Source organism: Pseudomonas kurunegalensis, assembly GCF_030291635.1.
In the GTDB taxonomy this organism is placed as follows: Bacteria; Pseudomonadota; Gammaproteobacteria; order Pseudomonadales; family Pseudomonadaceae; genus Aquipseudomonas; species Aquipseudomonas monteilii.
On record NZ_CP127871.1, the window covers coordinates 2984818 to 3211973 of the forward strand.

At 62.5% G+C, this 227156-nt stretch carries 216 protein-coding genes and 7 pseudogenes (2 of these 223 only partly in view); 117 read left to right on the plus strand and 106 right to left on the minus strand.

Translation table 11 applies throughout. The features are described from left to right. Positions 1–761 carry the 3' portion of an aldehyde dehydrogenase family protein gene (locus QQ992_RS13310; protein WP_286113808.1) on the plus strand. It extends 625 nt beyond the left edge of the window, so the window shows 761 of its 1386 coding nt (coding positions 626–1386); its start codon lies off the left edge, out of view; the stop codon is at positions 759–761. A gap of 38 nt (positions 762–799) precedes the next feature. Here the strand turns inward: QQ992_RS13310 and QQ992_RS13315 are convergent, their stop codons facing one another. Continuing rightward, positions 800–2710, minus strand: coding sequence for an AAA family ATPase (locus tag QQ992_RS13315; RefSeq protein ID WP_286113809.1), 1911 nt, complete (start codon positions 2708–2710; stop codon positions 800–802). Positions 2711–2769: 59 nt separating this feature from the next. Then, positions 2770–3669, minus strand: a complete 900-nt coding sequence (locus QQ992_RS13320) for a helix-turn-helix domain-containing protein (RefSeq protein ID WP_286113810.1) — start codon at positions 3667–3669, stop codon at positions 2770–2772. A gap of 182 nt (positions 3670–3851) precedes the next feature. Between QQ992_RS13320 and QQ992_RS13325 the strand changes: the two genes are divergently transcribed. From QQ992_RS13325 to QQ992_RS13335, 3 genes are all read left to right on the plus strand, one after another. After that, positions 3852–5210 (plus strand): glutamine synthetase family protein, encoded by a 1359-nt coding sequence (locus QQ992_RS13325; protein WP_016715275.1) that lies wholly within the window; start codon positions 3852–3854, stop codon positions 5208–5210. A gap of 66 nt (positions 5211–5276) precedes the next feature. Continuing rightward, positions 5277–6365 (plus strand): polyamine ABC transporter substrate-binding protein, encoded by a 1089-nt coding sequence (locus tag QQ992_RS13330; RefSeq protein ID WP_286113813.1) that lies wholly within the window; start codon positions 5277–5279, stop codon positions 6363–6365. Positions 6366–6378: 13 nt separating this feature from the next. Next, entirely contained in the window at positions 6379–7674 is a 1296-nt protein-coding gene (locus QQ992_RS13335) for an NAD(P)/FAD-dependent oxidoreductase (RefSeq protein ID WP_286113814.1), read from the plus strand. A 140-nt stretch (positions 7675–7814) separates the two neighbouring features. Here QQ992_RS13335 and QQ992_RS13340 read toward each other — a convergent pair whose 3' ends face one another. Next, entirely contained in the window at positions 7815–8120 is a 306-nt protein-coding gene (locus QQ992_RS13340) for a helix-turn-helix domain-containing protein (protein WP_082426403.1), read from the minus strand. A 286-nt stretch (positions 8121–8406) separates the two neighbouring features. On the opposite strand from QQ992_RS13340, the gene QQ992_RS13345 reads away from it, so the two are divergent. Next, on the plus strand, positions 8407–9084 hold the full coding sequence (locus QQ992_RS13345) for a DUF3313 domain-containing protein (protein WP_286113816.1): 678 nt from the start codon (positions 8407–8409) through the stop codon (positions 9082–9084). A gap of 40 nt (positions 9085–9124) precedes the next feature. Here the strand turns inward: QQ992_RS13345 and QQ992_RS13350 are convergent, their stop codons facing one another. After that, on the minus strand, positions 9125–10501 hold the full coding sequence (locus tag QQ992_RS13350; RefSeq protein ID WP_119370038.1) for an L-serine ammonia-lyase: 1377 nt from the start codon (positions 10499–10501) through the stop codon (positions 9125–9127). Positions 10502–10647: 146 nt separating this feature from the next. Between QQ992_RS13350 and QQ992_RS13355 the strand changes: the two genes are divergently transcribed. Next, positions 10648–11589: a LysR substrate-binding domain-containing protein gene (locus QQ992_RS13355; RefSeq protein WP_286113820.1), complete on the plus strand. Its 942-nt coding sequence runs from the start codon at positions 10648–10650 to the stop codon at positions 11587–11589. Between the two features lie 157 nt (positions 11590–11746). Here the strand turns inward: QQ992_RS13355 and QQ992_RS13360 are convergent, their stop codons facing one another. The 11 genes from QQ992_RS13360 to QQ992_RS13410 all read right to left on the minus strand — a co-directional run bounded on the left by QQ992_RS13360 (position 11747) and on the right by QQ992_RS13410 (position 23800). Next, the gene (locus QQ992_RS13360; protein WP_286113822.1) at positions 11747–13168 is read right to left on the minus strand and encodes an undecaprenyl-phosphate glucose phosphotransferase; all 1422 of its coding nucleotides are present in this window, start codon (positions 13166–13168) and stop codon (positions 11747–11749) included. Between the two features lie 156 nt (positions 13169–13324). Next, positions 13325–14083 (minus strand): WecB/TagA/CpsF family glycosyltransferase, encoded by a 759-nt coding sequence (locus QQ992_RS13365; RefSeq protein ID WP_433963112.1) that lies wholly within the window; start codon positions 14081–14083, stop codon positions 13325–13327. Next, on the minus strand, positions 14083–15270 hold the full coding sequence (locus tag QQ992_RS13370) for a glycosyltransferase family 2 protein (protein WP_286113824.1): 1188 nt from the start codon (positions 15268–15270) through the stop codon (positions 14083–14085). Before QQ992_RS13370 ends, QQ992_RS13365 begins: the two co-directional genes overlap by 1 nt. Then, on the minus strand, positions 15267–16469 hold the full coding sequence (locus tag QQ992_RS13375) for a glycosyltransferase (RefSeq protein ID WP_198752202.1): 1203 nt from the start codon (positions 16467–16469) through the stop codon (positions 15267–15269). Before QQ992_RS13375 ends, QQ992_RS13370 begins: the two co-directional genes overlap by 4 nt. A gap of 49 nt (positions 16470–16518) precedes the next feature. Then, positions 16519–17523: a VirK/YbjX family protein gene (locus tag QQ992_RS13380; RefSeq protein WP_286113827.1), complete on the minus strand. Its 1005-nt coding sequence runs from the start codon at positions 17521–17523 to the stop codon at positions 16519–16521. Positions 17524–17532: 9 nt separating this feature from the next. Beyond that, on the minus strand, positions 17533–18510 hold the full coding sequence (locus QQ992_RS13385) for a glycosyltransferase family 2 protein (protein ID WP_286113829.1): 978 nt from the start codon (positions 18508–18510) through the stop codon (positions 17533–17535). Positions 18511–18515: 5 nt separating this feature from the next. Next, positions 18516–19040 (minus strand): serine O-acetyltransferase, encoded by a 525-nt coding sequence (locus QQ992_RS13390; protein WP_286113830.1) that lies wholly within the window; start codon positions 19038–19040, stop codon positions 18516–18518. Positions 19041–19048: 8 nt separating this feature from the next. Next, the gene (locus QQ992_RS13395) at positions 19049–20005 is read right to left on the minus strand and encodes a glycosyltransferase family 2 protein (RefSeq protein WP_286113832.1); all 957 of its coding nucleotides are present in this window, start codon (positions 20003–20005) and stop codon (positions 19049–19051) included. Beyond that, positions 19998–20615: an acyltransferase gene (locus QQ992_RS13400; protein ID WP_016715289.1), complete on the minus strand. Its 618-nt coding sequence runs from the start codon at positions 20613–20615 to the stop codon at positions 19998–20000. Before QQ992_RS13400 ends, QQ992_RS13395 begins: the two co-directional genes overlap by 8 nt. A 105-nt stretch (positions 20616–20720) precedes the next feature. Then, positions 20721–22187 (minus strand): FAD-dependent oxidoreductase, encoded by a 1467-nt coding sequence (locus tag QQ992_RS13405; RefSeq protein ID WP_286113833.1) that lies wholly within the window; start codon positions 22185–22187, stop codon positions 20721–20723. 236 nt (positions 22188–22423) lie between these two features. Further along, positions 22424–23800 carry an oligosaccharide flippase family protein gene (locus QQ992_RS13410; RefSeq protein WP_286113835.1) on the minus strand — a complete coding sequence of 459 codons (1377 nt, stop codon included), beginning with the start codon at positions 23798–23800 and terminating at the stop codon, positions 22424–22426. A gap of 95 nt (positions 23801–23895) precedes the next feature. On the opposite strand from QQ992_RS13410, the gene QQ992_RS13415 reads away from it, so the two are divergent. The 3 genes from QQ992_RS13415 to galE all read left to right on the plus strand — a co-directional run bounded on the left by QQ992_RS13415 (position 23896) and on the right by galE (position 29109). Continuing rightward, a complete protein-coding gene (locus QQ992_RS13415) occupies positions 23896–25422 on the plus strand; it encodes an O-antigen ligase family protein (protein ID WP_105948099.1) in 1527 nt (508 codons plus the stop codon). Positions 25423–25427: 5 nt separating this feature from the next. After that, positions 25428–28028, plus strand: a complete 2601-nt coding sequence (locus QQ992_RS13420) for a glycoside hydrolase 5 family protein (protein ID WP_286113837.1) — start codon at positions 25428–25430, stop codon at positions 28026–28028. A 106-nt stretch (positions 28029–28134) separates the two neighbouring features. After that, a complete protein-coding gene (gene galE, locus QQ992_RS13425) occupies positions 28135–29109 on the plus strand; it encodes a UDP-glucose 4-epimerase GalE (RefSeq protein WP_286113839.1) in 975 nt (324 codons plus the stop codon). A 140-nt stretch (positions 29110–29249) separates the two neighbouring features. On the opposite strand, the gene QQ992_RS13430 is transcribed toward galE, so the two are convergent. The 9 genes from QQ992_RS13430 to QQ992_RS13470 all read right to left on the minus strand — a co-directional run bounded on the left by QQ992_RS13430 (position 29250) and on the right by QQ992_RS13470 (position 37620). Continuing rightward, positions 29250–30056: a CpsD/CapB family tyrosine-protein kinase gene (locus tag QQ992_RS13430; RefSeq protein WP_016715296.1), complete on the minus strand. Its 807-nt coding sequence runs from the start codon at positions 30054–30056 to the stop codon at positions 29250–29252. Between the two features lie 11 nt (positions 30057–30067). Then, a complete protein-coding gene (locus QQ992_RS13435) occupies positions 30068–31630 on the minus strand; it encodes a GumC family protein (protein ID WP_119370051.1) in 1563 nt (520 codons plus the stop codon). A gap of 19 nt (positions 31631–31649) precedes the next feature. Beyond that, entirely contained in the window at positions 31650–32765 is a 1116-nt protein-coding gene (locus tag QQ992_RS13440; RefSeq protein WP_119370052.1) for a hypothetical protein, read from the minus strand. 24 nt (positions 32766–32789) lie between these two features. After that, positions 32790–33347 carry a polysaccharide biosynthesis/export family protein gene (locus QQ992_RS13445; protein ID WP_286113840.1) on the minus strand — a complete coding sequence of 186 codons (558 nt, stop codon included), beginning with the start codon at positions 33345–33347 and terminating at the stop codon, positions 32790–32792. 264 nt (positions 33348–33611) lie between these two features. Further along, complete coding sequence (gene eppA, locus QQ992_RS13450) at positions 33612–33788, minus strand: EPS-associated small membrane protein EppA (protein WP_016487266.1); 177 nt, start codon at positions 33786–33788, stop codon at positions 33612–33614. Positions 33789–34038: 250 nt separating this feature from the next. Continuing rightward, positions 34039–34581 (minus strand): helix-turn-helix domain-containing protein, encoded by a 543-nt coding sequence (locus tag QQ992_RS13455; protein ID WP_286113841.1) that lies wholly within the window; start codon positions 34579–34581, stop codon positions 34039–34041. 76 nt (positions 34582–34657) lie between these two features. After that, positions 34658–36076, minus strand: coding sequence for a short-chain fatty acid transporter (locus QQ992_RS13460; protein WP_016715302.1), 1419 nt, complete (start codon positions 36074–36076; stop codon positions 34658–34660). Between the two features lie 153 nt (positions 36077–36229). Then, positions 36230–36886, minus strand: coding sequence for a CoA transferase subunit B (locus QQ992_RS13465; RefSeq protein ID WP_012272371.1), 657 nt, complete (start codon positions 36884–36886; stop codon positions 36230–36232). A gap of 35 nt (positions 36887–36921) precedes the next feature. Beyond that, positions 36922–37620 carry a CoA transferase subunit A gene (locus QQ992_RS13470; RefSeq protein WP_016715303.1) on the minus strand — a complete coding sequence of 233 codons (699 nt, stop codon included), beginning with the start codon at positions 37618–37620 and terminating at the stop codon, positions 36922–36924. 139 nt (positions 37621–37759) lie between these two features. Between QQ992_RS13470 and QQ992_RS13475 the strand changes: the two genes are divergently transcribed. Both QQ992_RS13475 and QQ992_RS13480 read left to right on the plus strand, forming a co-directional pair. Then, on the plus strand, positions 37760–38665 hold the full coding sequence (locus QQ992_RS13475) for a LysR family transcriptional regulator (RefSeq protein ID WP_286113844.1): 906 nt from the start codon (positions 37760–37762) through the stop codon (positions 38663–38665). Then, the gene (locus QQ992_RS13480; protein ID WP_286113845.1) at positions 38653–39474 is read left to right on the plus strand and encodes an aldo/keto reductase; all 822 of its coding nucleotides are present in this window, start codon (positions 38653–38655) and stop codon (positions 39472–39474) included. Before QQ992_RS13475 ends, QQ992_RS13480 begins: the two co-directional genes overlap by 13 nt. A 46-nt stretch (positions 39475–39520) precedes the next feature. Here the strand turns inward: QQ992_RS13480 and QQ992_RS13485 are convergent, their stop codons facing one another. The 4 genes from QQ992_RS13485 to lexA are packed head-to-tail and all read right to left on the minus strand — an operon-like array spanning position 39521 to position 45251. Then, complete coding sequence (locus QQ992_RS13485) at positions 39521–42601, minus strand: error-prone DNA polymerase (protein ID WP_286113846.1); 3081 nt, start codon at positions 42599–42601, stop codon at positions 39521–39523. Beyond that, on the minus strand, positions 42598–44016 hold the full coding sequence (locus tag QQ992_RS13490) for a Y-family DNA polymerase (RefSeq protein ID WP_286113847.1): 1419 nt from the start codon (positions 44014–44016) through the stop codon (positions 42598–42600). Before QQ992_RS13490 ends, QQ992_RS13485 begins: the two co-directional genes overlap by 4 nt. A 6-nt stretch (positions 44017–44022) precedes the next feature. After that, positions 44023–44643, minus strand: a complete 621-nt coding sequence (imuA, locus tag QQ992_RS13495; protein WP_286113848.1) for a translesion DNA synthesis-associated protein ImuA — start codon at positions 44641–44643, stop codon at positions 44023–44025. After that, entirely contained in the window at positions 44643–45251 is a 609-nt protein-coding gene (lexA, locus tag QQ992_RS13500) for a transcriptional repressor LexA (RefSeq protein WP_455906877.1), read from the minus strand. Before lexA ends, imuA begins: the two co-directional genes overlap by 1 nt. 100 nt (positions 45252–45351) lie before the next feature. Here lexA and QQ992_RS13505 point away from each other — a divergent pair, with 100 nt between their 5' ends. Together QQ992_RS13505 and QQ992_RS13510 are read left to right on the plus strand one after the other, a co-directional pair. Next, positions 45352–46008, plus strand: coding sequence for an HAD family hydrolase (locus QQ992_RS13505; protein WP_286113849.1), 657 nt, complete (start codon positions 45352–45354; stop codon positions 46006–46008). Positions 46009–46024: 16 nt separating this feature from the next. Then, positions 46025–46936 (plus strand): LysR family transcriptional regulator, encoded by a 912-nt coding sequence (locus tag QQ992_RS13510; RefSeq protein WP_016715311.1) that lies wholly within the window; start codon positions 46025–46027, stop codon positions 46934–46936. A 50-nt stretch (positions 46937–46986) separates the two neighbouring features. Here QQ992_RS13510 and QQ992_RS13515 read toward each other — a convergent pair whose 3' ends face one another. The 5 genes from QQ992_RS13515 to QQ992_RS13535 all read right to left on the minus strand — a co-directional run bounded on the left by QQ992_RS13515 (position 46987) and on the right by QQ992_RS13535 (position 52843). Then, the gene (locus tag QQ992_RS13515) at positions 46987–47760 is read right to left on the minus strand and encodes an IclR family transcriptional regulator (RefSeq protein WP_105948085.1); all 774 of its coding nucleotides are present in this window, start codon (positions 47758–47760) and stop codon (positions 46987–46989) included. A 65-nt stretch (positions 47761–47825) separates the two neighbouring features. Next, positions 47826–49283, minus strand: coding sequence for an amidase (locus tag QQ992_RS13520; RefSeq protein WP_286113850.1), 1458 nt, complete (start codon positions 49281–49283; stop codon positions 47826–47828). Beyond that, positions 49280–50590 (minus strand): citrate-proton symporter, encoded by a 1311-nt coding sequence (locus QQ992_RS13525; RefSeq protein WP_060499324.1) that lies wholly within the window; start codon positions 50588–50590, stop codon positions 49280–49282. Before QQ992_RS13525 ends, QQ992_RS13520 begins: the two co-directional genes overlap by 4 nt. A gap of 82 nt (positions 50591–50672) precedes the next feature. Next, complete coding sequence (locus QQ992_RS13530; RefSeq protein ID WP_286113852.1) at positions 50673–51848, minus strand: M20 aminoacylase family protein; 1176 nt, start codon at positions 51846–51848, stop codon at positions 50673–50675. A gap of 182 nt (positions 51849–52030) precedes the next feature. After that, the gene (locus QQ992_RS13535; protein WP_286113854.1) at positions 52031–52843 is read right to left on the minus strand and encodes an RHS repeat-associated core domain-containing protein; all 813 of its coding nucleotides are present in this window, start codon (positions 52841–52843) and stop codon (positions 52031–52033) included. Between the two features lie 160 nt (positions 52844–53003). Here QQ992_RS13535 and QQ992_RS13540 point away from each other — a divergent pair, with 160 nt between their 5' ends. The 21 genes from QQ992_RS13540 (at position 53004) to QQ992_RS13640 (ending at position 80639) form a co-directional block, all read left to right on the plus strand. Further along, positions 53004–55520 (plus strand): excinuclease ABC subunit UvrA, encoded by a 2517-nt coding sequence (locus tag QQ992_RS13540; RefSeq protein WP_286113855.1) that lies wholly within the window; start codon positions 53004–53006, stop codon positions 55518–55520. 85 nt (positions 55521–55605) lie between these two features. Beyond that, a complete protein-coding gene (locus QQ992_RS13545) occupies positions 55606–56112 on the plus strand; it encodes a sigma-70 family RNA polymerase sigma factor (protein WP_110740995.1) in 507 nt (168 codons plus the stop codon). Then, positions 56112–57077: a FecR domain-containing protein gene (locus tag QQ992_RS13550; protein ID WP_286113856.1), complete on the plus strand. Its 966-nt coding sequence runs from the start codon at positions 56112–56114 to the stop codon at positions 57075–57077. Before QQ992_RS13545 ends, QQ992_RS13550 begins: the two co-directional genes overlap by 1 nt. Positions 57078–57177: 100 nt before the next feature. Beyond that, the gene (locus QQ992_RS13555; protein ID WP_286113857.1) at positions 57178–59595 is read left to right on the plus strand and encodes a TonB-dependent receptor; all 2418 of its coding nucleotides are present in this window, start codon (positions 57178–57180) and stop codon (positions 59593–59595) included. A gap of 179 nt (positions 59596–59774) precedes the next feature. Further along, the gene (locus QQ992_RS13560; protein WP_286113858.1) at positions 59775–61424 is read left to right on the plus strand and encodes an MFS transporter; all 1650 of its coding nucleotides are present in this window, start codon (positions 59775–59777) and stop codon (positions 61422–61424) included. Then, entirely contained in the window at positions 61421–62554 is a 1134-nt protein-coding gene (locus QQ992_RS13565; protein ID WP_286113860.1) for an HlyD family secretion protein, read from the plus strand. Before QQ992_RS13560 ends, QQ992_RS13565 begins: the two co-directional genes overlap by 4 nt. A 92-nt stretch (positions 62555–62646) precedes the next feature. Further along, positions 62647–63240: a hypothetical protein gene (locus QQ992_RS13570; protein WP_286113861.1), complete on the plus strand. Its 594-nt coding sequence runs from the start codon at positions 62647–62649 to the stop codon at positions 63238–63240. A 369-nt stretch (positions 63241–63609) separates the two neighbouring features. After that, positions 63610–64908: an MFS transporter gene (locus QQ992_RS13575; RefSeq protein ID WP_016715588.1), complete on the plus strand. Its 1299-nt coding sequence runs from the start codon at positions 63610–63612 to the stop codon at positions 64906–64908. A gap of 110 nt (positions 64909–65018) precedes the next feature. Further along, a complete protein-coding gene (locus QQ992_RS13580) occupies positions 65019–65351 on the plus strand; it encodes a hypothetical protein (protein WP_286113862.1) in 333 nt (110 codons plus the stop codon). A 575-nt stretch (positions 65352–65926) separates the two neighbouring features. Then, positions 65927–66988, plus strand: coding sequence for a 3-deoxy-7-phosphoheptulonate synthase (locus QQ992_RS13585; protein WP_119370095.1), 1062 nt, complete (start codon positions 65927–65929; stop codon positions 66986–66988). 79 nt (positions 66989–67067) lie between these two features. Beyond that, complete coding sequence (locus tag QQ992_RS13590; RefSeq protein WP_284353667.1) at positions 67068–67349, plus strand: peptidylprolyl isomerase; 282 nt, start codon at positions 67068–67070, stop codon at positions 67347–67349. A gap of 139 nt (positions 67350–67488) precedes the next feature. Beyond that, the gene (locus QQ992_RS13595; protein ID WP_286113937.1) at positions 67489–69288 is read left to right on the plus strand and encodes an extracellular solute-binding protein; all 1800 of its coding nucleotides are present in this window, start codon (positions 67489–67491) and stop codon (positions 69286–69288) included. Continuing rightward, positions 69285–70343 carry a microcin C ABC transporter permease YejB gene (locus QQ992_RS13600; protein ID WP_286113864.1) on the plus strand — a complete coding sequence of 353 codons (1059 nt, stop codon included), beginning with the start codon at positions 69285–69287 and terminating at the stop codon, positions 70341–70343. Before QQ992_RS13595 ends, QQ992_RS13600 begins: the two co-directional genes overlap by 4 nt. Continuing rightward, positions 70343–71359, plus strand: a complete 1017-nt coding sequence (locus QQ992_RS13605; RefSeq protein ID WP_286113865.1) for an ABC transporter permease — start codon at positions 70343–70345, stop codon at positions 71357–71359. Before QQ992_RS13600 ends, QQ992_RS13605 begins: the two co-directional genes overlap by 1 nt. A gap of 40 nt (positions 71360–71399) precedes the next feature. Next, positions 71400–72782 carry a sigma-54 interaction domain-containing protein gene (locus QQ992_RS13610; RefSeq protein ID WP_286113867.1) on the plus strand — a complete coding sequence of 461 codons (1383 nt, stop codon included), beginning with the start codon at positions 71400–71402 and terminating at the stop codon, positions 72780–72782. 211 nt (positions 72783–72993) lie between these two features. Further along, positions 72994–74385, plus strand: a complete 1392-nt coding sequence (locus tag QQ992_RS13615; RefSeq protein ID WP_286113868.1) for a GntP family permease — start codon at positions 72994–72996, stop codon at positions 74383–74385. Between the two features lie 10 nt (positions 74386–74395). Next, the gene (gene hbdH, locus QQ992_RS13620) at positions 74396–75166 is read left to right on the plus strand and encodes a 3-hydroxybutyrate dehydrogenase (RefSeq protein ID WP_286113869.1); all 771 of its coding nucleotides are present in this window, start codon (positions 74396–74398) and stop codon (positions 75164–75166) included. A gap of 55 nt (positions 75167–75221) precedes the next feature. Then, positions 75222–75701 carry a serine protease inhibitor ecotin gene (eco, locus tag QQ992_RS13625; RefSeq protein WP_286113871.1) on the plus strand — a complete coding sequence of 160 codons (480 nt, stop codon included), beginning with the start codon at positions 75222–75224 and terminating at the stop codon, positions 75699–75701. 166 nt (positions 75702–75867) lie between these two features. Then, positions 75868–77826, plus strand: coding sequence for an acetoacetate--CoA ligase (locus QQ992_RS13630; protein ID WP_286113873.1), 1959 nt, complete (start codon positions 75868–75870; stop codon positions 77824–77826). Positions 77827–77858: 32 nt separating this feature from the next. After that, entirely contained in the window at positions 77859–78134 is a 276-nt protein-coding gene (locus QQ992_RS13635; protein WP_016715601.1) for a peptidylprolyl isomerase, read from the plus strand. 120 nt (positions 78135–78254) lie between these two features. Then, positions 78255–80639, plus strand: a complete 2385-nt coding sequence (locus tag QQ992_RS13640; RefSeq protein WP_286113875.1) for an autotransporter family protein — start codon at positions 78255–78257, stop codon at positions 80637–80639. On the opposite strand, the gene QQ992_RS13645 is transcribed toward QQ992_RS13640, so the two are convergent. Further along, positions 80636–81259, minus strand: a complete 624-nt coding sequence (locus QQ992_RS13645) for a LysE family translocator (RefSeq protein WP_286113876.1) — start codon at positions 81257–81259, stop codon at positions 80636–80638. The two genes, QQ992_RS13640 and QQ992_RS13645, sit on opposite strands and share 4 nt — an antisense overlap. Before the next feature lie 131 nt (positions 81260–81390). Between QQ992_RS13645 and QQ992_RS13650 the strand changes: the two genes are divergently transcribed. Beyond that, positions 81391–82200, plus strand: coding sequence for a helix-turn-helix transcriptional regulator (locus QQ992_RS13650; protein WP_286113878.1), 810 nt, complete (start codon positions 81391–81393; stop codon positions 82198–82200). A gap of 87 nt (positions 82201–82287) precedes the next feature. Next, entirely contained in the window at positions 82288–82902 is a 615-nt protein-coding gene (locus QQ992_RS13655; RefSeq protein ID WP_286109916.1) for a LysE family translocator, read from the plus strand. On the opposite strand, the gene QQ992_RS13660 is transcribed toward QQ992_RS13655, so the two are convergent. Beyond that, positions 82850–83581: a metallophosphoesterase gene (locus QQ992_RS13660; RefSeq protein ID WP_286109917.1), complete on the minus strand. Its 732-nt coding sequence runs from the start codon at positions 83579–83581 to the stop codon at positions 82850–82852. The genes QQ992_RS13655 and QQ992_RS13660 overlap by 53 nt on opposite strands. A gap of 75 nt (positions 83582–83656) precedes the next feature. Here QQ992_RS13660 and QQ992_RS13665 point away from each other — a divergent pair, with 75 nt between their 5' ends. The 3 genes from QQ992_RS13665 to QQ992_RS13675 all read left to right on the plus strand — a co-directional run bounded on the left by QQ992_RS13665 (position 83657) and on the right by QQ992_RS13675 (position 85230). Continuing rightward, positions 83657–84172: a DUF3016 domain-containing protein gene (locus QQ992_RS13665; protein WP_105948061.1), complete on the plus strand. Its 516-nt coding sequence runs from the start codon at positions 83657–83659 to the stop codon at positions 84170–84172. A 75-nt stretch (positions 84173–84247) separates the two neighbouring features. Then, positions 84248–84991 carry a carbon-nitrogen hydrolase family protein gene (locus tag QQ992_RS13670; protein ID WP_286109919.1) on the plus strand — a complete coding sequence of 248 codons (744 nt, stop codon included), beginning with the start codon at positions 84248–84250 and terminating at the stop codon, positions 84989–84991. Beyond that, positions 84988–85230 (plus strand): hypothetical protein, encoded by a 243-nt coding sequence (locus tag QQ992_RS13675; protein ID WP_019097539.1) that lies wholly within the window; start codon positions 84988–84990, stop codon positions 85228–85230. Before QQ992_RS13670 ends, QQ992_RS13675 begins: the two co-directional genes overlap by 4 nt. Positions 85231–85234: 4 nt before the next feature. Here QQ992_RS13675 and QQ992_RS13680 read toward each other — a convergent pair whose 3' ends face one another. The 4 genes and pseudogenes from QQ992_RS13680 to QQ992_RS28125 form a co-directional block, all read right to left on the minus strand. After that, the gene (locus QQ992_RS13680; protein WP_105948059.1) at positions 85235–85735 is read right to left on the minus strand and encodes a methylated-DNA--[protein]-cysteine S-methyltransferase; all 501 of its coding nucleotides are present in this window, start codon (positions 85733–85735) and stop codon (positions 85235–85237) included. Between the two features lie 72 nt (positions 85736–85807). Then, positions 85808–86608, minus strand: coding sequence for a lipopolysaccharide biosynthesis protein (locus QQ992_RS13685; RefSeq protein WP_286109920.1), 801 nt, complete (start codon positions 86606–86608; stop codon positions 85808–85810). A 162-nt stretch (positions 86609–86770) separates the two neighbouring features. Beyond that, positions 86771–87193 (minus strand): annotated as a pseudogene (locus QQ992_RS28120) (AMP-binding enzyme); the annotation flags it as partial. A gap of 50 nt (positions 87194–87243) precedes the next feature. Beyond that, the gene (locus QQ992_RS28125; RefSeq protein WP_433963127.1) at positions 87244–87396 is read right to left on the minus strand and encodes a hypothetical protein; all 153 of its coding nucleotides are present in this window, start codon (positions 87394–87396) and stop codon (positions 87244–87246) included. Between the two features lie 345 nt (positions 87397–87741). On the opposite strand from QQ992_RS28125, the gene QQ992_RS13695 reads away from it, so the two are divergent. Beyond that, positions 87742–88695, plus strand: a complete 954-nt coding sequence (locus tag QQ992_RS13695; protein WP_119372048.1) for an IS110 family RNA-guided transposase — start codon at positions 87742–87744, stop codon at positions 88693–88695. Between the two features lie 320 nt (positions 88696–89015). On the opposite strand, the pseudogene QQ992_RS27970 reads toward QQ992_RS13695, so the two are convergent. The 7 genes and pseudogenes from QQ992_RS27970 to QQ992_RS13730 form a co-directional block, all read right to left on the minus strand. Further along, positions 89016–89099 (minus strand): annotated as a pseudogene (locus QQ992_RS27970) (AMP-binding protein); the annotation flags it as partial. Positions 89100–89127: 28 nt separating this feature from the next. Beyond that, a pseudogene (locus QQ992_RS13705) lies at positions 89128–89463 on the minus strand (acyl-CoA dehydrogenase); the annotation flags it as partial. Then, entirely contained in the window at positions 89456–91921 is a 2466-nt protein-coding gene (locus tag QQ992_RS13710; RefSeq protein ID WP_286109921.1) for an efflux RND transporter permease subunit, read from the minus strand. The pseudogene QQ992_RS13705 and the gene QQ992_RS13710, both read right to left, overlap by 8 nt. Positions 91922–91936: 15 nt before the next feature. Next, the gene (locus QQ992_RS13715; RefSeq protein WP_286109922.1) at positions 91937–92932 is read right to left on the minus strand and encodes a WD40/YVTN/BNR-like repeat-containing protein; all 996 of its coding nucleotides are present in this window, start codon (positions 92930–92932) and stop codon (positions 91937–91939) included. Positions 92933–92954: 22 nt separating this feature from the next. Further along, positions 92955–94313, minus strand: coding sequence for a DUF1329 domain-containing protein (locus QQ992_RS13720; RefSeq protein WP_286109923.1), 1359 nt, complete (start codon positions 94311–94313; stop codon positions 92955–92957). 38 nt (positions 94314–94351) lie between these two features. Next, on the minus strand, positions 94352–96307 hold the full coding sequence (locus tag QQ992_RS13725) for a DUF1302 domain-containing protein (protein WP_286109924.1): 1956 nt from the start codon (positions 96305–96307) through the stop codon (positions 94352–94354). A 74-nt stretch (positions 96308–96381) separates the two neighbouring features. Then, positions 96382–96960, minus strand: coding sequence for an RBBP9/YdeN family alpha/beta hydrolase (locus tag QQ992_RS13730; protein WP_286109925.1), 579 nt, complete (start codon positions 96958–96960; stop codon positions 96382–96384). 194 nt (positions 96961–97154) lie between these two features. On the opposite strand from QQ992_RS13730, the gene QQ992_RS13735 reads away from it, so the two are divergent. Beyond that, positions 97155–98165: an AraC family transcriptional regulator gene (locus QQ992_RS13735; RefSeq protein WP_105948050.1), complete on the plus strand. Its 1011-nt coding sequence runs from the start codon at positions 97155–97157 to the stop codon at positions 98163–98165. Here QQ992_RS13735 and QQ992_RS13740 read toward each other — a convergent pair. The 6 genes from QQ992_RS13740 to QQ992_RS13765 form a co-directional block, all read right to left on the minus strand. Beyond that, the gene (locus QQ992_RS13740) at positions 98162–98488 is read right to left on the minus strand and encodes a Rieske (2Fe-2S) protein (RefSeq protein ID WP_286109926.1); all 327 of its coding nucleotides are present in this window, start codon (positions 98486–98488) and stop codon (positions 98162–98164) included. The two genes, QQ992_RS13735 and QQ992_RS13740, sit on opposite strands and share 4 nt — an antisense overlap. Beyond that, entirely contained in the window at positions 98485–99138 is a 654-nt protein-coding gene (locus tag QQ992_RS13745) for a DsbA family oxidoreductase (protein WP_286109927.1), read from the minus strand. Before QQ992_RS13745 ends, QQ992_RS13740 begins: the two co-directional genes overlap by 4 nt. Positions 99139–99142: 4 nt before the next feature. Then, positions 99143–100423, minus strand: a complete 1281-nt coding sequence (locus QQ992_RS13750) for an MFS transporter (RefSeq protein ID WP_286109928.1) — start codon at positions 100421–100423, stop codon at positions 99143–99145. 196 nt (positions 100424–100619) lie between these two features. Then, positions 100620–101669, minus strand: coding sequence for a beta-keto acid cleavage family enzyme (locus tag QQ992_RS13755; RefSeq protein ID WP_286109929.1), 1050 nt, complete (start codon positions 101667–101669; stop codon positions 100620–100622). 54 nt (positions 101670–101723) lie between these two features. Next, complete coding sequence (locus tag QQ992_RS13760; RefSeq protein WP_019097549.1) at positions 101724–102572, minus strand: TauD/TfdA dioxygenase family protein; 849 nt, start codon at positions 102570–102572, stop codon at positions 101724–101726. Positions 102573–102585: 13 nt separating this feature from the next. Next, the gene (locus QQ992_RS13765; protein WP_110740969.1) at positions 102586–103566 is read right to left on the minus strand and encodes a quinone oxidoreductase family protein; all 981 of its coding nucleotides are present in this window, start codon (positions 103564–103566) and stop codon (positions 102586–102588) included. A gap of 227 nt (positions 103567–103793) precedes the next feature. Here QQ992_RS13765 and QQ992_RS13770 point away from each other — a divergent pair, with 227 nt between their 5' ends. Continuing rightward, complete coding sequence (locus QQ992_RS13770) at positions 103794–104000, plus strand: hypothetical protein (RefSeq protein ID WP_105948204.1); 207 nt, start codon at positions 103794–103796, stop codon at positions 103998–104000. 27 nt (positions 104001–104027) lie between these two features. On the opposite strand, the gene QQ992_RS13775 is transcribed toward QQ992_RS13770, so the two are convergent. Next, complete coding sequence (locus QQ992_RS13775; protein WP_105948044.1) at positions 104028–104447, minus strand: MerR family transcriptional regulator; 420 nt, start codon at positions 104445–104447, stop codon at positions 104028–104030. A 111-nt stretch (positions 104448–104558) separates the two neighbouring features. Between QQ992_RS13775 and QQ992_RS13780 the strand changes: the two genes are divergently transcribed. Next, the gene (locus QQ992_RS13780) at positions 104559–105794 is read left to right on the plus strand and encodes an NADH:flavin oxidoreductase/NADH oxidase family protein (RefSeq protein WP_286109931.1); all 1236 of its coding nucleotides are present in this window, start codon (positions 104559–104561) and stop codon (positions 105792–105794) included. A 34-nt stretch (positions 105795–105828) separates the two neighbouring features. Then, complete coding sequence (gene osmE / locus QQ992_RS13785; protein WP_286109932.1) at positions 105829–106185, plus strand: osmotically-inducible lipoprotein OsmE; 357 nt, start codon at positions 105829–105831, stop codon at positions 106183–106185. 1 nt (position 106186) lies between these two features. Here osmE and QQ992_RS13790 read toward each other — a convergent pair whose 3' ends face one another. Beyond that, complete coding sequence (locus QQ992_RS13790) at positions 106187–106546, minus strand: hypothetical protein (RefSeq protein WP_286109934.1); 360 nt, start codon at positions 106544–106546, stop codon at positions 106187–106189. A 201-nt stretch (positions 106547–106747) separates the two neighbouring features. Here QQ992_RS13790 and QQ992_RS13795 point away from each other — a divergent pair, with 201 nt between their 5' ends. Both QQ992_RS13795 and QQ992_RS13800 read left to right on the plus strand, forming a co-directional pair. Continuing rightward, complete coding sequence (locus QQ992_RS13795) at positions 106748–106981, plus strand: hypothetical protein (protein WP_286109935.1); 234 nt, start codon at positions 106748–106750, stop codon at positions 106979–106981. A gap of 123 nt (positions 106982–107104) precedes the next feature. Further along, positions 107105–107323: a hypothetical protein gene (locus QQ992_RS13800; RefSeq protein WP_284353704.1), complete on the plus strand. Its 219-nt coding sequence runs from the start codon at positions 107105–107107 to the stop codon at positions 107321–107323. Between the two features lie 281 nt (positions 107324–107604). Here the strand turns inward: QQ992_RS13800 and QQ992_RS13805 are convergent, their stop codons facing one another. The 3 genes from QQ992_RS13805 to QQ992_RS13815 all read right to left on the minus strand — a co-directional run bounded on the left by QQ992_RS13805 (position 107605) and on the right by QQ992_RS13815 (position 108707). After that, entirely contained in the window at positions 107605–107913 is a 309-nt protein-coding gene (locus QQ992_RS13805) for a hypothetical protein (RefSeq protein ID WP_286113940.1), read from the minus strand. 130 nt (positions 107914–108043) lie between these two features. Then, a complete protein-coding gene (locus QQ992_RS13810; protein WP_286109937.1) occupies positions 108044–108412 on the minus strand; it encodes a hypothetical protein in 369 nt (122 codons plus the stop codon). 154 nt (positions 108413–108566) lie between these two features. Next, complete coding sequence (locus QQ992_RS13815) at positions 108567–108707, minus strand: hypothetical protein (protein WP_177410303.1); 141 nt, start codon at positions 108705–108707, stop codon at positions 108567–108569. 835 nt (positions 108708–109542) lie between these two features. Between QQ992_RS13815 and QQ992_RS13820 the strand changes: the two genes are divergently transcribed. Genes QQ992_RS13820 through alkB form a run of 3 tightly spaced genes read left to right on the plus strand, consistent with a single transcriptional unit; the run spans position 109543 to position 111480 of the window. Further along, the gene (locus QQ992_RS13820; RefSeq protein ID WP_286109938.1) at positions 109543–110100 is read left to right on the plus strand and encodes a methylated-DNA--[protein]-cysteine S-methyltransferase; all 558 of its coding nucleotides are present in this window, start codon (positions 109543–109545) and stop codon (positions 110098–110100) included. After that, a complete protein-coding gene (locus QQ992_RS13825) occupies positions 110100–110819 on the plus strand; it encodes a 2OG-Fe(II) oxygenase (protein ID WP_286109939.1) in 720 nt (239 codons plus the stop codon). Before QQ992_RS13820 ends, QQ992_RS13825 begins: the two co-directional genes overlap by 1 nt. Next, positions 110806–111480, plus strand: a complete 675-nt coding sequence (alkB, locus tag QQ992_RS13830) for a DNA oxidative demethylase AlkB (protein WP_433963082.1) — start codon at positions 110806–110808, stop codon at positions 111478–111480. Before QQ992_RS13825 ends, alkB begins: the two co-directional genes overlap by 14 nt. 150 nt (positions 111481–111630) lie before the next feature. Here the strand turns inward: alkB and QQ992_RS13835 are convergent, their stop codons facing one another. Beyond that, a complete protein-coding gene (locus QQ992_RS13835) occupies positions 111631–112131 on the minus strand; it encodes an ester cyclase (RefSeq protein WP_286109942.1) in 501 nt (166 codons plus the stop codon). A 257-nt stretch (positions 112132–112388) separates the two neighbouring features. Here QQ992_RS13835 and def point away from each other — a divergent pair, with 257 nt between their 5' ends. From def to QQ992_RS13895, 10 genes are all read left to right on the plus strand, one after another. Further along, positions 112389–112877, plus strand: coding sequence for a peptide deformylase (def, locus tag QQ992_RS13840; RefSeq protein WP_286109943.1), 489 nt, complete (start codon positions 112389–112391; stop codon positions 112875–112877). A 283-nt stretch (positions 112878–113160) separates the two neighbouring features. Beyond that, positions 113161–113376 carry a hypothetical protein gene (locus QQ992_RS13845; protein WP_286109944.1) on the plus strand — a complete coding sequence of 72 codons (216 nt, stop codon included), beginning with the start codon at positions 113161–113163 and terminating at the stop codon, positions 113374–113376. A 10-nt stretch (positions 113377–113386) separates the two neighbouring features. After that, entirely contained in the window at positions 113387–113578 is a 192-nt protein-coding gene (locus QQ992_RS13850; RefSeq protein ID WP_286109946.1) for a hypothetical protein, read from the plus strand. Positions 113579–113641: 63 nt separating this feature from the next. Then, on the plus strand, positions 113642–113932 hold the full coding sequence (locus QQ992_RS13855; protein WP_286109947.1) for a methylated-DNA--[protein]-cysteine S-methyltransferase: 291 nt from the start codon (positions 113642–113644) through the stop codon (positions 113930–113932). 11 nt (positions 113933–113943) lie between these two features. Next, positions 113944–114582: a DNA-3-methyladenine glycosylase family protein gene (locus QQ992_RS13860; protein ID WP_286109948.1), complete on the plus strand. Its 639-nt coding sequence runs from the start codon at positions 113944–113946 to the stop codon at positions 114580–114582. A gap of 91 nt (positions 114583–114673) precedes the next feature. Continuing rightward, complete coding sequence (ada, locus tag QQ992_RS13865) at positions 114674–115750, plus strand: bifunctional DNA-binding transcriptional regulator/O6-methylguanine-DNA methyltransferase Ada (protein ID WP_286109949.1); 1077 nt, start codon at positions 114674–114676, stop codon at positions 115748–115750. A 15-nt stretch (positions 115751–115765) separates the two neighbouring features. Beyond that, entirely contained in the window at positions 115766–116473 is a 708-nt protein-coding gene (locus tag QQ992_RS13870; protein ID WP_286109950.1) for a 2OG-Fe(II) oxygenase, read from the plus strand. 302 nt (positions 116474–116775) lie between these two features. Then, complete coding sequence (locus tag QQ992_RS13880) at positions 116776–117531, plus strand: 2OG-Fe(II) oxygenase (protein WP_286109951.1); 756 nt, start codon at positions 116776–116778, stop codon at positions 117529–117531. Positions 117532–117615: 84 nt separating this feature from the next. Continuing rightward, complete coding sequence (locus QQ992_RS13885) at positions 117616–118503, plus strand: aldo/keto reductase (RefSeq protein ID WP_286109952.1); 888 nt, start codon at positions 117616–117618, stop codon at positions 118501–118503. 1349 nt (positions 118504–119852) lie between these two features. Continuing rightward, a complete protein-coding gene (locus tag QQ992_RS13895) occupies positions 119853–120332 on the plus strand; it encodes a GNAT family N-acetyltransferase (protein WP_286113942.1) in 480 nt (159 codons plus the stop codon). Positions 120333–120473: 141 nt separating this feature from the next. Here QQ992_RS13895 and QQ992_RS13900 read toward each other — a convergent pair. From QQ992_RS13900 to QQ992_RS13910, 3 genes and pseudogenes are all read right to left on the minus strand, one after another. Next, positions 120474–120935, minus strand: a pseudogene (locus QQ992_RS13900) (DUF4113 domain-containing protein); the annotation flags it as partial. 82 nt (positions 120936–121017) lie between these two features. After that, complete coding sequence (locus tag QQ992_RS13905) at positions 121018–121314, minus strand: hypothetical protein (RefSeq protein WP_286109953.1); 297 nt, start codon at positions 121312–121314, stop codon at positions 121018–121020. A 236-nt stretch (positions 121315–121550) separates the two neighbouring features. Then, on the minus strand, positions 121551–121742 hold the full coding sequence (locus tag QQ992_RS13910; RefSeq protein WP_286109954.1) for a hypothetical protein: 192 nt from the start codon (positions 121740–121742) through the stop codon (positions 121551–121553). Positions 121743–121815: 73 nt separating this feature from the next. Here QQ992_RS13910 and QQ992_RS13915 point away from each other — a divergent pair, with 73 nt between their 5' ends. The 3 genes from QQ992_RS13915 (at position 121816) to QQ992_RS13925 (ending at position 125287) form a co-directional block, all read left to right on the plus strand. Continuing rightward, positions 121816–122226: a site-specific integrase gene (locus tag QQ992_RS13915; protein WP_433963083.1), complete on the plus strand. Its 411-nt coding sequence runs from the start codon at positions 121816–121818 to the stop codon at positions 122224–122226. 32 nt (positions 122227–122258) lie between these two features. Continuing rightward, a complete protein-coding gene (locus QQ992_RS13920) occupies positions 122259–123845 on the plus strand; it encodes an ABC-F family ATPase (protein ID WP_016715632.1) in 1587 nt (528 codons plus the stop codon). 248 nt (positions 123846–124093) lie between these two features. Next, entirely contained in the window at positions 124094–125287 is a 1194-nt protein-coding gene (locus tag QQ992_RS13925; protein WP_286109955.1) for an MFS transporter, read from the plus strand. On the opposite strand, the gene QQ992_RS13930 is transcribed toward QQ992_RS13925, so the two are convergent. Further along, positions 125249–126295, minus strand: a complete 1047-nt coding sequence (locus QQ992_RS13930; RefSeq protein ID WP_286109956.1) for an alpha/beta hydrolase family protein — start codon at positions 126293–126295, stop codon at positions 125249–125251. The genes QQ992_RS13925 and QQ992_RS13930 overlap by 39 nt on opposite strands. Before the next feature lie 200 nt (positions 126296–126495). Between QQ992_RS13930 and yghU the strand changes: the two genes are divergently transcribed. The 4 genes from yghU to QQ992_RS13950 all read left to right on the plus strand — a co-directional run bounded on the left by yghU (position 126496) and on the right by QQ992_RS13950 (position 131806). Continuing rightward, positions 126496–127335, plus strand: a complete 840-nt coding sequence (gene yghU / locus QQ992_RS13935) for a glutathione-dependent disulfide-bond oxidoreductase (RefSeq protein ID WP_060499038.1) — start codon at positions 126496–126498, stop codon at positions 127333–127335. Positions 127336–127475: 140 nt separating this feature from the next. Further along, the gene (locus QQ992_RS13940; protein WP_286109957.1) at positions 127476–129179 is read left to right on the plus strand and encodes an amidase; all 1704 of its coding nucleotides are present in this window, start codon (positions 127476–127478) and stop codon (positions 129177–129179) included. A gap of 251 nt (positions 129180–129430) precedes the next feature. Continuing rightward, positions 129431–130528 carry a carboxynorspermidine decarboxylase gene (gene nspC / locus QQ992_RS13945; protein ID WP_016715639.1) on the plus strand — a complete coding sequence of 366 codons (1098 nt, stop codon included), beginning with the start codon at positions 129431–129433 and terminating at the stop codon, positions 130526–130528. 33 nt (positions 130529–130561) lie between these two features. Beyond that, positions 130562–131806, plus strand: coding sequence for a saccharopine dehydrogenase family protein (locus tag QQ992_RS13950; protein WP_016394970.1), 1245 nt, complete (start codon positions 130562–130564; stop codon positions 131804–131806). A 56-nt stretch (positions 131807–131862) separates the two neighbouring features. On the opposite strand, the gene QQ992_RS13955 is transcribed toward QQ992_RS13950, so the two are convergent. Further along, positions 131863–132909, minus strand: a complete 1047-nt coding sequence (locus QQ992_RS13955) for a class I SAM-dependent methyltransferase (RefSeq protein ID WP_286109958.1) — start codon at positions 132907–132909, stop codon at positions 131863–131865. 244 nt (positions 132910–133153) lie between these two features. On the opposite strand from QQ992_RS13955, the gene QQ992_RS13960 reads away from it, so the two are divergent. Genes QQ992_RS13960 through QQ992_RS13980 form a run of 5 tightly spaced genes read left to right on the plus strand, consistent with a single transcriptional unit; the run spans position 133154 to position 138030 of the window. Further along, a complete protein-coding gene (locus QQ992_RS13960; RefSeq protein WP_286109959.1) occupies positions 133154–134491 on the plus strand; it encodes a UDP-glucose dehydrogenase family protein in 1338 nt (445 codons plus the stop codon). After that, complete coding sequence (locus QQ992_RS13965; protein WP_286109960.1) at positions 134479–135453, plus strand: NAD-dependent epimerase/dehydratase family protein; 975 nt, start codon at positions 134479–134481, stop codon at positions 135451–135453. Before QQ992_RS13960 ends, QQ992_RS13965 begins: the two co-directional genes overlap by 13 nt. Before the next feature lie 34 nt (positions 135454–135487). Next, positions 135488–136231: a glycosyltransferase family 2 protein gene (locus QQ992_RS13970; RefSeq protein WP_286109961.1), complete on the plus strand. Its 744-nt coding sequence runs from the start codon at positions 135488–135490 to the stop codon at positions 136229–136231. Beyond that, entirely contained in the window at positions 136228–136500 is a 273-nt protein-coding gene (locus QQ992_RS13975; RefSeq protein ID WP_016486575.1) for a lipid-A-disaccharide synthase N-terminal domain-containing protein, read from the plus strand. The genes QQ992_RS13970 and QQ992_RS13975 overlap by 4 nt, the downstream gene beginning before the upstream one ends. Positions 136501–136503: 3 nt before the next feature. Then, positions 136504–138030, plus strand: coding sequence for an ArnT family glycosyltransferase (locus QQ992_RS13980; RefSeq protein WP_286109962.1), 1527 nt, complete (start codon positions 136504–136506; stop codon positions 138028–138030). Here QQ992_RS13980 and mqo read toward each other — a convergent pair. Then, the gene (gene mqo, locus QQ992_RS13985) at positions 138011–139576 is read right to left on the minus strand and encodes a malate dehydrogenase (quinone) (RefSeq protein ID WP_286109963.1); all 1566 of its coding nucleotides are present in this window, start codon (positions 139574–139576) and stop codon (positions 138011–138013) included. The two genes, QQ992_RS13980 and mqo, sit on opposite strands and share 20 nt — an antisense overlap. Before the next feature lie 151 nt (positions 139577–139727). Here mqo and QQ992_RS13990 point away from each other — a divergent pair, with 151 nt between their 5' ends. Further along, positions 139728–140948, plus strand: a complete 1221-nt coding sequence (locus QQ992_RS13990) for a putative DNA modification/repair radical SAM protein (RefSeq protein ID WP_019096772.1) — start codon at positions 139728–139730, stop codon at positions 140946–140948. Continuing rightward, a complete protein-coding gene (locus QQ992_RS13995) occupies positions 140939–141826 on the plus strand; it encodes a TIGR03915 family putative DNA repair protein (RefSeq protein ID WP_286109964.1) in 888 nt (295 codons plus the stop codon). The genes QQ992_RS13990 and QQ992_RS13995 overlap by 10 nt, the downstream gene beginning before the upstream one ends. Here QQ992_RS13995 and QQ992_RS14000 read toward each other — a convergent pair. From QQ992_RS14000 to QQ992_RS14040, 9 genes are all read right to left on the minus strand, one after another. Then, positions 141781–142035, minus strand: a complete 255-nt coding sequence (locus QQ992_RS14000) for a PAAR domain-containing protein (protein ID WP_286109965.1) — start codon at positions 142033–142035, stop codon at positions 141781–141783. The genes QQ992_RS13995 and QQ992_RS14000 overlap by 46 nt on opposite strands. Further along, a complete protein-coding gene (locus QQ992_RS14005; protein ID WP_286109966.1) occupies positions 142032–142616 on the minus strand; it encodes a DUF6708 domain-containing protein in 585 nt (194 codons plus the stop codon). Before QQ992_RS14005 ends, QQ992_RS14000 begins: the two co-directional genes overlap by 4 nt. A 226-nt stretch (positions 142617–142842) precedes the next feature. Continuing rightward, positions 142843–146061 carry a T6SS effector BTH_I2691 family protein gene (locus QQ992_RS14010; protein WP_286109967.1) on the minus strand — a complete coding sequence of 1073 codons (3219 nt, stop codon included), beginning with the start codon at positions 146059–146061 and terminating at the stop codon, positions 142843–142845. Continuing rightward, complete coding sequence (locus tag QQ992_RS14015; protein WP_286109968.1) at positions 146058–146981, minus strand: hypothetical protein; 924 nt, start codon at positions 146979–146981, stop codon at positions 146058–146060. The genes QQ992_RS14010 and QQ992_RS14015 overlap by 4 nt, the downstream gene beginning before the upstream one ends. Continuing rightward, positions 146978–149056, minus strand: coding sequence for a type VI secretion system Vgr family protein (locus tag QQ992_RS14020; RefSeq protein WP_286109969.1), 2079 nt, complete (start codon positions 149054–149056; stop codon positions 146978–146980). Before QQ992_RS14020 ends, QQ992_RS14015 begins: the two co-directional genes overlap by 4 nt. A 13-nt stretch (positions 149057–149069) precedes the next feature. Continuing rightward, the gene (gene icmH / locus QQ992_RS14025) at positions 149070–149951 is read right to left on the minus strand and encodes a type IVB secretion system protein IcmH/DotU (protein ID WP_286109970.1); all 882 of its coding nucleotides are present in this window, start codon (positions 149949–149951) and stop codon (positions 149070–149072) included. Between the two features lie 114 nt (positions 149952–150065). Then, positions 150066–151043 carry a 5-oxoprolinase subunit C family protein gene (locus tag QQ992_RS14030; protein ID WP_286109971.1) on the minus strand — a complete coding sequence of 326 codons (978 nt, stop codon included), beginning with the start codon at positions 151041–151043 and terminating at the stop codon, positions 150066–150068. Beyond that, the gene (locus tag QQ992_RS14035) at positions 151040–151927 is read right to left on the minus strand and encodes a 5-oxoprolinase subunit B family protein (RefSeq protein WP_286109972.1); all 888 of its coding nucleotides are present in this window, start codon (positions 151925–151927) and stop codon (positions 151040–151042) included. Before QQ992_RS14035 ends, QQ992_RS14030 begins: the two co-directional genes overlap by 4 nt. 89 nt (positions 151928–152016) lie before the next feature. Further along, positions 152017–152775 carry a 5-oxoprolinase subunit PxpA gene (locus QQ992_RS14040; protein WP_105948773.1) on the minus strand — a complete coding sequence of 253 codons (759 nt, stop codon included), beginning with the start codon at positions 152773–152775 and terminating at the stop codon, positions 152017–152019. A 120-nt stretch (positions 152776–152895) separates the two neighbouring features. Between QQ992_RS14040 and QQ992_RS14045 the strand changes: the two genes are divergently transcribed. Continuing rightward, on the plus strand, positions 152896–153813 hold the full coding sequence (locus tag QQ992_RS14045; RefSeq protein WP_016714094.1) for a LysR family transcriptional regulator: 918 nt from the start codon (positions 152896–152898) through the stop codon (positions 153811–153813). 122 nt (positions 153814–153935) lie between these two features. Here the strand turns inward: QQ992_RS14045 and QQ992_RS14050 are convergent, their stop codons facing one another. From QQ992_RS14050 to gtdA, 5 genes are all read right to left on the minus strand, one after another. After that, complete coding sequence (locus QQ992_RS14050; protein ID WP_286109973.1) at positions 153936–155129, minus strand: 3-hydroxybenzoate 6-monooxygenase; 1194 nt, start codon at positions 155127–155129, stop codon at positions 153936–153938. A 29-nt stretch (positions 155130–155158) separates the two neighbouring features. Then, positions 155159–155800, minus strand: a complete 642-nt coding sequence (gene maiA / locus QQ992_RS14055; protein WP_286109974.1) for a maleylacetoacetate isomerase — start codon at positions 155798–155800, stop codon at positions 155159–155161. Positions 155801–155818: 18 nt separating this feature from the next. After that, positions 155819–157171 (minus strand): MFS transporter, encoded by a 1353-nt coding sequence (locus QQ992_RS14060; RefSeq protein WP_286109975.1) that lies wholly within the window; start codon positions 157169–157171, stop codon positions 155819–155821. 81 nt (positions 157172–157252) lie between these two features. Further along, positions 157253–157951, minus strand: a complete 699-nt coding sequence (locus tag QQ992_RS14065; RefSeq protein WP_286109976.1) for a fumarylacetoacetate hydrolase family protein — start codon at positions 157949–157951, stop codon at positions 157253–157255. A gap of 17 nt (positions 157952–157968) precedes the next feature. Further along, positions 157969–159024: a gentisate 1,2-dioxygenase gene (gtdA, locus tag QQ992_RS14070; protein WP_286109977.1), complete on the minus strand. Its 1056-nt coding sequence runs from the start codon at positions 159022–159024 to the stop codon at positions 157969–157971. Positions 159025–159166: 142 nt separating this feature from the next. Here gtdA and QQ992_RS14075 point away from each other — a divergent pair, with 142 nt between their 5' ends. From QQ992_RS14075 to QQ992_RS14090, 4 genes are all read left to right on the plus strand, one after another. Then, a complete protein-coding gene (locus QQ992_RS14075; RefSeq protein WP_286109978.1) occupies positions 159167–160138 on the plus strand; it encodes a LysR substrate-binding domain-containing protein in 972 nt (323 codons plus the stop codon). A gap of 30 nt (positions 160139–160168) precedes the next feature. Continuing rightward, on the plus strand, positions 160169–162235 hold the full coding sequence (treS, locus tag QQ992_RS14080) for a maltose alpha-D-glucosyltransferase (protein ID WP_286109979.1): 2067 nt from the start codon (positions 160169–160171) through the stop codon (positions 162233–162235). Between the two features lie 83 nt (positions 162236–162318). Further along, complete coding sequence (locus QQ992_RS14085; RefSeq protein WP_286109980.1) at positions 162319–162948, plus strand: riboflavin synthase subunit alpha; 630 nt, start codon at positions 162319–162321, stop codon at positions 162946–162948. Positions 162949–162957: 9 nt separating this feature from the next. Continuing rightward, the gene (locus tag QQ992_RS14090) at positions 162958–163659 is read left to right on the plus strand and encodes a YoaK family protein (protein WP_119370138.1); all 702 of its coding nucleotides are present in this window, start codon (positions 162958–162960) and stop codon (positions 163657–163659) included. Between the two features lie 21 nt (positions 163660–163680). Here the strand turns inward: QQ992_RS14090 and QQ992_RS14095 are convergent, their stop codons facing one another. Continuing rightward, positions 163681–163815: a hypothetical protein gene (locus tag QQ992_RS14095; protein WP_286109981.1), complete on the minus strand. Its 135-nt coding sequence runs from the start codon at positions 163813–163815 to the stop codon at positions 163681–163683. Between the two features lie 160 nt (positions 163816–163975). Here QQ992_RS14095 and QQ992_RS14100 point away from each other — a divergent pair, with 160 nt between their 5' ends. Continuing rightward, positions 163976–165295, plus strand: a complete 1320-nt coding sequence (locus QQ992_RS14100) for an NAD(P)/FAD-dependent oxidoreductase (protein ID WP_286109982.1) — start codon at positions 163976–163978, stop codon at positions 165293–165295. Positions 165296–165359: 64 nt separating this feature from the next. Beyond that, on the plus strand, positions 165360–166694 hold the full coding sequence (locus QQ992_RS14105; RefSeq protein WP_286109983.1) for an MFS transporter: 1335 nt from the start codon (positions 165360–165362) through the stop codon (positions 166692–166694). A 53-nt stretch (positions 166695–166747) separates the two neighbouring features. Here the strand turns inward: QQ992_RS14105 and hemB are convergent, their stop codons facing one another. The 5 genes from hemB to glaH form a co-directional block, all read right to left on the minus strand. Then, positions 166748–167722: a porphobilinogen synthase gene (gene hemB, locus QQ992_RS14110; protein WP_013972900.1), complete on the minus strand. Its 975-nt coding sequence runs from the start codon at positions 167720–167722 to the stop codon at positions 166748–166750. 174 nt (positions 167723–167896) lie between these two features. Next, on the minus strand, positions 167897–168790 hold the full coding sequence (locus QQ992_RS14115; RefSeq protein ID WP_183674279.1) for a PA4780 family RIO1-like protein kinase: 894 nt from the start codon (positions 168788–168790) through the stop codon (positions 167897–167899). An 87-nt stretch (positions 168791–168877) separates the two neighbouring features. Then, on the minus strand, positions 168878–170269 hold the full coding sequence (gene gabP / locus QQ992_RS14120; protein WP_019097041.1) for a GABA permease: 1392 nt from the start codon (positions 170267–170269) through the stop codon (positions 168878–168880). 152 nt (positions 170270–170421) lie between these two features. Then, positions 170422–171672, minus strand: coding sequence for an L-2-hydroxyglutarate oxidase (lhgO, locus tag QQ992_RS14125; protein WP_286109984.1), 1251 nt, complete (start codon positions 171670–171672; stop codon positions 170422–170424). A 114-nt stretch (positions 171673–171786) separates the two neighbouring features. Further along, positions 171787–172764 carry a glutarate dioxygenase GlaH gene (gene glaH, locus QQ992_RS14130; RefSeq protein ID WP_286109985.1) on the minus strand — a complete coding sequence of 326 codons (978 nt, stop codon included), beginning with the start codon at positions 172762–172764 and terminating at the stop codon, positions 171787–171789. A gap of 194 nt (positions 172765–172958) precedes the next feature. Here glaH and csiR point away from each other — a divergent pair, with 194 nt between their 5' ends. The 3 genes from csiR (at position 172959) to QQ992_RS14145 (ending at position 175778) form a co-directional block, all read left to right on the plus strand. Further along, complete coding sequence (gene csiR / locus QQ992_RS14135) at positions 172959–173654, plus strand: DNA-binding transcriptional regulator CsiR (RefSeq protein WP_012272506.1); 696 nt, start codon at positions 172959–172961, stop codon at positions 173652–173654. 74 nt (positions 173655–173728) lie between these two features. Beyond that, a complete protein-coding gene (locus QQ992_RS14140; RefSeq protein WP_016714103.1) occupies positions 173729–174409 on the plus strand; it encodes a response regulator transcription factor in 681 nt (226 codons plus the stop codon). After that, positions 174387–175778 (plus strand): sensor histidine kinase, encoded by a 1392-nt coding sequence (locus QQ992_RS14145; protein ID WP_286109986.1) that lies wholly within the window; start codon positions 174387–174389, stop codon positions 175776–175778. Before QQ992_RS14140 ends, QQ992_RS14145 begins: the two co-directional genes overlap by 23 nt. Positions 175779–175895: 117 nt before the next feature. Here the strand turns inward: QQ992_RS14145 and cysS are convergent, their stop codons facing one another. After that, positions 175896–177278, minus strand: coding sequence for a cysteine--tRNA ligase (gene cysS, locus QQ992_RS14150; protein WP_286109987.1), 1383 nt, complete (start codon positions 177276–177278; stop codon positions 175896–175898). 9 nt (positions 177279–177287) lie between these two features. Beyond that, a complete protein-coding gene (locus tag QQ992_RS14155) occupies positions 177288–178991 on the minus strand; it encodes a glutamine--tRNA ligase/YqeY domain fusion protein (protein WP_028698779.1) in 1704 nt (567 codons plus the stop codon). A gap of 248 nt (positions 178992–179239) precedes the next feature. Here QQ992_RS14155 and QQ992_RS14160 point away from each other — a divergent pair, with 248 nt between their 5' ends. Further along, entirely contained in the window at positions 179240–179740 is a 501-nt protein-coding gene (locus QQ992_RS14160; protein WP_119370364.1) for a peptidylprolyl isomerase, read from the plus strand. Continuing rightward, positions 179737–180459, plus strand: a complete 723-nt coding sequence (locus QQ992_RS14165; RefSeq protein WP_286109988.1) for a UDP-2,3-diacylglucosamine diphosphatase — start codon at positions 179737–179739, stop codon at positions 180457–180459. Before QQ992_RS14160 ends, QQ992_RS14165 begins: the two co-directional genes overlap by 4 nt. A gap of 105 nt (positions 180460–180564) precedes the next feature. Here the strand turns inward: QQ992_RS14165 and pvdQ are convergent, their stop codons facing one another. After that, entirely contained in the window at positions 180565–182871 is a 2307-nt protein-coding gene (gene pvdQ, locus QQ992_RS14170) for a bifunctional acylase PvdQ (protein ID WP_286109989.1), read from the minus strand. Between the two features lie 196 nt (positions 182872–183067). Here pvdQ and QQ992_RS14175 point away from each other — a divergent pair, with 196 nt between their 5' ends. Beyond that, on the plus strand, positions 183068–183442 hold the full coding sequence (locus QQ992_RS14175) for a fe2+ zn2+ uptake regulation protein (RefSeq protein ID WP_016714110.1): 375 nt from the start codon (positions 183068–183070) through the stop codon (positions 183440–183442). 36 nt (positions 183443–183478) lie between these two features. On the opposite strand, the gene QQ992_RS14180 is transcribed toward QQ992_RS14175, so the two are convergent. Then, positions 183479–183667: a hypothetical protein gene (locus QQ992_RS14180; protein WP_003248064.1), complete on the minus strand. Its 189-nt coding sequence runs from the start codon at positions 183665–183667 to the stop codon at positions 183479–183481. A 151-nt stretch (positions 183668–183818) separates the two neighbouring features. On the opposite strand from QQ992_RS14180, the gene QQ992_RS14185 reads away from it, so the two are divergent. The 4 genes from QQ992_RS14185 to QQ992_RS14200 all read left to right on the plus strand — a co-directional run bounded on the left by QQ992_RS14185 (position 183819) and on the right by QQ992_RS14200 (position 186243). Continuing rightward, entirely contained in the window at positions 183819–184277 is a 459-nt protein-coding gene (locus QQ992_RS14185; protein ID WP_286109990.1) for a hypothetical protein, read from the plus strand. 251 nt (positions 184278–184528) lie between these two features. Further along, on the plus strand, positions 184529–184909 hold the full coding sequence (locus QQ992_RS14190) for a Mor transcription activator family protein (protein WP_019097046.1): 381 nt from the start codon (positions 184529–184531) through the stop codon (positions 184907–184909). Positions 184910–184969: 60 nt separating this feature from the next. Beyond that, on the plus strand, positions 184970–185614 hold the full coding sequence (locus QQ992_RS14195; RefSeq protein WP_016714113.1) for a DUF2589 domain-containing protein: 645 nt from the start codon (positions 184970–184972) through the stop codon (positions 185612–185614). 74 nt (positions 185615–185688) lie between these two features. Further along, positions 185689–186243, plus strand: a complete 555-nt coding sequence (locus QQ992_RS14200; RefSeq protein ID WP_119370149.1) for a DUF2589 domain-containing protein — start codon at positions 185689–185691, stop codon at positions 186241–186243. 18 nt (positions 186244–186261) lie between these two features. Here QQ992_RS14200 and QQ992_RS14205 read toward each other — a convergent pair whose 3' ends face one another. The 3 genes from QQ992_RS14205 to QQ992_RS14215 are packed head-to-tail and all read right to left on the minus strand — an operon-like array spanning position 186262 to position 192378. Further along, entirely contained in the window at positions 186262–189936 is a 3675-nt protein-coding gene (locus QQ992_RS14205) for a translocation/assembly module TamB domain-containing protein (RefSeq protein WP_286109991.1), read from the minus strand. Beyond that, positions 189933–191675, minus strand: coding sequence for an autotransporter assembly complex protein TamA (locus QQ992_RS14210; RefSeq protein ID WP_119370151.1), 1743 nt, complete (start codon positions 191673–191675; stop codon positions 189933–189935). The genes QQ992_RS14205 and QQ992_RS14210 overlap by 4 nt, the downstream gene beginning before the upstream one ends. 52 nt (positions 191676–191727) lie before the next feature. After that, on the minus strand, positions 191728–192378 hold the full coding sequence (locus QQ992_RS14215; protein ID WP_119370152.1) for a GNAT family N-acetyltransferase: 651 nt from the start codon (positions 192376–192378) through the stop codon (positions 191728–191730). Between the two features lie 162 nt (positions 192379–192540). Here QQ992_RS14215 and xthA point away from each other — a divergent pair, with 162 nt between their 5' ends. Then, a complete protein-coding gene (gene xthA / locus QQ992_RS14220; protein ID WP_286109992.1) occupies positions 192541–193353 on the plus strand; it encodes an exodeoxyribonuclease III in 813 nt (270 codons plus the stop codon). Between the two features lie 61 nt (positions 193354–193414). Here xthA and QQ992_RS14225 read toward each other — a convergent pair whose 3' ends face one another. Together QQ992_RS14225 and QQ992_RS14230 are read right to left on the minus strand one after the other, a co-directional pair. Continuing rightward, positions 193415–194167, minus strand: coding sequence for an anti-sigma factor family protein (locus QQ992_RS14225; RefSeq protein ID WP_286109993.1), 753 nt, complete (start codon positions 194165–194167; stop codon positions 193415–193417). Next, positions 194164–194685, minus strand: coding sequence for a sigma-70 family RNA polymerase sigma factor (locus tag QQ992_RS14230; protein WP_025754858.1), 522 nt, complete (start codon positions 194683–194685; stop codon positions 194164–194166). Before QQ992_RS14230 ends, QQ992_RS14225 begins: the two co-directional genes overlap by 4 nt. Before the next feature lie 124 nt (positions 194686–194809). On the opposite strand from QQ992_RS14230, the gene QQ992_RS14235 reads away from it, so the two are divergent. From QQ992_RS14235 to QQ992_RS14255, 5 genes are all read left to right on the plus strand, one after another. Then, positions 194810–195862 carry a catalase family peroxidase gene (locus QQ992_RS14235; protein ID WP_286109994.1) on the plus strand — a complete coding sequence of 351 codons (1053 nt, stop codon included), beginning with the start codon at positions 194810–194812 and terminating at the stop codon, positions 195860–195862. Further along, positions 195859–196392, plus strand: a complete 534-nt coding sequence (locus tag QQ992_RS14240; protein ID WP_286109995.1) for a cytochrome b — start codon at positions 195859–195861, stop codon at positions 196390–196392. Before QQ992_RS14235 ends, QQ992_RS14240 begins: the two co-directional genes overlap by 4 nt. Before the next feature lie 83 nt (positions 196393–196475). Then, the gene (locus tag QQ992_RS14245; RefSeq protein ID WP_105947691.1) at positions 196476–197681 is read left to right on the plus strand and encodes an MFS transporter; all 1206 of its coding nucleotides are present in this window, start codon (positions 196476–196478) and stop codon (positions 197679–197681) included. Between the two features lie 81 nt (positions 197682–197762). Then, positions 197763–198308 carry a cupin domain-containing protein gene (locus QQ992_RS14250; RefSeq protein WP_003248033.1) on the plus strand — a complete coding sequence of 182 codons (546 nt, stop codon included), beginning with the start codon at positions 197763–197765 and terminating at the stop codon, positions 198306–198308. A gap of 2 nt (positions 198309–198310) precedes the next feature. Continuing rightward, positions 198311–198610, plus strand: coding sequence for a DUF7693 family protein (locus tag QQ992_RS14255; protein WP_286109996.1), 300 nt, complete (start codon positions 198311–198313; stop codon positions 198608–198610). On the opposite strand, the gene QQ992_RS14260 is transcribed toward QQ992_RS14255, so the two are convergent. After that, complete coding sequence (locus tag QQ992_RS14260; protein ID WP_286109997.1) at positions 198583–199197, minus strand: 2-hydroxychromene-2-carboxylate isomerase; 615 nt, start codon at positions 199195–199197, stop codon at positions 198583–198585. The two genes, QQ992_RS14255 and QQ992_RS14260, sit on opposite strands and share 28 nt — an antisense overlap. A gap of 30 nt (positions 199198–199227) precedes the next feature. After that, the gene (locus QQ992_RS14265) at positions 199228–199959 is read right to left on the minus strand and encodes an SDR family oxidoreductase (RefSeq protein ID WP_105947693.1); all 732 of its coding nucleotides are present in this window, start codon (positions 199957–199959) and stop codon (positions 199228–199230) included. 89 nt (positions 199960–200048) lie between these two features. Here QQ992_RS14265 and QQ992_RS14270 point away from each other — a divergent pair, with 89 nt between their 5' ends. Further along, on the plus strand, positions 200049–200612 hold the full coding sequence (locus tag QQ992_RS14270) for a TetR/AcrR family transcriptional regulator (protein ID WP_286109998.1): 564 nt from the start codon (positions 200049–200051) through the stop codon (positions 200610–200612). After that, positions 200599–201192, plus strand: a complete 594-nt coding sequence (locus QQ992_RS14275; RefSeq protein WP_286109999.1) for an eCIS core domain-containing protein — start codon at positions 200599–200601, stop codon at positions 201190–201192. The genes QQ992_RS14270 and QQ992_RS14275 overlap by 14 nt, the downstream gene beginning before the upstream one ends. A gap of 47 nt (positions 201193–201239) precedes the next feature. On the opposite strand, the gene QQ992_RS14280 is transcribed toward QQ992_RS14275, so the two are convergent. After that, positions 201240–202232, minus strand: a complete 993-nt coding sequence (locus tag QQ992_RS14280; protein ID WP_433963084.1) for a bile acid:sodium symporter family protein — start codon at positions 202230–202232, stop codon at positions 201240–201242. 119 nt (positions 202233–202351) lie between these two features. Between QQ992_RS14280 and ampC the strand changes: the two genes are divergently transcribed. Next, positions 202352–203494: a class C beta-lactamase gene (gene ampC, locus QQ992_RS14285; RefSeq protein WP_286110001.1), complete on the plus strand. Its 1143-nt coding sequence runs from the start codon at positions 202352–202354 to the stop codon at positions 203492–203494. A gap of 301 nt (positions 203495–203795) precedes the next feature. After that, positions 203796–204128: a hypothetical protein gene (locus tag QQ992_RS14290; RefSeq protein ID WP_003253895.1), complete on the plus strand. Its 333-nt coding sequence runs from the start codon at positions 203796–203798 to the stop codon at positions 204126–204128. A gap of 46 nt (positions 204129–204174) precedes the next feature. Here the strand turns inward: QQ992_RS14290 and QQ992_RS14295 are convergent, their stop codons facing one another. The 5 genes and pseudogenes from QQ992_RS14295 to QQ992_RS14315 all read right to left on the minus strand — a co-directional run. Then, complete coding sequence (locus QQ992_RS14295; protein ID WP_286110002.1) at positions 204175–204486, minus strand: hypothetical protein; 312 nt, start codon at positions 204484–204486, stop codon at positions 204175–204177. 142 nt (positions 204487–204628) lie between these two features. Beyond that, positions 204629–204817: a hypothetical protein gene (locus QQ992_RS14300; protein WP_003253897.1), complete on the minus strand. Its 189-nt coding sequence runs from the start codon at positions 204815–204817 to the stop codon at positions 204629–204631. A 138-nt stretch (positions 204818–204955) separates the two neighbouring features. After that, positions 204956–205276, minus strand: a complete 321-nt coding sequence (locus QQ992_RS14305) for a YbjQ family protein (protein WP_060498989.1) — start codon at positions 205274–205276, stop codon at positions 204956–204958. A 69-nt stretch (positions 205277–205345) separates the two neighbouring features. Beyond that, positions 205346–206230, minus strand: coding sequence for an O-acetylserine/cysteine exporter (locus QQ992_RS14310; protein WP_019099052.1), 885 nt, complete (start codon positions 206228–206230; stop codon positions 205346–205348). A gap of 121 nt (positions 206231–206351) precedes the next feature. Beyond that, positions 206352–206447 (minus strand): annotated as a pseudogene (locus QQ992_RS14315) (class II aldolase/adducin family protein); the annotation flags it as partial. A gap of 187 nt (positions 206448–206634) precedes the next feature. Between QQ992_RS14315 and QQ992_RS14320 the strand changes: the two are divergent. The 3 genes from QQ992_RS14320 to QQ992_RS14330 all read left to right on the plus strand — a co-directional run bounded on the left by QQ992_RS14320 (position 206635) and on the right by QQ992_RS14330 (position 210510). Then, on the plus strand, positions 206635–208587 hold the full coding sequence (locus QQ992_RS14320; RefSeq protein ID WP_286110003.1) for an oxidoreductase: 1953 nt from the start codon (positions 206635–206637) through the stop codon (positions 208585–208587). 39 nt (positions 208588–208626) lie between these two features. Next, positions 208627–209226, plus strand: coding sequence for a helix-turn-helix domain-containing protein (locus QQ992_RS14325; protein ID WP_286110004.1), 600 nt, complete (start codon positions 208627–208629; stop codon positions 209224–209226). 81 nt (positions 209227–209307) lie between these two features. Further along, the gene (locus QQ992_RS14330; protein ID WP_286110005.1) at positions 209308–210510 is read left to right on the plus strand and encodes an NAD(P)/FAD-dependent oxidoreductase; all 1203 of its coding nucleotides are present in this window, start codon (positions 209308–209310) and stop codon (positions 210508–210510) included. 45 nt (positions 210511–210555) lie between these two features. On the opposite strand, the gene QQ992_RS14335 is transcribed toward QQ992_RS14330, so the two are convergent. Next, positions 210556–211167 (minus strand): FMN-dependent NADH-azoreductase, encoded by a 612-nt coding sequence (locus QQ992_RS14335; RefSeq protein WP_019098581.1) that lies wholly within the window; start codon positions 211165–211167, stop codon positions 210556–210558. Between the two features lie 134 nt (positions 211168–211301). Here QQ992_RS14335 and QQ992_RS14340 point away from each other — a divergent pair, with 134 nt between their 5' ends. Both QQ992_RS14340 and QQ992_RS14345 read left to right on the plus strand, forming a co-directional pair. Continuing rightward, complete coding sequence (locus QQ992_RS14340) at positions 211302–212204, plus strand: LysR substrate-binding domain-containing protein (protein ID WP_286113945.1); 903 nt, start codon at positions 211302–211304, stop codon at positions 212202–212204. Beyond that, positions 212197–212556 carry an MmcQ/YjbR family DNA-binding protein gene (locus tag QQ992_RS14345; protein WP_286110006.1) on the plus strand — a complete coding sequence of 120 codons (360 nt, stop codon included), beginning with the start codon at positions 212197–212199 and terminating at the stop codon, positions 212554–212556. Before QQ992_RS14340 ends, QQ992_RS14345 begins: the two co-directional genes overlap by 8 nt. A 38-nt stretch (positions 212557–212594) precedes the next feature. Here the strand turns inward: QQ992_RS14345 and QQ992_RS14350 are convergent, their stop codons facing one another. Both QQ992_RS14350 and QQ992_RS14355 read right to left on the minus strand, forming a co-directional pair. Beyond that, a complete protein-coding gene (locus QQ992_RS14350) occupies positions 212595–213008 on the minus strand; it encodes a DUF1294 domain-containing protein (protein WP_286110007.1) in 414 nt (137 codons plus the stop codon). After that, complete coding sequence (locus tag QQ992_RS14355; protein ID WP_286110008.1) at positions 213001–213831, minus strand: undecaprenyl-diphosphate phosphatase; 831 nt, start codon at positions 213829–213831, stop codon at positions 213001–213003. The genes QQ992_RS14350 and QQ992_RS14355 overlap by 8 nt, the downstream gene beginning before the upstream one ends. A 390-nt stretch (positions 213832–214221) precedes the next feature. Here QQ992_RS14355 and mcpP (QQ992_RS28130) point away from each other — a divergent pair. The 12 genes and pseudogenes from mcpP (QQ992_RS28130) to QQ992_RS14410 all read left to right on the plus strand — a co-directional run. Further along, a pseudogene (mcpP, locus tag QQ992_RS28130) lies at positions 214222–214845 on the plus strand (methyl-accepting chemotaxis protein McpP); the annotation flags it as partial. A 411-nt stretch (positions 214846–215256) separates the two neighbouring features. After that, a pseudogene (gene mcpP / locus QQ992_RS28135) lies at positions 215257–215766 on the plus strand (methyl-accepting chemotaxis protein McpP); the annotation flags it as partial. A gap of 213 nt (positions 215767–215979) precedes the next feature. Then, positions 215980–216546, plus strand: coding sequence for a nicotinamide riboside transporter PnuC (pnuC, locus tag QQ992_RS14365; protein WP_119370173.1), 567 nt, complete (start codon positions 215980–215982; stop codon positions 216544–216546). After that, positions 216543–217112, plus strand: coding sequence for an AAA family ATPase (locus tag QQ992_RS14370; protein WP_286110010.1), 570 nt, complete (start codon positions 216543–216545; stop codon positions 217110–217112). Before pnuC ends, QQ992_RS14370 begins: the two co-directional genes overlap by 4 nt. 297 nt (positions 217113–217409) lie before the next feature. Continuing rightward, positions 217410–217850, plus strand: coding sequence for a functional amyloid chaperone FapA (gene fapA / locus QQ992_RS14375; protein WP_016714143.1), 441 nt, complete (start codon positions 217410–217412; stop codon positions 217848–217850). A gap of 1 nt (position 217851) precedes the next feature. After that, positions 217852–218430 carry a fibril amyloid subunit FapB gene (gene fapB, locus QQ992_RS14380; RefSeq protein WP_016714144.1) on the plus strand — a complete coding sequence of 193 codons (579 nt, stop codon included), beginning with the start codon at positions 217852–217854 and terminating at the stop codon, positions 218428–218430. Between the two features lie 51 nt (positions 218431–218481). Then, positions 218482–219933, plus strand: a complete 1452-nt coding sequence (gene fapC, locus QQ992_RS14385; RefSeq protein ID WP_286110011.1) for an amyloid-like fimbrin subunit FapC — start codon at positions 218482–218484, stop codon at positions 219931–219933. Between the two features lie 63 nt (positions 219934–219996). After that, positions 219997–220677, plus strand: a complete 681-nt coding sequence (gene fapD, locus QQ992_RS14390) for a fibril amyloid maturation endopeptidase FapD (RefSeq protein WP_016714146.1) — start codon at positions 219997–219999, stop codon at positions 220675–220677. Positions 220678–220722: 45 nt separating this feature from the next. Then, positions 220723–221475: a fibril amyloid subunit FapE gene (gene fapE / locus QQ992_RS14395; RefSeq protein WP_105947710.1), complete on the plus strand. Its 753-nt coding sequence runs from the start codon at positions 220723–220725 to the stop codon at positions 221473–221475. 46 nt (positions 221476–221521) lie between these two features. Beyond that, on the plus strand, positions 221522–222802 hold the full coding sequence (gene fapF / locus QQ992_RS14400; RefSeq protein ID WP_110741194.1) for a fibril amyloid transporter FapF: 1281 nt from the start codon (positions 221522–221524) through the stop codon (positions 222800–222802). 136 nt (positions 222803–222938) lie between these two features. Further along, complete coding sequence (locus QQ992_RS14405; RefSeq protein WP_286110012.1) at positions 222939–225140, plus strand: LTA synthase family protein; 2202 nt, start codon at positions 222939–222941, stop codon at positions 225138–225140. Between the two features lie 94 nt (positions 225141–225234). Continuing rightward, positions 225235–225963, plus strand: coding sequence for a DUF899 domain-containing protein (locus QQ992_RS14410; protein WP_028698765.1), 729 nt, complete (start codon positions 225235–225237; stop codon positions 225961–225963). A 148-nt stretch (positions 225964–226111) separates the two neighbouring features. Here QQ992_RS14410 and ureG read toward each other — a convergent pair whose 3' ends face one another. Further along, the gene (gene ureG / locus QQ992_RS14415) at positions 226112–226756 is read right to left on the minus strand and encodes an urease accessory protein UreG (RefSeq protein WP_105947714.1); all 645 of its coding nucleotides are present in this window, start codon (positions 226754–226756) and stop codon (positions 226112–226114) included. A gap of 11 nt (positions 226757–226767) precedes the next feature. Further along, positions 226768–227156, minus strand: partial view of an urease accessory protein UreF gene (locus QQ992_RS14420; RefSeq protein ID WP_119370182.1) — the 3' portion only. The gene runs 286 nt beyond the window's last position; 389 of the gene's 675 nt are visible here — the last part of the coding sequence; its start codon lies off the right edge, out of view; it ends in the stop codon at positions 226768–226770.

The window sequence follows — 227156 nt, forward strand, 5'->3', positions numbered from 1 at the left end:
TGACCGGCAGCGTACGTGCCGGCATGGCGATCGGTGCCCAGGCCGGTGCCGCGCTGAAGAAGTGCGTGCTGGAGCTGGGTGGTTCCGACCCGTTCATCGTGTTGGCCGACGCCGACCTGGATGCCGCGGTCAAGGCTGCAGTCATCGGCCGCTACCAGAACACCGGCCAGGTCTGTGCTGCGGCCAAGCGCCTGATCGTCGAAGAAAGCATCGTTGACGAATTCACCCGCAAGTTCGTTGAAGCCACCCGTGAACTGAAAGTGGGCAACCCACTGGACGACGACACCTACATTGGCCCGATGGCCCGTTACGACCTGCGCGATGAGTTGGACGGCCAGGTGCAAGCGACCCTCGCCGAAGGCGCCACCCTGCTGCTGGGCGGCAACAAGGTCGAGGGCGTGGCCAACTTCTACGCGCCGACCGTGTTCGCCAACGTCACGCCGGACATGACAGCGTTCAAGCAGGAGCTGTTCGGGCCGGTGGCCGCGATCATCACTGCCCGTGATGCCGACCATGCGGTGGAGCTGGCAAACGATAGCGAGTTCGGCCTGGCCGCAACCATCTACACCGCCGACTATGCGCTGGCCGAGCGCATGACCGCAGCACTGGATACCGGTGGCGTGTTCATCAACGGTTACTGCGCTTCCGACCCCCGCGTGGCGTTTGGCGGCGTGAAGAAGAGCGGTTTCGGGCGTGAGCTGTCGCACTTTGGTGTGCGTGAGTTCACCAATGCCCAAACGGTGTGGCTGGACCGTAACTGATTCAGAACCTTTGGGGCTGCTTAGCAGCCCCAAAAGCTTCAATCGCGAACCTGGTCCTTGACCCAGTCCAGCATCACTCCCGGCACGATCAATTCATGCCGCGCCCGCGAACAGGCGGTGTACAACCCCGCCAGCATCCGCGCCCGCTCATTGCGGTTACCCGCCACCTGAGGCGCCACCATCAGCTCCGGCGACACCATCACCCGGGCGAATTCCATGTTCTTCACGTCCCTTACCCGCCCCAGGAACAACTTGGGTGCCTTGTCCCAACGGTAACGGCTCTTGGCCTTGGCAAAGTGCTCAGGCGTGTAGCCCTTGCGCAGCATGTTGGCCACGGCAACGAAGGCCTTGTCATCGCCCTTGTCCTGCTCCAACGCCTGCCAGCTGGCATAGCGGAACAGCATCGGGTGCCGGGGCCGCGTGCCGTAACGGTACAACTCGATGCAGTCTTCGACGAACAATTCGAAGTCCTTGCGCGCGCTTTTGAGCAGCACGAACGGCACGCCCTGGTGTGTCAGACGCTGGAACCAGCCAAACAGGCCCCATTCGTCATCGACGATCAGCGCCGTGGGTTGTTCCGGCACCGTCACGGCATCGAAGAAACTGACCCGGGTGTAGTGCTCGGCACTGCCACTGAAAGCGGCCTGAATCGCGGCCGGGTGCGCCTGAATCAGCGGGTTCAGCACGTTGTCCATCGCCGGCCCGGCACGCAGCGAATGGTCGATGCAGCGCTGGCGAATGAAACCGCCATGGTGCGGGCTGAGGCCGTTGAGGTTCTGCAGCTCGTCCCCCAGGGCAATGATCGACTGCGGGCTGCGATCAAGCACGGCAAGCATCGGTGCCGACAGCTCGTGGGCTTCGTCGACGATGACGTGGGTACAACGGCTGTCGATCACATAGTCGGTCAGTGACAGCAGCTTTACCCGGTGGTAGTCGCGCACCGGTAGCTGGATTTCGCGTGCCGACGGGCGAATCAGTTCCTGCCAGTACGACCTCGCCTTTTCCAGCAGCACCTCCTGGTCCAGCGGCGAAGTGCCCGGCCCGGCCCAGGGCAAATGGTGCAATTGCAGCTGGGTGTCGGCACTGTGGCAGAACGTGCGCACGGCGCGCACGCACAAGGCAACCACATCGTGTGCGGCAACCGGACCGATGTCGGGAATGGCCAGCCAGCGCACCACCTGCGCGTCCTGCGGGCGCCACGACAGCTTGGTACGGTACGGGTCGCGCAAACGCCAGCCATTGCTGGTGAGGTCGCGGTTCAGCAGCTCGTCTGCCAGCTGGCCGAAGGTCATCGCGGTGTAGGCGGCAGCGTCCTTCACTCGCGCCTGCAGGGCGCGCAACTGGCCCTCGGTCAGTGCCAGCAGCAAGGTGCGCTGTGGCTCCAGCAGCCGGGCGAACTGGTGAATCAGGAAGGTTTTGCCGGTGCCGGCGAAACCTTGCACGGCCACCGACTCGTCTATGCCACTGAGAAACTCGCGCAGCAGGCGGTTTTGCTGATCGCTGAGCATCAGGTCACTGGCCAGGGATGGCAAGTACACCGGGTGCAGCGGTGTGGCCCGCTGGCGGTAGGTGTCGGCGAACTGGAAGCTCCACTGGCCTTCGGCATCCAGCAGCTCGTCTACGGTGTACGCCACCTCGGCCGACAACAGGGCAATGCCGTTTTCACCCAGCATGCCAAGGCCCATGGCAAAGGCTTCGCGGTCGAAGTGTTGCGCCACCTGGCCCTGAAAACGCCCGGGCGCTGCGCTTTCGACTTCGTTGGCGATGCGCACGATTTCGGCGAAACGGCGCTCTTGTGCGTCGGCCGATGCGGTGCCGGGCTGGCGTGGGAGGTTTAGCACGAACAGCACTGCGGCGGCGGCGAGCACGCTGGCAGTGGTGAAAAAGTCGGTGTTGATTTCGCTGGCGAGGCGGTCGGCCTGGTCGCTGGGCAAAGGCAGGTAAAACATCGGCACCTCGGGTGGAAACAGGGCGGCACGATAGCAACTTTCAGTAGGGAATGCTGGGTTTAACCCCTGCCCCGCTTCAACGTCTCGCTGGGGAACTCCTTGAACAGTTGTTTGTAACTCTCTGAAAACCTTCCCAAATGCCAGAATGACCAACGCATCGCCACTTCGGCGACCGTCACGCCACCACCGCGCAACAAGTCGCGCCGCGCACCGTTCAGCCTGCGCAACCGTAGCCACTGCGCCGGTGGCATGCCGGTAAATGCCTTGAACGCCTGCTGCAACTGGCGCAAGGAAACCCCGGCAACCCCCGCCAACTCCATCAGGTTCAGCGTCTCTTCCGGGCAGTCGGCTGCCCATTCGCTGACCCGGCGCATGATCGCCCGCTCTTCGTCACGGCGCCCCAGCGCCACACCCTGCAAGCGCTGGCAGGCATTGTCGAGAATGAACAGGCAGTCCTCCAGCAATTGCTCCGCCAAGGCCTGCCCCTGCAGCGGGCAATCCGCCTCGCCCAGGCGCGTCAGCGTGGCGCTCAGCCAGCTACCGAACAAGGCATTCTGCCCGCTGCCCAACGGCACCATGAACAAACCTTCGAGGCGCTGCGGGTCCAGCCCATGGCGGGCCAGAAAGGCCTGGTCGAACACCACCGCCACTTCCTGGTAGTTCTCCGGCGTGATCCAGATATTGCGGCTTTGCTCGTTCAGCAGGTACAGGCTGTTCTCGCTGCGGTCGAAGCAGAACGCCAGCGAACCGCTCGGCGCGCGGAAAAACTGCTCCACCCGGGTGTTCAAGCGTTCTTCGTATACCTCCACACCGTCCAACCCCAGGCAGCGCAGCTCACCGCTGAAATGCCCGGGTGACATCTGCCGATACTGTTGCTGCCAACCAGGGGTGGCGCGCACTTGTTCGGTGACGTCGGTGGTGTGGAAAGCCTGGACTTGCAACGCATTGGCGGTTGTCACGCATTGTCCTGTATGCACTCTTTTGGTGCATTCGCTACTGAAGAAAGTGGATAGATCGCCCCGGGGGCTGCGACCAAGATAGTCTCCAGCGCGTCACCTGGGAAGCGTAATGCCCTGGAAACCGTACGACGGCTTTCTCGGGCTCACGCGCTCCCACACTAAAACCCAACCAAGAGGTCTGTATGAACGCCCCCTTCGATCAGCTGTACACCTGGCTGAAAGAACACCGCATCACCGAAGTCGAATGCGTGATCAGCGACCTGACCGGCATTGCCCGTGGCAAGATCGCGCCCACCGCCAAGTTCCTCCATGAACGTGGCATGCGCCTGCCAGAAAGCGTGCTGCTGCAGACGGTCACCGGCGACTACGTTGACGATGACATCTACTACAACCTGCTCGACGCCGCCGACATCGACATGGTCTGCCGCCCCGACCCAAGTGCTGTGTACCAGATCCCGTGGGCGATCGAGCCGACTGCGATCGTGATCCACGACACCTTCGACAAACAAGGCAACCCCATTGAGCTGTCGCCGCGCAACGTGCTGAAGAAGGTGCTCAAGCTGTACGCCGACAAAGGCTGGCAGCCGATCGTCGCGCCGGAAATGGAGTTCTACCTGACCAAACGCTGCGAAGACCCGGACTTGCCGCTGCAGGTTCCGCTGGGGCGCTCTGGCCGTGCCGAAAGCGGCCGTCAGTCGTTCTCGATCGATGCCGCCAACGAGTTCGACCCGCTGTTCGAAGACGTCTACGACTGGTGCGAGATCCAGGGCCTGGACCTGGATACGCTGATTCACGAAGACGGCCCGGCGCAGATGGAGATCAACTTCCGCCACGGAGACGCGCTGGACCTGGCCGACCAGATCACCGTGTTCAAGCGCACCATGCGTGAGGCAGCCCTCAAGCACAACGTCGCCGCTACCTTCATGGCCAAGCCGATCACCGACGAGCCGGGCAGCGCCATGCACCTGCACCAAAGTGTGGTGGACATCGCCACCGGCAAGCCGATTTTCGCCAATGAAGACGGCAGCATGAGCCCGCTGTTCCTGCACCACATCGGCGGCTTGCAGAAGTACATCCCCAAGCTGCTGCCGATGTTCGCGCCCAACGTCAACTCGTTCCGCCGCTTCCTGCCGGACACCTCGGCACCGGTCAACGTCGAGTGGGGCGAAGAAAACCGCACCGCAGGCTTGCGTGTGCCCACGTCCAGCCCCGAGGCGATGCGCGTGGAAAACCGCCTGCCGGGTGCGGATGCCAACCCGTACCTGGCGATTGCCGCCAGCCTGCTGTGCGGCTACCTGGGCATGGTCGAGCAAATCGACCCCAGCGCGCCGGTACAAGGCCGTGCCTACGAACGGCGCAACCTGCGCTTGCCGATCACCATCGAGGATGCGCTGCAGCACATGGAAGACTGCGAAACCGTGCAGCAGTACCTGGGCAAGCAGTTCGTCCAGGGCTACGTGGCGGTCAAGCGGGCCGAGCACGAGAACTACAAGCGCGTGATCAGCTCGTGGGAGCGCGAGTTCCTGATGCTCAGCGTTTGACCCACCTTGGGGGGCTTAGCCCCCCTCTGCACCGAATTCGAAGAACAAGACCTACGAGGTGTCCCCATGCGTCATCTGCAAGCCCTGATACCCGCTGCATTCACCCTGCTGTTCGCCACCACCACCCACGCCACCCCTTCGGTCAGCGTGTACAACTGGACCGACTACATTGGTGACACCACCCTGGCCGATTTCCAGGCCAGCAGCGGGATCAAGGTGGTGTATGACGTGTTCGACTCCAACGAAACCCTAGAAGGCAAACTGCTGGCCGGGCGCACCGGTTATGACGTGGTGGTGCCGTCGAACCACTTCCTCGCCCGCCAGGCCCAGGCCGGTGCTTTCCTGCCGCTGGACCGCAGCAAGCTGCCGAACTGGCAGCACCTAGACCCCAAGCTGCTCAAGCAGCTTGAACAGAACGACCCCGGTAACCAGTACGCGGTGCCGTACCTGTGGGGTACCAATGGCATCGGTTACAACGTCGAGAAGGTCAAGGCGGCACTGGGCGTGGACCATATCGATTCGTGGGCGGTGCTGTTCGAGCCGGAAAACCTGAAAAAGCTCAAACAGTGCGGCGTGGCCTTCATGGACTCGCCCGATGAACTGTTCCCGGCTGTCCTCAATTACCTGGGCATGGACCCGCGCAGCGAAAAACCGGCCGACTACGCCAAGGCCGAAGCCCGCCTGCTGGAGCTGCGCCCCTACATCACCTACTTCCATTCATCCAAATACGTCTCCGACCTGGCCAATGGCGATGTCTGCGTGGCCTTCGGCTACTCCGGCGACGTGTTCCAGGCCGCCAACCGTGCCGTGGAAGCGAAGAACGGCGTGAAAGTGGCCTACAGCATTCCCAAGGAAGGCAGCAACCTGTGGTTCGACCTGCTGGCCATCCCCAAGGACGCCAGCAACCCCGAGCAGGCTCTGGCATTCATCAACTACCTGCTCGACCCCAAAGTGATCGCCAAGGTCAGCGCAACCGTCGGCTATGCCAATGCCAACCCGGACGCCAAGGCCTACATGGATGCATCGCTGGTCAGCAATCCTGAGATCTACCCACCCCAGGACGTGCTGGACAAACTGTACATCTCCAGCACCCCGAGCCCGAAGATCATGCGCGTCATGACCCGCTCCTGGAGCAAGATCAAGTCCAACCGCTGAGTCGAGAACGCCCATGTCTTTCAATACTCAACACGCCGCTTCGTACTACGCCGCCACGGCGCGCGATGCGGCACCCTACCCCAGCCTGGACGGCGAACTGACGGCTGACGTATGCGTGGTCGGCGGCGGGCTGACCGGGGTCAATACCGCCCTGGAGCTGGCCGAGCGTGGCCTTTCGGTGGTGCTGCTGGAAGGCCGGCGCATCGGCTGGGGCGCCAGTGGGCGCAATGGCGGCCAGCTGATTCGCGGTATTGGCCACGATGTCAGCGGTTTCGCCCGGCATGTGGGCCAGGACGGCGTGCGTTACCTGAAACAGGCCGGCATCGATTCGGTGGCGCTGGTGGCCGAGCGTATCGCCCGCTACGGTATTGCCTGCGACCTGCGTTGGGGGTTCTGCGAACTGGCCAATACACCTGCCCAGTTCGCTGCCTTCAAGGATGAGCAGGACGACCTCGCTGCGCTGGGTTATCGCCATGCAACACGCCTGGTCGGTGCCGGGCAGTTGAACGAGATTGTCGCCAGCGACCAATACGCCGGCGGTCTGGTCGACATGGGCTCGGGCCACTTGCACCCGCTCGACCTGGTGCAGGGCGAGGCCCGTGCCGCGCACGGCCTGGGTGTGCGCATTTTCGAGCAAAGCCCGGTATTGCGCATCGAACACGGGCCTTGCGTCACCCTGCACACAGCTCGCGGCAAGGTGCGGGCCAGTAGCCTGGTACTCGGCTGCAACGCCCACCTCGACGAGCTGGAGCCACGCCTGAGCGGCAAGGTGCTGCCAGCCGGCAGTTACGTGGTGGCCACCGAACCATTGCCCGAAGCACTGGCCAGCAGCCTGATTCCGCAGAACATGGCGCTGTGCGACCAGAAGGTCGGCCTGGACTACTACCGCCTCACCGCCGACCGTCGCCTGCTGTTTGGCGGCGCCTGCCACTATTCCGGGCGCGACCCCAAGGACATCGCGGCCTATATGCGGCCCAAGGTGCTGAAGGTGTTCCCCCAGCTGGCCAATGTGCGCATCGATTTTCAGTGGGGCGGCATGATCGGCATCACCGCCAACCGCTTCCCCCAGGTTGGGCGCCTGAGCCAGCACCCGAACGTGTACTACGCCCAAGGCTACTCCGGGCATGGGCTGAACGTGACGCACTGGACGGCGAAACTGCTGGCCGAAAGTATCGCCCTCGGCCATAGCCATGGCCTGGATGTGTTCAGCGCCGTGCCACACCTGACCTTCCCCGGCGGCAAGGCACTGCGCTCGCCGCTGCTGGCACTGGGCATGCTGTGGTACCGGTTGCGCGAAGCGTTGGGTTAATCAACAGACGGGATGCTGCTTGGGCAGGCGCCTTCTGGATCAGCAGGCGCCGGCACTGGCCAGTGAAATATAAAGTAAAGTCTAGAATATTAGAATTAAGCGACTGTATTTATGGATTTTAATAAAATCGTATAATCAGCTTAAAGAATAACCTGTAGCCCTTTGTTCTTTATGATATTAAGCAGCTTCAAAGCTGGTCCCGATGGGCGCGTTTCCCCTTGCTCCCATTTACGTACGGTTGATGCACTCGTATGAAGGTGCATAGCGAAGACCGGTTGGCTGAAATTGAGTGCCTCGCGCAACCGGCGTATATCCACCGCACTGAAATCCAGCACTGGCGCGGGACACAGCGCTTCGTAATCCCGAAGGGTAACCTTGCCAATCGCCCCCGCCTCATGAAGGGCAACGAGGTCCTCACGTAACGACTCAACCAGTTCGCTGCTCACAGCAGACCTCCACTAATACGCCCGCCTACAACGCCCGACAGAGCGCGCATTCTTCACGCTTGAAGCCCTCAATGGGCTGCCGTTATCCATACCCGTAGCGGGCATAGTTTCCAAGAGTGATAACAAGGTTAAAGCCAGCTACTTCCGATGGCTTTGTAGGAATTTGCGACACCGTCAGGCCCGACTGCCGTACTGCTTATCGCAACTGATTGAACTCCCTCGCTGGCCAACTGTCGCGCACCTGCTAGCGTTGTTCTGGCCGACCTCTCATGGATGCACCTCCATCATGAAATCACTGCCTCGCATTACCCTGTTGTGCGCCGCGCTGCTTGCCGTGGCCGCCTGCTCCAGCAAAAGCGTGGACCCCAAGGACTATTCCGGCTTCCTCAAGGATTACAGCCGCCTGCAGGAAGCCAAGAGCCCTTCGGGTGACCCGGTGATGCGCTGGATCGACCCCAACGTTAACGTCAACCAGTACAGTCAGGTGTTCATCGAGCCCAGCCAGTTCTACCCCAAGCCACAGCCAACGGCGGTGATTTCGCAGCAGACGCTGCAAGAAATCACGCGATACTTCAATGAAGCCTTGCGCCGTGAAATGGGCAGCGTGATGCCGCTGGCCAAGGGGCCAGGCACGGGAGTGATCGTGGTGCGCCCTGCCATTACAGCGGTGTCGACCAGCAACGAAGGCCTGAAGCCTTACGAAGTCATCCCTATCGCACTGATTTCGGCGGGTGTGAACACTGCCATGGGCGGCCGTGATCAGGAAGTGGATGTCGGCGTGGAAGCCGCGTTCCTGGATGGCGCCAGCCAGAAGGTGCTGGCCCAGGTGGTGCGCAAAGGCACGGGGCAGGAACTGGAGAACGATACCCAGAAGCTGACCTTGAATGACGTAAAGCCAGTGCTGGATGGTTGGGCGAAGGACATGCGTGCCAGCTTCCTGGCAGCGAAGCAGAAGGCTCGTTAAGTTTGGGGCCGCTTTGCGGCCCTAATCCTGACCTAGCCTGTTAGCACTCTACGAATGCAACCGCCAAACCGCCGCGCGAAGTTTCCTTGTAATTGGCATGCATGTCCGCCCCGGTGTCGCGCATGGTACGGATTACCCGGTCAAGTGAGATGAAGTGCTCACCATCCCCACGCAATGCCATCTGTACGGCATTGATCGCCTTTACCGCAGCAATCGCATTGCGCTCGATGCACGGCACCTGCACCAGGCCACCGACCGGGTCGCAGGTCAGCCCGAGGTTGTGCTCCAACGCAATTTCGGCGGCGTTCTCAAGTTGTGGCGGTGTTGCACCCAGCACCTGGGCCAGGCCGGCAGCGGCCATCGAACATGCTGAGCCCACCTCGCCCTGGCAACCGACTTCGGCCCCGGAGATCGACGCGTTTTTCTTGCACAGAATACCGACCGCTGCGGCGCCGAGCAGGAAGTCCACCACATCCGCGTCATTGGCACTGGGGTTGAACTTCATATAGTAGTGCAGCACCGCCGGGATAATGCCAGCCGCTCCGTTGGTTGGCGCAGTGACCATGCGCCCACCGGCAGCATTCTCTTCATTGACCGCCAGGGCGAACAGGTTCACCCACTCCATGGCGCTGAGGGTCGAGCCAATCACGTTGGGCTTGCCCAATTCCTGCAAGCTGCGGTGCAGCCGCGCGGCGCGGCGTTTGACGTGTAGCCCACCCGGCAGGATGCCTTCGTTGCGCAGGCCGTTCTGAACGCAGTCTTGCATGGCCGCCCAGATACGCAGCAAACCTTCACGCACTTCGGCTTCCGGGCGCCAGGCACGTTCGTTGGCCATCATCAGTTGCGCAACGCTCAAACCGTGGGTTTTGCACAAGGCCAGCAGCTGGGCCGCACTGTCGAACTCATACGGCAGGATCACTGCGTTGCTTTCGGCGGCAGGGGCATCGATTTCGGCCTGCTCGACGATAAACCCACCGCCCACTGAATAGTAGGTCTGGCACAGCAGGCTGCCCTGCCCGTCCAGCGCCTCCAGGCTCATGGCATTGGGGTGATAGGGCAGGTTTTCGTCGAGCAGCAACATGTCACGGCCATACTCGAAGGCCAGCGGGTGGCTGCCATCCAATATCAGGCAATGCTCCTGCAGCACCTGGCTGATACGCGAATCGATGGTGGCCGGGTCGATCCGGTCTGGCCATTGGCCCATCAGGCCCAGCAGGCAGGCGCGATCGGTGGCATGGCCAACCCCGGTAGCCGACAGCGAGCCATACAACCGCACTTCAACGCGCGTTACCCGCGTCAGCACACCCTGCTCACGCAGGGCCTGGGCGAACGTCGCTGCTGCCCGCATCGGGCCGACGGTGTGAGAGCTGGACGGCCCGATGCCGATTTTGAAAAGGTCGAAAACACTGATAGCCATGCTAATGCCTGACCGTACCCTGAGATGAATCCACGGCACGGTTATCTGAAGAAATTGAGCGGTATTGCGATTTTGCGCGATACTGACGCGCTCATTCACGAATGACCAACGAATCTTTCTAAGCAAGGCTTTAGTGGTACTAAACGATGCGACGACAACTCAATGGTCAGGTGTTCGTCTGGCTGCATGTATTCGCCTGCGCAGCCCGGCACCTGTCCTTCACCCGCTGCGCCGAAGAGCTGCACATCACCCCAGGTGCTGTCAGCCAGCAGATGCGCCAGCTGGAAGAACGCCTGGGTTATCGGCTGTTCCTGCGTCGGGCACGCGGTGTGGAGCTGAGCGCCGAAGGGCAACGCCTGGCCCAGACAGTGGCAGAAGCCTACGGCAGCATCGAGGCCGAATTGTTGCGCCTGGATGCCGGTGAAATCCGCGGTACCTTGCGCGTGCGCTCGATCCCGTCTTTTCTGGCCAAATGGCTTACCCCGCGCCTGCCGCGTTTTCAGCAGCGTTACCCGGACATCGAGCTGCGCCTGGTGGCCGAGGACAGTGCCCAGGCATTGACCCCAGGCGATTTCGACCTGGCTATCGACCTGAACGATGGCAGCTACCCAGGCATGCTCTCGACACCGCTGCTGGACGAGCAGATCTTTCCGGTGTGCTCACCTACCCTGCTACGCGGGCGCCCGCCGCTGCATGGGCCGGCGGACCTGGCGCACTACCCGCTGCTGCACGACATCACAGCGTGGCGTGGCAGTTCGGAGTATGCGGAGTGGGAATTCTACCTGGAGGGTATTGGCGCCGGCGGCCTGGATGTGCGCCGTGGGCACACTTTCAACCGCAACCACCTGACCATCGAAGCGGCCATCGCCGGCATCGGCGTAGCGATCGCCCGCCGTACACTGTTGAATGACGAGCTGGAACGCGGCGCATTGATCGTGCCGTTCGGCGTGCCGATCGCCAACCACAAACGCTACGTGGTGCATTACCCGCCAGGCGGGTTGAACCAGCCTGGGGCGCGGGCGGTGCATGACTGGCTGGTGGAGGAAGCGCGAGGATTCCGGGAATTGCACCCGCTGAACAAGGAATAGCCAGCCTGTACACGGACGGTGTAGGAGCGGCCTTGTGTCGCGAAAGGGCTGCGAAGCAGCCCCGGCGATTTCTGCAGTTGTGCAAATATCTGGGGCCGCTTCGCGCCCCATCGCGACACAAGGCCGCTCCTACAGGGATCTCGCCAGCTTTCAATAACTAGTAAGCCTGCTTGCCGGTAAAGGCGTTCAGGGTGCGCACCAGAATCACGAAGTCTAGCCACAGCGACCAGTTGTTGATGTACTCGATGTCCGAGTCCACCCGCTGGATCATCTGCTCGATATCCTTGGTCTCTCCCCTGAAGCCACGGACTTGGGCCAAACCGGTCATGCCGGGTTTGATGTTGTGGCGGGCGAAGTAATCAACGATGTCCTGCGAATACAAGGTGTCATGCTGCAGCGCATGCGGTCGCGGCCCGACCAGCGACATTTCCCCGGTCAGCACATTGAACAGCTGTGGTAATTCATCCAGGCTGGTGCGACGAATGAAGGCGCCAATCCGGGTAAGCCGCGGGTCATTCTTCTGTGCCTGCTTGACCACGCCAGCTTCGGGCTGGTGGACATGCATGCTCCTGAATTTCCAGATCCGGAACGATTCCCCGGTCCAGCCCGTGCGTTCCTGGCGAAAGAACACCGGCCCGGGGCTGGTGAGTTTGATGGCCAGCGCAACCGTCAGCAACACAGGCGAAGCGCACAGTAGAATGACCGCTGCCAGCACCCTGTCCTCAAGGTTTTTCAGGAAAAGGCTCATGCCCGTCAGGGGCGTTTCCGACAAGGTCAGCACAGGAATCCCGGCAATTTCCCGCACGCTGTGGTTGATCAGGCGCAACGAAAAGATATCCGGCACCCAGTTCACCGCGATGCACTTGTCGAGCAACTTGAAGTACACATCGTTGATGACCTCGGAGCCACCGAGCGGCGTAACCAGGTACACGGTGCGTATGCCATGCTGGGCGACGATTTCATCCAGGTCTGCAATATGCCCCAGCACAGGCAGGCGCTGCTTGCCCTCACCATTGTCACGCCCCTGCACGTCGCCCTTGCCGAGCAGTACGCACCCCAATACCCGTTCACCAAACCAGGGGTTGTTGCTGATTTTCTGATAAAGAAAATTCGCCAGGTCGCCGTCGCCGATAATCAGCGCGTTATCCAGGCGTGCATGGGCGGTAAACCGCTTTTGCAATTCACGAACGGCAAAGTGCAGGAACAACTGCGCGATGTAGCCAATGATGAACAACTGCACCACCAACAACCGCGAGTACGTTTCACTCTGCTTGGTCAGGAAGGCCATGACCACGAGAAAACAGAACGTTGCCGACCAGGCCTTGAACAGGCGGAAGGCTTTGATCGAAAGCCCGACATTGGTGCGGTAGATCGCATAATGGTCGTAAATGACGGCCAGTGCGCCAATCAGCAACAGCAGCATGATTACATAATCGGAGGTAATGTAACCAAACTGGTCGTAGATGAGATACCAGGCAATACCGGTGACTGCAATGCCATCGAGCCCTGCTTGAATGGCGTTACTTACGCTGCTTCTTCTTTGGAGTAAGGAACGACTGCTTCTGGGTTCGAAAACCATTTCAGACCTCATCTGTGTGAGCGTAGCCAGTGCCTTCCATCAAGCATCAAGTCTTGAATACAGCGTGTACAACGCCAGATAAGCAAGATCGTGCAGCCCCCAAGCCACTGCTCTCACTGTAGCAGCCACCCGCCATCAGCGCGGATTTTGGCCGATTCACACAGTGCCCCTGGCCGAATCGGCGGCCTTGCGGTAAAGCAGGGTGCGCAGCAGGAACAGCGGGTTGCCCACCACATAGCGCATGAACAGGCGTTTTGGCTCGCGCAACAGCCGGTAGGCCCACTCTCCCCCCAGCCGCCTTAGCCAATGCGGTGCCCGGCTGACCTTGCCGCCGAGAAAGTCCAGAATTGCCCCACCACACACGATCAGGCATGGCCCGCCAACGGCTGCCAGCCTGGCCGCCACCGCCTCCTGCTTGGGCATGCCCATGCCCAGCACGATCAGCTCGGGTTGCTGCTCACGGGCCAGCTGCAGGTAGGTTTCGAGGCTGGCGAAACCGTCATGAACCGACACGGGTACTACACCAAACTCGGTTTCACACCGCTGCACCGCCTGGTTCAGGTAGGGTTGTCGGGTGCCCCAGAATGCGACCTTGCGCCCACGGTATGCGGCCATGAGCCTGGGAATGAAGTCAGTCCCGTTCATGTTGAGCCCGGGTGCCAGGCCCAGGCGCCGATACAGGATGGCCATGCCGGAGCCGTCGCGCAGCAACACGTCGGCTGCCGACAGTGCCTGGCAGTAGGCGCCGTCACGGACCACCAGGTTCATCGCATGGGCATTGACGAAGCCCAGCACGGTCGCGGCTTGCGGGGCAGCCAGCCTGTCGAGCAGGCGCTGAGCCGCGCCGCTGTCGGGCACCACCTCTAGCGCGTCGATTATGCGTTGCCAGCGATTCTGCCATTGCCACAGTGCCATCAGTCATCATCCCGTTTTGAGCGCACCCACTCGACCTGGCGCTTGATCAGGAACCCGAGGTACAAAGGGATTTTCTTTGCCGCGTAGAACGGTGCGTAAAGCAACACGGAAAACGGGATCAGCTCACGGCAGAAGCGCGCCCAGGCCAGCAAAACCGCAAGGCTGAGCATGGCCAACGCTATCAGGGCGATCCACGCTGGCGCGGCAACATCGAACAACAAGTACGCAAGCCAGGCCACCAGATTGAGCCCCAGCAGGGTCAGTACCAACAACGCCAAAGGCGGTACCAGCAAGTCGAGGGTCATCGCCAGCAGGCTGCCATTGCCTTGGGTCACGGCGGCCAACGCACGCTTGGGCGCATCAGCCAGCATCAAGCCCAGGTGGCCATGCTCCCAGCGGGTGCGCTGGCTGTTCAGGCCTTGCTGGCTGGCAGGAAACTGGCTGGTGACCAATGCCTCAGGGCAGAACACGGGAGGCTTGCCCTGCTGACACAGGTCCAGGCCCAGTTTCACGTCCTCTACTAGGTGCCCATTGGCAAGGTTGATCAAGGTCAGGTCGTGCCAACCGAATGCCATGCCCGCACCCATCAGTTGGCAGGGCAACCCCAGCCGCGCCCAGCCACGCGGGCGCACCAGGTTTTTCACCCGCCAGGCAAACTCGGCGACCTGCACTTTCAGCCCGGCCCCCGCAGGCGCACGCATCAGGTACAGCGCCTGTACCGGCCGCTGGGTCTGGTGATAGCGACGCGCCAGGCAGTCAATCGCCCCCTCACCCACCTGGCAATCGGCATCCACCACTATCACCACCTCGGGTGGCTGTTCGGCCAGGTGACGCACGCCGAAGTCCAGCGCATAGCCTTTGCCACGCAACACCGAGTCGAAGCGTTCCACCACCTCGGCGCCGGCGTCGCGGGCCAGCTGCGCGGTATCATCGGTGCAGTTGTCTGCCACCACCAGCAAGCGGTCACCCTCACGCAATTGCGGGGCAATGCTCGCCAGCGTTGCACGAATGATCGCAGCCTCATCGTGAGCAGGTACCAGCACCGCTACCCGGGGGCGCAGACTATGGCCCAGGTACTGCGCGCGTGGTGGCAGACACGCCAGCAGCATCTGCACAAAAAAAATCGACACAGGCACAAGGACGATGACCGTCAGCAGGCCCAGTAACCAACTCAATACACTTATCATGCGGATGCCTTGAAGTAAGCGGCCAGCCGGGCCGCTTCGGTGTCGATATCATGCCGCTGCAGCACACGCTGGTAGGCTGCCTCGCCCATGCGCTGCAGCACGTCGGCCGGTTGGCACAGGCAATCCGCCATGGCTTCAGCCAGCTCGTCGACGGCGCCAGCGGGGAAAAGCCAGCCGTTCTCGCCCGGGCGCACCAGCTCGGGGATGCCCGCCACATAGGTGGTCAGCACGGGCCGACGCAAGGCCATGGCCTCCATGATCACCACCGGCAGGCCTTCGGCGAAGCTGGGCAATACCAGCGCGCGGGCGGCAAGGATTTCTTCGCGCACCTGTGCACTGCTGATCCAGCCAGTGATGCGTACGCGCTGCTGCAAGCCATGCCGGGCAATCAGGGCCTCGATCTGCTGGCGCATTTCGCCGTCACCCGCCAACACCAGTTCGAAGTCAATCGACTGCGCAGCAAGCTGACGCGCCGCCTCAAGCAACAGCAGCTGGCCTTTCTGCTCACACAGGCGCCCCACGCAAACAAGCCGTGGTACCGACGGTACATCGACCGGCGCCACCTCATGGAAACCCCGTTCCAGGCCGCAATGCACCACCTTGACCTTGGGCCAATGCTCGTGCGCCACCCAGCGGAACAGCTGGCTGCGCCCGTAAGAACTGACCGCTGCGACAAAGGCGGCTCGCCGTACCTTTTCGCCCATGTGCAGGAACTGCGGTTTGTCGAACTCTTCCGGCCCATGCACGGTAAAACTGTAAGCCGGCCCGCCCAGTTGGTTGGTCAGCATGACCACCTCGGTGGAGTTGGTGCCGAAATGGGCATGCACGTGTTTCGCCTCACTGGCCTGCAGCCACTGCAGCACCTGGCAAGCTTCGGCCAGGTAGACCAGGTGGTAGGGCCAGGCGCGGTCGGCGCGCAGGCCAAGGCGCATGGCCAGCCACAAGGCCTGGAAGAACCGCCCGGGCTGTGCTCGCAGCACCTGCAACGTGGGCCTCAGCAAGCCCTTTACACCAGCCCGCAGCACATAACGGGTCTTGTCGCGCTCGGCCGTATCCTCGGCATCCTGCAACTCGGCGTCCCATCCCCGCAGGGCGATGCGTTGCACCTCTACGCCCTGACGCTCCAGCGCCAGGATCTCGCGGCGGATGAAACTGTGGCTGACCTTCGGGTACTGATTGATGAAGTAAGCAATGCGCATACGAATCCAGATCCCAACCCGCTTGATGACCGGCCTCCCCTGGCAACCTTCACTTCAGGCTGTCGACTACGGGTGGTCTGTCTACTGCCGATGCACTCACAGCAAATGCATCCCCCTGTTTTCCTTGTAGTCCAAGGTTGTGACCGCTGCCCGGCAATGCGGCCTGCAGGCGAATAAAAACATCGTCGAGCAGCGCCTGGCGGCGGCGGTACATCGCACGCTTTTTGGCCGGGATGTCCTGCTCGGCCCGTTGTGCCGGTGCCAGGGGGACAGTGAAGAAGTCGTCGCGGTTCGACGCCGTAGCGCCATTTTCCTGCCAGATGACGTCGTAGTTGGCCGCCAGATCCTGGGCCTTGTCGCTGCCAAAGTACGGGTGGCGATGGTGCCGGCAGGCATCACTGACGGCATACAGGTGAACAACGCCCAGCATGCGAGCCAGGCATTTCAACGCTTCAAGCAGCAGGCTGCGCGGGCGCAGGCCCTCGAAGTCCTTGGTCAGGTCACGGTAGATGGCCAGCGAGGTTTCACTGTCAATGCCCTTGTGAATGCCCTGGACGGCGCCGATGAACATCGACAGCCCCCCCTGATCGCGGCACAGGGTAAACGCCAACGACGCCACGCGCAGGTCGCCCTGGAACAGGTTCAGTACCAGTTCACCTTCGCGCTTGAACCAGATCGGCCGGTCCAGCACCAGGCGGCAGCCCGGCGAATAACTGGCCAAATCGCACAGTGTCAGGCTTTCGTCCCGCCCCAGTAGCAACAGCGCCGGAAACTGCCCGGCCAGCACTTCAAAGTGCGAAGCCACCACCTCCAGGCGCTGCGGGGCCTCCCAGCATTTGCTGAGGTAAGGCCACTGCACCACGCCGATGCAATCCACACCCAGCCGCTGCAGCCCCTGCTGGCCCAGCGCCGCCATCATGCGCTGCATGAAGGCATTCAGCTCAGGCCATTGCCTGACAATCTCTCGGGTCAACTTGTACTTGTTGTTCAATGCCCGCAACGAGTAGCCCGGTTGCAGGGTAAACACGCTTTTCACGAGGGCGCCGAGCATCATGGGTCTCTCTCACTTGTACTCGATCAAAGCCGATTTGCCGGCCGCGAAGCGGTGGCGCATGAACTTAAGCTGGCCGAGCATTTCCGGGAACTTGCCCAGCACCAGGAACACCGCCTGCAGCCAGTTCTCGCGCGCCGACTTGCCACCACGACGGGCCAGGCGCACAGCCTGCAGCGGATAAATCAATAGCAGTAACAGGCCCCAGCCACCCAGCAGCAGGCAAGCCAGCACAATCACCACAGGAATGCCCAAACCCCATAGCCAGGCCCGGCGTGACTCGCGTAACCAGTGCTGCTCGGGCGGCTGCCCATGCAGGTAAGCCCCCTCGGCATAGGCATGGCCGGCACGCAGGCTGCGCCGCCACCATTGGCTGAAACGGGTCATGGCCGCGTCGTGCAGAGTCATCTCGGCGTCCAGGCGCCAGATTTTCCAGCCATGGCCTCGCAAGCGCACGCACAGCTCGGGCTCCTCGCCAGCGATCAGGTCAGCGCGAAAGCCGCCAGCGGCAGCGAAGGCGTCTGCGCGCATCAACGCATCGCCGCCACAGGCCTTGGCTTCACCGATGGGGGTGTCCCATTCCAGATCGCACAACAGGTTGTACACCGATCGTTCCGGGAAGCGTTCACGGCGGCGGCCGCACACCACTGCCACCTCGGGGTGCTGGTCTAGAAATGCCTGCGCCGTGGCCAGCCAGCTGGCATCCACCTCGCAGTCACCATCGACGAACTGCACCAGCTGCATCGACGGCAACAGCCGCTGCAAGGCGCTAAAGCCTTCGTTGCGGGCGCGCGCGGCAGTGAACGGAACACGCATGTCCAACGCCAGTACCTCCACGCCCAGGCTGCGGGCCAGCTGCGGCGAACCGTCGGTGGAGCCCGAGTCGACGTACATGACCTTGCCCACACCTTGCATCAGCGAACGCAGGCATCGCTCCAGGCGTGTGCCTTCGTTGCGGCCGATGACCACCACACCGATTACCGTTGCCATAAGCCTCACTCAACGGGCGCCGTGCTAGCCGGCTGCCTGGTCTTGATGGTGGCCGGCACCCCTACCGCCAACGAATTGTCCGGCACATCCACCAGTACCACGGCATTGGCGCCGATGATCACGTTGTTGCCTATGCGAATACTGCCCAGCACCTTGGCGCCGGTGCCGATATCGACGTTGTTGCCGAACACCGGGGCAATCGGCTCGTCGACATTCTTCAAGCCCACCACCACGCCGTTGCGGATGCGGCAGTCATCGCCAAAGCGGGCATAGCCGCTGACAACGATGCCGCCAAAATGGTCGATGACGAAGTTGCGGCCAATCACCACTTCGCACGGCAGTTCGATGCCGGTGATGATTTGCACGAATTTGAACAGCACCTTGTAGATCAACGAGCACAGCTTGCGCAGCAGCGCCGGGCGCACGGTATAGCGCCAGCGGCCAAAGCGATACACCAGCAATACCCAGAAGCCCTGGGCGCCCCAGTCACCGCCGTGGGCCCGCAGGTCAGCACGAATATTCTCGAACATGGCTCCACCTACCTTGTCGCCTGGCTGGCGTACCGGGTCTTGAACAACAATGACCAGGTTGCCTGGCAATGACGCCAGCAGGCCTGTATCGCGCCCCAGCCGCGTCGTTTCAACAGCGCCTTGAGTGCCAGCACCAGGTCACCCAAGGTGACCAGCAGCATGTGCAGGGCCAGCCCCGCCACCCCGTGGTGCTTGCGGAAGTACAACAACTCGCTTTCGATCTGGTACGCCGAGATCTGCCGGCTTGCCGCCTCCAGCTCGGCCACCGATTTGGAGCTTTCACCCCCGATGTGCACCACGGTTGTATGCGGATAGAACACCACTTTCCAGCCCGCCGCCTTCACCCGCTTGCAGTGGTCCACCTCTTCGTAATAAAGGAAGTAGCGAGGGTCGAACAGGCCCACCTTGTCCAGCACTTCGCGGCGTACCAGGTAGAAGCAGCCGGGCAACCAGTCACACTCGCGAACCGATGCATGGTCCCAGTTCATTTCGTCGACCATTTTCAACCCCGGGAAAAACCGCCCCAACCCGGTACGCCCGACAAAAACATTGAGCGGCGTGGGGAAGTAGCGGCAACTGGGCTGCAGGTCACCGTCTCGGCCCTCAAGTCGCACCCCCAGCACGCCGCACTCCGGGTGGGCCTCCATGTAGTCGAGGGTTTTCTGCAAGGAGTCGGCGGCGACAAAGGCATCGGTATTGAGCAGTAACGCGTACTTGCCCTTCAGGTGTGCCAGTAGCTGGTTGTTGGCCCGGCCGAACCCCACATTCTGTTTGTTGCTCAGCAACAGTGCCTCGGGACACACCTGGGCCATGCGCTGCACCGAGTCATCGCGTGATGCATTGTCCACCACCAGGTAGCTGGCCAGCCGCTCGCTGTCGGCGCGGCGCAGGGCGTCGAACATCGGCTGCAGCAGCCCGGCGGTATTGAAGTTGACCACCATGACATCCACAGGTTTGCTAGCCATTTTTGCTGTCCCCGAAGAAATACTGACGCCTTTGCGCCATCAACAGCGGCTCCACTTCCGGGTCATAGGCGCCATTGCGCTGCTTGACCAGGTCGATCCACGGGTACGCTTCGCAACGCGCCTCGACCCGTTTGATCAGCTGTTCGGTGGTACAGATGAATTCAGCCGGGTTGCCACCGTAGACAGTGCCTGGCGGTACATCCTTGGTCACGACCGCGCCGGCAGCCACGATCGATTCCGGCCCGATGGTCACACGGGGCATGATGATCGCACCGTGGCCGATGAAGCAGTTGTCCTTGATATCGATGAACCCGACTGAATCCAGGTGCTTGCCGAAGCGATGCTCGATCAGCAATACCACCCCGTCATGACCGATCAGCGTGCAGTCGGAAAGGCCCACACTGTTGCCAATGCGTACCAGCGACGGGTCGAGGAACTTGCAGCCTGTATTGACAAAGAAGTTGGTGCCGACCGAGTGAAAGTTGCCCCAACGGGTGAGGTAGGCGCCCCATTCAAGCCCTGACGGCCTGCAGAACCGCCTGTAGAACGTGCCGCCCCGCCCGGTTGCATGGGCATAATGCGCCACTGCCTTGCGTATCCATCCCTTCATACTGCCTGGCCTCGCAATCAAATCCATCTGGAATGTCCCTGAGGCGTTCCGGTCTCGTTCTTCTGGTTGCTGACCGCAGCGCTCTCAACCCATGTACAACAAGCATCACGCCACGGCGCCCCTGGCCGCCGTCATCTTGGCATTGAGGTGGTCGGCCAGCCGCACGGCAAACTGCAGCAGCGGCATGGTCGGGTTGGAGGCGCCGCCCTTGGCGAAAATACTGCTGCCGGCGATGTACAGGTTTTCGGTACCAAACACCTTGCAGTGGGGATCGACCACGCCGTACTGCGGCGAGGCGGCCATGCGCGTGGTGCCCATGTGATGGGCATGCGGGGCCATTTTCAGCGGGATCGACGTGTCGTAGACAAAGTCGTTGAGCTTGACGAAGCCCAGGTCCATGTCGGCGAACTGCTTGGCCAGCTCGGTGCCAATGCACTTGATGGTGTGCCGGTCATCGGCAGTCAGTGCCCAGTTGACATTGACCTTGGCTACGCCCAGTGCGTCCTTCTCGTCCAGCAGCGAAATACGGCTGTGCAGGTTAGGGAACTGCTCGATCATCGTACTGATCACGCCGTCACCGGGGCAGCTGAACTTGGCGACGAAGGACACCTTGCTGGCAACACCCATGTCACAGGCCAGGTTTTCGAGAAAATGTTTGACCTCGGCGGTACGACCATAGGTTTGCACATCGGCCAGCAAGGCGGCCGTGACGTTGCCTTTGCCGGCCTTGTACTCATCGACGAAGGCATCGGTGGTGTAGTACTGGCGCGGCTCCGGGTCCTGCCCGGACTTGAGGATGAAGGTCCCCAGGTCGATGTTCAGGTGCTCCATGAAGCACCCGCCAACCAGCCCGTCCTTGTTCACCACGCCCGCGCCCACCAAGGTTTCACTGTTGAGCAACTGCCGGGCATTCTCGATGGCACCGGTGGCCAGAATGAAGTTGCTTGCCACCAGGCGCTGCCGATTGCGTTCGTAGTCGGACAGGATCACGGCGGCCAGGTGCCCGGACGCCTTGTCGAACTCCAGGTCCACGCAGTTGCAATTGATGAACACATCCAGGCCTTTGGTCTGTTCGAGGGCCGTGGCGTATTTCTGCGCAAAGCGCGTGGGTGTGCTCAGCAGGAAACGATCGGGCTCGAAATCGCCGCCGTTGAGGCCGGTATTCATCGCACGAAAATCCGACCCGGCCGGCAGGTCGACAATATCCATGGCCGCAGGCAGGTAGCCCTCGATCTCCGAATAGGCGATGGGCCAGCCAGGCAGGTCGCCTGGCGGGGGGATAGAAAAGTCGGAGGGCGTAAAGGGGCGACAGCGGCCGGCCCAATGGTTGGAAGTGCCGCCCAGGTAACGCAGGCGGGTTTCCTCGGCGTACAGTTCAAGGCCGGTGGACGCACAGGCATACAAGCCTTGCGAGTGCGGCGCATACTCACGCCCGCCGCCCTCGGCGAGCAACACGCTCCAGCCCGCCGCGGCCAGGCGCAGGCCCAGGGTAATACCTGCCGGGCCGGCGCCAATGATGCAAAAATCGTAATGATCGCGCAGCGCCTTCTGCTGCTGATAGTCCTTGATCATGCTGGCTCGTTCCGGAAGTAACGGGACGGCAATACCCAGCCGTTGATCACCACGAACCCCGGCTTTTCGACAGGTTTGCCAGCAACGGCTGCAGAAGCGCCGAATACGGCGCCACCGACGCCCAGCAAGACACAACTCTGGAGAAAGCCCCTACGCCCCAGCTGCGCACTACAAAAAGTAAGCTTCCCCATGATCCCGTGACCTGTACCCATTGAATTCAAACCCAGCACACTGCATCACAGCCAGTTGAAAAAGGCCGTCAACAGCGCCCCGCACAGCGCCCCGACCAGTAGCATCGGCAGCACCACCAGCTCACGTTTGAGGCTGAAGATACCTAACTTGCAATTCACGTACACAACCAGCACCAGCGTGGGCACGGTATGCAGGGCAACACCCCAGATGGCCCATTCCACACCGCCAATCGCCAACAGCAGCGGTAGCAGCCCCCACAGCGAGACCAGGCGGATGATGTTGTCCATGGCCTGATACTTGGTCAGGCCCAGGGCGATCCACACCTGATGAGCCAAGGTATAGCGCAATACGATGAACGACAGCGAAAGAATCGCCAGCATCGAGCCTGCCTCACTGTATCGCTCGTCGTACATCCAGCCGATCAGCAGAGGGCTGGCGGTCAGGAAGCCACCGCAGATGAACAGCACCAGCAGGTCGACCAGCAGGCGGAAGCGGTGATACAGCGCTTTCAGCCGCTCCTTGTCGTCGGCCCGGGCCGCTTCGCTGAAGGCAGGAAGTGCCACGGCGCCGACAATCTTCATCAGTGCGGTCTGCACCGCGCCCAGGATCAGCACGGCAATCGAATACACCCCCAGCTGCGCCGCCGACATGCTGGCACCAAACAGGATGCGGTCGCCGTACATGGCCAGTACGCCCACCATCGACGACAGCAGGATCCAGCGGCCAAACACGATCAGTTCGGTAAGTGCCGTACGGTCCCAGCGCAGGTGGTTGTTCGGCCCCTCCAACGCCGTGTGCCCCAGCACGGTCCAGGCCACGGCAGACACCAGGCCGGCAATGACCAAGGCCCAGATGGAATGGGTCAGCAAGCCCAGCACCAGCATCACCACCAGGCCGGCCGCTTGTGACGCCAGGTCCACCAGTACCACACGCTTCTGTTGGAAAGTGCGTACCGCCACGTCTATCTTGGTGGACTGGAACCCCCAGATGACCGCCGACAGCCCGGTAACCGCCAGCACTATCGGCAACACGGGCGCGGCATAGGTGGAGTCTGCCGGCCACAGTTCTTCGACCTGCGCCACCCAGGCACACAAAGCCAGCAACAGGGTCAGGCCGAACAGTACGAAGCCGCGAATGATCTGCACGGTCCAAGCGGTATTGAGAAAGTCCGGGTCGTCACCCCGTTGGCTCTGGATGATGTTCTGGCGCAGGCCGACATCCGACAGCAGGTGCAGCAGTACCGAAACGGTGGTGGCGATGACCATCACCCCGAACATTTCCGGCAGCAGCAAGCGGGCCATGATCAGGTTGCCGCCAAGGCGCATGACCTGTGACGCCACCTGCGACACCAGGTTCCAGGACCCGGCCCTCATGGCCCGCTGACGCAGGCTTGCGGTGGCTGACACATCAATCGACGGCATGACTTCAATCTCTGACTGATTGGCTAAAAGTCACTATAGTTTCAATTAGCCACGATGCTAGCCGTTGCCCACCGAGGGAAAGGTGTACATAGCCGATGCCTGAACATTTTCGTGCGTTGATCGTCATCCTGTTTTTGGCGAGCGTGGTCTTCCTGCTTGCGCGGCGCCCTGCCACGGACCTGATTCCGCTCGCGGACTTCAAGCGCCGGCGCAACTTGTGGTTCCTGCTGACTGTGCTGGCTTTCGTCTCGCACAGCTTCTGGCTGTATCTGGGTGCGGGCGCGGTCATCCTGCTGATTGCCGGGCGCCGCGAACACAACCCCATGGCACTGTTCTACATGCTGTTGTTCCTCATCCCGCCTGCGTCGGTGCAGGTGCCCGGATTTGGCGTGGTCAACTACCTGGTCGACCTGAACCATATCCGCCTGCTCACCCTGTGCGTGCTGCTGCCCGCCGCGCTGCAGCTAAGCCGCCAGGCAGGCACCCTGCGCTTTGGCCGCACCTGGGCCGACAAGCTGCTGGCGGCCGGCCTGGTGCTGATGAGCGTGCTGTACTTGCGCGAAACCACCCCCACCGACACCCTGCGCCAGGCGCTGTACCTGTATGTCGACGTATTCCTGCCGTATTACGTGGCCAGCCGCGGCCTGCGCCAGATAAGCGACTTCAAGGACGCCATGCTGGCTTTCGTGCTCACCTCCTTCGTCATGGCGCTGATCGCCGTGGCCGAATATGTACGCCACTGGCTGCTGTACAGCGCCCTGGTCGATGCCATGGGCGTGCCTTGGAGCATGTCGGGTTACCTCAGCCGCGGCGGCGCGCTCCGGGCCAGCGTCACCACCGGCCAGGCGATTGCCCTGGGCTATGTGATGAGCGTGGCCATCGGCCTGTTCCTGTTCGTCCAGGGCTATGTACAACGCCCACTGCACAAAGCCATGGGTGCCCTGCTACTGGCCGCCGGGCTGTTCGCACCGTTGTCACGCGGCCCGTGGATCGGCGTCGTGGTCATCGTGGTGGTGTTCATTGCCCTGGGCAAAGGTGCCGTCAAGCGCCTGGCGCTGCTGGGCGCAGCCGGCATGCTGGCCCTGCCCTTGCTCACCATCGTGCCCGGCGGCGAAAAGGTACTGGACCTGCTGCCCTTCATTGGCAACCTGGAAAAAGAGAACATCACCTACCGCGAGCGGCTGATGGACAACTCCTGGATCGTCATCCAGCGCAACCCGCTGTTCGGCTCGTTCGACTTCCGCAACACCCCGGAAATGCAGTCGATGATCCAGGGCGAAGGCATCATCGACATCGTCAACACCTACATCAACCTGGCGCTGCGGGTCGGGCTGGTGGGGCTCGGGCTGTTCGTGGCGTTCTTTGCCGTGGTGCTGCGCGGGATCCGCAGGGCCATGCTCAGCTTCGCTGACAAGGATGATGAACGACGACAGCTCGGTCGGGTGTTGCTGGCGACACTGATCGGCATTCTGGTGATCATCTTCACCGTCAGCAGCATCACCTTCATCCCGGTGGTGTACTGGTCCATCGCCGGGCTGGGTGTGGCCTACATCCAGATGGTTCGCCGGCTGCATGACAGCCAGGCCATGGAACTGGCCGAACCCGGCCTACAACCCAGGTAATGTTCATGAACGTGCTTTCCCTGCGTCCTTTCGTACGCCTGTCGGCCATTGCCGGCCTGGCCTTGCTGCCATTGGCCGGCTGGGGCTCCGGCTGGCAGGTCAGTGTCGATGAACAGAATGGGCTGCCCACCGTGACACACGGCGGCGGCCCGGTGATGAAGGCCAAGTTCGACTTCTGGGCCGCCAACTGGAGCTGGACCGGCTTCTATACCGACTTCAAGGTCAATGGCCCCTACCAGTACACACTGCGGGGCAAGAACAAAGAGCTGGACTTCGACCTGGCGGCGGATATCCGCAAGGAGCAGGCACAAACCCTGAGCTGGGCCTTCGACCTGGACGCCCATAGCCGCCAGACCGGGGTGATGGGTGGCGGCATGGTGTTCCAGTTCGACCCGGCGCAAATCGCCGGCGATATGGGCGCGCCCCAACTGCTGGCAGACAATCGCGGCTGGTCCTGGGGCAAGGCTGACCAAGGTCGGCGCATCGAAATGCGCTTCGATCCGCCATTGGCCAAGGTGTATTTCGAGCGTGGCAACCCATCCGAATTGCGCGCGTTCCTGTACAAAGACCCGATCAGCGCCGGCAAGCAACAACTCAAGGCTGTACTCAACGTGACCGGCGACATCGAGCTGGGGCCCACACCCACTGAGCGCTTCGGCCTGGCCGACCCTGCCAGTTGGCCGGATGACCAGCTGGACTGGCGCACCTCGCCGGTGGACCTGTCGTTCCTCAACGCGGCGGAAAAGCCCGCCGGCAAACGTGGGTTCGTCAAGGCGGTCGGTGAACAACTGATGTTCGAAGACAACACCCCCGTGCGTTTCTGGGGCACCAACCTGTCTGCCTATTCGCTGTTCAAAAGCCCCGACGACGAAATTCGCCAACAGGCCAAGCGCCTGTCCGCACTGGGGTTCAACCTGGTGCGCCTGCACCACCACGACTCGCCCTGGGTCAGCCCGAACGTGTTCGGCGACGATACCTTGGTGCGCGACACCCAGCAGCTCAGCGCCGAGTCACTGCGCAAGCTCGACCTGTGGATCAAGGCGCTCAAGGACGAAGGCATCTACATCTGGCTGGACATGCACGTACAGCGCGCACTTACCGCCAACGACAACATTGACGATTTCGATGAGCTGCCCAAGAAGGATGACCGCGTCGACCTGAAGGGCTATGCCTATGTGAACAACAGTATTCAGGCGGCGATGAAGCGCTTTGCCGAGCAGTACCTGACCCATGTGAACGCGTACACGGGCCTTGCCTACAAGGACGAACTGGCCATCGCCGCCGTGCTGATCACCAACGAGAACGACCTTACCCAACACTACGGCAACGCCCTGATGCCGAACAAGGATGTACCGCGCCACAGCGAGCGCTACATGGCAGCGGCCAAAGCCTTCGCCAGGCAGTACAACCTGCCCGTCGACCAAACCTGGCGCGCGTGGGAGCACGGCCCGTCGAAGCTGCTCCTCAACGACCTGGAACAGCGCTTCAATGCCGACATGATCGCTCACCTGCGCAGCGTGGGGGTAAAGGTGCCAATAGCCACCACCAGCACCTGGGGCGGCAATGGCCTGAGCGCATTGCCGGCCCTGACCGCAGGCGACGTCGTCGATGCCCACAGCTACGGCGCCATCGGCCAACTGGAGAAGAACCCGTTGACCAGCGACGGCATGATCGACTGGATCGCCGCCGCCCAGGTCGTGGGCAAACCACTGACCGTCACCGAATGGAACGCCGAGCCTTTCCCACTGCCCGACCGCCACTCGCTGCCGCTGTACGTGGCCGGCACGGCCAGCCACCAGGGCTGGGACGCGCTGATGCAATATGCCTACAGCCAGCAGGCCTTCAACCCGGGCTGGCGCACGGCGGACAACTGGCACGCCTACAACGACCCCGCGATGATCGCCATGCTGCCCGCTGCTGCCCTGCTCTATCGCCGTGCCGATGTGAAGCCTGCCACCACCCATTACGTATTCGCACCGACGCCCGCCACCCTTTACAACCAAGAGATCACCCCACGAAATTCGCCTTTGTTGCGCACAGCCATGGAGAAGGGCCAACTGCAGATTGCCCTGCCGCAAACACCGGAGTTGCCGTGGTTGAAACCGGCCGCCATTCCCGCAGGTGCGCAAGTGCTGCAAGACCCAGGGCAATCGCTGCTGGCCACCGATGCTACCGAATCGGTGACCGACACCGGCGAGCTCAAGCGCAACTGGCAACAAGGCATCTACACCATCGATACCCCACTGACCCAGGCCGCCACCGGCTGGCTGGGAGGTCGTTCGATCAGCCTGGGGGCCATTCAGGTGCAAACGAAAACGCCTTACGCCAGCGTCGCGGTACAGAGCCTGGACGGCAAACCGCTGGGCCAGTCACGGGAGCTGCTGTTGTCATTGGGTACCCGCGCCATGCCCAAGGCCGATGACAAGACGCCATTCAATGTCGAACCCTTCGAGGGCAGCCTGACCATCAAGGCGCCCGCCGGGTTGAAGCTGTTCGCGCACGATGCGCAGACCCAACTCAAGCCGCTGCCGGCAACGTACAAGGACGGGCATTACGTGATTACGTTCGACGGCAACTACATGTCCAACTGGCTGTTCTTGAAATAGGGCATCTGGCCATCTACGCTCAAGTCACCTGTAGCTGGCCAATTCACCTGTACTTTTCAGGGACGGTTCACTGCGTCTGTAAAACAGCAGGTCACAGGAGGTGCGGATGAAGTTCCTGGTTGTCGGTGGCGCCGGCTACATCGGCTCGCACATGGTCAAGCACCTGCTCGCCGCCGGCCACGAGGTGGTGGTGGCGGACCTGGTTGCACCCGCCCCTGGCGTTCAGTGGGCCAGGCTGGACATCGCAGACGAAGCTGCACTGGATGTGCTGTTCGGCGTGTGTCGCTTCGATGCCGTGTTCCACTTCGCCTCGTTCATCCAGGTGGGTGAGTCGGTCAGCGCGCCTGGCAAGTACTACCAGAACAACGTTGCCGCCACCCTTAGCCTGCTGCAGGCGATGGTGAATGCGGGAATCAGGCATCTGGTGTTTTCTTCCAGCGCGGCCGTTTACGGTAACCCGCAGTATGTGCCTATTGACGAAGCGCATACCAAAGGGCCGATCAACCCCTACGGGTTGAGCAAATGGATGGTTGAGCAGATTCTCGAGGACTTCGACCGGGCCTATGGCTTGAAATCGGTTTGCCTGCGCTATTTCAATGCGGCAGGCGCTGACCCGGAAGGCCAGCTGGGAGAGCGCCACGAACCCGAAACCCACCTGATCCCGCTGATCCTGCAGGCTGCTTCGGGCCGACGTGAGGCGGTGACGGTGTTTGGCCGGGATTACGACACGCCGGATGGCACCTGTATACGCGACTACATCCATGTGGCCGACCTGGCGACGGCGCATGCGCTGGCGGTGGACTATCTATTGAAGGGTGGCGAGCGCACGGCGTTCAACCTCGGCAATGGCCATGGTTTTTCAGTGCAGGAAGTGATCGATACTGCCCGTGCGGTGACTGGGCGTGAAATCCACGTAATCGACGCCCCGCGTCGCGCCGGCGACCCTCCCCGGCTGGTGGCCGATGCCGGCAAGGCAATGAACGTATTGGGTTGGCGGCCGGAGTTTGTATCGCTGGAGCAGATTGTGCGGCATGCGTGGCAGTGGGAGTTGCAGTATCCCTGGACCCTGCATCAGGGCTGACATCCTTGGGGGCGCTTTGCGCCCCATCGCGACACAAGGCCGCTCCTACAGGTACAGCGCAAATTTCGACCATTGCGCTGTACCTGTAGGAGCGGCCTTGTGTCGCGATGGGCTGCGAAGCAGCCCCGAGGTCTTGAGCCTCAATAGTAGGTCCGCGGTTGCTCGTCAGCCTTGTTCAGCACCGTCCCGATCAGGTTCACCTGCCCCAGGTGATGCAGGCAATCCTCGATTTCCTTCTTGTTGTTCATCCCGTTGGCCACCACCAGCAATACACAGTCGAACTTGGGTATCACGGTGATCGCATCATCAGAGCTAAGCAACGGTGGCAAATCGAAAATACAGATGCGCGACTCGTAGCGGTTGCGCAAATCGCTGATCAGGTTGTTCACCTTGGGCGACGACAGCATCTCGGTCGACAACGGCACAGGTACCCGCGTAGGCAACACGACAAAGCGCGGCAGGGTCGGGTTGACCAGGCACTCCTGCAGTTCGGCCTTGTCCGTCAAAAACTCGTTCAGCGCCTGTTCCATGGGCAGGCCAAGGCTGCTGCCGACCTTGGGCCGACGCAAGTCGAAGTCCACCAGCAGCGCCGTCTTGGTGGTGTGGTGGGCGATGCTCATGGCCAGGTTGATCGCCAGCACCGTCTTGCCCGCCTCAGGTGTAGGTGAGGTGATGGCCAAGGTGCGCCAGCCGTTTTCGTCCATAAGCCTGAGTACCTGCGTGCGCAGCAGGTCGATCGGCCCGTTCATGCTGGAGTTCTTGTTGTAGGCCACGATGCGGTGACGCTCAAGGTGCTCCGCGCGAAGCGGCACTACCTTGGTGTTCACGTAGTCGAACTGGCCAGGCACTTCCGCCAGTGCCGTCCCCGGGGCAGGTGACAAAGCCTGGGGAGTTCCCGGTGTCACCGGGTGAACGTTATTGCCAATAGCCGGCTTGATCCTGTCCATCACTGCTTTCCCTATGCAAACCGAGACATGACTTTGAACAACAGCACATCCAGTGGCATGTAGAACACGTGCACCAGCACTACCATGATAGCCGCCAGTACCAGCGCCGCCAGGATCAACCCGTTCCGCCAGCGTTTACGCCTGGCCACATCCGCTTTGGTATCGATGTACGGCACCGCCACCAACACGCGTTTGCCCAGCAGGTTTTCCAGGGCACCGACGCCGCGCACCCGCTGGTTGAGCATTTCCAGCAGCATCACCAGCGCACCACCGCCTGCCGGCGCCAGCACCAGCCCCAGGGCCGCGATTTTCTTGCGGTTGGGCTTGATCGGCTTCTCTGGCATCAACGGTGGCTCCAGCAGCACGAAGCGCTCGGCCTTGTTTTCCTGTTCCAGGCTTTCGGTAATCTTCGCGCCCATTTCCTTGGCGCGGATTTCTTCGTACTTCTTGCGCGCGTTGTCGTGGTCGCGCATCAAGGTCACCAAGCCACGTTCGACCTGCGGTGCTTCGAGGATCTCGGCCTCGTAGCCTTCCATCTTTTTGGTCAGTTCGCGCTTCTGCTCGGCCAGCGAACTGATACGTTCCTGGGCTGCACTCATCTTGGCGCGCACGCGGGCAACATCGAGGCTCACCGTGGAAGCCGCTGCCGTGCGACCTCCCGTGGCTTCGAGCGCCTGAATCTTGCGTTTGATCGCCACCACATCCGGGTGGGCGTCCTTGTAGCGGGTCAGCAAGCGGGCGTACTCAGCCTTCAGGCTCGGCAGGTCCTCGGGCTGGTCGGCGCTCGCTGATTTGCTGCCTTCGGTTGCCTTGGTGGCCAGGCCAGCATTGGCGGCAGACAACTCCAGCTCAAGGTAGCGCAGCTCTTCCTGGGCAGCCTTGTAGTCACGGTCGACTTCACGGAATTCCAGCTCCGAGCGCGACAGCATGTTCATGCGCAGGGTCTGGTGCTCGGGCAAGGCGTTGGCATGGGCTTGCTTGAAGTCGGCCAACTGGTTTTCCAGGCTGGCCAGCTCGGCGCCCAGCTTGTTGGCCTCCTGGGTGAGAAATTCGGTGGTTTCGTTGGCCCGTTCGGTGCGCTGCTTGAGGTTCTCGTTGAGGAACAGCGTCACCAGCTCGTCAGCCACTTCCTTGGCCACTTGCGCCTGCTTGTGTTCGAAGGACACATTGAACGCCACGGTGGCTTCCCCCCGCCCGCGCACAAAGGTGGTGAGGGTTTCGACCACGATGGCATTGCGCATCTGGTCGATCTTGTCGCTTTCGCTGAGGCGCTTGTCGGCGAACAGGTCGTACTTGCCGATGATGCGCAGCAGGTTCTCACGGGTCATCACCCGCTGGCGGATCACCTCGATGCGCTCATCGGCAAAGCTGGTGTTGTTGGTAGACACCAGCTCGGGCGAAATCTGCTGCGACTCCACCAGGATAGTGCCGGTCGACTGGTAGATCGGCGGCACCATCAACGCGACAGCCACGGTCGCGGCAAGAATGACTGCGGCACTCACCCCTAACACCAGGGCCCTGTCCTTGATAATGGCGATGTAATCCCTGAGGGAGAGTTCGTAGTCAGACTTCATGGGGCCACCTGCCTGAAGTTCAGATGTCGGGGTACCTGTACGTCAACGTCAAACCAACGATCGTCGCGGTTGCATCCGCTACATGGTCCTGCTGCCGTTCCTTGTACATCAGCGACAGGCGCAGGTCCCAGTACGGCGAAAACTGGCGGCTGGCCCATACGCTGTAAGTCTGTAACGTGTTGGGGCTCTGCCCCTTGCTGTCTTGCCAGGCCGCGTCCGCGCCCACCCGGTTCAGCTCGCTGACCGCGTAACTCCACACGCCGCGTACCTGGTCCAGCTCGGCGAAGCCACCTTCGGCGCTGGCCACCGTGCTGCGTTCGGCAGTAAAGCTGGCATCTGCGCGCACACCGGTGTACAGCAGCGATACGCCGCCCTCCCCGCGCCGGCCGCCTTCGTCACCGGATACTTCGTTGACGCCTACGTGCGCGTCGGCGCTCAGGCGTTCCGAAAGCTGGTACTTGATCCCCACCGCCGGGGTGTAGCTGTTGGAGGCTGTCGCGGTAAGGTCTTGCTCGGGCTCATACCGCCGCGCGCCGAAACGGGTGTACAGGTCGGCCCGCTCGCTCCAGGCGTAGGTCCAGGTAAAGACGTTCGCCAATTCGTCGTAACCCGTCAGCGTACTGATGTCATAACGGGCGCGGCTGTATGTGGTTTCGTTACTCAGGGTGCTGCGTTCGGTAACCGCCTGGCTCCAGTTGCCGGTCAGCGTATACAGCTTTTGCGTACCGTCGGTGGTGATCACGCCCGTGTCCAGCACGGTTCCCGACAGGGTCGAGCTTTCGTTATAGCGTGCCACCAGGCCAAAACGCCCACGCTCGGTCGTGCGCTGCCAGCCCAGGCTCAGGTCAGGGTCTTCCCGGTCATCGACTATGTCCGTGTCGGATGAGCGCAACACATGCATGCCCAACCCCAACCTCAGTTCGTCACGGTCGAAGGTACCGATCAGGGTGTAGTCCGGCGCAATGATCGTGCGCGTTATGCCCTTTTCCCCCGACGTCAGCAACAAAGGGTTGCTGTCGTATTCGACGGATGTCGGTACCACCACCGTGGACTGCCAATTTGCCGCCAGGACCGCGTCCGTGAACGGCAAGACCAGAATTGCCGTTGCAATGCGTGTTGTTTTAAGAAGAGGCATTAAATGTTCTTATTAAAGGCAAGATCAAGGAACGACCAGCGTGTCGCCAGCCTGAAGTTGGATGTTGGTGGACATGTCCCGCCCAGACACCAGGTCCTTATATCGCACGGGCAGGATCTTTTGGGAAGCGCCAGTGCCACGGACCACCTTGATTTCGCTTTCGTCAGCAAACTTGTCCAGGCCGCCCGACATGCTCAGGGCCTGAAGCACCGCCGTAGGGCCTGCCATTTGCACCGGGCCCGGCTTGATCACTTTGCCTTGGACATAGACCAGGTTGCCAGCGATGCTCTTGACGACAACGCTGACGTTCGGGTCGGGGAGGAATTTTTCGAGTTTGGCAGCGACTTGCTTTTCAACTGCCGTGACATCCAGCCCGGCAACATCGATGCGCCCGGCCAGGGGGAAGGTAATACTGCCGTCGGGAAGTACGGTGGCTTCTTGACGCAGGCTTTCTTCCTGCCACACCGAAACCATGACGACATCGCCTGGGCTGAGCAGGTAAGTCGCACTGCTCTGGTCGGCGTTGCCCACGCCAGACCACACCGTCAGCATGCAGAATGCGGCAATCAATGAACGCTTCATGAGGGTCCCTCCGGCCAAATGGCCCGACAAAGAGCACTGAATGAGAACAGCACACCAACTCTCGCTCCGCTTCGCGACCGACATCCGTCGCGATGGCCCCTACCTTCCTGGAGGCCTTTACCTTGACGCTGTATACGTAGGCTGCAACGTGCTGCAACCGTGGGCCTCATGGGCTAATGGGAATATAGCAACGGTTGGGGAATTCACAAGCCAGGCCCAAGGCTTGGAGCAACGCGTTGTACTTTATAAACACGCCGAGCAGGTTCAGATCTTTCTTCTGTTAGCCACCAGCACAAAGCCGACAACAGCAAAAGCCAACAACCAGCCTGCAGTTGAAACAGGAATGATACTGTTTTGATTTACATACGAATCTGCTGCGCGAGCGGCACCACTCAGCAACACCAGCAAAAACATCGATTTGATAATCAGAGTCGTGCGCATACGCCCCTCCAAAAAACAGGAAAATCAATTAGTTATTGGCGTGGTGTGGCGGGAGTTGTTTCGCTGTTGACTTGAGCTTATGGGCACAATGACACTACGTCAATGATCCGACACCATAATAAAATTCAATGGGAGATGGGCGAACTCGTCAAAATACCGACATGCAGAATGTGCAACGGAATGTTGTCGTAATGGAGGGTGTGCGTCACGGTCAAGAAGGCATGGGGCCGTGCCACACGCCCCCTGCTATTCATTCGTCCGCGTGGTGAACCACGACCAGCAGCTGCGCCGGCTGCGCACCCACCGAGCGCAGTCGGTGGGGTGTCTGGGCGTTGAAATGCAGGGCATCGCCCTGCTCCAGCAGCACCCGCTCGTTCATGAAATCCACCTCGACCTGGCCGGCATGCACGAACAGGAACTCCTCGCCCTGGTGCTCCTTGAACGTGGGGTCACTGAATTCGGAAGGCGGCTGGATCAGGAACGGCAACAGGCTGCGCTGCCCCACCTGGCTGGTGAGGGCCGCATACCCCGGCCCTTGCCCATCGCCGACCAAAGCCTGGCGTTCGCCATGGCGCACCAGGCTGTAGCGGCTCGCCCCTGTCTGTTCTTCGGCGAACAGCTCTTCAACATTGACGTTCAGCGCCCGCGCCAGCTTCAGCGCGGCTGCGATCGAGGGTGTGTTGAGGCCACGCTCGACCTTGGACAGGTAGCTTTTGGTCATGCCGGTCTTTTCGGCCAGCACTTCCAGAGTCATCCCCAGTTTCTTACGCAGCAGTTTCAATCGGATAGACATGTGACGCGGGTTTCCCAGGCTGAGGCAGCCATGATACGCGTCTGAAAGCTGACGCCAAGCCTGGGAGCCCCTTTAGCTACGGCATTACCGGCGGCACATACTGCAGCGTCGTGCCTAGTGCCCACAGCAACACCAGCACCAACGGCACATGCACCAGCAACTGGACGAAGGAAAAACCGATCAGGTCGCGCGCCTTGAGCCCTAGCACGCCCAGCAGCGGCAGCATGTAGAACGGGTTGATCAGGTTCGGCAAGGCTTCGGCAGCGTTGTAGATCTGCACCGCCCAGCCCAGATGGTACTGCAGGTCGTTGGCCACCAGCATCACGTAAGGCGCTTCGATGATCCACTTGCCACCGCCCGAAGGGATGAAGAAGCCCAGCACCGCCGAATACACGCCCATCAGCACGGCATAGGTGTCATGGGTGGCGATCTGGGTGAAGAACAGCGAGATGTGATGCGCAAGGGTCTGCTCATCCACACCCTTGACCTGGGTAAGGATGGCGGCAATCGAGCCATACAGCGGGAACTGGATCAGCACCCCGGTGGTGGTCGGCACCGCTCTCGCTACGGCGTCAAGAAAGCTGCGTGGGCGCCAGTGCAACAAGGCACCCAGCATGATGAACAACAGGTTGTAGGTGTTCAGCCCGGAAATCGCCGTGATCGCTGGTTTAGTGGCGAACTCCTGGTACAGCCAGCCAGCGGCCAGGGCCACCAGCAGCAGAATCAGGATCGGGCTGTGCTCCAGCCACTCACCCGGGCGGGTACGTTGCGGTGCCGGGGGCGCGGTGAAGCTGGGGTCGACACCGCAGTCTTCGGCGCTGCGTGCGCTGTTTGGGCCAGGGGCCGTGGCGTAGGCAATCACCAGCGACACCACCACCAGCGCCGCCAGCATTACGCCGGATTGCCAGAGGAAAATGGTTTCGGTGAACGGGATGACCCCGGTAATCGACAGGATCGAAGGGGGCAGGCTGGCCGGGTTGGCTTGCAGTTGAGCAGCCGATGACGACAGGCCCAGTGCCCATACCGCGCCCAGGCCCAGGTAGGCGGCAGCACCTGCGGCACGGTAGTCCATTTTCAGCTCGGTGCGCCGTGCCAGGGCGCGTACCAGGAGGCCACCGAATACCAGCGACAGGCCCCAGTTGAGCAAGGAGGCCAACATCGAGATCAGCGCGACCCAGCACACTGCCGAGCGACCATTGCCAGGGATGCGCGCCAGGCGGTCGATCAGCCGTGCGGCAGGCGGCGAGCTGGCCACCACATAACCGCCGATCACCACGAAGGCCATCTGCATGGTGAACGGAATCAGGCTCCAGAAGCCATCGCCAAAGGCTTTGGCAGTGTCGGTCGGCTTGGCCCCCATGGCCAGCGCGCCGATGCACACCAGCAGCACCGCCAGCGCGGCGAACACCCAGGAATCGGGGAACCAGCGTTCCGCCCAGTTGGAACAACGCAAGGCAAAGCGGGCGGAGCGGCTGTCTTGGATTTCAGCGGCCACAGTTGAATTCCTTTTATTGGTTTTATGATGTGAAACCGTGTTGCCAGGCAACACAAAAACCTGTGGGAGCGGGTTTACCCGCGAATGCGGCGGTGAATGTACCGACGCATTCGCGGGTGAACCCGCTCCCACAGGGTAGGATCGCGTGATGCCTTAGAAGGTCATTTCCTTCACATCATCCGGCACGATCAGCTTGCCGGCGGTTTTCTCGATGATTTCCTCAACGCTCACCCCTGGTGCGGTCTCGCGCAGGATGAAGGCGCCGTCTTCGATTTCCAGGTAGGCCAGGTCGGTCAGCACCTTGCGGATGCAGCCAGCACCGGTGAGTGGCAGGCTGCACTGCGGCAGCAGTTTGGACTCGCCGTCCTTGGAGGCGTGGGTCATGGTGACGATGATGTTATCGGCGCCAGCCACCAGGTCCATGGCACCGCCCATGCCCTTGACCAGTTTGCCCGGGATCATCCACGAGGCGATGTTGCCCTGCACGTCCACCTCGAAGGCGCCCAGTACGGTCAGGTCGACGTGGCCGCCTCGGATCATGGCGAACGACTGCGCCGAATCGAAGATCGAGGCACCGCGGCGGGCGGTGACGGTTTGCTTACCGGCGTTGATCATGTCGGCATCAATCGTACTTTCGGTCGGGAATTCGCCCATGCCGAGCAGGCCGTTTTCCGATTGCAGCATCACATCCATGTCGGCGGGTACGTAGTTGGCCACCAGGGTCGGAATGCCGATACCCAGGTTCACGTAATAGCCGTCCTTCAGTTCACGGGCGACGCGTTGCGCCATCTGTTCGCGGGTCAGTGCCATGGTCAGGATCTCTTTGTTGTTCTGGTGGATGGCGCTCAGGCCTTGACGGTGCGCTTTTCGATACGCTTTTCGAAGGTGCCGACGATAACGCGGTCCACATAGATGCCCGGGGTGTGGATTTCGCTGGGCAACAGCACGCCTGGCTCGACGATTTCTTCCACTTCGACCACGGTGATCTTGCCGGCGGTGGCTGCCAGCGGGTTGAAGTTTTGCGCCGTGTTGCGGTACACCACGTTGCCGTAGTGGTCAGCCTTCCAGCCCTTGACGATGGCGAAGTCGCCTGTGATGGACTCTTCAAGGATGTATTTGCGGCCCTTGAACTCACGCACTTCCTTGCCGTCGGCAACCGGGGTGCCGTAGCCGGTGGCGGTGTAGAACGCCGGAATACCGGCACCTCCTGCGCGCATTTTCTCGGCGAGGGTGCCTTGCGGAGTCAGCTCCACCTCCAGCTCGCCGCTGAGCAGCTGGCGTTCGAACTCGGCGTTTTCGCCCACGTAGGAAGCGACCATCTTGCGGATCTGCCGGTCTTCCAGCAGTACGCCCAGGCCAAAGCCGTCGACGCCGCAGTTGTTGGAAACCACGGTCAGGCCCTTGACGCCGCGCCGCTTGATTTCGCCAATGAGGTTTTCCGGGATGCCGCACAGGCCGAAACCACCGGCCAGTACCGTCATGTTGTCGGTCAGGCCTTCAAGGGCCTGTTCATAGGTTGCAACGCGCTTGTCCAGTCCGGCCATGCTGATCCGCCTTTTGTAGTTGTTGAACCGACGAAGCTGTCGGTGAGCGTGTGAAGACATCTTCACCGCAAGCGACTGATTTGTTAATTTTGTTTTCGTCATCGATTGATAACTTTTACAAAACAAAAATAGGCCCGTCATGAACGTCAAGCAACTGCGTGCCTTTGTCGCCGTGGCCAAGTACCAGAGCTTTGCCCAGGCCGGAGAGCACCTGCATGTCTCACAGCCCGCCCTCAGCCTGACCATCAAGGCCCTGGAAGAAAACCTCGGCGGCGCCCTGCTCAGCCGCACCACACGTAGCGTCAGCCTGACCGCCGAAGGCGAAGTGCTGCTGCCACTGGCACGGCGGCTTCTGGCCGATTGGGACGACACCGAGGAGATGCTGCGCCAGCGCTTCACCTTGCAACTGGGCCGCGTGGCGGTGGCAGCCATGCCGGCCTTTGCCGGCAACCTGCTGCCCCACTCGCTCAAGGTGTTTCGCCAACGCTACCCCAAGGTCAACGTCACCGTGCATGACGTGATCAATGAACAGGTGCAGGAACTGGTGCGCCATCGCCGCGTCGAACTGGGCATCGGCTTCGAGCCGGACAACATCGACGGGCTGGACTTCCACCCGTTGTACATGGACCGTTTCGTCGCGGTGGTACCTGCCGACTCGCCCCTGGCACTGCTGCCCGAGGTGAGCTGGGCACAGCTGATGGCCGAAGACTTCGTCGCCCTGCAACGTCCTTCGGCAGTGCGCCTGCTGATGGAGCAGAATGTGGCACCCCAGCACGGCAAACTGGCCGTGGCCTTCGAAAGCCACCAGTTGGCGACCATCGGCCGCATGGTCGCCAACGGCCTGGGGGTCAGTGCCGTACCGGCGCTGTGCATCAACCAGATGCAGGAGCTGGGCGCCCGTTGCGTGACCTTGGTGGAGCCCACGGTCGAGCGGCGCATCGGCGTGATTGCCCTTAGCGAACACAAGCTTTCCACCGCAGCGCAGGCGCTGCTTGAGGTTCTGCATTCCAATACCCGGATCCCGGAGGTGACATGCGTTACGTGAAACTGGCAGGTTCGAGCGTTCCGGCCATTGGCCAAGGCACCTGGTACATGGGGGAAGACCCTGGCCGCAAAGCTGCCGAAGTGGCGGCCTTGCAACAGGGCATCGAGCTGGGCCTGACCCTGATCGACACCGCCGAGATGTATGCTGAAGGCGGGGCAGAAACCGTGGTTGGCCAGGCGATTGCCGGGCGACGCGACCAGGTGTTTCTGGTCAGCAAGGTGTACCCGCACAATGCGAGTGCACGCGGCATGGCAGCTGCCTGTGAGCGCAGCCTCACACGTTTGGGGACTGACTGCATTGACCTGTACCTGCTGCACTGGCGTGGCCAGCACCCGCTGGACGAAACGGTCGATGCATTCGAGCGCTTGCGCGAGCAAGGCAAGATCAAGCGCTGGGGTGTGTCCAATTTCGACGTAGACGACCTGCGCGAACTGCACAACCCTGACTGTGCCACCAACCAGGTGCTGTACAACCCGGCTCAGCGTGGCATCGAGTTCGACCTGCTGCCGTGGTGCGAAAAACGTGCGCTGCCGACCATGGCCTACTGCCCGCTGGCCCAGGCCGGGCGCTTGTTGCAGCACCCCGTGCTGGCAGAAATCGCCGAGCGCCATGGTGCTACACCGGCCCAGGTCAGCCTGGCCTGGGTGACCCGCAACGACGGGGTGATCGCCATCCCCAAAGCCGTGACACCTGAGCATGTGCGGCTGAACGCTGCTGCGGGTTTATTGACCTTGAACAGTGAAGACCTGCGAGCGATAGACCGGGCGTTCCCGGCACCGACGCGCAAGCAGCGGTTGGCGATGGTGTAAGCACCCTGCCTTGAGCATCCTGGGGTTGCTTTGCGGCCCCAATCATTTAATGGAAGTCGCGGCTGCGCACATCCAGCCCCTGCAACAGTGGGCTCACATCCTCCAGCCGCCGCGCAATCAGGTGCCTCACGCCCTCCTCCTGCTCCAGCCGCCCACTGACCTTGAGTAGCTGCGACCCCACCAGCGCCCGTCGCTGCCGTTCGGCCAAGTCTCGCCACACCACCACGTTGACCATCCCGTGCTCATCTTCCAGGGTTACGAAGGTCACGCCACTGGCGGTCTGTGGCCGTTGACGACCGACCACCAGCCCGGCCACCGCAATGTTGTCGCCATGCTCGGCACCTTGCAGCTCTTGTGAACTGCGACACCCCAACGCCCTCAGGCGTGAACGTAACAAGGCCAGCGGATGCGGCCCGAGCGTGGTGCCCAAGGTTTGGTAATCGGCCATCAGGTCCTCACCCACGCTTGGCACAGGCAAATCAACTGCGGCTTCAGGCACCGCTTCCACCTCTGCGAACAAGGGCAGCTGCGGCTGCACCGCCGCCACCTGCCAGCGTGCCTGATGGCGGTCGCTGGCCAAGGTACGCAACGCCCCGCCATCAGCCAGACGGGCACGGGCGCGTTGGTCGAGGCCAGCGCGCAGGCAAAGGTCTTCGACGTCGCGCCACGGCCGTTGCGCCCTCGCCTGCTGCACGCGCCTGGCATCGGCTTCGGCCAGGCCACGCACCAGCCGCAAGCCCATGCGAATGGCCAACGCACCTTGAGCCTCAGGTTCGAGGGTGCAGTCCCAGTCGCTGTGGCAAACGTCGACGGGTCGCACCTCGATACCTTGGCGGCGCGCCTCCTGCAGCAACTGGTCCGGGCTGTAGAAGCCCATGGGCCAGCTGTTGACCAGCGCGCAGGTGAAGATTGCCGGCTCATGGCACTTCAGCCAGCTGCTGGCATAACACAGCAAGGCAAAACTGGCCGCGTGCGACTCCGGGAAACCATAACTGCCAAAGCCCTTGATCTGCTCGAAGATGCGCTCGGCGAATGCCAGTTCGTAACCATTGCGCAGCATGCCTTGCACCAGCCGCTCGCGGTGCGGCTCCAGGCCACCGTGGCGTTTCCAGGCCGCCATGCTGCGACGTAGCTGGTCGGCCTCGCCCGGCGTGTAGTCGGCTGCGACCATGGCCAGTTCCATCACCTGTTCCTGAAACAACGGCACGCCCAAGGTCCGTGCGAAGACTGCCTTGAGCTGCGGCGACGGGTAGGTCACGGGCTCCTGCTTCAGGCGCCGGCGCAAGTAAGGGTGCACCATGTCACCCTGAATCGGCCCGGGGCGGACAATGGCCACTTCGATGACCAGGTCATAGAACGTTCGGGGTTGCAGCCGAGGCAGCATGGCCATCTGCGCACGCGACTCGATCTGGAACACCCCCATCGTCTCGGCGCGGCTGATCATCGCGTAGGTGGCCGGGCATTCGCTGGGGATGGTCGCCAGGGTCAGCTGCCGGCCACGGTGGCGTTGCAGCAAGTCGAAGCAACGGCGCAAGGCACTGAGCATCCCCAGCGCCAGCACGTCGACCTTGAGCAAACCGACCATGTCCAGGTCGTCCTTGTCCCACTGGATCACCGTGCGTTCCGCCATTGCCGCATTCTCCACCGGCACCAGCTGGTCGAGCGGCTGCTGGGAAATGACGAAACCACCCGGGTGCTGCGACAGGTGCCGTGGGAAGCCGATCAGCTCACCCGCCAGTACCAGCACCCGGCGCAACGAAGGGCTGCCTGCCTCGAAGCCGGCTTCTGCCAGTCGCTGGTCGTCGGGTATGCGGTCGCTCCAGCGGCCACAGCATTTGGCCAGGGCATCCACCTGATCCATCGGCAAACCCAGCACCCGCGCCACATCCCGCACCGCACCCGCTGCATGGTAAGTGTTGACCACCGCAGTCAGCGCGGCACGGTGCCGGCCATAGCGGCGGAACACGTACTGGATCACTTCTTCGCGCCGGTCGTGCTCGAAGTCCACGTCGATATCGGGTGGCTCGTTGCGCTCGCGCGACAGGAAACGCTCGAACAACAGGTGGTGCTCCATGGGGTCGAGCTCGGTAATGCCCAGCACGAAACACACCACCGAGTTGGCAGCAGAGCCACGCCCTTGGCACAAGATGCGCTGGCTGCGGGCGAAGGCGACGATGTCGTGCACGGTCAGGAAGTAGCTCTCGTAACCCAGCGCTTCGATCAGCGCCAGTTCCTTGGCCAGCACATCACGCACCTTGTCACTGGGCCCCTGCGGCCAGCGCAACGGCAGGCCCTGCTCGCACAGCACGTGCAACCAGCTTGCCGGGGTGTGGCCCTGGGGCACCAGTTCGCGCGGGTACTGGTACTGCAACTCGCTGAGGTCGAATTGGCAGCGCTGGGCAATGGCCAGGGTTTCGGCCAACAGGTCGAACGGGTACAGCTCGCCCAGTTGCGCCAGGCTACGCAAGTGCCGCTCGCCATTGGCAAACAGAAAGCGCCCGGCTTCGGCCACCTGGCAATGCTGGCGGATGGCAGCCATGCAGTCCTGCAAGGCACGGCGGCCGCGCACATGCATGTGCACGTCGCCACAGGCCACGGCGCGGATCCCCACATCGGCCGCCAGTGCCCGCAGGCGTTGCAGGCGCATGGCATCGTCGTGGCCCCGGTGCAGGTGCACCGCCAGCCACAGGCGCTCATCGAACACACTGCGCAGCCACTCGCCGGTGGCCATATCGTCACTGTCATCGGCCACCCACAAGGCCAGCAGGCCCTGACCGTGCAGCTGCAGGTCGTCACGAAAAAGCTGGTATTCACCCTTTTCTGCCCGCCGACGGGCACGGGTGATCAGTGCGCACAGGTTCTGGTAGCCGGCCAGGTTTTCGACCAGCAGCACCAGCTTGGGGCCGTCGTGCAACTGCACCTCGCTGCCGACGATCAGCCGCAACCCATGCGCCTTGGCGGCCTGCCAGGCGCGTACGATACCGGCCAGGGTACATTCGTCCGTGATCGCCAACGCCTGGTAACCCTGTTCAGTTGCGCGGCGGAACAGCTCCTCGGCACTCGATGCACCGCGCTGGAAGCTGAAGTTGGACAAGCAATGCAGCTCGGCATAACCCGGCGTACTCATGCAAACCAGCCCTGCAACCACAGCGGGCCGGCCTGGCCCAGGTCGCGGTAGGCCCAGCCACGCAGGCCCTCACGGGTTTCGATGCGGTAGTAGTCGCGGCGCACATCGCCGCCATCCCACCAGCCCGATTCGATGCGTTCGGCATGGCCCTGCAACCGATAGCCGGCGTCATCCAGCGCCATCGGTGCAGGCAGTAACCAGCCAGGGCGGCTGCCCGGGGCAACCGGCATGTTGCCTTGTGCGCCCTGCTCTACCAGTTGCCAGGCGCATTCAGGGCGGTGATCTGCAGCCGCGCTCAGCCCCTTCACGGCCTCATCACCCAGGCGGGCGCGCAGCCGCTCACGCAATTGCGCCCAGGGCTGCGCCTGTTGAGCACGCGGGTCGAACAACGGCTGATGCTGCGGCACGAAGGGCGGCAGGTCTTCGGCGACCAACCGCAGGTTGCGCACCGGTGCAGGTATACGCAGTGGCTCCAGGCGCCCACGGGCCAGCTCGAACAGCATCGCAGCATCGCGCTCTGCCGCCAGCAGGCCCACCTTGAGCAGGGTATCCGGCCCTTCGGCATGCTCCAGATGCAGGCAAAAGCGCTGCACGCCACAGTCGCGCCCGGCGAGAAATGCCGCCAGGTCGTTGAGCATGCGCCGCAGCGGGAACAGCAGCGCCTGGTGTGATTCAACGTCGAAATTCAGTTCCAGCCGGGTTTCGAAACGGTCCGGTGGCTGGTAGAAGTCCAGCCCCAGGTTGCGCAGGCCGAGCAACTGGTCGAGGTGCAGCTGTACCTGGGCCGGAAAGCGCCTGGCCAAGGTATCGCGCGGCAAGGCCAGCACCTGGCCCAGCTGACGCAAGCCCATGCGGGCAAAGGCTTCGGCAGCCTCTGCCGGCAAGCCGATTCGCGTGATGGGCATGGCCAGCAACGCTGCGCGAGTTGCATCGGCATCGCTCACCGCCAAGCCGTCGTGGCCATTGGCGAGCATACGTGCCGCCACCGGGTTGCTGGCCAGGACAATGCGTTGGCGCAAGCCCAGGTCTGCCAGCTCCTGGCGCAGACGCGCCTCGAACAAGGGCCACGGGCCGAACAGTTGCAGGCTGGAGCCTACTTCCAACAACAGCGCCCGAGGGTAATGCACGCTGACCTGGGCACTGAAACGGTAGGCCCAGGCCGCCAGCAACTGCTGCACCTGCTCGATGCGCTTGGGGTCGCTTTCGACACAGGTGAAGCCATCCGCCAGGGCACGCGCTGCGGTCAGGGTTTGCCCGGCCCGCAAGCCAAGTGCAGCGGCCGCCGGGTTGACCGCCTGCACCACACGCCGCTGGGTAGGCCCGCCAACAAGCACCAGAGGCGTATCAGGGTCGTCACGCTCACGCAGGACGGTGTCCAGCGCCAGCTGCGGCAGCAGGATGCAGGCCCAGAGCATGGTGCATTAGCCCCGGCCCGGGCAGGCGATGGGCAGCGCTGGCGGCATGCCGCCACGGCTCTTCAGCACACGCCATTGCGCCGGGCGCGTGTCAACGGCAATGCGCAGTGCTGCAGGTGAAGGGTTGTGCGCCGCCTGCTGCGGCCTGCAGGCGAATGCCAATGCCTGACCGGTTTCGGCGGCCACCTGCAAGCGCCTCAGGGCGCGATCATCGGCACGTTCCGGCCAGCATAGCACCGCCGCACAACTGCCCGAGCGCAGGCACTGTTCGGCGGCCCACAGGGCATCGGCGGGGTCGGCATCCACCTGTACCAGCCAGCGCAGGTCCACCCCCGCCGCCTGCCAGGCCGGTGCATACGGAATGAACGGCGGTGCCACCAGCACCACGCGGCTGGCGTCAGCGCTTAGCCGGGCCAGGGTTGGCCACAGCAACTGCAATTCGCCACAACCGGGGCTGGCCAGCAACAGCTCGCTCAGTGCGGCCGCTGGCCAGCCACCTTCCGGCAGGCGCTCGTCGAGGGCCGCATGGCCGGTGGGCTGCAACCCGAGTGGCCGCGCCTGGGCCTGCCGTCCGCGCCATACCCGGCGCTGGTCGAGCAGCCTGTCGAGGTCGACCACCGCGCCCATCAGTCACGCCTCAGCAAGCCGCAGAACACGCCTTCGATGAAGAACTCCTGTTCAGGCTTCACATCGATGGGCGCGTAGGCCGGGTTGCGCGGCAACAGCCGGTAATGGCTGCCTTTGCGTTGCAGGCGCTTGATGGTGACTTCACCGTCCAGGCGCGCAACCACGATCTGGCCATCGCGGGCGTCGGCCTGCTGAAGAATGCCGACCAGATCACCGTCGAAAATGCCGTCGTCGATCATCGAGTCGCCACGCACCTTCAGCAGGTAATCCGGTGTACGGCGGAACAGGCTGGGGTCGAGCAGCAATTGTTCGTGAATGCCCAGGTCCGGGCCGATGGGGGCACCTGCCGCCACCTGGCCCAGCACCGGTACTTCGAGAATTTCGGGCCGGCGCAACGGCTCAGCCAGGCGGATGCCCCGCGCCTGGTTCGGCGTGACATCGATGTAGCCGGCCTGGCACAGGGCAGTGATGTGCTTGCGCGCGACACTGCGCGAGGCAAAACCGAAGCGCGTGGCGATATCGGCCAGGCTTGGCGGCTGGCCATGGTCGGCAATGCGCTCACGAATGAATTCGAAAATGGCGCGGCGTTTGGGGGTTAGATTGTCCATGGAGCACATTTGTACTCTTTTCGGAGCACGCTGAACAGCCCCCTTTGTCGCCAGCTTTGGTTATGATCCCCTGGCTTGTGTTTCTTGATCTGGATATCTCATGCTGACCGCCCTGCTGTTCGACCTCGACGGAACCCTCACCGACACCGATACCCTGCACCTGCAAGCCTTTCGCCAGCTGCTGCGTGAGCACGATGGCCGCGAGCTTAGCCAGGCGCAGTTCGATGCCCAGGTCAGCGGCCGCGCCAACGGCGAGCTGTTCGCCGAGCTGTTCCGCGACGCCAGCGCCGAACAGTGCAAGGCGCTGGCCGACCGCAAGGAAGCGCTGTTCCGCGACCTGTCGCCTTCCCTTGAACCAATGCCGGGCCTGCTGCGCTTGCTGGCACATGCCCAGGCGCGCAGCATCGGCATGTGCGTGGTGACCAACGCACCACGGCTGAATGCCGAGCACATGTTGAACGCCATGGGCCTTGGCCAGCGCTTCGCGCATGTGTTGGTGGCCGAGGAACTGGCGCGGCCCAAGCCAGACCCGTTGCCCTACCTCACCGGCTTGCAGCGGCTGGGCGCCGAAGCCGCGCAAGCGCTGGCCTTCGAGGATTCATTACCAGGCGTGGCTGCGGCCAGTGGCGCAGGAATCTTCACCGTAGGCGTGGCCACGACGCAGACGCCGGAGCGGTTGCTGGCGGCGGGGGCCAGGCTGGTTGTGAATGACTTCGATGACCCGGCGTTGTGGGCATTGATCGAATCCATGCAATGACCGCCCAAGGCCGCCCATGCTGATCGACGAAGAACTCACCCTCAAAAAGCTGGAAACCTTCCTCGCCTTCATGCGCACCGGCAACCTCGGCCGCGCCGCTGCCGAGCTGTCCACCAGTGCGGTCAGTGTGCATCGCGCCATCCACTCACTGGAAAGCGCCCTGCGCTGCCCGTTGTTCAAGCACGAAGGCCGCCAGCTGATCCCGCTGGAAAGCGCTTACGTGCTGGAAAAGAAGGCCCGGCAGCTGATTCAGGACGCTGAGCAGATGGTGCGCCAGACCCGTGAGGCCGCCGGCTTCTATGCTGAGCGCTTCCGCCTGGGCGCGCTCTATTCGCTAACCGTGAAGACCGTGCCCAAGCTGGTCATGGGCCTGAAACTGCGCCGCAGCGAACTGAACATCGACCTCACCCTGGGCTCCAACATCGACTTGCTGCAGCGCCTGAAGAACCACGAACTGGAGGCCATTCTGGTCTCCCTTGACGAAAGCGTCAGCGACCCGGCCTGCGAGCAGTTGCCACTGTTCTCCGACGACATCTTCCTCGCGGTCCCCACCGACTCGCCTTTCGCCGAGCAGGCCGAGGTGGACCTGGCCGACCTGGCCGACTCCACGTTCATTACCCTGACCCAGGGCTTCGCCACCCACCGCGATGGCGCACGGGTGTTCCAGCAGGCGGGCTTTGAACCGAAGGTGGCCATGCAGGTGAACGATATCTTCACATTGCTGAGCATGGTCAGCTCGGGGGTGGGCTTTGCCCTGCTGCCCGGGCGCATCGCCGCGGTATACGAGAACCGCGTCAGGTTGATTGCCTTGAAGCCGCAATATCGCTTGCAGCAGCATATCGGTGTGGTGTTTCTGAAAGCCCGGGAGCGGGAGCCGAACCTGCTGGCGTTGCTGGCGGAGTGCCGGATGTACAGCCTGGAGCGGTAAGCCAGTGTGCGGCATGCCGATCTTGCTGCCACGGCACCAACGCCGAAACCTCAAACCGACAATGCCCGCTGCACCTCGCCCACGGTAGTCGCCAGGCTATTCAGGTGCAGGTTCAACACCCGCTCGACCGGCGCCTGGTCCAATGGCCAGTGCAAAGCAATGCTACCGGCCAGGCGCCCGTCGGCATGCACCGGCAAGGCGATGGCGCGAATCAGGAACGGCAACCGCACCGGATACTCCCAGTGCCCTTCAGTCCGCTGGCCAAAGCCCTTGTGTGCGTCTTCCTCGATATTGCGCAGCACCGTGTCATCACCCAGCCGCTCGTGGGCCGCCAGGCGCTGCACTTCGTCCTCCGCCAGCTCACCCAGGCAGGCCCGCCCCATCGCCGAATGGAACAGGCTGGCATGGTGCCCAACAATCTGGCAGGTGTGCGGATAGCGCTTGCGCAACACTTGGGGGATGGCACTTTCCATCACCTCCAGCCGTTCGCCGTCGAAGCACGACAGGTCTGCCACCAGCCCGGTGCGTTCGCTCAGCTCCAGCAGCATGGGCGCAGCGCTTTCCACCAGGCGCCGCTTGAAACGCAACTGGCGGTCGCCGAACAGGCGCCGCGCACACAGCCGGTACCGCCGGTCGCTCAGGCCACGGTACACCCAGCCTTGCTCCTGCAAGGTGGCAAGCATGCGCGATACCGTGGCCTTGGGCAGCGCCGTCAGGTAATGCAGTTCCTCCAGGCCCAGTGCCTGGTGTTCGCCCAACAGGTCGACAATGGCCAACGCCCGTTCCACGGAACGCACGCCGCCACTGTCTGCCGTGATGCCCATGGGTTTGACCTCCTTGTAGCGGGATGGTCAGCATAGCCAGCAAGATCCGCGCCTGCCCGATGCTTTCATGACGCCGTCAGGCACTGGGGTGGGCAACGCTCCACCCACCGGGTGAGCTGTTCATGGGCATACGCCAACTGCAACACAGCATGGTCACCCTGAGCCGGGCCTATGATTTGCAGGCCCATGGGCAACCCGGCAGCACTGAACCCGACCGGTACGCTGATGCTCGGCAAGCCGGCCAGGGTCGGCCCGATCACCACCTCCATCCAGCGGTGGTAGGTGTCCATCGCCCGCCCCCCAACCACCGTCGGCCATGGCTGGCGTGCATCGAAAGGGAACACCTGGGCCGATGGCAACAGCAGGAAATCGTAACGTTCAAACAGATGGGCCAACGCACGGTACCAGTCGCTGCGGTCCAGCGAAGCCTGGTAAAGTGCTGCCGCACTCAGTTGCAAGCCCCCTTCTACTTCCCACTGTGCTTCAGGCTTGAGCCGTGCGCGCTTGTTCGGGTCGGCATAGGCCGCGCCGAGGTTGCCGTGCACCAGGAAGTGGCGATGGGTCAGCCAGCATTGCCACAACCGCGCGAGGTCGAATGCCGGCTGGCAAGCCTCCACCCGGCAGCCCAGTTCGGCAAAATCGGCCAGCGCCGACTCGCACAGGCTCATCACCCCGTCATCCATTGGCAGGTAGCCGTTGTAATCACCCAGCCAGCCGACCCGCACGCCCCGGAAATCACGCTGCAAACCGGCGGCAAAATCCCGCCGACCTTCGCTCAGCGACAGGGGTACCCGTGCGTCGACGCCAGCCTGTATCGACAGCAACCGTGCCACGTCAACCACGCTGCGGCCCATGGGCCCCTCGGTGGCCAGCTGCTGCACGAACAGTTCGGGCGCCGGCCCATGGGGCACTCGGCCCTGTGAGGGGCGCAGGCCGAACACATTGTTGAACGCCGCCGGGTTGCGCAGCGAGCCCATCATGTCGCTCCCGTCGGCGACCGGCAGCAGGCGCATGGCCAGCGCCGCTGCCGCCCCGCCACTGCTGCCACCGGCCACACGCTGCGGGTCGTAGGCATTGGTGGTGGTACCGAACAGGGTGTTGTAGGTTTGCGAGCCGAGGCCGAATTCGGGCACGTTGCTCTTGCCCACGATCAGCGCCCCGCTCGCCCGCATCCGCGCAACACTGATCGCGTCCTGCTCGGGTACCTGTTCGGTAAACAAGGGGGAGCCAAGGGTGGTGCGCAGCCCGGCAGTGGCTGCCAGGTCCTTGATCGCCTGCGGCATGCCATGCATCCAGCCACGCGAATGGCCACGGGCCAGTTCACAGTCACGCTCATCAGCCTCGGCCAGCAGCGCTTCGGCCGGGCGCAGTGACACCAGCGCATTGACTACAGGGTTGCAGCGTTCGATGTGCAGCAGGTAGGCCTGCATCACGTCCCGACACGACACCTGGCGGGCATGGATGGCCTGGGACAATGCCTCGGCATCGAGGGCTACGATGGGGTCGATGGCTAGCGGCTTCACGGTTTTACTCCAAGGTTGAAGGCGGCAGGCTTGGCCAACCGAGGTGCTTCTTTCAGGCAGTAGGTACCCAGCAGCGTCAGCAGGCAGGCGAACAGCACATAGAACGAAGGCGCCACTGGGGTGCCGAGCACCTTGCTCAGCCAGGTCACGATCAACGGGGCAAAGCCGCCGAACACCATCACTGCCACGTTATAGGCCACCGACACACCGGTGGAGCGCACCTCGACCGGGAACTGCTCGGCCAAGGCAGTGGGTGCCGGGCCGAAGAAGCCACCGATGGCGGTGCACAGCAGCAGTTGCATGATCAGCAGGCGTTCCACGGACGGCGCGGCGGCCACCCAGACATAAAGCGGGTAGACCATCACGAAGAACGCCAAGGTGAAGGCCATCAACACCGGGCGCCTCCCCAGCCGGTCAGACAGAGCGCCAGACAACGGAATCACCACGGTCATCAGCCCCACGGCCAGCATCTGCACGAGCAGCACCTGGTCCAGCGGCAGCCCGAGGTTCTTGTGGGCGAAGGTCGGCATGTTCACCAGCACCACGTAGAACGACACCGTCGCGCCACAGGCCAGGCCCATCGACACCAGCAGGCTGCGCCGGTGCTCACGCAACACCTGCCACAGGCTGGGCGACTGGCCCTTGGCCTGGCGGCGCGCTTCGACGAACTCTTCGGGCTCTTCCATGTGCTTGCGAATCCACAGCCCCACCGGGCCGATCAGCAGGCCGAGCACGAACGGAATGCGCCAGCCCCAGCTGTCCAGCGCCTCAGGCGAACACAGGTGCGTCACCAGGGCGACCATCGCCGCACCGGAAAACACCGCCAGGCATTGCCCCACCAGTTGCCACGAGCCATACAGCCCCTTGCGGTGGGCAGGCGCGCTTTCTACCAGAAACGCTGTCGCGCTGGCGTATTCGCCACCGGTAGCAAAGCCCTGCAGCATGCGCGCCACCACGATCAGCATCGGCGCGGCCATGCCAATGGCCAGGTAATCGGGGGCAAAAGCGATCATGGCGATCGACACGGTCATCAGCCGGATGATCATCTGCATGGCCGCCTTGCGGCCCTTGCGATCGGAATACATGCCCAGCAACACACCACCCACCGGGCGCATGAAAAAGCCGACGCCAAAGGTGGCCAGGGCCATCAGCAGCGAGGCGTACTCATCATCGGACGGGAAAAACTGCCGGGCAATGATGCTGGCCAGAAAGCCATACACGATAAAGTCATACCACTCCAGGGCGTTGCCGATAACGGCAGCGACCACCTGCCGGGTACGCGACACGCCAGTGCTCGAAGTCTGCATAGGGGAACACTCCACACAATGATTGGGTGATCACCCGGGCGCGGTCGCACCCGGGTTCCAGCGGCAGTCGTAAATGGGAAGGTCAGGCGGGCGCGAGCCAGCGCTCTGCTAGCGCGCCCCAGTAGGCGGCGCCGGTCAGCAGGATGTCGTCGTTGAAGTCGTAGGCCGGGTTGTGCACCATCGGCCGCGATACCCCATTGCCGATGAACAGGTAGGCGCCCGGGCAGCGTTGCAGCATCCAGGCGAAGTCTTCGCTGCCCATCAGCTTGCGGGTGTTGGCATCCACCGCCTCGGTACCCAGCAGTTCCACCCCGACCTGCGTGGCGAAGGCGTTCTCTGCGCCATGGTTGACCAGCACCGGGTAAGCCGGACGGTGTTCGATGCTGGCACTGCAGCCAAAACTTTCGGCCTGGCCGACGATGATCGCCCGCACCCGCTCCAGGGTCTGTGCCCGCACCTCGGCGTTCAGCGCGCGCAGGCTAAGGCGCAGCAGCGCCTGCTGCGGGATCACGTTGGCCGCTTCGCCGGCCTGCAGCGCACCCACCGTGACAACAGCCGCCTCCTGCGCATCGATATTGCGCGCCACCACGGTTTGCAGCGCCATTACCACACTGGCTGCCGCCACCAGCGGGTCGACGGTCAGGTGCGGCATCGAACCATGGCCGCCAACCCCGTCGAGGGTCACCGTCAGCAAGTCTTGCGAGGCCATCATCGGACCCTCGCGAAAGCCCAGGTGCCCGGCTGGCAGGCCCGGCATGTTGTGCATGCCGAACAGTGCATCGCAAGGGAAGCGCTCCAGCAAGCCGTCGGCCAGCATCGCCTCGGCGCCGCCCTGGCCCTCCTCGGCCGGCTGGAAGATCAGCGTCAGCGTGCCGTCGAACTGTCGGGTCGCCGCCAGGTAGCGCGCGGCGCCGAGCAGCATGGTGGTGTGACCATCATGGCCGCAGGCGTGCATGCAACCCTGGTGCTGGCTGCTGTACGTCGCGCCCGTGGCCTCGTGGATGGGCAGCGCGTCCATGTCGGCGCGCAGGCCCAGACGGCGTGAGCTGCTGCCATTGCGTAGCACGCCGACCACGCCAGTCTTGCCGATGCCGGTGTGTACCTCATAACCCCACGCCTCAAGCAACCGGGCGACCAGTGCCGACGTGCGGTTTTCTTCAAAACCCAGTTCCGGGTGAGCGTGGATATCGTGACGGATCGCGTGCAGCTCGCTGGCCACATCGTCAAGCCAGGCCAGGATGTGCTGATGTCGGGACATGTAGAGTCTCCTCGCGCGGGTGGTTTCCCGTTCTTGTTGTTCGCCTTGAGGTCACGACGGGTGAGGCAGGTCGTGCTTGCGAACAGATAAGCGCGAGGAGCGATGAAGCACAATCAAATCTGGTTTCACAGCGTGGAACCGAAAGCGCCGATCAGGGCTGCCATTGCTTGCAACGGCAAGCACTACTTCATGGCGGGGAAGCGAACTAATAATATTTGTTCAGGCAAGGGCTCGAGGATGGCCGATTCCTGGCCACGTAATCGGTTCCAGCCGGTGGCTTCCTTGATGGACTCCAATACCAACTTGCCCAGGGGCAATCTGTTCGATCTGGCTTCCCGATAAGTCGATTTAACATCGTTGAACAGCTGCCTCAGCTTGCCCACTCCTGCGAGAGAGCTTGCGGCTATTCCGGCCCCGGTCATCAGTTCAGCCCCCACTGACTCAAAGGGCGCTGATAAAGCAAACACAGCACTGGGCGCCTTGACGACGGTACCCGCCAGGCCGCCGACAAATATCATTGCATTATTGGTACGGCTTGAATTGTCGAACTCCTTCGGTATTGGCGTTCCGTTGGCCTTGGCAATTGAACGTTTGACGATTGCTTTGGATGCCTTGTTCAGTGAAGACAACATGCCCACCGTTCCCCAGACAAGTCCTGTAGATTGCCCGACTACCCGTGTGGGCGAATGACCATCACGGTCCACCTTGTTAACCGGGTCCCCCGTACAGTAGGCATAGGCATTAAGCCCCCCACGACCAAACGGGCTGAATACATCCGGGCTGTGAAAGCGCATTGTCCCGGTGTGATAGGCACGCTTGCCGTTGCCAAGTAGATAACCCTGCGGCAGAAGCGCGCCGGCCTCTCCGGCAAAAGCCAACAGCGGGCAGCCCTTGACCACCTGATAGCCATAGGGTGTATAGGGCCGCAGCGGGAAGTTATTACTTGTATGCACGGAGGCCTGTTGGTCAATGGCCAACAAATATGAAGTTCGCATGTTTTTCAGTTCCTGTTAGTGTTACTTGCCCCTTCACACTAACCCCATCACCCTTAATCAATAACTCGCAGATTTACTGAGCGGAAACATTACCCACACACGATGACTGCAATTGCTGTTACCTTGGGCGCACTGTTCCGAAACAGCCAAGGACTGCGTCATGCCTCCACGCCCAACCACCCCAAACGGCTTCGTCCGTGTGCGGGGTGCCCGCGAGCACAACCTGAAGAACATCGATGTCGATATCCCCCGCGATGCGCTGGTGGTGTTTACCGGCGTATCCGGCTCAGGCAAATCGTCACTGGCCTTCTCCACGTTGTATGCCGAAGCCCAGCGCCGCTATTTCGAATCAGTGGCACCCTATGCCCGGCGCCTGATCGATCAGGTTGGCGTGCCAGACGTCGATGCGATCGAAGGCCTGCCTCCAGCCGTGGCCTTGCAGCAGCAACGTGGCACACCCAGTGCGCGCTCCTCGGTGGGCAGCGTGACCACCTTGTCCAGCTCGATCCGCATGCTCTACTCACGCGCCGGCCACTACCCGGCCGGGCAGGCGATGCTGTATGCCGAGGACTTTTCGCCAAACACGCCCCAGGGCGCGTGCCCGGAGTGCCATGGCATGGGTCGGGTCTTTGAGGTGACCGAAGCGACCATGGTCCCCGACCCGTCACTGACCATTCGCGAACGCGCGGTGGCAGCGTGGCCGATGGCCTGGCAGGGGCAGAACCAGCGCGACATTCTGGTAACGCTGGGCTATGACGTCGATATCCCTTGGCGCGACTTGCCCCAGGCGCAACGCGACTGGATCCTGTTCACGGAAGAAACGCCCACCGCACCGGTGTATGCCGGCCTGACGCCCGCGCAGACCCGCGCCGCACTCAAGCGCAAGCTGGAGCCTAGCTACCAAGGCACGTTCATGGGTGCCCGGCGTTACGTGCTGCATACCTTCATGCACTCGCAGAGCGCACAGATGCGTAAACGCGTGGCCCAGTACATGCGCCCCAGCCCCTGCCCGCTGTGCCAAGGCAAGCGCCTGAAGCGCGAGGCGCTGGGCGTGACCTTCGCCGGCCTGGATATCACCGAACTGTCGCACTTGTCGCTGCAGGCGCTGGCCGAGGTGTTCCGCAAAGTGGCGGCAGCTGACTATCTGGCGCACCCGCAAGACGACCTGACCCTGGAAAAGCGCCTGGCAGCACAACGCATCGCCAAGGAATTGCTCGAGCGCATCGACACGCTGCTCGACCTTGGCCTCGGTTACCTGGCCCTGGAGCGCAGCACCCCCACCTTGTCTTCGGGTGAGCTGCAACGCTTGCGCCTGGCCACCCAGCTGAACTCACAGCTGTTCGGTGTGATCTACGTGCTCGACGAGCCCTCGGCCGGCTTGCACCCGGCCGACAGCGAAGCGTTGTTCGACGCCCTGCAACGCCTGAAGCACGCGGGCAACTCGGTGTATGTGGTGGAGCACGACCTGGACACCATGCGCCGCGCCGACTGGCTGGTGGATGTAGGGCCGGCTGCCGGCGAGCACGGTGGCACCATCCTCTACAGCGGGCCGCCCGCAGGCCTGGCCGAGGTCGAGCCATCATGCACCCGCACCTACCTGTTCAATGCCCAGTCCCAAGCCACACGTGCGCCACGCCAGGCCCGAGACTGGCTCACGCTAGAAGGCATTACCCGCAACAACCTCAACAACCTCAGCGCCGCATTCCCGCTGGGCTGCTTTACCGCCGTTACGGGTATTTCCGGCTCGGGCAAATCCAGCCTGGTCAGCCAGGCCCTGCTGGAGCTGGTCGGTGCGCACCTGGGCCATGCCGAGCAACGCAGCGAGCCCGACGAACCGAGCCTGGAGGACGCGCCTGAGCAGACCGGCAGTGGGCATGTCAGCGCTGGCCTGGACAGCATCAAGCGCCTGGTACAGGTCGACCAGAAGCCGATCGGTCGCACGCCTCGCTCCAACCTGGCCACCTACACCGGCCTGTTCGACCACGTGCGCAAGCTGTTCGCTGCCACGGAGCAAGCCAAGGCACAGGGCTTCGACGCAGGGCGCTTTTCCTTCAACGTTGCCAAGGGCCGCTGCGCAAATTGCGAAGGCGAAGGCTTCGTCAGCGTTGAGCTGCTGTTCATGCCCAGTGTCTACGCCCCCTGCCCCACCTGCCACGGCGACCGCTACAACCCTGAAACCCTGGCGGTGAGCTGGCAAGGCATGAACATTGCCCAAGTGCTGCAGCTGACTGTCGAGCAGGCCCTGCAGGTCTTTGCCGAACAGCCACCGGCGCGGCGTTGCCTGCAAGTGTTGCAGGACATCGGCCTGGGTTACCTGCGCCTGGGCCAACCGGCTACCGAACTGTCCGGTGGTGAAGCGCAACGGATCAAACTGGCGACCGAGCTGCAACGCACGGCCCGCGGGGCAACGCTGTATGTGCTGGACGAGCCCACCAACGGCTTGCACCCGCAAGACATCGACCGGTTGCTGGTGCAACTGAACCGCCTGGTCGACGGCGGGCACAGCGTGGTGGTGGTCGAACATGACATGCGTGTGGTAGCGCAAAGCGACTGGGTGATCGATATCGGGCCGGGTGCCGGCGACGCCGGGGGCAAGGTGGTGGTCAGTGGCACGCCGCAGGTGGTGGCTGGGTGTGCGGTAAGCCGCACAGCGGCGTTTTTGGCCAAGGCCTTGTAAAAGCGCGCATTGCCAGGTTCCAGGCAGAGGCTTAGAATGCGATCAATTCTTAATTGCACCCCTCGCCCGGAACCTCGCGCCTGCCATGCCGCCCGCCGACCCTACCCTCAACCTGCAGGTCCAGACGCTGTACACCGAGCACCACGGCTGGCTGCAGGGTTGGCTAGGGCGCAAACTGGGAAATGCCTGCGATGCCGCCGACCTGGCACATGACACCTTCGTGCGCCTGCTAAGCCGCCAGGGCAGCAGCTACTTCGGCAGTGAACCCCGGGCGTTGCTTACCCACATCGCCAAGGGCCTGGTGGTCGACCGCTGGCGCCGCCAGGATGTCGAGCGCGCTTATCTGGAGGCCATCGCCCACTTGCCGCCGCCCGAAGTGCCCTCACCGGAAACACGCTGGCTGATCCTCGAAACCCTGTACCGCGTCGATGCCATGCTGCGCGACATGCCAGCCCGGGTGCGCCAGGTGTTCCTGCTGTCGCAGCTGGACGGGCTGACCTACGCAGAAATCGCCGAACACCTGCAGGTATCGCTGATTACCATCAAGCGCGACATGCGCACCGCTTTTCTCGCCTGCCTGAGCATCGACTGATGGAGCAGCGCATCGACCCGCTGATTCTCGGCGAGGCGGCCGACTGGCTGGTGCAGTTGCAGTCGGGCACCGCCACCGAAGACGACCACCGTGCGGTGCAGGCCTGGTGCCAGCGCAGCGCCCAGCACGCCCAGGCCTGGCAGCGGGCCGAGGCCATTCTGGGCGACTTCCGCCGCCTGCCCACGCCAGTGACCGGCGAAACCTTGCGCCGGCTTAGCCGCAACGGTGCCGTCAGCCGCCGCCAGGCCTTGCAGCGCCTGGGGTTGTGGCTGCTGGCCGCACCAGCAGCCTGGCTGGCCTGGCGCGAAACGCCGTGGCAGCAATGGGCTGCCGATGCACGCACAGCGGTGGGTGAGCAACGCTCGTTGACACTTGCCGATGGCAGCCAGGTGCTGCTGAACACCGACACAGCCATTGACATTACCTTTAACGCCCAGCAGCGCCGCATCGACCTGCTGGCAGGCGAAATTCTGATTACCAGCGCCAAGGACCGTGCCACCCCAGCGCGGCCCCTGCTGGTGTGCACCCGGCAAGGTCAGGCGACTGCGCTGGGCACACGCTTCAGTGTGCGAATCGATGGCGCGCTGACCCGGGTGGCCGTGCTTGAAGGCGCAGTCGAAACCCGCCCCCTGTACGCCACCGGCGGGCTGCTGCTCAAGGCTGGCGAGCGCAACGCTTTCGATGCCGAACGCGCGCTCCCTGCCTCGCCGCTGGAGATCGGCGACCTGGCCTGGGAGCACGGCATGCTCCTGGCACGCGACATGCGTCTGGCCGATTTGCTGCAGGAGCTGGGCCGCTACCGCCCCGGTGTGCTGCGCTGCCACCCGGCAGTGCGCGAGTTGAAGGTATCGGGCGCCTTCCCGCTGACAGACACCGATGCCAGCCTGCGGCTGCTGAGCGACACCCTGCCCGTCACCCTCCAGGGCCTGTCCCGCTTCTGGGTGACCGTGGAACCGCTGAGCTGACGTGATCCGGCAGGGTTGCGAACATTTCGGTGATACCTTTTCCTGCTTCGTCCGGTGATGAGTGCAGAACCTTCATCTTCTGCATCCACAGGACCTCCGCATGACGCCCCGCCAGCCGTACCGCTTGCCTTTCAAGGCCCTTAGCCTTGCCATCGCCATGGCCGCCACAGCCCCTGTGGCAATGGCAACCGACGCCACCCCGCGCACCTATCACCTGGCGGCCGGCCCGCTGGCCGATGTACTGGCGCGCTTCGCCGCCAGCGCCGGGGTGCCGTTGTCGTTCGACCCGGCTTTGCTCAAGGGCGTGCAAAGCCAGGGCCTCAAAGGCAGCTACAGCATCCCGGAAGGCTTCGCCCGTCTGCTGGCCGGCAGTGGCTACAGCCTGATAACCACCGACAGCGGCGGCTACACCCTGGCCCCCACGGTCGACCTGGGCAATGCCCTGGAACTGGGCGCGACCACCATCAACAGCGACCTGGCCGCCAGCAGCGACACTTGGCAAGGCGGCCAGGTGGCCCGCAGCGCGAAGCTGGGCGTGCTCGGCGACCAGGCAATCAGCGACGTGCCGTTCAGTGTCACCAGCTACACCGCCAAGACCATCGCCGACCAGCAAGCCCGCACTCTGGGTGATGTGTTGCTCAATGACGCGGCGGTGCGCCAGTCGGCGGGGTTCGGCAATTTCTCGCAAGTGTTCACCATACGCGGCTTGCCGCTGAACACCGACGACATCAGCTACAACGGCCTGTACGGCGTGCTGCCACGGCAGATCGTGACCACCGAGGCGCTCGAACGGGTCGAGGTGTTCAAAGGGTCCAGCGCCTTCCTCAATGGGGTCGCGCCACAAGGCAGCGGCATTGGGGGGGCAATCAATCTTGTGCCCAAGCGCGCCGAAGATACCCCGACGCGCCATGTCACCCTCGACTACGCCACAGGCGACAACATCGGTGGCCACCTGGACCTGGGCAAGCGCTTTGGTGAAGACAACCGCTTCGGTGCACGCGTCAACCTGGCCCAGCATGACGGTGGCACCGGCGTCGACGACGAGGCCCAGCATTCCTCCCTGGTTGCCTTGGCGCTGGACTACCGAGGCGAACGCCTGCGCCTGTCCACCGACCTGGGTTACCAGAAAGAGCGCATCAACCAGGGCCGCGCGGTGATCTACCCTACCGGCAGCAAAGTACCCCACGCCCCGTCGGCGCGAGACAACTACTCGCAGGACTGGAGCTGGTCACAGCTCGAAGATACCTATGGCATGGTCAACGCCGAGTACGACCTGAACGACAACTGGATGCTGTACGCCGGTGCTGGCGCCAAGCACACCCGCGAAAATGGCGAGTACTCCTCGCTGTACGTCAGCGACGCCAACGGCACCGCACGCGGCGGCTTCCTCTATTCCCCTCACGACGAGGACAACAAGAGCGCCGTCGCCGGGCTCAACGGCCGTTTTGCCACCGGCCCGGTCAGCCACCGGGTCAATTTTGGCCTGTCGGGTATGTGGGGTGAGCAACGTTCCGCCTATGAAGCGCTGGCTGCGGCCAAGCGCTACGACAGTAACCTGTACAACCCGGTGAAGGTACCGCGCCCGACCGATACCTACTTCGGCAGCGACCTGCACGACCCGCGCATTGTCGGCAAGAACCGTAACAAGAGTGTGGCGCTGTCCGACACCCTGGGCTTTTTCGATGACCGCGTGCTGCTGACCGTTGGCGTGCGCCGGCAGTCGATCAGCGTGGATAGCTGGGCGACCGCCACCGGTGTGCGCAACACGCCTTACGACGAGTCCATCACCACCCCGGTGTATGGTCTGGTGATCAAGCCTTGGGAGCATGTGTCGTTCTACGCGAACCGCATCGAAGGCCTGGCCCAGGGCCCGACTGCACCGTCCAGCGTGACCAACGCCAACGAGGTGTTCCCACCCAAGCGCAGCAAGCAGGTCGAGGCCGGGGTGAAACTGGACTGGAACAGCTTCGGCGCCACCTTGGGTGTGTACCGTATCGAGCAGCCCAACAGCGTCACCTACCGCGTACCCGGGGCGCAGCAGGACACCTTCAGCATGGATGGCGAACAGGTCAACAAGGGGGTGGAGCTGAATGTGTTCGGTGAGCCAGTGGACGGCCTGCGGCTGCTGACCGGTGCGGTGTTCATGCACACCGAGCAGAAGAACACCGCTTATGGCAGCAACGACGGCAACCGCGCTGCCGGTGTACCGCGCTTCCAGTTCAACCTGGGTGCCGACTGGGACGTGCCTGGCCTGGAGGGGGCTGCGCTGAGCGCCCGGTTGCTGCGCACGGGGGGCCAGTATGTGAACGCGGCTAACAGCCTGAGCATTCCGGCCTGGACCCGGGTAGATCTGGGCGGGCGTTATCGCTTCAAGGTCGATGACAAGCAGGTGACGTTGCGCGCCAACGTGGAGAATGTGGCGAACAAGGCGTATTGGGCATCGGCCTCAACCTCGAACAACTACCTGACCCAGGGCACACCGCGGGTATTGCGCTTGTCGGCCAGCGTTGATTTCTAAGCCTGGAAGCTAGCAGCTGTTATAGCCTGTGCCGGCCCTTTCGCGGGTAAACCCGCTCCTACAGGTACAGCGCCAGCCTCAAGGTTGGTGCAATCCCTGTAGGAGCGGGTTTACCCGCGAAGAGGCCGGCACAGGCACAACTGTTTTCTTTGCCACCGCTGCTCAAGTACAGTCTGCCCATGGACAAGTACGCCCCTCGCCAATGGCTCCCCCACGAGAAACCCAGCCTGCCGGGCTCCCCCTCCACGCCCTTGCATTCACCTGCCAAGCGCCTGGCCTACGGCGTGGTCGGCCTGCTGGTCGCAATCACCGGTGGCCTTGGCAACGCGTTGGTCACCGCCAACCTGGTGTTCCTGCAAGGCGCTTTGGGCGCGACCACGGCAGAAATGGCCTGGCTGCCTGCCGCCTACGTCATGACCAACGTGTCCATCAACCTGCTGCTGGTGAAGTTTCGCCAACAATTCGGCCTGCGTGCCTTCACCGAGGTGTTCCTGGTGCTGTACGCCCTGGTCACCTTCGCCCACCTGCTGGTCAACGACCTCAACTCGGCCATCGCAGTACGCGCGGCCCACGGCATGGTCGGCGCCGCGCTCAGCTCGCTGGGGCTGTATTACATGATCCAGGCGTTCCCGGCGCAATGGCGGCTCAAGGCAATGGTGCTGGGCCTGGGCGCCTCGCAGCTGGCACTGCCGCTGGCACGCATCTTTTCCGAAGACCTGCTGCAAATCGCCGAATGGCGTGGCCTGTACCTGTTCGAGCTGGGCCTGGCGCTGGCCGCGCTGGGTTGCGTGTTGATGCTCAAGTTGCCACCCGGTGACCGCTTCAAGACCTTCGAGCCCCTGGACTTCCTGACCTTCACCCTGATCGCCAGTGGCACAGCGCTGCTTTGCGCCGTGCTGTCGCTGGGGCGTATCGACTGGTGGCTGGAGGCGCCATGGATCGGCGTGGCGCTGGCGGCCTCGATCGGCCTGCTCTTCAGCGGCCTGGCCATCGAGCACAACCGGCAGAACCCGTTGTTGATGACCCATTGGCTGGGCAGCGGTGCAGTCATTCGCCTGGCGCTGTGCGTGGTGTTGATCCGCATGGTCACGTCCGAACAGTCCACGGGCGCAGTCGGCTTTTTGCAGGCGCTGAACATGGGCAGCGAGCAAATGCGCACGCTGTACTGGATCATGCTGCTGGGTGCCGTGGCTGGCCTGGCCAGCAGCGCCCTCACCATCAACCCCAACCACCTGGTGATTCCGCTGTTCGTCTCGTTGCTGGCCATGGCTGCCGGCGCCTTCATGGACAGCAGCTCCAGCAACCTCACGCGCCCGGCACAAATGTACTTCAGCCAGTTTCTGCTGGCCTTTGGCAGCACGTTCTTCCTTGGCCCGTCGATGGCCTTGGGCATCAGCCATGTGCGCGCCAACCCACGCAACCTGGTGAGCTTTTCGGTACTGTTCGGCATCTGCAACAACCTCGGCGGCCTGATTGGCGCGGCGCTGCTGGGTACCTTCCAGACCTGGCGGGAAAAATTCCATTCCAGCCACCTGATGGACCGCCTCAGCTACCTCGAACCCTTGGTCAATGCGCGTGTGCAGAGCGGCGGCGGCGGTTACGGCGGCATCATCGCCGACCCGGCCCTGCGTAGCGAAGCCGGCATGCGCCTGCTGGCCAGCGCCGTCACCCGCGAGGCGAACATCATGGCCTACAACGACGTGTTCGTGCTGATTGGCAGTATCGCTGTCCTGACAATGGTCTGGATCTGCATCCGTAGCACCTGGCTCTGGTACGCAAAACGCCAGGCCACCCTCACCGACTCCACCCCCGGCGCGCCCAACCGATGACCGACGACACCCGCACCACGACCACCACTGCCATCGCCGAAACCCCGGAAGGTGCCACACCACCCAGCGAGCCGACCAGCCCGGTACGTTCGCGGCGGGTCCGCATCCTCTCGTCAATCAGTTTCGCCTGCGTGGCCCTGGCCGGCATCCTGCTGGTGCTGTATGCCTGGCGCCTGCCACCGTTCAGCAGCGCCATCGAAAGTACCGAAAATGCGCTGGTACGCGGCCAGGTGACCATCATCGGCCCCCAACTCAGTGGCTACATTGTCGACGTGCCGGTGCACGACTTCCAGTTCGTCAAGGCCGGTGACCTCTTGGTGCAACTGGACGACCGCATCTACAAACAGCGCCTGGCCCAGGCCATCGCCCAACTGCAGCAACAACAGGCAGCCCTGGCCAACAACCTGCAGCAGCGCAACAGTGCCGAAGCCACCATCGCCCAGCGCCAGGCGGCCATCGGCGATGCAATGGCCCAGGCGACCAAGGCCAAAGCCGACCTGAGCCGCAACCAGGCGCTGGTCGACGACGGCTCGGTGTCGCGCCGCGACCTGGACCTGGCCCGCGCCAGCGAAGCGGCAGCGGTCGCCAGCCTGGCCCAGGCCAAGGCAGCGTTGGAAATCGCCCGCCAGGACCGTGAAACGGTGGTGGTCAACCGGGCAGCGCTGGAAGCATCGGTGGAGAATGCCAAAGCGGCCGTGGAACTGGCGCGCATCGACCTCGACAATACCCGCGTCACCGCCCCGCGCGACGGCCAGCTGGGGCAAATCGGCACACGCCTGGGGGCTTATGTGAATTCTGGCGCGCAGTTAATGGCTCTGGTGCCCGACACCTTGTGGGTCATCGCCAACATGAAGGAAACCCAGATGGCCAATGTACGCATCGGCCAGCCGGTGACGTTCACCGTGGATGCCCTGAACCACCTGAAGTTGCAGGGGCACGTGCAGCAGATATCGCCAGCCACCGGCTCGGAGTTCGCCCTGCTGCAGGCAGACAATGCCACCGGCAACTTCGTCAAGATTGCCCAGAGGATTCCGGTGCGCATTACTGTGGATGCCGGCCAGGACGAAGCCAGGCGACTGCGCCCAGGCATGTCGGTGGTCGTCAGTATCGATACCCGAGGTGAGCCATAGCGATGCCGTCTTGCCACGATTGCGCCGCTCTAACCCGTGGGTTCTAATCTTCAGCCATCGGTTTTATCTTCGCCATTCAAGGAAGTTTCACCATGTACAGGAAGATCATGCCGCTGGCGCTGCTGGCAACCCTGACAGGTTGCTCCGACAGCAACGACACCTCCGAGGCCAGTTTCAAGAAAGCCGCCCAGGCCTACCTCGACACCCAGTATCCGCACTGCTTCGTCATCAGCTCATTCCCCACCAAGACCCGGGACTTCGACCTGCACGGCACCAACAAGGCGCTGCATGCCTTGGCCAAGGTGGGCGTGGTCAGTGAGAAGGAAATCTCGCGCACCGAGGTGCCTGCCCGGCTGTGGCAACCGGCACGTACGGACATCTACTATGCCTACGCGCTTACCGACGAAGGCCGCAAGTATTACAAAGCGGACCACGGCCTGTGCTTTGGCAAGGCGCAGGTAACAGCGGTCGAACAGTTCAGCGCGCCAAGCGAAGCGACGGGACAGAAGACATCGAATGTGACCTATGCCTACACGATTACCGGGCTACCGGCATGGGCCGCTGATGAACAGGTCAAAGCCAGCATTGCCGAACTGGGCAAAGCTGTGGCCAGTCATGATGCGCCGCTCAAAGATACCCGGGCCATGGTGCTGACCCATCAAGGATGGCAACTGCGGGACCGGTAGTGGATTACCGGGTTTGCCCTGCAGCACTGGCTTGTCTGCCACAGACACATTCATGTCGCCCACAGACTGCGGCGTCTCGTCGCACGCCAATGCCCCTTGGGCAAAACCGCGCAAGCCCGTAGAATCGCGCCTCCTTTTCGCCCGTCGCCTTGAACGGTGGCAACCGGCAGCAATGACAGAGTCCGTGCCTGAACACATGAACGCACATGTGAAATAGGCTCAACCCTCCCCGCACGGCCCATTTCCCAAAGGGCCCAGCGGTTGAGTCTTGCCCAGGTCGCATCCGTGTAGCCACTCGCCCCTTGCCGGGTCGGGCCGGTGTGCGCGTCCGAGAAGGCGCTCATTCCGCTCATCCAACTAGAGGTACGTATGTCTCCGCGTTTGCTGGCCATGGCGCTGGCGCCCCTGCTCGGGTTGTTCATCATTGCCCTGGGCAACGGCTTCATGTCTTCCCTGACCACCCTGCGCCTGGGCGCTGCCGGTGAATCAGCCACCACCATCGGTATTGTCTCGTCGACCTACTTCATCGGCCTGACCCTGGGTGCAATCTTCAACGACCGGCTGATCTTGCGCATCGGCCATATCCGCGCCTACACCAGCTTCGCTTCGCTGATCGCCGCGACCATCCTGCTGCAAGGGTTGTTCTACGACGTCACCTGGTGGTCTGTGCTGCGCCTGATCAACGGATGGGCGGCGGTCGGCGTGTTCCTGGTGATCGAAAGCTGGCTGCTGCTGGCCGGCGACGCCAAGATTCGCGGCCGCCTGCTTGCGCTGTACATGATCGCCTTCTACGGCGCCGGGGTAATCGCCCAGGCCGGCCTTGGCGAAATCACCCAGCTGGGTGACACCGCCCCCTTCATGCTGGCTGGCGTGCTGGCTGCACTGTCGGTGCTGCCCATCGTGATCTTGCCGCGGGTATCGCCCCTGCTTGACCAGGTCGAACCGCTCAAACCCCGCCAGCTGCTGGGTGTGGCACCGTCGGGCCTGGTGGGCTGCTTCGGTTCGGGTGTGGCCATTGCCGGGATCTATTCCCTGCTGCCGCTGTACCTGCAACGCATCGGCCTGGAGGTGGGCGAGGTCGGCAACATGATGGCTTGGGTGATCCTCGGCGCCATGCTGCTGCAGTACCCGGTCGGGCGCTGGTCCGACCGCAAGGACCGCCAGGATGTGCTGATCGCCCTGGCCGCACTGTGTGTGGTGCTGTCGCTGGTCACGGTGTTCCTGCCGTCGGACTCGTTCCTGCTGCCAGCCATGCTGTTCCTGCTGGGTGGCGGCGTGTTCACCCTGTACCCGGTGGCGGTCAGCCATGCCGCCGACCGGGCACCGTCCGATGCGCTGGTACCGATGATTCAGGGCCTGCTGCTGATCAACTCGCTGGGCTCTGCCATGGCGCCGGTCGCCATGTCGCCGATGATGACCGAGTTTGGCGAGGCCGGCCTGTTCTGGGCCTTTGCCGTGGTCAACCTGGGCATGGTGTGCTTCTTCATGTGGCGCCGTGGCAAACGTCCGGCGGCGGAGCACCCGGCACCGTTTACGGCTTCGACCACCTTCTCGCCAACCGGCGCCGAGCTGCGCGTGACCGAAGACCTGATGCACGCCGCCCAAGAGCATCCGCCGCTGGAGCCGGTAGAAAACCCGGCGCCAGCACAGCGTTCAGAATCTCATTGATCCCAGGGGCCGCTTTGCGGCCCCTGAAGTTACCGCTCGTCGCCCAAAGCGCACCCCGCTCCCCGCACTTGGCCAAACGAATGACAGATCATCCGCAAAGGAGACTTTCCATGATCCGCATTCGTCCGCTCTCCCTGTACCTCGCGCTGGCCCTGACCGGCCTCACCGGCACCGCCTTCGCTGCCACCAACACCGATACACACACCAACACCGACACCAACACCGACAGTCGCCCACAAACCGATCAATCTGGCGGCAAGACGGCTGGTGAGGGCAGCAGCGTCAACAGCCCTGGCAGTGGTAAAAGCAACGACAGCAGCGACACCGGCAGCAACACCGATGCCGCCGACGGCGCCAGCGGTGGCTCCAACAGCACCGGCGAGGCTACCGGCTCCGGTGCGGGGCACACCGGAGGCACTGCAGAGGACCAAGACAGCCACTAAGTCGGGCGTTATGTTCATTGAACCAACCAGTACAAAAACAAATGATCAACCCGATAGCATTTATCCATTGAATGGCCCGGCCGAACTGAAGTAAGCTCGGGCTCATTCACTGGAGAGCAACATGCCGAAACACACCCGCCAACACGCCAACCACACCGGTCGCACCCTGTGCCCTGTGCTGGCCGTTGCCGGCTGCGTGGCACCTGCCAGCTATTACTTTGGGTATTGGTTTAGCCACTAGGCGCCGATACCCACACGGCGCCCACCTTCGAGGGGCCGCCGAACATGAGAATACTCAAACCCCCGGTCGGCTCCCCGACCGGGGGTTTTGCTTTTCAGGCCTTTGAACATCACCGATTCACATTGAGGACAGATTCATGAACTACGCCACTTATTACTACGCAAACACCTCTGCCTGGCGATTTAGCCAATCCCGTTCGGGCCAGCCTGCCGCCTCCGACCGGTCTTCCACAGGTGGCAATGCAGCAGCCAATACGAATTCAACGATCTGTCGAACACCTCGATAGGGCCGACCACGCGGGCCAGAACCCGCCGTCCGCCCAGGGAAAAACGCCATGCAAGCTTCCAGCCTCGCCCTGCCCCTGACCCAGCCGCAAGCGGCCAACACCACCGTCAGCAAGCGCCTGCCCAGCCCGCACCTGCTCAAGCAGCAAATGCCGCTGTCCAGCGAACTCACCCAGCAAGTCCATGCCCACCGCCAGGCCATCCGCGACATCCTCGAAGGCCGCGATCCGCGCCTGTTGGTGATCGTTGGCCCCTGCTCGATCCACGACCCTCGCTCAGCCCTGGAATACGCCGACCGCCTGGCCGCTCTCAGCCGTGAAGTCAGCGACAAGCTGCTGCTGGTGATGCGCGCCTACGTCGAAAAACCGCGCACTACCGTGGGCTGGAAAGGCCTCGCCTACGACCCGCACCTCGATGGCAGTGACGACATGCACTCGGGCATCGCGTTGTCCCGTGGGTTGATGCTGAGCATGATCGAACGCGGCCTGCCGATCGCCACCGAGCTGCTGCAACCGATGGCCGCCGGCTACTTCGACGACCTGCTGGCCTGGGCCGCAATTGGCGCACGCACCACCGAATCGCAGATTCACCGGGAGATGGTCAGCGGCCTGGAGCTGCCAGTCGGCTTCAAGAACGGCACCGACGGCGGCATCGCCATCGCCAGCGATGCCATGCGCAGCGCCGCCCACCCGCACCGCCACTTCGGCATGGATGCGCAGGGCCACCCGGCGATCATCGAAACCCTGGGCAACCCGGACACGCACCTGGTACTGCGCGGTGGCCACAAAGGCCCCAACTACGATGCCAACAGCATCGCCATGGCCCGTCAGGCACTGGCCAAGGTTGGATTGCACGCAAGCATCATGGTCGATTGCAGCCACGCCAACAGCGGCAAGGACCCGGCTCGCCAGCCAGCGGTGTTCAACGATGTGCTGGAGCAGCGCCTGGCCGGCGATCGCTCGATCATCGGCGTGATGATCGAGGGGCACCTGTTCGATGGCTGTCAGGCGCTGGGCAAGGGCGCACTGAAGTACGGCGTGTCGATCACCGACGGCTGCCTGGGCTGGGCCTCGACCGAAACCCTGTTGCGCGAAGCGGCACAAAAACTGTAAGGCGAAGCTTGCAAGCCTGGCGAGACATACCCCAAGCAAGTGCGCTAGGCTTGCCTTTTTACCCCAAGGAGCAGTACCCATGGCCCGTGCAACCGCCCGCCACATCCTGGTCGCCAGCATCGACAAGTGCAACGAACTCAAAGCCCAGATCGAAGCAGGCGCCGACTTCGCTGAAATCGCCAAAGCCAACTCCACCTGCCCGTCCAGCCGCCAGGGCGGTGACCTGGGCTCGTTCGGCCCAGGCCAGATGGTCAAGGAATTCGACACCGTGGTGTTCAGCGCCCCGGTCAACACCGTGCAAGGCCCGGTGAAAACCCAGTTCGGCTACCACCTGCTGGAAGTGACCAGCCGCCAGGACTAAGTCCTCGCAGCCGATGAAAGTCCGTGTGGGAGCGGGCTTGCCCGCGAATAGGCCAGACCAGACAACCTCGTTGCCTGGGCCGCCGCATTCGCGGGCACGCCCGCTCCCACAGGGTTTGTGGGGCCTGTTATTGCTTTGTCTGGCTTTCAATGCCCAAGCCGCCCCCACCCACGCACTCACCGTCTACGGTGAGGCTCCCCGCTACAACGCCAGCTTCCAGCACTTCGACTACGTCAACCCCAACGCCCCCAAGGGCGGCATCCTGCGCCGCTCGGCCATCGAGATCGGCCAGTTCGACCACATCCTGCCGTACATCGACAAAGGCATTGGCGTCAGCGAAGTCGATGGCCTGTTGTATGCGCCACTGGCCGTGCGCTCGTTCGATGAATCCTATACCGTCTATGGCCTGATCGCCCACAGCATGGAGCGCGGCCCCGACAATGCCTGGCTACGTTTCAATATCGACCCGCGTGCCACCTTCGCCGATGGCAAACCGGTGCGTGCCAAAGACGTACGTTTCACCTTCGAGCTGTTGATGAACAAAGGCAGCCTCAAGTACCGCACCCAGTTCGCCGACGTCACTGGCGTGACCGTGGAAAACCCGCACAGCGTGCGCTTCGACTTCAAGCCCGGGCACGGCCGCACCCTGGCGCTGGACCTCGCCAGCCTGCCGGTACTGCCCGAACACGACTGGCAGCAACGCGACTTCGCCAACGGTGCCGGTTTTGACAAGCCAGTCGGCAGCGGCCCGTACCGCATCGGGCGTATCGACAACGGCCGCAGCATCACCTTCGAACGCGACCCCACCTGGTGGGCGCGCGACCTGCCCGCCAGCCGTGGCCGCTACAATTTCGACAAGCTGCGCATCGAGTACTTCGGCGATACCGAGGTGGCCCGGCAGGTGCTCAAAGGCGGGGGTTACGACTACAACCGTGAGTTCTCCGCCACCGCTTACACCCTGGGCTACAACGGCGCGCAACTGGAGGATGGTCGCCTGCAACGCGCCCACCTTGGCCCGGCAAAACCGCAAGTGGCCCAAGGTTTCGTGTTCAACCTCGACCAGCCGCAGTTCAAGGACCGCCGGGTGCGCCAGGCGCTGGGCATGTTGTGGGACTACGAGTGGAGCAACCGGCAGATGATGCGCAATATGTACATCCGCCAACAAAGCGTGTTTTCCAACACCCCGCTGGCGGCCCGCACGCTGCCGGATGCCGGCGAGCTGAAGCTGCTCGAGCCGTTGCGCGGCAACGTGCCGGGCGAAGTTTTCACCACCGTGTTCAGCGCCCCGGTCACCGACGGGTCCGGAATCATCCGCAAACAACAGTTGCAGGCCCTGGCCCTGCTTGAACAAGCCGGTTGGCACCCCGTCGGTGACCGCCTGGTGAACAGCGACGGCACACCGCTGGCATTCACCTTCCTCAACGGCCAGTCGGGCCTGGAGCGCCTGCTGCTGCCGTGGAAGCGCAACCTGGCCCAGATCGGCGTCACCCTGAACATCCGCAATGTCGACGCTGCCCAGTACGTCAACCGGCTGATGGCGCGCGACTACGACATGATCGTCACCGGCTACCCGGTTACCCTGTCGCCGGGTGCCGAGTTGTACAACTACTTTGGCTCGGCAGCCGCCCACGACCCCGGCTCGAACAACCTGATGGTGCTGCAAGACCCGGCCGTGGACCGCCTGATCGACGGCCTGGTGCGTGCCGACTCCCAGGCCGACATGCTGCAGCACGCCCGCGCCCTGGACCGGGTGCTGCAATGGAACTACTACTGGATCCCCAACTACTACCCGCCAGGTAGCTCCACCGCCTGGTGGAACCGCTTTGGCCTGCCCAAGGTCCAGGCAGCCTATGACGAAGGCCTGGACACCTGGTGGGAAATCAGCCCCACCCCGCTGACCAACGCGCAAATGGCTGAACGCCAGAAGGCCTTGCCATGACCACCTACATCCTGCGCCGTCTGTTGTTGATCATCCCGACCCTGCTGGCGATCCTGCTGGTCAACTTCGCCATCGTCCAGGCTGCGCCGGGTGGCCCGGTAGAACAGGCCGTGGCGCGCCTGCAAGGCCTTGGCGGCGGCGCACCCGGCGCGCGGGCCGAAGTGGTGCACGGTGAGTCCCGTGCCACACGAGGCCTGGACCCGAAACTGATCGAGGAGATCAAGCGCCAGTACGGTTTCGACAAGTCCGCCCCCGAGCGCTTGTGGCTGATGCTGGGCCAGTATGCCCGGCTGGACTTCGGCAACAGTTTCTTCCGCGGTGCCAAGGTCACAGACCTGATCCTGGACAAGTTACCGGTGACCCTGTCGCTGGGTTTCTGGGCCACGCTGATCACCTACCTGGTGTCGATCCCGCTGGGCATACGCAAGGCGGTGCGCCACGGCAGCCGCTTCGATGCCTGGAGCAGCGCGCTGATCGTGGTCGGCTATGCCCTGCCCTCGTTCCTGTTCGCCCTGCTGCTGATCGTGCTGTTCGCCGGTGGTACCTCGCTCAACTGGTTCCCGGTGCGCGGCCTGGTTTCGGACAACTTCGACGAGCTCAGCCTGCTGGGCAAGGTGGCCGACTACTTCTGGCACCTGGTGCTGCCAATCGGCGCCTTGGTGATTGGCGGTTTCGCTACCCTCACGTTGCTGACCAAGAACGCCTTCCTCGACGAAATTTCCCGCCAATACGTGGTCACCGCCCGGGCCAAAGGCCTGAGTGAACGCCGGGTGCTGTATGGCCATGTACTGCGCAATGCCATGCTGCTGGTGGTGGCCGGGCTGCCGCAGGCGCTGATCACCGTATTCTTCGCCGGCTCGTTGCTGATCGAAGTGATCTTCTCGCTCGATGGCCTGGGCCGCATGAGCTACGAGGCCGCCGTGTCGCGGGATTACCCGGTGGTGTTTGGCACGCTGTTCATCTTCACCCTGGCAGGCCTGCTGATTCGCCTGATCGGCGACCTGTCGTACACCCTGCTGGACCCGCGCATCGACTTCGACACGAGGGCGCACTGATGCTGTCACCCGTCTCGCGCCGTCGCCTGCAACGGTTTCGCCGTAATCGCCTGGGCTGGGTCTCGCTGTGGTTATTCGCCGGCCTTCTGCTGCTGAGCATAGCGGCAGAGCTGGTGGCCAACGACAAGCCACTGCTGCTGGGCTACAAGGGCGAGCTGTACGTGCCGGCACTCAAACGCTACACCGAGCAGCAGTTTGGTGGCCAGTTGCCGTTCCAGCCCGATTACCGCAGTGCGTATGTGCGCCAACTGATCGCGGAACAAGGCGGCTGGATGCTGTTCGCGCCCATCCCGTTCAGCGCCGACACCCCCAACTACGACCTGCAAGTACCCACCCCCAGCCCGCCAAGTGCAAGCAACTGGCTGGGCACCGACGATCAAGGGCGCGATGTGCTGGCGCGGGTACTGTACGGCACGCGGGTATCGCTGCTGTTCGCTTTTGCCCTGACCGTCGTCAGCGTGCTCATTGGCGTGATAGCCGGCGCGTTGCAGGGCTACCACGGCGGTTGGGTCGACCTGCTCGGCCAGCGCCTGCTGGAAGTGTGGTCAGGCTTGCCGGTGCTGTACCTGCTGATCATCCTCAGCGGCTTTGTCGAACCGGATTTCTGGTGGTTGCTGGGGATCATGGCGCTGTTCTCCTGGCTGACATTGGTCGATGTGGTACGCGCCGAGTTTCTGCGTGGGCGAAACCTGGAGTATGTAAAGGCAGCCCGGGCGTTGGGCCTGCCGGACAGCCAGGTGATGCTGCGGCATATTTTGCCCAATGCCATGAATGCCACGCTGACCTACGTGCCATTCATGCTGACCGGGGCGATCACTACCCTGACCGCACTGGATTTCCTCGGGTTTGGCATGCCGGCCGGGAGTGCTTCGCTGGGTGAGCTGGTGACCCAGGGCAAGCAACACCTGGAGGCGCCATGGCTGGGCTTTACCGCGTTTTTCGCGCTGGCGGTGATCTTGTCGTTGCTGGTGTTTATCGGGGACGCCTTGCGCGAAGCATTCGACCCCAGAGGTTAGGTTTACAGGCCCGGCCTTCACATGATTCGGAATTTGCCCCATGCACAACAGCGACAGCCTCAAGAACTACCCCCAGGTACGGCAACTGGCAATTCACTCGCTATTCGAGATCATCGAGCAGTCCAGCGAAGGCACGGTCATCGTTGACCGCAATGCACGTATCGTCTGGATGAACGAACGCTACGCCCGGCGCTTTGGCCTGGCCGATGCCGCCAGTGCCATCGGCCAGCCGTGCGAGGCGGTGATTCCGGGCAGCCTGATGCGCGACGTGGTGAGCGATGGCCGGCCAATCCTGCTGGACATGCTCGACACCCCGAACGAGCCCCTGGTGGTGATGCGCCTGCCGATCCACGACGACCAGGGCGCACTGATCGGTGCCATCGGCTTTGCCCTGTTCGACGAACTGCGCAGCCTGTCGCCACTGCTTAAACGCTACGCCAGCATGCAGCAGGAACTGGCCTCGACCCGCTCGCAACTGCGCGCCCGCCAAGCCAAGTACAGCTTCGCCCAGTTCGTGGGCAGCAGTGCTGGCAGCCTGGAAGCCAAGCGCCGCGCCCGGCGCGGTGCGGGCAGCGATTCGCCGGTGTTGTTGCTGGGCGAAACCGGTACGGGCAAAGAACTACTGGCCCATGCCATCCACGCGGCGTCGGCGCGGGCGCACAAAGCCTTCGTCAGCATCAACAGTGCAGCGATCCCTGAAACGCTGCTGGAAGCCGAATTTTTCGGCACCGCGCCGGGTGCGTTTACCGGCGCCGACCGCAAAGGCCGCAGTGGCAAACTGCAGTTGGCCGAAGGCGGCACGCTGTTCCTCGACGAGATCGGCGACATGCCGCTAGCCCTGCAGAGCAAGCTGCTGCGCGTGCTGCAGGAAAAGGAATACGAGCCGGTAGGCTCCAACCAGATGCTGCGCAGCGACGTGCGCATCATTGCCGCTACCTCCATCGACCTGCAGGCGGCCATGGCCCGTGGGGCGTTTCGCGCCGACCTGTATTACCGGCTGAATGTGCTGCCGATCGACGTGCCGCCACTGCGGGAGCGTCTGGAGGATTTGCCAGCGCTGTGCGAGACCATACTGGGTGAACTGGGCAGCCATTACGAACTGGAAGCTGATGCACAACAACTGCTGGCCCGGCATGCATGGCCGGGGAACATTCGCGAGCTGCGCAATGTGCTGGAGCGCGCGACATTGCTGGCGGATCAACCACGGTTGGGGGTGGCGGACTTGCGTGCGGCATTGGGGCCGTTGAGCCCGGTAGCGGGCGGGCCGGTGCGACAGACATACCGGGAGGCCTGCGAGGCATTCGAGCGCAAGCTGATTGGTGAGGCACTCGCAGAATGCGAGGGCAATGTGCCGCAGGCTGCCCAGGCATTGGGGCTAGGACGGTCGACCCTGTACAAGAAGATGGTTGCACTAGGTCTCTGATTAGAGACTCTAGTTTCCATGTTGAGACTATCGCGAGGGCTTTGCCCTTGTGCCTCGACGGGGCGCAAAGCGAAACAAAAATCTCTAATTAGAGACAAATATTTCAGATCAAACAAAAAACACTTATAAATCAATATCTTATATGTTGGCACGATTCCCGCTATCTCCTGCACACCGATAAAAACAAGACTCACCCAGGAGACCCACCCCGATGACCGTGCTCATCGCCCTCGCCGCTCTGGCCCTGCTGATGCTGGCTGCCTATCGCGGTTACAGCGTAATCCTCTTTGCCCCCATCGCCGCCCTCGGCGCCGTCCTGCTCACCGACCCCTCTGCCGTGGCCCCCGCGTTCACCGGGGTGTTCATGGAGAAAATGGTGGGCTTCATCAAACTCTACTTCCCGGTGTTCCTGCTGGGCGCTGTATTCGGCAAGCTGATCGAACTGTCCGGCTTCTCCCGGTCGATCGTCGCCGCTGCCATCCGCTTGCTCGGCACCCGACAGGCGATGCTGGTCATTGTGCTGGTCTGTGCCCTGCTCACCTATGGCGGTGTTTCGCTGTTCGTGGTGGTGTTCGCGGTGTACCCGTTCGCCGCCGAAATGTTCCGCCAGAGCAACATCCCCAAGCGCCTGATCCCGGCCACCATCGCCTTGGGTGCATTCTCGTTCACCATGGACGCCCTGCCGGGCACCCCGCAAATCCAGAACATCATCCCCAGCACCTTCTTCAACACCACCGCCTGGGCGGCGCCATGGCTGGGCCTGATCGGCACGTTGTTCGTGTTCTTTACCGGCATGGCCTACTTGCAGCGCCAACGCAACAAAGCCCAGCGTGCGGGTGAAGGCTATGGCACCGACTTGCGCAACGAACCGGAAACCGCTGCCGACCTGGCCCTGCCTAACCCCTGGCTGGCCCTGTCCCCGCTGATACTCGTGGGGGTAATGAACCTGCTGTTCACCCACTGGATCCCGCAGTGGTACGGCCCCAGCCACAGCCTGCAACTGCCCGGCATGAGCGCGCCAGTGCAAAGCGACGTGGCCAAGCTCACGGCCATCTGGGCAGTGCAGGCAGCATTGCTGGTGGGCATCCTGATGGTGCTGGTGTGTGCCTTTGGCGCCATCCGCACGCGCCTGGCCGAAGGCACCAAAAGCGCGGTGGGTGGTGCCTTGCTGGCGGCCATGAACACCGCTTCTGAATATGGCTTTGGTGCAGTGATCGCCTCGCTGCCAGGCTTTCTGGTGCTGGCCGATGCCCTGCGTGGCATTCCCAACCCGCTGGTCAACGAAGCCATCACCGTGACCTTGCTCGCTGGCATCACAGGCTCCGCTTCGGGCGGCATGAGCATCGCCCTGGCGGCCATGGGCGACACGTTCATCGCCGCCGCCCATGCCGCCAACATCCCGCTCGAAGTCCTGCACCGGGTGGCCGCCATGGCCAGCGGTGGCATGGACACCCTGCCACACAACGGCGCGGTGATCACCTTGCTGGCGGTGACCGGCCTGACCCACCACGAGGCCTACAAGGACATTTTCGGTATTACCCTGATCAAGACCCTGGCGGTGTTCGTGGTCATCGCCACGTTCTACGCCACCGGCATCGTCTAAGGAGCTATGCATGACCCTCAAAGGCAAGACTGCACTCATCACCGGTTCCACCAGCGGCATCGGCTTAGGCATCGCCCAGGTGCTGGCCCGCGCGGGCGCCGATATCGTGCTCAACGGCTTTGGCGACCCGGCACCGGCGCTGGCCGAGATCACCCGGCACGGGGTGAAGGCCGTTCACCACCCGGCCGACCTGTCGGACGTGGCCCAGATTGAAGCGTTGTTCGCCCTGGCCGAACGCCAATTCGGTGGTGTCGACATTCTGGTCAACAATGCCGGCATCCAGCATGTAGCACCGGTGGAGCAGTTCCCGCAGGAAAGCTGGGACAAGATCATCGCCCTCAACCTGTCGGCCGTGTTCCATGGCACGCGGCTGGCGCTGCCGGGCATGCGCGCGCGCAACTGGGGGCGCATCGTCAACATCGCTTCGGTACATGGCCTGGTCGGTTCGACTGGCAAGGCAGCCTATGTGGCGGCCAAGCATGGTGTGGTCGGCCTGACCAAGGTGGTCGGGCTGGAAACGGCCACCAGCAACGTCACCTGCAATGCCATCTGCCCAGGCTGGGTGCTGACCCCGCTGGTGCAGAAGCAGATCGACGACCGTGCTGCCAACGGTGGCGATCCGCTGCAAGCACAGCATGATCTGCTGGCCGAGAAACAACCATCGCTGGCGTTCGTCACCCCCGAACACCTGGGTGAGCTGGTACTATTCTTGTGCAGCGAGGCCGCAAGCCAGGTTCGCGGCGCCGCCTGGAACGTCGATGGTGGCTGGTTGGCCCAGTGACGGGCGGCCTGGGCCTGGCGGTGGTCTCGCATTCGATTATTTGCAAGGAGGCCTTATGCGCCCTACCCCGATGACCGCGATTCTGGCCCTGACCCTGGCTGCCGCAGCCCCTGTGATGGCAGCCAGCCTGAAGGACGTCGCCCCCTACCCCGAGGCAGAAAAAGGCTTCACCCGGCAGGTGATCCACCTGCCGGCACAGGCCGATGAGTCGGCCTATAAATTGGAAATCCTCGCCGGCAAGACGCTGCAGGTGGACTGCAATCGCCAACGCCTGGGCGGCAGCCTGGAAGAACGCACCCTGGAAGGCTGGGGCTACAACTACTACCGCCTGGACAAGGTCAGCGGCCCGGCCAGCACGCTGATGGCCTGCCCGGATGGCAAGAAGACCGAGGCCTTCGTGCCGGTGGTCGGTGACGGCTTCCTGCTGCGCTACAACAGCAAATTGCCAGTGGTGGTGTATGTGCCCAAGGATGTCGAAGTGAGCTACCGCGTGTGGTCGGCATCGCAAGACGTGCAAAAGGCTAAAGTAGAGTAAACAGCTTGCGCCGTCACTGTAGGAGCGGCTTTAGCCGCGAACACCGGCAACGCCGGTGCCATGCACCGCGCCAGCTTCTTCGCGGGTAAACCCGCTCCTACAGGGGACCTCCGTCATCTGCCCCACAGATGACAAGCCCGCAGTTGGCAGTAACGGGAGGAACCGCATGAACGATGTACTCTGGCGCCCCTCCACGGCGCAGATCGAGGCCAGCCGGATGGATGCCTTCCGCCGACGGGTCAACCTGCGCTACAACCTGCAACTCACCGACTACCAGGCGCTGCACCGCTGGAGCATCGAACAGCGGCCCGCCTTCTGGCAGACCCTTGCCGACTATTTCCACGTGCGCTGGCACACCCCGGCGAGCCAAGTGCTGAGTGAAGGGCCACAAATGCCCGAAGCGCAGTGGTTCGCCAACGCCACCCTGAACTTCGCCGAACACCTGCTGCGCCGTCGCGATGACCGCCCGGCCGTCGTTTCCATACGCGAGGATGGCCACCGCCAGGCGTTCACCCACGCCCAGCTGGCCGCCCACGTAGCGGGGTTGCAAACGGCGTTCAAGGCCGCAGGCATCGTCGCAGGCGACCGTGTGGCGGCCGTGATGCCCAATACCTGGCAAACACTGGTGGCCATGCTTGCCTGCACCAGCCTCGGCGCGATCTGGTCGACCTCTTCGCCCGAGTTCGGCGTGCATGGCATCATCGACCGTTTCGGCCAGATTGCGCCCAAACTGCTGATCGTCTGTGCCGGCTATCAATACGCTGGAAAAGACATCGATCAGGTGGCCAAGATCAACCAGGTGTGCGAGCAGCTGCCCGGCCTGGAGCAGCTGATCGTAGTGCCTCATACCCGCAGCGGCACTCGCCCCGACGAGTTCCACGCGGCCCGGGTGAGCCTGTGGGATGACGTCTACCAGCCCGGTGGCGAACCGCGCTTCACCCCGCTGCCGTTTGACCACCCGCTGTACATTCTCTATTCCAGCGGCACCACCGGCGTGCCCAAGTGCATCGTCCATCGCGCCGGTGGCGTGTTGCTGCAGCACCTCAAGGAACACGGCCTGCACAACGACCTGAAAGCCGATGACGTGTTGTTCTACTACACCACCTGCGGCTGGATGATGTGGAACTGGCTGGCCAGCGGCCTGGCAATAGGCGCCACGCTGGTGCTGTTCGACGGCTCGCCGTTCCACCCTGGCCCCGAACGGCTGCTGGACCTGATCGACGCCGAGGGCATCCACGCCTTCGGGACCAGCGCCAAGTACCTGGCAGCGCTGGAACAGGCGGGCCTTGAGCCTGCAGCCAGCCACAACCTGGCCAGCCTGCGGTTGCTGCTGTCCACCGGCTCGCCGCTGTCACCCCACAGCTATGACTACGTGTACAGCAAGATCAAGGCTGACCTGTGCCTGGCGTCCATGTCCGGTGGTACCGACATTGTCTCGTGCTTCGTGCTGGGCAACCCGACCCTGCCAGTGCGCCGTGGCGAAATCCAGTGCAAGGGCCTGGGCATGGCAGTGGAAGTGTGGAATGAGCACGGCCAGCCGGTGCAGGACGAAAAAGGCGAGCTGGTGTGTACCCGCAACTTTCCCAGCATGCCGTTGGGGTTTTGGCACGACCCGGACGGCAGTCGCTATCACGACGCCTATTTCAGCCAGTACCCGGGAGTTTGGGCCCAAGGCGACTATGCCGAACAGCGCACCCATGGCGGCCTGGTGATTCACGGCCGCTCGGATGCCGTGCTCAACCCGGGCGGCGTGCGCATTGGCACGGCGGAGATCTACCGCCAGGTGGAGAAAGTCGAACAGGTGCTGGAAAGCGTGGCCATCGGCCAGGACTGGAAAGGCGATGTGCGCGTGGTGCTGTTCGTACGCCTGCAAGACGGCCTGCTGCTCGATGAAGCCCTGCGTCAGCGCATTCGCCAGGTGATACGCCAATTCACCACCCCACGCCACGTGCCGGCGGTGATTGCCCAGGTCAGTGACATACCGCGTACCATCAGCGGCAAGCTTGTAGAGTTGGCGATCCGCAACGTGGTGCATGGGTTACCGGTGAAGAACACCGACGCGCTTGCTAACCCGCAAGCGCTGGAGCAGTTTCGAGATCGCGTGGAGTTGCGCGAGCAGGCATAATGCCGCCCTTTTCCCCGAAGCACAGGTACCCCATGAAAGCCCAAGCCCGCCACATCCTGGTCAAGACCGCTGACGAAGCCGAAAAGCTCAAGCAGCGCATCGCCAACGGCGAGGCTTTCGACGTGCTGGCCAAAAAGTTCTCCATTTGCCCATCAGGCAAACGCGGTGGCGACCTGGGCGAAATCCGCCCGGGCCAGATGGTCGGCGCCATTGACCAGGTAATCTTCAAAAAGCCGCTGCGCGTGGTGCACGGGCCGATCAAGAGCAAGTTCGGCTACCACCTGGTGCAAACCTTCTACCGCGATTGATGGCAGCGGGCCACCTGACATTTCTGCCAGTTGTCCCGTCACTGCACATTACATAAAACACAGGCAGGGCCGAAGCGATGCTTCAGGTAGTGGACCCTTCATGGACACGGAGACCTGCCTATGCGTTGCCACCGCTTGCTGCTGCCTGTTGCATGGCCCCTGCTCACCCTGCCTTTGCTGGCTCACGCTCAATCCCTGACTGTTTCACCCGGTGACACTCTGGGTGCCCTCGTGCAGACGAATGCTGCCGACACGTTCACCATCGGTGGCGGCACGGTCCTGTCATTGCAGCAGGGCAATGGCCAAGACACGTACACCATGACTGGCGGTACGTTGGGCTCGCTGAACCAGGGCGGTGACATGGACACGTTCACCATGACCGGCGGGACTATTACGGGTGCGTTCGAAGATGGTGACATCGCCGACTTCCAGGGCGGCAGCATTGGCCGGATAGATCTCAAGCTTGCTGACAACATTCTCAATATTTCCCAAAATCTCGGGATTGAAACCCTCGTTGTCGGCAACGTCGTCAGTGGGCTTGGCAATGACACGATCACCATGACCGGTGGCACCATCGGCGGTGATATCAGCACCAGTAGCGGCGTAGACAAGATCACCCTCAGTGGCGGTACGCTCAAAGGTGAGATACGTGCCGGCAACGATAACGACATTTTTACCTGGTCGGGCGGGCGCATCGGCGGCCCGGTAAGAATGGGACCAGGTGACGACCAAGGGAATATCATCGGTCTCGACTCGAAGACATTGGTCACTGACCTGGATGGGGGCCCCGGCAGCGATAGCCTGGTGTTCGAAAAAAGCCAAATAGACGGTGGCGCGCAGTACGTGAACTGGGAGGCCATAGGCCTGTTCGATGACAGCCGTCTCACGCTCGACGACACATTGACCCTCGGCGACGACGGCACCGGCACAGGTGACCTGATTATCGATGAAAGCAGCGCACTGCTTTCCCGTCAAGGCACGATCACCGCCAAGGGCAACGGCCAAAGCGCCTCAGTGCTGAATGCCGGGATGATAGACCTCAGCACGGGTAATGACGCCCTGGGCCGACTGACTATAAACGGCAATTACGAGGGCGATAACGGTCTGCTACGTGTCAACAGCGTACTTGCCGGTGACGATGCAGCGTCTGACCGACTTGTCGTCAGTCGGGGTACGATCAACGGCAGTACCCGCCTGCAAGTCAATAACCTCGGCGGCGCAGGTGCAGTGACGTCCCGCAATGGCATTCAGGTGGTCGAAGCGCGTGACGGCGCCACCAGCACAGCCACGGCCTTCGTCCAGACCCAGACGCTGTCGGCCGGGGCCTACGACTACCGCCTGTTCAAAGGTGGCGTAACCGCTGGCAGCGAGAACAGCTGGTACCTGCGCTCGACCGTGGTCGCCCCTGCCACTGTACCCGAAGAACCAACCCAACCAACGGAGCCGGGAGAGCCCCCGGTGATCGCTCCGGCCGTTACGCCACCGGTTGCCGCCCCTGCACCCGGTCAAGTTGAGTTGCCCGCCCCCGTGCAAGGCGAAAGCTTGCCGCTGTATCGCCCGGAAGTCCCGGTTTACGCCACGGCCCCAAGAGGCGCCGCAATCATCGCCCGCCAAGCCTTGGGTACCTTCCACCAACGTCAGGGTGACCAACAACTGCTCAAAGCTGAAGGCGCCCTGCCTGCCAGCTGGGGCCAGGCCTACGGCGGCGCGCTACGCCAGCAATGGAGCGGCACGGTCAGCCCGAGCCTGGATGGCGACCTGTACGGTTTTAAAGTCGGCCAGGACCTGTACGCCAAGGTGGGTGACAATGGTTATCGCCAGCATGTCGGCTTCTACGTCAGCCATAGCCGTCTGGACGCCGACGTTAAAGGCTTTGCCCTTGCCGCACATGACCGCAGCGTCGGCGATCTTGAACTCGATGGCGACAGCGTGGGCACCTACTGGACGCTGGTCGGGCCACAAGGTGCTTATCTGGATACCGTGTTGCAGTACACCCACCTCGATGGCCGCGCCCGCTCGGACCGTGGCGACAAGCTGAACATCGACGGCCATGCCTGGACGGCTTCGCTGGAGTCCGGCTACCCCATCGCCCTGTCCGAGCGCTGGACCCTGGAGCCACAAGCCCAGCTGATTGCACAGAAGGTCTCGCTCGACAGCGCAAGCGACAGTGTCTCGCGCATCCGTCATGACGCACAGGTTGAACTGACCGGCCGGCTGGGGGTACGCCTGGAAGGTGCGTTTACGGGTAGCAGCGGGCGCCTGTTGCAGCCCTATGCACAGGTCAACCTGTGGCACGGCGACGGTGGCCGCGATACCTTGACCTTCGATGATGTCGACAAGATCAAGACCGACTACCGCTACACCTCGGCACAACTGGAAGGCGGCGTGGTGGCGCAGGTCAGTGAGGCGCTGAGCCTGCATGGCGGCGTGCAGTACACCGCCAACCTGGACAGCCGCCAGCAGGAAGCCAGCGGCGTGAACCTGGGCGTGCGCTGGCAGTTCTAGCGGCGTGCCGCCAGCAAGCCGAGGCCGGCGCAGCCCAGCAGGGAGGCGCTGACCCGGTTGAACAGGCGGCGCGGGCCAGGCTGGCTGAACCAACGCTGCATGTAGGCGCCCAAGCCTGAGTAAATGGCAATGGCCGCCCACTCCAGCAGCAGGAACAACACACCCAGCCACAGGAATTGCTCGCTCACCGGCGTGGCGCTACCGACCGAAACGAACTGTGGCAGGAAGGCGGTAAAGATCAGAATGGCCTTGGGGTTGCCTGCCGCCACCCAGAACTCCTGACGCGCCAGGCGCCAGGTACCACGCGGATGATCCGTTGCCACCACGGCCTCGCCCACCGGTGCGCGCCACAGCTGCCAGGCGATGTAGAACAGGTAGGCCGCGCCCACCACCTTGATGGTCAGGAACAGGTATTCGCTGGTGTGCAGCACCACCGCCAGGCCCATGGCCGCCAGGGCGATCATGCCGCTGAAGGCCAGGATACGCCCGCCACCCGCCACGCAGGCGGTGCGCAGGCCGTAGCGGCTGGCGTTATGAAGCGACAGCAGGTTGTTTGGCCCGGGCGCCATGTTCAGGGCGAAGCAGGCGGGGATGAAAAGCAGCAGGCTAGAAAGGTCCATTCTTGTTTTCCTTTGGCAACAGGCGTCTATTTCGGCGGGTGCCGGGCCTTGCGGTCAAGTTACAGCCAGCGTTAAAAACTGTACGGGTGCGCGGCAACTGTTACCCTGCTGGCAAAACCGAGGACCTTGTGATGCCCTGCCCCCACACCGCGCTATGGCGCGACCCGGCACTTGCGCATGTGGAAAGTCGCCGCGCCTGCCATAGCCGGGCTTGCTACAAGGCCCACAGCCACCCCACGTTTTCCATCGGCGCGGTGGATGCTGGCCACAGCCATTTCACCGGGGCTGCCGACGGGCAGGAACGCCTTGCGCCCGGCACGCTGGTGTTTGTCCCGGCCCACCGCGTACATGCCTGCAACCCCGCGCCCGGGCAAGCCTGGAGCTACCAGATGCTGCATGTGGACGCCGACTGGCTGACGCAGTTGCGCCTGGAATCGGGGCTGAGCGGTGCCGGGGCAGGCGAACCAGCGCGTATCTGCCGGGCACCACAGGTGTATCGGCAATTCTGCGAGTTGAACAGCCTGTTGTTTTCCTGCGCCAGCAACGGTGAGAAGGATGCAGCGCTGATTGCCTTTCTGGGGGACCTGGACTATTCGGCACAGCCACCGCTATCTGCAGCCCCCGCCCTGGAGGCGAGCGCGCTGAGCGGGTTGGTCGCTCGCATCGAAGGCCAAGACCCGGCGCACTTGAGCCTGGAAGCACTGGCCCATCAGGCCGGGCTTGGGCGCTATCAGCTGATCCGTGCGTTTCGTGCGGCTACCGGGTTTACACCACATGCCTACCTGCTCAATGCCCGGGTCAATCGCGGGCGGCAGCTGTTGAGTGAAGGGGCGGCGCTGGCGGAGGTGGCCTACCAGCTCGGGTTTGCCGACCAGAGCCACTTCCAGCGGGTGTTCAAGGCCCATGTGGGGGTGACGCCGGGGCAGTACCGAGGGCGCTGAAGGCCCGCCGCCTGGGCTTGCAATATTGTTCAATACGCCTGACAGGCCCTGCAGCAGACTGCGGTTTTCCGCAGAGCAGCCCCACCCATGCAACAGTTCCTGATCATCGCCCTCGCCCACTTCCTCGCACTGCTATCACCTGGCCCGGACTTCTTCCTGGTGGCGCGTACCTCGATCAACAGCGGCTGGCGCATCGCCAGCGGTGCCTGCCTGGGCATCGCCCTGGCCAATGGCGCGTTCATCGCCATGGCGTTCACCGGCCTGTCGGTGCTGCAGGAAGGCAGCCTGCTGTTCACCGCCCTGCAACTGGCGGGGGCCAGCTACCTGCTGTACATCGGCGTGCTGTTTTTACGCCATGCCGGGCAAACCCGCCTGGGCGCAGTCGCGGGCGAGTCGGCGGTACCGGGTTGGTGGCGGGGCTTGGGCATGGGTTTCTTGTCCGGCATCCTCAACCCCAAGAACGCGCTGTTCTATGCCAGCCTGGCCAGCATGGTCGCCAGTGCCAGCGACAGCTGGAAAACGGCTTACGCCTTGTGGATGTTCAGCATCGTGCTGCTCTGGGACTTGCTGGTTGCCGTGGCCATCGGTAACCAGCGGGTACTGCGGCGTTTCGCCCGCAGCCTGCCGTGGCTGGAGCGAGCCTCGGGCGTCATGCTGGTGGCATTGGCGTTGGCGTTGCTGCTGCATCTGGCGCGGGGTTGAGCAGTTTCAGCGTCCGCATGTCCATCAAACTGAAGTGGCCGCTGGCCCAACCGCCGGTGTCCAGGTGCCAGACATTGCCCAACAGCTTGGGCTCCAGCACCGGCGTGTGCCCGACCAGCAAGGCGCGCAGGCCTTGCACCGGCTGTGTATTGCCTTCCTTCAGCCGCCGCCGCGACCACTGGCACACTTCCCGCACTTTGGGATCGTCATCCAGTTCCAGCTCCAGCCAACGCCTCAAGGCTGACCAATCGGCAAACGGGCTGTCGGCATGCAGCAGGCCTACCAGGCCATCTGCGCTTTCCACTTCTATCGCAATCGGCAACTGCTCGAAGCGCTCCACGTAGCGAAGTTGCTCGGCCCGCGGCAGGTCGAGGAACCAGCTCCCACCCGCTGCACGGTACATCTCCAGGTCAAGCCGCCCCCCTCGCACGCGGGTGATTGCCAGCGCCTCATGGTTGCCTTGCACCGCGTGAAACCATGGCTGCGCAAGCCATTCCAGAGCAGCCTCGCTGTGCGGCCCACGGTCCACCAGGTCACCCACGCTGAACAGGCGGTCCACGGCCGGGTCGAACCCTACCGCTTCCAGGCACTTCTCCAGCCGCTGGAAGTGACCATGGATATCGCCCACTGCCAGGTCCCGCCCCCGGATGTTGGCGAGTAACCGCCGAAACCGTCCCATTACAATCTTCCTCTGCTGGTGGCGCCATGGCAGGCGTAAAATGGAAGCACTCCCACTCTACCCCGGAGGTGCATCATGCGTACCGCCCTCGTGTGTGCCGTGCTCATGGCGCTGTCACTGGACAGCATGGCACAAGGTGCCCCGCCCGCGCAGGTCGAGGTGCGTTTCGACCACCCGGAAAAATTCCGCGATGCCAGCCTGGACAGCCACGGTTATGAGCGTGGCGCCGATGACTATGTGATGAAAACCCTCACCCAGTACTTGCAGAAGCTCGGCCAACGCTACCTGCAACCGGGCCAGCAACTGGTCATCGACATCCGCGACATCGACCTGGCCGGGCGTTTCGAGCCTTGGCACAGCCAGGCCTACGATGTGCGCTTCATGCGCGAGATCACTTGGCCGACGATTGACCTGACCTACACCCTCAGCCAGCCGGGCAAACCCGCCCGGCAAGTGGAGGAGCGGGTCAGCGACAAGATGTACCTCAGCCGCCCGGGCCGGGTCGCCAGCAGCAGCGACCGCCTGTATGCCGAGAAGGCCATGCTCAACGACTGGTTCCGCCAACGCTTCGCCGCGCACCCGGCAACCTGAAAAACCCTTCACTGGTACAGGCGTTGGTGCCGGTAGTATGCTCGGCCCTTCAACCTGTACCAGGGAAGGGTTTAGATGAAACTGTGCGCCGTACAACTGGCGTCGCTCAAGGGCGATGTGCCAGGCAACCTCCAACGTCACCTGGCCTGTATCGAGCAGGCGGCGGCACTGGGTGCCGAGCTGGTGGTCTTCCCCGAACTCTCGCTGACGGGCTACGAGCCTACCCTGGCGCGCCAGGCCGCCCTGCCGGTCAGCTCCGCACGGCTGGACCCGCTGCAAGCCGCCTGTGACCGCTTGGGCATCACCGTTGCGGCTGGCTTGCCACTGCCGACACTCGAGGGCATCCGCATCGGCATGCCGATTCTCAGCCCCATGGCTGCGCGCCAGGCCTATGCCAAACGGCGCCTGCATGAAGACGAGCTGCCTTACTTCACCCCGGGCGATCAGGCATTGCTGCTGCAGGTCGGTGAGCACCGAGTGGCACCGGCGATCTGCTACGAGTCGATGTTCATGGCGCACGCTGCCGCCGCCCGCGAGCACGGCGCCGACCTGTATCTGGTCAGCGTGGCGAAAACCGCCAAGGGCATCCGCGAGGGCTACCTGCATTACCCGGCAGTGGCGCGTGAACTGGGCATGCCGGTGCTGATGGCCAACTGCGTGGGGCCGGCCGACACGTTCATCGGCGCCGGCGGCTCGGCGGCGTGGGACAGCCAGGGACGCTTGCTGGCGAGCCTGGATGACCACAGTGAAGGGCTGATCCTGCTGGACACCGGCAACACCAGCGCCGTGGCCCTGCCCTTGGACCTACGCCCGGCATGATCTACCTGTTACTGGCGCTGCTGAGCTACGCCTGCACCTACTACCTGGTCGGCCTGCTCATCCAGGGCCAGCTTGCCGATGTGGCCGAAGGCTTACGCCATAGGCCAGACGCCCCGACACCCGGCGAGTACCTGCGCGAGGTCAAGCCCCATGCACGACGGGCCCACCGGCACTACACCCTGATGGCCGGGTCGGTGTTGGCCATACTGGCCTGCGTGGTCGCCAGCTGGTTCAGCTGACACGTTACAGGTCCAGTGCCAGGCTTTGCCGGCCCTCCAGCGCCAGCAGGTACTGCTTGGCCGCCAGGCCGCCGGCAAAGCCGGTAAGGCTGCCTGAAGCACCGATCACGCGGTGGCACGGTGCGATGATCGAAATCGGGTTGCGGCCGTTGGCGGCGCCTACTGCGCGCACCGCGTTGGGGTTGCCGATTTGCCGGGCGATGTCACTGTAGCTGCGGGTTTCACCGAAGGGTATCGCCAGCAACGCGGCCCATACCTGACGCTGGAACTCGGTGCCGGCAAAATCCAGCGCCAGTTCGAAACGCTGCCGCTTACCCGCAAAGTACTCCCCCAGCTGTCGTGCAGTTTCCCGCAGTACCGGGCACTCGTCGTCACGGTACAAGTCGCCGAGGCGAACGCGGTTTTCCCGCTCTTCTTCCCACAATACGGCTGCCAGGCACTCGCCGCGCGCCACCAGGGTCAAGGTGCCGACGGGCGACTGCATGAGGGTGAATGCGCTGGACATAAGCGTTTACCTGCCTGTTTTCGATGGGCGTACTGTACGCATCCACAGCCCCGTGCGCATCCGCTTTCTTGCTCAGGTAATGGCACAACCGGCAATCCGCCGCGCTTCGTTGAGGTTGACCTTGGGGATCAGCTCGGCGGGGATGCGTGAGGTGGCCGACAGGTTGTAGACGTGAAAATGCGCGCTCACCACCTCCCGCGCCATCAGCGTCAGCGACGGCAGGATACGGCTGTCCCAGTGCTGGTCGAGCCCGCACGGCGAACACTGGCCCTGCCCGGTTTCATAGAAGCGCCCCACGGTCTGGTCCAGATCCACCCCGACCAGCAGCACTTCTTCAAAGCCCAGGTGATACGCCAGCTGCAAGGCCACATAGGCCACTGTGCGGGCATCGAAAAAACCATGGGTCAGGTCTTTGCTGAAGGCAATCGAGCGGCTGCGCTTGCTCCACAGCGCGCGGTTGCACACGCAACTGTCACCATGGCCGCGCAAACCGTCCAGCAAGCCCGGCGTGTCGGCTTTGTGCAGGGCATAACACTCGGTACTCGCCGGCACATCGGCACCTTCGTACTGCTCGGGCCAGAGTGCCAGGCGTTCGCTGTCGCGCAAGGCAGTGGCGAACAAGGCCGGCTGCTGCTGGCTAAAGCTTTTGTCGGTGCACACGTAGAAGAAGGGATGGATACCGTGTTCGGCGGTCATCGCGACCGAGCCGTTCATGGCAATGATGGGCAAATGTGCGAACTCGCCCAACGGAAAATGCCTGGCAGAAGCGCCGGAGGCAAGGATCACCACGGGGCCCTGCTGGGTGTTGCGACACGCCTCGAAACTGGAGAACGCCCCGCGTTCAGCGCTTGGCTGCGACGGAAGTGTGTTCATCTTTGGCATCTTTGACCGGACAGTACAAACCACAATACTGATCCGTGTATATGCCGTGGCTGCTTTTACCTAACTTTACCTGGCTGAACATGAGCAAACCGCCACTCCCTTGCCTGGCGGGGATTTGGGGCGCTTTGCGCCCCTGGAAGTCGCAAACCAGACCTAGATTTCAGCCTGGCGAATGCGCTTCTTGTCGATCTTGCCGACACTGGTCCTGGGGATCTCGTCCACACAACGAAGCTGCCGTGGAATCGCCCATTTGTTCAGGTGCCCACTGTCGACATACGGCTGCAGGTGCCTGGCCAATGCTGGCTGGTTCAGTTGCACACCGTCACAACAGACCACCAGTGCCAACGGTTGTTCCCCCCACTGTGGGTCAGGAATACCGATGACCGCCACCGAGGCGACGGACGGGTGCTGGCTGATGAGGTTTTCCAGCGCCACCGAGCTCACCCACTCGCCACCGGTCTTGATCACATCCTTGATCCGGTCACGGATGCGCACCACGCCGGCTGCGTCGATGCAGGCCAGGTCACCGGTGTGCATCCAGCCCCCCAGCCACAGCGCCGCGCCTTGCTCCGGTTGTCGCGATAAAGGCGCACCAGGCGATTGGGCTCGTAGCGCCCGGGGTAGCCCTACTTGACGCCCAGCGCGGTGGCCACATAGGGCACGCCCCAGGCATGTACGTGGAACATGGGCGTGATCGGCATGTACACATCGCCCGTTCGCAGCAGCGGTACGTCGCCGCACGCGGCCAGGGTGCCCTCCTCGACCAAGGTATGCAGCACCAGTTGCCGGTGGCTGAAGTAAACGCCCTTGGGGTCATGCCAGTCAGTTAAGGCTTTTGGCCTGCAGGTGTTCGGCTTTGGTGGTTTTTCGCCTGTGAGATCGAGCGCCGCCCGCGCGGCGCTTCGCGGGGCAAGCCCGCTTGTATGGTTAGACTTGAAGGGGTGGTGGGACTAAATGCCCGATTCTGACTGCTCGCATCAGTACAGACCGTGGGAGACATCGCCCCACCCCTTCCACCAAAGCGCCGATAAAGAATGCATCGTTTACAAGCGACGATAGAAGCAAGCCAGCGCCTCTTGGTGAAACCCCTTCAAGCCGAAAAACCATAGCGTGAGGAGTCGCCCATGGCAATGCAGGTAGGCAAGCTGATTGTGGGTGCGGATGTCGCAAAAGCTGAGCTGGTTATCCATCACGATGACCGTGATGAGATCGTCAGACTGAAAAATTCCAAACCCGAAATCAAAAAATGGTTGAAGCAGCAACCGCTGAACACCGCTATCGCGGTTGAGGCGACCAATGTTTATCACCTGGACTTGGTTGAGCTGGCCCATAGCTTGGGTTTCGAGGTTTATGTCATCGATGGTTTCCAACTGAGTAACTACCGGAAAAGTGTTGGAGGACGGGTTAAAACCGACCCTTCCGATGCTCGGTTGCTGTCCCGATTTCTGAGAAACGAAGGGGAGGATCTTCGTCCCTGGAGCCCGCCTCCCGCTGTCTACGGCAAGCTTCAGAGCCTGCTTCGTCGCAGAGCAGCCTTGGTAAGTGCTCGCACTGCAATGACTCAGAGCTGGGCTAATGAAGGCCTCTTGAAGGCTGCGTTCAGTACCTTCGTGAAATCGATAGATCGGCTGGAGCTGTTGATCCAAAAGAAGATTAAGGAAGTGCTGCGAGAAGCTGGATTGCACGAGCAAGTCGCTCGCTGCCAGGCAGTAGAGGGTATTGGTTTTCTAACCGCCACAGCGCTGGTAATGGCTTTTATGAGGGGTGAGTTCAAGAGCAGTGACGCGTACATCGCATTCTTGGGAATGGATCTACGAGTCAGTGACTCTGGGCAGAAAAGTGGGCAACGTCGCCTCACTAAGCGCGGTTGCTCAGAAATCCGTCGTTTGTTGCATAACGCAGCGATGGCCGCCAGCAAGTCACCCGTTTGGAAAGGGGACTATGAGCGGCATCGGAACAATGGAAAGGCAACGACCCAAGCATTGGTAATCCTCGCCAGGAAGCTCGCACGGGTGGCATTCGCCCTGATGAAAAATCAGGACGAATACATCACCAAAGGTGCCAAAACAGCTTGCTGAAAACCATAGAATCTCCCACATTTTTTGCAACGTGCCGAACCTGACAGGTCATGGTTGTCAGCCTTGGTGGGCTGGCTGGATCTCTGTGCTGGCATTTCTGCCGCCCCGCTTGTCTCAAGCCTTACTTCAAGGCTGACAACGCCTCTTACACAGGCATGGTCACGTTGCAAAAAATGTGGGAGCGGGCTTGCCCCGCGAAGCGCCGCGCGGGCGGCGCTCGATATCAGCAGCCCTACATGACTCAAGGCAGGCGCATGCAGGCCCCTAATCAATCCCCCAAAGCCCTATTACAGCCTAAGCGGCTTAACAGACTGGCATTAGCCCTTGGGGTTGCCGGTGGTACCGCTGGTATAGAACAGCGTGGCCAGCGAATTCTCGTCGAAGTCCGGGAATTCGAAGTTCGCCGAGGTTGCGCACGGCAGCGAGCAACGGTGCGCCGATCACTTTCGGCATGCCCATGCCGCCGTATTCCGGCGCACCGGCCACCCCGACCCAGCCGTCAGCGGCGAATGCCCGGTAGGCATCGGCGAAACCGTCGGGTGTCCGAACCTGGCCAGCCTCCCAACGGCATCCCTGCTCGTCGCCACTGCGGTTGAGCGGCGCCACCTGCTCGGCAATCAGTTTGCCGGCCTGCTCGAGTATGGCCCGGGCAGTGTCGCCATCGACCAGGTCGGCCAGTGCGGGCGTTTGCGCCCACCAGGTGGGGATGTCGAACACGTCGTTGAACAGAAAATCCATGTCGCGCAGTGGCGGAAGGTAATCAGACATGAGGCGAACACTCGGTTTCTTGGGTTTGCGAAAGTGCTACGGCCCGGGTTTCGGCAGCCGCCGGAGCGCCCTGGCCACGCAGGAGGAAGTGCGACAGCGCGGGTATCAGCACCAGCGCGCCGAGCATGTTCCACAGGAACATGAAGGTCAGCAGCAGGCCCATGTCGGCCTGGAACTTGATGGGCGACCAGGCCCAGCCAACCACACCGGCGGCCAGGGTAATGCCGACCAGCCCCACCACCCGGCCGGTGAAGGCCACGGCGTTCTGGTAGGCCTGAGCCAGGCTCAGCCCGGCGCGCTGGTAGTGCAGCTGCACGCTAAGCAGGTACAGCGCATAGTCCACGCCGATGCCCACGCCAAGGGCGATCACCGGCAAAGTGGCAACCTTGACGCCAATACCCATGGCCACCATCAGCGCCTCGCACAGCACCGAGGTGAGCATCAGCGGCAGGATAGCCACCAGCGTTGCGCGCCAGCTGCGGAAGGTGACCAGGCAGAACAACGTGACCGCCAGGTACACCAGCAACAACATACGGTGGTTGGCCTCGCGTACCACCACGTTGGTGGCGGCCTCGATACCGGCGCTGCCAGCGGCCAGCAGGAACTGGTGCTCGGCACTGCTGTTGGCCTGGGCAAAGCGTTCGGCCACGGCCGCCACCTCGGCCAGCGTGTCGGCGCGATGGTCTTTGAGGTAGGCGATCACCGGCATCAGCGAACAGTCGTTGTTGAACAGCTCCGGGGCGTTGACCGAAGCCTGCTGGGCGGCGTAATTGAGCACGTCCTGGTTGCGTTGCAGGCTGTTCAGCCGTGGGTTGCCTTCGTAGGTACCGGCGGTGATCTGGCGCACAGCGTTGGCCAGCGACACAGTGGTCTGCACACCCGGCAGTTGCTGCAGCTCCCAGGCGAGGCGGTCGGCAAGGATCAAGGTCGGGTACTGCAGGCAGCCTTCTGGAGCGGTCTTGACCATGACCGCGAAGGTGTCGCTGGACAGTGCGTAGTGCTGGGTGATGTAGGCATTGTCGAGGTTGTAGCGCGAATCAGCGCGAAGCTCGGGGGCGCCACTGTCGAGGTCACCGACTTTCAGCTGCAAGCTGCCCCAGATGCCCAGGGCGGCCAGGGCAAGGGCTGCCAGCACAGCGGCGCTGGCCCATTTGCGTTCAGTGAAGCGGTCGAGCAGGTCCGACAGCCGACCGAAGCCGCGGTGCCGAGCCGCACGGGCATCGATACGCAGCGCCCGCTCGGCGGCCTTGCGGCCTACCCCGACATAGGACAGTGCCACCGGCATCAACAGCAATGAGGTAAAGATCAGCACTGCCACGCCAATGCTGGCGGTAATCGCCAGGTCCTGAATCACCGGAATATCGATGATCATCAGCACGGCAAAGCCCACGGCATCGGCCAGCAAGGCGGTCACCCCGGCCACGAACAGCCGGCGGAAGGTATAGCGAGCGGCGACCTGCCGATGGGTACCGCGACCGATGTCCTGAAGGATGCCGTTCATCTTCTGCGCGGCATGCGACACGCCAATGGCGAAGATCAGGAACGGCACCAGGATCGAATACGGGTCGATGGCATAGCCCAGCCAGGCGACGATACCCAGTTGCCATACCACCGCCGTCAGCGAACACAGCACCACCAGCAAGGTGCTGCGTATACAGCGGGTATAGCCGTAGATGATCACCAGGCTGGTCAACACCGCCAGGGCAAAGAACGCCATCACCTCGATCAGGCCGTCGATCAGGTCGCCCATCAGCTTGGCGAAGCCAATCACATGAATACGGTACTGGCCGCTGGCCTGGTACTGGCTGCGCAGCTGTTCAAGCTTTTGCGAAAAGGCATGATAGTCCAGGCCTTTGCCGGTGGCCGAATCCTGGTCGAGCAGCGGTACCACCAGCATGCTGGACTTGAAGTCGCGCGCCACCAGGCTGCCGACGATGTTGGCACGTTCGATGTTCTGCCGTAGCTGTTCAATGTCACCGGCCGCCCCCTGATAGCCGTCAGGCATGACCGGGCCACCCTGGAAGCCTTCTTCGGTGACCTCGGTCCAGCGCACCGCCGGGCTCCATAGCGACTTCACCCAGGCCCGGTCCACCCCCTGGCTGAGGAACAGCTCATCGTTGATGTGACGCAGGGCCTGCAGGTAGCCCGGGTCGAAAATGTCGCCCTGTGTGTGCTCTACCACTACCCGCACCGCATTGCCCAGGCCGCGCAACGAGGCGCGGTTTTCCAGGTAATTCTGGATGTAGGGGTGGCTCTGCGGCAGCATCTTGTCGAAGCTGGGGCGCAGTTCCAGGCGGGTCAGCGCCATGAAGCCCAGCACCAGCGTCGCCACCAGCATGCACAGCAGAAATGGCAGGCGGTGGTTGAACACAAGGCGTTCCAGGCCGTTGCCCGAATGTGGATCGAAGTCGGCAAGGTTGCGGATTATCGGAAGGGTATCTTGGCGGGTAGCGGCCATCAGGGTCTTCTCTTGTTATGGGTGTTGCGTGGGGTTACCGGCCTGGTTGCGCACGCCCCGCTCGCCCACCAGCACCAGGCCGTTGCCGGTGTCGCTGACGAGCGCGGTCACCGGGCCACGGGCGCTTTGCGGCACCTGGCTGAAGCTGGCACCGTCATCCCGACTGAGCAGCAGGTCGCCGGCCTGGCTGGCCAGCCACAGCTGGCCATCACGGTCGATGCCGGCGGCGGTGAGGCTGGTGTTGATGCCCGTGTTGACCGGCTGCCACTGCTGGCCGCCATCGGTGCTTCGGTAGGCGTGGCCGCGCAGGCCGTAGACCAGCAGCACACCGGGTTTGCCGACGGCGCCGAACAGGGTGCCGGCATAGGGCGTGTCGACGCGGCTGAAGCGTGCGCCGCTCCACTTCAGCAGCAGGCCCTGCTCGCCAGTGATGTACAGGTCGTCACCCACCGCCGCCAGGCTGGTCAGGTGCAGGCCTTGCGGGTTGTCGCTGTGGTCGAGCCAGGGTTGCCAGTGCTCGCCGCCGTCTGTGGTGCGCAATAACAGGTTGAACACGCCCACCGCATAGCCGTTGCGGGCATCGCTGAACCACACGTCGAGCAAGGCATTGTCGGTGGCCGCCGCAGGCAACTGCTCGGCCAGCGCGCGGCCATCCAGCTGTTTGTGCCAATGCACGCCACCATCGCGGCTGTGCAGCACCACACCGTCGTGGCCGACCGCCCAGCCCAGTTCGGGCGTGGCAAAGCTCACCGCATTCAGGTCGGTGCTGACGGGCACCTGGGCTTGCTGCCAGTGCGCACCGTGGTCATCGGAATACAGGATGTGCCCGCGCGGGCCAACCGCGACCAGGCGCGGCCCGGCCAAGGTCACGTCGCGCAGGGCGCTGCTGCTGGCCAGGGCACTGGGCATGGCGGGCACATCCAGCACGTCGGTGAAGGGCGCGGCCTGCGCCGTGCCCTGCAGCACCGCCAGGGCCAGCATCACCACGCTGCATCGTTTGAGGACAGACATTGGCAACCTATGCTCCGTGCGCTCAGCGAATGCCATTGCCGGCCAGCGACTCGGGCGACCATTGGGTTTTCGACAATGGGTCGATGTAGCGGATGCCCCCGTAGGCGCCGACCACGCCGTTGAGGTTGTAGGTGCCGCCGATCAGGTCGTAGATCATGAAAGGCGTGGCGTCCGGGGTCTGCTTGTCGTAGCTCTGGGTGAGGAAGGCGAACGAACCACGATAAAGCTGGCCACGGGCGTCGTACTGGTCCGAGGCCAGGGCGATCCAGCTGTCTTCGTCAAGGTAGAAGCGGCGTTTGTGGTAGATGTGGCGTGCGCCGTCCTTGAGCTTGCCTTCCACCACCCACACGCGGTGCTTTTCCCAGCGCACGAACTGCGGGGCCAGGTGGTTGGGGGTGATCAGTTGCTTGACGTCGGTGTTGTAGGTGAGCGGGTAGGTGTTGTACGGCACGTACATCTCCTGCTTGCCGACCAAGGTCCAGTCGTAGCGGTCCAGGGCGCCATTGAAGACGAACACGTCATCGTAGGTGCCCGAGCCCGACGTGCCCGGGTTGGGCGTGTCGTAGGCCAGGTTTGGTGCCAGCTTGACCCGGCGCTGCCCCGGCAGGTACTGCCAGGCGCTGCGTGGCTGCACCAGCGGGTTGGCGGCGTCGCGCAGCATCATGGCTTCGCCGGCACGGCGCGCGGGCCCGGTGTACACCAGTTTCATCTGGTAATAGGTGTCCTTGGCACCGATCGGCTTGGCCATGTCTTCGTAGATCGGGTAGCTGATATTGGCCTGGCCGGTGGTCGACAGTGACGCTTTGCCGGCGGCATCGACGTTCCATGAGTCGTACTTGGCGGTCATGCTCACGCCCTGGTAGCGCAGCAGGAAGTTCCACATGGCCTCGGCGCCGTTTTGCGGAATGGGGAACGGGATGCCCGGCAGCACGTTGTCCACCGCCGTGCCACCCTCCTGGCTTTTGGCAGCGGTGGCGTTCTTGCGGGTGTTGTCCAGCACCGCTTGCGGCAGCGCTACGCTGCGATGAGTCGGGTACACGTCGACACGGTAACTGGGGTAACGCTTGAGCAGTTCCAGGGTGGTGGCAGTCAGCTGGCCCTTGTACTGGTCGGCGTTCTTGCCATCGATGACCAGCAGCGGCTTGTCGCTGGCAAACGGGTCGGCGCGCATGCTGGCACCGCTCTGGAAGTTGGCAGGCGGTGTCTGCAGGCCGCCCTGGTAAGCCGGGATCGAACCGTCGGCATTGCCGGCCTTTTCGGCACCGATGGCCGTCAGGTTGGTGCCCAGGCGGGCAGCCTGGTCAGGGGAAACGGCGGCCTGGGCGGCGTTGAGCGCGGCCAGCGACAGGCACGAGGCCAGCAGGGTACGTACGAAATTCATGATGGTTGTCTTCCTGTGTAGGCGGTAGGAAACATGACTCAGAAGGTCGTCTTGACGGTCAGGTACAGGGCGCCACGGTCCTCGGTGGTGGCACCACCACCGGAGAAGGAGGCGTAGCCGCCGCCGTAGCAGGTGTAATCCTGTTCGCCGTCCAGGGCATTGGGGGTGCTGCCGTCGGTCTGGCCATCCTTGCAGGCCTTGGTCTCACCGAAGCTGTCGACATACTTGAGGTCGACGAAGTACTGGTTGTAGATCGCGGCGCTTACGCCCAGGGCATAGTTGCCGGTGTTTTCGGCACCGCCGCCCTGCACCGGCGACACACCGTCGATGCCGACGTTGACCGACAGCGGCATGCTCAAGTCCATGCCCGGCACCACCTGGTACCAGGTGGGGGTGAAGTTGACGGCGATGCCCCAGTTATCACGGGTGGCCTTGTCGATACCGCGGTAGCTGCTCTTGCCCTTGTACAAGGCCTCGTTGTGGCCATCGAGCTTGAGCAGGTTGCTGTAGAACAGCTCGCCGAGCAGGGTTGCCGAGTCGAACAACGGCGTGTCGCCGATGGTCATCAGGCCGTTGAGGGTGAAGTGCAGGGTGTCACCGGTGGCGCTCAGGCTGTCGCCGTCCTTGGGCACGTCATAGATCACCCCGCTGCTGGGCAGGCGCGCCGGCAGCAGGCCGAAGCCGCCCCCCAGGCCTGCCTGGCCGGGGGCGCTGACGATTGCCGGGATGCTCGCCAGCGGCATGTTGTGGCGGATGTTCACGTCGCTGCCGACGCTGATGCCCGCCACATCCTTGGACAGGCTCAGCCCATAGATGTCGATGTTGTCGGCATAGGCGAACTGGTAGGTGGTGCTTTGCAGTGAGTTATAGAGGTTGCCGACCGCGCCCTGGCGGCTGCCCGGCGGGTTGCCGAACGGACCGTTGGCCACGGTCATGCCACGCGCATCGAGCCAGGCCTGGGGCAGGATTTCGGAGGTCTTGCGGTAGTAGAAACCGAGGGTGCCGCCCAGCCACTCCGGCGACCACTTGGCCATGACGCCCCAGTCGCCGCTTTTGCCAGGGGTAAGGTCATGACCACGGCGCAGGGTGGTCAGCGCACCACGCACCGGGATCAGCCCCGGGGTGCCGGTATGGCCCAGCAGAAAACTCTGCGCGCCCTCGCCTACCACGTCGGAGCCGCCATAGTAGGTACCCGCCTCGGGCAGTCGAGCGGCGTCCCAGTCGAAGAAGTACTGCGCGCCCAGGGTGAGCTCGGAATTGACCAGAAACGAAGTGGACAGCTGGTTACGAGGCACGAACAGCTCCTTGGCCTCGGTGCCCGGCGATGCCGCCAGCTTGGCCAGGTCCAGGCCGGACTGGCCGTAGCTCAACGAATGCACCGGGTTGAGCAGGGTTTCACCCCAGAACAGGTTGTGCTGGCCCAGCTTGGCGCTGACCTGTGATGCTTCGCCTACGTCACGGCTCATGAACACGAAGGCATCCAGCACTTCGCCCGAGGGGCCGCTGTAGTAACGCTGGGCGTAGTTGCTCAAATGCGGGCTGCCCAGCGGCGTGCCGGTGCCCGGCAGGCCATTGAGGCTGGGGTTGATGCCTGACTGGTCACCGTTGCCGTTGACGAACGGGTTGCTGTTGGAGCCGGTGTTGTCGTAGGCCTTGTCGTACCAGCTGGCTGTGCTGACGCGAAAACCGGTGTTGCCCTGGTACACCACGTCCAGCTCGGTCAGCAGGTCGACCCGGTTGGTGACGTTGGTGCCCGCCTTGCGGAAGTTGTAGTCGCCGTCGTTGCTGTTGGGCGTGCCCAGCAGGCGCTTGTCGGCACTTTCAGTGCGCACGCCGTAGTTGTACTTGACGGTATTGTCGAAGCGCACGGCCCAGTCTTCGTTGCCGGTATCGACTTCGAAGGCCTGGGCGGCAGGCAGCGTGAGCAGGCCGATGGCGCAGGCAAGCAGGCAGCGCTGTGGCTTCACAGCACGGTGAATGCGGTGTTCTGGCATTACGATGGCTCCACGTATTGTTATTGTTTTTTACGCCGCCCGTCTGCTGCGGGCGTGGCTGGGGCGTCCATGCGTTACTGCAGGTTTGCGGCGTCCAGTCGGCGGATCAGCGCCTCGGCCAGCGGCCAAGGGCCGAAACCGGAAGCCGGGTTAAGGTGGCCAACAGCGCCCAGGCCAACCAGTTCGCTGCCCCAACGCCGGGCCAGTTCACCGGCAGCGGCGTAGCTGGCGAGATGGTCGTTACTACTGGCCGCGACAATGCTCGGGAATGGCAGCGACGTGGGCGGAAGTGGTGACCAGCCCTTCTCGGCCAGGCTGGCCGGGCTTGGGTAATGCGCCGGCCAGTGGGCATTGAGGTCTGGCGGGGCCGCCAGCAAAGCCCCCTTGATCGGCCGCCGGTAGCGTGCCGCCCAATGGGCGACCATCAGTACGCCAGCGCTGTGCGCGACCAGGATTACCTCACCTTCGAGCTGATCGAGCTCGCGCTGGATCGCCTCGACCCGGGCATTGCAGCACAGCCCGTCAACCTGCAGCGGCGGTACGCTGCGCACCTTGGCCAGGCGGCCGGCAAGCAGGGTTTGCCAATGCTCCGCGACGTGGTCACGCAGGCCGGGGACAATCAGCACGGTGGCGGTGGTTTGCAGTTTTTCCACGGTGAACCTCATGGGCGATGTAGCGCTTGAAGGTCACAGTAAACAGGCCTCCCCCCGGGTGCTTTACATTGGGCGTCAGGCGCTTTTCATTTGATGACAACGGTCAAAACAGGGCTTTGCTTTTCAATTGATGACACGCAGGCTATAAAACCAGTGGACCTGCAACCCCCGTGCTTTAGGGACAACAATAAAAAATGCCTGCTCTAGTCCGTGCCGCCAGCTTGACCAACTACCTGGAAGTGTCCCGCCACCTGGGCCTCAATCCCCATGCGCTGCTGGCACAGGTTGGCCTGAGCGCCGCGTTGCTCGACGACCCCAACCGGCGTATCCCGGTGGCCAGCGTCATCAGCTTGCTGGAGGCCTCTGCCAGCGCCACGAAGTGCGAAAGTTTCGGTTTGCGCATGGCCGAATTGCGTCAGTTGTCGGACTTCGGCGAAATCAGCCTGCTGCTCAGCCACCAACGCAACCTGCGCGATGCGCTGCAAGTGATCGTGCAGTACCGCCACCTGCTCAACGACGCGCTGGCCATCCATATCGAGGAAGCCGGCAAGACCGTGGTTATTCGTGAAGAGGTGATCAACGAGCGAGCGCCGTGCAGCCGCCAGGCCACCGAGTTGGCCATCGGCGTGATGATGCGCCTGTGCGCGGCGCTGCTGGGTGCCCATTGGCACCCGATCAGTGCCAACTTCACCCACGCAGCGCCTGCCGACCTGGCCATTCACCGGCGAATTTTCGGGTGCACACTGGTGTTCGGCAGCGAATTCAACGGCATCGTCTGCCCCGCTGCCGACCTCGACAGCGCCAGCCCGCAGGCCAACGAGGCCATGGCCCGGCTGGCGCGGCGCTACCTGGACACACTGCCGGCCAGCGGCGTGCCGTCGCTGGAACTGGAGCTGCGCAAGACCATCTACCTGCTGCTACCCATGGGCCGTGCCACCATCGAGCAAGTGGCGCAGACCCAAGGCATGAACGTGCGCACCCTGCAGCGGCGGCTGGAAGAGAACGCGCTGACCTTCAAGGACCTGATCAACAGCGTGCGCCGTGACCTGGTGATGCGCTACCTGGAAAACCCCAGCTATTCGCTGGGGCGCATTGCCGACATGCTCGGTTATTCGATGCCCAGCTCATTCACCCGCTGGTTCATTGCCCAGTACGGCATGCCGCCGGCGAACTGGCGCGCACAGCACAATGGGCAGTTGCATTAACCGCCCGTTGCGGGCTCATCGATGAGGATAAACACCTCGCCCTTCTCGTGCTCGACAGGGTACGTGTTCAACTTGAGCGCGGTGGAGTTCTGCAGATAACCGCTGGCCAGGTCGAAACGCAACCCGTGGGCACAACACTGGATGACGCGGCCCTCCAGGCGACCACCGCACAGCGATGCCCCCTGGTGCGGGCAACTGTCATCGACGGCATAGAACGAATCGGCAATGTTGAACAAGGCTACGCTGTGGCCTGCAAGGTCCAACAGCACCCGCCCGTTGCGTTGCGGTACTTGATCGGCGGCCAGTGCCATACGTCGCTTCATGCCTGCGCCACCTCCTGCAAGGCGTCGTTCATGGCCGCGAACAGCGCCTCGGCCGGCCGCACGCCTGCAATCAGCGGCCCCTGATTGAAGCGGTAGCGCGGCACGGCACTGCCTGCGCGCCCTGCCCCCTCGAGAAACGGGCTACCGTCGTCACGCAGGCAGTCGACCACTTGTGCCGCCTGCAGCCCGCAGCTCTGGGCAATACCGAGCAAGGTGCCGCTGTCCCCCAGGTCACGGCCCTGATGGAAATAGGCAATGAACAACCGCGCCAGCAACGCCTCCTGTTGCGGTGCACCGAGCAGGCTGCCGGCCCGCTGCATCAACCGGTGAGCATTGCCGGTATTGGGCATGCGGCGGATGCGCGAAAAATCGATATCCTCGCCCACCACACTGGCAGCGGCGCGCACCTGGGCCTGGCGCTCGCGCACGGCTTGTTCACTGCCCAGGCGTTGCAGGTAAAACGTACTGAACGGCACGCCATTGGCAGGCAACCCAGGCAGCAACTGCACGCCCTGCCAGTGCACCTGCACCTCTACCTCGGGTTGCTCACGTTGCAACCACAACAGGGCCGCTTGCAGGTGCCGCTGCCCAATCAGGCACCAAGGGCAGACAAAATCGAAGAACACCTCGACGGACAACAGCTGTTTCACGGTTTCAACTCCTGGTGCGCAGACAGTCCATGTCGCGGTGGTAATGGCGTTTAGCGAACAAGAACACCGCCGCTGCCGCGAGGCTTGTCAGCGGTACCAACTGCAGTGCGGCTTGCAGCCCGATCAGGTCAGACACCCGGCCGGTGATCAGCGGGCCGGTGGCCAGGCCCAGCAGGTTGTTGGCCAGGGTCAGGGTGGCGAAAGCGGTGCCATGTACCGAGGCGTGGGTCAGGTTGGCAACCATGGCACTGGACGGGCCGTTGGTGCCGGCGGCAATCATCATGCCCAGGCATATCAGCACCAGTTGTGCGGTGCCAGCGGGCAACGCGAAGGCCATGCTCAGCAGCATGCAGCTGCCCAGGCAGTAACCGATGGCCAGGCTGATCTTGCGGTCCGGGCGCTGCCGGCCCAGGCGGTCACAGAGCATGGCGCAGAGGATCATGCCGACGCCGCTGCACAACACGATGACAGCGGCGACCGCACCGGCGCGGTCAGTGCCCATGGCGTAATAGCGGTTCAGGTAGCTAGGCATCCACACAATCAAGGTGCCGCCAACAAACAGCTGCAGGCCGCTGCCGACATAGGCGGCGATGACCGAGCGGCTGCTGTACAAGCTGCGCAGCGGGCGGCTGACCTTGCCCAGCGCCTGCTGCGTGCACTTGGGCGCAATGCGTGCCTCCTTGACGATCATGGGGTACAGCATCGCCAGCACCAGGCCGAACAGCGCCATACCCGCGAATGCCCAGCGCCAGCCCAGGTGCTGCGCCAACACGCCGCCCAGGGCCATGCCCAGCACCGAGCCGAACATGCCACCGGCCATGAACGCCCCGGCCAGGGTCGAGCGCATGTCGCGGGGGAACACGGCGACCACCACGGCAATGCCGACACTGCCGTAAGCGGCCTCTCCGACCCCGACCAGAAAACGCGCAATGAACATTTGCGGGTAATTTTCTGCCAGGGCGCAGCCGAGCGTCGCCAGGCTCCACAGTACCGCCATCAACACCAGGCTGCGTACCCGGCCGAAACGGTCGGCCAACAGTGACAGCGGGAACGTCAGCAGGCCGACCATCAGCGCGACGATACCGCTGAGCAGGCCCAACTGGCTGTCACTGAGCGCCCATTCACCCTTGAGCAGCGGGAACACCGCGTTGAGTACCTGGCGCGACATGTAGTCGGAGATCAACAGGCCGAAGGTCAGGGCAAAAACCACCCAGGCATAACGCCGGGGCACGCTGTGGGCGGATTCGGTGCCGGCGTCTTCGGCACTGGCGAGGTAGGTGGCCATGTTGCCTCCTTGGGTGTGGTGTGGGTTTTTCTTGTTCTTATGTATTGGCACGCCCCCTGTAGGAGCGGCCTTGTGTCGCGATGGGCCGCAAAGCGGCCCCCCGGTTGAAGCGTCAACTCAACTATTGCCGGGGCTGCTGTGCAGCCCTGTCGCGACACAAGGCCGCTCCTACAAAGGCCAGCGCAGGCCAGTGAGGTCAGCGCTGCGGCACCCCCTTCACACCCGGCTGACGGTTCGGCGCCATACCGTTGGCCTTCAGGGTCTGCTCGATGCTGTCGTACTGCTGGCCGATGCGGTAAATGGCGCGGGCCTCTTTGCCAGTGGCAATCTCGCGACCCAGTTCATGCGCCACGCGCACGGTCTGCCGGATCTGCTGCACCGAGGTGAAGCGTTTGCCGTGCTGGTCGATGATGGTGTCTTCGTTGCCACAGCGCGGGTGCAGGCCCATGGCCAAGGCCATGGTGTTGAACGGCAGCACGTTCTTCAGCAACGACTCGGCGGTCAACGTGCAGCCGTCCGGTGCGCGGTGGATGAAATTGAAGAAGTTGAACGGGTTGGGGCCGTCGAAACCGCCGCCAATGCCGATCCAGGTCAGGTTCAGCGGGCCCATGTAGTCACCCCGACGCACAATGCGCTCAAGGGTTTCCAGGGCATGCATGCCGGTCAGCTGGAAATGCGGCTGGATATTGCTGGCCTGCAGGCGGCGCAGGTGTTCGCGGACCCAGGCCGGGCCGGCCGGCACGGTCATCTCGCTGTAAGCTGCATGGATTGCGGGGCTGGCCAGCGAGGTGCCTTCGAGGTACTCGGGGTACAACAGCTCCATGATGTTCATCTGCGTGGTGTTGATCGCCACGGTGACTTGGTCGGGGCGCGGCGTCAGTTCGGCGAGCATGTGTCGGGTATCGTCCGACAACCATTTGGCCGCCTCACCTTCGCCTTCCGGAGCGAAGGAAATGGAACCACCCACCTGGATGATCATGTCCGGGACCGCCTCACGCACACCGGCGATCAGCTCGTTGAATTTGGACAAGCGCTTGGAGCCTTTGCCGTCCAGTTCACGCACATGCAAGTGCAGCACGGTGGCGCCTGCCTCGTAACAGTCGACGGCTTTCTGCACCTGCTCGTCCATGGTCAGCGGAATGTCTTCAGGGAAGTCTTCGGGCATCCACTCCGGGCCATAGGGGGCCACGGTGATTACCACCTTTTCCATGTTTTCCGGGTGCAACGAATCGTCGAAGAATTGCATGCTGTAGTCCTCGCTATTGTTATTGTGCGGTTGTCGCCAGTGACGGCGACAGGCTTAGAACGTGCGGCTGCCCTTGATCCCGGCGCGCTCCATCTTGCGGTGGCACGGCGGGTAGTCCATGACGGCGTAATGCTGAGTGCTGCGGTTATCCCAGATCGCCACGCTGTTGGGCTTCCAGCGCCAGCGCACCTGGTACTCGGGCAGGTACGCCTGGCTGATCAGGTAACGCAGCAGGTCGCTGGCACCTGGGTTGGCGTCCTGGCCGAAACGCACCCGCTGTGGGGTGTGGTAATTGCTGAAATGGGTGGTGAAGGCGTTGACGAACAACACCTGCTCACCCGTTTCCGGGTGGGTACGCACCACCGGGTGCTCGGCATCGGGGAACTGCGCCTTCAGCGCCAGGCGTTTGTCCAGCGGCATGGCGGCGCCGAAACTGGCCTCGATGCTGTGACGGGCGCGCAGGCCTTCGATTTTGGCTTTTACGTCGCTTGGCAGGTTTTCATAGGCCAGCACCATGTTCGCCCACATCGTATCGCCGCCCACCGGGGGGCATTCGACGCAGCGCAGTACGCAGCCCATAGGGGGCGCCTCGCGCCAGGTGGCGTCGGTGTGCCAGGCATTTTCATAGCGGTCGTTGGGCTGATCCGGGCGCTTGTAGATCTGCACCAGCCCTGGGTGCTCAGGATCGCTACCGGCCACCGGGTGGTCCTCCAGCTCGCCGAAGCGACGGGCGAAGGCCACATGCTCGGCACGGCTGAAGTGCTGGTCGCGCAGGAACAGCACACGGTGTTGAAGCAGCTGCTGGCGCAGTTGGGCGAACAGGTCATCATCGTGAATCGCGTCGGCCAGGTTGACGCCACTTACCTCGGCACCGATCGCGCAGGTCAGTTGTTCGATGTGCATGCTGTTGCCCTCTTCAGATGACGAAGATCGACGAGCCGGTGGTTTTGCGGGCTTCCAGGTCACGGTGGGCCTGAACGGCATCCTGCAAGGCGTAGTGCTGGTTGATTTCGATCCGGATGCGTCCACTGCTGACGTGGTCGAACAGTTCGCCGGCCAGATCGGCCTTTTCTGCCGGGTCGGCAATGAAGTCGGCCAGTGCCGGGCGGGTGAGCTGCAGCGAACCCTTGATCGCCAGCAATTGCGGGTCGAACGGCGGGATGGTGCCCGAAGCCGTGCCGACGCATACCATCAGGCCACGGCGCTTGAGCGAATCGAGCGACCCCATGAAGGTGTTCTTGCCAACGCTGTCGAATACCACGTTCACCCCTACCCCGTCGGTCAGCTCACGCACGCGGCTGGCCACGTCCTCGACGCTGTAGTTGATGATGTGGTTACAGCCATGGGCACGGGCCACTTCAGCCTTGGCCTCGGTGGATACGGTGCCGATCACGTTCAGCCCCAACAGCCTCGCCCACTGCGCGACAATCAGGCCCACCCCGCCAGCAGCGGCATGCAGCAATACGCTGTCACCGGGCTTGAAGTCATAGAGCCGGCGTAGCAAGTAGGCCGAGGTCAGGCCGCGCATGGTCATGGCGGCAGCGGTCTCGAAGGCAATGGTCTCCGGCAGTTTTATCAGTGCCGCGGCGGGGATAAGGCGCTCGGTGCAATAAGCACCCAGGGTATTGAGGAAGCCGGTATAGGTGACACGGTCACCGACCCTCACCTGAGTCACGCCCTCGCCCACGGCCTCTACCACCCCGGCAGCTTCCACGCCGATGCCATTGGGCAGCGGGATCGGGTAGGTGCCATTGCGGAAGTAGGTGTCGGCGTAGTTCAGGCCCACCGCCACCTGACGCAAGCGCACCTGGCCCGGGCCGGGCTCGCCCACCTCGGCATCCTCGTAGCGCAGCACTTCGGGGCCACCGGTCTGATGGAAACGTACGACTTTGGACATGCTTGTCTCTCCACTCATCGATCTGGACGCCTGGCGTCAGTTCTGGATGACTGGACTGTATGCCCTTGGCTTGCAGGGTGCTTCGCATCGGACGACAGCGGGTTTTCATTTGATGACAGCGCGATCGTCGCCCTGCCCTGCATGAACGCCGTTTTATTGATGAGCCTGCTTGATGCTTATCCATGGCGAGACTAATACTTAAGTCTCTGCCTGGGGAGGCACGAAACATGCAACCAAGATTCGTTATCGTTCCCGCTGTGCCGATCGAAAAGGAGTCGTTCCGCATGGGCAGCCGCTATTACGCCGCTACCGTTTGTGGAGGGTTCGACATTTACGATAACCAGGTGAAGGAGCGGCTCAAGCCGAGCTACCCGAGCAGGACGGATGCGCAGGTGCAGTGCGAGCAGATGAACAAGCGCGGTGAGGCGGGATAAAACCCGCCAAGGCTGCCCCACCCGGGGTCAAGCGCCTGTGGCCTCAACCTCTTGCCAACCGGCAAGCAAACGCTGGGCGTTCTGTTCGCAGTCCATCCCCTGTGGCTTGCCTTCGATACCGGCAATTACCGCCAGCAACTGAGCACGGTTCTGCGCCAACCGCTGCTGCATCGCCTCGATCTCCGCCACCTTGCGCTTGAGGCTGGCCAGCAACAAACCATGATCGCCCGGTGCTGCCCCGGACGCGTCGGTAAGCTTGCGCATTTCATCCAGGCTGAACCCCGCCTGCTGGCCACAGGTAATGATCTCCAGTGCCCGCACGACCTGCTCCGGGTAATCCCGGTAGCCGTTGCCCAGACGCCTGGCGGCAATTAGCCCGCTGGCTTCGTAAAAACGGATCCGCGATGCACTGAGGCCCGTGCGTCGTGCCAACTCACCAATTTTCATTTCACTGTCATTCCCCTATTGACCTTAAAGTTGACTTTAACCTTAGCCTTCTCTGCAACCTAGTCCACGCGGTCAGTAACCGATGCGTGGTAACCCTGTCCGGAGATCGCCATGACACCCTTCCAGCCGCTGCAACTGCCCAATGGCAGTGTCATTCCCAACCGCATCGCCAAGGCGGCGATGGAAGAAAACCTGGCCAACCCCGACCAGACCCCTTCCGACTCATTGCTGCGCCTGTACCAGGCCTGGGCCGAAGGTGGCGCCGGGCTGTTGCTGACCGGCAATGTGATGGTCGACCCCAGTGCGATGACTGGCCCGGGCGGGGTAATGCTCGATGCCAGCCAGCCGCTGCAACGCTTTCGCGACTGGGCCCGTGTCGGCCGCGCCCATGGTGCGCAATTCTGGATGCAGATCAACCACCCGGGAAGACAGATGCAGGCCAACCTTGGCCAACCCACCGTGGCGCCGTCGGCCGTGGCCTTGGACATGGGCGGCCTGTCCAGGCTGTTCCCCCTGCCCAAGGCACTGGACGAAGCCGAGATCGCCGCCCTGATCCAGCGCTTCGCCCGTACCGCAGCGCTGGCCGAAGAGGCCGGCTTCAGTGGCGTGCAGATACATGCCGCACACGGTTACCTGCTAAGCCAGTTTCTGTCGCCGTTGAGCAACCAGCGCCAGGACCGTTGGGGCGGCAGCCTGGAGAACCGCGCGCGGCTGTTGCTGGAAGTCGTCAAGGCCGTGCGCGAGGTCGTTTCGCCCGGTTTCGGCGTGGCAGTGAAGCTGAATTCGGCAGACTTCCAACGCGGTGGCTTCGAACCTGCGGATGCCCGCCAGGTGGTGCTGTGGCTGAACACGTTGCCAGTGGACCTGGTCGAGTTGTCTGGCGGCAGCTATGAGGCACCGGCCATGCAAGGTGACGCACGCGACGGCCGCACCTTGGCCCGCGAGGCCTACTTTCTGGAGTTTGCCCGGGATATCGCCGCGATCGCGAAGATGCCGGTGATGGTCACTGGGGGTATTCGCCGGCTGCCGGTGGTCGAGCAGGTGCTCGCCAGTGGCGTGGCCATGGCCGGCATCGCCACGGCGCTGGCTGTCGAACCTGGCCTGCCCCGGCGCTGGCACAAGGGCGAGGCGACAGCCAGTGCCGAGCTGAAGCCGATTCGCTGGAAGCGCAAAGCGTTGGCCGCACTGGCGTACATGGCCCTTGTGAAGCTGCAGATGCGCCGGCTGGCAGCCGGCAGCCAGCCCAAGGCCCATGCGTCACCGTTGCGCGCCTTGTTGCTGGAGCAAGGCTGCACCTTACTGCGGGTAAGGCAGTACAGGCGTATGATGAAAAGCCGAGTGGATTGATATGTGGTGCACTGCCCTTGACTGGAGCACTGCCATGAACAAACCCCTTTACGCGCTGCTTTTCACCCTGGCAGCACTTGCTGCCTGTTCATCCAGCTCTGCGCTCTACCACGACCAGCCTCTGGTGGCCAAGGTCGATACCGGCATGAGCAAAGACCAGGTCGTGCACATAGGCGGCAAACCTGATGCCGAGTCCGAACGCACCGTCGTACCCGGCACGTGCTTCGACTACACGCTGTCCAAGGCCGGAAACCGGCAACCCTACAGCGTCAGTTTCGACGGCAACGGCAAGGTAGACAAGACCTCCTTCATGACCTGCGCCGAATGGAGCAATGCCCAGCACAAGGCCCGCCTGCCCAGCATGGGCGGTTCGAGCGGCTCGGGCTACTGACTCAGTCCAGGCATTCTCGGGCAGCCTGGCGCAATTTGTCGCCCGACAGGAAGCTGCCCTTGTAGAACGTCGCGCGGCTGCCATCGCGAGAATCGACCACGTCCAGCACATCGTCGCTCGCTACGGCACTGGGCGCCGTCAGCCGATAACCGTGGGCTATCGACTTCTGCGTAGCCTGGGGCGCCAGTGCCTGCCACTTGGGCAGGACACAGGCGGCGTACTGCTGCGGCGATTTTTTGGTCAGTTTACTGGCCGTGGGTTTGCCTGGGGTTGCGCAGCCGGCAAGGCTGGCAACTAACGCAGAAGTGATAAAAATACGAAAGGTAGACATTTGCAATTGGCCATTAGGGATACGCTGCATTCTAACGGGGGTTGCGGCGAGTTACTAATCAACCAAGGTCTGGCTGCAGGTTTTTCGCGGTATTGACACAGCAATAGAGCGCTGCTGGATGAGGCCAGACAGGGCTAGACGGTAAGCACCTGATAATTCTGCCAGTAGCGTGAGCAGGTGGAGGCTGCGACAGTAAAGGGGTAAACCCACAAGTCGGCAAGGAGTTACGCAATGCAAAATAACGCCAACCAAACACTTTTTTTCTATCAGAATGGCAAACTCATCACCCTTAAAACCGGTGAACAGAACCGTAGCATTTTTCGCAACTCGGACGTGCCACTTGCCGAGCAACAATCAGACGGTAACCAGTCCATCGGATTGCTGGTAACGGACGATAAAGGATCGGTACTGCAGTGGAGACAGACAGCTGAAAAACTTGGGCGCTCTCTTACACCCCAGCAATGATCGCGTAGGCTCTTCCGGGTTTGGTCGAGAAAGCGCCTTCCACAAATCGGTTGCGTTTCACCCTGCCCTGCGGCGATGCTCACAGGCCCGCTGGAGCAACTGACAAGGAAGGCCTTTAACACCATGGAAACGCTTCATAGCATCAAGTCAGACCTGGTCAGAACAGCCGACCACCTGGACCAGCTCAGTCAGGCCATGAGCGGTCACGCCAGGTTCATGGCGGCGCGCGGTAGCTCGCAAAGCGAGGTGGATGTTGCTGCGCATATCAAGTCCATCGACGTGGTTGCGGACGAGTTGCGCTCTGTCGCCGCAAGAATCGACGACATTGAAGGCGCTTGCTGACTGACTTCACGGCCTGGAAATCGCCTTGGCTTGCCTGGCTAATCCATGCCTGACCGTGACGACATACCCGGTTCAGGGTGCCAGCCCCCCAAACGCGGGTCAGGGTTTGGCTCCCCGGTACAGCACGATGGCCGCTACATCGAGGGCCAGCACGCTGGCGACAAACAGAAACATGACATACAGGTCTTCAGGAAGCATTGCCGTATCCCCCAAATGCGCCGGTTTGAAAGGGTACGAGCAATATCCGTTCCAGTCGGCGCATCAGGTACCCGGGCAGCGATTCAGCTGAACTTGAGCTTCACCACTTTGCTCAGCGCCCAACCCCCGAAGACGTAGAACACATCCAGGTAGAGGCGCCCTGCGTAGTTGGGTAACGGCGCGTTGTTCAACAACACATCCGGGTCGGGCGCAGGCGGAAACAGCGTATAAAAACCGTTGGGCAGCACAGCCAGCGCCAGCAGCAACAAATAAGTCGAGGCTTGCAGCAGGGTAGCGCGATTGCTGGATCTGGCGGACCACTTCAAGCCGTAATACGCAACCAGGCCTGCAACGGGCAACACCCAGAAATGCGTCGGGATCCCAATGAACATTTCGGCGACAACGCTTCTTGCTTGCACCCGCGATTCTCCTTCCAAATAGGCGGATTATTGCGGCCGTGGCCCGCAAATGCAAAAAGCCCGCTCTCAACAGCGGGCTTTTTGTGTTTTCCAGTGCTAACCATCATGCCTTGGAACACATCAGTGCGGCGTCCAGCAACCTGCCATGGTCGTACCAGGCATCACGTTGATAAGCCGTGAACTGGCGCTGAGTTCCCGTTCCCCGTAACTCTACAAGCCCCTGCGCCTTGTCGGGGTCGGTGCTTTCGATGAACAGCCTGACCGCGTTATCGCCCTCGACTTCGTAAGTTTTCACATCACCTTGAAGTTCGTTTTTGACGCACCCCAGATACACGGGTGGGCTTTTCGCGGTACTGCCTACGGTGTAATCGTGGCTGTCACGCACATCAGGGTTTTGTGCGCAGCCTGCCATGAACAACGTAGCGAACCCGGACACAAGTAGTGCGCCCGTTAGCGATCTTGAGCTCTTCACGCGACACGCTCCTGTTGCCCCATGAGAAACAGGTAAGTTTTTACCAGCCAGCCGCCCTTTTTTGGTTATCGTGTGCCCATGTTACTGCTTGACGGCAACCCGGTGTCAGGCTTATTGGCTATATGGCCCTCGGGGCGCCGCCTCGCGCCCTCCATCAGTAGCGACGGTACTCCTGCCCGCCATGATCACCGTCGTAATAATGGCGATGGTGCCGGCCGTCATGCCAGTATGGCCAGCAGCCGCTGAGCAGCAGCAAACCGGACAACACCACAACCCATGCAGTCTTGCGTTTCATGTGCGTACCTCCGACAAGCGAAGCCAAGGCTTGCTTACGTTGGACCGCACTCAAGCGGGATGTTCAGGGAGGCGCGAGCCGCTGGTCATCTTCCCCGACAGGTTTCATGTAGCGGCTGGCCCGATTACGCGTATGGCGTGCCCCACAATCGGGGTCAGGATATGGCATTGAGAAACACATAAGTCGCCGCCAGGTCCAGTACCAGCACAGCCACCACGCTGAAAATCATGTAATAGCGGTCATCCTGAGTCATTTCTGCGTACCCCGCATGATCAATGTCTCAGGGTCTCAGCAATTCCTGTTCCAGCGCTGTATTAAAGCAATGCAGCGTTAGCTGTCCGCACCTTACTGCCTGGATTCTGGCACGAACTGCCAACCTCCCATCAGGATGATTACTCCGGTTACTGCTACGTAAAGCAGGTATTGGCCTGGATGCACCACCACGCCAACCGCCCAGGCGGCCATCACCGTCCCGCCAATACGCCGCCTGCGCCTTGGCGTGAGCCAGCGCTGCCATGCATTGTGCCTTTCACGCAAGCCCATCATCACGCTCCCTGTTTTGATAAGTGCCGAAGGATAACACTCCGTAATCGAGCGATGGAGCAGCTCCTTCTCGGGCTGGAGGGCGACTTTACTGGGTGCCCCCTGCAGGTATCGCCTGATAGCTGTCGCTGACGGTCCGAAATCGACCCATAGCGGTCATTCATAAATAGTGAGATCAATCGGCTCAACAGTCATGCAACCACGCAAAATTCAATCGCAAGGAGCGGAGTGCCGGCATCGGACCTAGGCCGTAACCTGACCTCATCAATAGATCTGATCAGGACCACCTTCCATGAACACTTCGATGCTGTCGTCGATCAACCTCATTTTCCGCTCCCCCGTTGGCTCCAAAACCACGGCCATTCGCTACGCAGTAGGCCAGACGAATCTTGGTCAGGTGCTGGTTGGCCATAGCGGCCATGGCATTTGCGCAATTTTCCTGGATGACACGCAGTCTGGGTTAATGAACCAGTTGGATAAGGCATTTCCTCAGCGTCAGTTCCTTCAAGATAGCGAAGCGCTAGGATCGGAGCTTGAGCAGGTAGTCTCCCTGGTCAATACCGGTAAGGTTTCCAAGGTCCTGGATCTGGATGTCGGCGGCACAATCTTTCAGCAGAAGGTCTGGGCCGCCCTGCAGCAGATTCCAGCGGGTCAAACTCGCACCTACAGTGACGTTGCAGGTGAAATTGGCAACCCTGACGCCGTCCGGGCTGTCGCCGGTGCCTGCGCCGCCAACGTACTGGCCATTGCTATTCCCTGCCACCGCGTTGTTCGACAAGACGGGTCCATCTCGGGGTATCGCTGGGGTGTGGATCGAAAGCGTGCGCTCCTGGAAAAGGAGTCCTGCTAATGTTCCGGCCTTGCAGTTCGCTCGGTCAACTCCATGGGTTGCACTGGCCGAGCCTGCGGCGGTCTTTAGATGATTCGGGCTACGCGATCATCCCTTCGATCATCTCTGCTGATCAGTGCCAAGCGTTGGCCGCCCTCTACAGCGATCCGAAGCCTTTTCGCACGCGAGTGGTCATGGCGCGCCACGGGTTTGGAAGCGGTGAATACCAATACTTTGACTATCCACTGCCGCCACTAATCGACTCGTTGAGGCACTCGCTCTATCCCCATCTGGCAGCCATTGCCAACGATTGGAGCGAGCGCCTCGGTGCCGCCGTGCGCTACCCCATGGAGTTAGCTCCTTTCCTTGAGCGATGCCATCAAGCCGATCAGACGAGAGCCACACCGCTGCTACTGCAGTATCAGCCCGGCGATTACAACTGCTTGCATCAAGACCTGTACGGTGAACACCTTTTTCCTCTCCAGGTGGCCATCTTGCTTTCCAAGCCAGGTGTCGATTTCTGGGGAGGCGAGTTCGTAATGACTGAGTACTCGTCTAGCTCCCAGCGAGCTGAAGTAGTACCACTTCAACAGGGCGACGCTGTCATTTTCGCCGTCCAAACACGGCCAGCGGCCGGACGACGCGGAAAACCAAGAAAGGTCCTCATGCGCCATGGAGTTAGCCGCATACAGGCAGGGCTCCGACACACCGTGGGGATAATTTTTCATGACTCCAAGTGAGCAGTTACCTATGACGACTCTAGACCTGTTCACGGACGAGCAAGCCAGTCACCGCGAGCAGATTGGCCCTCAAGCCTTTGTGCTTCGTGGGTTTGCACTGCCTCTAGCATCGCAGCTTCTCCAGGCTATCGCGGTATTGCAGCAGAGCTCCCCTTTTCGGCACATGGTTACACCGGGTGGTTTCACGATGTCTGTGGGATTGACCAACTGCGGGGCCCTTGGGTGGACTACTGATCGCAGGGATTATCGTTACTCGCCCAACGATCCGCTCAACGGCCAGCCCTGGCCAGTAATGCCAGAGGTATTTGCACAGCTTGCGCGAGAAGCCGCAGCTGCTGCCGGCTTCGAGAACTTCGAGCCAGACGCGTGCTTGGTCAATCGCTATCTGCCAGGCTCGAAGCTATCCCTGCATCAGGACCGCAACGAGCGCGACTTCGATGCGCCCATCGTGTCGGTATCGCTGGGTGTGAATGCGGTCTTTCTATTTGGCGGCCTGGAGCGATCAGACAAAACGGCAAAGATCCCCCTTGCTCATGGCGACATCGTAGTCTGGGGCGGTGTTGACCGAATGCGCTACCACGGTGTGATGCCTATCAAGGACACAACCCATCCGGTCCTGGGTAATCAACGCATCAATTTCACCTTCCGCAAAGCTGGATAACGCCCTGTAAGCGCGCCATTGGGCGCGCCCGTTTCTGCGACCGATTACTGTGTCCTGAATAGTAAAGTTGCCATTTCCAGATGCATAAAAAGGCCCCCAAAATGGGAGCCTCTTCATGAAACTGCCGATTTCCCGGCAACCCATTCAGTCTTAAGCTGACTGCTTATCAGCCTCGTAGAGAGCCAGGTAGGTCTCGTTCGGCTGGTTGACCAGGTTCAGCTGCTGCAGAGCCAGCAGAGCACCTTCTTCGCCGATTTCTTCAACGATTTTGCCGTTCTCGATACGGAAAACGGTAGTGCCGGTGAAGCGAACCTTGCGACCGGAAGCGCCTGGCAACGCGCCAACAGGCAGGTCAGCGAAGGCTGGACCGGTGTGGGTACCGCCGCCATCCCAACGACCTACTACGTAGTCGCCTTCAGCGATCAGCGGGCTGGTTCCCCAGAAATTCAGGTCTGGGAATGCTTCGCGGAATTCGGTCATCATCTTGCGAACCGCTTCATGGCCGCGGATCGGACCGTGCATTGGGTAGTGCACGAGGCCGTTCGGAGCCAGCAGCTCTTCGATGATGCTCAGGTCAGCCGGGTTACCCCAGAATGCCTTGAACCAACGCTCAACGATTTCTTTGTTTGCTTGCAGTTTATCTTGCGACATGTTCGCTCCTCAGTTCACGTACGCGCTGACACCCGTCGGTGTCAGAGCAGGTGGTGATGTACATCTGGGAGCCAATTTAGGAGATGGAGCAGGTGGTCAAACTCCGTTTTTTGCCATTGAAGTTTTATCTGCGATTGAAGATTGAATGGCAAGAAACCGAGTGCGTAAACCAGCGTTTGTGAGACCTTGCAAAACGCCTGACGTGGACGATTCGCGCTGAGCGCAGGAAATTTTCAACCGTTAATGAAGAGTATGAAATGGCGATTCTTGGCGTTCTACAACACCCTGATGCACGGCTGAGCAAAGCTGCTCGACCAGTCCAGGAGTATGACACCGCTCTAGAAGACCTGGTGATGAACATGCTGGAAACGATGTATCACCACAAGGCGATAGGTTTGTCCGGTCCTCAGGTGAACGTGCGCAAGCAGATCATGGTGGTTGACCTGTCTAACAACCAAAATGAGCCACTGGTGATGATCAACCCGGCCATTTCAGCAATGGGTCGCAGTTATTCGCACTATGACGAGGGCTGCGTATCGATACCGGACTTCTATGTGCCAGTACGCAGGCTGTGTAGCATTCAAATAAATGCGCATGATGCACGGGGAAAGCCATTCTCAATCTCCGCTGAAGGATGGCTCGCAGCCTGCATTCAACACGAAATGGATCACCTAAGCGGCCAGACGCTGATGGACCATGCCTCCGCGAAGCAACGCTCCCAATACCGCCGCCGCGCCGGTCGCTAAGTTTCTACTGCCCCTACCTGATTCAACAGCAAGAGTCGGAGTTTTTTGTGGATGCTGCGTCACTAAAGTAGTGACCGCATCATCAACGAAAAGCAGGTCCGACAATGCCGGCGCCCATGATTACCAGCGACTCTATCGATACCCCATCGGGTCGTATCGGCTACAGATTGGCCGGTCCAGTCGTCCAGGTTGAAATTCCCAATGCTCGATTGCTTTTCCCAGAAGAGCGGGCAGACGCGTTCAACCAGGCCCTGCGTACTTTCTGGAACACGTTGAGCTGATCATGCCCATGACCTGGACACCCGCGATCCTTTCCGGCCCTGAGTCGACAGAGGTACAAAGAGCCGAAGCGAAGCACCAGGTCATGGCTGATCTACAGGCGTTCGTTGACGCAGGGCTCGCTCAGTGGCGGGTGAACGACGACGGCGACACGGAGCTACACCTGAACAGTGGCGAGGTATTTCTCATCGGTGAAAACGATCTCGTCCGATTGATCTGAGGTAAATCCCATGCATCTGTTTTTGAGCCGCCTGACCTCACCGCTCGGTGAGATGTTGCTGGTGACAGATTCGTACCAAAACATCGGAGCCCTTGATTTTGCCAACTACGAGAGTCGTCTGCATCAAGGGCTACGCATGCGTTTCGGCAACCACCTGCTGGAGCCCATCGAGCCCCCAACACTCATCGCTGCGGCGTTGTAGGCCTATTTTTCGGGCGACATCGCTGCTTTATCGCAGTTGGTGATCGTCCCTACAGGAGACCAGTTGCAGGAGCGTGTCTGGAAATCTGTGCGCGAGATACCTGATGGCAAGACCACCAGCTACGGCGCATTGGCCCGGGAATTGGATTTCACTGATCCACGTGCGGCAATCGATATCGGCGCGGCTGTGGGTAGTAATCCCATCGCACTCATCATTCCCTGCCACAGAGTGGTGGCCAGTAACGGTGATTTGAAGGGATTTGCCTGGGGCCTAGATCGCAAACGATGGTTGCTCGAACACGAGAAAGCCATCGAGCCACCACCGCCACAAACCGCCTCCTTTCCAGGGTTTTAAAGTCGAGACTCATGAAAATTCTTGCTGACGTTTTACCCGAAGCCTATGCACATGCCGCGCAATTTCTGGGTGGTCTTGATGGTGATTGGTTTCGCCATGTGATCGCGACTGGCCCTTGCCGGCACGAGACAAAGCCAGGTCGAGAACCGTTCGAAGCTCTGGTACGTGCGATTGCCTATCAGCAGCTTCACGCCAAGGCCGGAGATGCCATTTTATCCAGGCTACTCGCGCTGTATCCCGAAACGCTCTTTCCGAGCCCTGAGCAGTTGCTGGCTACAGACCCCGAACGGCAAAGGGCTTGTGGTTTCTCCGCAACCAAGTTGGCGACGATCCGTGGCATCGCCCAGGCCCGCCTTGATGACGTGGTTCCCTCGTTGTCAGAAGCGAAAGGCATGCACGATGCAGAATTGATCGAACGGCTTGTATCACTGCGCGGTGTTGGCCGCTGGACGGTAGAGATGTTTCTCATCTACAGCCTGGAGCGTTCCGACATTCTTCCGGTCGACGATTTGGGAGTGCGGGAAGGTTACCGCCGTTTGAAGGGCCTCGAAAAAGCCCCGACACCGAAAAAGATGCGGGAAATTGGTGAGCAGTGGAGCCCTCACCGCACGGTTGCAGCGTGGTACCTGTGGCGAATACCCACCCGGTGACCAAGGCCGATTTCAATCGCAAGAACCGGAGTTCTTACGATTGGACCTCTCCATACACTGGCCATCACTTCGATTTTTGCGAGATATCGTCATGAACCGACCTCCGCAGTCGAGCGCGACCTATGACACCGACGAGCAACGGTGGAAGGCCGTGCAGGACAGAGATGCAGCTGCAGACGGTCACTTCGTCTACGCCGTATGCACGACAGGAATCTACTGTCGGCCCAGCTCATCCGCTAGGCTCCCTAAAAGAGAAAACGTGACCTTTTTTGCCAGCGCGAAATTGGCGGAAGCAGCCGGCTATCGGCCAAGCCGGCGCGCCGCTGGCGATCAGACACGTGCAAACGAACAACGGGCCGAGTTGGTAGCAAAAGCATGTCGCCTTATCGACTGCTCAGAGACCTCTCCGACCCTGGATGAGTTGGCAGCGCAGCTTGGGATGAGTGCGTTCCACTTCCACCGGGTGTTCAAAGCAGAGACTGGTCTGACACCGAAGGCCTACGCCTCGGCGTCGCGTGCGCGCAGGCTACGTGAAGAGCTTGGACATGAAGACACCTCGGTGACCGATGCCATCTACGGTGCAGGCTTCAACTCCAATAGCCGATTCTACGAGACCTCCGAACAGTTGCTGGGCATGCGCGTGAAGGAGTATCGGAATGGCGGTGTTGGAGCAACCATCCGCTTTGCCGTTGGCGAATGCTCATTAGGTGCCATTCTCGTGGCCCAAAGCCAGAAGGGCATCTGCGCAATCCTGCTTGGCGAAGATCCCGAAGGCCTGGTGACGGACCTACAGGACCAGTTTCCCAAGGCGAATCTTATCGGGTGCGATCACGAGTTTGAGCAACTGGTCGCTCAGGTAGTGGGATTCATCGAGGCCCCATCACTGGGTTTGAACTTGCCGCTGGATGTCAGAGGCACGGCCTTCCAAGAGCGCGTGTGGCAAGCACTTCGAGAAATTCCTCCAGGGACCACGGCCAGCTACACCGACATCGCAGAACGGATTGGTTCGCCAAAATCTGTCCGTGCGGTTGCTCAGGCCTGCGGCGCTAACCACATTGCCGTGGCTATCCCTTGCCATCGAGTTGTCCGTCGCGATGGCGACATTTCGGGTTATCGCTGGGGTGTAGAGCGCAAGCGCGAGCTCCTCAAGCGCGAAACCACTTCCTGAGACCCTGAGAGCGCCATGAACAGATTCGCCAAAGCCATCGGAAGCCTCGACTGGCAGAGCATTACCACGCAACTCGATCAGGAAGGCTTCGCGGTACTTCCCGATTTTTTGAATGCCGACGCCATCCGGGAGTTAGTACAGCTCCAGAAAAGCTCATCAGGTCAGGTACAAGTCAATTTGAGCGCAAAGCAACAAGGGCAAGGATCGGCCTTCCGTTGGACGGGTGAACTCCCGGCCTCATTGAGCAGCCTCAGAGAAGCGTTTTACTCGCCCCTGGCACGGGTAGCGAACCATTGGTGCGAGATATTGGAGCAGCCATACCGCTATCCTGAAAATCTGCAGCAGTTCCACGCGCAGTGCCTCGAAGCGGGACAGCAGCGCGAGCTGACTGAGCTGACCTGCTTGCGCACAGAGGACTATATGGGCCTGCAACAGGATGCGGACGGAGAACGTGTTTTCCCTCTCCAGGTGGTCGGTCTGCTGAGCGCGCATGGAGAAGGGTTCACCGGCGGCGAACTTGTGCTTACAGAACAGCGTCCACGGATGCAGTCGCGTCCCATCGTCGTCCCGCTCAAGCAAGGTGATTTGGCGATCATCACCACTGCCCAGCGCCCATTCAAGGGCAGCAAAGGCTACTACCGCGTGAACCTGAAACATGCCATCAGCCGCGTAAGAAGCGGTGAGCGCATCGGTATGTCAATCAGCTTCCATTTCGCTCCCTGAGGGTAGTGCAATGGCCCCTAAGCGTACCTGGGTGTTGATAGGCCCGGACGGCAAGCCTTTCCACAGTGCACAGGTCGGCTCATTGGGCGGGCACCGACGCACCAAACTCTACGGAAAACTCGATTGCCGTGCGGCGCTGGGGCCATTGCCCGAGGAGGCTACGTGAAGTATCGCGTTTTCTTTCTCGACGAGCCCTCAGCGATATCGGCGGGGTATCGCCCTTGCGCAGTCTGCATGCCCAATGAGTACCGCGAATGGAAAAGCGGCAACTGGCCGCCAACTACCACCAACCAGGAACCCCAATGAGCAACCAATCTGCGTTGGCTTTTGAAGACGATGTCATTTCTGACCCCGCTGCAGTCACGAGCATTGAGGCGCTGGATTGGAGAGCGCTCGAAGCCTCGCTGGCCAAAGAGGGCTTTGCGGTACTGCCGAAGCTGCTAAACCGGGCGCAATGCCAGGAGTTGGCTGCCCTCTACACGGAGAGCGAGCGCTTCAGAAGCCGTATTGTCATGGAGCGTTATGCCTTCGGACGCGGGGAATACCAGTACTTCTCCTACCCACTTCCAGATACGGTGACTGACCTGCGTACCCGTCTCTACGGACAACTGGCACCTATTGCCAATCGCTGGCATGCCGCGCTGAAGATGGAGGGGCGCTTTCCCGCAGCGCACAGCGAATTCAAAACGATATGCCATGAGGCGGGCCAGTGCCGACCCACACCGCTACTTCTGAGTTACCAGGAAAACGACTACTGCTGCCTGCACCAAGACCTGTACGGTGAACACGTGTTTCCTTTCCAGGTAGTCTTTCTCCTCGACGAGCCGGGCTTGGACTTCACCGGCGGCGAACTCATCCTCACCGAGAGTGACCCGAAAAAGCCTGGCCGTGCAGAGGTGGTCGATCTGAGCCAGGGTCAGGCGGTGGTTTTCGCTGTGAACAGCCGTCCTGCCCGGTCCACCCGGGGGTTTTACCGCATCAGCATGCGACATGGCGTGAGCCGTATTCACAGTGGCGCACGCCGCACCCTCGGCATCATTTTCCACGACGCCAAATAACAGATCAGCAGCAAGAAACGGAGCTCAATCCCTGGGGTGTACCGCAACAATACCGGTAGAACTCACAGCCCTAGGGACACTTCTATGAGCGACATAAACGCAGCTTCGTCCGGCCAGTTCACGCTGGGTGATATCGAAATCAATCGCCTCGGCTACGGCGCAATGCGCATTGTTGGAGATGGCATTTGGGGACCGCCAAAAGACCGTGAAGGCTGCCTGGCTACCCTGCGACGGCTGCCCGAGCTTGGCGTGAATTTCATTGATACCGCCGACAGCTACGGCCCTGAAATTGGCGAAGAATTGATCCGCGACGCTCTCTACCCCTATGACGGCCTGTTGATCGCCACAAAGGGTGGCTTTGTTCGCCATGGTGAGAACAAATGGGCACCCGTTGGACGGCCAGAGTATCTGCGTCACGCGGTGTTGATGAGCTTGCGCCGGCTCAACGTCGAGCAAATCGACCTTTGGCAACTTCACCGTATCGATCCTAAGGTGCCGCAGGATGAACAGTTCGGCGTCATCCAAGAAATGCAAAAAGAAGGGTTGATCCGCCACGTTGGCTTGAGCGAAGTGGGCGTTGAACAGATCAAGGCTGCCCAGAAATATTTCCCGGTGGTCAGCGTTCAGAACATGTTCAATCTGGTAACACGTCGCTACGAAGACGTTGTCGATTACTGCTCCGGTCAGGGCATCGGTTTCATCCCTTGGTTCCCGCTGGGCGCCGGCGATCTCGCCAAACCAGGTTCCTTCCTGGATCGCCTGGCAAAAAAGACAGGCTTCACCCCAAGCCAGATCGCACTTGCCTGGGTACTCAAACGCAGCAGAGTCATGCTGCCGATTCCCGGAACCAGCAAGGTCAAACACTTGGAAGAGAACGTCGCTGCAGCCGATTTCGAACTCAGCGACGCTGACTATGCGGAGTTGGATGCCCTGGGTCACGCAGCACCGGAAACACCTGGGCCAGGCGCCTGACGATCAATTTTCGGGCCTTGTGATGTTGATTCAGAAAGCTGAGCAAGGGCCCGATTATCAGGGTTGGACTCTGGGAAATGTCTCATCTCCAGTCCAAGGTTGAGCGAATGGCGCTAGCCACTACGAATGTCAGCTTTTGGTCGATAGCGGTCTGTCGCGAGCGCCGGCTTACGACACGGTCAGACCGACTTTCAGCAGAGACAGTAGTAAGCCAGTAACGGGCACTTGGTAGCGTTCAGTTCCAGATCACAGTTGAATGACCTTGCTCGTATGGAGCCATTGTACAGGACCTGTCCATGTGTCACGGGTGTACATTGACCAGCAGGAACTGAAGCGTCGATTTACCTCAGGAGCGCGCTTCCTCCGGCGCGGCCTGCCAGTGCCTATCGCCTTTTACTCGGCGTCCCCATGAAACTACCGGTGATGAGAACGGCAGCAGGGCCGATAAGCCAAGTCAGGTGCGACTCTGGGTACTTTGCCGTCACCACAATGACAAAAACAAAAAGGCCTATCCCGGACCACAGCCGCTTCCGTGGCGTCAACCACTCTCGAAATTCTTCCAGCCGTCTACCCATCACCGCGCTCCCTGCTTCAGCCTTTGTTTCGGGCCCTATTGCACCTGTATCACTTCGACAAAACCTAGCGCTTGCGACGAAGACCGGGCGACCAGGCAGTGAAGAACCAGTAGATCCCCGTCCCGAAGACCAGGCTCCACCGGCTTTGCGGGTTGATAAACATCCCAACCAGGCCAAGGACGATCAACGCTACGCCTGCGCGCCTCCTGCGCTTCGGATTGAACCAAGCCTGGAACGCCCGAAGTCTCTCGCTAACCCGCATGACCGCTCTCCCTGCTTGGTAAGCGGCGAAGCATATCACCCCTGTTCAACAATAAAGCCACCGCGGTGAGGGCTGCGCAGAACCACAAGAATCCAGCCAAGTGCCAAAGGGCCTGCTGTGCTGCTAAACGATCGGGCCTTGCGGACAATCCAGTTCGCCAGGTAGTACGCGGATCGCCGCAGAGATGGCAAGGCAGCGGTGACCAAAACCCCGTTGCTGTTCCCGCCGCCGAAGAGCGCCGAGCACGTGAATCAGACCTACGACCTGCACAACCAGTGGGTGCCGATGCTGAATGAATTGGTGATCAGGCGTCGCCCCCATACAACTGCCGTCATACCTATGCGACAAAACGCGCAACGTCGAAAGCAGCCTGTCCTGAACGGCTGAAATCGACCCGCAGCGGACGGCCACGAAAGGCTGACTTCGGCCAAAAGCGACAACCGCAGATGGGCTCCAGTTTGCTCAATCTATACTCAGGTGTCACTGTACGAGTGACGATACCAAGGACAGATATGAGCATTCGAGCAACAAGCGAGAACGACTGGATGTTACTCAAGCGTGTCAGGCTCGCCGCGCTTCTGGATTCGCCAACGGCCTTTGGCGTCAACTACAAAACTGCCGCTGACTATGACTGTGACCAATGGAAACAAAGAGCTTCCTCTACAGGGACCGAATTCTGGCTAGCATTCGATGGCGGCAGGCCCGTTGGAATGGTCGGTGCAGCAGTCAGTGCATCAGAACGCTTCAATTTGATCGGGATGTGGGTTGAGCCCGCAGCTCGGGGCTCTGGCACCGCAAAAAAACTGGTGGATATCGTCAAAGCTCGATCCACTGAAAGAGGTTTTGACGGCGTTTTTCTTGATGTCTCTCCTGAAAACACCAGAGCCTCAAGCTTCTATTTGAAACAGGGCTTTGTCTTCCTGGATGAATGGGAGGCACTGGAAAGCCATCCGCATATTACTGTTCAGACAATGCTGTGGACGATGGGATGACCTCACCCTCGAAGTCCAGCTGGTCTGCATCAACGTCGCTGCGCTGAAATCGCGAGTTCGGCAAGCACCGCGGCTCGGCCGTCAGGATCCGCCCCCAACGCCGACTGGTCATTGAGTTCGGCCAGCCAGACGCAGGCAGGCTCAACACTTGACCGTCCACAGCTGATCGATCCGCGTCGTGTAGGATTGGCTCATCATCCCCCTCCTCATTCCCCAATCCGGTGTGGCTGGCACGCTGGCGGCTCGCATTGCCCCCCTACCCCAGCGCTCGTTGATGTTATCCATCACCTGCATCAGTCGGTCACATGCCACCGATTGCTTGAGCGCAAACAAGTCCTCTGAAAATTCACCTGGTTGCCGCAGGTCCATCAGCAGCACCTCGGCCTTGCTGTAGCGAAACCCTGGCCGGAAGATCCGTTCGACCGCTTCGGTAGCCAGTTGGGTCATCAGTAGCGTGTCGGAAGTCGGGTATGGCAGTTCTACCAATGCGCTCTGGGCGTAGTGCGCCTCATCCGGATTGAACATGCCAGTACGGATGCTCACGCGCATGCGCTTGCACAATGAGCCTTGGGCCCGAAGCTTTTCTGCAGCCCGGCCAACATACCTGCCGGTGCGGCAGATCAGAATCAGACTCTGCTGCAACTCCCTGATCTGGCCTGAACCTCCTGCGCTGCCCACCAGCGCCTCAAGAGCCCTCGCCTTTCACCTGGCAGATCCCATTGGCGCGATTCTTCCCGGTATAGGAAACGCTCGGAGAGCCGTCCGGGTTGATCGAAAGCGAAATTGTCACCCCGCTGCCTTTGGCTTCGAAGTAGTTCTCGTTGAACTTCTTCAGCTTGCCTTCCTTGCCATTAATGTAAATCGGGCCGCCCTTGTCGGCGTGCACCTCTATGTTTCCGGGACATGTGGCGTTCACCAGCGGAATACCGGCTTGTGCCGCGCTTGACGCCGCCAGCAAAGCACCTATCAATAGTCGCTTCATCTCGCGCTCCTTGAGTGGAAAAACCTAGAGGGAAGCAATAACCCAATTCGGCACTGCCCGCCAGCGCCTTCCCCCGCAACCGAAAAGCCGTCTGACGAGACGGCGCTGATCGACGAACAACGAACGCTACCGGCGTCTTCGGCTCAGACTTCTGCGCCCTGGCCTGCGCCAGCAAGGCTTTGGTCGTAGACGCTCGCAAACATAACGAGGCCGACAAACCGAATTAGCACCTCCCCCTACCACTCAAGCCTGCGGCGTGCCGACCAGAAATGCGTCGCGGCAAGCAGAACACCCGGTATGGCCATACCCAGGCCGCTGTAGATGAAGGCAGGTTGCTCTGTCAACAGCCCCCCCATCACGAACCCGATGCCAGTGGGGATCAGTGTGACAGCTACGTAGCCGAACGGCTTTCTGGTTTCCTTGGCCATCTCGTTCCTCCAATTGAATTCCGATTAAATCACACGAGCCCGCCGGCATGCGCGAGCATGGAGAGACTCATGCTTGACGAGCGCGCGTGCTGAACGCGATCAACCGGCCCAGCGTATGTCGAAAATTCGACGCATGGCATCCAAGTCTGCCCACCCAGTAAGCCCTTTTGTGTTCCAACCGAGCAAAGGTGGGCTGTGGATCAACGAGCCAAGTGTTACAATCCGCCACTTCAAATCAGCGCTCAAGGCGCTGAACATCCGTGAACGCCGTCAGTATGACACCCGCCACACCTACGCCACCATGTGCCTGATGTCTGGGATGAACCCTGCGTTCATAGCGAACCAGCTTGGCCACAGCGTTGAGATGTTGCTTTCTACCTACGCGAAATGGATCAGCTCCTCCTCGGACTGGAGGGAGCTGGAGAAGCTGCCGCCCCGAGTCGAATTGGCCCAAAATTGGCCCAAAACTGACACGAAGGCCTAAATACACCTCTGGAACCCCCGCAGGACAAGCACTTGATCTCCACAGCTAACATCACCATGCAGTTCGGCTCCAAGCCGCTGTTCGAAAACGTTTCCGTCAAATTCAACAACGGCAACCGCTACGGCCTGATCGGCGCCAACGGTTGCGGCAAGTCGACCTTCATGAAGATCCTCGGCGGTGACCTGGAGCCATCCGGTGGCCAGGTCATGCTCGAGCCGAACACCCGCCTGGGCAAACTGCGCCAGGACCAGTTCGCTTACGAGGAATTCACCGTGATCGATACGGTGATCATGGGCCACGGTCAACTGTGGAAGGTCAAGGCCGAGCGCGACCGCATCTACTCGCTGCCGGAAATGACCGAGGAAGACGGCATGGCCGTCGCCGAGCTGGAAACCGAGTTCGCCGAAATGGACGGCTACACCGCCGAATCCCGTGCCGGTGAACTGCTGCTGGGCCTGGGTATTCCACTGGAGCAACACTTCGGCCCGATGAGCGAAGTGGCACCGGGCTGGAAGCTGCGCGTGCTGTTGGCCCAGGCGCTGTTCTCGGACCCGGACGTGCTGCTGCTCGACGAACCGACCAACCACCTGGACATCAACACCATCCGCTGGCTGGAAACGATCCTCACGGCGCGTAACAGCACCATGATCATCATTTCCCACGACCGACACTTCCTCAACAGCGTCTGCACCCACATGGCTGACCTGGATTACGGCGAACTGCGCCTGTTCCCGGGCAACTATGACGAGTACATGACCGCAGCCACCCAGTCGCGTGAGCAGCTGCTGTCGGACAACGCCAAGAAGAAAGCCCAGATCGCCGAGCTGCAGACCTTCGTCAGCCGCTTCTCGGCCAACGCCTCGAAGGCCAAGCAGGCGACTTCGCGCGCCAAGCAGATCGACAAGATCCAGCTGGCCGAGGTCAAGCCGTCCAGCCGTGTCAGCCCGTTCATTCGTTTCGAACAGACCAAGAAACTGCACCGCCAGGCCGTGGTCGTCGAGAAAATGGCCAAAGCCTTCGATGACAAGGTGTTGTTCAAGAACTTCGACATCACCGTCGAAGCGGGCGAGCGCGTTGCCATCATCGGCCCCAACGGTATTGGCAAGACCACGCTGCTGCGCACCCTGGTCGGCGAGATGACCCCGGATGCAGGTTCGGTCAAGTGGACCGACAGCGCTGAAGTGGGCTACTACGCCCAGGACCACGCCCACGACTTCGAAGACGACATGACCCTGTTCGACTGGATGGGCCAGTGGACCTCTGGCGAGCAGGTGATCCGCGGCACCCTGGGGCGCATGCTGTTCTCCAACGACGAGATTCTCAAGTCGGTGAAGGTGATTTCCGGTGGTGAGCAAGGCCGCATGCTGTTCGGCAAGCTGATCCTGCAGAAGCCGAACGTACTGGTGATGGACGAGCCGACCAACCACCTGGACATGGAATCGATCGAAGCGCTGAACCTGGCGCTGGAAAACTACCCGGGCACCCTGCTGTTCGTCAGCCACGACCGCGAGTTCGTATCGTCGCTGGCCACGCGCATCATCGAGCTGTCGGCCGATGGCGTGGTGGACTTCAGCGGTACCTATGACGACTACCTGCGTAGCCAGGGTGTGCTGGTCTGATTGAAGGGTAAGGGCCCGGCCATTTGCAATGGCTGGGCCGGCCTCTTCGCGGGTAAACCCGCTCCCACAGGATTTCTACATGCCTCGAATATTGCGGGGGCCCTGTGGGAGCGGGTTCACCCGCGAAGAACCTGCCGCCATCCCACAGGCTTGCACAACCCGACGAATAATTCGTTAGCCTGCTTTCATTTCCTTCCTGTAACAGCCATCATGGAACCACGCCCAACCGCCCGCCCGCGAAAGAGCCCATGACCGCGCAACAACCCGCCCCCACCCGCAATACCCTGCACATCACCCTGCAGATCCTGTCGATCGTTTTCTACACCTTCATTGCCTTCCTCTGCATCGGCTTGCCGATTGCGGTACTGCCCAGCTATGTGCATGACCAGCTGGGTTTTGGCGCGGTGATCGCCGGGGTGACCATAGGCCTGCAATACCTGGCCACCTTGCTCAGCCGCCCGTTTGCCGGGCGCGTTGCCGATACGCTTGGGGGCAAGCAAGCCATCCGCTTCGGCCTGCTGGGGATTGCCGGCTGCGGGGTGTTGACCCTGCTGTCGGCCTGGACCCTGACGCTGCCGCTGCTGAGCCTTGCGTTGCTGCTCGCAGGCCGTTTGCTGCTGGGCATCGCCCAAGGGTTGATTGGTGTAGCCACCTTGAGCTGGGGCATCAGCCAGGTCGGCCCCGAACACACCGCCAGGGTGATCTCGTGGAACGGGATTGCCTCTTATGGTGCTATCGCGATAGGCGCCCCCTTGGGCGTACTGGCCGTGGACGGGCTGAACTTCAGCGTACTGGGGCCCGCCTTGCTGGTGCTGGCCGTGGCGGCCCTGCTGGTGCTGCGCAAACGTCCTGACGTGGTGGTGGTGCGCGGCGAGCGCCTGCCCTTCTGGTCCGCGTTCGGCCGTGTCGCCCCGTGTGGCCTGGGCCTGACTCTCGCCTCGATCGGCTATGGCACCCTGACCACCTTCGTCACCCTGTACTACCTGGAGCGCGGCTGGGCCGGCGCTGCCTGGTGCCTGAGTGCGTTTGGTGTGTGCTTCATCATTTCGCGGCTGCTGTTCGTCAATGCGGTCAACCGCTTTGGTGGCTACAACGTGGCGGTCGCCTGCATGGCCACCGAAGTGCTTGGCCTGAGCTTGCTATGGCTGGCACCTTCCCCGGCCTGGGCGCTGGTCGGCGCAGGGCTTACCGGTTTCGGGCTGTCGTTGGTGTACCCGGCGCTGGGCGTCGAGGCAATCAAGCAGGTCCCCAGCAGCAGCCGTGGCGCGGGGCTAGGCGCCTATGCGGTGTTCTTTGACATGGCCCTGGCCATCGCCGGGCCGGTAATGGGCGCAGTGGCCGTGCACTTCGGCTATGCCTCGATCTTCTGCGTGGCGGCCCTGCTGGCCTTGGCCGGGGTGGGCCTAACGCTGTTGCTGTCGCGGCGCGCCCGCCTCGGCTGACCGCTCGCCCGGTTGCGGTGCACCCAGCGCCTGGCTGAAGAACGCCGCCGTTTCGCGCTCCAGCGAATGATGAATATGGCGGCGATCCACGCCCTCGGCATCTTTGCACAGTACGGGCATTCGCGTGTATTGCTCGGCGTCGCAGTGGGCCATGAACACAAAGTGGCCAGCGCCGGCCAGCAGGCGGTAATCCGGTGTAACCGGCAGCTTGCGGGCCAATGCTTCGGCGTTGCGGTCCACGGCCACCAGTTGATCGCTGTCTCCGCTATAGATCAGGGCGGGTACCTGCACCCCGGCCAGGGCATGGCGCCCGAACAGCAAGCTTAACGGGGCCATCAGCATCACCGCCCCCACCCGCTGGTCTGCCTGCGGCGCCAGCTCGCTGCGGTCGGCAATCAGAATCCCGTGGGTTTTGCAGGCGTCGGCGTCGTTCGGGCGTTCCAGGCAGTACTGGCGCAGGCGGTCCAGGTCGGGGCGCGCGCCAGACAGTATCAGCGCGGTTTCGCCGCCGGCCGAATAGCCGATCACACCGACCTTGCCTTCATTCAGGTAAGGCCCGAGCAATGCATCGTCACGGGCAGCACCGATGGCAGCGCTGACTTGCAGTGGCCGGCCATAAAGATTGCTCAAGGTACCCAGGCGACTGTGGTCGCGGGCGTTGTCCCCCGGGTGCACGACCGCTACCACCACGAACCCCTGGCGCGCCAGGGACGTGGCCAGGTAATGCAAGGCCAACGGGCTGCCGGTGTTGCCGTGGGACAACACCAGTAACGGGAACTGGCCCATGGCAACGGGTGCCTCTTCAGCCACCTCGACCGGGTAGCCGTCTATACGGCTGCGATGGGTTGAACCAACGGCCGGGTAAAACGCCAGGGCTTGCATTGGCCGGTTATCGACCGGGTCGGCCAGTGTCATGTGGTGCAGGCCTGCCACCCATGGCGCAGCCTCGGCGTGGGCCAGCAGGCCGCCGAGCAGGGCCAGTGCCAACATGCGGCGTGGAAGGGTCATCGGCCGGCTGTTCCTTGCAGGGCGAAGTGATAGCCCAGCATAGAGCCGGCCCGGCCGGAACCGCATGAAAACTGGATGAAACCGTCGTCATGCATGCGGCGTGCGCGCCCTATGCATTTGCGCATGGCGTCGAACCCGTGGCATAGATGCAGGTCCACGTCTTTACGTGACCGTTTCGCGCCATTGAAGGAGATTCATGCATGAGCAAGCCCGCCTATGTGCCACCTAAGGTCTGGCGCAACGACGCAGCATCCGGCGGCCAGTTCGCCAGTATCAACCGCCCGGTTGCAGGCCCGACGCACGACAAGGACCTGCCGCAGGGCAAACACCCGCTGCAGCTGTATTCCCTGGCCACGCCCAATGGCGTCAAGGTCACCGTTGCCCTTGAAGAGCTGCTTGCTTTGGGCCATCGCGGTGCCGAGTACGATGCCTGGCTGATCCGCATCGGCGAGGGCGACCAGTTCTCCAGTGGCTTCGTCCAGGTAAACCCCAACTCGAAAATCCCTGCCCTGCTCGACCGTAGTGTCGAGCCACCTGTACGGGTGTTCGAATCGGGGTCGATCTTGCTGTATCTGGCGGACAAATTCGGTGCCCTGCTGCCGAAATCGCCGGCTGCACGCACCGAAAGCCTGAACTGGCTGTTCTGGCAGATGGGCGCAGCGCCTTACCTGGGCGGTGGCTTTGGCCACTTCTACGTGTATGCGCCAGAGAAGTACGAGTACGCCATCAACCGCTTCACCATGGAAGCCAAGCGCCAGCTGGATGTACTCGACCGCCGCCTGGCCGAAAGCCGCTACCTGGGCGGCGACGAGTACAGCATTGCCGATATCGCCGTGTGGCCATGGTATGGCCAGTTGGTGCGCGGCAACCTGTATGGCGCGGCGGAGTTTCTGGCGGTTGACGAATACCCCAACGTGCAGCGCTGGGCCGAGGAAATTGCCCAGCGCCCGGCGGTACAGCGCGGCACCCGGGTGAACCGGACCTGGGGAGATGAAGACAGCCAGGTGCCCGAGCGGCATTGCGCGGCGGACCTGGATTGAGGGCTAGCCGGGGTCGCTACGCGGCCCCAACAATGCCCGCCTGCATAAAACCATTTGCCCCCGCGCAAACCTGCGTCCGTCAAGCCCTTCTTGTACACTCCTCGCATTAGCCCCCACCTGCACATTTTTTTGGTGAACGCATGATCGAGGTAACCGAGGTTTCCATTGCCGAGCTGCGCGACGCACTCGAGTCGGGCCGCACGACGGCGGTCGAGCTGGTCAAGGCCTACCTGGCGCGTATCGACGCCTACGATGGCGCCAACACCGCCACGGCCCTGAACGCCGTGGTGGTGCGCAACCCCGAGGCGCTGAAAGAAGCCGAGGCCTCCGACGCCCGCCGCGCACAGGGCCAGGTGCTGAGCCCGCTGGACGGCATCCCCTACACCGCCAAGGACAGCTACCTGGTCAAAGGCTTGACCGCTGCTTCCGGCAGCCCTGCCTTCAAGGACCTGGTCGCCCAGCGCGACGCCTTCACCATCGAGCGCCTGCGCGCCGCCGGTGCCGTGTGCCTGGGCAAGACCAACATGCCGCCCATGGCCAACGGTGGTATGCAGCGTGGCGTGTATGGCCGCGCCGAAAGCCCGTACAACGCCAACTACCTGACCGCGCCATTCGCCTCGGGCTCGTCCAACGGTGCCGGCACCGCCACCGCCGCCAGCTTCAGCGCCTTCGGTCTGGCTGAAGAAACCTGGTCCAGTGGCCGTGGCCCGGCGTCCAACAACGGTTTGTGCGCCTATACCCCATCGCGCGGGGTGATTTCGGTGCGTGGCAACTGGCCGCTGACCCCGACCATGGACGTGGTGGTGCCTTACGCCCGCACCATGGCCGACTTGCTGGAAATCCTCGATGTGGTGGTAGCCGATGACGCTGACAAGCGCGGCGACCTGTGGCGCTTGCAGCCTTGGGTGCCGATTCCGGCAGCGTCGACGGTGCGCCCTGCGTCTTACCTGGACCTGGCCGTGGATGCCGGTGCCCTCAAAGGCAAGCGCTTTGGTGTGCCACGCATGTACATCAATGCGGATGCCGAAGCTGGCACCTCCGAGAAGCCGGGCATCGGCGGCCCGACCGGCCAGCGCATCAACACCCGCGCCACGGTGATCGACTTGTGGCAGCAGGCGCGCCAGGCCCTGGAAGCGGCCGGTGCCGAAGTGCTGGAAGTGGACTTCCCGCTGGTGTCCAACTGCGAAGGCGACCGCCCGGGCGCCCCGACTGTTTACAACCGTGGCATCGTCAGCAAGGAATTCCTGCACGACGAACTGTGGGAGCTGTCGGGCTGGGGCTTCGACGACTTCCTGCGCGCCAACGACGACCCCAAACTCAACCGCCTGGCCGATGTCGATGGCCCACAGATCTTCCCCCACGACCCGGGCACCCTGCCCAACCGTGAAGACGACCTGGCTGCCGGCATGGACGAATACGTCAACATGGCCAAGCGTGGTCTGAAGACCTGGGACCAGATCGAGACCCTGCCTGACGGCCTGCGCGGCCTGGAAAAGACCCGCAAGCTGGACCTGGAAGACTGGATGGACAATCTGGGCCTGGACTCGGTGCTATTCCCGACCGTTGCCGATGTGGGCCCGGCCGACGCCGATGTCAACCCGGCCTCGGCAGACATCGCCTGGAGCAACGGTATCTGGGTGGCCAACGGCAACCTGGCGATCCGTCACCTGGGCGTGCCAACCGTCACCGTGCCGATGGGCGTGATGGCCGACATCGGCATGCCGGTGGGGCTGACCTTTGCCGGGCGGGCTTACAGCGACAATGCGCTGTTGAGCTTTGGTGCAGCCTTCGAGGCGACCGGCTCGCGCCGCATGATCCCGCCACGCACCCCAGCCCTGGGCTGAGTTTCACCGGGGCCGCTTTGCGGCCCATTCGCGCAAAACAGGTATTGCATCGCCCTTGAATGCGCGGCAATACCTGTGGGTGGTGATTACGATAGTCACATGCACCTGATCTACTAAGCCCGCTGCAACCGGAAAAATGCCCTCGCAACGGCGTCAACCCTGACGAAATGCGTATCGCACCCTTTCGGTCTGCGGCAAGTGAAGGCACAATGCGTGTCCTTTTTTTGGCCGGCCTGGCCGGGGGCCTTTAAATGATCAAGACGCCGTATTACCTCATCGACAAAACCAAGCTGCTCAGCAACATGGAGAAGATCGCCTACGTGCGTGAACACTCCGGTGCCAAGGCGCTGCTTGCCCTCAAGTGCTTCGCCACCTGGTCGGTGTTCGACCTGATGCAGCAGTACATGGACGGCACCACCTCGTCCTCCCTCTTCGAGCTCAAGCTCGGACGCCAGAAGTTCGCCGGCGAAACCCACGCCTACAGCGTGGCCTGGGCCGACGATGAGGTCGAGGAAATGCTGGAGAACTGCGACAAGATCATCTTCAACTCGATCGGCCAGCTGCAGCGCTTTGCCGAACAGTCCGAAGGCAAGGTACGTGGCCTGCGCGTCAACCCGCAAGTCAGCAGCTCCGACTACCTGCTGGCCGACCCGGCCCGCCCGTTCAGCCGCCTGGGCGAATGGGACCCGGCCAAGATCGAACAGGTGATCGAGCAGATCTCCGGCTTCATGTTCCACAACAACTGCGAGAACGGCGACTTCGGCCTGTTCGACAAGATGCTCACGCACATCGAAGAACGCTTCGGCCACCTGCTGCACAAGGTCGAGTGGGTCAGCCTGGGTGGCGGCATCCACTTCACCGGTGAAGACTATGCGGTAGACGCCTTCTGCGCGCGCCTCAAGGCCTTCTCGGAGAAATACGGCGTGCAGGTATACCTGGAGCCGGGCGAAGCAGCCATCACCAACAGCGCCTCGCTGGAAGTGACCGTGCTCGACACCCTGTACAACGGCAAGCACCTGGCCGTGGTCGACAGCTCCATCGAAGCGCACCTGCTCGACCTGCTGATCTACCGCCTCAATGCCAAGATGGCCCCGAATGACGGCGAGCACACCTACATGGTCTGCGGCAAGTCGTGCCTGGCCGGTGACATTTTCGGCGAGTACCAATTCGATCGTCCGTTGGCCATTGGCGATCGCCTGTCGTTCGTCGACACGGCGGGTTACACCATGGTCAAGAAAAACTGGTTCAACGGTCTGAAAATGCCTTCCATCGTGGTCAAGCAACTCGACGGCAGCGTCGAAGTCGTCCGCGAGTTCGGTTTCGAAGACTACGTTTCCAGCCTGTCGTAAGACTGGCTACTCAAGTAAGGAGCAAAGGGTAAATTGAAGAAGAACGTTCTTATCATTGGTGCAGGAGGTGTCGCCAAGGTGGTGGCCCACAAGTGCGCGCAGCATAACGACGAACTGGGTCGTATCGCTATCGCGTCACGGAACATCTCCAAATGCCAGGCCATCATCGACAGCGTCAAGGCCAAGGGTAGCCTCAAGGTACCCGCCGACATCCAGGCCTTCTCGCTCAACGCCCTCGATGTCGAGGCAACCAAGGCACTGATCCGCGAAACCGAATCGCAGATCGTGATCAACGTGGGGTCCGCCTTCCTCAACATGTCGGTGCTGCGTGCCTGCATCGATACCGGTGTCGCCTATCTGGACACCGCCATCCACGAAGAGCCGGGCAAGATCTGCGAAACCCCGCCGTGGTACGGCAACTACGAGTGGAAACACCTCGAAGAGTGCCAACAAAAGAACATCACTGCCATTCTCGGTGTCGGTTTCGACCCGGGTGTGGTGAACAGCTACGCCAAACTGGCGCAGCAGCAATACTTCGACAGCATTGATTCGATCGACATTCTCGACGTCAATGCCGGTTCGCATGGCAAGTACTTTGCCACCAACTTCGACCCGGAAATCAACTTCCGCGAGTTCACCGGGCAAGTGTGGAGCTGGCAGAACAGCCAGTGGACCAGCAACACCATGTTCGAGGTCAAGCGTACCGACGACCTGCCGGTGGTAGGTTCGCAAAACCTGTACCTGACCGGTCACGATGAAGTTCACTCGATTTCGAAGAACCTCAACGTGCCGAACGTGCGTTTCTGGATGAGCTTCGGCGAACACTACATCAACGTGTTCACCGTGCTGAAAAACCTGGGCCTGCTCAGCGAGCAACCGGTGAAAACCGCCGAAGGCCTGGAAGTGGTACCGCTGAAAGTGGTCAAGGCCGTGCTGCCGGACCCAGCCTCGCTGGCCCCAGGCTACACCGGCAAGACCTGCATCGGTGACCTGGTCAAAGGCACCAAGGATGGCCAGCCGCGCGAAGTGTTCATCTACAACGTGGCTGACCACGAAGAGGCCTACGCCGAAACCGACAGCCAGGGTATTTCCTACACTGCCGGCGTACCGCCAGTGGCTGCCGCCCTGCTGGTAGCCCGTGGCGAGTGGGATGCCAAGCGCATGGTCAACGTCGAGGAGCTGCCAGCCGAGCCGTTCCTCAAGGCGCTGGACGTGATGGGCCTGCCGACCCGGGTGAAAGATGAAAAAGGCGATCGTCCTTGGGACGCTGAAGCCTAAGCAGCAAACGGAAGGGGCGCCATATGGCGCCCCTTCTGCTTTTCAAGGCCAGCCCTCTACTTCCGGGCCTCCAGAATCAGGTTGAACGGCGTCTGCGTCGCCCGCCGGAACCGGCTGAACCCCGCCTCTTCGAACACCGCCCGCAACCGTGCCTCCCCGGCCTGTGCGCCCAGCCCCAAGCCCACTTCCTGCGACAATGAATTCGGCGTGCAGATGAACGTCGACGCGGCATAGAACAACCGCCCGACCGGGTTCAGGTTGCCGTCCAGCGAATCCTCGGCATAAGGCTCTACCAGCATCACCGTACCGTCAGGCTTCAATGCACGGTAGGCGTGCCTGGCCGCCCCCACCGGGTCGCCCATGTCGTGCAGGCAATCGAAGAAGCACACCAGGTCATGGTCATGCCCCGGGTAATCCTTGGCACTTGCCTGCTGGAAACTCACTCGCTCCGCCAGCCCCGCTTCGCGAGCCCGTTCGTTGGCGGTGGTAATAGATGGACCGTGGTAGTCATAACCCACAAAAGTCGACGCCGGAAATGCCTGGGCCATGACCAGCGTGGAGGCGCCGTGCCCACACCCCACATCCGCCACCTTGGCGCCCGCTTGCAGTTTGGCCACCACACCCTCCAGCGCCGGCAGCCACTCAGCCACCAGGAATGTCCGGTAACCCGGCCGGAAGAACCGTTCGGTACCACTGAACATGCATGGGTGGTGGTCGCCCCAGGCCAGCCCGCCATCGCCGCGCATGGCCGCGACCAGCTTGTCCTTGTCATGGAACAAGGCCGCGATCACTGCAGCGCCACCCGCCATGTAAGCCGGGGAATCCTCCAGCGCCAAGGCCATGGCCTGCTCTTCGGGCAACACAAAAAGGCCCTTGTCGTGCGTCATGTAGCCCGATGCGGCCTGGGCGTTCAGCCATTCGCGCACCAGCCGAGGGTGACAGCCGGTCTTGGCCGCCAGCGCCTCGGGCGTGGTCGGCTGGCTGTCGGCCATCGCCCGGTACAGGCCCAGCTCGTCACCCAGGATGACATTTGCCAGCGTCGCTGCGGCGCCCATGTCGCCCACCAGCTTGCCCATGAAATCATGAAGCCTTGCCTCGTCCATGACCTGCCCTCCTCTGCAAGAAGGCCATCGCCAGCGAGGGACATCCGCTCCGGGGAGGCGGTGGTCGGTTCAAGGGTTTGGGCTCGTGGTACAGCGCGTTACCGCGAGCTGTTGGTAAGTTTAGATCTTCTGCCCGGATGAAACGCGATCCAGGCTAAACAGCCGCTGAATTCATCTATCAGGTAACAATTCCTAAACAACGATGTGACATTTTTTTTCAGCTTTCTTATCAAGGAGCTGAACAATGAAGGTCACGGTTTTCGGTACCGGGTATGTCGGCCTCACCCAGGCAGTGTGCCTGGCCCAAGTGGGGCATTCCGTGTTGTGCATGGACGTCGATGCCGAGCGGGTCAGCACCCTCAATGAAGGCCATTGCCCGATCTTCGAGCCGGGCCTTGCGCCAATGCTGGAGAAAAACCTGGCCTGCGGTCGCTTGCGCTTTACCACCGATGCCGGGAAAGCAGCCCAATACGCCAAGTTGCAATTCATCGCCGTCGGCACCCCGCCACAAGCGGATGGCAGCGCCGACCTGAAGCATGTGTTTGCAGTGGTCGACAGCATCCTTGAACATGCCGATGGCCCCAAGGTGATCGTCAACAAATCCACCGCACCGGTCGGCACGGTGCACCGCATCAAGGCACGTATTGCCCAGGCCGGCGCCGAACCCGGTCGCTTCCAGGTCATCAGCAACCCGGAGTTTCTCAAGGAAGGCTCTGCCGTGGACGACTGCATGCGCCCGGAGCGCATCATCATCGGCGGTGCAGAACCGGCTGAGGTAGAGCTGCTGCGCGAGCTGTACCTGCCGTTCAGCCGTAACCGCGAAAAACTGATGATCATGGATGCGCGCAGCGCCGAACTGACCAAGTACGCGGCCAACTGCATGCTGGCGACCAAGATCTCGTTCATCAACGAAATCGCCAACCTGGCCGAGCACCTGGGGGCCGACATCGAGATGGTACGCCGTGGCATCGGCTCCGACCCGCGCATCGGTTACGACTTCATCTATGCCGGTTGCGGCTTCGGCGGCTCGTGCTTCCCCAAGGACCTGCAAGCCCTGCGCCGCAGCGCCGAGGCTGAAGGGTTCGAACCCCAGTTGCTGCGCGCGGTAGAGTCGGTCAACGAACATCAAAAGGGCCGGCTGTTCAGCAAGATCCAGCGGCACTATCCCGGCGGTCTTCAGGGCAAGGTATTCGCCTTGTGGGGGTTGTCGTTCAAACCCAACACCAACGACATCCGCGAGGCCTCCAGCCGAGTTCTGCTGGAAGCGCTGTGGGCCGCTGGCGCGAGAGTACAGGCCCACGACCCGCAAGCGATGGAGGAGATCCAGCGGCACTACGGCCCGCGTGCCGACCTGCAACTGGTGCCCTGCAAGGACGATGCACTGGAGGGTGCCGACGCGTTGGTCATCGTCACCGAATGGCAAGACTACCGCGTGCTCAACCTGGACAAGGTGCCGCAGTTGCTGGCCGACCGGGTCGTGTTCGACGGGCGCAACCTGTTCGAGCCCGAGCACATGGCCACCGCTGGCCTGACGTACTACGGCATCGGCCGTGGCCAGGTGCAGCCAGCATGCCCGTACTGATCACCGGTGTCGCCGGCTTTATCGGTTTCCACGTCGCGCAGCGCCTGTGCGAGGCGGGTATCGAGGTGGTCGGCATCGACAACCTCAATGCCTACTACAGCGTCGAGCTGAAACTGGCGCGCCTGCGGCAGCTGTTCGGCTTTGCCAATTTCCACTTCCAGCCCCTCGACATTGCCAATGCTGCCGACCTGCAGCAGCTGTTCAACGGACAGGCATTCAGTGAAGTGATCCACCTGGCGGCCCAGGCCGGGGTGCGCTACTCAATGGAAAACCCCAGTGCATACGGCCAGGCCAACCTGGTCGGTTTCCTCAATATCCTTGAAGCCTGCCGCCAACAACCGCCACGCCACCTGATCTACGCCTCCAGCAGTTCGGTGTACGGCGCCAATGCCAAGCTGCCGTTCAGTGTCGATGACCCGGTCGAACAACCTGTGTCGCTCTATGCCGCCAGCAAGCGCGCCAATGAACTGATGGCGCACAGCTATGCGCACCTGTACCGGCTACCGACCACAGGCCTGCGCTTTTTCACGGTGTATGGCCCTTGGGGCCGGCCTGACATGGCGCTGTTCAAATTCACCCGCGCCATGCTCGAAGGCCGCCCGATCGAGGTTTACAACAACGGCCTGATGGGACGCGACTTCACCTACATCGACGACATCGTCGAAAGCGTCCTGCGCCTGCGCCTGAGGCCACCACAGCCTGGCGAAGGGCAACCGCCCTGCCAGCTGTTCAACATCGGCCGTGGCCAACCCGTGCGGCTGCTGCATTTTATCGAATGCCTGGAAGACGCCTTGGGCATCAAGGCTCAGCGCGACTACCTGCCGCTGCAAGCGGGTGACGTGCTGGAGACGTGGGCCGATGTGGGCTCACTGGCGCGCTGGATCGACTTCACCCCGGGCACGTCGCTGGAACACGGCGTAAACGCTTTCGTGGGCTGGTACCGGGATTTCTACCGGGTTTAAGCCACGCAATCACAACACGATCACAGGTAGCCTCATGACAGATCCACTTGACCTCTCGGTGCTCATACCTGCCAGGAACGAGGTCGACAACCTGCCGTCACTGCTGATGGAAATTCGCAGCGCACTGGCGACAGAACACTATGAAGTGCTGGTGGTTGACGATGGCAGCAGCGACCGCACCCTGAGTGTGCTGCAACACCTGAAAAGCCAGGGTTACACGCAACTGCGCATCCTGCGCCACGACCGCTCGCTGGGCCAGAGCACCTCGCTGTGGCATGCCGCGCAGGCTGCCCGCGGCCAATGGCTGGCCACCCTCGATGGCGACGGCCAGAACGACCCGGCAGACATCCCGGCCATGCTGGCCCTGGTACGCGCCAATCAAGATCTGGCCGGTGGTGTGAAACTGGTGGCTGGGCACCGGGTCAACCGCCGTGACAGCGCCAGCAAGCGCTGGGCATCGCGCTTCGCCAACGGCCTGCGTAGCCGCCTGCTCAAGGACGCCACGCCCGACACCGGCTGCGGGCTGAAACTGATAGAGCGCGCAGCCTTCCTGCGCCTGCCCTACTTCGACCACATGCACCGTTTCATTCCGGCGCTGATCCTGCGCCACAACGGCCGCATGCTGGTGCACCCGGTCAACCACCGCCCCCGCCATGCCGGGGTATCCAAGTACGGCAACCTCGACCGTGCGCTGGTCGGCATCCTCGACCTGTTCGGGGTGTGGTGGCTGATCCGCCGGACCCGCCTGGGCAGCCAACCGCAGGAACTTGAAGGATGACCCGCGAAACCCTGTGGCTGATCATCGGCTTCGCCGGGCAGGCGGTGTTCACCGGGCGCTTCGTGCTGCAGTGGCTGTACAGCGAGTTCAAGCGCCGCAGCGTGATCCCGGTAGGTTTCTGGTACCTGAGCATGCTTGGCAGCGCGCTGCTGCTGACCTACGCCATTTACCGCCAGGACCCGGTATTCATCATCGGGCAGAGCTTCGGCTTCTTGGTTTACCTGCGCAACCTGCAACTCATCGCCCGCCATCAGGAACAAAAGGAATAGCCCTTGCCCAGGTTCAAGACCCTTGGGGCCGAACGCCTGGCCCTGATTGCCCTCGCGGTATTGTTGGTGGGCGCCGGTATTGGCTGGCGCCAGCCAATGAATGTGGACGAAGAACGCTTTCTCGGCGTCGCCCTGGAAATGCTGCAGAGCGGCAACTGGTTCATCCCGCACCGGGCAGCGGAAATTTATGGCGACAAGCCGCCGCTGTTCATGTGGACCGTGGCCCTGTTCAGCCAACTGACCGGCTCGCCCAGGATAGCCCTCTACCTGCCAGGCCTGCTGTCGGCGGCGACCATCACCTGGGTGCTGCATGACCTGGCGCGGCGCTTGTGGAACCGCCGTATTGGCGTGATCGCCGCCTTGCTGTTCCTGGCCACTTACCAGAGCTACAGCATCCTGCGTACGGGGCAGATCGACAGTTTCCTGTGCTTGTGGGTGGCACTGGGCTTTTACGGCATGGTGCGCCACCTGCTGCTGGGCCCAGCCTGGGGCTGGTTCTACCTGGCCTGTGCGGCCATGGGGCTAGGCATTATCAGCAAGGGCGTGGGCTTTGTCCCGGCGCTGATGTTGCTTCCCTATGCCTGGGCGATACGCCGGCGCTGGCACGGTGTAGTCGCCATGCCTGGCCAGGGCTGGCGCTGGAGCCTGGGGCTGCTGTGGTTGCTGGCCGGTTGCGCGGTGTGGCTGCTGCCCCTGTTGGTGTCGATCGCCCATGGCGGTGGCGCAGCGGAGCTGGCCTACCTGAAGGAAATCCTGCTGCGCCAGACCGCCAGCCGCTATGCCAATGCCTGGGACCATCGCGAGCCGTTCTGGTACTTCTTCGTCAAGGTCATCCCCAAATACTGGCTGCCACTGATCCTCGCCCTGCCCTGGCTGGTGCCCGCCTGGCGCCGACAATTGCAGAAGCGCGATGGGCGCTTTCTGCTGTTGCTTGGCTGGGTGGCGCTGGTGCTGCTTTTTTTCAGCCTCAGCAGCGGCAAGCGCAAGCTGTATATCTTCCCCGCACTGCCAGGCCTGGTGCTGGCCATCGCACCACTGGTGCCATGGCTACTCAGACACTGGTTTCAACACCGACCGGGATGGCGCAGCGTGTTCACAGCCGTGGCCTTGGTGTGGTTTACCCTGTGGTTTGCACGTGGCTTTGTCGAGCCGCTAAAGGAGGGTCGCAATCCGCATGAAACGCTGATGAGCGAGGCGAAACGCGCCACCGGTGGCGCTGAGTTGGTGTTGGTGAACTGGCGCGAGGGGCATTGGCTGTTTGCCCGGCAACCGATTGTGCATTTCGGCTTTACCGGCCAATCCAGGGCGGATACAGCGGCCTACTGGTTACGCCAGAACCCCACCGCTTTCGCCCTGATTCCAGCCACCGAACTGGACCGCTGCTTCAGTGCCAACAAGGCCCGCAAGCTGGGCCAGACCTCGCGGGCCGAATGGTATGTGGTGGGCGCCGATGCCGACAACGGCCAATGCCAGAGCGCAGCGCCCAACCACGTTTACCGTTTCACATGGGCTAAGGCGCAGGCGGATTGAGCTGCAGCACCTCATTGGTGTATGCCCATTCCTTCTGCACCTGGTCCGGGTGGTCATTCAGGCGAATGCCGTAGGACGGGATAATCTCCTTGATCTTGGCCTGCCATTGCGGCGTTGCCACCTTGTCCTTGAACACCTTGTTCAGCACATCGAGCATGATGGGTGGTGCGGTCGAGGCACCCGGCGAAGCCCCCAGCAAGCCGGCGATACTGCCGTCCCTGGATGTCACCACCTCGGTACCAAGCTTGAGCACGCCACCCAATGCTTCGTCTTTCTTGATGATCTGCACCCGCTGGCCGGCCTGCCACAGCCGCCAGTCTTCCTTCTTCGCCTCGGGGAAGTAGGTGCGCAGCGCTTCAAAGCGGTCATTGTCGGATTGCAGCACCTGGCCGATCAGATACTGCACCAGGTCAAACTCGCGTACGCCCACCCGCACCATCGGCCAGGCGTTGTGCACACTGGTACTGGCAAGCAGGTCGAGCAGCGAGCCCTGTTTGAGGAATTTGGTCGAGAACGTGGCGAACGGCCCGAAAAGAATCATCCGCTTGCCATCGAGCACCCGGGTGTCCAGGTGCGGCACCGACATCGGCGGGGCGCCGGTCGCGGCAATGCCGTAGGCCTTGGCCATGTGGCGCTGGGCAATGGCCGGGTTGTCGGTGACCAGGAACGAGCCTCCGACCGGGAAGCCGGCATAATCCTTGGCTTCGTCGATGCCCGACTTCTGCAGCAGCGGTAACGCCGCACCACCAGCACCAATGAACAGGAACTTGGCGTCGGTAGCCGACTTGCTGCCATCTTTCAGGTTCTTGTACTCGACGTGCCAGGAGCCGTCATCGTTACGGGTGATTTCCTGCACCTCGCTCGACAGCTTGAGGTCAAAGTTAGGCCGGGTCTGCAGATAGCCCACGTACTGCCGGGTGATCTCGCCAAAATTCACATCGGTGCCGATTGGCGTCCAGGTCACGGCCAGTTTCTGGTTGGGGTCGCGCCCTTCCATCATCAAAGGCACCCACTTGCGAATCTGCTCGTGGTCTTCGGAATACTGCATGGGCTTGAACAACGGGCTGGCCTGCAGCGCCTCATAGCGCTTTTTCAGGAAGCGGATGTTGTCGTCCCCCCACACGAAGCTCATGTGCGGCGTGGTATTGATGAAGGAATGCGGGTTCTTCAATACGCCCTGCTTTACCTGCCAGGCCAGGAACTGGCGGGTGACCTGGAACGACTCGTTGATCTCCACGGCTTTGCTGATGTCGATCTTGCCGTCTTTTTCCGGCGTGTAGTTGAGTTCAGCCAGGGCCGAATGGCCGGTGCCGGCGTTATTCCAGCCGTTGGAGCTTTCTTCGGCCACCTTGTCCAGCCGCTCGACCATCTCCATCGACCAGCCTGGCTCCAGCTCATTGAGCCAGACGGCCAGCGTAGAACTCATGATGCCGCCGCCCACCAGCATCACATCCACCTTTCTGGTTTCCGCTGCCTGGGCATTGAGCATGCTCAATGCCAGCGCCAGCCCGGCCAGCGCCAGTTCCGGCTTGATGGTGATCTTCATAACCTCTCCCGTGCCTCGTTGCTGTCCGTTAGTCCAGCACAAGCTTAGCTGACGGATTTACTCGGGTATGTTCAATGCGAAGCTTCGTGGCCCTTGCAATTCATGAATTCTCAAAATACTGTATGAATATTCAGTATAGCGAGTCAGTCACATGCAGCTCATCGCCAAACTCGGCATCCTCGCCGACGCCGCCAAGTACGACGCGTCCTGCGCCAGCAGCGGTGCGCCCAAGCGTAATTCACGCGGCGGTGACGGCCTGGGCGCCACCAACGGCATGGGCATCTGCCACAGCTACACCCCCGACGGCCGCTGCGTGTCGTTGCTCAAGGTGCTATTGACCAACTTCTGCCTGTACGACTGCCAGTATTGCGTCAACCGCCGCTCCAGCAATGTGCCACGCGCGCGCTTCAGCCCTGAGGAAGTGGTCCGCCTGACCCTGGATTTCTACCGGCGCAATTGCATCAGCGGCCTTTTCCTCAGCTCCGGCATCATCCGCTCGGCGGACTACACCATGGAGCAATTGATCCGCGTAGCCCGGTTGCTGCGCGAAGAACACAACTTCCGCGGTTACATTCACCTCAAGACCATCCCGGATGCCGACCCCCTGCTGATCGAAGAAGCCGGCCGCCTGGCCGACCGACTCAGTGTCAACATCGAGCTGCCCACCGACGCCAGCCTCAAGCGCCTGGCACCGGAAAAACAGGCGCACACCATCCGCCAGGCAATGGGCGTGATTCACCTGGGCCAACAAGCCGTGGCCAACGAACCCAAGGCCCCGCGCTTCACCCCTGCCGGCCAAAGCACCCAAGTGATCGTCGGTGCCGACAGCACCGACGACAGCACCCTGCTGCGCAATGCCGAGTCGCTGTATCAAGGCTACGGCCTCAAGCGCGTGTATTACTCTGCGTTCAGCCCGATCCCCGACAGCCCGGGCAGCGTGCCCTTGGCTGCCCCGCCGCTACTGCGCGAGCACCGCCTGTACCAGGCCGACTTCCTGCTGCGTGGCTACGGCTACAAGGCGGGTGAACTGCTGGGCCAGAGCGGCAATCTGGCGCTGGACATCGACCCCAAGCTGGCCTGGGCGCTGGCCAACCGAGAGGTATTCCCGCTGGACGTGAATCGCGCCGAGCCCGCGCTGCTGGCGCGTATTCCCGGCATTGGTCTGCGTAGCGTACAGCGCCTGGTCGCACTGCGCCGAGAGCGGCGCATCCGCTATGACGACCTCATTCAGCTGCGCTGCGTGCTGGACAAGGCACGGCCGTTCATCGTCACCAGCGATTATCGTCCGGCCCAGGCCGAGCTGCGCAGCGGCCTGCTAAGGGCACGTTTGCGTGAGCCGCAGGCGCCCGTGCAGATGGGGTTGTGGGGATGATCGCGCTCGATTGTGATGACCAGTTCGCCACCTGGCGGGATCAGGCCCGGGTATTGCTGGGGCATGGCATCGACCCCGCCGAGGTCACCTGGTCGCAAGGCCCGATGGCCGACCTGCTGGCAGTACCGACAGCGCCCCCGGAAGGCCCAGGCCCCTTTCGTGCCAAAGTCCCGGCCGTGCTGCTGAGCCAGTTGGAGCAGGCTGCCCGATATCGTGGCGAACAGCGCTGGAACCTGCTGTATGAAGTGCTCTGGCGTGTTGCCCATGGCGACCGCACGGCCATGCTGGCGGGTGACCGGTTGGGCAGTGAGTTGCAACGGCGTATCAAGCAAGTCACCCGGGAGGCGCATCACCTGCATGCCTTTGTGCGCTTCGTACCGCTGCCAGAGGCGTTGGCTGATCGCCTGCAACTTGATCTGGTGGCCTATCACGAACCGGCGCATGACGTTCTGGAAAGTGCCAGCCCTCATTTTGCCGACCGTCTAGGGCGTTTACGCTGGTTGATCGCCACGCCACGGGATGGCATTCGCTTCGACGGCCAGGATTTCGATTACCAACGCCAGTGTCCTGAGCATTGGCAGCAATGGGCACGCAACGCCGACGACCCTGGCGCCGAACTGTGGCGCACCTATTACCGCCATACCTTCAACCCTGCCCGCCTCAACCCGGATGCCCTGCGCCTGCACATGCCCGGGCGTTTCTGGCGGCATTTGCCGGAAGGCATGCTGATACCGCAGCTTGAAGGCCTTGCCCGCCAAGGCAAGCAACGGGACGGCCAAGCCCTTGAAGTGGCCTCGCAGGCCGGCAAACAGATCAGCAAACCCACACGGTCCTACAGCAACCACCCGACATCGCCCTCCTCCAGCACACCGCCATGATCCGTTCGGTCGCCTTTGCGCGCCACCGCCGCACCTTCGATCAGGAAATGCTCTGCCCCACTCTCTATCACTGCACCGCAGGTTGTCCGGTCCCCCACCCTGGCAACCGGCCTGCCATTGAATGTGTAGGCAGCACTGCCGCTCTCTACCTGGTTAACCCCATGCAGCGGGCATTTGTGTCGATGGCCTACAAGGACAACCGGGTTCATTGGGCTTCTCCTTCAGACGGGGCGGTACGGGATTCACGGTCAATGTCCGCTGGCCACACAACCTTTGGTGCCAGACAGTGCATGTGGCTCAGACCGTCGTCATCGTTCCAGTCGCGGGGTGGGTGCACGAATGTTGGCAAGGCGTCGGGGCCTTGTTGCATGAATAGACGGGCGATGGCCCAGTAGGCTTCGCCCTGATGCAGGGTATGGGTGAAGAGGACACGGTCAATGACTTCGTCGGTCTCAGGGTTACGGACTGAGAGCATGACATTTTCGATCAGGCCGCCGTGGCCTGGGGCGTAGACGCGGTAGACCTCCGCAGTTACGTCGTCCCAGTTGTAGGCGACAGGTTTGACGCCCCAGTGTTTGCGGCTGAACAGGTAGAAGTAGTGAAATCTAAATTGGTAGAAGTAGACTTTTCGGCGCAAGCGATTGAAGCGAATTGGTTCGTCTCTTGGGAGCGTCAGGTCGAGTTTCACAAAGGAAGTGCCGACCCACACCCCAACTGCAGACATAAATATGGAGAAAAGATCAAACATCCAGTCACGCGTAAAACCATCAACCAAGTAAGTCCAGTACATATAAAACACCAAACCTGTACACGGCACTAAAATAGGGATACAGAGCAAAGCCACAACACCTCGCAAGCTAATGCTAGACCGAGGCAACTCCAAATATATCTCATCAAAATTGTTGGGTGATGGCTTTGTATTCTCCACCTCACGCCGGAGCGATGGGGTTTCAGTGACGTGAGGTAGGTCGTGGCTCCAGCCTAGTGCTCGTGGCCATAACACTCCTGACTGAAATCTAATCATTCTCCCTCCTGTCACATATTTCTACATAGGCGCCTGGAATTGACCTGTCTGGCCAATACATTACCAAAAGCGTGGCTGCCGCTATACTGTGCGTTCCTAAGGTTGGGTATAGTTCCACTACCCCCGTAAAATCCAACGCTTGAATTTCGCCACCTTCAGCCATTGACTTTCGTAATTTTTTTATAACAGAAATATCACTTTTGTAGTCAGCCAGCGGCGGGGGTGAAAAATCGGAAAACATAACAGATTTCGAAACTGGCCCAGCACCATCAGCATGATAACTCTCAGAGACAAGCGTCTCTCCACCTTTGTACTCCGGATAATCTCCATCACCGTGACGATGGACAATCAAGTCACACCGGTAAGCAGAGATTTCTTGCCTATATTGAGGCAATACAACTTGAAATTTAAGTTTCTGCTCTACCTCTAAACTGACCAGCCCGCCAATCTTTGGCGCGCCAGGCTTAGTTGATATTTTCGATTCAAAATGCAGGACTGCCTGAACACCAAGCGTAGCAGCATTAAGCTCAGCGAATGCAATATCTGCAAACTCTGGAACATTCCAATGTACGAGGGGTGTTTCACCACTCCTCCCAAAAAAACTGCGCCTTGCCCAGCGTTCCAGCGCAGTAGATTCATTTTTTTCGGCACGTTTACTTAAAGCATATCCACTCAGCGTCAGTATGATAGCTATGCCCAAAGGACCTATGATTAATGGATTGAATACTGCACCTGCAAAAGCTAATGTGCCGAATCCGAAAAACCCAACGGCCCATCGATATTGCGCTAGCGATAGCCCATCTCCCGCTGCAGACGCTCGCATTGCGGCGGCTACTGCCTGTGCGGTATCAAATATTCCGGCGACTGCACTGAACAAGGCGCCGCCCCTGACCAAAGCCACTCCAGATACTGCTACGCCCTTGGACCAGGGCGCTTTTATGTAGTTGCCACTGGACCGCATTAGTAGTCCGACCAACTCAATTTGCCCGCCCAATATCCCCAACAGCGAACCCTGCAACGCCAGCTTGGCCTCAAGCGCCTTTGGCCCAATCTCCAATTCCGCTTTTTGCTGATTTCTGGCCAGGCTGTCATGCTGCAAGTACAACCCACCTATCGCGAGTAGTACTTCCCAACTGGCTGCCACACCCCGCAATCCGCTAAAGCCGGTCCGCACAAGCTTCGCGGCCTGCTGCGAAGTAATGCGCAAATCCTTCAACACCTTGCGGGCATTGGTCTCCAGCGTCCCCGCCACCACCGAGACATCCACCAAGGCAATCTGTGCCGCGCTACTCGCCTGGGTCACCTTCATGTTGGCTTCCTCAAGCAACCGACCACGCACCTCCTCAGCCGTACCCTCCACCCACACCGTGACGCTGATCATCGTGTGGGTAAACCGTGGGTCGAGCACGGCCAGGCTCATCAGCCCGTGCTGCATGATCGGCCGCACCTTGTTCCAGGCCTTGGTTGAATGGAGGTCGAAGTCATCGATATTGCGATGCATGCGGTCCCTGGCCTCGGCAATCGAGGCATTGGCCTTGTGCTGCAATTCGCGCAAGTGGGCACTCTGCAATGCGTAGTACTCGCCCAGCTTCATCTTCACTTCCAGTTCGATCAGGTGCACGCCGTTGTAGAGATACTGCGTCGCGCTGTTCAGGTGCCGCACAGCGTTCTGAATGCCTGGCGGCAGGCTGGGCGCCAAGCGCTGGCTGGCGGCATTGAGGGCACCCTGGGTTTCGGCGATGGCTTGCTTGAGGGTGTTGCGCATGCGCAAACCGGCGTCATCGCTGCCGATGACCTTGCTCAGCATGCCGTAGAATTTGTCGCTGTCATTCCAGTTGATAACGTCGGTAGCGGAAAAGCTGGGCAGCAACCCGGCCAACAACGCACGGTCGCGCATCAGCAACGCGCGGTACGGGGGACTATCAGGATCCTTCAGCCATTTCAGCCAGAGTGTTTCGCTGGTGCCGGCTGCGGGAGCCGCATCGGGTGCCACGGTTTCGGTGATACCGCCCCCCAGGCACAGCGCCATGGTCTTGGCATACGCGACGCCAGACTCACGATGATCGCCGTCGTAGTCATACTGCTCGGCCACCTTGAACATGGGTGTGTCGAACAGCGCAACATAAGCACGCGCGTTCTTGTCGATGTAACCCTGAAATTCCGCTTCCTGCTGGCCATACCCGGCCTGGAACGCTGCCCGTTTCGCTTCGTCGTAGCGCTCCTCAAGCCGCTCGTCACTCTCCAACTGTGCCCGCTCTACCAACCGCTGGCGCTCCACCGTCGGGTCGGTGAACACCGGTGGTCCGTCGCCGGTCATGGGCTCCAGCGACGGCACCTTCTGCGCCGCCCACTCCCGATGCGTGGCGCGAATGACTTGCAGGATCTGCGAGGTTTGCAGCTGGTAGGCCCGCATGGGGTCTTCGCGCCAGGCCTGGCGCTTCACCACCCAGCTCAGCCGCTGATGGTTGAACTCCTGAATCAAACCCACGGTATCGTCCAGCACTACCGCCAGCACGCCCTTCTCCAGCGTGTGCCGGTTCATCGCGTTGACCAGATACCCCTTCAGGGCAAACCGGCGCAGCCAGCGCGTGTGAAAGCCATGCGCACTGTCGAATGGCGAACACCCATGCTGCGCGTACTCGAACACTTCCTTGTCGACCCGCAGGTTGTCGGGCGTCATGGCGATGCCCAGCAACTCGGGGTTGTTACGCGCCTGAGCCAGGTCTACCCCTTCGAAGCGATGGGCTGGCGCCTGGCCCGTCTTGTAGGCATCCAACACGCTGACCGGCCAAGGGTCGCTGGAGAAGGCCAGCCAGGCGCTGCCATAGCGGTCGGTGTCGATGTTCAGGAAGGACGAGGGAATGTCGTGGTTTTCATTCACGCATTTTTCGGGCAGCGATGCGGGGAGTCCCTCTGACGGCTCGTAGGGGTTGAAGCGGCGCAGGTGGCCCTGCTCGCTGACTTCGTAGGCATGCCAAACCTGCTGGTCGAGCAGCACGTACAGGTAGCCCATGCGCAAGGTGCGCACGCCTAGCTTGGCCGAGACATGCAGGCTACCGGCCACGGTGGTGAGGCCCTGCGGACGGGTATCCGGCACCAGGGCGCGGCGCAGGGGCAGGATCGGCAGGCCTTGGCGTTCGCAGGCCATGCACTGGTCGTGCGGGAGCGCAGCTTCTGCCAGCGCAAGGGTCACGGCTTCATTGATATTCATCGGCGGTCCTCGGATCCGGGCAGGCTGTCAACCGTGCGTTGCCATTGCTCATCGGAGTACTGGGCAAACATCGACGCGAGCGGACGTTGTCCTTGGGCTGCCGCGTCAATCATGCTGCGCACGGCGGGTACGGTGTGCAGGCGGGAGTGAAGGCAAAGGTGATAAAGGGCGAACACCTGAATGTCATGTGATGCGCTCAAGCCCAGCATGCGTGCGTCATCGATGAAGTTGGAGGCGCGCACGGCCGCGAAAGGCGGGATCTCGCGCTGGTTCATTGCGGAAGAACCTGCCCTCAACTTCCTCCAGGCCGCGAGCACCTGCTCGATCATCTTCACATCCTCCTGAATACGCTGGGCAGGCTCCGGTAAAGCATGCCGCTGCCCGCTCTGCCCTTGCAGGTGCGCCAACCTGCCACCGCTACTCAGGAACAACCAGTTGTTGATCGGCCACCATGGGCCATGCTCGACCTGCTTGAACGTCGCCGCGAGCAGCTCCAGGCGAACCGGCTCGTAGACCGGATAGAAGCTGAACGCCCGTTTGGCATCGGGTATTCGGCACATGGCCGTGAGATGGGCGGCTACCGTGGCCGAGTCTGCTTCACTGAACAACCAGCCACTCAGGTAGCGCCGGTGCTGGTGCAGCCCTCGGTATGCTGCACGCGCAGTCAGCGCCAGCAACTCACGGCTGGGCAATGTTCCGGGTGAAGCCAGGCAAGCCAACACGGGATGCAGGTGGGGCGCATGGGCCAGATCGGCCCTGTGCACACGCGTCAATGCCGCCTCGCCCAACGCTTCACGCAGGTGTGCAAGCAAAGCATGGTCACTCTTGCCAGCTATCGCGAGTGGGTCTACCAATACATGGCAATGCAGGTGCGCCGCATGATGCCCTTCGATGCGGCTGATCAGGCTCTCGACATTCATGCCTTGACCTCGCACTTGCTGCTGGTGTCAGGCGTAAGCTCAAATGACGGGCTATCGCCATCCCCTTTCGCAACGGCCTTGGTCTGCCCTTTCAGGTCGAGTGTCAGGCCATTGATGGTAATGCCCTGGGCATCCAGCACGATGCTGCCGCCAGGGCTTCTCAATTCGATGCGCTCACTGGCCAGCAACTGAAATACTGTCGTGCGTTGTTGCACGCCCTGCCCAACGCTGATCGATTGAGCCCCTTTGACCACAAGCTCGCAGTTGCTCCCCGTGACAACGCGGCGATTGCCACCCGTTGACTCAGTGCGGTTGTTGGCCACGGTTTCGACCAAGTCACACTTGATGTCCAAAAGGCTGTTTTGCCCTATGACCTGGGTATGGTTGTATGCCGTTTCCTGACGGAAGTTATTACCAATGCTCAGTTGCTCATCATTGCCGACCTGCTCGACACGATTGCGCCCCACACGCGTGGTCTCATCATTGCCGACCACATTGTTCTGGTCCCGCTGGGCATGGATGAACACTTCCTCTTTGCCCAGTTCGTCCTCGAAACGCAGTTCGTTGTAACCATCACCTTTGTGGGTCTGGCTCTTGATGGTCATCCGTGTCTTGTGTTCGGGCAGGTCGTAGGGCGGCAACTGATCACCACAGTAGGTGCGCCCGGTGACCATCGGCTGGTCCGGGTCGCCGTTGACGTACTGGATGATCACGTCCTGGCCGATGCGCGGAATGGCCATCGAGCCCCAACTGCCACCGGCCCAGCCCTGCGACACGCGTACCCAGCAGGAGCTGAACTCGTTGTTCTGGCTTTCACGGTCCCACGGGAAACTGACTTTCACCCGCCCCCATTGGTCGCAATAGATTTCTTCGCCCTTCGGCCCGACCACCGTGGCCATGTGCGGCCCGTCGATGCGCGGCCTGGGCAACGGGGCCGGCCGCCATTCGGTTCTGCCAGGGACCAGCACGGCTTCCTGCCTGTAGCGTGTGCCTTGCTGGGCACCTGCAGCTTCCTCTTGCAAGCTGGTGAACTGGACGCCTTCGTGGTGCACGCGGTTGACCCGCCAATGCAGGTTCAGGTCTTCGCGCGGGTGCTCGATCAGGGTGAAGCTCAGGCCCGGTTGCAGGCGCACATCATCGCCTTCCACCTCGGCCATACGGGCGTCATGGCGCAGGGCGGTGATGCGGGTGGCGGTGAAGGGCACGCCGACCGCCTCACGCTTGTAACGACCGGGATAGTCGAAGCGTTCGTAGGCGGTGGACTGGTGCGTCAGGTCGTTGCCCTGGGCACGCTGCTCCAGGCGGTAGGCCGGGTGGGTGAAGGTGTAGTCGCGCTGTACCTGGCGGGCGGTACGCACCTGTTCGCTGTAGCGCAGGCGGCGCAGGCAAGGCCGGGCCTGATTGCCGCCGCTGTTGGCATGGTACAGCACCTTGTCCGGGTCGATGTCGTCCGGCTCGAAGAAACCTTCGTCATCATCGTCGGCCTGAATGGCGCCCCGGCTGATCTGCCCCAGCGCCAGCAACCGGTCGGTGATGATCAGCGTGTGGCCTTTTGGCGTGTGTTCGAAGCGGTAGACGAAGCCCTCTTCAGCGGCCAGGCGGGCAATGAAGTCGAGGTCGGTTTCACCGGCCTGCACGCAGAACTCGCGCACCTCGTGTTTGTCGATGCTCTTCAGCGTGTAGCCGATGATGCCCTGGCGCTCGAGCATGATCTGCAGAATCTGTGGCACGGTTTTCTGCTGGAAGATGCGCCAGTTCGAGCGCAGCCCCGCACGGGCCAGCACGGGTTCGACCAGAGCCCGGTAACGGGTGCGGTGGAAGCCCGTTTCGCCCTGGCTGAAGGTACTGACCAGCCCGTGCACATAGCGCAGCGGGCGCTCACCACGCCAGATCGTGAACAGCACCGGCTTGTCGAGCAGCTGGCCGAAGTCGACATCGTCTTCGAAGCTGATCAGTTCCAGTTGCAACTGGAACGGCGTGCTGATGGCCTCGTCCAGCTCGAACGACACGACCTCGAACTCGCTGCGGCCAACCAGCGGCTGGAAGGTAAAACGCAAATCGGTTTGGCTAGGCATGTGGTATCCCCCGCTACTGCTGCAAGATGGCGTCGAGCGATTGCAGGACTTCGGCGGTGATCAGGTCGAGGCGGTAGCTGTAGTAGCTGTAGGTGCAGACCATGGCGATGGCCGAGAGCACCAGCGGGCTCCACCAGGGCCACTCCCAACGCCGCCCGCGGTAAGGGCGATGGACGACGTTGGTGTAGGGGTCGCACACCTCTTCGGGGGTGGGACCGCGCAGTTCGCGGATGACCTTGTGCATGCGCGAGATCAGGGCCTTGATGATGTCGTCGCACTTGGGGTCGAGGGCGTGCTTGCCGCGCAGGCCCAGGCAAATGCTGAAGTACAGAAACTCCAGTACATCCTGGAATTCCTTGGGCGACTGCATGACGCGCTCGAGCAGCACGAAGATTTTTTCGCCGCCCTGGGTTTCGTCATGGAAAATGCTGAGCAGCGACTCGTGGCTCCAGCACGAATTGTTGCCCCAGGGGCGGCTCATGACGGCCTCGTCCAGGAACAGGCACAGGGCGTAGGAGTAGACTTCCTGGTGGGCAATGGGGTAGCCGTGCTGACGGATTTCTTCGCGGATGTTACTGACCTGGTTTTGCACGGTCTTGTGCACGTAGGCGATGTTGGGCAGGTCATCCAGCGTACGCAGGCGAATGACCAGGCCGAACAGCGGGGCTGCCGCATCGAGCATCAGGTTTTTGAAGCCGCCGCGTAGCTGGAACTGCGGGTCGGCGGGGTAGCCTTCGTAATCCGGGTGATCGGCTCGCCTTCCCTCGTCGGCCGGGTAAGGCGAACCGCTTTCCTGCGGGCCATCGAGCATCCCGTACAGGGTGTTTTCGGTTACATCACGGGCATCGGCAGCGCCCTCAGGTTTTACCGGAGGAATATCGAGTGGGCCGGGCATGAAGTGGTCCTTGTCTTCCAGCAGGCTGAAGACAGGCACACTATCGGGGAATCAATTCTTCAAGGAGTCTGGGGCTTCCTAAACGGTTGTAGGATCCTTCTCTTCGTCTAGTTTCTAAACATTTCCGAAGAGCCTGGCCAGGCAAGCCAGCTTCTTCTTGTATGAACGCCGCGCCTCCAGCGCCTGGTCCAGGCTCACCGCCAGGAACCGTGCCCGCTGGTTGGGCTGCATCTGGCCGATCAGGTCCAGGTCGGCGCTGATCACTGTTCCGATCATGGCGTAGCCGCCACCCGACACGGCATCGCGGTGCAGGATGATCGGCTCCAACCCTGCCGGCACCTGGATCGAGCCGATCGGGTAGCAGCTGTCGACGATGTTCGACGGATCCGACCCCGCACCGAACGGTTGCTCCCGTGGCTGAAAGCTCAAGGCACTGCCGCCTTTGTAGCGATAGCCGATACGGTCCGCTTCGGAGCCGACGGTCCAGGCTTCGGAGAAGAAGCTTTGCGCTGCTGCTTCGGTGAGGCGGTGAAAGTACAACCCCGGCACCACACGCAACACCACTTCGCCGCCCAAGGCCTGGCGCAGGGCCATGGGCAGGCTTGCACCCGCGCGGGTCTTGCCGCTGGGCATACCGACGGGCAGCAGGTCGCCCGCCATCAGTTTGCGCCCATGAAAGCCGCCCAGCGCTCCCAACGCATAGGTGGAACGGCTACCCAGTACCTCGGGCACATCGATGCCGCCGGCCACCGCCAGGTAAGCCCGCGCGCCTGCGGTAGGAAAGCCGAAACGCAACACCTGCCCGGCACGTACGGCAAACGCCGTGTCCGGGCGCTGCTCGCGGCCATCGAGCAACGCTGGCATCTGCGCACCGCACACGGCCACCAGTGCGTCCTGCTGGAACGCCAGTTCCGGCCCCACCAGCGCGCACTCCAGGCCTGCGGCGCCGGCCGGGTTGCCCACCAGGTGGTTGGCCGCACTCAGGGCGTACTGGTCGAGGGCGCCTGACGGCGGGATACCCAAGTGGTAGTAGCCTTCGCGGCCCAAGTCCTGCACAGACGTCGCCAAGCCCGGTTTGAGTACCTTGATCATGCCAATACCTCCTGCAGCGATTTGGGGTAGCCGACCGGGTCGGCGAGGAAGGCGTCCAGGGAAAACTCGACCGGGCGAATGCGCAGGTCGAAGCGGCCTTCTTCAACATCCGCCACGGCCTGGTCATAGGCACGGCGGTCGATGGGTTTGAATTGCACGATGTCACCCGGACGGAAGAACACCATGTGTGCCTTCAGGTAGTTCAAGGTCTGCTGCGGGTCGTAGATCGGTGCCGGGGTAACGCCGAACATCTGGTAGCCCCCTGCTCCGCGCACCGAGTAGATGCAGCCGAAACAGCCGCCATGGCCCAGGGTGAGCTTGGGTGTGTCGGTGCGCGGACGCAGGTACTTGGGCACCTGCAACTGCCGTTCGCGCTCGACCATCTGGAACATGAAAGGCAGGCCGGCAACGAAGCCGACCATCGACACGAACCACGGCGCACCGCTGTGCGCGGCGATGAATGCCTCGACATCGGCCAGGCCGTTGATACGTGCTGCGTACTCCAGGTCGGTGCTGGCCGGGTCTTGATGACGGTCACGAAAGCGCATCAGGGTTTCATGGGTCCAGGGGTCGTTGTACAGCACCGGGATCTCGATGATTCGCGTCTGCAACGAACGCTCGGCCACGGCCTGCGCTTCGGCACCGCGCACGGCTTCAAGCAGTGCATCGGGGGCGATACGGTCCGGGTCGAAGCGGATCTGGAACGAGGCGTTGGCCAGGCACACGTCCAGCACGCCCTCCAGGCCCAGCCGCTCTACGGCACGGGTGACGGCCATGCCCTTGAAGAAGGCTTCCAGCGACATGCTGTCGCTCACTTCGGCAAACAGGTGCTCGTCGGCGCCGAAGCTGTAGCGGATCGGGGTTGTAGCAAGCGATTCGGCCATGACTGTTCCTTTTTTGGAATCTTTATAGAAAGGCAGGCGAAAACAACCTATACGGGCTCCGGCTTGTGCCTGCCGGATACCTCATGGGCTCAACGTGGCGCACGCACCACGATACCGGCCGCGTCCAGCGCCTTGCGCGTGGCTTCTACCAGGTCGAGCGCGCCGGGAGTATCGCTGTGCAGGCAGATGGAATCGAACGCGATGGCCAGGTCCTGGCCTTCGACCGTACGTACCACGCCTTGCTGGCAAGCACGCAGTACCCGCTCTGCAACCGCCGTGGGGTCGTAGCCACGCACATTGCGGGTAAAGACGATAGAACCGCTCAGGTCGTACTCGCGGTCGGCGTAGAACTCGCGGACCACCGGTTGGCCAAGTTCCTGGGCAATACGGCAGATCACCGAGCCCGGCATGCAGTACAGCAACAGCTCTGGCTCGATCACCCGCAGGTTCTCCACCAACAGGCGCGCGGCTTCTTCGTCACGCGCCAGGTGCATGTACAGCGCACCGTGCGGCTTGATGTGCTGCAGGCGCACACCTTGTGCACGGGCAATTTCTCGCAGTGCACCCAGCTGGTAAAGCATGTCGTCGACCAGCTCCTGGGCCGGGGCGTTGATATGCCGGCGGCCAAAGCCCACCAGGTCTCGGAAACCCGGGTGGGCACCCACCGCAACGCCCAACGCCTTGGCCCGCTCTACAGTACGGCGCATGGTACCGGGGTCGCCGGCATGGAAGCCCGTGGCGATGTTCGCCGTGCTGATATGGCCCATCAGCTCGTTGTCGACGCCATCGCCAATGGTCCACGGGCCAAACCCCTCCCCCATGTCCGAGTTGAAATCCACCACCTGCATGACTGTTTCTCCTGACGCTTGTGACTGCATGCAAGCCACGTTAGATTCTCCACACCCCCTTGGGAAGATCTATAAACAGATAGGGTGTCTTCGGAAAATCAGATACCACAGGAGCCAACCGTGTCACTGACCCTGCGCCAGGTCCGCTATTTTGTCGCAACCGCCGAGATCGGCCAGATTTCCCAGGCAGCGATCCACCTGAATATCTCCCAGTCGGCGGTAACCACGGCCATCAAGGAACTGGAAGCCATGCTTGGCGTGTTGCTGTTCCAGCGCTCGGCTCAGGGCATGAACCTGACCGAAGCTGGCCGGCACTTTCTGAACCGCGCCTATGTGATTCTGCGCAGTGTCGATGACGCGTTGAACAGCCCGCTGCCGAACGTGCGTGCAAGCGGCCTGCTGCGCCTGGCGGCAAGCTACACCGTGATTGGCTACTTCCTGCCTCACCACCTGCAGCGCCTTGAACACTGGCACCCGGACGTGACCCTGGAGCTGTACGAGCAAGAGCGCAGTGCCATCGAGCAAGGCTTGCTGGAGGGGCGTTTCGACATGGCGGTAGTGCTCACCGCCAACCTCACCCACCCCGATATCGTCTCGGAGACGCTGTTCAACTCCGAGCGCCGGCTATGGCTGCCCGGTCACCATCCGCTGTGCGAGCGCTCGTCGGTGAGCCTGGCCGACGTGGCCTGTGAGCCGTTCATTCTGCTGACCGTGGACGAAGCCGAGCAAAGCGCCATGCGCTACTGGGAACACGCCGGGCAACGGCCAAGCGTACGGGTGCGGACCAGTTCGGTGGAAGCGGTGCGCAGCATGGTTGCTAATGGCAGTGGCGTAGCGATCCTGTCGGACCTGGTACACCGGCCTTGGTCGCTGGAGGGCAAACGCATCGAGACAGTGACCATCAGCGACCCGGTTACGCCGATGAGCGTGGGGTTGGCCTGGCACCGGGAGCGGGCGTTCAGCCCGGCGATGCAGGCCGTGCGTAACTACTTTCATGATGCATTTCTGGCGCCGCAGCAGTTGTCTGCGCGGCGGTGATTGTGCGCCTGCAGGTCTGGCCTCTTCGCGGGTAAACCCGCTCCCACAGGGTACTCACTGGGTTCGTGGCCGGTGCCGTATCTGTGGGAGCGGGTTTACCCGCGAAGAGGCCAGACCTGGAATCAGCGTTTCAGGCAGGTGTCGATGCTCCAGCCATACAACCACTGCACCGCATCATAAAACTGATCCTGCGAACGCCCTTGCCACAACTGGTTGCGCACCAGCCGCTCGACACCCTTGGCATGGTAAAGCCGCCCCATTTCCCGCGCCGACCACAATACCCGCGCGGTACGCGGAATACGGATCGACTCGTACAAGCGGAACGCTGCCTGCAGGTCATGCTCGCAGGCCTTCACCGCCTGCCCCAGCACCACCGCGTCTTCCAGCGCCATGCATGCCCCCTGCGCCAGGTACTGGGTCATCGGGTGGGCAGCATCGCCCAGCAAGGTGGCCCGCCCTTCGCCCCACTGCTCTACCGGGTCACGGTCGGCCGTGGCCCAGCGGCGCCACGAGGTTGGCCGGTCGAGCATCTGCCGGGGCCGCTCGTGAATGCCTTCGAAGTACGACAGCACCTCTTCCTTGCTGCCGTCGGTCACGCCCCACTGTTCCTCGTTACGGCTGTGGAACGTCACCACCAGGTTGTACTGCTGGCCGCCGCGCAACGGGTAATGCACCAGATGGCAGCGTGGGCCGGCCCACAGCATCGGTGCGTTGACGCGCAGGTCCTCGGGCATGTTCTGCACGTCCACCACGGCCCGGTACACCACATGCCCGGTGACCCGCGCCGGGTCGCCGACCATGCGCTCGCGAATCACTGACTTGACGCCGTCGCAGCCAATCACCGCATCGGCCTGGTAGCGGTTGCCTTTGCTGTCGGTCAGGGTCACGCCGTGGTCGTGCATTTCCATACCGGCGATATGGGTCGAAGTCTGGAAACGGATCAGCGGGTTCTGCTGCACCGCTTCGAGAATCGACAAGTGAATGTCGGCGCGATGGATCACGCCATACGGGTTGCCGAAGCGCTGGCGGAAGCGCTCGCCCACTTCGATGCGCCCTACTTCATGGGCATCGATGGCGTCCATCATGATCAGGTGATCGGTAAACACCGAGCGATTGCGCGCTGCATCGCCCACGCCCAGGGCATCCAGCGCGGCATAGGCATTGGGCCCAAGCTGAATGCCGGCGCCAATTTCGCCAATGTGGTCGGCCTGCTCCAGCAGCAGCACCTGGATACCTTGTGCGGTCAGGGCCTGGGCAGCCGCAAGGCCACCAATGCCACCGCCGACGATGATGATTTTTTGTTGTTGGGCAGTCATGGTTGGGGTCTCCGTACTGGCTGCGGTTCTTATTGGATAAAATCGGGTTGGCGACCCGGGGCGGCGCGCTGGAAGGCGGGTTGTACCTGGCAGTGCTCGTACACCGCCATCACCCGTGGGTAGGCGTGCAGGTCGCAGCCCATGCGCTCGGCGTTGGCCACTTGCGGCACCAGGCAGCAATCCGCCAGGGTGGGTTGCTCGCCAAAGCAGTGCGGCCCATCGCCATGACGTTGCAGCAAGGCTTCGAGCGCAGCCAGGCCTTCGGCCACCCAGTGGGCGTACCAGCGGTCTTTCTCCTCAGGCCCCACTTCCAGCACGCGTTGCAGGTAACCCAGCACGCGCACGTTGTTTAGCGGGTGGATATCGCAGGCGATCAACTGTGCGACTTCCAGCACCCGTGCGCGGAGCAGCGGCTGTTTGGGTAGCAACGGCGCCTGGGGGTACAGCGCGTCGAGGTAGTCAATAATGGCCAGCGATTGGGTCAGGCTGACGCCGTCATTGCCGACCAGCACCGGTACGCCGCCAATCGGGCTGAGTTCACGGTGCTGCGCCTGGCGTTGTTCACCGGCGCGCAGGTTGACACCGTGGTAGTCCACCTCCAGGCCTTTGAGGGCAAGGGCGATGCGCACCCGATACGACGTGGAACTGTTGAAAAAACTGTAGAGCTGCATGGCAGTATTCCTGCTCGATCAGAGCGTGACGTGGGTATTGGCGCGCAGTGCGGTGGCAGGCTGCGCGCCCTTGAAGAAGATCGCCGCAGCGGCCAGCACAGCCGGCAGCATGAGCACGCCGAACAGCACCTCGAAGGACAACCCGGCATCCACCAACAGCGCGCCGCCGAAGGTGCCGCACACCGAACCGATACGCCCTACCCCATGCGCCCAACTCACCCCCGTGGCGCGGCTGGCGGTGGGGTAAAACGCGGCCGCCAGGGCATTGGCGCCGACCTGCGAGCCGCTGATGAAAAAGCCCATGCCGGCAACGCTCAGGCCCAGCATTGCGTAGTCGCCGTGGCATTGGCCGATGGCGAACAGGCACGCCGCGCCGCCAAGCAGGGCTAGCACCAGCACGTTGTGTGGGTCGAAACGGTCCATGGCTGCGCCCAGGCACAGCGCGCCAAGCGTGCCGCCAATCTGGAACAGCGCGCTGACCAGCGCTGCCTGGCTCAGGCTAAGGCCCGTGTCGCGCACCAGCAGTGGCAGCCAGTTGGTCATGCCGTAGATGATCAGCAGGCTCATGAAGAACGCCAGCCACAGCGCCAGGGTGCCGCGACGTAACGGCGTGGCGAGAATTTGCCGGACCGGCGAATGCCCTTCCACCACGTTGTCCAGGCGCAAGCCTTGGCAACCCGCCGGCAAAGCACCCATGCGCTGCACGATAGCCAGTGCCTTGGCATCGCCCGGGTTACGCCGCACCAGAAAGCGCACTGACTCGGGCAAGGCCAGTACCAGGATTGGCAGCAACGCCAGCGGCAGCACCCCACCCAGGGCCAGCACGCTGCGCCAGCCGAACACTGGCAGCAGCTGCGCAGCGACCACCCCGCCCAAAGCCGAGCCCAAGGTGAAACCGCAAAACATGCCGGTCACCATCAGCGAACGACGCCGCTGTGGGCAGTACTCGGAGGTCAGGGTGATGGCGTTGGGCATTGCCCCGCCAAGGCCCAGGCCGGTGAGCAGGCGCAGTACCGCCAGGCTGTGCAGGTCCTGGGCAAACGCAGCGGCCAGGCTGAAGGCACCGAAGCAGGCCACCGACAGCAACAGCACGCGCTTGCGGCCGAAGCGGTCGGCCAGCGGCCCGGCCATGAACGCGCCGAGCATCAAACCGACCAACGCCGCGCCCAGCACCGGGCCAAGGTCGGCGGCGCCGATCTGCCAGTGCTCGCGCAATGCCGGGGCAATGAAACCGATCGCCGCCGTGTCCAGGCCATCGATGGCGGTCACCAGAAAACACAGCAACAGGATGCGCCACTGGAAGGTGGCAACCGGTTGGCTGTCGATAAAGGCTTGTACATCCACGGTGTTGTTTTTGTCAGTGGAAGACATGAGCGAAACCTCCGGGCCGGCGCCGCGCGCAGGCCACGTGTAAAACCGGGAGGAAGGGCCGACGGCGCCGGCCCAGGGCAGTCAGATGACGCGGACGTGGAGCTCGCCCAGACCGTCGACCCCGCCCACCATCAACTCACCCGCCACCACCGGGCCAACGCCTTCGGGGGTGCCGGTCATGATCAGGTCGCCGGGCTGCAGTTCGAAGAAACGCGACAGGTAGGCGATGGTTTCCGGCACCGACCAGATCAGCTTGTCGATGTCGCTACGCTGACGGTCCGCGCCCTCTACCTGCAGCCAGATACCGGCCTGCGCCGGGTGGCCGACCTGGCTTGCAGGGTGCAACGGTGCAATTGGCGCGGAGGCGTCGAACGCTTTACCGATCTCCCACGGACGGCCCATCTCGCGCATCTTCATCTGCAGGTCGCGGCGGGTCATGTCCAGGCCAACGGCATAACCGAACACATGCTGGTTGGCCTGCTCCAGCGGAATGTCGCGCCCGCCTTTGCCGATGGCCGCAACCAGCTCGATTTCATAGTGGTAGTTGCTGGTTTCTGCCGGGTACGGCAGCTCCAGGGTCTGGCCCTCGGCCACCGGCACTACGGCGTCGGCCGGCTTGCAGAAGAAGAACGGCGGCTCGCGGTCGGGGTCGAAGCCCATTTCCCGGGCGTGCGCAGCGTAGTTGCGGCCAACGCAGTACACACGGCGTACCGGGAAGCGCTGATCGCTGCCGGCAATCGGCAGGCTGGGGGTAGCGGCAGGTTCGAACAGGTAAGTCATGGCAGGGGTTCCTTGGATCAATGGTGTTCGCGGGCTTCGCGCAGCAGCCCTAGGGCCTCCTGCACCGGCCGGTCGGAATAGCTGAACAGCACGCACTCGTCGTCGGCCTGCAGGCTCAACGGCACCCAGCTCGGCACCACGAAGGTGTCCTTGGGTTCAAAGTGGAAGGTCTGCCCGCCGATGACCGCTCGGCCACGGCCCTCGACCACCGAGTACACGGTGGCGTCGGTGCAACGGGCAGTCTTGCCGACGAAGCCGCGCGGCAGCAGTTGCATGCAGGTGCCGATGGTGGGCATGGCCCAGCCGCCGGTGGCCGGGTTGACGTAGCGCAGCTTCACGCCGTCCCAGGCATCCACTTCGCCCTGGCGTTCAAGCGTGGCCAAGGCTTCGCGGGTGCGCGCATAGGGGTAACTGAAGATCGGCGAGGTGGTGCCCTGTACCTCATGGCGCAGCGGCAGCATGTTGGCGCCGTAACGGGCCAGGCTGTTGCCCTCGGGCCGGCTGACGGGCTGCACCGCTTCAGGGTAGTTCTCGGCAAAACCCGCGCCATAGAAACGCACCGTGGGGATGTCCAGGCCGTCCAGCCAGATCACCGGTTCACCGCCCTCGGCTTCGCTCGGGTTGCCGTGGTCGTGCCAGGTCCAGGACGGGGTGATGATGAAATCGCCCGGGTGCATGGTCGTGCGCTCTCCGTCCACCGCCGTGTAGGCGCCCTTGCCTTCGACCACGAAGCGCAGCGCCGATTGGCTGTGGCGGTGGCTGGGGGCAATTTCGCCCGGCAAGATCAATTGCAGGCCAGCGTACAGGCTGGGGGTGATCGAGGCCTGGCCGCGAATACCCGGGTTTTCCAACACCAGCACCCGGCGCACGGCTTCTTCGGCGCTGATCAGCTGGCCGGCTTCCATCAGATACGGGCGCACTTCGCTGAAGCGCCAAAGCGCGGGAACGCACGTTGTGGTGGGCTGTGCCGGTACCAGGTTGTGCAGTTGCTCCCACAGCGGGAACAACGCCTGGCTGTCGATGCGGTGATAGAAGTCGGCGCGGGCCGTGTCGATGTTGTCGTTGTTATGCATCGCGTCACCTGTGGTGGGCTGTGGAGGGGCGGATGACCGTGGCAGCGCCCCCGTTGTGGGTCCGATTAAACGCCCGCGCCACATACAAAAAAAATGATATTTTCATATGCAGCCATATAAAAAAGATGATGGGAGATACGCCATGCACTGGACCCGCCGCCTGCGCCCGCGCCACTTGCAACTGCTGGTGACCTTGGCCGAAACCGGCAACCTCAGCGACACCGCCCGGCAGGCCTATACCACCCAGCCCGGCCTGTCGAAGTTCCTCAAGGAGCTGGAGGAAGACGCCGGTGCGCTCCTGTTCGAGCGCCATGCCCGCGGCCTGAAGCCGACCGCAGAAGGCACGTTGCTGGTCAACCATGCGCGGCGCATCCTCAGCGAAATGGAGCGGGCGCAGAGCAACCTCGATGCCCTGCGCGAAGGCAATACGCCCAACGTGGCCATCGGCACCTCGCCCGCTTCGGCACCGAGCCTGGTGCCGGATGCCATCCTCTACTTCCTGGAAAAGCACCCGAAAGCGCAGGTATCACTGCAGGAAAGCACCATGAACGTGCTGCTGGAGCGCCTGCAGCTGTGCCAGCTGGACGTGGTGGTCGGGCGGGTCGACAATTACCAGCCGAGCCAGGCGCTGCACAGCGAAATGCTGTTCCGTGAGCCGATGCAGGTGGTCGCCCGCCCCGGCCACCCATTGGCCCAGCGCAAAGGCCTGGGCTGGGACGACCTGTACCAGTACGACTGGCTGCTGTGGCCGCCGGCCACGCCAATTCGCAATCGCCTGGATACCGCCCTGAGCAACGCCGGGCGCAAACCGCTGCCGTGCCGTATCGAGTCGTCATCACTGATGGCCAACCTGTGGTTGATGCAGAACAGCGACATGCTGTCGGTGGCTTCGGGGCGAGTCGCCGAGCATTTCCATGGGCGCGGGTTGCTGCAGCGGCTGGATTTCGAGCTGGAAGCGGAAGGGTCGATTGGCATGTGCTGGCGTGATGAGCCGCATATCGAAGGCGCGGTGCTGGACTTGCTGGAGAGTTTGCGCGAAGCGGCCCGCATGCCGATTCGCAAGCCATCACAGCTCCCGGCCGAACGATCAGGCGACGATGCCGTCATAACCTGAGCCGGTGCCGAAACGCAAAGAGGACGCGAAATGACCCAGCCCGACCCGTCATACGTCAAATGGCTTGAAGACCGCGCCATGCTCAAGGCCTCCCAGGCGCGCGCCAGCCTGTATTCAGGCCAGTCCCGGTTGTGGCAGCAGCCGTACGCCGAAGCTCAGCCCCGCCGCGCCACCGAAATCGCCTCGGTGTGGCTGACGGTGTACCCCGACGCCATCATCGCCCCGCCAGGCTGCTCGGTGCTAGGCGCCCTGGCCCACGAAGCGCTGTGGAAGCGCTTGTCGGATATCGGCATCCAGGGCCTGCACACCGGCCCGATCAAGTTGTCCGGCGGTATTCGCGGTCGCGAACTCACCCCCAGCGTGGACGGCAACTTCGACCGCATCAGCTTTGACATCGACCCGCTGTACGGCAGCGAACAGGAACTGATCCAGATGAGCCGCATGGCTGCGGCGCACAACGCCGTGACCATCGACGACCTGATCCCCTCACACACCGGCAAGGGTGCTGACTTCCGCCTGGCAGAACTGGCACACGGGCCGTACCCGGGGCTGTACCACATGGTCGAAATCCACGAGGAAGACTGGCCGCTGTTGCCGCAAGTGCCCGCCGGCCGTGACGCGGTCAACCTGCTGCCGGCCCAGTGTGACGCGCTCAAGGCCCGCCATTACATCGTCGGCCAACTGCAACGTGTCATCTTCTTCGAGCCAGGTGTGAAGGAAACCGACTGGAGCGCTACACCACCGGTTACCGGCGTGGACGGCAAGACGCGGCGCTGGGTATACCTGCACTATTTCAAGGAAGGCCAGCCGTCTCTGAACTGGCTGGACCCGACCTTCGCCGCCCAGCAAATGATCATTGGCGATGCCTTGCACGCCCTGGACTGCCTGGGCGCCCGTGGCCTGCGCCTGGACGCCAACGGCTTTCTCGGCGTGGAAACACGGGCCAGCGACACCGCCTGGTCGGAAAGCCACCCACTGTCGATTGTCGGCAATCAGCTGATCGGCGGCATGATCCGCAAAGCCGGCGGCTTCAGCTTCCAGGAGCTTAACCTCACCCTGGACGACATCGCGCAGATGTCCAAAGGCGGCGCCGACCTGTCCTACGATTTCATTACCCGGCCGGCCTACCAGCATGCACTGCTGACCGGTGACACCGCATTCCTGCGCCTGATGCTCAAGGAAATGCACGCCTTCGGCATCGACCCGGCTTCGCTGATCCATGCCCTGCAAAACCATGACGAGCTGACCGTGGAACTGGTGCATTTCTGGACCCTGCACGCCCATGACATGTACCTGTACAAGGGGCAGACGCTGCCCGGCAGCATCCTGCGCGAACACATCCGTGAAGAGATTTACGAACGGCTATCGGGCGAGCATGCGCCGTACAACCTGCGCTTCGTCACCAACGGCATCGCCTGCACCACGGCCAGCCTGATTGCCGCAGCACTGGGCCTGCGCGAGCTGGAGCAGATCGGCGCGGCAGAAATCGAACAGATCCAGAAGGTGCACCTGCTGCTGGTCATGTACAACGCCATGCAGCCGGGGGTGGTGGCGTTGTCCGGCTGGGACCTGGTCGGTGCCCTGCCCTTGCCCGCCGACGCGGTGGCCGAGCGCATGCTCGATGGCGACACCCGCTGGATTCACCGGGGCGGTTACGACCTGGCCGGGCTGGACACGCAGGCCGAGCAATCGGTGCGCGGCATGCCCCGTGCACGCGCCCTGTATGGAAGCCTGGACAGCCAGCTGGAAAACAGCGACTCGTTTGCCTGCAAGGTGAAGAAACTGCTGGCCGTACGCCAGGCCTATGGCATCGCCACCAGCCGCCAGGTGCTGGTGCCTGAAGTCAGTAGCCCGGGGTTGCTGGTGATGGTGCACGAACTGCCGGCCGGGCGCGGTATCCAGATCAGCGCGTTGAACTTTGGCCAGGACGTGATTGCGGAGGAACTGCAACTGACCGGGTTCACGCCGGGGCCGGTGGTGGACATGATCAACGAGACCGTTGAAGGCGACCTGACCGAGGATGGGCGCCTGATGGTGAACCTGGACCCGTACGAGGCGCTGTGCCTGCGGATCGTCAACAGCAGCGGGCATGTGTAAACCCGCGCAGAGGCCGACCTTGATTTTGCAGCGCCAGAGGCATAGCGTTCGGGTGATTTCTTTTTGTGCCCAGGAGCAACTCCATGTACACCGGCATCGTCCAGGCCGTCCGCCCTCTGCTTGATGTGACCACCTACCCGGGCCACAACCAGTTCACCATCGACCTCACCCCCGAACTGCTCGACGAACTGAAGATCGGCGCCAGCGTCAGTGTCGAGGGCACTTGCCTGTCGGTCACCGAGATTCACGGTACGCGGGTCAGGTTCGACGCCATGAACGCCACCCTGGAACGCACCAACCTGCGCAATTTCAAGGCCGGCCAAGGCGTCAACATCGAACGCTCGGCAAAAATGAACGCCGAAGTCGGCGGCCACCTGATGGCAGGCCACATCGCCACCACTGCGGAAATCGTCGAGCTGTCCATCAAGGAAACCGGTGCATTCATCAGGTTTCGCATGCCGCCGGAATGGGGCAAGTACGTGTTCCCGCGCGGCTTCATCGGGGTCAACGGCTGCAGCCTGACCGTTGCCGATGTCGACGACAATGTCATCACCATCAACCTGATCCCGGAAACCCTGCGCCAGACCACCTTCGCCCGCTACAAGGCCGGCGAGCTGCTCAATATCGAGGTCGATCACCAGACCATGGTGCTGGTCGACGTGGTGGAGCGCACCCTCAAAGGCACCCTGGCCCGCGAAAAACTGCTGTCCTGAGGCCTGCGCATGCTGCCCAATGCCCTCCCCGCGCGCACGGCCAGGCGGCTGCGGCTGCAAACCCTGCGTGGTCGTGTCGGCCTCGGCCTGGTCGCCGCCCTGTCGGTGCTGGCTGGCATGACCGATGCCATTGGCCTGCTGGCGCTGGGTGACTTCGTGTCGTTCATGAGCGGCAACACCACGCGCCTGGCGGTGGCCATCAGTGAAGCCGACCTGGCCCTGGTGCTGCGCCTGAGTGGCGCGGTATTGGGCTTTGTCGCCGGCAATGCGCTGGGCGTACTGCTGGCGCGCGGCTTTCACCGCCGGGCCTGGCCCGTGTTGCTGGTGGTCGCCGCACTGCTGGGGTTCGCGGCCGTGTGGCCGTTGGCAGCCACCTTCCCGGCATTGCTGGCCGCCACACTGGCCATGGGCATGATCAATGCCGTGGTCGAACAGGTGAACGGCCTGCCCATCGGTCTGACCTACGTTACTGGCGCCCTGTCCCGCTTCGGCCGTGGCCTGGGGCGCTGGCTGCTGGGCGAGCGGCGTAACGGCTGGCGGGTGCAACTGGTGCCTTGGGCCGGCATGCTGTCGGGTGCCGCGCTCGGCGCCTGGTTGCAACAACACCTGGGCCTGCAGGCACTGGCCGGCAGCTGCGCGCTGGCGTGTGTGCTGGCCCTGGTATCGCGGTTCATCCCGCGCGCCTGGCAGCGCGGCTACATGCCTCGCTGACGACCCGCGGCGTGGGTGCTGCTACGCCAGCACCTTGCGCCTGGCCTTCTGCTCGACGATCTGCGCGTCGACGCCCTCTATCTTCTGCTCTGACGTGCCGTGCTGCTCCTGCGGCGGCTTTCGCACGCCCTTGATTTCCGATGCCGCCAGTGCCACGGCGTACCTGTAGCAGCCGGTTCAGCTGTGAACAGCTCTGCAAAAACGAATAGTAGACAATTTGTATAATGCAGATAGACAATGACAAAATGTCGCACTCGACGGCCGATGTGCCGCCTGCGGCATGTCACCGTGCAAGATCGTTAACCGGAGTAGATAAATGCAAAAAGTAACTTCGCTGCCTGGCGATGACGCCCGTCCGGGCTGGTACCACACCAGCCCCAAGCGTCAGCCGCGCCCGGGCCATTCGGGTCGCAAGGAAGCGCGCTGGACCATCATCGGCGCAGGCTTGACCGGCCTGGCAGCGGCGCGCCAGATGGCGTTGAACTTCCCCAATGAAGAGATCGTGCTGGTCGAAGCCCAGGAAGTCGGCTTTGGTTCCGCCGGCCGCAATGCCGGTTTCGCCATTGATGTGCCGCATGACATCGGCGCCAAGGACTACATCGGCGACGTCACCGTCGCGACCAAGATCCTGCGCCTGAATACCCTCGGCCAGGATTACCTGCGCGACATCGTCGAGCGCAACGGCATCGACTGCCAGATGTCTGACTCCGGCAAATACCAGGCCGCCGTCGGCGCCAAGGGCATTGCCATCCTCGAGGCCTACCGCAGTGGCCTGGAGAAAATCGGCTGCAGCTCCACCCTGATCGACGAGCAGGACTTGCCCGCACACATTGGCACCTCGTACTACAAAAAGGCCCTGCACATCCCCGGCACCTTGCTGCTGCAGCCCTCGGCGCTGGTCAAGGGCCTGGCCGACAACCTGCCGGCCAACGTCACCCTGTACGAACACACGCCGATCACCTCGATCGACCAGGGCGACAAGATCACCCTGGTGCATGACCGTGGCACCATCGTCACCGACAAGCTGATCCTGGCCAACAACGGCTTTGCCTCGGCATTCGGTTTCCTCAAGGGCCGCCTGCTGCCGACGTTCCTGTACGCCAGCCTCAGCCGCCAGCTGACCGAGCAAGAGCAAGCCCGCCTGGGTGGCCAGCCGGTCTGGGGCGTGATCCCCGCGCACCCGTTCGGCAGCACTGTGCGCCGCACCGCCGACAACCGCATCCTGATCCGCAACAGCTTCAACTTCTACCCGGACGGCCGCCCACGCGCCAACGCCCTGCAGAGCCATTTGCCGACCCATCGCAAATCGTTCGAGCGGCGCTTCCCGATGCTCGGGAATGTCGAGTTCGAATATTCCTGGAGTGGCGCCATCTGCCTGTCGGAAAACCACGAAGGCTTCTTCGGCCAGCTGGCACCGAACGTGTACGGCGCGCTGTGCTGCAACGGCCTGGGCATCACCCGCGGTACCGCCACCGGCAAGCTGCTGGCCGACTGGCTGGCTGGCGAACGTAACGAGCACATCGACTTCCTGCTGTCGTCGCCAGGCCCGAACAAGACCCCGCCACAGCCGTTCCTGTCCATTGGCGTGAACTCGGTGCTCAAGTGGGGCCAGTTCCGCGCCGGCCTGGAAGTCTGACCACGCGGGCTACCAGGCCCGCCATCTGCCTTGCGTTGCACTATTACCAGATCAAGAGAAAATCATGCGTTCCACTGCCCAACCCGTCATGATCGACGACGTTGAAATCAACAGTTTCCATCAACTGCTCACCCTGCGTACCGGGCTGGGCTGGGTGATGGTCGGTTACATCCTCAGCATCATTGGCGTGGCTACCCTTCCCATGTCGGCTTCGCTACAACTGAGCGGCTTCTGGCAAGGCATGGTCGCCGCCATGGCCCTGCTCGGCGTATTCGCCGGCGGCTTCTTCGGCGGTTGGCTGACCGACCGCATGGGCCGGCAGAAGCTGTTCTTCGTCGCCCCGGCCATCGTCATGCTGTCGTCCGTGGCCATGCTCTGGGTTCAAGATCCGCTGACCCTGTCGCTGCTGCGCCTGCTGTGCGGCCTGGCAGTCGGCATCGAATACACCGCTGCCGGTTCGCTGCTGACCGAGTTCATTCCGCAGAAGTCCCGTGGTTCGCGGCTCTCGCTGCTGACCGTGCTGTGGTTCGTCGGCGCCGCGCTGGCGTACATCGCCGGCAACTTCATGCTGGCCGATGCAGGCCCTGAACAATGGCGCACGGTCATGGCCAGCCCGGCGATCATTGCCGGCCTGCTGCTGGTCGCCCGCCTGGGTACCCCGGAGTCACCGCGCTGGCTGCTGAGCAAAGGCCGCCGCAGAGAAGCCGAGCAAGTCATCCGCAAGGTGTACGGGCGTGACTTTTCGCTGCGCAACATCAGCGACGACAGCGCCCCGGGCGAGGCCATGTCATTCATCGGCGCCCTGCGTGCCGGCTACGGCAAGCGCATCCTGTTCGTGGTGATGTTCTGGGCGTGCGCAGTGATCCCGCTGTTCGCCGTGTATGCCTTCGTGCCCAAGCTGTTCCAGGCACTGCAACTGACCGGCAACCTGGCCGCCTACGGCTCGATGGGCATCACCCTGATACTGGTACTGGGCTGCATCATCGCCACCTGGCTGATCAACTACCTGGGCCGACGCACCATCATCCTCCACAGCTTCCTGTGGTCGGGGCTGGCGCTGCTGGGGCTGGGCCTGTTCCCGGATGCACAGGGCTGGGTGGTGCTGTCGCTGTTCGGTGCCTACGCGCTGTTCATTGGCGGTGCCCAGGTGCTGGAGTTCGTCTACCCGAACGAGCTGTTCCCCACCGAAATCCGCGCATTCGCGGTGGGCATGGGCGCCTCCCTGGCGGCCTTCAGCTCGGCCATCGGTACCTGGCTGGTACCGATTTCGCTGGAGCACTACGGCATCGCCAACACGATGTTCGCTGCAGCGGCGATCACCATGCTGGGGCTGGCTGTGTCACTGGTGCTGGCACCCGAGACCAAGTCGATGAGCCTGCAGGAAGCGGCAGCGCTGTAAAAAAGAAAAGCCGCTGCATGTGCAGCGGCTTTTTCATACCTGAAGGCCTGACGTCAGATACCTTCGCGGGCCAGATCCATGGCGAAGTAGGTCAGGATCAGGTCAGCACCGGCACGCTTGATTGCGCCAATGCTTTCACGCACCACCCGGCCTTCATCGATGGCGCCGGCCAGGCCGCCGAACTTGATCATCGCGTACTCGCCGCTCACCTGATAGGCCGCCAGTGGCAGGCGCGATGCGGCACGGATGTCGGCGATCACGTCAAGGTAGGCGCCCGCCGGCTTGACCATCAGCACGTCTGCCCCTTCCTGCTCGTCCAGTAGCGACTCGCGCACCGCTTCGCGGCGGTTCATCGGGTTCATCTGGTAGCTCTTGCGGTCGCCCTTCAGCGCGGTACCACCGGCTTCACGGAACGGGCCATACAGCGACGAGGCGAACTTGGTTGAATAGGCCATGATCGCCGTGTCATGGAAACCGGCGCCATCCAGCGCGCTGCGGATAGCCTGTACCTGGCCGTCCATTGCCGCCGACGGGGCGATGAAGTCGGCACCGGCAGCGGCGGCGATGACCGCCTGCTTGCCCAGGTTGGCCAGGGTGGCGTCGTTGTCCACACCGTGGTCATGCAGCACACCGCAGTGGCCGTGGCTGGTGTATTCGCAGAAGCAGGTGTCGGACATCACCACCATTTCCGGCACGGTGTCTTTGCAGATGCGCGACATGCGCGCAACCAGGCCGTTTTCGTTCCAGGTGTCGCTGCCAACAGCGTCCAGGTTGTGCGATACGCCAAAGGTCATTACCGACTTGATGCCGGCACGGGCGTAGCGCTCGATTTCCTGGGCCAGCAGCTTTTCGGGGATGCGATTGACACCGGGCATGCTGGTGATCGGCACGAAGTCATCAATGCCCTCTTCGACGAAGATCGGCAGGATCAGGTCTTCCAGGCGGAACTCGGTTTCCTGGAAGATCGTGCGCAGGGACTCGTTCTGGCGCAGGCGGCGGGGACGAACGGACGGGAATTGGTTGGACATGACAGCTCCAGGGCATTTTGAACGGCGTATACCTTATGCCTGTGGCGCGCCAGTGAAAAGGACAAATGACGAGATATTGTCTTGCGTCAAAGGCAATGACTGTTTTGCGCCCTGGTTATCCTGTACGGGCCTCTTCGCGGGCATGCCCGCGAAGAGGCCCGTACAGGCAACCTGTTACTGAAGCCAGGGCGGCGTCGGCTCTTCTGCCTTGGCCGGCCCATGCTCGGCCTCGGCGCGCGCAGCACGGCGGCGGGCGTCATCCATGCGGGCAGCATCGATCTCGCGCATGACCCCCGTCACGTCAGCTTCATGTTCGTCATCCTCGAACACCCCAGACAGCGGGCTGTCGGGAAGCAAGTCACCGGCCTCGTACAGCGCCCACATTTCCTGCGCATACCGGGTGCTTTTCAGCTCCGGCGCAAAACGCCCGAAATAGTGGGCCATGTTGTCAACATCACGCTGCAGCATGTTGAAGGCATGGTTGTTGGCCGCCGCATCCACCGCCTGTGGCAAGTCGATGATCACCGGCCCGTCCGGGCCCAGCAACACGTTGAACTCCGACAGGTCGCCATGCACCAGCCCGGCACACAGCATCAACACGATCTGACGAATGACAAAGGCATGGAACGTGCGGGCATCCTCGGCTTCAAGGTGCACGTCGTTCAACCGTGGCGCGGCGTCGCCATCGGCATCGGTTACCAGCTCCATCAACAGCACGCCGTCCTGGAAGTCGTAGGGCTTGGGCACCCTCACGCCCGCGCTGGCAAGGCGGAACAGCGCCGCCACTTCGGCGTTCTGCCAAGCGTCTTCGGCTTCCTTGCGGCCGTACTTGCTGCCCTTGGCCATGGCCCGGGCCTGACGGCTGTTGCGTACCTTGCGGCCTTCCTGGTACTCGGCGGCCTGGCGGAAGCTGCGCTTGTTGGCTTCTTTATAGACTTTGGCGCAACGTACCTGGCTGCCACAGCGCACCACGTACACGGCGGCCTCCTTGCCACTCATCAACGGCCGCAGTACTTCGTCGACCAGGCCGTCCTCGATCAGGGGTTCGATTCTTTTGGGTGTCTTCATCAGGCTGTGTTCGGGGTCCTGGCTGCGATGGCGGACATCCTCTCACAGCCTGATGCGACTTGCTCGTCTGTCTTCAGACCAGACGTGTCAGGCACCCTGCCCTACGCTGTTCACCGGCACTGCGCGTGCCCGGCGCCGCGTGACCAGCAAGCCGGAACACACCACAAGCACCGCCAGCACCATGGTCGACACCACCTCAAGGCGGTGATCCGGCCGGAACAGCATCAGCACCAATACGCCGCTGATGAACAGGATCACGCCCCAGGTCAGCCACGGGAACAGCCACATGCGATATCCCAACGTCTTGCCCTGTGCAGTCAAGCGTTGGCGCAGGCGCAGCTGGGAAACGGCGATCACCAGGTACACCAGCAGGGCAATGGCGCCAGAGCTTGCCATGAGGAAGCCGAACACCTTGGCCGGCACCAGGTAATTGGCAATCACCGCCAGGAACGCAGCGCCGGTAGACAGCAGCACCGCTACCACCGGTGTGCCGCTGCGGCTGGTCACCTGGGCGCAAGCCGGTGCATCGCCGCGACGGCTCAGCGAATAGACCATGCGCGAAGCGGTGTACAACGACGAGTTAAGGCAGCTGGTCACGGATGTCAGTACCACGAAGTCGATGATGGCCTTGGCATTTGGCACACCCAGGGTATCCAGCACCGTCACGTATGAGCCTTCGGTGGCCAGGCGCGGGTCGGTCCACGGTACCAGTGCAATAACGATGAAGATCGACAGGATGTAGAACAGCGTGATCCGCCAGATCACCGAATTGGTGGCCTTGGAAATGTGCTTGCCCGCCTCGTCTGACTCGGCTGCCGCAATCGTCACCACCTCGGCGCCGAGGAACGAGAACATGGTAATCAGCATGGCGCTGAGCACTGCGCCGAAGCCATTTGGCATGAAACCGCCGGTGTCCCACAGGCGCGAGACGCCGCTGACGCCGGAACCCGGCAACAAACCGAAAATGGCGCATACGCCAAGTGCAATGAAGCTGACGATAGCCACCACCTTGACCAGTGCCAGCCAGAACTCGAATTCGCCGTAGTTCTTCACGCTGAACAGGTTGGTAGCGGTCAGCAGCAACGTGATTACCAGCGACAATACCCAGATCTCCATTTGCGGGACCCAGGAATTGATAATGGTGGCGGCGATGTTGGCTTCGATCGGAATGATCAGCACCCAGAACCACCAATACAGCCAACCGATGGTGTAGCCGGCCCATTTGCCGATGGCGAGGTCGGCATAGGTGGAAAACGACCCGGTATCTGGCGACGCAACCGCCATTTCGGCCAGCATGCGCATCACCAGCACTACCAGGCCACCGGCCAGGATATAGGCCAGGATGGTGGCCGGCCCGGCTTCAGCAATGGCACGGCCAGAGCCGACAAACAGGCCTGCACCGATCACGCCGGCAATGGACAGCATGGTGACATGCCGTGATTTCAATCCATGACTCAAATTGTTCTTGTGGGTTTGCATGGCGCTACCTTGTTGTTTTTGTCATGCCCGCGAAGGGGCCGTCGGCTGGCACGATCACCGACGCAGGCGCGAAAAAGCCCGCCCTGCCCTAAATGGTGAGTAGGGCAGTTCGGGTTGAGTAAGAGGAGACCGCAAAACGTATTACGGGTGTATCAGCTGGCAGCCCGCTGGCTGGCTGCACGATCAGCCTTGGGGAAGTGGCCCCCTTGCAGGCCGACCTGCTCGCACACCTTCTCGACAATGTAGGCGCCGATCGGAATGGCCGAGGTGGCGGCCGGCGACGGCGCATTGCACACGTTGACGCTGCGCGCGGTGTTGACGAACAGGAAGTCGTCAATCAGCTTGCCGTCGCGCGACACTGCCTGGGCGCGTACGCCGGCCGGGTACGGCGTTAGGTCAGCTTTGGTGATGCTCGGGCAGTACTTCTGCACCTGCTTGAGGTAGCCGCCCTTGAACAGCGAGTTTTTCATCTCGATCAGGCCCGGGCGGAAGTTCTTCGCCAGTACCTTGAGAATGCCGGGGGTCGTCAGGGTCTGGAACAGGTCACCAGGGCTGACGTCGGTCTTGCGGTAGCCCTCGCGCTTCATTGCCAGTACGGCGTTGGGGCCGACGGTGACGGTGCCGTCGATCATGCGGGTCAGGTGCACGCCCAGGAACGGCATCGACGGATCAGGAATCGGGTAGATCAGGTGGTTGACGATCTGGTCATGCTGCTTGGGCAGCAGGTAGTACTCGCCACGGAACGGGCAGATCACGAACTCGGTGCGCAGGCCCAGCATGCTCACCACGCGGTCGGCCATCAGGCCCGAGCACGTTACCAGGAAGCGGCTGCGGAATTCGTCGCGCTGCGTGCGCACGATCACTTCGCTAGCCTGTTCCTGCAAACCGACCACTTCGGCGTCATAGCGGATTTCGCCACCGGCACGCTGGAATTGCACGGCCATGGCGGCGGTAACTTCGGTGTAATTGACGATGCCGCTGGACGGCACGAAGATGCCACCCATCCCCACAATATTGGGCTCGCGCTCGCGCAACTCGTCTGCCGACAGCCAGTAGCGCTCCAGGCCATTGGCCTCAGTACGCTCCCACAGCGCCTTCATGCGCTGCATTTCCAGGTCGTTGGTGGCCACCAGCAACTTGCCGCACTCGTCGAAGCGGATGCCGTGCTGGGTGCAGAAGGCCTTGGTGGCCTTGTTGCCTTCCAGACAGAAGCGCGCCTTGAGGCTGCCGGGGGTGTAATACACGCCGGCGTGAATCACGCCGCTGTTGTGGCCGGTCTGGTGGCGGGCCGGGCCGGATTCCTTCTCCAGCAGGAGAATCTTCGCGTCCGGGTAGACCTTGATCAGGTGCATGGCCGTGGACATGCCCACAATGCCACCGCCAATAATGATGAAATCGTACACAGCCTTACCTCACACGCAGGCATTGCCTGGCTGGCTCACCAAGGCCCGCGCGGGCCTTGGTGGCATCGTTTTTTTGCAAAAGCGCATGGGCGGGCGCCCGCCCGGCACCCTTGATTATTGCCCGCGCTGGTACAGCGGTTTGGGGAAGGCGACGTAACCACGCTGACGCATCAGTTCACGGCGCAGGCCCTCGTGCGGGGTGAAGCGGTCGCGGCCATGCAGCCAGAACAGGTTGTTGATCAGCAGGAAGCTGCCTACACCTACCGGTACCGACACCTTCTTCTCGCTGCCTTCCAGCGAGTCGGACAAGGCGTTCAGCCAGATACCTTCCTCGTAGTTTTCCGGCTGCACGAACTGGTCAATGTAGCGCATGGTCGGGCGGCCTTCGCCATCGGTGTCGAACACCGAGTGGAACACATCCTCGGCAACCTTTTTGCTGGGTGGCGCGGTCCAGCGCATTTCGCGGCGTGCCATCGGGTGGCGGAAGAATTCCTCGCACTGCTCCCAGTCGTCCAGGTGCAGCAGCAGCGAGTTGCCACCTTCCATGTTCTTTTCGTCGATCTTCAGCATCAGCACGTAGTCGGTGATCTGGTTCACGAAGGTGCCGTCGTTGTGCAGCTCCATGACCCGGTGCGGTTGGCGCAGGTAGCTGTCGGAGTTGTCGCTGTTGACCACCACGAAGCGCGCATAGAACTGCCCGCTCATGGCGTCGTAGTTGGAACGACCGATCAGGTGTGCACAGGCGGTGGTGAGCTTGACCATGTCCTCGGCCTGGCTCACGTCATCCAGGCCGATCGGGGTAATCAGCATGCCGCCGGTCGCGCGATCGAGGATGGTGTTGAGCAGCACGGGCCGCAAGGTGCCCTGGCACAGCTCATCAAGAATTTCACCTACCCGGAAACGCAGGAACGATTTGTATTCCAGCGCCTGCACCGGCCATTGGGCAACGGCCTCGACGAACGCTTCGACGGTTTCGCGGGCAAAGGTCAGTTCCAGCAGGCGCGGCGACTGTTTCGAGGGCGCGATGGTGTAACCACGCGGTTCGAGCGGCAGCGGCATCACAAGTTCGTCGATCTGCGTAAAGGCGTTCATGGCAGTGTCCTGGCAAAAAGGTGGTTGGCGCTATCCAGTGATGACCTGGATCAGTGCGGGCGAGCTAAAAATATCGCCACCCAATAAAAATGTCTACATTTTTATCTTTCATAGCCATTACCAATGATTGTCCATTGTTTTTCGTCCGCAGACGGTTTCGGTATGATCGCCAAAACGTTTTGAGGAACAGGATCTTGGAAGCGCTCGCCCCCCGACAAAACTCAGCATTCAGCGGGTATGAGAGGCTCAAGAAGGACATCATCCGTGGCGTGTTCAAGCCCGGTGAAAAACTGTTGATGAGCGCCCTGAAGGAACGCTACGACCTGGGCGTGGGCCCGCTGCGCGAAGCGCTGTCGCAACTGGTGGCCGAACACCTGGTCAACGCCATCAGCCAGAAAGGCTACCGGGTGGCGCCCATGTCGCTGGACGAGATGAACGACATCTACGATGCCCGCGCCAACCTGGAGGCGATGATCATTGCCTTGGCCATCGAGCGCGGTGATGACGCCTGGGAGGCATCAGTGCTGGCTCACTCGCATACACTGGCCAAGGTCGTGGAAGTAAAAACCCGCGAACAGCGCCTGGATGTGTGGGACGAACGGCACAAGGCGTTTCATACCGCCATTGCCTCGGGCTGCGGTTCCAAGCACCTGCTGCAGGCGCGCACCTACCTGTTCGACCAGGCCGAGCGTTATCGCCACCTGTGGCTGACGCAGACGGTGTTTTCCGAACAGGCGCTGGAGCTCAAGCGCCAGGAGCATGCGGCACTGGTGGAGGTGATTCTCGCCCGCGACGCCAAGCGCGCCAGCGCCATGATGCGCTCGCACCTGATGACGCCGGTGCCGATCATTGCGCAGATCATGCATGCCGAGGGTATCGGCGCACGCTAGATGAATTTTTCTTAAATCGCCGGTTGTCTATTCTTTGGCACAATCAAATCTCTATTAGATGCCCAGGAACCAGCATGCCTCGCGTACTGACCATCGAAGACGACGCCGTCACCGGCCAGGAAATCGTCGCCGAACTTACCAGCCACGGCCTGGACGTGGATTGGGCCGACAATGGCCGTGAAGGCCTGGCCAAAGCCATTGCCGGCGGCTACGACCTGATCACCCTCGACCGCATGCTGCCCGAGGTCGACGGCCTGACCATCGTTACCACCCTGCGCAGCCTCAAGATCGCCACGCCGATCCTGATGATCAGCGCCCTCTCCGACGTCGATGAGCGGGTGCGCGGCCTGCGTGCCGGCGGTGACGACTACCTGACCAAGCCGTTCGCCTCCGACGAGATGGCTGCGCGGGTCGAGGTATTGCTGCGCCGCAACAGCGTGCCCATGACCCAGACCCGCCTGCAGGTCGCCGACCTGCAGCTGGACCTGATCAGCCACGAGGCGCGCCGTGGTGACAATACCCTCAACCTGTTGCCCACCGAGTACAAGCTGCTGGAGTACCTGATGCGCCACAGCGGCCAGGTGATCACGCGGATGATGATTTTCGAGGAAGTCTGGGGCTACCACTTCGACCCGGGCACCAACCTGATCGACGTGCACATCGGCCGCCTGCGCAAGAAGATCGACTCCCCCGGCCAGTCGCCGCTGATCCGTACGGTACGGGGCTCCGGCTATGCCATTGCTGAACCCGTCTAAAGGCTGGAGCTCTTCGACCAGCCGCCTGCTGGCGCTGTACAGCTTTTTGTTTGTGGCCTGGAGCAGCATCCTCATGGGGGTGCTGTATTTCGAGGTGTCCAGCTACCTGAACAAACTCACCCGCCACTCCATGCTGCAACGCCAGCACCTGTTCGCGCACATGAGCGGCAAGCAGCTGGATGACGCCCTGATCGCCAGCCAGGCCTTCGAAGAGCGCAGCTTCGACGCCTATGGCCTGTTTGACGCACAGCTCAACCCGATGGGCGGCAGTGTGCGTGCCCTGCCACCGGAGCTCAGGCTGGACGGCAAGATCCATGAGTTGAAACGCTGCCTGGATGCCGACGACCCACACCTGCCGCGCGACAGCTGCGATGCGGTGGCGATCAAAGTGCAAGATGGCCGTTGGCTGGTACTGTTCCGCGATAACGGCTCACTGTTCGTGGTGACCCGGATCATTCTCGATGCCCTGCTCTGGGGTATCTCCTTGACGCTGATCCCAGGCTTTGCAGGCTGGTATTTGTTGCGCCGTCGGCCGCTAAAGCGTATCCGCGCGATCCAGGCCCAGGCCGAGCTTATCGTCGCGGGTGACCTGACTCACCGCCTGCCCTTGTCGGCCAGGCGCGACGAACTGGACATGCTGGCCGCCATCGTCAACGCCATGCTCGACCGTATCGAGCGGTTGATGCATGAGGTGAAGGGTGTGTGCGACAACATTGCCCATGACCTGCGTACCCCTCTGACTCGTCTGCGCGCCCAGCTGTACCGCATTCGCCAGCAGAGCGATGTGGACTCTGCGCAAGCCGAGGCGCTGGACCAGGCCATTGGCGAAACCGACACCCTGATGGCACGTTTTCGCGGATTGTTACGCATCAGCGAACTGGAAGACCGCCAGCGCCGGGCCGGGTTCGTCCAGCTTGATCCGCATGATTTGCTGGTTGAACTGCACGATTTTTACCTGCCGTTGGCCGAAGATGGTGGTATTCATCTGGAATTGCACCAGCCCGCGCAGCTGCCGGCTCTGCACGGTGACCGCGAACTGCTGTTCGAGGCACTGGCCAACCTGGTGGGCAACGCTATCAAGTTCACGCCCGAAGGCGGGCAAGTGGGGATTAGCGCGATAGTGGACGACAACCGCCTGCAATTGGCCATCGAGGACAGTGGGCCGGGTATTCCCGAGGAAGAGCGTACTGCGGTGTTGAAGCGGTTCTATCGCAGCGATGAAGGCCATCGCCATGCCGGGTTCGGGCTGGGGTTGTCGATCGTTGCGGCGATCGTCGACCTGCACGGGTTCGGATTGGAGATTGGGGAAAGCCAATTGGGCGGGGCAAAGCTTGTGCTGCACTGCCCATTAGCCGGGCAGGCCAAGTAGAACCGGGGGCCGCTTTGCGGCCCATCGCGACACAAGGCCGCTCCTACAGGGGATCGCATAATCCTGCAGGAGCGGCCTTGTGTCGCGATGGGCTGCAAAGCAGCCCCTATACACCGATCAGTCAGCCAGACGCCAGGTCGTAGTACCCTTGCTGTCTTCCAGCACCACGCCCATGGCGGTCAACTGGTCGCGAATCCGGTCCGACTCGGCCCAGTTCTTGTCCACACGCGCTTGAAGCCGCGCCTGAATCAGGCTTTCAACCTCGGCCGCATCGACCTTGCCTTCGGCGCCCGCTCGCAGGAAGTCATCGGCTTCCAGCTGCAGCACACCCAGCACATCACCCAGCTCACGCAGACGACCCGCCAGGCCGGCAGCGGCCTCCGGGTCGCTGTCGCGCAGGCGGTTGATCTCACGCACAAGGTCGAACAGCACGGCACAGGCTTCGGGGGTACCGAAGTCGTCGTTCATCGCCACACTGAAGCGCTCGACGAACGCTTCGCCACCCTTGGCTGCCACGCGTGGCAAGCCGCGCAGGGCGTGGTAGAAGCGCTCCAGCGCACCCTTGGCGTCACGCAGGCTGTCTTCGGAGTAGTTGATCGCGCTGCGGTAGTGGCTGGCCACCAGCAGGTAACGCACCACTTCCGGGTGGTACTTTTCCAGCACGTCACGGATGGTGAAGAAGTTGTTCAACGACTTGGACATCTTCTCGCCATTGATACGGATCATGCCGCAGTGCATCCAGGCGTTGGCGTACTGCTTGCCAGTGGCCGCTTCGCTCTGGGCAATCTCGTTCTCGTGGTGCGGGAACTCCAGGTCGCTGCCACCGCCGTGGATGTCGAAGCTCTCGCCCAGGCAGCACGTGGACATCACCGAGCACTCGATGTGCCAGCCCGGACGGCCCGGGCCCCATGGCGACTCCCAGCTCGGCTCGCCCGGCTTCACGCCCTTCCACAGCACGAAGTCCAGCGGGTCTTGCTTGGCTTCGTCGACCTCGATGCGCGCGCCGATGCGCAGGTCTTCGATCTTCTTGCGCGACAGTTTGCCGTAACCGACGAACTTGCCGACGCGGTAGTACACGTCGCCATTGCCCGGGGCGTAGGCGTAACCCTTGTCGATCAGGGTCTGGATCATCGCGTGCATGCCGGCGATATGGTCGGTGGCACGCGGCTCCTGGTCTGGCGGCAGGATGTTCAGGCGGCGCTCGTCTTCGTGCATCGCATCGATCATGCGGGCGGTCAAGGCGTCGAAGGTTTCGCCGTTCTCGTTGGCCCGGTTGATGATCTTGTCATCGATGTCGGTGATGTTGCGCACGTAGGTCAGGTCGTAGCCGCTCTTGCGCAGCCAACGGGTGACCAGGTCGAAGGCCACCATGCTGCGGCCATGGCCCAGGTGGCAGTAGTCGTACACGGTCATGCCGCACACGTACATGCGCACCTTGTTGCCATCCAGCGGCTTGAAGGTTTCCTTCGCTTTGCTCAGGGTGTTGTAGATGGTAAGCACGGCGTTTCCTCAGCTGCCCCAGGAGTCACGCAGGGTGACAGTGCGGTTGAACACCGGGCGGCCCGGCTGGCTGTCTTTCAGGTCGGCGCAGAAGTAGCCTTCGCGCTCGAACTGGAAGCGGTCCTCAGGCTGGGCCTGGGCCAGCGACGGCTCGGCACGGCATCCGCTGAGCACTTGCAGCGAATCCGGGTTGATGTTGTCCAGGAAGCTGCCGCCCTCCTCGGTCTTTTCCGGGTTCGGCGAGCGGAACAGGCGGTCGTACAGGCGCACTTCGCACTCGACGCTGCCTTCGGCCGGTACCCAGTGGATCACGCCCTTGACCTTGCGGCCTTCAGGGTTTTTACCCAGGGTGTCGGGGTCGTACGAGCAGCGCAGCTCGACGATGTTGCCGTCGGCGTCCTTGATGGCCTCGTCGGCGCGGATCACGTAGCTGCCACGCAGGCGCACCTCACCAGCCGGTTCCAGGCGCTTGTAGCCCTTCGGCGGCTCTTCCATGAAGTCGTCGCGGTCGATGTACAGCTCACGGGAGAACGGCAGCACGCGCACGCCCATGTCTTCTTTCGGGTGGCGCGGCAGCTCAAGCTGCTCGACCTGGCCTTCCGGGTAGTTGGTGATGACCACTTTCAGCGGACGCAGCACGCACATGGCGCGTGGCGCGGTGCGGTCGAGGTCGTCACGGATGCTGAATTCGAGCATCGACATATCGACCACGCCGTCGGAGCGGTTGGTGCCGATCATTTCGCAGAAGTTGCGGATCGAAGCCGGGGTGTAGCCACGGCGACGGAAGCCGGACAGGGTCGACATGCGCGGGTCGTCCCAGGCGTCGACGTGCTTCTCGTCAACCAGCTGCTTCAGCTTGCGCTTGGACGTGATGGTGTAGTTCAGGTTCAGGCGGCTGAACTCGTACTGACGCGGGTGCGCCGGCACCGGCAGGTTGTCGAGGAACCAGTCGTACAGCGGACGATGCCCTTCGAACTCCAGGGTGCAGATCGAGTGGGTAATGCCCTCGATGGCATCCGACTGGCCGTGGGTAAAGTCGTAGTTGGGGTAGATGCACCACTTGTCACCGGTCTGGTGGTGGTGGGCATGGCGAATGCGGTACAGGATCGGGTCGCGCAGGTTCATGTTTGGCGAGGCCATGTCGATCTTGGCCCGCAGCACGCGCTCACCGTCCTTGAACTCGCCAGCCTTCATGCGGGCGAACAGGTCGAGGTTGTCTTCCACGCTGCGCTCGCGGAACGGGCTGTTCTTGCCCGGCTCCTTGAGGTTGCCACGGTATTCCTTGGCTTGCTCGGGGGTAAGGTCGCAAACGTAAGCCTTGCCCTGCTTGATCAGCTCGACTGCCCAGTCGTGCAACTGGTCGAAGTAGTCGGAGGCGTAGCGCACGTCGCCCGCCCAATCGAAGCCCAGCCACTTCACATCGCTTTGGATAGCGTCGATGTACTCCTGGTCTTCCTTGGCCGGGTTGGTGTCGTCGAAGCGCAGGTGGCAGACGCCGCCGAATTCCTTGGCCAGGCCGAAGTTGACGCAAATCGACTTGGCGTGGCCGATGTGCAGGTAGCCGTTAGGCTCCGGCGGGAAACGGGTGACGATGCTGCTGTGCTTGCCCGAGTCCAGGTCGGCCTGAATGATCGGCCGCAGGAAGTTCGCAGGGACAGCGGGGGCGCCTTTGGCAGCGGCGTTGGGCGCGTTGTCGGCAGTGGGCTTGCTCATAGGATCCTTGAATGCACGTGTCCGGCCTGGGTAGGCCGATTGAATCAAAGGGCCTATCATAGCCGAAGCAGTCAAGCTGCTGACAGTCGGGCCCGGACAAACTGGCGTGATTTATCACGGCTTTTTGCCGCAGCCTGGCAAAATGGCCAGTGCGCGCCATGTGTCGCGACCACCTGATCCTGCGTCAGGTAATAACCCGCGCCCTGCGCACCCTAATTTCTGATTGCCTTGAAAAAGCGAGTTTCAGCATGTCCAAAGTCAAACTGAGCACCAACCACGGCGACATCGTCCTGCAACTGGACGCCGAGAAAGCGCCGCAGACCACCGAAAACTTCGTTCAGTACGTCAAGGACGGCCACTACGATGGCACCGTGTTCCACCGCGTGATCAAGGGCTTCATGATCCAGGGCGGCGGCTTCGATGCCAACATGAGCCAGAAGAAAACCCGCGCCACCATCCAGAACGAAGCCGACAACGGCCTGAAGAACAAGAAGTACAGCATTGCCATGGCCCGTACCATGGAGCCGCACTCTGCCTCGGCGCAGTTCTTCATCAACTCGTCCGACAACGACTTCCTCAACCACAGCGGCAAGAACGTGCAGGGCTGGGGCTACGCCGTGTTCGGCGAAGTGATCGAAGGCCGTGAAATCGTCGACGCCATCGAAAAGGTCGCCACCGGCTCCAAAGCTGGCCACCAGGACGTTCCGAAAGACGACGTGATCATCGAGAAAGCCGAGATCATTGAGTGATCCTGCTGATCTCCGATCTGCATTTGCAAGAAGAACGCCCGGATATTTCCCGGGCGTTTCTTGATCTGCTCGATGGCCGCGCCCGCCACGCCAAGGCGCTGTACATCCTTGGTGATTTTTTCGAAGCGTGGATTGGCGACGATGCCATGACGCCCTTCCAGCAGTCGATCTGCCAGGCCATGCGCCGGCTGGCCGACAGCGGCACGGCCATCTACCTGATGCACGGCAACCGCGACTTCCTGATTGGCCAGGCCTTTTGCGACGCTGCTGGCTGCACGCTGTTGAGTGACCCCAGCGTGATCGAGCTGGGCGGCGAACAGGTGCTGCTGATGCATGGTGACACCCTGTGCACCCGCGACCTGGGCTACATGAAGATGCGCCGGTTACTGCGCAATCCGCTGAGTTTGTGGATCTTGCGTCACCTGCCGCTGTCGGCCCGCTACAAGCTGGCGCGCAAGCTGCGCAGCGAAAGCCGCACGCAAACGCGGATGAAATCTACCGAGATTGTCGACGTCACGCCGGAGGAAGTACCCAAGGTGATGGCGGAACATGGCGTGCGCACGCTGGTGCATGGCCATACCCACCGGCCGGCGATACACAAGCTGGTGGTCGATGGGCAGCCGGCACGGCGTATCGTGCTGGGGGACTGGGACCGCCGGGGCTGGGCCTTGCAGGTGGACGAGCAAGGGTTTCAGCTGGCGCCTTTCGAGTTTTCCTGAGATTGCAGGGTTGCCCGGGCCGGCCCTTTCGCGGGTAAACCCGCTCCTACAACGGACGCGTAAACCCTGTAGGAGCGGGTTTACCCGCGAAGAGGCCGGCATGCCTTACTGCTGAGCCACGGCCCCCTTGTCCCTTTCACTGATCACCACTTCCCGATATTCCGGATCAGCCTTGATCTGCGCCTCGGTAAACGGAATCACCGCCAGCTGCTTGGCCGCAAACGCCTTGGTCTGGTCGCTGGCATGCGCTGAAGCCGCTTCGCTCGACTGCGAAAATGCCAATAACCCACGGGCCTCTGGCCCTTTGTCGGTGAAGCTGACCAGTTGCAGGTAGCTGGTACCACTCACCACCAGCCGCTTGCCCTGCCCGTGCGGCACACTGTACATCGCGTTGTACACGCCCAGCGCCTGCGGGCCACCCGGAACCGGCGTGCCATCGAGCGCCTGCTGCACCTGCCCCCAACGCGCCTCACCCGCCACGCCGCTTTCATTCACCTGCTTGAGCGAAGCCAGCGCAGCCTCGTGCACCAGCTTGCTCACGGCCGCTTGCTCTACTGCCAAGCCTCGCGGGGTGTGCTGCGGATCGGCCGGGTTGAAGGCCACCCGCCAGCTTTCCGGGTGTTCGGCCAGGGCATTGAACAGGTTCTGGAAGTGCACCAGGCCAATGCCGCTGTCCAGGTCAGCCTTGCCATTCCAGGCCGCCAGGCTGCTGCAGACGGCTTGCACATCCACGCCTGCGCCCTTGCACCACTGCAGCAGGTCTGGCAGCACCAGGCTGGCCAGGTAAACCTCGTCATCGGTCACCATGCGCTGCAGGTCATCCACGCCCAGCTTTGCCGTGCCCTGCAGGCGTTGCAGGGCAAAGCGCCCGCGCATGCCCAACGGCTGGTCATTGCGGCTGACCAACGGTGAATAACCGGTCAGCGGCTGGGCCGGGTTGGCCATCCAGGCCGGGTCGTTGGAGTTCTGCACGAAGTCCTCGCGCTCAAGGCTCGGCAGCAGTCGCGCCGGGAAAATACCCGGTTGCGCGGCCTGCGCATCGACCTTCCACTGGCATGCGCTGCGCGAACCATCCAGCACCACCAGACGCCCCTGCCCCTTCGGGTTACTGCAGGCGTCCAGCAGTGGCTGATCCACATAGGGCACCACCGACTGGTTCAGGTACAACGCACGGCCGCCTTGATCCACCGCCAGGGTATTGACCCATGGGATGCCCTGCAGTTGCTCGACCGAGCCCTTCAGCGCGGTCAGGCTGTCGGCACGGTTGATCTGGTACCACTGCTGCAGCACCCGGGTGTTGTCCAGGTTGGCATCACGCAAGCTGTAGGCCGCCTGCGCATCCCAATCCAGCCGCCCAGGCCACTGCACCACCGGGCCGAATTGCGAGCTGTAGACCTGCCGTTCCACCTGACTCACGCTGCCATCCTCGGCCTTGACCGCAACACTGACGGTTTGCCTCGCCAGTGGCAGCGACTTGCCATCGAGCAGGTACCGGGTCGGGTCTTTTGGATCGAGCTGCAAACGGTACAAGGTGAAGTGATTCGACGTATCGACGGTGTGCGTCCAGGCCAGGTGCCGGTTGAACCCGATGTTGACGACCGGCAGGCCCGGCAATGCGGCACCCATGACATCAAGCTGGCCGGGGATGGTCAGCTGCATCTGGTAAAAGCGCATGCCGCCCATCCACGGGAAGTGCGGGTTGGCCAACAGCAAGCCACGGCCATTGGCCGAACGCTGCGCGCCTACGGCCACCGCGTTGCTGCCGCGCTCCGTGGCAAAGCGCTCTTGCCTCGCCAGTGCGGCGCCGAAGCCAGCCGGTGCCTGCTGGCTGGTCTGTGCAGGAGGTTGCGCCCCCGCCAGCGCCTCGACGAACTGCCCGACACCGCCTTCGGCCAGCAGCCGGCGGGTCAGCTTGACCAGGTCCTCGCTACTGATGGGCCGCACCCACTCGCCATTGCCGCACTCGGCAGGCAAGCCTTGCCTGCGGCGCTCGGCCAACGCCCGGTTGTAGCCGGTGGCATAGCCCTCCAGCAACGCTTTCACCGGCGCGGGCTGCGCCTGCAAGTACGCACTGACCGCCGCCGGGCTGTTGAGCCAGGTGAAGAACAGGTCACTGGCCAGGTTGTCACGCTGTTCCAGGGTCTTGCCTTTGGCACCGAAATGGCGTGACCGCTCGCCGCTCACGGTCAGCACCTCGTTGGCCAGCAGGCACAAGTTGTCCTGCGCGTAGGCGTAGCCGACACCATAGCCCAGACCACGCTCATCCTTGGCCACGATATGCGGCACCCCGTAACTGGTGCGTCGGATCTGCGCACTGGCATCAAGGTCGGGCTGCGCCTGAACGGTAACGCTGAAGGCCACCAGCGCGGCGGCCAGGCCAGCGCAAGTCATGGGACGGGAAAGTGGAAACACGGGCACTCCTCGGGTTCGGGGGTCATCCCGATCAGACGAATGGCCAGATGAAAATTTTACGTATTACAAGGCGGTGGAACGTCTTGATGAGAAAGAGGCATTTTTTTCACGAGTGGGTTGCAGTTTTTGCGTTCTCATTCGTCCTAGTAAGTGAGGCAACCACATTTCGGGTTCGTCCACGAAAAGGAGCATTCACATGTACAACCCGCAACCCTCGATCCAGGCTGGGCGCGTCCCAGGCAAAGCGCCCAAGGGACAGGGCATTTTTGCCGAGGAACGCACCGGCAACGAACAGATCCGCGAACTGCTGCGCACCTTTGGCCTGCGTACCAGCCTGATTCGCCTCAAGGTGATCGACGCCTTGCACGCCGCCGACCGCAACGGCCGCAGCATTGGCGTGCGCGGTGTGCACGCCCAACTGGAACAGCTGGATATCCCGCTGTCGTTTCTCAGCGTGCGCGAAGTGCTCAAGCGCCTGTGCGCCGAAGGCGTCATTCAGCTGGGCAGCGACAAGTGCTACAGCCTGAACCCCCAGGCCCGCGCCGTGCTGGAGCAAACACCGCTGCGCTGAGCGTATGGCCGGCCAGACCTGGCCGGCCCGCACAGGTCAGGGCTTGACCTTGCGCCGCAGGATGCCATTGATCACCACGACCACCACCGCAATGGCAATGGCCAGCATCTGGAAGGTCTGCTCACTGATCGTGCCCTGCTTCTGCAGGTGGGACAGGCCCAGCATCAGGCCCAGTACAACCAGGATGATCAAAAGGGAATATTTCAGGCGCTGCACGTGTGTCATCGAAGGTTCCTTGCAACATCAGGGGCAAAAGGCTCGCAACGAGCCGCGGCAATGATACAACGGCCACCGCCCCCGGCGCTGCATTTCCTGCTGGGTGGGGCGGGGTCAGCCTGAAAGCATGAGGCTCCCAAGCACCCAAGCCGGAGTCACCATGTACAAACCCCTGCTGTTCACTTCGCTGTTTCTGACCCCCTTTTCCCTTCATGCACTGGACACCCGGCAAACACCCGCCGAGCACCTGCTCGAACTGGGGCGCGAGCTGGCTGCCCATGCCGGCAGCAGCCAATGGCAACAACTGTGGCAACGCGTGCGCCAAGCCGGGTACCTGCAGGCCAATGCCGCGCCGGTCCATTTCAGTGTGCCTGCGGCCCGGCTACCCGACCTGGCCCGGCAAACCCTGGCCCAGGCCGATCAGGTACAGGCTCAGCGCCAGACCCAGGCCCTGTACCGCCGCCACTTTGCGGGCCAGGTCATCGGCCAGCGCAACGGCCAGCCCCTGCATGCGCTGTGCCTGTTGGTTGACTGGCGCACATTGCCCCAAGGCATGCGCGCCACCCCTCAAGCCTACCTGAGCAGCGCCAGCTTGCTGAGCAGCTATCCGTGCGAGTGAAGATTGCCGGACCCATCCCACAACAATTGGCATGATCAGATGAGAAATCACCAGTCCCCGCCAAATGTCGATGCCATTTCCTACAGCGCCGGATATCGCTGCCTGCAAAACCTGTTCACCGAAGCTACAACTCCCAGCCCATATGCCGCCTAGCGACGCGCCTTGGCAGTCGCACAGAATTTGCTCACACCTTCGACATTCCGCCGCGGGTGATCGGGTCGCACATCCCACCCATCCCGAAGGAGCGCCATATGCAAACGCCAGACTTGAGCCAGATCGATATCAGCCAACTGCCCCACTCGCTACAGGCCCTGATCGACTGCATCGGCATCGAAAACGCCTACCAGCTGACCTGCGCCTTTGGTGGCAGGCCCAAGTACATCCCCAAGCACCGCGAACGCACCAAGCTTGCCGACGTGCTGCCGGCCGATGCGCTCGATGCGCTGATCAAGCGCTTTGCCGGGGTCGCCCTGGAGATCCCCAAGGCTGACCACTTCCTGCGCCAGCTGCGCAACCAGCAAATCCAGAAGGAAAGCGCCAACGGCTTGTCCCGCAGCCTGTTGGCCAACAAATACGGCCTGAGCCTGCGCCAGATCGGCAACATTCGGCGCCAGGAGCCTTGCGCTCGCTGACGCCACTGCACCGTGGCCGCCATTGGCGGCTTCTTTACCCACTAGAAAGAGCATCCCGATATGTCGATAGACAACAGCCTTATTGGCTCGGTCATCAACGCCCTGCCGATGGACCGCATGATCGCCGGCCCCCTGCAGGCCATGGTCCAGGCGCAGGTAACCGCCAGCAAATCGTACGCCGACTTCCTGATGCAGGTGTGCGTCCAGGATGGCAAGGCAGTCGCCATCCAGTTCGACTACGACGAAACCATCGTCGATGAACAGGGCGAATACAAAGGCGTGGTCAGCAAGACCATGAAAGTGCCGCTGCTGGCTGCCATTACGCACCCGAACATCTCGATTGAAGAGGGCAACGTAGAGTTCGAACTGGTGATCAACCAGATGTCGGAAGATACATCCAGCAAGGACATGAACGCAGAAGCGACCGGCTCACTGGGCTGGGGGCCGTTCAAGCTGAACGTGAAAGGCAGCGTCAGCCACAAGTCCACGCAAACCCGCAAGACGGATACACGCGCCCGTTACGCCTTCAACACCACCCTGAAGCGCCAGGAGCCGCCCGAAGCGATGATGAGGGTGATCGAGTTCCTGACGGACGCCGCGACCAAGCCAACCGTTGTCAGAACCGCCGCACTGGAAAGCCCGGACGAGATTTCCCAGGCAGATACCCTGAAAGGGCCAAAACCGGAAGGCCCACCGGCGCCCTGAGACGTTTGAGTGCCCCCATCAACCCCTCCTGCCCGCAACGGGAGGGGCACCACCTGGCTTGAGGAGTCGAATCGTTGCAAAAGCCCCCCGCCCCCATGACCTCCATCGACCTGCGCGAAATCACCCGTGGCCTGCAGGAAGCCGCCAGCGCCACCAACAGCTTGATTGCACAGCAGTACATCAACCTGTTCGACCAGTTTTTCGAGTGCGACACCGAGGCGTTGGGCGCTCCCATGAAGGCCAAGATGGTCGAAGTGGCAATGGACGGCCAGCACATCATGCGCGTTCCCCTGTTTGCGCTGGTGTCGCCCAAAGGCCTGGCCCTGGAGCGCATGCAGGTCGACTTGTCGGTGCGGGTCAAAGGTACTGAAGCGCAGCAGGCCCTGCTGACGGCAGGCGAGAACAAGGCCGCCAGCTTCAAGGTCACCATCGGCGGCCAGGGCCGTCAGGGTGACAGCCGTGACCCTGACGAAGTGCAGATACGCATGCAGTTCCAGGCCAGCGAACCACCCGAAGCCCTGAACCGGCTGATCGAGGAGTACACCAGCCTGATTGTCCCGGTACGTGCTCCCGCTGCCCCGCCCTCGCCCGACACCAATGAGTTCATCGAGGCGGCCACCGTCCGCTGACGGCAGCCCCATCCCCCTTCAGAAGTCGCGTTTGTAGAAGATGTCCAGAGAGCTGGCCAACCCGCTGGCGGCTTCCAGGTACACCTTTTTGCTCAGTTTGTAGCGCAACGCAATGGTGTTGGCAGGCTCGAACACACCCACGCCATAACGCAGGCTCAACTTCTCGGTCAGATTGCCGCTGGCGACCACGCTGGTTGTGTTGCCAGAACCCTCGGTATCCAGCTGGAAATCGTCAATCCCAAGGCTCGAAGCCAGGCTGCCGGTAATGCCGGCGCTACCGGCCAGGCCCAGGCCCAAGGCCGCTTCGGCGAGCATGTTGTTGTCTTCACCGGACGTGCCCAACGGTCGCCCCAACACCAGGTACGACAAGGCTTGCTCCTGGCTCATGGCCGGTTCCGAGAACACTTTGGTGGTAGGCTGCTCGGCACTGCCGCTCAGGCGGATACCGGCAATTACATCGTCAACCTTGCGGATGGCTTCGATATCCAGATACGGCTGGTCAATCGGGCCGGCAAACAGCAGCCGCGCCCGGCGGATGGTCAAGCGCTGGCCGTAGGCACGGTAGCGTCCGTCTGCCAGGCTCAGTTCACCACGGGTGTCGAGGTTATCGCCAATGTGTACATGGCCAAGCAGGTTGGCGGTGAGGCCAAAGCCGCTGAACGACAGCTTGTCGCGGCCCACTTCGACGTCAATGTCCATGGCCATCGCCATGGGCGGTTTGCCCTCTTCTGTCTGGTGGCCGACGATAACCGTGTCATCCGACACTTTGACGGTAGACGGCGGCAACTCGCGAACAGTGATCTTGCCCTTGGGCACCTGCACCTTGCCGGTAACCGCCAGCTTGTCGTCGATCAGGCGCAGGGTCAGGTCCGGGGCAACTTCCAGCGTGGCATAAGGCTCGACCGTGACCGGCAGTTGCTGGCCTTGCAAGCGCACGTCCATGCCCAGTGCCTGGCCCCAGGTGAGGTTGCCGCTCAACTGGCCACGCCCTGCCTCGCCACTGCGCCAGTTGCCGTTAAGCTGCACTTGCTCGCCGGCGATCAGCGCCTGCAATGACAGGTCTTGAAGGCTGGCCGGCAGTTCGGCGCCACTGACTTCGCCACCACTGAGCATCAGGTTGCCGTTGACCTGCGGCGCCAGCAACGTACCGGAAAGCCGGCCACTGCCATTGAGCTGCCCGGCCAGCCGCTCGACCATCGGCACGAACGGACGGGCTACCGACAGGTCCAGCCCGGCCAGGCGGAAATCACCCGACAACGGCTTGTTCTTGCCCAGCGGGTCAAGCCGGGCCGTGACGTTCAACTCACCCAGGCGCTCGCCGCGAAACACCAGGCGCGTATCGATGCGCCGTGGTGCCAGTGTGCTGTCCAGGCGCAGGGCCTGGTAAGGGAAGTCGATCCAGCGATCCTTGTCTTTCACACGCAGGGTGCCGCCACTGGCATCGACCACGACCGTACCCTTGGGGCCACTGGCCGGAATGTCCAGGTTGATATCAGCATTGAGCAGGCCTTGCCAGGCGAAGTCCTTCGGCAGCCATTGGGCCAGGCTGTCCAGCGGGAACTGCTTGAGGTGGTAGCGCAGACGCGGCTCGGGGGCCAGGCGCTGGTCATCACCACACAGGCTGGCCTGGCCGGAGCGCCAGCAATGGGCACCGAAATCCAGCTGCCCGCTGGCCAGGCGCTGAAGCCGTGCCGGCGCCTGCAACTGCCAGTCCTGGCCACCGGCCTGAATACGCCCACTGGCCAGGCGCCCTCGCCAGTCACCCTTGCTCAACTGGCCATCCAGCCCAAGGTCGAGCTTGAGTTGCGGGCCGTCCAGCGCCAGGGTCAAGGCTTGCTGGCGAATGTCACCTTTGCCGTTGGCCTGCAGCGTGCCCAAGGCGGTGTCGCCAAGCTGGATGCCTGTGGCCTTGAGTTCGATTACACCGCGCTGGGCGTTGTCCAGGCGGGCCTCCAGGCCCAGCTGCTGCAGGCGGTTTTCGGCCTGGGCCAACCGTTGGCCCTGCAGGGTCAGCGTACCTTGCGGGGCCTGCAAGGTGCCGGCGAGGTCCAGCCGGCCCTTGACCTGGCCTTGCAGCCTTGGCCACAACTGGCCCAGGCGCGGCAAATCGAGGTCGATTCGCCCGGCCAGGCGCTGCTGCAGGCTGCCACTGCCGTTGATGCGGTTGTCACCCAGCTGGATAGCCAGTGCACCGAGCGTCCAGCTCTGCCCTGCTCCCTGCGCCTCGGCCTTGAGCACTGCCGGCTGGCCACGCAGACGGCCTTTCAGGTCAAGTTGCGCGTCAAGGGTGAGCGTCTCGCCTTTCAGCTCGCCTTTGCTGCGTAGCGGCCCTGCCAGCGTGCCCGGCAGTTCGGCCAGCCAATAAGCAGGGTCGAGCGCCGAAAGCTGCAAGTCGACATCCCAGGCCAGCGTGTCGGCAAAACGCACGGCGACACTGCCGGCGGCCTTGCCTTGGCCGGCGGTCAGCGCCAGCTGCGGCAACTTCACCTGGCTCAGGTCGCCTTCGAACGGGCTGGCCACGCTGAATGCACCCGCTGGGCCGTCAAGGTCACCCTTGAAGGTACCCTGATAGTTGCCATCGCGATAATGCACCTGGGTATTGAAGGCCTTGAGGGTTACCTGGGGCGGCGTCTCCAATGGATACAGGCGCAACCACGGGAAGTCCTGCCAGTCCAATTGCGCATCGGCGGTCAAGCCTTGCTGCCAGTCGGCCGTGGCTTGCAGCTTGACCCGTTGGGTGTCGCTAGCGGTCAGGTCCAGGGCATCGAGCCTGGCGCCTTTACTGTCGACCAGGCCGGACAAGGCCAAGGCGATCGGCGACTGTTCAGCCGGCAGGCTGGCCGTACCCGACAGCTGATAACCCTTGAGCAGGTCGCCTTTGGCATCGAGCTTGAGCTGGTTCAACTGCAAAGTGTCAGGCAACGCGCCCGCCGGTTTGAATGCCTCGGAACGGATCTGCAAGGTCGCTGGCAGGTGCTCGGCCAACGCCTGCAACTGCCCGTTCAACGTGGCGTCGAGATAACCGCTGCTGGTGCCTGCCAGCTTCAGGGTCTTCTGCAAATCACCCGTGGCGGTCAGCGCCAGCTGCCAGGGTTTGCCCTCCACTGCCGGTAACTGCAGCTGTGCCTGCAGTTGCAGCGGCCAGTCACCCTCGGGCTGCAGGTCACCCTGCAGGGTCAGTTTCAGGTCATCGCGCTGCAGGTGCAGGCTGTCGATGCGCATGCCGGTGCTGGTCCAGTGTGCCGCCAGTTGCAAGTCGCCCAGCAGGTCACTGCCGTCCAGCCGCAGTTGGCCGACCTTGACCTCACCCAGTTCGATGGCCAACGGCAAGCGCAGCGCAGGCAGCTGCAGCGGGCCGCTGTCGGCCGGCTCGGCACTGGGCGCAAAGGCCATGTCGATACGCTGCGCCTGCAACTGGTCAATGCACAGGGTGGATCGCATCAGGCACGCAGGCGACCAGGCCAGCAGCGGTGCCTGCACCTCTACTGTGCTGCCACCATCGGCCCAGCGCAGCCTGCTGGCCTGCCAACTGCCCGCCAGGCGCCCCTGAAAATCGGTCACTTCAAGCCCGGGCACCTTGCCCAGTGCCCAGCGGCTGCCAGCCTCGGTGCCCACCAGCAGGCCCAGTGCCAGGCCCAGGCTCGCGACGCCCCCGAACAGGCCCAGCAAAATGTATTTGGTCACACGTTTCAAAGCTCAGGCCCCATGGAAAAGTGCAGGCGAATGCCCCCTTCGTCATCCAGCGCCTTGGCCAGGTCCAGGCGCAGCGGCCCGACCGGCGACACCCAGCGCACACCAAAGCCCACCCCGGTCTTGAGGCTGGGTAGCTCCAGGTTGTTGAACGAGTTGCCTTGGTCAACGAACGTTGCAAGCCGCCACTTCTCGGTCAGCGAATACTGGTACTCGACACTGCCAGCCACCAGGTAGCGCCCGCCAATACGGTCACCGTCGCTGTTCTTGGGCGACAGGGTCTGGTAGTCGTAGCCACGCACGCTCTGGTCACCACCGGCGAAGAAGCGCAGCGACGGCGGGATGTTGTTCTTGAAGCCATTGGTCGCACTGCCGCCAAACTGTACGCGACCGAGCAAACGGTGGTTGTGGCCGAGCGTGGTCAGGCCCTTGAGCAGCACGTTGCCATGCAACAGGTTGGTGTCGGAAACCAGCCCTTCCTTGGCCCCCTGTACATCGAACTGCAGGCGGTAGCCGTTATGCGGGTCGATACGGTTGTCACTGCGCAGGAAGGAATAGCTGACGCCCGGCATCAGCAAGTTGCTCAGCCCGGAGTCGTCACCCAGGCGATATTCCTCGCGCTGGTACTTGAGCGATATCACCCGCTGCCAGCCACTGGGCAGCTTGCTGTGCCACTCGGGGCCGACCGTCAACAGTTTGCTGAGGGTGTCGGTACCGGCAAGTTCCTCGTTCTGGTAGCCACCGGCGAAGCGCAGCTTGTCGGTCAGCGGCGGGTCGAGGGGAATGTCGTACCACAGGCCGACGTTCTGCCGCGGCGCCGACAGCTCGGTTTCCCAACCGTAGCTGTGGCCCTGTGGGTTAACCCAGTGGCGAGTCCAGTTGGCCTTGCCGCGTGGCCCGACGTCGGTCGAGAAGCCCAAGCCCAGGCCCATGGTGCGAGGTTTGCGGGTTTCCAGGCGCACATCCACAGGGACTTCTTCGCCCACCGCGGCGGTGGGTGCTGCATCCACGCGCACACCTTCAAAATAGCCGCTCGACTGCAAGTCATTGTTCAGTTCGGCGATCAGTTCAGAATCGTAGGGCGTCCCCGGTTTGAACGACACCATGCGGTGCAGCAGGTCGTCGTCCAGTGGCGTGTCGCCACCGAAGGTGACGGCGCCCAGGCGATAACGCGGGCCACTTTGGTAGACCAGTTCGATATCGGCCACGCCGGCCTGCGGGTCGACCGCCAGGCGCTGGCGGGTAAAGCGGCCGCTGAAGAAGCCGTAACGTGATGCCTGGTTCTGGATCAGGCGCTTGGCATCCTCGTAATGGCCATGGTTAAGTTGTTCCCCGGCACGCAACGCCTTGCTGTCGGGAACGCGGAAGGCCTTCATTTCGCTGGCCGGGCCGTCGATGCGCACGGTCACGTTACGCAGGCGAACCGGCTCGCCGGGGTCAATGCGGATGATCAGTTGTGGGGAATGGTCAGCGTCACTGGCGGGCTTGACCTCGGTATCGATTTGCGCCTGATAGTAGCCAAGTGCCTGCGCCGCTTTGCGCGCCTGCTCCTCTGCCCCGCGACTGAAGCGCAAAAGCGCTTCTTCATCGCGGTCACCCAAAGTGCCTATATAGCCTTCGACATTGGCCTTGAGCGCCTTGTTGGCCGGTTTTACCTTCACCAGCAACTCGCTCTGGCCCCATGCTGCGAAACTGGCGGCCCAGAAAACCAGGCCCCAGGTCAATCTTCCTGAATACGTCATGCGGCGAATGCTACCAGAGCCAGGCGCTCAAGGGAGCCGCCTGGCAGCCTGTTCAGGCAAAAGCGGAATTTGAAGAGACCGGATTCGGATGGAAGAACACCCTTTCCCGGATGGGTCCTACAGCCACCTCGCCAATTTCCTCATAACCCTGACGCTGGTAAAAGGCCAGGTAATGCTCGTTGCCGGTGTCCAGCACCACACCCTGGGTGCCAGGGTCGTCCGCGCACCAGTCGTGCACCGCTTGTAACAATTGCTCACCGTAATGCTTGCCCTGAAACTGCGGGTGTACGCCCAGCAACGGCAGTACATGCACCTTGTCGGTGGGCAGGCAGGTAGCCAGCGCGGCCTGGTAGTCCATGTAGCGCCGCGTGCAGCGCGGGCCCGTACCCAGGATCATGCGCAGGCGCCAGGCCCAGCTGTCGGCCACGCCCAGCCGGCGCAGCGGCGGCACGATCAGTGCCAGGGCGATCAGGCGGTCATCCACCAGCAGGCCGATGGCAGGCAGCTGCAGGTAGAAATGCTGGCGCACCCATTCGCGCACCATCACCCGCAGGCGCCGCTCATACCCCGGGCGCTGGGCTTCGAAAATATAGGCAAAGGTGGGTTCATGGCGGTAGGCGTTGTACAGCAGCGAACGCGCCTCGCGGCTGTAACCATCATCGAGCAGGCAGACACGGGCCGGGGCGGCGTTGGTATCGGGCATTGCGGGCAGACCTCCTGGAATGGGCATACAGTGCCTTGGAGGTGCCCCTGCGCGCTTCGTTCACCCCCAACAGCACGTTAGCAGCAGGTTCGCCTGGCCGCCACGCTGGTGATGACGGGCGATGTCGGCTAGCATCGCGCCTTTTACCGGGATTATCTTTCCATGAAGATCGTCTGTTTCAACATCAACGGCCTGCGGGCCCGCCCGCACCAGCTGGCGGCGCTGATCGAAAAGCACCAGCCGGACGTGATCGGCCTGCAGGAAACCAAGGTCAGCGACGATCAGTTCCCGCTGGCCGACGTGCAGGCACTGGGTTACCACGTGCACTACCACGGCCAGAAAGGCCACTACGGCGTGGCCCTGCTGTCGCGCCAGGCACCGCTTAGCGTGCACAAAGGCTTTGCTACCGATGAAGAAGACGCCCAGCGCCGCTTTATCTGGGGCACCTTCGCCGATGCCGATGGCAACCCGATCACCATCATGAATGGCTATTTCCCCCAGGGCGAAAGCCGCGACCACCCCACCAAGTTCCCGGCCAAGCAGCGCTTCTACAGCGACCTGCAGGCACTGCTGGAGGGCCAGTTCCGCAGCGACCAGCCGCTGCTGGTGATGGGCGACATGAACATTTCGCCGCAGGACTGCGATATCGGCATCGGCCCGGACAACGCCAAGCGCTGGCTGAAGACCGGCAAGTGCAGCTTCTTGCCGGAAGAGCGTGAGTGGATGGAGCGGTTGAAAGGCTGGGGGCTGGTCGACAGCTTCCGTCACCTTTACCCGGATGTCACCGACCGCTTCAGCTGGTTCGACTACCGCAGCCGTGGTTTCGAGGACGATCCCAAGCGTGGGCTGCGCATCGACCTGATCATGGCCTCGCAGCAGCTGGTGCCACGGATCAAGGCAGCGGGCGTGGACTATGAACTGCGCGGGATGGAAAAGCCGTCGGACCATGCACCGATCTGGCTGGAGCTGGGCTGACCTCAAAGGCAGCATTGGGGCCGCTGTGCGGCCCCGACAATTTTGGCGGCGAAGCTGATACTCACAAACCCAACCGCAACGCCTCCCCCACCCCCGCCCCGCGCACATCGTCCGCCGCGCTTACCAGGGCAAAGTTGTAAGCCCCATGCGACCAATACCTTGCCTCCAGCTGCCCATCGACCCGCTGCCCGTCCGGCATGCGCCGGTACTGCTCGCCCGGTGAGCGCAGGAACAGGCTGATGCGCTGGCCTGTGCCATCTTCAAACACCAGCAGTGCCGCCGGCCCTTGCTCGTTGCTGAGCAAGCGAGCGCCTACCGGTTTGAAACCATAGCCTGCCAAGTCGGGCAACTGGCCCACGCGATTGAAATGTCGACCCAGCCAGTCGCGCAACTGCCCCGGATCGCTGGCCTGGATATCCAGCGCCTCGCTGCCGGCAAACAAGCGATGCGCCTGGACAGCATCGGCCATGGGCAGGTCGACCCGCGCCAGGGTGGCATCGCGCACTTGCCAGCCGCCCAGCCCTCCCACACCCAATGCCAGCATCACCACCGCCGCCGTCGCCCAGCGTCGCTGACGACGCTGGCGCAATTGCCGCCGCAGCTGCCCAAGGTCCAGCTGCGCGGCCCCGGGCATTTCGCCAAACCCGGCCAACGCGGTACGCAACCGGCGGGCATCGGCACGCCAGCCCTCCACCCGCTCCGCTGCCTGCGGGTTGGCCGCCAGCCAGGCCTGCACTTCGGCCCGGCGCACAGGCCCAAGGCGCTCATCGACGTAAGCGTGCAATTCGTCTTCGCTGGGGATCAGGCGCGTCATTTCAGTCTCCGCAAGGCCGGGGGCTGCGGGTTGCCCTCGGTCAGTTCGCGCAAGGCATTGCGCGCGCGCGACAGGCGCGACATCACAGTGCCGATGGGGATGCCCAAGGCCTGGGCGGCCTCCTTGTAACTCAAACCTTCGATGCTGACCAGCAACAACAGGGCGCGCTGCTCTGCCGACAGCCGGGCAAACGCCTGCAGGTCGGCCTGGGCCAGGACGATGGCTTCGAGGTTGTCGCCAACCGGCTCGTCGTCGCGCTCGGCGCGGCCGAACCAGGACAACCAGCGCGCATGCAGGCGCTCGCGGCGTTTACCGTCGAGAAACTGCCGATAAAGAATGGTGAACAGCCAGGCGCGCAGCGCATCAGCATCGCGTTGCTGGTCACGCCGGCTCAAGGCCCGCTCGACCGTGGCCTGCACCAGGTCGTCGGCGCTGCCCGGCTCGCGGGTCAGCCACACGGCAAAGCGGCGCAGGCGGGCCAGCAGCTCGCGCCACTGGTGGTCGTCCAGATCGTGCATGGCAAAGTCCCGGCCTTTGAAGTTGTCAGTGTAAAAGGCAGACGCCTGGCAGCAAATTCTATTCCCGCCGATGGAATAAGTTTTTCCCTGAGCCGTCGTACCGGCACATTCCCCCAACCGGACGATGACCATGAACTCACCCTTGCACGGCCCGGCCAAAGCGTTGCGCCTGGCTGCCATCGGCGCCGTGATGCTGGCCGCAGGCGCCGGCTTTGCCTATGCCGCCGGCTGGCTCGGCGAAAGCCGGCTGACGCCGCAGCGCATCATCGACACCTTCGAAGCCCAGGCCGGGCATTACCCGGGCTATCGCAAGAACCACGCCAAAGGCCTGTGCGTCAGCGGCTACTTCCAGGCCAGCGGGCAGGCCGCCAAGCTGTCCACGGCGCGAGCATTCAGCCAGTCGCGGGTGCCAGTGATCGGCCGTTTCGCCATCGGCGGTGCCAACCCGTTTGCCCCGGATACCGGCATTCCGGTACGCAGCCTGGCGATTCAGCTGAGCACCGACGACGGCCAGGTCTGGCGCACCGGCATGAACAACCCGCCAGTGCTGGCGGTCAGCACCCCAAAAGGGTTCTACGAGCAAGTGCTGGCGGGCGCACCAGACCCAACCACCCACAAGCCGGACCCCGCCAGGCTACAGGCGTTCTTCGCTGCCCACCCGGAAAGCGCGGCGTTTCGCCAATGGGCGGCCAGCTACAAGCCCAGCGACAGCTTCGCCAGCACGCAATACCACAGCATCAATGCCTTCCGCCTGATCGATGCAGCCGGGGTGGCCCACCCGGTGCGCTGGCAGCTTGAGCCACAAGCCGCGTTTGCCGCGTTGCCCGCCCAGGTAGATGACAAGCAGTTCCTGCAACACGACCTGCAGCAGCGCTTGGCCCAAGGCCCGCTGCGCTGGACGCTGCGCCTGGTGCTGGCCGACCCGGGCGATGCAGTGGACGATCCTGCCCGCCCCTGGCCCACCGAGCGGCGCAGCGTAGACGCCGGCACCCTGGTGCTGGAGCACGTCGACGCCCCGGAACAAGGGGCCTGCCGCGACCTCAACTTCGACCCGCTGATTCTGCCACACGGCATCGAGGCGTCAGGCGACCCGATTCTCGCCGCCCGTTCCGCCGCCTACTCGGAATCGTTCAATCGCCGCAGCCGTGAATCGCTCAGCACCGGAGCCCAACCATGAGACCCGAAGCCTTCCACCCGTTCGCCCGTTTGCTGCACTGGTTGATGGCCGTGCTGATCCTGGCCATGTTGTTCATCGGCGTAAGCATGGTCGCCGACCTGTCACCGCGCCACCCCGTGCTGATCAGCCTGCACAAGGCCACCGGCCTGGCCCTGCTGGTACTGGTCGTGCTGCGCATCGCTGTACGCCTGGCCGTGCCTCACCCGCCGCTGCCGCAGACGCTGCCGACACTGCAGCGCTGGGCCGCCGGGGCCTCGCACCTGTTGCTCTATGCCCTGATGCTGGCCATGCCGTTGCTGGGCTGGGCCATGCTGTCGGCCGGCGACTACCCTCGCCCGTTGGGCTTGCCCGCCATCGCCCCGCACAACCTGCAGTTGTATGCCGTGCTGCGTCAGGCCCATGGCTGGGCCGGCTACCTGCTGTTCGCCACGGTGCTGGTGCATGTGGCGGCGGCTTTGATGCACGCATGGGTGCGCCGCGACGGCGTGTTGCGTAGCATGTGGCCTGGCCCCCTGCGTGGCAACGACTGACCGGCAGCAGCCCAGGGGTTCGACAAACGATAATTATTCTTAATAAGATCGGCTTTCACTTGCCGCACTACCCTGGACTGCCCATGAACGTCGCAAAGGACTCTGCAACCCTTCTACCTGCCAGCACGCTGGACTTACGCCCGCTGCTGCTGGCCAACATGGCCTGTACCATGTCGATGATGGCCTTCGTCGCCCTGATCGGCCCGATCGCCCGCCAACTCGGCATGGCCACCTGGCAGGCCGGCGCCGCCGTAACGGTGGCCGGCGTGGTCTGGGTGCTGCTGGCCCGGCCCTGGGGCCGGGCTTCAGACCGCCTGGGCCGCCGGCGCATTCTGTTGCTGGGCACTGCCGGATTCACCCTGGCGTACTGGCTGTTGTGCCTGTTCGTCGAAGGCGCACTGCGCTTCATGCCGGGGGCGACCCTGGCCTTCTTCGGCCTGATGATCGCGCGCGGCTGTATCGGCGCTTTCTATGCCGCCATCCCGGTGGGCTGCAACGCACTGATTGCAGACCATGTCGAGCCGCAGCGACGCGCGCGCGCCATGGCCTCGCTAGGGGCGGCCAACGCCGTCGGTCTGGTGGTGGGGCCAGCGCTGGCTGCGCTACTGGCGCGGCATAGTTTGAGCCTGCCATTCCATATCATGTCGCTGCTGCCGGCCAGCGCCTTCCTTGTGCTGCTGTTCACCCTCAAGCCGCAGGCCCTGCCCCACAGCCACGCCCCCAGCCCGGTGCGGCTGGGCGACCCGCGCCTGCGTCGGCCCTTGCTGGTGGCGTTCAGCGCCATGCTCAGTGTCACCGTGTCGCAGATCGTCGTCGGTTTCTTCGCCCTCGACCGCCTGCACCTGGGCCCGGCAGAAGCCGCCCAGGCCGCCGGCATCGCGCTGACTACCGTAGGCGTGGCACTGATGCTGTCGCAGATACTGCTGCGCAAGCTGGAATGGCCGCCGCTGAAGATGATCCGGGTAGGCGCCACGGTTTCGGCCATAGGCTTTGCCTGCGGCTCGCTCGCGGCTACCGCACCTTGGCTATGGGCGTGCTACTTCGTCGCGGCAGCCGGCATGGGCTTTGTCTTCCCGTCGTTCTCAGCGCTGGCGGCCAATGCCATGCAGGCGTCAGAACAAGGCGCTACAGCCGGTTCCATTGGCGCGGCACAAGGCATGGGCGCCGTGATCGGGCCACTGGCCGGTACCTTGGTGTATGCGCTCGATCCGCGCTTGCCATTCCTGGCCGTGGCCGTGCTGTTGTTGCTGGTCGGGTTGTGGCCGATGCCGCGTGAACAGCGGCTTTGACAAGCACAGCGCGCAAGCGCGCAGAGTGTGTTTTAATGCGCATCGCTCATTATTATTGACACCTCTGATTACAAGGCGGCTATGGACACGGGGACGCGACTCAAACTGGTGCGTGAACGCAACAACCTCTCCCAACGGGAACTGGCCCGTCGCAGCGGGCTGACCAATTCGACGATCTCGCAGATCGAGCAGAATCGCGTCAGCCCTTCGGTCAGCTCCCTGAAAAAACTGCTTGAAGGCATTCCCATGAGCCTGGCGGAGTTTTTCAGCTTCGACGAGCCGGTGCGTGAAGAGCGCTACGTGTTCCGGGGTGGCGAACAGCCCGACCTGGGCCGCAATGGCTTGCGCATGTTGCTGGTCGGTGCCAGTGTCGAAGGCCGACAGATGCGCATGCTGCGCGAACTGTATGCCCCCGGCGCCGACTCGGGCGAGCCGATCGTGCATGCCGAGGGCGAAGAATGTGGCCTGGTCACTCGCGGCACCGTGGAGCTGTGGGTCGATGGCCAGGTCAGCGTCCTCAACTCGGGCGATGGCTACTACATTCCCACTACCCTGCCGCACAGTTTCAAGAACATTGGCCCGGACGAGGCCGAGATCATCAGCGCCAACACCCCGGCGAATTTCTGACCTTGACGCAACAGGCTTCGCTGAACACGCGCGACATTTATCAATGCCTGCGCAACGCAGCCTTGGGCGTGCACCCACTTGAAGTGTGTGCACGCCACGCCGATAGCCTGGTCGATGTGAGCATTCAAGGTTGGCGATTGACGTTGGCCCTGGATGCCGAAGGCCTTGCCCATTGCGTCCACTGCCATACCCCGGGCGGCCAGCAAGCCGGGCTCGAAGATTGGCAGCGCTATGGCACCAACCCGGTCGACCTGCTCAGCCTGTGGGAGCGCACTCAGCTGGAAAAGCTGCTAGCCCCTTGACTCAACGCCTCCTCGACAAAGTCCAGGCGGTCCTGCCCAAAGAACATTGCCTCACCCACAAAACAGGTCGGCGCACCAAACACCCCACGCGCCACAGCCGCCTCGGTCGCCTGCTTGAGCGCCGCCTTCACCTCACCGTCAGCCGTCAGTGCGTGAAAAGCCTGTGGATCGAAGCCTGCCGCTGCCAGTGCTTCATCCAGAACGGCGCTGTCGCCCAGGTTCCGCCGCTGCGCCCAGAGCCCATTGAACAGCGCCGACAGCAACGACTCGAACCGCTCCGGTGACTGCAACTGGGTGCCGATCACGCCGCGCATCAAGCTCAGCGTATTGACCGGAAACCCCGGCGGCATGCCGAACGGCACGCCATAACGTGCGGCAAAGCGCGCCAGGTCGGTGAACATGTAGCGGCCCTTGGCCGGGATCATGGCCGGCGAAGCATTGCCAGTCGCCTGGAAAACGCCTCCCAGCAAAATTGGCCGGTAGCGCAATGTGGCACCCTGGCGAGCGCACAGGCCCGGCAGTTGTGTCCAGGCCAGGTAGCTGGCCGGGCTGCCCAGGTCAAAATAGAAATCGACAGTGTTATGCATGGGTTTCGGTCCTTGCTGGGTCAGAGGGGCTTACCAACGTTCCATCCAGGGGCGCAGGTCCAGTTCGAATGTCCAGGCGTCTCGCGGCTGGGCGTGCAAGAACCAGTAGCTGTCGGCGATGTGCGCGGGGTCGAGAATGCCATCCTGATCCTTGAGGGCGTAACGCTCGGGGAAGCTGTCACGGATGAATGCCGTGTCGATGGCCCCGTCTACCACCACATGCGCGACATGAATGTTCCGCGGCCCCAGCTCGCGCGCCATGCTCTGGGCCAGGGCACGCAAGCCATGCTTGGCCCCGGCAAAAGCGGCGAACCCGGCTGCACCACGCGTGCCAGCGGTGGCGCCAGTGAACAGAAGGGTGCCACGCTCACGTTGGACCATGCGCCGGGCAACTGCTTGAGCCGTAAGAAAACCGGCAAAGCAGGCCATTTCCCAGATCTTGAAGTACTTGCGCGGGGTTTCTTCAAGGATGCTGCAGGGAACATTGGCACCGATATTGAAGACAAACGCCTCGATAGGGCCAATATCACGCTCGATAGTCTCGACCAGCGCGGCCACTTCATCCTCCTTGCGCGCATCAGAACCAAACCCATGGGCCTGGCCGCCGGCAGCGCGTATTTCCTCCAGCAGCGGTTGCAGTTTTTCGGCCTGGCGCCGGGTCACGCAAGCGACATAACCCTCACGGGCAAAGCGCTTGGCAATCTCACCCCCGGTGGCGTCGCCCGCACCAATCACCAGCACTACTTTTTGTTGTTCTGCCATGCCTGCCTCCATTGGTGAATGATCGTTTAGTAAACGAACGCTATGTTAAGATCGCGGTCATCGTCAAGCCCGCCTGCAGAGGCATGTGAATGCGCTACTCCAATGAACACAAACAGCAAACCCGCGAGCGGCTGCTGGCCAGCAGCGGCGCGCTGGCCAAGCGGGGAGGTTTTTCCAGCACCGGCGTGGCCGGGCTGATGAAAGCGATCGGCCTGACCGGCGGCGCCTTCTACAACCACTTCCCGTCCAAAGACGACCTGTTCACTGAAGTGGTACGCCAGGAGCTGTGCAACAGCCCGCTGGCACGCCTGGCCAGTTCGGGCGCAAGCCGCGAGCGGCTGGGCCGTTGCCTGCAGCAGTACCTGAGCCTGGCCCACCTGCACAATGCCGAGGGTGGCTGCCCGCTGCCGCCGCTGGGTGTGGAAATCGCCCGGGCCGCCGCACCCGTGCGCGAAGAGGCCGAGCACTGGCTGGTCAGCCTGCACCAGGCCTGGCGTGAAACACTGGAGGATGATCAACTGGCCTGGGTGCTCATCAGCCAATGCGTCGGTGCGTTGATGGTCGGGCGCATGCTGGCCACTGAGGGTGTACAGTCGCAGGTGCTGGACGCAAGCCGCCAGTTTGTCGAAAAGGCCCTGCATGAAGCGGATTAGCCTGCTGCTTGGCCTCACACTGGCGCTGCCCGCGCTTGCCGAACAAGCGTGCCCACCCGGGCAATACCAAGTGTGCCTGATGGGGTGTTTTTGTGCGCCGATAGACCCGGGTCAAGCCGGCCAGATTCTCAAGGATGTGGAGGTCATGGCGTCTTCCAGCCTGACGTTCGCCTTGCGCCAGGCCAGAGATGAGGCCACCGCCAACGGCGTCGAGCCGATCCCGCTGCATATCCGGGCGCAACTCGAACCCTGGTACGACTTTGCCGTGCTTGACGCAGCGCGCTTCCGGGTGGGTGACGAACAGCAGATGAGCGCGGCCAATGCATTGTTGCAGAACCCTGATGTGAACGCTGTGACGCTGATCGACACGATCATCTTCCGCCGGGCGAGCGATGCCGAAGACAACGTGGCCCTGTGGGCGCATGAGCTCAAGCATGTGCAGCAATATCAGGAACTGGGGGTAGAGGAATTCGCCCGGCGCTATACGCGCAACTACGACGACCTGGAGGGACCGGCGTACAAGATCGAGGCAGAGGTGGGCAAGGCACTGCGCGAACGCGGCTCGGGCCAGGCCAGATAGCAGCAGCGGTGCGCGACGCTGTGGGCGCGCCCGCTGCGCTTGGTTTTTCAGGACGCCGCCGATGCCTCTTCTGCCACCTGCTCGCGGCTGGCATAACGCTGCGCCAACACCGCGCAGACCATCAGCTGGATCTGATGGAACAGCATCAGCGGCAAGATCATCGCACCAATGCCGCTGCCCACGAACAACACCTGGGCCATCGGTACGCCGGTCGCCAGGCTCTTCTTGGAGCCGGCGAACAGGATGGTGATACGGTCTTCCAGGTCAAAGCCCAGCACCTTGCCCAGCAGGCGAGTGCCAAACAGCACCACCGCCAGCAAAATCCCGCACACGGCGAACAACCCGGCCAGGTGCTGCGGCGAGACCGTGTGCCACAGCCCGGTGACGACTGCCTCGCTGAAGGCGGTGTACACCACCAGCAGGATCGAGCCCTGGTCCACTACCTTGAGCCAACGGGCATTGCGCTTGACCCAGGCGCCGATCCAGCGCCGCGCAATCTGCCCCGCCACGAACGGCACCAGCAGTTGCAGGGTGATCTTCAGCACGGCATCCAGGCCAGAGCCAGTATCGCCACTGGCGCCCAGCAGCATCATCACCAGCAATGGGGTAAGGAAGATGCCCAGCAGGCTGGACGCGGCAGCACTGCAAATGGCCGCCGGCACATTGCCACGGGCCAGCGAAGTGAACGCGATGGCCGACTGCACGGTAGCCGGCAAGGCACACAGGTAGAGCACGCCCAGGTACAGTTCATTGCCCACCAGCGGCACGAACAGCGGCTTGAAGGCCAGGCCCAGCAGCGGGAACAGCACGAACGTGCAGGAGAACACCAGCAGGTGCAGGCGCCAGTGCCCGGCACCGGCAATGATCGCCTCACGCGACAGCTTGGCGCCGTGCAGGAAGAACAGCAGGCCGATGGCCAGGTTGGTCAGCCAGCCGAAATACACTGCGCCATCGCCCGAGCAAGGCAGCACGGTGGCAATCAGCACCACCCCGAGCAAGGCCAGGGTGAAATTGTCGAATAACATGCGCAAATACTTCATCACTGTGTCCATCTTGTCATTGTGCAAGGGCAAACGATAAGGTCTGCGGCTTTTCGCCGCTAACGCCGGAACCCCCACCGGTGTCGCTCAACGGACACGTTCCACAAAAGGACCCCACCATGCCCCTCTCCCGCCTGGCCGCGCTTGCGGCCGCCATTACCCTCACCTTGGGCCATGCCGGTGCCCAGGCCGATGACCAGCTGCAAGCCAAGGTAGACCGTATCATCCGCCCACTGATGCAGGCGCAAGGCATCAGCGGCATGGCCGTGGCCATCTACGCCCGCGACCACGCGCACTACTTCAGCTACGGCGTGGCCAGCAAGGCCGACAACGTGCCGGTGAGCCGTGACACGCTGTTCGAGATCGGTTCGCTGAGCAAGACCTACACCGCCACCCTGGCTGCACTGGCCAGTGCCGAGGGCCAGCTGGACCTCACCGCGCCGGCCAAGCGCTACCACCCGGCGCTGGCCGGCACGCCCATCGGCGACGCCACGGTGCTGGAACTGGGCGCCTACAGTGCCGACTGCCTGCCCTTGCAGTTCCCGGATGCGGTGCAAACCCCGCAGCAGGTCGTCGATTTCTTCCGACACTGGCAGCCCCACGCCAAGCCCGGTACGCAACGCTGCTATTCCAATCCTAGCCTTGGCTTGTTTGGTGACCTTGCCGCCCGCGCGCAGCACCAGCCGTTTGCCACACTGATGACCGAAAGCCTGCTGCCGAAAATGGGCCTGAAGAACACCTACCTGCACATCCCGGCCAGCGCCCGGGGCCTTTATGCCCAAGGGTACGATGCCGCCGAAAAACCGGTGCGCGTCGGCCCCGGCCCGTACGCCGACGAAGCCTACGGCATCAAGACCAGTGCCAGCGACTTGCTGCGTTACGTGCGCCTGCAGATGCAGCCTGAAGGCTTGCCACCGGCACTGGTGAAAGCCATCGACATCACCCAGCAAGGCTATTTCCAGGTCGGCGCCATGACGCAGGGCCTGGGCTGGGAACGCTACCCCTATCCGGCAACCCTGGCCACGCTGGTCGATGGCAACAGCCCGCAGCTGATCCGTGAACCCCAGGCAACCACACGCTTGCAACCGGCCCTGCCCGCCCAGCCGGCCGCCTGGTACAACAAGACCGGTTCAACCAACGGTTTTGGTGCCTACACCGCGTTCGTGCCTTCCGAACAGCTGGCTATCGTGTTGCTGGCCAACCGAAACTACCCGAACGAAGCGCGGGTGCGCGCCGCCTTCGAGATACTGTCCGGCCTGTAGTACGAGCAGCGATTGTCGAACAAAACGACAGAAATGTAGTGCCAAAAAATATTCACTACAAAATGGTTGACGCCGTTCATCGCCCTTGTGCATGATGAAGCCGTCTCCCCGATCGGGAGCGGTGGCAAGGGTGTTCCAGACGGCCTGCGCGGTAACGCAGGCCGTCCGTGGAGAGGGAAACTGTCCAAAAGGCAGCGTGAGAAAGCCCCTGTTGCGATGCTGCTGTAGCAGCCTTGGTAGTGCGCTACACCGTGGTAGCGCCAACTGTGAAAATCACCTACGAATGGGTAATGGGGGCTTTATGATGAACTTGAACAACAATCCGACTATCGACCAATTGGCCCAGCTGTTCGCCGTGCGCAAAGACAGCCTTGACGACCACCTGCTGTGGGTCAGCCAAACCGGTGAAGTGCGCCTCGACCGCCTGCCACCGAACACCGTTGAAGATGAATTTGAAGAGCACCTGCCCAGCATGCGTGCACGCTTCAAGGTCTACCGCCGTGGCCAGGGCTACGTCGGCAAGAAGGCCGCCGCCGACACCGAGTTCGTTGGCCGCGTGCTGCAGACCCTGCAACAAGAATGGCCCGCTGCCCGTGAGCAGCAGGCAGTCAAGGTGATCGAACCGCTCAATTGAGGGTTCCCGCCTTTACCTGAGCCCGGCCCACTTTGGCCGGGCTTTTTCATGCCTGGCGCCGCTGGCTGCCGGTTTCTGGCAAGGGCAAGGCACCGGTTGCCATCGCCCGGGCGCGGTCGACACCCCATACCAGGGCGCGGGTCATGGTCTCGCCCGGCCGTGTCGGGTAGTACTCCTCCAGCAGTGCGCGCCCATCTCCAGCGTACAACCCCAAAAACAGCTGGGTGGCCCCCAGGCGTGACAGGCGCACCTGCACATCCAGCGTGGTGCCGTCACTGAGGGCTTCATCGTGGCTGCGGCTGTGCAGTTGGGCGTCGGCCCACTGCCAATAGGTCTGTTCCCTGACTCGCATGAGCATTCAATCCTCCGTTACTGGAATGCCCCGCCAGAAAACCACAACCTCGGCCAGCCGGCGAGTGCTACCCGGCAATGCCATGAGGCGGATCAACAAAGCGCAATAAAAACCCCGCCATTCAGCGGGGTCATGTACTGGGGCGGGATCACTTCTTCAGCGGAACCCGCGGCATGAAGCGGCCTTTTTTGCTGCGCTGCAGGTGTGCAGGCTGGAGCTGTTCGGAATCATCCAGCGTCATGTGGGCGAAGCCCAGGCGAAAGGCCGCCTGGCCGCAACGCACCTGACTGTTGATCGGGAACGCGTCATTCAGGTCTTCGAAAAAGGATTCGCTCATGCCCTGTCTCCCTCCAGTGGCGGTCGCGTCGGCAACCAGAAGAGCTGCCCAGGAAACGCGGCCTGTGAAAATGAGACTAGCTGGTCATTTGCGGACCGCCCGGACAAGATTCCGGCAGCCGACCAGTGGCAACCCGCTCTACTTCAAGCGCACTGCCGTACCGGTGGCAAATACCACGACCATACCGCCCTGTACCGACGGCATACTGATCTCGAAATCCACACCCACTACCGCATCGGCTTGCAACTGGCGTGCCCGAGCCTTGAGCTCTTCGGTAGCCTGCTCGCGCGCCTCGCGCAGCGCGCTCTCCAGGGTTTGCGAACGGCCGCCGAACACATCACGAAAGCGTGCAAAGAAATCGCGCACGAAGTTGATGCCCTGCACCGATTCGGAGCTGACCACGCCCAGGTATTCGGCAATCGGGCGGCCTTCGAGCTGGCTGGTGGTGGAAATGATCATGGGTGCGCTCCGCTGGCCTGGCAAAAGAGGCCGATTCTAACAGAGCGCAGTCCGGCAGATGGGGCCGCTTTACGCGTTGGCCGCGCGCAAGCGCTGGCCAAGCCGCGCGCCAAACACGTTCACCAGCAACCCGGCCATGACCAGCAATGCCCCCCAGCCTTGGGTTGCGGTCAGCCGTTCGCCCAGCAGCAATGCCGACGAACTCAGGCCGATCACCGGCACCAGCAGCGAAAAAGGTGCCACCTTGCCAGCCGGGTGGCGTGACAACAGCTTGCTCCACAAGCTGTAGCCAAGCATGGTGGCGACAAAGGCCAGGTACGCCAACGCCAGCACCGAGCTCCAGCTGATGTTGGCCAGCGCATGGCCAATACGCTCAGGCCCTTCCAGCCACCAGGACAACGCCAGGAACGGCAACGGCGGGATCAGGCCGCCCCAGATCACCAGTGCCACCAGGTCAACCGAACCAAACCGCCGGGTGATGATGTTACCCAGGCCCCACATGGCACCGCCGCACAGGGTCAGCACCAGCGCCAGCATGGGCACATGGCCGCCGTCTTCGCTGCCGATCAATGCCAGGCCGCTGGCCGCCACCAGCAGCCCCAGCACGCTGGCCAAGCGCAGCCGCTCACCCAGGAACAACGCCGCGAAACCGAGGGTGAAGAACGCTTGCGACTGCAAAATCAACGAGGCCAGCCCTGGCGGCATGCCGCTGTACATGGCCTGGAACAGAAAGGCGAACTGGCCCAGCGAAATGGTGGCCCCGTAGGCGATCAGCCAGCGCCACGGCAGTTTGGGCCGCCTGACCAGCAAGATGGCCGGAAACGCCACCAACAAGAAGCGCAATGCCCCCAGCAACATCGGCGGCAAGCCATCGAGGCCAACCTTGATGACCACGAAGTTGACTCCCCAGGCGACAATCACCACCAGGGCGATGAGCAGGTCCTTGAGCGGCATTGCGGGTTCCTTCTTCAGGCTTTTCTAGACATATTTCGTTACAGCATAAGGCTATTCCTTCCGCTGCGACCAGCACAGTTGTGGCCAAGGGTTGCGCAACAGTGACTGTTACTGCATCCGTTCAATCCCGAAAGCCAGGCCCGGTCTTTTCCAGCATCCGCAACAGCGCCGCCCATGCCAATTGCAGTGCATCCGGGTCCGCCAGCTCCCCTGCCCGGCTGCATCAGGATCAGTTCGGCGGCAGGCCCAGGCGTTTCCAGTCAAGGCGCTCGTTTGTGAGGTCACGCCCCGCCGTGAGGGTGAACAAAACCTGGTGACTTATCAGTAAATAAAAACGTTGATTTTTTACTGCTACTACACTTTCATAAACAAAACAAGAACAACACCGCACCGGAGCCGCCTGTATGCAGACCGCCTTCCCTCACCTGTTCGAACCCTTGCAGATCCGCGGCAAGCGCCTGAAGAACCGCATCATGTCCACCGGCCACGACACCTGCCTGCCTACCGACAATCGGGTGAATGACAAACTGATCGCCTACCAGGGCGACCGCGCCGCCGGGGGCGTCGGCCTGATCGTGCTGCAAGTTGCCGGGGTGCATGACAGCGCCCGCTACACCTCGCATGTGCTGATGGCCACCGACGATGCCTGCATCGACGGCTACCGCCAGCTGGCCGAAGCCTGCCATGCGCACGGTACCGTGGTGCTCTCGCAGCTGTTTCACCCCGGGCGGGAGATCATGGAGTCGGCAGACGGCCTGTTGGCGGTGGCGTACTCGGCGTCTTCGGTGCCCAACGAACGCTTCCGCGTCATGCCGCGCGCGCTGGACCAGGCGATGATCGATGAAATCGTCCAGGGCTACGCCAGCGCCGCCCGCCGCCTGCACCAGGCCGGGCTGGATGGTGTCGAGGTGGTGGCCAGCCATGGCTATCTGCCCGCGCAGTTCCTCAACCCACGGGTGAACATGCGCAGCGACGGCTACAACGGCGAACTGGAACAACGCCTGAGGTTCCTGCGTGAAGTGCTGGCCGCCGTGCGCGCCGCCACCGATGAGCAGTTCATCATCGGCCTGCGCATCAGCGCCGACGAACGTGACAGCCAGGGCCTGAGCGAGGACGAGTCACTGGCCGCCGCAGTTGCCTTGCAGGGCCAACTCGACTACCTGCACATCGTCGCCGGCACCTCAGCGTCACTGGGTGGCGCCGTGCATATCGTGCCGCCCATGGCCATCGAGCCCGCCTACCTGGCCCGCGAGGCCGCTACCTTCAAGCAACAGCTGGCTATCCCGCTGTTCGTGACCGGGCGCATCAACCAGCCCCAGGAAGCCGAACTGATTCTGGCCCGCGGCCAGGCCGATGTCTGCGGCATGACCCGTGCCTTGATCTGCGACCCGTTGATGCCGAACAAGACCGAACGCGGCCAGGTCGAAGATGTACGCGCCTGCATCGCCTGCAACCAGGCGTGCATCGGCCACTTCCACCGTGGCCTGGCCATCTCCTGCATCCAGCGCCCCGAAACCGGTCGAGAACTGCAGTACGGGCAACTGACGTCCACGGCCACACCCAAGCGCATCCTTGTGGCCGGCGGCGGGCCAGCTGGCATGAAGGCCGCCGCCGTGGCCGCTGCCCGAGGGCACCAGGTAACACTGTACGAGGCTGGCCCCCAGCTCGGCGGCCAGGTGCTGCTGGCCCAGTTGCTACCGCGCCGCGCCGAGTTCGGCGGGGCCAGCACCAACCTGCAGCGGGAAATGGCCCTGGCCGGCGTGGAAGTCGTGCGCAACACCCGGGTCGACCGCGCCTTGGTCGAGCGCGAGCGCCCCGACCTGGTCATTGCCGCCACCGGTGCCACTCCTTACTGGCCAGCGTTCGAACGCACCGGCGACTTGCAGGTGGTGGACGCCTGGCAGGTGCTGCGCAATGAAGTGAAGCCGGGGCGCTCGGTGCTGGTCATCGACTGGCGCTGCGACTGGATCGGCCCGGGCATCGCCGAACGCCTGGTGCGCGAGGGGCATCACGTGCAGCTGGCGGTTAACGGTACCCATTGTGGCGAAAGCCTGCCGTTGTACGTGCGTGATCAACTGGCCGGCGAGTTGCATCGCCTGGGCATCCCCATCACCCCTTACGCGCGCCTGTATGGCAGCGACGACAACACGGTGTACCTGCAGCACACCGCCAGTGGCGAGCCGATGATCTTCGAGGGTATCGACACCCTGGTGCTGTGCCTGGGTCATCAGCCTGAAGACAGGCTGGCCAGCGAGCTGGCCGGCCTGGTGGAAGTGCGGCGCGTTGGCGACTGCCTGGCGCCGCGCACCGCCGAAGAAGCGATTCACGACGGCCTGACGGTTGCCTGGTCGCTCTGAGGCTGTACATACTGCGGCTTTTACGATGGACCGACGTGCATGAGCCAACTTCCCCAGCCCCCCGCCAGTGAAACCGGGGGCGCCGCGCCGCAGTTCCTGGGCACCCGCATCCGCGGCCTGCGCAAGCGCCGTGGCATGACCCTGGCGGAGTTGGCTGCACACAGTGAACTGACTGCCGGTTATATCAGCCAGCTGGAGCGCAACCTTTCCTATCCGTCGATCCCTGCGTTGTTCAACATCGCCCGCAGCCTGGGCGTGACCATCCAGTGGTTCTTTGCCAGCGAAGCCACCACCGCCCCCGAAGACCAAGGTTACGTGGTGCGACGCAACAGCCGCCTGAGCGTGCATTACGAAGATGGCATTGTCGATCAGTTGCTCACCCCCCAACCCAACCGCCAGCTGGAAATCCTGCACTCACGCTTCCCCCCGGGCACCTACAGCCAGCAAAGCTACAGCCATGAGGGTGAAGAAGCCGGCTACCTCCTCAGCGGCAGCTTCGAGCTTTGGGTGGGCGAGCGGCATTTCCAGCTGGGTGAAGGCGACAGTTTCAGCTTTTCCAGCCAGGAACCCCATCGCTATGGCAACCCCGGCGAAGTGGATGCCGTGGTGATCTGGGTGATCACGCCGCCAACCTTTTGAAGCACTCCCGCAGGCCTTGGTAACACTGCTGACCCTCGATAGGGTCTACCTTGTCAACCGAACTCACGAGGAGCCAACAACATGAAGCAGATCCTGATCATCGGCGCCGGCTTTGCCGGCCTGTGGAGTGCCCTCAGCGCCGTCCGCCAGCTTGCCCTCAACGGCAACAAAGGCGTCGAAGTCACCTTGCTCGCGCCCCAGGCCGAGCTGCATATACGCCCGCGCTTCTACGAGCCCGATGTGCACACCATGGCCGCGCCACTGCAGGCGCTGTTCGATGCCGTCAACGTCCGCTTCGTGCAAGGCACGGCCTTCCATATTGATGAACAGGCCCGCCGGGTCAGCTACCGCACCCGCAGTGGCACCCAGTGCGCCCTGCCCTACGACCGCCTGATCATGGCCTGCGGCAGTGTGCTCAACCGGCCTGACATGGCCGGCATCGAGCACGTCTTCGATGTCGACAAGATCGACAGCGCCGCACGCCTGGAAGCCCACCTCAAGTCCCTGGCCAGCTTGCCCGACACACCGGCACGCAACACCGTGGTAGTGGCCGGTGGCGGCTTTACCGGCATCGAGACGGCAACCGAACTGCCAGCACGGCTGCGCAAAATCCTGGGTGAAGACGCCGCGTTACGCGTGATAGTGGTCGACCGCGGCGCAAAAATCGGTGCCGCCTTGGGCGACGGCATTCGGCCGGCCATCGAACAGGCCTGCGAGGCATTGGGCGTGGACTGGATCTGCGGTGCCACGGTGGCTTCGGTAGACCCTGCCGGCGTGCTACTGGACAACGGCCAGCGCATCGATGCCAGTACGGTGATCTGGACAGTAGGTTTCAAGGCCAACCCGCTCACCGAACAGATCACCGGCGAGCGCGACCGCCAGGGCCGATTGCATGTGGATGGCAACCTCAAGGTCAAGGGCAATGATGCGGTGTATGCAGCCGGCGATGTGGCGTATGCCGCCTGCGACGAGCTTGGCAACTACGCGGTGATGTCCTGCCAGCACGCGATTCCACTGGGGCGCTATGCGGGCAACAATGCGGCGGCCGAGCTGATTGGCGTGGCGCCGATGACGTACAGCCAGCCCAAGTACGTAACCTGCCTGGACCTGGGCGCCTGGGGCGCGGTGTATACCGAAGGGTGGGCGCGCGCGGTGGCGCCGCCGGAGGACAAGGCCGAGGCCAAGGTGTTGAAATCGCAGATCAACACCGTATGGATCTACCCGCCAGCGGCAGATCGTACAGCCGCTTTGGCGGCGGCTGATCCGAGTATTCCGGTGGCCTGACACGGCTTACCCGCAATGGGGCCGTGACGGGCCCCATCCTTGCCATCAGGCAGCTGCAAACAGCTCGTTGGCAATCTGAGCCTGGGCAGCATCAATCGCCTGGCTACGGTGTTCCGGGCCATAGGCCAGGCCATGGGCGCGGACGATTTCCAGGTCGGTGACGCCGATGAAGCCCAGGAACACTTTCAGGAAGTCCTCATGCCCGGCGCCTGTCGGCTGGCCAGCGTGCAGGCCACCAGCGGTGGAAACCAGCACCACCTTCTTGTCGCCGCACAGGCCTTCCGGGCCCGCTTCGGTGTAGCGGAACGTTTTGCCGGCAACGGCCACGCGGTCGATCCAGGCCTTGAGTTGGGTCGGTACTGTGAAGTTGTACATCGGCGCGCCAATGACTACAGCATCAGCAGCCAGGAATTCTTCCAGGGTTTCAGCACTGAGCTTGGCTTCAAAAGCCTGGGCAGCATCCCGCATGTCTTCAGGGGTACCGGCAGCTACCAAGGTGGCGGCGGAAAAGTGGGCGATGGCGTCAGCGGCCAGGTCACGGTAAACCACTTCCACGCTTGGATCGGCGGCTTTCCAGGCCTCGACCACTTCGCGGCTTAGCTGGCGGGAGGCGGAATTGTCGCCCAAGATGCTCGAATCGATGTGCAGCAGTTTCATGGGACTCTCCTGTGATTGAAGACCGCGCCAGTGGGCGATCACGATTGGGGAGAATCCTACCGGGGTGCGCAATGGCTGATAAGGAGGCAAAAATGCGTTAGTTTGTCCCACAGGTGGAACAGTGAGACATGCCCATGCAAGACCTTAACGACCTCTTTTACTTCGCGCGTGTCGTCGAAGCCGGTGGATTCGCCGCAGCCGGGCGCCAGCTGGGTATCCCCAAGTCGCGCCTGTCGCGGCGTATCGCCGAGCTGGAAGAGCGCCTTGGCACGCGCCTGTTGCAACGCACCACGCGGCAGCTCAAGCTCACCGCAGTAGGTGAACGCTACCTGCATCATTGCCAAGCGATGCTGCTGGAAGCCGAAGCTGCCGATGAAGCCGTAGCCAGCATGAGCAGTGAACCGCGCGGGCGCTTGCGGGTGTCTTGCCCGGTGGCGCTGGCACACGCGTTCCTGCCAGATGTGATCAGCCGTTTTCTTGAGCAGTACCCGCTGGTGCAACTGGACATGGTGCTGCTCAACCGCCGGGTCGACCTGATTTCCGAAGGCATCGACGTGGCGCTGCGCGTGCGCGACCTGGGCGATGAAGACCCGGCGCTGGTCACCCGTCGCCTTCGCCAGGCGCAAATGCAACTGGTGGCTGCACCCGGGTTCGCCGATCACATTCGCGAACCTGCAGAGTTGGCGTCGTTGCCCGTACTGGGGGCCGCCGAAGCCGACCGCTTGGTACACTTCCGCTTGTTCGGTCCCCAGGGCAAGCAGCAGGAAATTGCTTTGGAGCCACGCCTGGCCATTGATGATTTCGTAGTACGTAATGCTGCTGTACGGGCCGGACTAGGGTTCACTGCGCTGCCCAGCATGTTCTGCGAAGAAGAACTGGAACGCGGCGAGTTGGTGCGCCTGCTGCCAGAGTGGTCATTGCCGGGCGGCTATCTGCAGGCTGTGTATCCGCACCGGCGTGGTTTGCTGCCGGCTGTGCGGGTGTGGATCGATCACCTGGCAGCGTCATTCGAAGCTTGTGGAGAGCGGTATGTCTGAAAGGAAGATGAGCGAAACCCAGGTGGCGGCGTTTTGCCTGAGCCTGCCGGGTGCGCGAGAAGACTACAAATGGGGTGGCATTCGGGTGTTTTCAGTGGCGGGCAACAAGATGTTCGCCGTGCTCGACCTGGCTGGCGCGGGGTTGTCGTTCAAGGTGGCCGATGAGCTGTTTCTCGGCTATTGCGACCGCCCTGGGGTGCGGCCTGCGCCGTATCTGGCGCGGGCGAAATGGATCAGCTTGGCGCTGCCCTACCCCATGGGGCGAGATGAGCTGTGCGATGTGTTGCAGCGCTCGCACCAGCTGGTGGTCCGGCGCTTGCCGAAGCGATTGCAGGTGGGGTTGGTGATGTAGTTATCCTGTACCGGCCTCTTCGCGGGCACAGGCAACAATCAATTGAAGGGCAGATAACGCCCCTCAAAAAACAGCCAGTCCGCCCAGAACACCTGGTGCACCAGCACAATCCCCCAGCACACCAGCTGGTACGAAACCTTGCGGGTCTTGTGCCGGAACACCTGCTGCGCCACCAGCGCACCCGGCCAGCCACCCAACAGCTCACTGGCATGCAGCACTTTCTCGGGCGTACGCCAGGCCTGGGTACGCGCCTGTTGCTTATCCTGCCAATACAGCAACAGGCTGATCAGGCTCATGGCCGGGTACAGCGCCAGCGGCCACCAGGCCTGGTCGTTCCAGGCCATGCGCGCAGCGCCCAGCCCGGGCAACAGGCACAACACCCCCAACAGCAGCAGCTTCAGGCGCACATTGCGTACGCCCTCCGCCCGTTGCCCGCGCAACACCTCAGCCATGAGCTTTCGACCAGTCAACCCAGCCGAACTGCCAGGTCGCCAGAATCAGCAGGCCGAACACAATCCGATACCAGGCAAACGCCGCGTAGCTGTGGTTGGCAATGAACTTGAGCAACGCGCGCACGGCGATCATGGCGAAGATGAACGACGTCACGAAGCCAATCGCAAACACCGGCAAGTCACTGGGCTGGAACAGGTCACGGTACTTGTAACCCGAGTACACCGCCGCACCGACCATGGTCGGCATCGCCAGAAAGAACGAAAATTCGGTCGCGGCCTTGCGCGACAAGCCAAACAGCAGGCCGCCAATGATGGTCGAGCCCGAGCGGGAAGTGCCCGGAATCATTGCCAGGCACTGGATGAAGCCGATCTTCAGCGCATGGCTCCAGCGCATGTCGTCCACATGATCCACCTGCACGCGGTGCTCGCGGCGCTCGGCCCAGAGCATGATGACGCCACCCACCACCAATGCCGCCGCCACGGTGATCGGGTTGAACAGGTACTCGTGGATCAGGTCGGCGAACAGCACGCCCAGCACGACCGCCGGCATGAACGCCAACAGCAGGTTGCCGGTGAAACGCCGCGCCTTGGGCTGGCTGGCCAGGCCAAACACCACTTCGAAAATTTTGCCACGAAACTCCCACACCACCGCCAGGATCGCTGCCAGCTGAATGATGATGTTGAATGCCATGGCCCGCTCACCGCCAAAACCTATCAGGTCGGCGACGATGATCTGGTGCCCGGTACTGGAGATCGGCAGAAACTCTGTCAGCCCTTCGACCACGCCTAAGATGATTGCCTGAAAGGCAGTCCAAAAATCCATCATTCCCCCGGATGGAGCGCCGCTTGCTGCGGGCCCCTTGTTCTTGATTTGCTTGAGTTTGCCGCACGCGGCCCGGCTGTTTTACAGCGACTGTTGGGCGCAACGCCAGTAGAAAAGTTCACGCCCGGTAAAGGTTTCATCTTGCGCGGCCGAAATCCTAGCAGAGCGCCTTTGCAATCGCTTTACGCGACCTGCTGCAGACTATTTCAAAGATAGCACTTAGCCATTAGTCGGGTGGGGACCTGTCGCAAAGCATGCTTGGATGCACCTCAATAAAAAGAACAATGCGGGAGCTCCTGGATGAACACGTTGAGATCGATGTCGATCAGCCGGCGCCTGTGGCTGATCCTTGTGGTGGCGGTGGCCATGCTGGTGGTGCTGGGCCTGCTCATGCTGCGCCAGATCCACGGTGACCTTTACCAGGCCAAAGCGGAAAAAACCCGCCATGTGGTGCAGACCGCCGCTGGCGTGCTGGCCTATTACCAAGGGCTGGAGGCGGCCGGTACGCTGAGCCGCGAAGCCGCCCAGCAACAGGCACTGCAGGTGGTACGTGCGTTGCGCTACGACCACGATGACTACTTCTGGATCAACGACCTGGGGCCAAAGATGATCATGCATCCGGCCAACCCCAAGCTTGATGGCCAGGACCTTTCTGCCATTCGCGACCCCGACGGCTTTGCCGTGTTCAACGAAATGGTCGCCTTGGCCCGCCAGCAGGATGCAGGGCCGGTCAACTACCGCTGGCCCAAACCCGGTGCCAGCGAGCCGGTGGCCAAGACTTCCTATATACAGCTGTTCAAACCCTGGGGCTGGATCATCGGTTCGGGCGTGTACGTCGATGACGTGCAGGCCGAATTCGCCCGCCAGTTGCGCGATGCCTCGCTGGTGGGTGTGGGCATTGCCTTGCTGATGGCACTGGTGGTCCTGCTGATTGCGCGCAGCATTGCCCGCCCCTTGCAGGAGGCTGTGCAGGCCATGGGCAACATCGCCAGCGGCGAAAGCGACCTGACGCGGCGCCTGGACACCCACGGCCGTGACGAAATCACCCACCTGGGCGAGCACTTCAACCGTTTCAACGGCAAGCTGCAGGGTGTGGTCGGCCAGCTGCAAGGGGCGGCCCACGCGCTGGCCCAGTCCGCCGGGCAAGTGGGTGACAATGCGGGTGCCGCGCAGCAGCACAGCGCCCAACAATCGTTACAGATGGATCAGGTAGCCACCGCCGTGAACGAGGTGACCTACGCCGTGCAGGACGTGGCCAAGACCGCCGAACAGGCCTCCGGGGAAATGCGCACCGCACAGCAGCAGGTAACCCATGGCCAGCAAGCGATTCATGGCAGCCTGGCGCAGATCGACCGGTTGTCGCTGACCATCGACCAGGCCGTGCAGGTGATTCGCGACCTGGCCGGCCACAGCACGCGCATCGGCGGGGTGCTCGATGTCATCCGCTCCATCGCCGAGCAGACCAACCTGCTGGCGCTGAATGCGGCCATCGAAGCGGCACGGGCCGGGGAACAAGGCCGTGGCTTTGCCGTGGTCGCCGACGAGGTTCGCCTGCTGGCCCAGCGCACCGCGCAGTCGACGGCCGAGATCCATACCATGATCGAGCACCTGCAAAGCCAGTCGGACGCAGCGGTCAAAGCCATCGACACCAGCAGCGAAGCCTCGCGCCAAACCGTCGAGCAGGCCCGCGAAGCCGGCGCCAGCCTGGACGCCATCAACCAGGCACTGACCAACCTGACCGCGCTGAATGCCTCTATTGCCAGTGCCACCTTGCAGCAGTCGCATGTGGTCGAGGAAATCAACCGCAATGTGCTGGATACCGCCGGGCTATCCCAGCAGACGGCCGATGCGGCACGCCAGTCCAGCGATGCTGGGGTGGCATTGGGGCAGTTGAGCGAAGAGCTGGAACAGTTGCTGCGGCAGTTCCGGGTGTAACGCAAAGACCTAAAACTGTGAGCGCACCACCGACCTTGTGAGAGCGGGTTCACCCGCGAAGAATGCAACCCGGTGCATGGCACCGGCTTTGCCGGTGTTCGCGGGTGAACCCGCTCCCACAAAGATCTCACAGCCTTCAGGCCTGCGCCCTACACCTTCCCTGGCCGACCCGCTACAATCGCGGCCCTCTCCCGCAGTCTCCAAGGATCGCCGATGTCCGGCCTTGAACTCATCGCCGCCGTCCTCGGCGTCACCGCTGTCTGGCTCACGGTCAAACAAAACGCCTGGTGCTGGCCGATCGGCCTGGTCATGGTGCTGATCTATGGCTGGCTGTTCTACGAGGTAAAGCTGTATTCGGGCATGCTGCTGCAACTGGCCTACGCCGTCCTGCAACTGTACGGCTGGTGGCAATGGAAACGCCCCGGCCGCACCGAAGACGCCCGCCAGGTATCGCGCCTGCAAGGCCCAGCGTTATGTGCCGGCCTGGCTGCCGGAGTACTCCTGAGCGCAGCCCTGGGCACAGCCATGGCCAACTGGACCGATGCCGCCCTGCCCTGGCTCGACGCCACCCTGACCGGCTTCAGTCTGGTGGCGCAACTGTGGATGGCCCAGAAGCGCCTGCAATGCTGGCCGCTGTGGGTGGCAGTAGACATCGTCTATGTAGGCCTGTACCTGCACCAGCAGCTGTACTTCACGGCGGGCTTCTTTGCCGTGCTCACCCTGATTGCCGTGCGCGGCTGGCTGGAATGGCGCCGCGACCCGGCGTTGGCGCAACCATGAGCACACAACACGCCATGAAGGTCCTGGTGCTGTGCGGCCCCGAATCCAGCGGCAAGAGCTGGCTCAGCGGTGTGATCCAGGCGCATTTCGGCGGTGTGGTGGTGGCCGAGTACGTGCGCCACTTCATCGACCAGGAGTGCCGCGATACCTGCTATGCCGATATCCCTGCCATCGCCCACGGCCAGCTGGCCTGGGAGGACCGGGCGCGCGAACAGGCGCCACCGCTGCTGATCCTCGACACCCACCTGCTCAGCAACATGCTCTGGAGCCGCGCCTTGTTCGATGACTGCCCGGCCTGGCTGGAACAAGCCTTGCTTGAACGGCACTACGACCTGCACCTGTTGCTGAGCCCACAGGGGGTGGACTGGGTTGCCGATGGACAGCGCAACCAACCCGACATCAACGACCGCCAGCGCTTTTTCGACGACAGCCTTGCCTGGCTGCAACAGCATAATCAGGCGCACCAGATACTTGAGGGCAATTGGCCGCAGCGCCAGTTGCTGGCCTTGCAAGCCGTTGCTACGCTGCTTGATAGCGATGCGCCATCCTGCCCGACCGAGTGTTAACCCACTGACACACTCAAGTGGGGCAAAGCCCCCGAAATTGCGGGGCTTTCCCCCGTTTCGGGGGCAGTGTCAACCCCATGAAACACCCCTGCAAAAACCCTTCCAATCAAGGCCACAGCTGGCTTGGCCCGCAACGCTCACGGCTGGCTGTTTCACCGCTGAGACAGAATGCGCCGCAGTTTGTCAGCCTCTTGCCCTAACTATCTGATCTGAAAACGATTCTCAAAAGCGGCACACCATCTGCTCTGTCCTTTGCATCGCTGAACAAGGCCAGCGCTCAAAGAAGGAGTTGCCGTCGTGAGGAAGAGTGACAAACGCCTCTACCACTTGTTGTTGGCGGGTTGTGTACTGGGGGCATTGAGCCTCACGGCCCACGCAGACAAAGGAATCATCATCATCAAGCGCGACGTGCAGGTGCGCAACGCGACGATCCCGCCCTTGATCCCTGACCCGAGCCCGACCACTGTCAACGCCAACCCTTCTGCCCACGTGCTCAAGCAAACCAATGAACTGAGCGATGGCGATTTCGCCAGCATCAGCAGTGGCGCCGGCATCAGCAACATGATTACCCAGCAGACCAACAACCTGGGGGGCAACCTCGGCAACCAGAACCAGTTGCCCAACCTGTCAGGCGGCCGTGGCACGGGGGGCGCGGGTAACGGCATCTCCAACATGGTCAACTCAAGTGTGCAACGCGGCCTCGCGCCGTTGCAGATCCTGACCGGCGGGGGCAAGTGACATGAAGCACATGCTGCTGATTCTGGCCACCCTGTGCAGTACGCCAGGCTTCGCCGACTCCCTGGTTCCCGTCATCAACAATGCCAACATCGACAGCTCGGGCAGCCGCTATCAGGGCAACCTCTCCGTCAACCAGGCCGCTGGCGACAAACAGCAACAGGCCAATGCGCGGGCCATCGCCGTCGGGCCCGAAGCGAATGCCAGCACGCAGATCCGGCAACGGCTGAACACACCCGCCGACCCGACGATGGATGCCCGCTCGACCATTCAAGGCAACGCATTCAGCAACGGCAGCGGTGCGCTGGGCGTCAACCAGAGTGCCGGCGCCAATACCCAGCAAGCCAATGCCCTGAGCATAACCCTCAGTGCTCAACCGCAAAGCATCGACGACAGCGTCCTCATGCAACAGAACGTGGCGCTGCTCAACAACTCCGGTCCAACTGACACCCCAACAGGCCATCGCCAGGTCACCACCAGTGACCAGGCCTTCACCGGTAGCCGCGGGGTGATCCAGTTGAACCAGAGTGCCGGGGTGGGAAACCGAATGGCCAACACCTTGAGCATCCGGGTCGCGGATTGACCCTTTCAGTTAAGAACGACACTTAACCAACATAGAGTACGGAGAATCACCATGAAACCCTCGATGGCAATCAAGCCTCTGGTGTTCGCAATTGCTGCGGTCATGGCTGTTGCTGTACAAGCTGGGCAAAACGATCGGCGCAATGACCACCACAACGGCCACCATAACAATGGTCATCACACGCCTCCTCCAACCAAAATCCCTGTGTATGCAACGGCCAATGCCTGGGATACCCAAACCAGCACCGATAACCGTATCAGCAATCAAGGCACCATCAACGAAGCCGAGATGAGCCAGTCGGGTGAAGGCTCCAGTGGCAACGTCGGTATCAACGTGGCGGCCGGTAACGGCAACCAGCAGGATAACGCCGCAGCCATTGCCAACGCCGGCTCCGAGTCGAGCCTGGACAACAGCTTCGTGTTCGGCATGGCCAGTGCCACTGCCGATGTCGTGCAAACCAGCGACAACAACCGGGTCGACAACTATTCGACCCAGTCGTCGGCGGTGATGAGCGGCTCGGCCAGCGGGGCTGAGGGCAACATCGGCATCAACATTGCCGGTGGCGACCTCAACCAACAGAAAAACACCATGGCCATCGCCAACACTGGTGCGCCTCTGGGTAATGCCACTGCCACGGCTTCTGCCGAACAGGACGGGCCAGGCCTGGTCGTGAACAACAGTGCTGACCGCACTTACCGCGTCGACACGATCACCATCACCACCTCGGCCAGCGGTTCGAGCTCGCGTGATGGTACGTTCAACTCGACCGACGACCGCAGCTCGTCCTCGAGCTTCAGCGTGGCCGGCTCGCAAAGCGCCAGCTCCAGCGGCTCTAGCGGCTGGAACTCCAGCGGCTCGAAATCCAGCAACGCCAGTGGCTCCAGCAGCATGTCGGCAAGCGGTTCCAACGGCTGGAATGCCAGTGGCTCTGCCAGCGGCAGCAACAGCTCGTCGAGCAGCGCCAGCCTGAACGCTTCGCTGGATGCCGCAGCCAATGCTACGCGCACCTTCACCACCGATGATGGCCGCCGCGAACGCACCCGCTCCAGCACCTTCGATGGCTCGCTCAATGCATCGTTGGACGTATCGGTCGACAAGTCGCGCGAAAGTGCATACGACAAGTCGTTCGAGAAAGCCTTCGACTCCAGCTACGACAAGTCGCGTGAGTCTTCGTACGACAAGTCCAAAGACTCTTCGTACACCAAGTCTCACGACTCTTCGTACGAGAATGCTTCGGCCTCGGCGTTTGAAAAGTCTGGCGAGAAATCGAAACAATCCTCGAACGACGTTTCGAAGAGCTACAGCGAAAGCAGCGCTTACGACTTAAGCAATACTGTGTCCTTCCAAGTGCTGACCCCGACCGGCTGGGCCAATCCTGTTACCAATACTGCAACCCTTAGCGGTTCGGTGAACGGTGGCAGCGGCAACCTGGGCGTGAACGTGGCAGCCGGTGTGGGCAACCAGCAGAGCAACTCGCTGGCCATTTCCAACACCTCGTTCTAAACGCTGCGCTTGAGGCCCCCTTCGGGGGGCCTTTCTTCAACACCCACCGGAAGGCATCCGATCATGCGCATTATCGCCTTGGCGTTTTTGCTGTGCCTGGCCAGCGTGAGCGAAGCTGCACAAATGCCGCTGTCCGTCCTGCCGGGCGGCGCCGTGGTATTCAAGCCCATCCAGAGCGTGCGTGAACGCAAGTTCGCCGACCTGGTGCAACAGAAAACCGACTTCAGTTGCGGCGCCGCCGCACTGGCGACCATCCTGCGCCAGGCCTACTGGCTGGATGTGGACGAACATCAGATCATCGAAGGCATGCTGGCCCACGCCGACCAGAACCTGGTGCGCACGCAAGGCTTCTCCATGCTCGACATGAAACGCTACGTCGAAAGCCTGGGGATGCGTGCCCGCGGCTACCGGGTAGCACCCGACACCCTGCACAGTGTGCGCATCCCGGTCGTGGTGCTGATGGACGTGCGTGGCTACAAGCACTTCGTGGTCATGCAGAAGGTCGACAAAGGCTGGGTGTACATCGGTGACCCGGTGCTGGGCCACAAGCGTTACAAGATCGATGATTTCCTGAAGGGCTGGAACGGCATCATCTTCGCTGTGATCGGCCAAGGGTACGACAAGAACAATGTCCTGCTCGACCCGCCCCTGCCACTGACTGCCAAGGGCCGGGTGAACAACTTCACCCCAGTGAAGGACACCGAGCTGCTGGACTTCGGCTTCATCAAAAGCGACTTCTTCTAACGACTGTTCTAATGACAAGGAGCATGATGCTCCAGGGAGCATTTCATGAAGACTTCATTGTGGCTGGCCATGGCCTGCCTGGCCGCCAGCCTGCCAAGCCACGCCGAGGCGTTGAAACCCATCGAACTCAAGGACCAGGAACTGGCCAATCTGCGTGGCCGCTATGTGATGCCGGGGCGCATCGTGAGTTTCGGGATTGTCATGTCCAGCACCTGGCAAAATGCCAAAGGGGACGTGATCGGGGCGACATCCACGCTGCAAGTCCAGCAGTCGACCATCAAGCCCCAGTTCTATGTCTCGATGATCGACGAAAAAGGCACCGGTGCCGCGTCGAGCGGTGCCTCTTCTGCGGGCACGGGCGTGGTCACAGGTGGCAACGGCCTGACCACCACCGAAGGTGTCACCCAGGTAGTGCGTGCAGCCGGTGACAACAACACGGCCTACAACAACGTTGATATCAACGTCACCAAAGCCAACCAGGCCCCCGCCGTGCAGCAGCAAGGCCAGGTACTGGCCGCTGGCCAGACCCTGGTCGGTGAAAACGGCGCCGGCTCGCTCAGCGTGTCCTCGACCGGCGTGGGCGTGCAGCTCAACATCAATGCCAGCAATAACCAGGGCAGCAGCGTGCAGCGCCTGGCCCAGGGCGGCCTGATGCAGAATTCGACGCTGCTCGGCAACGGCAACCTGGTCAACAACGTCACTTCCCTGAATGTGGTCATGCGTGAAAGCGTGCCAACGGCCGCCTCGCTGAACGGTAGCCTCGACCAGCTCAAAGGTCTTCGCACCTTCGGATACTGATCTACGCTCAGTCTCATCAAAAGTAGTCGGAAGGGACGGCAAATCCATGCACCGATCTTTAACGCTCAAAGCTTTTGTGTGTTTGACTACCCTGGCCCCGGCCACAATGCTCTACGCAGCTGCCGACCCACAGGTCGAGGCCCTCAAGCAGGAACTGATCGAGCTTAAACGCCGTTACGAAGCCCAGCAGCAAGCGCTGATGGTGCTGGAGCAGCGCGTGCGACAGGTCGAGGAGGCCCCGGCGGCAGCGCAACCCAAACGCCTGGTCAAATCCCCCGCCGAAGGGGTCAAGGGGGCGCAGACTGTTGCATCCGGCGCGCCGGGCACCACCGGCAGCTCCTACGGCCAGGCGCTCACCGCCGACTCGGAGCCGGCGCAAAGTGTGTCCAACCTGTATGACGAAGCCAGCGGCTTCTTCGGTGGCGGCAAGTTCAGCTTCGAAACCGGCCTGACCTACACCCATTACGATACCCGTGCGCTCACGCTCAACGGTTTCCTGGCGCTGGACTCGATTTTCCTCGGCAGTATCAACCTTGACCGCATCAAGGCCGACAACTGGACCCTGGACATGACCGCGCGCTACAACCTGGCGCAGCGTTGGCAATTCGACATCAACGTGCCCGTGGTGTACCGCGAGTCTACCTACTCTTCCGGCGGCGCGGGTGGCGCCGGGGCCAGTACCTCCGACGCCAGCGTGACCCGTGACCCGGAAATCGGCGACATCAACGTTGGCGTAGCGTACAAGTTCCTCGACGAGGACGAGACCTGGCCTGACGCTGTGGCCACCCTGCGCATCAAGGCACCGACCGGCAAGGACCCCTATGGCATCAAGCTACGCGAGGTCGACGGCAACAGTAACCTGTCAGTACCGGAAAGCCTGCCGACCGGTAACGGTGTGTGGTCGATCACGCCGGGCATCTCGCTGGTCAAGACCTTCGACCCGGCCGTGCTGTTCGGCAGCCTGTCCTACACCTACAACATGCAAGACTCGTTCAGCGACATAAGCCCGCAGGTCAACAGCAAGGTCCCGGGTGACGTGAAGCTCGGCGACTCCTGGCAGATTGGCGGTGGCATCGCCTTCGCCCTGAACGAAAAAATGAGTATGTCGTTCTCGGTGTCCGACCAGTTCGCCCGCAAGAGCAAGATCAAACCGGATGGTGGTGACTGGCAATCGATCTCCAACAGTGACTACAACGCCGCCAACTTCAACATCGGCATGACCTTCGCCGCCACCAACAACCTGACCATCGTCCCCAACCTGTCCATTGGTCTGACCGATGATGCGCCAGACTTCTCCTTCAGCCTGAAATTCCCCTACTACTTCTGATACTTGCCCTCAGCCAGGCCCGTGCAAGCGGGCCAGGCTTTTGGTTACCAGCCTTGTAGCCAACCGCTTTCCCCTTCCCGGCCTGTTATCATCAAGCACAGATGCATGACGATTTAATGGCAAAAGGGAAGTTTTTGTGAAGAACCTGTCCGACCACCCACGTACCCGGCTTGCCGCCTTGGCAGCCCTGGTGCTGGTGATCCCACTGGGTACGCGCGCCATGCTGGGTTGGTCCAACCCGCTCGGTTACCTGTCCGACCTCGCCCTCGGCAGCCTGCTGGTCTTGCTGCTGCACCGTCGGCCATGGTGGCTGGCCCTGCCCGTGCTGCTGGCCTGGGCTGCCCTGTGGGTGGCCTCGGCCGAACTCGTGAGCGCGGTGGGCCGGTTGCCCACCAGCGCCGACCTGACGTACCTCGTCGACCCGCAATTCATGGAGAACTCTACCGGCGGCAGCCTGGCCCATGCCTGGCTGCCCTGGCTTATGGGCGCAGGCCTGCTGGCCTGGCTGGCCACCGCGTGGCGTAGCCGCACCCGGCGCAGCCAGCCGCTGCCGCGCAAGGCCTGGGCCATTCCCGCGCTGCTGTTCGCTACCCACTGGGGCAGCCAGCAGCTGGTACCCAGCGACGCCGATCAATGGCGGCAATACAACCTCACCCACCAACTGATGTCTGCCGGGGTCGGTACCCTGGAGCGCAAGGTCGAAGGCTGGATGGGCCGCACGCAAACGTTCACGCCGCTGGCCAGCAGCGGCCTGACGCAATCCGACCTGCATGGCCAGCGCCTGCTGGCCGGGCCAGGCAGTGCTCGCAACCTGCTGGTCATCGCGGTGGAAGGTATCCCAGGGGCCTACCTGCGGCCCAATCGCCAGGCCCTGCACAGCCGCTTCGACGAAGACCTGATGCCCAAGGTCAGCCAGTGGGCCGAGCGCGGCATGAACACCCCGGACTACGTCCTGCACACCCACCAGACCATCCGCGGCCTGTACGCGATGCTGTGTGGTGACTACGACAAACTGGCCAATGGCACGCCCAAGGGCGTCGAGCTGCTAACCCAGAACGAACGCAACCAGGCCTGCCTGCCGGCGCAACTGCGCCAGGCCGGCTTTACTACCCACTACCTGCAAGGTGCCGGCCTGCGCTTCATGGCCAAGGACCGCATCATGCCGCACATCGGCTTCGATTCGGTGCACGGCCTGGAGTGGTTCCGCAACAAGAACTACCTGGACTTCCCTTGGGGCAAGGATGACCGCTCATTCTTCGAAGGCGCCCTGGATTACGTCGGCCAGCTGCAAAAGCAGGACAAACCCTGGATGCTGACCCTGCTCACAGTCGGCACACACCAGCCGTATTCGGCGCCCGCCGAGTACCTGGAACGCTATGACACGCCCAAACAGGCTGCGGTGGCTTACCTGGACGATGCGCTCGGGGCGTTTCTCGATAACCTGGAACGCCAGGGCGTGCTCAAGGACACGTTGGTGGTGGTGACCTCGGACGAGTCCCACGGCATCGACGGCGTGCGCCTGGCCTCATCCTGGGGCTTCAACCTCACCCTGGCGCCGGAGCAGGCGCAACTGCCCCACATCAAGCGCGGCACGTACGGCCATATCGACCTGGCCACCTCCGTGCTCGACTACTTTGCCCTGCCTATTCCAATAGCGCTCGGTGGTCGCTCGCTGTACCGCGACTACGATACCGGCCGCGAAATGATTTCCTACACCAATGGCATGCTGCGCTATCACAACGGCCAGGGCGTCTTCACCGAATGTGACTTCCAGCAGCGCTGCCGGCGTTACGCCAGCGAGGGCTTCATTGCCGACCAGGCCCGCTATCTGGGGCCGGGCGACAGCCTGCTCGGCCAGCAGATCGGCGCCCTGGCCGGGGTGCTCGACCAGTCCCTGCTGCAAACCCCGCTCAACCTGCGTTACCAGTTCGGCGGCCCTTCGCCGATCAAGCTGCGCAAGCGCATTCACGATGACTGGGCCGATAACCTGATCGGCGCCCAGTACCTTGAAATGCCGGAAGGCTCGCACACTCGCGTACGGGTGAAGGTGCGCTCGCTGGACCCCAAGCGTGTCGCCTACATCCAGCTCAAGGCCAAGCAACTGGAGCAGGACGTGCCACTGGGCCTGCCTGCCGAGGTGAAGGTCACCGCCGACGAACCGCTGGAGATGGAATTCAGCTTTGACAACCCGACCGAGCGCAAAGCGTTTTCCTTCCATTTGCTGGGGTATGGCGGCGGTAAGGTGGAAGTCAGCGACTTCAGCGTGATTACCGCGCTGCCCGGAGAGGATGACGCCGCAGATGAACTGACCGAGGGCCACATTGCCCATTCGGGCTGAGCGGATAACCACTCATCGCCCGGCTACCGGTGCCTGTCGAATCGGCAAACGCGTGCTCGACTAGTGTGTGAATCCCCAGCGTGGAGACAGCACCATGAGCACAAGCGAAAGCAGGCACCCGGTGGTTTCCCGTAGCCAGTGGCTGGCGGCACGCCGGCAACTGTGGCTGCACGAAAAGGCCTTTACCCACCACCGCGACGCGCTGTCCGCAGCCCGTCGCGCCCTGCCCTGGGTCAAGGTCGAGCAAGGCTATCGCTTCCAGGGGCCGGACGGCGAACTGAGCCTGGCTGACCTGTTCGCAGGCCGCAGCCAGCTACTGCTTTATCACTTCATGTTCGCCGAAGGCTGGAGCGAAGGCTGCCCCGGCTGTTCGTTCCTGGCCGACCACTTTGACGGCGCCAACCTGCACCTGGCGCACCACGACGTGTCGCTGGTGGCGGTGTCACGGGCCCCCTATGCCGAATTTCAGGCATTTCGCCGCCGCATGGGCTGGCAGTTCCCGTGGTACTCGTCACAGGGCAGTGGTTTCAACGAAGACTTCGGCGTCAGTGTGGGCAGCGAGGGGGAACGGCAGTACAACTATGAGCCGTATGACGGCAGTGAAAGCGAGTTGCCTGGCCTGAGTGCGTTCTACCGTGAAGCGGACGGCAGCGTTTACCACACCTACTCGACCTATGCCCGTGGGTTGGACATTCTGGTCAATACCTACAACTTCCTGGACATTGCGCCACTGGGGCGCAACGAAGGCGGGACCATGGACTGGGTGCGGCACCATGATCGGTATGAAGGGCAGCCAGATAAACCTCACTGCTGCCACAAATGACCCAGGCACCACGCACGGAACTTTGGGGCTGCTGCGCAGCCCATCGCCGGCAAGCCAGCTCCCACAGGGACCGCGTAATTTTGAAGATCTGCGCAGTAGCTGTGGGAGCTGGCTTGCCGGCGATGGGCCGCAAAGCGGCCCCAACTGCTTAACTGACTGGCGTTAGGGCAGGCCCGCGTACGCCCAACATCCCGCGCTCGACGATAAAGTCGATCACCGCCTGCAACCCCTCGCCCTTTTTCAGGTTGCTGAACGTCCACGGCCGCTGTGGGCGCATGCGCTGGGTGTCGCGCTCCATCACTTCCAGCGAAGCCCCCACATAGGGCGCCAGATCAGTCTTGTTGATCACCAGGAAGTCCGACTTGGTAATGCCGGGGCCGCCCTTGCGCGGAATCTTCTCGCCCTCAGCCACGTCAATCACATAGATAGTCAGGTCGGCCAGCTCCGGGCTGAACGTGGCGCTGAGGTTGTCACCGCCGCTTTCCACGAAAATGACCTCAAGGTTACCGAACTTGCGCGCCAGCGCCTCAACGGCGGCCAGGTTCATCGAGGCGTCTTCGCGAATGGCCGTGTGCGGGCAACCGCCGGTTTCCACGCCCACGATGCGCTCCGGCTCCAGGGCGCCGGCCTCGGTGAGGATGCGCTGGTCTTCCTTGGTGTAGATGTCATTGGTAACCACAGCAATCTGGTAGTGATCGCGCATGGCCTTGCACAGCGCTTCCAGCAGTGCGGTCTTGCCAGAGCCGACCGGGCCGCCGACACCGACGCGCAGGGGTTGTTGATAGCTTTGCATGAAGGCAGTCCTCAGGAACGGAACAAACGGGTGTATTGGGTTTCGTGACGCGATGAGGCAATGGCCAGCAATGGCAGGCCGCCACCGAGCTGGTCATCGGCCAGCGCCAGGGCCTGGTCAAGTGCAGCGGGCAGTTCGGTGCCCAGGTCGCGCAGCAAGGTCTGGGCCGCCTGCTGGCCGAACGGCACCAGCTTGACCCCGGCCATGACCGCGCCTTCCAGCCAGGCAAAGCCATGGCCCAGGGCCAGCTGACGCAGTGGAATGCCCCAGTGCGCAGCCAACCAGGCCATGCCGCCCAACTGGGTCAGTTCAAGGCTGGCGCGCCACGCCGGCGCCTGGCCCAGTTGCCAGCCGTCGAGTAGCCGCGCCAGGGCCGCACCACGCTGCTGCTCTTCCAGGC

Bases quoted from the DNA above. Each gene is read 5' to 3' on its own strand.
- def (WP_286109943.1), top strand. From the start codon at position 112,389: ATGGCGATTCTTGGCGTTCTACAACACCCTGATGCACGGCTGAGCAAA.
- QQ992_RS13675 (WP_019097539.1), top strand. From the start codon at position 84,988: ATGATCTACCTGTTACTGGCGCTGCTGAGCTACGCCTGCACCTACTAC.
- QQ992_RS14265 (WP_105947693.1), bottom strand. From the start codon at position 199,959: ATGGCAGAACAACAAAAAGTAGTGCTGGTGATTGGTGCGGGCGACGCC.
- QQ992_RS13695 (WP_119372048.1), top strand. From the start codon at position 87,742: ATGGCAATGCAGGTAGGCAAGCTGATTGTGGGTGCGGATGTCGCAAAA.
- QQ992_RS13410 (WP_286113835.1), bottom strand. From the start codon at position 23,800: ATGCCGTCGATTGATGTGTCAGCCACCGCAAGCCTGCGTCAGCGGGCC.
- QQ992_RS13555 (WP_286113857.1), top strand. From the start codon at position 57,178: ATGACGCCCCGCCAGCCGTACCGCTTGCCTTTCAAGGCCCTTAGCCTT.
- QQ992_RS13925 (WP_286109955.1), top strand. From the start codon at position 124,094: ATGACCGCGCAACAACCCGCCCCCACCCGCAATACCCTGCACATCACC.
- QQ992_RS14005 (WP_286109966.1), bottom strand. From the start codon at position 142,616: ATGTACTGGACTTACTTGGTTGATGGTTTTACGCGTGACTGGATGTTT.
- QQ992_RS13740 (WP_286109926.1), bottom strand. From the start codon at position 98,488: ATGAAGCGACGTATGGCACTGGCCGCCGATCAAGTACCGCAACGCAAC.
- QQ992_RS14075 (WP_286109978.1), top strand. From the start codon at position 159,167: ATGCACTGGACCCGCCGCCTGCGCCCGCGCCACTTGCAACTGCTGGTG.
- fapE (WP_105947710.1), top strand. From the start codon at position 220,723: ATGAAGACTTCATTGTGGCTGGCCATGGCCTGCCTGGCCGCCAGCCTG.
- nspC (WP_016715639.1), top strand. From the start codon at position 129,431: ATGATCAAGACGCCGTATTACCTCATCGACAAAACCAAGCTGCTCAGC.
- QQ992_RS13395 (WP_286113832.1), bottom strand. From the start codon at position 20,005: ATGGCTAGCAAACCTGTGGATGTCATGGTGGTCAACTTCAATACCGCC.
- QQ992_RS13585 (WP_119370095.1), top strand. From the start codon at position 65,927: ATGCAAGCTTCCAGCCTCGCCCTGCCCCTGACCCAGCCGCAAGCGGCC.
- QQ992_RS13845 (WP_286109944.1), top strand. From the start codon at position 113,161: ATGCCCATGACCTGGACACCCGCGATCCTTTCCGGCCCTGAGTCGACA.
- QQ992_RS14090 (WP_119370138.1), top strand. From the start codon at position 162,958: ATGCTGCCCAATGCCCTCCCCGCGCGCACGGCCAGGCGGCTGCGGCTG.
- QQ992_RS14175 (WP_016714110.1), top strand. From the start codon at position 183,068: ATGTACAACCCGCAACCCTCGATCCAGGCTGGGCGCGTCCCAGGCAAA.
- lexA (WP_455906877.1), bottom strand. From the start codon at position 45,251: ATGGACAATCTAACCCCCAAACGCCGCGCCATTTTCGAATTCATTCGT.
- QQ992_RS13660 (WP_286109917.1), bottom strand. From the start codon at position 83,581: ATGGGACGGTTTCGGCGGTTACTCGCCAACATCCGGGGGCGGGACCTG.
- QQ992_RS13630 (WP_286113873.1), top strand. From the start codon at position 75,868: ATGAACGATGTACTCTGGCGCCCCTCCACGGCGCAGATCGAGGCCAGC.
- QQ992_RS13850 (WP_286109946.1), top strand. From the start codon at position 113,387: ATGCATCTGTTTTTGAGCCGCCTGACCTCACCGCTCGGTGAGATGTTG.
- QQ992_RS14065 (WP_286109976.1), bottom strand. From the start codon at position 157,951: ATGACTTACCTGTTCGAACCTGCCGCTACCCCCAGCCTGCCGATTGCC.
- QQ992_RS13605 (WP_286113865.1), top strand. From the start codon at position 70,343: ATGCTGTCACCCGTCTCGCGCCGTCGCCTGCAACGGTTTCGCCGTAAT.
- QQ992_RS14275 (WP_286109999.1), top strand. From the start codon at position 200,599: ATGAAGCGGATTAGCCTGCTGCTTGGCCTCACACTGGCGCTGCCCGCG.
- QQ992_RS14000 (WP_286109965.1), bottom strand. From the start codon at position 142,035: ATGAACCCGGTTGTCCTTGTAGGCCATCGACACAAATGCCCGCTGCAT.
- QQ992_RS14330 (WP_286110005.1), top strand. From the start codon at position 209,308: ATGAAGCAGATCCTGATCATCGGCGCCGGCTTTGCCGGCCTGTGGAGT.
- QQ992_RS14085 (WP_286109980.1), top strand. From the start codon at position 162,319: ATGTACACCGGCATCGTCCAGGCCGTCCGCCCTCTGCTTGATGTGACC.
- QQ992_RS13315 (WP_286113809.1), bottom strand. From the start codon at position 2,710: ATGTTTTACCTGCCTTTGCCCAGCGACCAGGCCGACCGCCTCGCCAGC.
- QQ992_RS13735 (WP_105948050.1), top strand. From the start codon at position 97,155: ATGCCTGCTCTAGTCCGTGCCGCCAGCTTGACCAACTACCTGGAAGTG.
- QQ992_RS13380 (WP_286113827.1), bottom strand. From the start codon at position 17,523: ATGATGCTCGGCGCCCTCGTGAAAAGCGTGTTTACCCTGCAACCGGGC.
- QQ992_RS13365 (WP_433963112.1), bottom strand. From the start codon at position 14,083: ATGGCACTGTGGCAATGGCAGAATCGCTGGCAACGCATAATCGACGCG.
- QQ992_RS13655 (WP_286109916.1), top strand. From the start codon at position 82,288: ATGCAACAGTTCCTGATCATCGCCCTCGCCCACTTCCTCGCACTGCTA.
- QQ992_RS13525 (WP_060499324.1), bottom strand. From the start codon at position 50,590: ATGCAGACTTCGAGCACTGGCGTGTCGCGTACCCGGCAGGTGGTCGCT.
- QQ992_RS14355 (WP_286110008.1), bottom strand. From the start codon at position 213,831: ATGGATTTTTGGACTGCCTTTCAGGCAATCATCTTAGGCGTGGTCGAA.
- QQ992_RS13780 (WP_286109931.1), top strand. From the start codon at position 104,559: ATGACACCCTTCCAGCCGCTGCAACTGCCCAATGGCAGTGTCATTCCC.
- QQ992_RS14320 (WP_286110003.1), top strand. From the start codon at position 206,635: ATGCAGACCGCCTTCCCTCACCTGTTCGAACCCTTGCAGATCCGCGGC.
- gabP (WP_019097041.1), bottom strand. From the start codon at position 170,269: ATGCAAACCCACAAGAACAATTTGAGTCATGGATTGAAATCACGGCAT.
- eppA (WP_016487266.1), bottom strand. From the start codon at position 33,788: ATGCGCACGACTCTGATTATCAAATCGATGTTTTTGCTGGTGTTGCTG.
- QQ992_RS13665 (WP_105948061.1), top strand. From the start codon at position 83,657: ATGCGTACCGCCCTCGTGTGTGCCGTGCTCATGGCGCTGTCACTGGAC.
- QQ992_RS13615 (WP_286113868.1), top strand. From the start codon at position 72,994: ATGACCGTGCTCATCGCCCTCGCCGCTCTGGCCCTGCTGATGCTGGCT.
- QQ992_RS13965 (WP_286109960.1), top strand. From the start codon at position 134,479: ATGCCCGTACTGATCACCGGTGTCGCCGGCTTTATCGGTTTCCACGTC.
- QQ992_RS13725 (WP_286109924.1), bottom strand. From the start codon at position 96,307: ATGCCAGAACACCGCATTCACCGTGCTGTGAAGCCACAGCGCTGCCTG.
- QQ992_RS13455 (WP_286113841.1), bottom strand. From the start codon at position 34,581: ATGTCTATCCGATTGAAACTGCTGCGTAAGAAACTGGGGATGACTCTG.
- fapD (WP_016714146.1), top strand. From the start codon at position 219,997: ATGCGCATTATCGCCTTGGCGTTTTTGCTGTGCCTGGCCAGCGTGAGC.
- QQ992_RS13540 (WP_286113855.1), top strand. From the start codon at position 53,004: ATGCCTCCACGCCCAACCACCCCAAACGGCTTCGTCCGTGTGCGGGGT.
- QQ992_RS13715 (WP_286109922.1), bottom strand. From the start codon at position 92,932: ATGTCTGTCCTCAAACGATGCAGCGTGGTGATGCTGGCCCTGGCGGTG.
- QQ992_RS13640 (WP_286113875.1), top strand. From the start codon at position 78,255: ATGCGTTGCCACCGCTTGCTGCTGCCTGTTGCATGGCCCCTGCTCACC.
- fapB (WP_016714144.1), top strand. From the start codon at position 217,852: ATGAAGCACATGCTGCTGATTCTGGCCACCCTGTGCAGTACGCCAGGC.
- gtdA (WP_286109977.1), bottom strand. From the start codon at position 159,024: ATGCATAACAACGACAACATCGACACGGCCCGCGCCGACTTCTATCAC.
- QQ992_RS13910 (WP_286109954.1), bottom strand. From the start codon at position 121,742: ATGGCCAAGGAAACCAGAAAGCCGTTCGGCTACGTAGCTGTCACACTG.
- QQ992_RS13750 (WP_286109928.1), bottom strand. From the start codon at position 100,423: ATGGCCACCTACCTCGCCAGTGCCGAAGACGCCGGCACCGAATCCGCC.
- icmH (WP_286109970.1), bottom strand. From the start codon at position 149,951: ATGCCCGGCCCACTCGATATTCCTCCGGTAAAACCTGAGGGCGCTGCC.
- QQ992_RS14340 (WP_286113945.1), top strand. From the start codon at position 211,302: ATGCAAGACCTTAACGACCTCTTTTACTTCGCGCGTGTCGTCGAAGCC.
- eco (WP_286113871.1), top strand. From the start codon at position 75,222: ATGCGCCCTACCCCGATGACCGCGATTCTGGCCCTGACCCTGGCTGCC.
- QQ992_RS13440 (WP_119370052.1), bottom strand. From the start codon at position 32,765: ATGCCTCTTCTTAAAACAACACGCATTGCAACGGCAATTCTGGTCTTG.
- QQ992_RS13820 (WP_286109938.1), top strand. From the start codon at position 109,543: ATGAACACTTCGATGCTGTCGTCGATCAACCTCATTTTCCGCTCCCCC.
- QQ992_RS14270 (WP_286109998.1), top strand. From the start codon at position 200,049: ATGCGCTACTCCAATGAACACAAACAGCAAACCCGCGAGCGGCTGCTG.
- QQ992_RS13350 (WP_119370038.1), bottom strand. From the start codon at position 10,501: ATGGCTATCAGTGTTTTCGACCTTTTCAAAATCGGCATCGGGCCGTCC.
- QQ992_RS13400 (WP_016715289.1), bottom strand. From the start codon at position 20,615: ATGAAGGGATGGATACGCAAGGCAGTGGCGCATTATGCCCATGCAACC.
- fapC (WP_286110011.1), top strand. From the start codon at position 218,482: ATGAAACCCTCGATGGCAATCAAGCCTCTGGTGTTCGCAATTGCTGCG.
- QQ992_RS13370 (WP_286113824.1), bottom strand. From the start codon at position 15,270: ATGATAAGTGTATTGAGTTGGTTACTGGGCCTGCTGACGGTCATCGTC.
- QQ992_RS14015 (WP_286109968.1), bottom strand. From the start codon at position 146,981: ATGAATGTCGAGAGCCTGATCAGCCGCATCGAAGGGCATCATGCGGCG.
- ada (WP_286109949.1), top strand. From the start codon at position 114,674: ATGAACCGACCTCCGCAGTCGAGCGCGACCTATGACACCGACGAGCAA.
- QQ992_RS14235 (WP_286109994.1), top strand. From the start codon at position 194,810: ATGACCATGAACTCACCCTTGCACGGCCCGGCCAAAGCGTTGCGCCTG.
- QQ992_RS14245 (WP_105947691.1), top strand. From the start codon at position 196,476: ATGAACGTCGCAAAGGACTCTGCAACCCTTCTACCTGCCAGCACGCTG.
- QQ992_RS13405 (WP_286113833.1), bottom strand. From the start codon at position 22,187: ATGATCAAGGACTATCAGCAGCAGAAGGCGCTGCGCGATCATTACGAT.
- QQ992_RS13535 (WP_286113854.1), bottom strand. From the start codon at position 52,843: ATGCGAACTTCATATTTGTTGGCCATTGACCAACAGGCCTCCGTGCAT.
- QQ992_RS13545 (WP_110740995.1), top strand. From the start codon at position 55,606: ATGCCGCCCGCCGACCCTACCCTCAACCTGCAGGTCCAGACGCTGTAC.
- mqo (WP_286109963.1), bottom strand. From the start codon at position 139,576: ATGAAGATCACCATCAAGCCGGAACTGGCGCTGGCCGGGCTGGCGCTG.
- QQ992_RS14190 (WP_019097046.1), top strand. From the start codon at position 184,529: ATGCAAACGCCAGACTTGAGCCAGATCGATATCAGCCAACTGCCCCAC.
- hemB (WP_013972900.1), bottom strand. From the start codon at position 167,722: ATGTCCAACCAATTCCCGTCCGTTCGTCCCCGCCGCCTGCGCCAGAAC.
- glaH (WP_286109985.1), bottom strand. From the start codon at position 172,764: ATGAACGCCTTTACGCAGATCGACGAACTTGTGATGCCGCTGCCGCTC.
- QQ992_RS13870 (WP_286109950.1), top strand. From the start codon at position 115,766: ATGAACAGATTCGCCAAAGCCATCGGAAGCCTCGACTGGCAGAGCATT.
- QQ992_RS13685 (WP_286109920.1), bottom strand. From the start codon at position 86,608: ATGAACACACTTCCGTCGCAGCCAAGCGCTGAACGCGGGGCGTTCTCC.
- QQ992_RS13515 (WP_105948085.1), bottom strand. From the start codon at position 47,760: ATGGGCATCACGGCAGACAGTGGCGGCGTGCGTTCCGTGGAACGGGCG.
- QQ992_RS14335 (WP_019098581.1), bottom strand. From the start codon at position 211,167: ATGAAACTGCTGCACATCGATTCGAGCATCTTGGGCGACAATTCCGCC.
- QQ992_RS13390 (WP_286113830.1), bottom strand. From the start codon at position 19,040: ATGTTCGAGAATATTCGTGCTGACCTGCGGGCCCACGGCGGTGACTGG.
- QQ992_RS13590 (WP_284353667.1), top strand. From the start codon at position 67,068: ATGGCCCGTGCAACCGCCCGCCACATCCTGGTCGCCAGCATCGACAAG.
- QQ992_RS13680 (WP_105948059.1), bottom strand. From the start codon at position 85,735: ATGTCCAGCGCATTCACCCTCATGCAGTCGCCCGTCGGCACCTTGACC.
- QQ992_RS13485 (WP_286113846.1), bottom strand. From the start codon at position 42,601: ATGAGTACGCCGGGTTATGCCGAGCTGCATTGCTTGTCCAACTTCAGC.
- QQ992_RS13470 (WP_016715303.1), bottom strand. From the start codon at position 37,620: ATGGCCGGACTGGACAAGCGCGTTGCAACCTATGAACAGGCCCTTGAA.
- QQ992_RS13385 (WP_286113829.1), bottom strand. From the start codon at position 18,510: ATGGCAACGGTAATCGGTGTGGTGGTCATCGGCCGCAACGAAGGCACA.
- QQ992_RS13795 (WP_286109935.1), top strand. From the start codon at position 106,748: ATGCAAAATAACGCCAACCAAACACTTTTTTTCTATCAGAATGGCAAA.
- QQ992_RS14310 (WP_019099052.1), bottom strand. From the start codon at position 206,230: ATGCCGCTCAAGGACCTGCTCATCGCCCTGGTGGTGATTGTCGCCTGG.
- QQ992_RS14260 (WP_286109997.1), bottom strand. From the start codon at position 199,197: ATGCATAACACTGTCGATTTCTATTTTGACCTGGGCAGCCCGGCCAGC.
- QQ992_RS13800 (WP_284353704.1), top strand. From the start codon at position 107,105: ATGGAAACGCTTCATAGCATCAAGTCAGACCTGGTCAGAACAGCCGAC.
- QQ992_RS14145 (WP_286109986.1), top strand. From the start codon at position 174,387: ATGCCATTGCTGAACCCGTCTAAAGGCTGGAGCTCTTCGACCAGCCGC.
- QQ992_RS14280 (WP_433963084.1), bottom strand. From the start codon at position 202,232: ATGAAGTATTTGCGCATGTTATTCGACAATTTCACCCTGGCCTTGCTC.
- QQ992_RS13480 (WP_286113845.1), top strand. From the start codon at position 38,653: ATGCGTTACGTGAAACTGGCAGGTTCGAGCGTTCCGGCCATTGGCCAA.
- alkB (WP_433963082.1), top strand. From the start codon at position 110,806: ATGACTCCAAGTGAGCAGTTACCTATGACGACTCTAGACCTGTTCACG.
- QQ992_RS13330 (WP_286113813.1), top strand. From the start codon at position 5,277: ATGCGTCATCTGCAAGCCCTGATACCCGCTGCATTCACCCTGCTGTTC.
- maiA (WP_286109974.1), bottom strand. From the start codon at position 155,800: ATGCAGCTCTACAGTTTTTTCAACAGTTCCACGTCGTATCGGGTGCGC.
- QQ992_RS13710 (WP_286109921.1), bottom strand. From the start codon at position 91,921: ATGGCCGCTACCCGCCAAGATACCCTTCCGATAATCCGCAACCTTGCC.
- QQ992_RS14350 (WP_286110007.1), bottom strand. From the start codon at position 213,008: ATGGCTGAGGTGTTGCGCGGGCAACGGGCGGAGGGCGTACGCAATGTG.
- QQ992_RS13835 (WP_286109942.1), bottom strand. From the start codon at position 112,131: ATGTCGCAAGATAAACTGCAAGCAAACAAAGAAATCGTTGAGCGTTGG.
- treS (WP_286109979.1), top strand. From the start codon at position 160,169: ATGACCCAGCCCGACCCGTCATACGTCAAATGGCTTGAAGACCGCGCC.
- QQ992_RS13560 (WP_286113858.1), top strand. From the start codon at position 59,775: ATGGACAAGTACGCCCCTCGCCAATGGCTCCCCCACGAGAAACCCAGC.
- QQ992_RS14155 (WP_028698779.1), bottom strand. From the start codon at position 178,991: ATGAGCAAGCCCACTGCCGACAACGCGCCCAACGCCGCTGCCAAAGGC.
- xthA (WP_286109992.1), top strand. From the start codon at position 192,541: ATGAAGATCGTCTGTTTCAACATCAACGGCCTGCGGGCCCGCCCGCAC.
- QQ992_RS13445 (WP_286113840.1), bottom strand. From the start codon at position 33,347: ATGAAGCGTTCATTGATTGCCGCATTCTGCATGCTGACGGTGTGGTCT.
- yghU (WP_060499038.1), top strand. From the start codon at position 126,496: ATGAGCAAGCCCGCCTATGTGCCACCTAAGGTCTGGCGCAACGACGCA.
- QQ992_RS13940 (WP_286109957.1), top strand. From the start codon at position 127,476: ATGATCGAGGTAACCGAGGTTTCCATTGCCGAGCTGCGCGACGCACTC.
- galE (WP_286113839.1), top strand. From the start codon at position 28,135: ATGAAGTTCCTGGTTGTCGGTGGCGCCGGCTACATCGGCTCGCACATG.
- QQ992_RS13905 (WP_286109953.1), bottom strand. From the start codon at position 121,314: ATGAAGCGACTATTGATAGGTGCTTTGCTGGCGGCGTCAAGCGCGGCA.
- QQ992_RS13575 (WP_016715588.1), top strand. From the start codon at position 63,610: ATGTCTCCGCGTTTGCTGGCCATGGCGCTGGCGCCCCTGCTCGGGTTG.
- ampC (WP_286110001.1), top strand. From the start codon at position 202,352: ATGCCCCTCTCCCGCCTGGCCGCGCTTGCGGCCGCCATTACCCTCACC.
- hbdH (WP_286113869.1), top strand. From the start codon at position 74,396: ATGACCCTCAAAGGCAAGACTGCACTCATCACCGGTTCCACCAGCGGC.
- QQ992_RS14160 (WP_119370364.1), top strand. From the start codon at position 179,240: ATGTCCAAAGTCAAACTGAGCACCAACCACGGCGACATCGTCCTGCAA.
- QQ992_RS14180 (WP_003248064.1), bottom strand. From the start codon at position 183,667: ATGACACACGTGCAGCGCCTGAAATATTCCCTTTTGATCATCCTGGTT.
- QQ992_RS13375 (WP_198752202.1), bottom strand. From the start codon at position 16,469: ATGCGCATTGCTTACTTCATCAATCAGTACCCGAAGGTCAGCCACAGT.
- osmE (WP_286109932.1), top strand. From the start codon at position 105,829: ATGAACAAACCCCTTTACGCGCTGCTTTTCACCCTGGCAGCACTTGCT.
- QQ992_RS14030 (WP_286109971.1), bottom strand. From the start codon at position 151,043: ATGATCAAGGTACTCAAACCGGGCTTGGCGACGTCTGTGCAGGACTTG.
- QQ992_RS14210 (WP_119370151.1), bottom strand. From the start codon at position 191,675: ATGACGTATTCAGGAAGATTGACCTGGGGCCTGGTTTTCTGGGCCGCC.
- QQ992_RS14215 (WP_119370152.1), bottom strand. From the start codon at position 192,378: ATGCCCGATACCAACGCCGCCCCGGCCCGTGTCTGCCTGCTCGATGAT.
- QQ992_RS13760 (WP_019097549.1), bottom strand. From the start codon at position 102,572: ATGCACATCGAACAACTGACCTGCGCGATCGGTGCCGAGGTAAGTGGC.
- QQ992_RS13815 (WP_177410303.1), bottom strand. From the start codon at position 108,707: ATGAAACGCAAGACTGCATGGGTTGTGGTGTTGTCCGGTTTGCTGCTG.
- QQ992_RS13880 (WP_286109951.1), top strand. From the start codon at position 116,776: ATGAGCAACCAATCTGCGTTGGCTTTTGAAGACGATGTCATTTCTGAC.
- QQ992_RS13570 (WP_286113861.1), top strand. From the start codon at position 62,647: ATGTACAGGAAGATCATGCCGCTGGCGCTGCTGGCAACCCTGACAGGT.
- QQ992_RS14040 (WP_105948773.1), bottom strand. From the start codon at position 152,775: ATGCAGGTGGTGGATTTCAACTCGGACATGGGGGAGGGGTTTGGCCCG.
- QQ992_RS13770 (WP_105948204.1), top strand. From the start codon at position 103,794: ATGCAACCAAGATTCGTTATCGTTCCCGCTGTGCCGATCGAAAAGGAG.
- QQ992_RS13505 (WP_286113849.1), top strand. From the start codon at position 45,352: ATGCTGACCGCCCTGCTGTTCGACCTCGACGGAACCCTCACCGACACC.
- QQ992_RS13360 (WP_286113822.1), bottom strand. From the start codon at position 13,168: ATGGTTTTCGAACCCAGAAGCAGTCGTTCCTTACTCCAAAGAAGAAGC.
- QQ992_RS14100 (WP_286109982.1), top strand. From the start codon at position 163,976: ATGCAAAAAGTAACTTCGCTGCCTGGCGATGACGCCCGTCCGGGCTGG.
- QQ992_RS13720 (WP_286109923.1), bottom strand. From the start codon at position 94,313: ATGAATTTCGTACGTACCCTGCTGGCCTCGTGCCTGTCGCTGGCCGCG.
- QQ992_RS13930 (WP_286109956.1), bottom strand. From the start codon at position 126,295: ATGACCCTTCCACGCCGCATGTTGGCACTGGCCCTGCTCGGCGGCCTG.
- QQ992_RS13860 (WP_286109948.1), top strand. From the start codon at position 113,944: ATGAAAATTCTTGCTGACGTTTTACCCGAAGCCTATGCACATGCCGCG.
- QQ992_RS13960 (WP_286109959.1), top strand. From the start codon at position 133,154: ATGAAGGTCACGGTTTTCGGTACCGGGTATGTCGGCCTCACCCAGGCA.
- QQ992_RS14240 (WP_286109995.1), top strand. From the start codon at position 195,859: ATGAGACCCGAAGCCTTCCACCCGTTCGCCCGTTTGCTGCACTGGTTG.
- QQ992_RS13530 (WP_286113852.1), bottom strand. From the start codon at position 51,848: ATGTCCCGACATCAGCACATCCTGGCCTGGCTTGACGATGTGGCCAGC.
- QQ992_RS14115 (WP_183674279.1), bottom strand. From the start codon at position 168,790: ATGAAGACACCCAAAAGAATCGAACCCCTGATCGAGGACGGCCTGGTC.
- ureG (WP_105947714.1), bottom strand. From the start codon at position 226,756: ATGCAAAGCTATCAACAACCCCTGCGCGTCGGTGTCGGCGGCCCGGTC.
- QQ992_RS14250 (WP_003248033.1), top strand. From the start codon at position 197,763: ATGGACACGGGGACGCGACTCAAACTGGTGCGTGAACGCAACAACCTC.
- QQ992_RS13325 (WP_016715275.1), top strand. From the start codon at position 3,852: ATGAACGCCCCCTTCGATCAGCTGTACACCTGGCTGAAAGAACACCGC.
- QQ992_RS14105 (WP_286109983.1), top strand. From the start codon at position 165,360: ATGCGTTCCACTGCCCAACCCGTCATGATCGACGACGTTGAAATCAAC.
- fapF (WP_110741194.1), top strand. From the start codon at position 221,522: ATGCACCGATCTTTAACGCTCAAAGCTTTTGTGTGTTTGACTACCCTG.
- QQ992_RS13645 (WP_286113876.1), bottom strand. From the start codon at position 81,259: ATGGACCTTTCTAGCCTGCTGCTTTTCATCCCCGCCTGCTTCGCCCTG.
- QQ992_RS13565 (WP_286113860.1), top strand. From the start codon at position 61,421: ATGACCGACGACACCCGCACCACGACCACCACTGCCATCGCCGAAACC.
- QQ992_RS13355 (WP_286113820.1), top strand. From the start codon at position 10,648: ATGCGACGACAACTCAATGGTCAGGTGTTCGTCTGGCTGCATGTATTC.
- QQ992_RS13790 (WP_286109934.1), bottom strand. From the start codon at position 106,546: ATGCAGCGTATCCCTAATGGCCAATTGCAAATGTCTACCTTTCGTATT.
- QQ992_RS14050 (WP_286109973.1), bottom strand. From the start codon at position 155,129: ATGACTGCCCAACAACAAAAAATCATCATCGTCGGCGGTGGCATTGGT.
- QQ992_RS13670 (WP_286109919.1), top strand. From the start codon at position 84,248: ATGAAACTGTGCGCCGTACAACTGGCGTCGCTCAAGGGCGATGTGCCA.
- QQ992_RS13765 (WP_110740969.1), bottom strand. From the start codon at position 103,566: ATGTCCAAAGTCGTACGTTTCCATCAGACCGGTGGCCCCGAAGTGCTG.
- QQ992_RS14185 (WP_286109990.1), top strand. From the start codon at position 183,819: ATGTACAAACCCCTGCTGTTCACTTCGCTGTTTCTGACCCCCTTTTCC.
- QQ992_RS14225 (WP_286109993.1), bottom strand. From the start codon at position 194,167: ATGACGCGCCTGATCCCCAGCGAAGACGAATTGCACGCTTACGTCGAT.
- QQ992_RS13465 (WP_012272371.1), bottom strand. From the start codon at position 36,886: ATGGCACTGACCCGCGAACAGATGGCGCAACGCGTCGCCCGTGAACTG.
- QQ992_RS13990 (WP_019096772.1), top strand. From the start codon at position 139,728: ATGCAGCTCATCGCCAAACTCGGCATCCTCGCCGACGCCGCCAAGTAC.
- QQ992_RS13650 (WP_286113878.1), top strand. From the start codon at position 81,391: ATGCCCTGCCCCCACACCGCGCTATGGCGCGACCCGGCACTTGCGCAT.
- QQ992_RS13420 (WP_286113837.1), top strand. From the start codon at position 25,428: ATGAACGTGCTTTCCCTGCGTCCTTTCGTACGCCTGTCGGCCATTGCC.
- QQ992_RS14325 (WP_286110004.1), top strand. From the start codon at position 208,627: ATGAGCCAACTTCCCCAGCCCCCCGCCAGTGAAACCGGGGGCGCCGCG.
- QQ992_RS13755 (WP_286109929.1), bottom strand. From the start codon at position 101,669: ATGCAATTCTTCGACGATTCGTTGCACCCGGAAAACATGGAAAAGGTG.
- QQ992_RS13510 (WP_016715311.1), top strand. From the start codon at position 46,025: ATGCTGATCGACGAAGAACTCACCCTCAAAAAGCTGGAAACCTTCCTC.
- QQ992_RS13600 (WP_286113864.1), top strand. From the start codon at position 69,285: ATGACCACCTACATCCTGCGCCGTCTGTTGTTGATCATCCCGACCCTG.
- QQ992_RS13805 (WP_286113940.1), bottom strand. From the start codon at position 107,913: ATGTTCATTGGGATCCCGACGCATTTCTGGGTGTTGCCCGTTGCAGGC.
- QQ992_RS13550 (WP_286113856.1), top strand. From the start codon at position 56,112: ATGGAGCAGCGCATCGACCCGCTGATTCTCGGCGAGGCGGCCGACTGG.
- QQ992_RS14290 (WP_003253895.1), top strand. From the start codon at position 203,796: ATGATGAACTTGAACAACAATCCGACTATCGACCAATTGGCCCAGCTG.
- QQ992_RS13955 (WP_286109958.1), bottom strand. From the start codon at position 132,909: ATGGACGAGGCAAGGCTTCATGATTTCATGGGCAAGCTGGTGGGCGAC.
- QQ992_RS14010 (WP_286109967.1), bottom strand. From the start codon at position 146,061: ATGAATATCAATGAAGCCGTGACCCTTGCGCTGGCAGAAGCTGCGCTC.
- QQ992_RS14345 (WP_286110006.1), top strand. From the start codon at position 212,197: ATGTCTGAAAGGAAGATGAGCGAAACCCAGGTGGCGGCGTTTTGCCTG.
- QQ992_RS14060 (WP_286109975.1), bottom strand. From the start codon at position 157,171: ATGTCTTCCACTGACAAAAACAACACCGTGGATGTACAAGCCTTTATC.
- QQ992_RS14230 (WP_025754858.1), bottom strand. From the start codon at position 194,685: ATGCACGATCTGGACGACCACCAGTGGCGCGAGCTGCTGGCCCGCCTG.
- QQ992_RS14410 (WP_028698765.1), top strand. From the start codon at position 225,235: ATGAGCACAAGCGAAAGCAGGCACCCGGTGGTTTCCCGTAGCCAGTGG.
- QQ992_RS13415 (WP_105948099.1), top strand. From the start codon at position 23,896: ATGCCTGAACATTTTCGTGCGTTGATCGTCATCCTGTTTTTGGCGAGC.
- QQ992_RS14020 (WP_286109969.1), bottom strand. From the start codon at position 149,056: ATGCCTAGCCAAACCGATTTGCGTTTTACCTTCCAGCCGCTGGTTGGC.
- QQ992_RS13435 (WP_119370051.1), bottom strand. From the start codon at position 31,630: ATGAAGTCTGACTACGAACTCTCCCTCAGGGATTACATCGCCATTATC.
- QQ992_RS14295 (WP_286110002.1), bottom strand. From the start codon at position 204,486: ATGCTCATGCGAGTCAGGGAACAGACCTATTGGCAGTGGGCCGACGCC.
- QQ992_RS13970 (WP_286109961.1), top strand. From the start codon at position 135,488: ATGACAGATCCACTTGACCTCTCGGTGCTCATACCTGCCAGGAACGAG.
- QQ992_RS13490 (WP_286113847.1), bottom strand. From the start codon at position 44,016: ATGCTCTGGGCCTGCATCCTGCTGCCGCAGCTGGCGCTGGACACCGTC.
- pnuC (WP_119370173.1), top strand. From the start codon at position 215,980: ATGTCCGGCCTTGAACTCATCGCCGCCGTCCTCGGCGTCACCGCTGTC.
- QQ992_RS13885 (WP_286109952.1), top strand. From the start codon at position 117,616: ATGAGCGACATAAACGCAGCTTCGTCCGGCCAGTTCACGCTGGGTGAT.
- QQ992_RS13475 (WP_286113844.1), top strand. From the start codon at position 37,760: ATGAACGTCAAGCAACTGCGTGCCTTTGTCGCCGTGGCCAAGTACCAG.
- QQ992_RS13430 (WP_016715296.1), bottom strand. From the start codon at position 30,056: ATGGACAGGATCAAGCCGGCTATTGGCAATAACGTTCACCCGGTGACA.
- QQ992_RS14195 (WP_016714113.1), top strand. From the start codon at position 184,970: ATGTCGATAGACAACAGCCTTATTGGCTCGGTCATCAACGCCCTGCCG.
- QQ992_RS14140 (WP_016714103.1), top strand. From the start codon at position 173,729: ATGCCTCGCGTACTGACCATCGAAGACGACGCCGTCACCGGCCAGGAA.
- QQ992_RS13580 (WP_286113862.1), top strand. From the start codon at position 65,019: ATGATCCGCATTCGTCCGCTCTCCCTGTACCTCGCGCTGGCCCTGACC.
- QQ992_RS14370 (WP_286110010.1), top strand. From the start codon at position 216,543: ATGAGCACACAACACGCCATGAAGGTCCTGGTGCTGTGCGGCCCCGAA.
- QQ992_RS13975 (WP_016486575.1), top strand. From the start codon at position 136,228: ATGACCCGCGAAACCCTGTGGCTGATCATCGGCTTCGCCGGGCAGGCG.
- QQ992_RS13345 (WP_286113816.1), top strand. From the start codon at position 8,407: ATGAAATCACTGCCTCGCATTACCCTGTTGTGCGCCGCGCTGCTTGCC.
- QQ992_RS13610 (WP_286113867.1), top strand. From the start codon at position 71,400: ATGCACAACAGCGACAGCCTCAAGAACTACCCCCAGGTACGGCAACTG.
- QQ992_RS13335 (WP_286113814.1), top strand. From the start codon at position 6,379: ATGTCTTTCAATACTCAACACGCCGCTTCGTACTACGCCGCCACGGCG.
- QQ992_RS13635 (WP_016715601.1), top strand. From the start codon at position 77,859: ATGAAAGCCCAAGCCCGCCACATCCTGGTCAAGACCGCTGACGAAGCC.
- QQ992_RS13895 (WP_286113942.1), top strand. From the start codon at position 119,853: ATGAGCATTCGAGCAACAAGCGAGAACGACTGGATGTTACTCAAGCGT.
- QQ992_RS14035 (WP_286109972.1), bottom strand. From the start codon at position 151,927: ATGGCCGAATCGCTTGCTACAACCCCGATCCGCTACAGCTTCGGCGCC.
- QQ992_RS14300 (WP_003253897.1), bottom strand. From the start codon at position 204,817: ATGAGCGAATCCTTTTTCGAAGACCTGAATGACGCGTTCCCGATCAAC.
- QQ992_RS13825 (WP_286109939.1), top strand. From the start codon at position 110,100: ATGTTCCGGCCTTGCAGTTCGCTCGGTCAACTCCATGGGTTGCACTGG.
- QQ992_RS14305 (WP_060498989.1), bottom strand. From the start codon at position 205,276: ATGATCATTTCCACCACCAGCCAGCTCGAAGGCCGCCCGATTGCCGAA.
- imuA (WP_286113848.1), bottom strand. From the start codon at position 44,643: ATGGGCGCGGTGGTCGACCTCGACAGGCTGCTCGACCAGCGCCGGGTA.
- QQ992_RS13775 (WP_105948044.1), bottom strand. From the start codon at position 104,447: ATGAAAATTGGTGAGTTGGCACGACGCACGGGCCTCAGTGCATCGCGG.